196 protein-coding genes, 2 tRNA genes, 1 other RNA gene, 7 pseudogenes and 2 riboswitches (2 of these 208 cut by a window edge) are annotated in these 230686 nt (G+C 64.7%); of the genes and pseudogenes, 81 read left to right on the top strand and 125 right to left on the bottom strand.

Going from position 1 to position 230686, the window contains the following annotated elements; all coding sequences use genetic code 11:
- Nucleotides 1-2169, top strand: the 3' portion of a protein-coding gene (gene hrpA, locus QF047_RS06855; protein WP_307275076.1) for an ATP-dependent RNA helicase HrpA. It extends 1797 nt beyond the left edge of the window; the window shows 2169 of its 3966 coding nt (coding positions 1798-3966); its start codon lies beyond the left edge, outside the window; it ends in the stop codon at nt 2167-2169.
- Between the two features lie 9 nt (nt 2170-2178).
- Here hrpA and QF047_RS06850 read toward each other — a convergent pair whose 3' ends face one another.
- From QF047_RS06850 to QF047_RS06840, 3 genes are read right to left on the bottom strand one after another with little or no spacing between them, the layout of a single operon-like run.
- On the bottom strand, nt 2179-2604 hold the full coding sequence (locus QF047_RS06850; RefSeq protein ID WP_306634341.1) for an HIT family protein: 426 nt from the start codon (nt 2602-2604) through the stop codon (nt 2179-2181).
- The gene (locus QF047_RS06845) at nt 2601-3791 is read right to left on the bottom strand and encodes an NAD(P)-dependent alcohol dehydrogenase (protein WP_307275072.1); all 1191 of its coding nucleotides are present in this window, start codon (nt 3789-3791) and stop codon (nt 2601-2603) included. The genes QF047_RS06850 and QF047_RS06845 overlap by 4 nt, the downstream gene beginning before the upstream one ends.
- A gap of 9 nt (nt 3792-3800) precedes the next feature.
- Nucleotides 3801-4715: a sulfurtransferase gene (locus QF047_RS06840; protein ID WP_307275069.1), complete on the bottom strand. Its 915-nt coding sequence runs from the start codon at nt 4713-4715 to the stop codon at nt 3801-3803.
- A 73-nt stretch (nt 4716-4788) separates the two neighbouring features.
- Here QF047_RS06840 and QF047_RS06835 point away from each other — a divergent pair, with 73 nt between their 5' ends.
- Complete coding sequence (locus tag QF047_RS06835; protein ID WP_307275067.1) at nt 4789-5880, top strand: PLP-dependent cysteine synthase family protein; 1092 nt, start codon at nt 4789-4791, stop codon at nt 5878-5880.
- On the opposite strand, the gene QF047_RS06830 is transcribed toward QF047_RS06835, so the two are convergent.
- Nucleotides 5877-6533: an MBL fold metallo-hydrolase gene (locus QF047_RS06830; RefSeq protein ID WP_306634347.1), complete on the bottom strand. Its 657-nt coding sequence runs from the start codon at nt 6531-6533 to the stop codon at nt 5877-5879. The genes QF047_RS06835 and QF047_RS06830 overlap by 4 nt on opposite strands.
- Before the next feature lie 94 nt (nt 6534-6627).
- Here QF047_RS06830 and QF047_RS06825 point away from each other — a divergent pair, with 94 nt between their 5' ends.
- On the top strand, nt 6628-7134 hold the full coding sequence (locus tag QF047_RS06825; RefSeq protein WP_306639099.1) for a Fur family transcriptional regulator: 507 nt from the start codon (nt 6628-6630) through the stop codon (nt 7132-7134).
- 1 nt (nt 7135) lies between these two features.
- Here the strand turns inward: QF047_RS06825 and QF047_RS06820 are convergent, their stop codons facing one another.
- The 5 genes from QF047_RS06820 to QF047_RS06800 form a co-directional block, all read right to left on the bottom strand.
- Complete coding sequence (locus QF047_RS06820) at nt 7136-8011, bottom strand: metal ABC transporter permease (RefSeq protein ID WP_306634349.1); 876 nt, start codon at nt 8009-8011, stop codon at nt 7136-7138.
- Nucleotides 8011-8826, bottom strand: coding sequence for a metal ABC transporter ATP-binding protein (locus tag QF047_RS06815; RefSeq protein WP_306634351.1), 816 nt, complete (start codon nt 8824-8826; stop codon nt 8011-8013). The genes QF047_RS06820 and QF047_RS06815 overlap by 1 nt, the downstream gene beginning before the upstream one ends.
- The gene (locus QF047_RS06810) at nt 8823-9812 is read right to left on the bottom strand and encodes a metal ABC transporter solute-binding protein, Zn/Mn family (RefSeq protein WP_307275064.1); all 990 of its coding nucleotides are present in this window, start codon (nt 9810-9812) and stop codon (nt 8823-8825) included. Before QF047_RS06810 ends, QF047_RS06815 begins: the two co-directional genes overlap by 4 nt.
- 108 nt (nt 9813-9920) lie before the next feature.
- Entirely contained in the window at nt 9921-10991 is a 1071-nt protein-coding gene (locus tag QF047_RS06805; RefSeq protein ID WP_307275062.1) for a hemolysin family protein, read from the bottom strand.
- Nucleotides 10988-12355 (bottom strand): hemolysin family protein, encoded by a 1368-nt coding sequence (locus QF047_RS06800; protein ID WP_306634355.1) that lies wholly within the window; start codon nt 12353-12355, stop codon nt 10988-10990. The genes QF047_RS06805 and QF047_RS06800 overlap by 4 nt, the downstream gene beginning before the upstream one ends.
- A gap of 539 nt (nt 12356-12894) precedes the next feature.
- Here QF047_RS06800 and QF047_RS06795 point away from each other — a divergent pair.
- The 5 genes from QF047_RS06795 (at nt 12895) to QF047_RS22325 (ending at nt 19232) form a co-directional block, all read left to right on the top strand.
- On the top strand, nt 12895-16707 hold the full coding sequence (locus QF047_RS06795) for a multifunctional oxoglutarate decarboxylase/oxoglutarate dehydrogenase thiamine pyrophosphate-binding subunit/dihydrolipoyllysine-residue succinyltransferase subunit (protein WP_306634356.1): 3813 nt from the start codon (nt 12895-12897) through the stop codon (nt 16705-16707).
- A 147-nt stretch (nt 16708-16854) separates the two neighbouring features.
- Entirely contained in the window at nt 16855-17454 is a 600-nt protein-coding gene (locus tag QF047_RS06790; RefSeq protein ID WP_307275059.1) for a GDSL-type esterase/lipase family protein, read from the top strand.
- A gap of 81 nt (nt 17455-17535) precedes the next feature.
- Nucleotides 17536-18387 (top strand): DUF4097 family beta strand repeat-containing protein, encoded by an 852-nt coding sequence (locus tag QF047_RS06785; RefSeq protein ID WP_307275057.1) that lies wholly within the window; start codon nt 17536-17538, stop codon nt 18385-18387.
- A complete protein-coding gene (locus tag QF047_RS06780; protein WP_306634361.1) occupies nt 18387-19001 on the top strand; it encodes a PadR family transcriptional regulator in 615 nt (204 codons plus the stop codon). Before QF047_RS06785 ends, QF047_RS06780 begins: the two co-directional genes overlap by 1 nt.
- Nucleotides 19002-19157: 156 nt before the next feature.
- Nucleotides 19158-19232: a 50S ribosomal protein bL37 gene (locus tag QF047_RS22325; RefSeq protein WP_369299106.1), complete on the top strand. Its 75-nt coding sequence runs from the start codon at nt 19158-19160 to the stop codon at nt 19230-19232.
- A gap of 149 nt (nt 19233-19381) precedes the next feature.
- On the opposite strand, the gene rsrA is transcribed toward QF047_RS22325, so the two are convergent.
- Nucleotides 19382-19642 (bottom strand): mycothiol system anti-sigma-R factor, encoded by a 261-nt coding sequence (gene rsrA, locus QF047_RS06775; protein WP_306634363.1) that lies wholly within the window; start codon nt 19640-19642, stop codon nt 19382-19384.
- Nucleotides 19639-20499, bottom strand: coding sequence for a sigma-70 family RNA polymerase sigma factor (locus QF047_RS06770; protein WP_373427798.1), 861 nt, complete (start codon nt 20497-20499; stop codon nt 19639-19641). The genes rsrA and QF047_RS06770 overlap by 4 nt, the downstream gene beginning before the upstream one ends.
- A 205-nt stretch (nt 20500-20704) precedes the next feature.
- Between QF047_RS06770 and QF047_RS06765 the strand changes: the two genes are divergently transcribed.
- The 11 genes from QF047_RS06765 (at nt 20705) to QF047_RS06715 (ending at nt 29414) form a co-directional block, all read left to right on the top strand.
- Complete coding sequence (locus tag QF047_RS06765; protein WP_306634368.1) at nt 20705-21253, top strand: DoxX family protein; 549 nt, start codon at nt 20705-20707, stop codon at nt 21251-21253.
- Nucleotides 21254-21260: 7 nt separating this feature from the next.
- The gene (gene aroA / locus QF047_RS06760) at nt 21261-22652 is read left to right on the top strand and encodes a 3-phosphoshikimate 1-carboxyvinyltransferase (RefSeq protein ID WP_307275051.1); all 1392 of its coding nucleotides are present in this window, start codon (nt 21261-21263) and stop codon (nt 22650-22652) included.
- Complete coding sequence (locus tag QF047_RS06755; protein WP_307275048.1) at nt 22636-23751, top strand: ribosome small subunit-dependent GTPase A; 1116 nt, start codon at nt 22636-22638, stop codon at nt 23749-23751. The genes aroA and QF047_RS06755 overlap by 17 nt, the downstream gene beginning before the upstream one ends.
- Before the next feature lie 48 nt (nt 23752-23799).
- Nucleotides 23800-24612: a histidinol-phosphatase gene (gene hisN, locus QF047_RS06750; RefSeq protein ID WP_306634374.1), complete on the top strand. Its 813-nt coding sequence runs from the start codon at nt 23800-23802 to the stop codon at nt 24610-24612.
- A gap of 158 nt (nt 24613-24770) precedes the next feature.
- Nucleotides 24771-24884, top strand: a riboswitch (SAM riboswitch).
- A gap of 35 nt (nt 24885-24919) precedes the next feature.
- Entirely contained in the window at nt 24920-26353 is a 1434-nt protein-coding gene (locus tag QF047_RS06745; RefSeq protein ID WP_373427750.1) for an aminotransferase class V-fold PLP-dependent enzyme, read from the top strand.
- A gap of 55 nt (nt 26354-26408) precedes the next feature.
- Complete coding sequence (locus QF047_RS06740) at nt 26409-27167, top strand: class I SAM-dependent methyltransferase (RefSeq protein WP_307275044.1); 759 nt, start codon at nt 26409-26411, stop codon at nt 27165-27167.
- 29 nt (nt 27168-27196) lie between these two features.
- A complete protein-coding gene (locus QF047_RS06735; RefSeq protein ID WP_307275041.1) occupies nt 27197-27910 on the top strand; it encodes a metal-dependent transcriptional regulator in 714 nt (237 codons plus the stop codon).
- Entirely contained in the window at nt 27911-28354 is a 444-nt protein-coding gene (locus tag QF047_RS06730) for a CrcB family protein (protein ID WP_307275039.1), read from the top strand.
- Nucleotides 28351-28782 (top strand): CrcB family protein, encoded by a 432-nt coding sequence (locus QF047_RS06725; protein WP_307275037.1) that lies wholly within the window; start codon nt 28351-28353, stop codon nt 28780-28782. The genes QF047_RS06730 and QF047_RS06725 overlap by 4 nt, the downstream gene beginning before the upstream one ends.
- A 45-nt stretch (nt 28783-28827) precedes the next feature.
- On the top strand, nt 28828-29196 hold the full coding sequence (locus tag QF047_RS06720) for a hypothetical protein (RefSeq protein WP_306634382.1): 369 nt from the start codon (nt 28828-28830) through the stop codon (nt 29194-29196).
- Between the two features lie 80 nt (nt 29197-29276).
- Nucleotides 29277-29414 carry a hypothetical protein gene (locus tag QF047_RS06715; RefSeq protein WP_306634384.1) on the top strand — a complete coding sequence of 46 codons (138 nt, stop codon included), beginning with the start codon at nt 29277-29279 and terminating at the stop codon, nt 29412-29414.
- Nucleotides 29415-29417: 3 nt separating this feature from the next.
- On the opposite strand, the gene QF047_RS06710 is transcribed toward QF047_RS06715, so the two are convergent.
- The 14 genes from QF047_RS06710 to QF047_RS06645 form a co-directional block, all read right to left on the bottom strand.
- A complete protein-coding gene (locus QF047_RS06710; RefSeq protein ID WP_306634386.1) occupies nt 29418-30404 on the bottom strand; it encodes a S1C family serine protease in 987 nt (328 codons plus the stop codon).
- A 234-nt stretch (nt 30405-30638) separates the two neighbouring features.
- Nucleotides 30639-31007: a transfer-messenger RNA gene (ssrA, locus tag QF047_RS06705) on the bottom strand.
- Nucleotides 31008-31084: 77 nt separating this feature from the next.
- Nucleotides 31085-31558 carry an SsrA-binding protein SmpB gene (gene smpB / locus QF047_RS06700; RefSeq protein ID WP_009356865.1) on the bottom strand — a complete coding sequence of 158 codons (474 nt, stop codon included), beginning with the start codon at nt 31556-31558 and terminating at the stop codon, nt 31085-31087.
- 84 nt (nt 31559-31642) lie between these two features.
- Nucleotides 31643-33070 carry a M23 family metallopeptidase gene (locus tag QF047_RS06695; RefSeq protein ID WP_307275033.1) on the bottom strand — a complete coding sequence of 476 codons (1428 nt, stop codon included), beginning with the start codon at nt 33068-33070 and terminating at the stop codon, nt 31643-31645.
- 26 nt (nt 33071-33096) lie between these two features.
- On the bottom strand, nt 33097-34011 hold the full coding sequence (gene ftsX, locus QF047_RS06690; protein WP_306634390.1) for a permease-like cell division protein FtsX: 915 nt from the start codon (nt 34009-34011) through the stop codon (nt 33097-33099).
- Nucleotides 34008-34787 (bottom strand): cell division ATP-binding protein FtsE, encoded by a 780-nt coding sequence (gene ftsE / locus QF047_RS06685; protein WP_307275030.1) that lies wholly within the window; start codon nt 34785-34787, stop codon nt 34008-34010. Before ftsE ends, ftsX begins: the two co-directional genes overlap by 4 nt.
- 183 nt (nt 34788-34970) lie before the next feature.
- On the bottom strand, nt 34971-36086 hold the full coding sequence (gene prfB / locus QF047_RS06680) for a peptide chain release factor 2 (protein WP_307275028.1): 1116 nt from the start codon (nt 36084-36086) through the stop codon (nt 34971-34973).
- A gap of 94 nt (nt 36087-36180) precedes the next feature.
- Nucleotides 36181-36627, bottom strand: a complete 447-nt coding sequence (locus QF047_RS06675; protein ID WP_307275026.1) for a pilus assembly protein TadG-related protein — start codon at nt 36625-36627, stop codon at nt 36181-36183.
- Nucleotides 36624-37124, bottom strand: a complete 501-nt coding sequence (locus QF047_RS06670; protein WP_307275024.1) for a hypothetical protein — start codon at nt 37122-37124, stop codon at nt 36624-36626. Before QF047_RS06670 ends, QF047_RS06675 begins: the two co-directional genes overlap by 4 nt.
- Before the next feature lie 7 nt (nt 37125-37131).
- On the bottom strand, nt 37132-37476 hold the full coding sequence (locus QF047_RS06665; RefSeq protein WP_307275022.1) for a TadE family protein: 345 nt from the start codon (nt 37474-37476) through the stop codon (nt 37132-37134).
- A gap of 123 nt (nt 37477-37599) precedes the next feature.
- Nucleotides 37600-37893, bottom strand: a complete 294-nt coding sequence (locus QF047_RS06660) for a hypothetical protein (protein ID WP_306639103.1) — start codon at nt 37891-37893, stop codon at nt 37600-37602.
- A gap of 64 nt (nt 37894-37957) precedes the next feature.
- Nucleotides 37958-38857 (bottom strand): type II secretion system F family protein, encoded by a 900-nt coding sequence (locus tag QF047_RS06655; protein ID WP_307275020.1) that lies wholly within the window; start codon nt 38855-38857, stop codon nt 37958-37960.
- Between the two features lie 38 nt (nt 38858-38895).
- Entirely contained in the window at nt 38896-39750 is an 855-nt protein-coding gene (locus QF047_RS06650) for a type II secretion system F family protein (protein ID WP_307281810.1), read from the bottom strand.
- Nucleotides 39750-40973 (bottom strand): CpaF family protein, encoded by a 1224-nt coding sequence (locus QF047_RS06645; protein ID WP_307275018.1) that lies wholly within the window; start codon nt 40971-40973, stop codon nt 39750-39752. Before QF047_RS06645 ends, QF047_RS06650 begins: the two co-directional genes overlap by 1 nt.
- 554 nt (nt 40974-41527) lie before the next feature.
- Here QF047_RS06645 and QF047_RS06640 point away from each other — a divergent pair.
- Nucleotides 41528-43924 (top strand): GH25 family lysozyme, encoded by a 2397-nt coding sequence (locus QF047_RS06640; RefSeq protein WP_307275016.1) that lies wholly within the window; start codon nt 41528-41530, stop codon nt 43922-43924.
- Between the two features lie 87 nt (nt 43925-44011).
- On the opposite strand, the gene QF047_RS06635 is transcribed toward QF047_RS06640, so the two are convergent.
- From QF047_RS06635 to rfbB, 3 genes and pseudogenes are all read right to left on the bottom strand, one after another.
- Nucleotides 44012-44488, bottom strand: a complete 477-nt coding sequence (locus QF047_RS06635) for a GtrA family protein (RefSeq protein WP_307275015.1) — start codon at nt 44486-44488, stop codon at nt 44012-44014.
- A 285-nt stretch (nt 44489-44773) separates the two neighbouring features.
- Nucleotides 44774-46184 (bottom strand): annotated as a pseudogene (locus QF047_RS06630) (sugar nucleotide-binding protein).
- Nucleotides 46181-47179: a dTDP-glucose 4,6-dehydratase gene (gene rfbB / locus QF047_RS06625; RefSeq protein ID WP_307275013.1), complete on the bottom strand. Its 999-nt coding sequence runs from the start codon at nt 47177-47179 to the stop codon at nt 46181-46183. The pseudogene QF047_RS06630 and the gene rfbB overlap by 4 nt, the downstream one beginning before the upstream one ends.
- 57 nt (nt 47180-47236) lie before the next feature.
- On the opposite strand from rfbB, the gene rfbA reads away from it, so the two are divergent.
- A complete protein-coding gene (gene rfbA, locus QF047_RS06620; protein WP_307275011.1) occupies nt 47237-48106 on the top strand; it encodes a glucose-1-phosphate thymidylyltransferase RfbA in 870 nt (289 codons plus the stop codon).
- Nucleotides 48107-48222: 116 nt separating this feature from the next.
- Entirely contained in the window at nt 48223-49662 is a 1440-nt protein-coding gene (locus QF047_RS06615) for a DUF2142 domain-containing protein (RefSeq protein ID WP_307281807.1), read from the top strand.
- Between the two features lie 191 nt (nt 49663-49853).
- Here QF047_RS06615 and QF047_RS06610 read toward each other — a convergent pair whose 3' ends face one another.
- The 4 genes from QF047_RS06610 to QF047_RS06595 all read right to left on the bottom strand — a co-directional run bounded on the left by QF047_RS06610 (nt 49854) and on the right by QF047_RS06595 (nt 55272).
- Entirely contained in the window at nt 49854-51809 is a 1956-nt protein-coding gene (locus tag QF047_RS06610; RefSeq protein ID WP_307275009.1) for a hypothetical protein, read from the bottom strand.
- An 81-nt stretch (nt 51810-51890) separates the two neighbouring features.
- A complete protein-coding gene (locus QF047_RS06605) occupies nt 51891-52319 on the bottom strand; it encodes a DUF2304 domain-containing protein (protein WP_307275007.1) in 429 nt (142 codons plus the stop codon).
- A gap of 2 nt (nt 52320-52321) precedes the next feature.
- The gene (locus QF047_RS06600) at nt 52322-53080 is read right to left on the bottom strand and encodes a glycosyltransferase family 2 protein (RefSeq protein WP_307275005.1); all 759 of its coding nucleotides are present in this window, start codon (nt 53078-53080) and stop codon (nt 52322-52324) included.
- Nucleotides 53077-55272 (bottom strand): hypothetical protein, encoded by a 2196-nt coding sequence (locus QF047_RS06595; RefSeq protein WP_307275003.1) that lies wholly within the window; start codon nt 55270-55272, stop codon nt 53077-53079. The genes QF047_RS06600 and QF047_RS06595 overlap by 4 nt, the downstream gene beginning before the upstream one ends.
- 219 nt (nt 55273-55491) lie before the next feature.
- Between QF047_RS06595 and QF047_RS06590 the strand changes: the two genes are divergently transcribed.
- The 5 genes and pseudogenes from QF047_RS06590 (at nt 55492) to QF047_RS06570 (ending at nt 60422) form a co-directional block, all read left to right on the top strand.
- Nucleotides 55492-56547 (top strand): glycosyltransferase, encoded by a 1056-nt coding sequence (locus QF047_RS06590; protein ID WP_307275000.1) that lies wholly within the window; start codon nt 55492-55494, stop codon nt 56545-56547.
- Complete coding sequence (locus QF047_RS06585; RefSeq protein WP_307274998.1) at nt 56537-57493, top strand: NAD(P)-dependent oxidoreductase; 957 nt, start codon at nt 56537-56539, stop codon at nt 57491-57493. Before QF047_RS06590 ends, QF047_RS06585 begins: the two co-directional genes overlap by 11 nt.
- A 127-nt stretch (nt 57494-57620) precedes the next feature.
- Nucleotides 57621-58133, top strand: coding sequence for a GtrA family protein (locus tag QF047_RS06580; protein WP_307274997.1), 513 nt, complete (start codon nt 57621-57623; stop codon nt 58131-58133).
- Nucleotides 58130-58990: a glycosyltransferase family A protein gene (locus QF047_RS06575; RefSeq protein WP_307274996.1), complete on the top strand. Its 861-nt coding sequence runs from the start codon at nt 58130-58132 to the stop codon at nt 58988-58990. Before QF047_RS06580 ends, QF047_RS06575 begins: the two co-directional genes overlap by 4 nt.
- 235 nt (nt 58991-59225) lie before the next feature.
- Nucleotides 59226-60422 (top strand): annotated as a pseudogene (locus QF047_RS06570) (IS110 family transposase).
- 120 nt (nt 60423-60542) lie between these two features.
- Here QF047_RS06570 and QF047_RS06565 read toward each other — a convergent pair.
- From QF047_RS06565 to glf, 5 genes are read right to left on the bottom strand one after another with little or no spacing between them, the layout of a single operon-like run.
- Nucleotides 60543-62789, bottom strand: coding sequence for a hypothetical protein (locus QF047_RS06565; protein ID WP_307274995.1), 2247 nt, complete (start codon nt 62787-62789; stop codon nt 60543-60545).
- Nucleotides 62786-63544: an ABC transporter ATP-binding protein gene (locus tag QF047_RS06560; RefSeq protein WP_307274994.1), complete on the bottom strand. Its 759-nt coding sequence runs from the start codon at nt 63542-63544 to the stop codon at nt 62786-62788. Before QF047_RS06560 ends, QF047_RS06565 begins: the two co-directional genes overlap by 4 nt.
- On the bottom strand, nt 63545-64426 hold the full coding sequence (locus QF047_RS06555; protein WP_307274993.1) for an ABC transporter permease: 882 nt from the start codon (nt 64424-64426) through the stop codon (nt 63545-63547).
- Nucleotides 64423-66444, bottom strand: a complete 2022-nt coding sequence (locus tag QF047_RS06550) for a glycosyltransferase (RefSeq protein ID WP_307274991.1) — start codon at nt 66442-66444, stop codon at nt 64423-64425. Before QF047_RS06550 ends, QF047_RS06555 begins: the two co-directional genes overlap by 4 nt.
- Nucleotides 66441-67628 carry a UDP-galactopyranose mutase gene (gene glf, locus QF047_RS06545; RefSeq protein WP_306634441.1) on the bottom strand — a complete coding sequence of 396 codons (1188 nt, stop codon included), beginning with the start codon at nt 67626-67628 and terminating at the stop codon, nt 66441-66443. Before glf ends, QF047_RS06550 begins: the two co-directional genes overlap by 4 nt.
- Before the next feature lie 302 nt (nt 67629-67930).
- Between glf and QF047_RS06540 the strand changes: the two genes are divergently transcribed.
- Nucleotides 67931-72073, top strand: a complete 4143-nt coding sequence (locus tag QF047_RS06540; RefSeq protein ID WP_307274988.1) for an FtsK/SpoIIIE domain-containing protein — start codon at nt 67931-67933, stop codon at nt 72071-72073.
- On the opposite strand, the gene QF047_RS06535 is transcribed toward QF047_RS06540, so the two are convergent.
- Complete coding sequence (locus QF047_RS06535; RefSeq protein WP_306639111.1) at nt 72030-72404, bottom strand: hypothetical protein; 375 nt, start codon at nt 72402-72404, stop codon at nt 72030-72032. The genes QF047_RS06540 and QF047_RS06535 overlap by 44 nt on opposite strands.
- Nucleotides 72405-72734: 330 nt before the next feature.
- Here QF047_RS06535 and QF047_RS06530 point away from each other — a divergent pair, with 330 nt between their 5' ends.
- A complete protein-coding gene (locus QF047_RS06530) occupies nt 72735-72983 on the top strand; it encodes a WhiB family transcriptional regulator (RefSeq protein WP_015937605.1) in 249 nt (82 codons plus the stop codon).
- A gap of 98 nt (nt 72984-73081) precedes the next feature.
- On the opposite strand, the gene QF047_RS06525 is transcribed toward QF047_RS06530, so the two are convergent.
- Genes QF047_RS06525 through QF047_RS06510 form a run of 4 tightly spaced genes read right to left on the bottom strand, consistent with a single transcriptional unit; the run spans nt 73082 to nt 81435 of the window.
- On the bottom strand, nt 73082-74548 hold the full coding sequence (locus QF047_RS06525) for a sensor histidine kinase (protein WP_306634445.1): 1467 nt from the start codon (nt 74546-74548) through the stop codon (nt 73082-73084).
- Nucleotides 74549-74576: 28 nt separating this feature from the next.
- Nucleotides 74577-79430, bottom strand: coding sequence for an NAD-glutamate dehydrogenase (locus tag QF047_RS06520; protein ID WP_307274985.1), 4854 nt, complete (start codon nt 79428-79430; stop codon nt 74577-74579).
- A 56-nt stretch (nt 79431-79486) separates the two neighbouring features.
- Complete coding sequence (locus QF047_RS06515; protein ID WP_307274983.1) at nt 79487-80794, bottom strand: chromosome partitioning protein; 1308 nt, start codon at nt 80792-80794, stop codon at nt 79487-79489.
- On the bottom strand, nt 80791-81435 hold the full coding sequence (locus QF047_RS06510; RefSeq protein WP_306634453.1) for a hypothetical protein: 645 nt from the start codon (nt 81433-81435) through the stop codon (nt 80791-80793). The genes QF047_RS06515 and QF047_RS06510 overlap by 4 nt, the downstream gene beginning before the upstream one ends.
- A gap of 154 nt (nt 81436-81589) precedes the next feature.
- On the opposite strand from QF047_RS06510, the gene QF047_RS06505 reads away from it, so the two are divergent.
- Complete coding sequence (locus QF047_RS06505; protein WP_306634455.1) at nt 81590-81805, top strand: helix-turn-helix domain-containing protein; 216 nt, start codon at nt 81590-81592, stop codon at nt 81803-81805.
- A 47-nt stretch (nt 81806-81852) separates the two neighbouring features.
- Here the strand turns inward: QF047_RS06505 and QF047_RS06500 are convergent, their stop codons facing one another.
- Nucleotides 81853-82419: a hypothetical protein gene (locus tag QF047_RS06500; RefSeq protein WP_307274979.1), complete on the bottom strand. Its 567-nt coding sequence runs from the start codon at nt 82417-82419 to the stop codon at nt 81853-81855.
- A gap of 141 nt (nt 82420-82560) precedes the next feature.
- Here QF047_RS06500 and QF047_RS06495 point away from each other — a divergent pair, with 141 nt between their 5' ends.
- The gene (locus QF047_RS06495; RefSeq protein ID WP_307274977.1) at nt 82561-83391 is read left to right on the top strand and encodes a LysM peptidoglycan-binding domain-containing protein; all 831 of its coding nucleotides are present in this window, start codon (nt 82561-82563) and stop codon (nt 83389-83391) included.
- Between the two features lie 61 nt (nt 83392-83452).
- Nucleotides 83453-83944, top strand: coding sequence for an Rv3235 family protein (locus QF047_RS06490; protein WP_307274976.1), 492 nt, complete (start codon nt 83453-83455; stop codon nt 83942-83944).
- Nucleotides 83945-84060: 116 nt separating this feature from the next.
- Here QF047_RS06490 and secA read toward each other — a convergent pair whose 3' ends face one another.
- From secA to mtrA, 7 genes are all read right to left on the bottom strand, one after another.
- On the bottom strand, nt 84061-86799 hold the full coding sequence (secA, locus tag QF047_RS06485; protein ID WP_307274974.1) for a preprotein translocase subunit SecA: 2739 nt from the start codon (nt 86797-86799) through the stop codon (nt 84061-84063).
- Nucleotides 86800-86898: 99 nt separating this feature from the next.
- Nucleotides 86899-88110: a winged helix-turn-helix domain-containing protein gene (locus QF047_RS06480; RefSeq protein ID WP_307274971.1), complete on the bottom strand. Its 1212-nt coding sequence runs from the start codon at nt 88108-88110 to the stop codon at nt 86899-86901.
- 32 nt (nt 88111-88142) lie between these two features.
- Nucleotides 88143-88868, bottom strand: a complete 726-nt coding sequence (gene hpf / locus QF047_RS06475) for a ribosome hibernation-promoting factor, HPF/YfiA family (protein WP_306634465.1) — start codon at nt 88866-88868, stop codon at nt 88143-88145.
- 144 nt (nt 88869-89012) lie between these two features.
- Nucleotides 89013-89936 carry a ComF family protein gene (locus tag QF047_RS06470; RefSeq protein ID WP_307274969.1) on the bottom strand — a complete coding sequence of 308 codons (924 nt, stop codon included), beginning with the start codon at nt 89934-89936 and terminating at the stop codon, nt 89013-89015.
- A gap of 80 nt (nt 89937-90016) precedes the next feature.
- Complete coding sequence (locus QF047_RS06465) at nt 90017-91735, bottom strand: LpqB family beta-propeller domain-containing protein (RefSeq protein ID WP_307274966.1); 1719 nt, start codon at nt 91733-91735, stop codon at nt 90017-90019.
- Nucleotides 91732-93642, bottom strand: a complete 1911-nt coding sequence (gene mtrB, locus QF047_RS06460; protein ID WP_373427749.1) for an MtrAB system histidine kinase MtrB — start codon at nt 93640-93642, stop codon at nt 91732-91734. The genes QF047_RS06465 and mtrB overlap by 4 nt, the downstream gene beginning before the upstream one ends.
- Nucleotides 93617-94291, bottom strand: a complete 675-nt coding sequence (gene mtrA, locus QF047_RS06455; RefSeq protein WP_306634471.1) for an MtrAB system response regulator MtrA — start codon at nt 94289-94291, stop codon at nt 93617-93619. The genes mtrB and mtrA overlap by 26 nt, the downstream gene beginning before the upstream one ends.
- Before the next feature lie 182 nt (nt 94292-94473).
- Between mtrA and QF047_RS06450 the strand changes: the two genes are divergently transcribed.
- From QF047_RS06450 to QF047_RS06425, 6 genes are read left to right on the top strand one after another with little or no spacing between them, the layout of a single operon-like run.
- The gene (locus QF047_RS06450; protein ID WP_307274963.1) at nt 94474-95790 is read left to right on the top strand and encodes a hypothetical protein; all 1317 of its coding nucleotides are present in this window, start codon (nt 94474-94476) and stop codon (nt 95788-95790) included.
- A complete protein-coding gene (locus QF047_RS06445; RefSeq protein WP_307274961.1) occupies nt 95780-96427 on the top strand; it encodes a DUF4129 domain-containing protein in 648 nt (215 codons plus the stop codon). Before QF047_RS06450 ends, QF047_RS06445 begins: the two co-directional genes overlap by 11 nt.
- Nucleotides 96424-97641 (top strand): DUF4350 domain-containing protein, encoded by a 1218-nt coding sequence (locus tag QF047_RS06440; RefSeq protein ID WP_307274959.1) that lies wholly within the window; start codon nt 96424-96426, stop codon nt 97639-97641. Before QF047_RS06445 ends, QF047_RS06440 begins: the two co-directional genes overlap by 4 nt.
- Nucleotides 97638-98678: a MoxR family ATPase gene (locus QF047_RS06435; RefSeq protein ID WP_307274956.1), complete on the top strand. Its 1041-nt coding sequence runs from the start codon at nt 97638-97640 to the stop codon at nt 98676-98678. Before QF047_RS06440 ends, QF047_RS06435 begins: the two co-directional genes overlap by 4 nt.
- Nucleotides 98678-99970 carry a DUF58 domain-containing protein gene (locus tag QF047_RS06430; protein ID WP_307274955.1) on the top strand — a complete coding sequence of 431 codons (1293 nt, stop codon included), beginning with the start codon at nt 98678-98680 and terminating at the stop codon, nt 99968-99970. Before QF047_RS06435 ends, QF047_RS06430 begins: the two co-directional genes overlap by 1 nt.
- A 47-nt stretch (nt 99971-100017) precedes the next feature.
- Nucleotides 100018-100731: a DUF4166 domain-containing protein gene (locus tag QF047_RS06425; RefSeq protein WP_307274954.1), complete on the top strand. Its 714-nt coding sequence runs from the start codon at nt 100018-100020 to the stop codon at nt 100729-100731.
- A gap of 4 nt (nt 100732-100735) precedes the next feature.
- Here the strand turns inward: QF047_RS06425 and QF047_RS06420 are convergent, their stop codons facing one another.
- The 9 genes from QF047_RS06420 to QF047_RS06380 all read right to left on the bottom strand — a co-directional run bounded on the left by QF047_RS06420 (nt 100736) and on the right by QF047_RS06380 (nt 111350).
- Nucleotides 100736-101740, bottom strand: coding sequence for a hypothetical protein (locus QF047_RS06420; RefSeq protein ID WP_373427797.1), 1005 nt, complete (start codon nt 101738-101740; stop codon nt 100736-100738).
- A gap of 59 nt (nt 101741-101799) precedes the next feature.
- Entirely contained in the window at nt 101800-102207 is a 408-nt protein-coding gene (locus tag QF047_RS06415) for a chorismate mutase (protein ID WP_307274952.1), read from the bottom strand.
- A 148-nt stretch (nt 102208-102355) separates the two neighbouring features.
- Entirely contained in the window at nt 102356-104071 is a 1716-nt protein-coding gene (locus QF047_RS06410; protein WP_307274950.1) for an ABC transporter ATP-binding protein, read from the bottom strand.
- Nucleotides 104068-105069 carry an ABC transporter permease gene (locus QF047_RS06405; protein ID WP_307274949.1) on the bottom strand — a complete coding sequence of 334 codons (1002 nt, stop codon included), beginning with the start codon at nt 105067-105069 and terminating at the stop codon, nt 104068-104070. The genes QF047_RS06410 and QF047_RS06405 overlap by 4 nt, the downstream gene beginning before the upstream one ends.
- Nucleotides 105069-106151, bottom strand: a complete 1083-nt coding sequence (locus QF047_RS06400; RefSeq protein WP_307274947.1) for an ABC transporter permease — start codon at nt 106149-106151, stop codon at nt 105069-105071. The genes QF047_RS06405 and QF047_RS06400 overlap by 1 nt, the downstream gene beginning before the upstream one ends.
- A gap of 96 nt (nt 106152-106247) precedes the next feature.
- Entirely contained in the window at nt 106248-107891 is a 1644-nt protein-coding gene (locus tag QF047_RS06395; protein ID WP_306634488.1) for an ABC transporter substrate-binding protein, read from the bottom strand.
- A 250-nt stretch (nt 107892-108141) separates the two neighbouring features.
- Nucleotides 108142-109254 carry a tRNA 2-thiouridine(34) synthase MnmA gene (mnmA, locus tag QF047_RS06390; protein ID WP_373427796.1) on the bottom strand — a complete coding sequence of 371 codons (1113 nt, stop codon included), beginning with the start codon at nt 109252-109254 and terminating at the stop codon, nt 108142-108144.
- A gap of 169 nt (nt 109255-109423) precedes the next feature.
- Nucleotides 109424-110653, bottom strand: a complete 1230-nt coding sequence (locus QF047_RS06385) for a cysteine desulfurase family protein (protein WP_306634492.1) — start codon at nt 110651-110653, stop codon at nt 109424-109426.
- 31 nt (nt 110654-110684) lie between these two features.
- Complete coding sequence (locus tag QF047_RS06380) at nt 110685-111350, bottom strand: metalloregulator ArsR/SmtB family transcription factor (RefSeq protein WP_306634493.1); 666 nt, start codon at nt 111348-111350, stop codon at nt 110685-110687.
- 88 nt (nt 111351-111438) lie between these two features.
- On the opposite strand from QF047_RS06380, the gene QF047_RS06375 reads away from it, so the two are divergent.
- Entirely contained in the window at nt 111439-111861 is a 423-nt protein-coding gene (locus QF047_RS06375) for a hypothetical protein (RefSeq protein ID WP_306634495.1), read from the top strand.
- Here the strand turns inward: QF047_RS06375 and QF047_RS06370 are convergent.
- Nucleotides 111858-112568 carry a hypothetical protein gene (locus QF047_RS06370; protein WP_307274940.1) on the bottom strand — a complete coding sequence of 237 codons (711 nt, stop codon included), beginning with the start codon at nt 112566-112568 and terminating at the stop codon, nt 111858-111860. The two genes, QF047_RS06375 and QF047_RS06370, sit on opposite strands and share 4 nt — an antisense overlap.
- A gap of 190 nt (nt 112569-112758) precedes the next feature.
- Between QF047_RS06370 and QF047_RS06365 the strand changes: the two genes are divergently transcribed.
- The 4 genes from QF047_RS06365 (at nt 112759) to QF047_RS06350 (ending at nt 115922) form a co-directional block, all read left to right on the top strand.
- Nucleotides 112759-113700, top strand: a complete 942-nt coding sequence (locus QF047_RS06365; protein WP_307274938.1) for a J domain-containing protein — start codon at nt 112759-112761, stop codon at nt 113698-113700.
- A gap of 22 nt (nt 113701-113722) precedes the next feature.
- A complete protein-coding gene (locus tag QF047_RS06360) occupies nt 113723-114190 on the top strand; it encodes a tRNA (cytidine(34)-2'-O)-methyltransferase (RefSeq protein WP_307281802.1) in 468 nt (155 codons plus the stop codon).
- 258 nt (nt 114191-114448) lie between these two features.
- Nucleotides 114449-115039 carry an ECF RNA polymerase sigma factor SigK gene (sigK, locus tag QF047_RS06355; RefSeq protein WP_307281801.1) on the top strand — a complete coding sequence of 197 codons (591 nt, stop codon included), beginning with the start codon at nt 114449-114451 and terminating at the stop codon, nt 115037-115039.
- A 1-nt stretch (nt 115040) separates the two neighbouring features.
- Nucleotides 115041-115922, top strand: coding sequence for an anti-sigma factor (locus QF047_RS06350; RefSeq protein WP_307274936.1), 882 nt, complete (start codon nt 115041-115043; stop codon nt 115920-115922).
- A 96-nt stretch (nt 115923-116018) separates the two neighbouring features.
- On the opposite strand, the gene QF047_RS06345 is transcribed toward QF047_RS06350, so the two are convergent.
- The 4 genes from QF047_RS06345 to QF047_RS06330 all read right to left on the bottom strand — a co-directional run bounded on the left by QF047_RS06345 (nt 116019) and on the right by QF047_RS06330 (nt 120474).
- Nucleotides 116019-116798: a PIG-L deacetylase family protein gene (locus QF047_RS06345; RefSeq protein WP_306634506.1), complete on the bottom strand. Its 780-nt coding sequence runs from the start codon at nt 116796-116798 to the stop codon at nt 116019-116021.
- 3 nt (nt 116799-116801) lie between these two features.
- Complete coding sequence (locus QF047_RS06340; protein WP_307274932.1) at nt 116802-117755, bottom strand: electron transfer flavoprotein subunit alpha/FixB family protein; 954 nt, start codon at nt 117753-117755, stop codon at nt 116802-116804.
- 14 nt (nt 117756-117769) lie between these two features.
- The gene (locus QF047_RS06335) at nt 117770-118570 is read right to left on the bottom strand and encodes an electron transfer flavoprotein subunit beta/FixA family protein (protein ID WP_306639114.1); all 801 of its coding nucleotides are present in this window, start codon (nt 118568-118570) and stop codon (nt 117770-117772) included.
- A 254-nt stretch (nt 118571-118824) separates the two neighbouring features.
- The gene (locus QF047_RS06330) at nt 118825-120474 is read right to left on the bottom strand and encodes a S1C family serine protease (protein ID WP_307274929.1); all 1650 of its coding nucleotides are present in this window, start codon (nt 120472-120474) and stop codon (nt 118825-118827) included.
- Between the two features lie 285 nt (nt 120475-120759).
- Here QF047_RS06330 and QF047_RS06325 point away from each other — a divergent pair, with 285 nt between their 5' ends.
- From QF047_RS06325 to QF047_RS06315, 3 genes are all read left to right on the top strand, one after another.
- The gene (locus QF047_RS06325) at nt 120760-122811 is read left to right on the top strand and encodes a TPM domain-containing protein (protein ID WP_307274927.1); all 2052 of its coding nucleotides are present in this window, start codon (nt 120760-120762) and stop codon (nt 122809-122811) included.
- A gap of 113 nt (nt 122812-122924) precedes the next feature.
- Nucleotides 122925-123716: a PspA/IM30 family protein gene (locus QF047_RS06320; protein ID WP_306634513.1), complete on the top strand. Its 792-nt coding sequence runs from the start codon at nt 122925-122927 to the stop codon at nt 123714-123716.
- A 94-nt stretch (nt 123717-123810) separates the two neighbouring features.
- Complete coding sequence (locus QF047_RS06315; protein WP_307274924.1) at nt 123811-125241, top strand: deoxyribodipyrimidine photo-lyase; 1431 nt, start codon at nt 123811-123813, stop codon at nt 125239-125241.
- A 55-nt stretch (nt 125242-125296) separates the two neighbouring features.
- On the opposite strand, the gene QF047_RS06310 is transcribed toward QF047_RS06315, so the two are convergent.
- From QF047_RS06310 to QF047_RS06290, 5 genes are all read right to left on the bottom strand, one after another.
- A complete protein-coding gene (locus QF047_RS06310) occupies nt 125297-126229 on the bottom strand; it encodes a cytochrome b/b6 domain-containing protein (protein WP_307274922.1) in 933 nt (310 codons plus the stop codon).
- Between the two features lie 139 nt (nt 126230-126368).
- A tRNA-Met gene (locus QF047_RS06305) sits at nt 126369-126442 on the bottom strand.
- A gap of 317 nt (nt 126443-126759) precedes the next feature.
- Nucleotides 126760-126833: transfer RNA gene (locus QF047_RS06300), tRNA-Met, on the bottom strand.
- A gap of 132 nt (nt 126834-126965) precedes the next feature.
- Nucleotides 126966-129944: a UPF0182 family protein gene (locus QF047_RS06295; RefSeq protein ID WP_307281797.1), complete on the bottom strand. Its 2979-nt coding sequence runs from the start codon at nt 129942-129944 to the stop codon at nt 126966-126968.
- A gap of 150 nt (nt 129945-130094) precedes the next feature.
- Nucleotides 130095-131312, bottom strand: a complete 1218-nt coding sequence (locus tag QF047_RS06290) for a PDZ domain-containing protein (protein WP_307274919.1) — start codon at nt 131310-131312, stop codon at nt 130095-130097.
- Nucleotides 131313-131448: 136 nt separating this feature from the next.
- On the opposite strand from QF047_RS06290, the gene QF047_RS06285 reads away from it, so the two are divergent.
- Nucleotides 131449-132924, top strand: a complete 1476-nt coding sequence (locus QF047_RS06285) for a zinc-dependent metalloprotease (protein ID WP_306634519.1) — start codon at nt 131449-131451, stop codon at nt 132922-132924.
- A gap of 6 nt (nt 132925-132930) precedes the next feature.
- Here QF047_RS06285 and QF047_RS06280 read toward each other — a convergent pair whose 3' ends face one another.
- Genes QF047_RS06280 through nudC form a run of 3 tightly spaced genes read right to left on the bottom strand, consistent with a single transcriptional unit; the run spans nt 132931 to nt 136796 of the window.
- Nucleotides 132931-133587, bottom strand: a complete 657-nt coding sequence (locus QF047_RS06280; protein WP_306634520.1) for a M48 family metallopeptidase — start codon at nt 133585-133587, stop codon at nt 132931-132933.
- Nucleotides 133584-135716: an ATP-dependent DNA helicase UvrD2 gene (locus tag QF047_RS06275; RefSeq protein ID WP_306634521.1), complete on the bottom strand. Its 2133-nt coding sequence runs from the start codon at nt 135714-135716 to the stop codon at nt 133584-133586. Before QF047_RS06275 ends, QF047_RS06280 begins: the two co-directional genes overlap by 4 nt.
- Nucleotides 135717-135773: 57 nt before the next feature.
- Nucleotides 135774-136796 (bottom strand): NAD(+) diphosphatase, encoded by a 1023-nt coding sequence (gene nudC / locus QF047_RS06270; RefSeq protein ID WP_306634522.1) that lies wholly within the window; start codon nt 136794-136796, stop codon nt 135774-135776.
- 152 nt (nt 136797-136948) lie between these two features.
- On the opposite strand from nudC, the gene QF047_RS06265 reads away from it, so the two are divergent.
- A complete protein-coding gene (locus tag QF047_RS06265; protein ID WP_306634523.1) occupies nt 136949-138223 on the top strand; it encodes a macrolide 2'-phosphotransferase in 1275 nt (424 codons plus the stop codon).
- On the opposite strand, the gene QF047_RS06260 is transcribed toward QF047_RS06265, so the two are convergent.
- The 3 genes from QF047_RS06260 to QF047_RS06250 all read right to left on the bottom strand — a co-directional run bounded on the left by QF047_RS06260 (nt 138220) and on the right by QF047_RS06250 (nt 145525).
- Nucleotides 138220-141759: an ATP-dependent DNA helicase gene (locus tag QF047_RS06260; RefSeq protein WP_307274915.1), complete on the bottom strand. Its 3540-nt coding sequence runs from the start codon at nt 141757-141759 to the stop codon at nt 138220-138222. The two genes, QF047_RS06265 and QF047_RS06260, sit on opposite strands and share 4 nt — an antisense overlap.
- Nucleotides 141756-145004, bottom strand: a complete 3249-nt coding sequence (locus QF047_RS06255; RefSeq protein ID WP_373427795.1) for an ATP-dependent helicase — start codon at nt 145002-145004, stop codon at nt 141756-141758. Before QF047_RS06255 ends, QF047_RS06260 begins: the two co-directional genes overlap by 4 nt.
- 104 nt (nt 145005-145108) lie before the next feature.
- Nucleotides 145109-145525: an MGMT family protein gene (locus QF047_RS06250; RefSeq protein WP_306634527.1), complete on the bottom strand. Its 417-nt coding sequence runs from the start codon at nt 145523-145525 to the stop codon at nt 145109-145111.
- 63 nt (nt 145526-145588) lie between these two features.
- Here QF047_RS06250 and QF047_RS06245 point away from each other — a divergent pair, with 63 nt between their 5' ends.
- The 4 genes from QF047_RS06245 to QF047_RS06230 all read left to right on the top strand — a co-directional run bounded on the left by QF047_RS06245 (nt 145589) and on the right by QF047_RS06230 (nt 149083).
- On the top strand, nt 145589-146299 hold the full coding sequence (locus QF047_RS06245) for a 3'-5' exonuclease (protein ID WP_307274909.1): 711 nt from the start codon (nt 145589-145591) through the stop codon (nt 146297-146299).
- Between the two features lie 323 nt (nt 146300-146622).
- A complete protein-coding gene (locus QF047_RS06240; RefSeq protein ID WP_306634530.1) occupies nt 146623-147573 on the top strand; it encodes an ABC transporter substrate-binding protein in 951 nt (316 codons plus the stop codon).
- 11 nt (nt 147574-147584) lie between these two features.
- Nucleotides 147585-148349, top strand: coding sequence for an amino acid ABC transporter permease (locus QF047_RS06235; RefSeq protein WP_306634531.1), 765 nt, complete (start codon nt 147585-147587; stop codon nt 148347-148349).
- A complete protein-coding gene (locus QF047_RS06230) occupies nt 148346-149083 on the top strand; it encodes an amino acid ABC transporter ATP-binding protein (protein WP_307274905.1) in 738 nt (245 codons plus the stop codon). Before QF047_RS06235 ends, QF047_RS06230 begins: the two co-directional genes overlap by 4 nt.
- A 105-nt stretch (nt 149084-149188) precedes the next feature.
- Here QF047_RS06230 and hemL read toward each other — a convergent pair whose 3' ends face one another.
- From hemL to hemE, 10 genes and pseudogenes are all read right to left on the bottom strand, one after another.
- On the bottom strand, nt 149189-150520 hold the full coding sequence (hemL, locus tag QF047_RS06225; protein ID WP_307274903.1) for a glutamate-1-semialdehyde 2,1-aminomutase: 1332 nt from the start codon (nt 150518-150520) through the stop codon (nt 149189-149191).
- A 29-nt stretch (nt 150521-150549) separates the two neighbouring features.
- Nucleotides 150550-151626 carry an LLM class flavin-dependent oxidoreductase gene (locus QF047_RS06220; protein WP_306634534.1) on the bottom strand — a complete coding sequence of 359 codons (1077 nt, stop codon included), beginning with the start codon at nt 151624-151626 and terminating at the stop codon, nt 150550-150552.
- Nucleotides 151626-152606, bottom strand: coding sequence for a porphobilinogen synthase (gene hemB / locus QF047_RS06215; RefSeq protein WP_307274901.1), 981 nt, complete (start codon nt 152604-152606; stop codon nt 151626-151628). Before hemB ends, QF047_RS06220 begins: the two co-directional genes overlap by 1 nt.
- A gap of 82 nt (nt 152607-152688) precedes the next feature.
- Nucleotides 152689-153582 (bottom strand): uroporphyrinogen-III synthase, encoded by an 894-nt coding sequence (locus QF047_RS06210; protein ID WP_306634538.1) that lies wholly within the window; start codon nt 153580-153582, stop codon nt 152689-152691.
- A 60-nt stretch (nt 153583-153642) separates the two neighbouring features.
- Complete coding sequence (hemC, locus tag QF047_RS06205; RefSeq protein ID WP_306634539.1) at nt 153643-154641, bottom strand: hydroxymethylbilane synthase; 999 nt, start codon at nt 154639-154641, stop codon at nt 153643-153645.
- The gene (locus QF047_RS06200; protein ID WP_307274897.1) at nt 154638-155960 is read right to left on the bottom strand and encodes a ferrochelatase; all 1323 of its coding nucleotides are present in this window, start codon (nt 155958-155960) and stop codon (nt 154638-154640) included. The genes hemC and QF047_RS06200 overlap by 4 nt, the downstream gene beginning before the upstream one ends.
- On the bottom strand, nt 155957-156658 hold the full coding sequence (gene hemQ, locus QF047_RS06195) for a hydrogen peroxide-dependent heme synthase (protein ID WP_306634543.1): 702 nt from the start codon (nt 156656-156658) through the stop codon (nt 155957-155959). The genes QF047_RS06200 and hemQ overlap by 4 nt, the downstream gene beginning before the upstream one ends.
- Before the next feature lie 113 nt (nt 156659-156771).
- Nucleotides 156772-157797, bottom strand: a complete 1026-nt coding sequence (locus tag QF047_RS06190) for a hypothetical protein (RefSeq protein ID WP_307274895.1) — start codon at nt 157795-157797, stop codon at nt 156772-156774.
- Between the two features lie 104 nt (nt 157798-157901).
- Complete coding sequence (gene hemG / locus QF047_RS06185; protein WP_307274893.1) at nt 157902-159323, bottom strand: protoporphyrinogen oxidase; 1422 nt, start codon at nt 159321-159323, stop codon at nt 157902-157904.
- Nucleotides 159324-159325: 2 nt separating this feature from the next.
- Nucleotides 159326-160421, bottom strand: a pseudogene (hemE, locus tag QF047_RS06180) (uroporphyrinogen decarboxylase).
- 158 nt (nt 160422-160579) lie between these two features.
- Between hemE and QF047_RS06175 the strand changes: the two are divergent.
- Nucleotides 160580-161899 carry a glutamyl-tRNA reductase gene (locus tag QF047_RS06175; RefSeq protein ID WP_306634551.1) on the top strand — a complete coding sequence of 440 codons (1320 nt, stop codon included), beginning with the start codon at nt 160580-160582 and terminating at the stop codon, nt 161897-161899.
- A 232-nt stretch (nt 161900-162131) separates the two neighbouring features.
- Here the strand turns inward: QF047_RS06175 and moeB are convergent, their stop codons facing one another.
- Nucleotides 162132-163331 (bottom strand): molybdopterin-synthase adenylyltransferase MoeB, encoded by a 1200-nt coding sequence (gene moeB, locus QF047_RS06170; protein WP_307274890.1) that lies wholly within the window; start codon nt 163329-163331, stop codon nt 162132-162134.
- 84 nt (nt 163332-163415) lie between these two features.
- On the opposite strand from moeB, the gene QF047_RS06165 reads away from it, so the two are divergent.
- The 3 genes from QF047_RS06165 to QF047_RS06155 are packed head-to-tail and all read left to right on the top strand — an operon-like array spanning nt 163416 to nt 164699.
- Nucleotides 163416-164081, top strand: coding sequence for a TetR/AcrR family transcriptional regulator (locus QF047_RS06165; protein ID WP_306634554.1), 666 nt, complete (start codon nt 163416-163418; stop codon nt 164079-164081).
- 51 nt (nt 164082-164132) lie between these two features.
- Nucleotides 164133-164357, top strand: a complete 225-nt coding sequence (locus QF047_RS06160; protein WP_306634556.1) for a DUF3107 domain-containing protein — start codon at nt 164133-164135, stop codon at nt 164355-164357.
- A gap of 39 nt (nt 164358-164396) precedes the next feature.
- Nucleotides 164397-164699 carry a hypothetical protein gene (locus QF047_RS06155; RefSeq protein ID WP_306634557.1) on the top strand — a complete coding sequence of 101 codons (303 nt, stop codon included), beginning with the start codon at nt 164397-164399 and terminating at the stop codon, nt 164697-164699.
- Between the two features lie 67 nt (nt 164700-164766).
- Here QF047_RS06155 and QF047_RS06150 read toward each other — a convergent pair whose 3' ends face one another.
- The 4 genes from QF047_RS06150 to QF047_RS06135 form a co-directional block, all read right to left on the bottom strand.
- On the bottom strand, nt 164767-165105 hold the full coding sequence (locus tag QF047_RS06150) for a 4a-hydroxytetrahydrobiopterin dehydratase (RefSeq protein WP_306634559.1): 339 nt from the start codon (nt 165103-165105) through the stop codon (nt 164767-164769).
- Between the two features lie 55 nt (nt 165106-165160).
- Nucleotides 165161-165970, bottom strand: a complete 810-nt coding sequence (locus QF047_RS06145) for a thiazole synthase (RefSeq protein ID WP_307274886.1) — start codon at nt 165968-165970, stop codon at nt 165161-165163.
- A 2-nt stretch (nt 165971-165972) separates the two neighbouring features.
- Complete coding sequence (gene thiS / locus QF047_RS06140; protein WP_306634564.1) at nt 165973-166209, bottom strand: sulfur carrier protein ThiS; 237 nt, start codon at nt 166207-166209, stop codon at nt 165973-165975.
- Nucleotides 166206-167585, bottom strand: coding sequence for an FAD-dependent oxidoreductase (locus tag QF047_RS06135; protein WP_373427748.1), 1380 nt, complete (start codon nt 167583-167585; stop codon nt 166206-166208). The genes thiS and QF047_RS06135 overlap by 4 nt, the downstream gene beginning before the upstream one ends.
- A riboswitch (TPP riboswitch) is annotated at nt 167580-167698 on the bottom strand. (Overlaps the previous gene by 6 nt.)
- A gap of 27 nt (nt 167699-167725) precedes the next feature.
- On the opposite strand from QF047_RS06135, the gene thiE reads away from it, so the two are divergent.
- The 4 genes from thiE (at nt 167726) to QF047_RS06115 (ending at nt 172930) form a co-directional block, all read left to right on the top strand.
- On the top strand, nt 167726-168463 hold the full coding sequence (gene thiE, locus QF047_RS06130) for a thiamine phosphate synthase (RefSeq protein WP_307274883.1): 738 nt from the start codon (nt 167726-167728) through the stop codon (nt 168461-168463).
- Nucleotides 168464-168547: 84 nt separating this feature from the next.
- Nucleotides 168548-170062: an RNB domain-containing ribonuclease gene (locus tag QF047_RS06125; protein WP_307274881.1), complete on the top strand. Its 1515-nt coding sequence runs from the start codon at nt 168548-168550 to the stop codon at nt 170060-170062.
- Nucleotides 170063-170351: 289 nt separating this feature from the next.
- The gene (locus QF047_RS06120) at nt 170352-172049 is read left to right on the top strand and encodes a DEAD/DEAH box helicase (RefSeq protein WP_307274879.1); all 1698 of its coding nucleotides are present in this window, start codon (nt 170352-170354) and stop codon (nt 172047-172049) included.
- An 8-nt stretch (nt 172050-172057) separates the two neighbouring features.
- Complete coding sequence (locus QF047_RS06115; protein ID WP_306634572.1) at nt 172058-172930, top strand: site-specific DNA-methyltransferase; 873 nt, start codon at nt 172058-172060, stop codon at nt 172928-172930.
- A 65-nt stretch (nt 172931-172995) separates the two neighbouring features.
- On the opposite strand, the gene QF047_RS06110 is transcribed toward QF047_RS06115, so the two are convergent.
- On the bottom strand, nt 172996-173844 hold the full coding sequence (locus QF047_RS06110; protein WP_306634574.1) for a PHP domain-containing protein: 849 nt from the start codon (nt 173842-173844) through the stop codon (nt 172996-172998).
- Between the two features lie 80 nt (nt 173845-173924).
- Between QF047_RS06110 and QF047_RS06105 the strand changes: the two genes are divergently transcribed.
- A complete protein-coding gene (locus tag QF047_RS06105) occupies nt 173925-175505 on the top strand; it encodes an aminopeptidase P family protein (protein ID WP_307274875.1) in 1581 nt (526 codons plus the stop codon).
- Nucleotides 175506-175577: 72 nt separating this feature from the next.
- On the opposite strand, the gene QF047_RS06100 is transcribed toward QF047_RS06105, so the two are convergent.
- On the bottom strand, nt 175578-176564 hold the full coding sequence (locus tag QF047_RS06100; RefSeq protein ID WP_307274873.1) for a general stress protein: 987 nt from the start codon (nt 176562-176564) through the stop codon (nt 175578-175580).
- Nucleotides 176565-176641: 77 nt separating this feature from the next.
- Here QF047_RS06100 and QF047_RS06095 point away from each other — a divergent pair, with 77 nt between their 5' ends.
- The 3 genes from QF047_RS06095 to QF047_RS06085 are packed head-to-tail and all read left to right on the top strand — an operon-like array spanning nt 176642 to nt 179741.
- Nucleotides 176642-177925 carry a magnesium transporter MgtE N-terminal domain-containing protein gene (locus QF047_RS06095; protein ID WP_306634577.1) on the top strand — a complete coding sequence of 428 codons (1284 nt, stop codon included), beginning with the start codon at nt 176642-176644 and terminating at the stop codon, nt 177923-177925.
- Nucleotides 177909-178601 (top strand): DUF1003 domain-containing protein, encoded by a 693-nt coding sequence (locus tag QF047_RS06090; protein WP_373427022.1) that lies wholly within the window; start codon nt 177909-177911, stop codon nt 178599-178601. The genes QF047_RS06095 and QF047_RS06090 overlap by 17 nt, the downstream gene beginning before the upstream one ends.
- Complete coding sequence (locus tag QF047_RS06085; protein WP_307274869.1) at nt 178602-179741, top strand: Mrp/NBP35 family ATP-binding protein; 1140 nt, start codon at nt 178602-178604, stop codon at nt 179739-179741.
- Nucleotides 179742-179772: 31 nt separating this feature from the next.
- Here the strand turns inward: QF047_RS06085 and QF047_RS06080 are convergent, their stop codons facing one another.
- From QF047_RS06080 to sigE, 3 genes are all read right to left on the bottom strand, one after another.
- Entirely contained in the window at nt 179773-180186 is a 414-nt protein-coding gene (locus tag QF047_RS06080; protein WP_306634581.1) for a Sec-independent protein translocase TatB, read from the bottom strand.
- A gap of 69 nt (nt 180187-180255) precedes the next feature.
- Complete coding sequence (locus tag QF047_RS06075) at nt 180256-181119, bottom strand: anti-sigma factor (protein WP_307274866.1); 864 nt, start codon at nt 181117-181119, stop codon at nt 180256-180258.
- A 7-nt stretch (nt 181120-181126) separates the two neighbouring features.
- Nucleotides 181127-181741 (bottom strand): RNA polymerase sigma factor SigE, encoded by a 615-nt coding sequence (sigE, locus tag QF047_RS06070; protein ID WP_306634584.1) that lies wholly within the window; start codon nt 181739-181741, stop codon nt 181127-181129.
- A 230-nt stretch (nt 181742-181971) separates the two neighbouring features.
- Here sigE and QF047_RS06065 point away from each other — a divergent pair, with 230 nt between their 5' ends.
- Nucleotides 181972-182604 (top strand): O-methyltransferase, encoded by a 633-nt coding sequence (locus QF047_RS06065; RefSeq protein ID WP_306634585.1) that lies wholly within the window; start codon nt 181972-181974, stop codon nt 182602-182604.
- A 47-nt stretch (nt 182605-182651) separates the two neighbouring features.
- On the opposite strand, the gene QF047_RS06060 is transcribed toward QF047_RS06065, so the two are convergent.
- The 4 genes from QF047_RS06060 to QF047_RS06045 all read right to left on the bottom strand — a co-directional run bounded on the left by QF047_RS06060 (nt 182652) and on the right by QF047_RS06045 (nt 185539).
- Entirely contained in the window at nt 182652-182819 is a 168-nt protein-coding gene (locus QF047_RS06060) for a DUF3117 domain-containing protein (protein ID WP_306634586.1), read from the bottom strand.
- Between the two features lie 233 nt (nt 182820-183052).
- Nucleotides 183053-184300 (bottom strand): hypothetical protein, encoded by a 1248-nt coding sequence (locus QF047_RS06055; protein WP_306634588.1) that lies wholly within the window; start codon nt 184298-184300, stop codon nt 183053-183055.
- Nucleotides 184297-184725: a DivIVA domain-containing protein gene (locus QF047_RS06050; RefSeq protein WP_307274862.1), complete on the bottom strand. Its 429-nt coding sequence runs from the start codon at nt 184723-184725 to the stop codon at nt 184297-184299. The genes QF047_RS06055 and QF047_RS06050 overlap by 4 nt, the downstream gene beginning before the upstream one ends.
- A gap of 31 nt (nt 184726-184756) precedes the next feature.
- Entirely contained in the window at nt 184757-185539 is a 783-nt protein-coding gene (locus tag QF047_RS06045; RefSeq protein ID WP_306634592.1) for a TIGR00730 family Rossman fold protein, read from the bottom strand.
- 104 nt (nt 185540-185643) lie between these two features.
- Between QF047_RS06045 and QF047_RS06040 the strand changes: the two genes are divergently transcribed.
- The 4 genes from QF047_RS06040 (at nt 185644) to QF047_RS06025 (ending at nt 188926) form a co-directional block, all read left to right on the top strand.
- A complete protein-coding gene (locus QF047_RS06040; RefSeq protein ID WP_306634594.1) occupies nt 185644-186399 on the top strand; it encodes an amino acid ABC transporter ATP-binding protein in 756 nt (251 codons plus the stop codon).
- A 70-nt stretch (nt 186400-186469) separates the two neighbouring features.
- The gene (locus tag QF047_RS06035) at nt 186470-187357 is read left to right on the top strand and encodes a glutamate ABC transporter substrate-binding protein (protein WP_306634596.1); all 888 of its coding nucleotides are present in this window, start codon (nt 186470-186472) and stop codon (nt 187355-187357) included.
- A gap of 85 nt (nt 187358-187442) precedes the next feature.
- Nucleotides 187443-188093: an amino acid ABC transporter permease gene (locus QF047_RS06030; RefSeq protein ID WP_306634598.1), complete on the top strand. Its 651-nt coding sequence runs from the start codon at nt 187443-187445 to the stop codon at nt 188091-188093.
- Complete coding sequence (locus tag QF047_RS06025; RefSeq protein ID WP_307274857.1) at nt 188090-188926, top strand: amino acid ABC transporter permease; 837 nt, start codon at nt 188090-188092, stop codon at nt 188924-188926. Before QF047_RS06030 ends, QF047_RS06025 begins: the two co-directional genes overlap by 4 nt.
- 73 nt (nt 188927-188999) lie before the next feature.
- On the opposite strand, the pseudogene dapE reads toward QF047_RS06025, so the two are convergent.
- Nucleotides 189000-190137, bottom strand: a pseudogene (gene dapE, locus QF047_RS06020) (succinyl-diaminopimelate desuccinylase).
- A 50-nt stretch (nt 190138-190187) separates the two neighbouring features.
- Here dapE and dapD point away from each other — a divergent pair.
- Nucleotides 190188-191216 (top strand): 2,3,4,5-tetrahydropyridine-2,6-dicarboxylate N-succinyltransferase, encoded by a 1029-nt coding sequence (gene dapD, locus QF047_RS06015; RefSeq protein WP_307274855.1) that lies wholly within the window; start codon nt 190188-190190, stop codon nt 191214-191216.
- 6 nt (nt 191217-191222) lie between these two features.
- Nucleotides 191223-192083, top strand: coding sequence for a hypothetical protein (locus QF047_RS06010; RefSeq protein WP_307274853.1), 861 nt, complete (start codon nt 191223-191225; stop codon nt 192081-192083).
- A 47-nt stretch (nt 192084-192130) separates the two neighbouring features.
- Here the strand turns inward: QF047_RS06010 and QF047_RS06005 are convergent, their stop codons facing one another.
- Together QF047_RS06005 and QF047_RS06000 are read right to left on the bottom strand one after the other, a co-directional pair.
- The gene (locus QF047_RS06005; protein WP_306634606.1) at nt 192131-192742 is read right to left on the bottom strand and encodes a hypothetical protein; all 612 of its coding nucleotides are present in this window, start codon (nt 192740-192742) and stop codon (nt 192131-192133) included.
- 99 nt (nt 192743-192841) lie between these two features.
- The gene (locus QF047_RS06000) at nt 192842-193450 is read right to left on the bottom strand and encodes a TetR/AcrR family transcriptional regulator (protein WP_307274850.1); all 609 of its coding nucleotides are present in this window, start codon (nt 193448-193450) and stop codon (nt 192842-192844) included.
- A 129-nt stretch (nt 193451-193579) separates the two neighbouring features.
- Between QF047_RS06000 and galE the strand changes: the two genes are divergently transcribed.
- On the top strand, nt 193580-194593 hold the full coding sequence (galE, locus tag QF047_RS05995; protein ID WP_307274848.1) for a UDP-glucose 4-epimerase GalE: 1014 nt from the start codon (nt 193580-193582) through the stop codon (nt 194591-194593).
- A gap of 63 nt (nt 194594-194656) precedes the next feature.
- On the opposite strand, the gene QF047_RS05990 is transcribed toward galE, so the two are convergent.
- The 3 genes from QF047_RS05990 to fdxA form a co-directional block, all read right to left on the bottom strand.
- Nucleotides 194657-195943 carry a citrate synthase gene (locus QF047_RS05990; protein WP_307274846.1) on the bottom strand — a complete coding sequence of 429 codons (1287 nt, stop codon included), beginning with the start codon at nt 195941-195943 and terminating at the stop codon, nt 194657-194659.
- Between the two features lie 262 nt (nt 195944-196205).
- A complete protein-coding gene (gene dapC / locus QF047_RS05985) occupies nt 196206-197354 on the bottom strand; it encodes a succinyldiaminopimelate transaminase (protein ID WP_307274844.1) in 1149 nt (382 codons plus the stop codon).
- A 14-nt stretch (nt 197355-197368) separates the two neighbouring features.
- On the bottom strand, nt 197369-197695 hold the full coding sequence (gene fdxA / locus QF047_RS05980; RefSeq protein ID WP_050685972.1) for a ferredoxin: 327 nt from the start codon (nt 197693-197695) through the stop codon (nt 197369-197371).
- Nucleotides 197696-197846: 151 nt separating this feature from the next.
- Between fdxA and QF047_RS05975 the strand changes: the two genes are divergently transcribed.
- Nucleotides 197847-198086 carry a hypothetical protein gene (locus tag QF047_RS05975; RefSeq protein WP_307274840.1) on the top strand — a complete coding sequence of 80 codons (240 nt, stop codon included), beginning with the start codon at nt 197847-197849 and terminating at the stop codon, nt 198084-198086.
- 48 nt (nt 198087-198134) lie between these two features.
- Here the strand turns inward: QF047_RS05975 and QF047_RS05970 are convergent, their stop codons facing one another.
- Nucleotides 198135-198944: a type IV toxin-antitoxin system AbiEi family antitoxin domain-containing protein gene (locus tag QF047_RS05970; RefSeq protein WP_307274839.1), complete on the bottom strand. Its 810-nt coding sequence runs from the start codon at nt 198942-198944 to the stop codon at nt 198135-198137.
- 215 nt (nt 198945-199159) lie between these two features.
- A pseudogene (gene typA / locus QF047_RS05965) lies at nt 199160-201089 on the bottom strand (translational GTPase TypA).
- Nucleotides 201090-201361: 272 nt separating this feature from the next.
- Between typA and QF047_RS05960 the strand changes: the two are divergent.
- Nucleotides 201362-202225, top strand: coding sequence for an SGNH/GDSL hydrolase family protein (locus QF047_RS05960; RefSeq protein ID WP_307274837.1), 864 nt, complete (start codon nt 201362-201364; stop codon nt 202223-202225).
- Between the two features lie 69 nt (nt 202226-202294).
- Here the strand turns inward: QF047_RS05960 and QF047_RS05955 are convergent.
- The 7 genes and pseudogenes from QF047_RS05955 to ychF all read right to left on the bottom strand — a co-directional run bounded on the left by QF047_RS05955 (nt 202295) and on the right by ychF (nt 212810).
- A pseudogene (locus QF047_RS05955) lies at nt 202295-204002 on the bottom strand (dipeptide ABC transporter ATP-binding protein).
- Between the two features lie 11 nt (nt 204003-204013).
- Nucleotides 204014-204958 (bottom strand): ABC transporter permease, encoded by a 945-nt coding sequence (locus QF047_RS05950; protein WP_307274835.1) that lies wholly within the window; start codon nt 204956-204958, stop codon nt 204014-204016.
- On the bottom strand, nt 204948-205877 hold the full coding sequence (locus tag QF047_RS05945; protein WP_306634628.1) for an ABC transporter permease: 930 nt from the start codon (nt 205875-205877) through the stop codon (nt 204948-204950). Before QF047_RS05945 ends, QF047_RS05950 begins: the two co-directional genes overlap by 11 nt.
- A gap of 127 nt (nt 205878-206004) precedes the next feature.
- The gene (locus QF047_RS05940) at nt 206005-207690 is read right to left on the bottom strand and encodes an ABC transporter substrate-binding protein (RefSeq protein ID WP_307274832.1); all 1686 of its coding nucleotides are present in this window, start codon (nt 207688-207690) and stop codon (nt 206005-206007) included.
- A gap of 278 nt (nt 207691-207968) precedes the next feature.
- Nucleotides 207969-209732, bottom strand: coding sequence for an ABC transporter family substrate-binding protein (locus tag QF047_RS05935; RefSeq protein ID WP_307274830.1), 1764 nt, complete (start codon nt 209730-209732; stop codon nt 207969-207971).
- A 280-nt stretch (nt 209733-210012) separates the two neighbouring features.
- Nucleotides 210013-211134: a DNRLRE domain-containing protein gene (locus QF047_RS05930; RefSeq protein WP_307281790.1), complete on the bottom strand. Its 1122-nt coding sequence runs from the start codon at nt 211132-211134 to the stop codon at nt 210013-210015.
- A 590-nt stretch (nt 211135-211724) separates the two neighbouring features.
- A complete protein-coding gene (gene ychF / locus QF047_RS05925) occupies nt 211725-212810 on the bottom strand; it encodes a redox-regulated ATPase YchF (protein ID WP_307274828.1) in 1086 nt (361 codons plus the stop codon).
- A gap of 101 nt (nt 212811-212911) precedes the next feature.
- Here ychF and QF047_RS05920 point away from each other — a divergent pair, with 101 nt between their 5' ends.
- Nucleotides 212912-214135, top strand: coding sequence for a DNA recombination protein RmuC (locus QF047_RS05920; protein ID WP_307274826.1), 1224 nt, complete (start codon nt 212912-212914; stop codon nt 214133-214135).
- 80 nt (nt 214136-214215) lie between these two features.
- Here QF047_RS05920 and QF047_RS05915 read toward each other — a convergent pair whose 3' ends face one another.
- Together QF047_RS05915 and QF047_RS05910 are read right to left on the bottom strand one after the other, a co-directional pair.
- The gene (locus QF047_RS05915; RefSeq protein ID WP_306634638.1) at nt 214216-215295 is read right to left on the bottom strand and encodes a 4-hydroxy-3-methylbut-2-enyl diphosphate reductase; all 1080 of its coding nucleotides are present in this window, start codon (nt 215293-215295) and stop codon (nt 214216-214218) included.
- 9 nt (nt 215296-215304) lie between these two features.
- Nucleotides 215305-216156: a hypothetical protein gene (locus QF047_RS05910; RefSeq protein ID WP_307274824.1), complete on the bottom strand. Its 852-nt coding sequence runs from the start codon at nt 216154-216156 to the stop codon at nt 215305-215307.
- A gap of 165 nt (nt 216157-216321) precedes the next feature.
- On the opposite strand from QF047_RS05910, the gene xseA reads away from it, so the two are divergent.
- Nucleotides 216322-217695: an exodeoxyribonuclease VII large subunit gene (xseA, locus tag QF047_RS05905; protein ID WP_307274822.1), complete on the top strand. Its 1374-nt coding sequence runs from the start codon at nt 216322-216324 to the stop codon at nt 217693-217695.
- Nucleotides 217688-217906, top strand: coding sequence for an exodeoxyribonuclease VII small subunit (locus QF047_RS05900; RefSeq protein ID WP_307274820.1), 219 nt, complete (start codon nt 217688-217690; stop codon nt 217904-217906). Before xseA ends, QF047_RS05900 begins: the two co-directional genes overlap by 8 nt.
- Before the next feature lie 25 nt (nt 217907-217931).
- On the opposite strand, the gene QF047_RS05895 is transcribed toward QF047_RS05900, so the two are convergent.
- The 6 genes from QF047_RS05895 to QF047_RS05870 form a co-directional block, all read right to left on the bottom strand.
- A complete protein-coding gene (locus tag QF047_RS05895) occupies nt 217932-218786 on the bottom strand; it encodes a polyphosphate kinase 2 family protein (protein ID WP_306634645.1) in 855 nt (284 codons plus the stop codon).
- 53 nt (nt 218787-218839) lie between these two features.
- A complete protein-coding gene (locus tag QF047_RS05890; RefSeq protein WP_307274817.1) occupies nt 218840-220060 on the bottom strand; it encodes a pyridoxal phosphate-dependent aminotransferase in 1221 nt (406 codons plus the stop codon).
- Between the two features lie 188 nt (nt 220061-220248).
- Nucleotides 220249-221211, bottom strand: coding sequence for an ABC transporter substrate-binding protein (locus tag QF047_RS05885; RefSeq protein WP_306634649.1), 963 nt, complete (start codon nt 221209-221211; stop codon nt 220249-220251).
- Nucleotides 221208-221954, bottom strand: coding sequence for an ABC transporter permease (locus QF047_RS05880; RefSeq protein ID WP_307274812.1), 747 nt, complete (start codon nt 221952-221954; stop codon nt 221208-221210). Before QF047_RS05880 ends, QF047_RS05885 begins: the two co-directional genes overlap by 4 nt.
- Nucleotides 221951-222679, bottom strand: coding sequence for an ABC transporter permease (locus QF047_RS05875; protein WP_307274810.1), 729 nt, complete (start codon nt 222677-222679; stop codon nt 221951-221953). The genes QF047_RS05880 and QF047_RS05875 overlap by 4 nt, the downstream gene beginning before the upstream one ends.
- Entirely contained in the window at nt 222679-223776 is a 1098-nt protein-coding gene (locus tag QF047_RS05870; RefSeq protein WP_307274808.1) for an ABC transporter ATP-binding protein, read from the bottom strand. Before QF047_RS05870 ends, QF047_RS05875 begins: the two co-directional genes overlap by 1 nt.
- 251 nt (nt 223777-224027) lie before the next feature.
- On the opposite strand from QF047_RS05870, the gene QF047_RS05865 reads away from it, so the two are divergent.
- On the top strand, nt 224028-225041 hold the full coding sequence (locus tag QF047_RS05865; protein ID WP_307274806.1) for a pirin family protein: 1014 nt from the start codon (nt 224028-224030) through the stop codon (nt 225039-225041).
- Nucleotides 225042-225045: 4 nt separating this feature from the next.
- Here QF047_RS05865 and QF047_RS05860 read toward each other — a convergent pair whose 3' ends face one another.
- On the bottom strand, nt 225046-225993 hold the full coding sequence (locus QF047_RS05860) for an N-acetylglucosamine kinase (RefSeq protein ID WP_373427747.1): 948 nt from the start codon (nt 225991-225993) through the stop codon (nt 225046-225048).
- Nucleotides 225994-226002: 9 nt separating this feature from the next.
- The gene (locus QF047_RS05855) at nt 226003-227028 is read right to left on the bottom strand and encodes a LysR family transcriptional regulator (RefSeq protein WP_307274804.1); all 1026 of its coding nucleotides are present in this window, start codon (nt 227026-227028) and stop codon (nt 226003-226005) included.
- Between the two features lie 110 nt (nt 227029-227138).
- Here QF047_RS05855 and QF047_RS05850 point away from each other — a divergent pair, with 110 nt between their 5' ends.
- Nucleotides 227139-228392 carry an MFS transporter gene (locus QF047_RS05850; protein ID WP_307274802.1) on the top strand — a complete coding sequence of 418 codons (1254 nt, stop codon included), beginning with the start codon at nt 227139-227141 and terminating at the stop codon, nt 228390-228392.
- Between the two features lie 51 nt (nt 228393-228443).
- Nucleotides 228444-228947: an Lrp/AsnC family transcriptional regulator gene (locus tag QF047_RS05845; protein WP_307274800.1), complete on the top strand. Its 504-nt coding sequence runs from the start codon at nt 228444-228446 to the stop codon at nt 228945-228947.
- On the opposite strand, the gene QF047_RS05840 is transcribed toward QF047_RS05845, so the two are convergent.
- Nucleotides 228944-230221, bottom strand: coding sequence for an MFS transporter (locus QF047_RS05840; protein ID WP_307274799.1), 1278 nt, complete (start codon nt 230219-230221; stop codon nt 228944-228946). The genes QF047_RS05845 and QF047_RS05840 overlap by 4 nt on opposite strands.
- A 168-nt stretch (nt 230222-230389) precedes the next feature.
- Here QF047_RS05840 and QF047_RS05835 point away from each other — a divergent pair.
- A pseudogene (locus tag QF047_RS05835) lies at nt 230390-230686 on the top strand (Lrp/AsnC family transcriptional regulator); it runs 239 nt beyond the window's last position.

The following is a 230686-nucleotide window of genomic DNA, read 5'->3' as shown; positions in this document are numbered from 1 at the left end:
GGATTGCTGAGCCACATCGGCATCCTGGACGAGCGCAAGCGCGAGTATGCCGGGGCCCGGGGCACGCGTTTCGCGATCTTCCCCGGCTCCGCACTGTTCAAAAAGTCACCCACGTTCGTCATGGCCGCCGAACTGGTGGAAACCAGCCGGCTGTGGGCCCGGGTGGCCGCTAAATTCGACCCGCTCTGGGCGGAGCAGGTGGCTCCGGACCTCGTGAAGCGCAGCTACAGTGAACCGCACTGGTCCACCCGCCAGGGCGCAGTGATGGCGTACGAGAAAGTCACCCTTTACGGCGTTCCCATCATCGCCCAGCGGAGGATCAACTATGGCAGGGTGGATCCTGTCGTCGCGAGGGAACTGTTCATCCGGCATGCCCTGGTGGAAGGTGACTGGAAAACCCACCACAAATTCTTCCACCGCAACCGCGCCCTCCTGCAGGAGGTGGAGGAACTTGAAGCCAGGATGCGCCGCCGGGACCTCCTGGTGGACGACGAAACGCTCTTCGAGTTCTACGACTCGAGGATCGGCCCCGAGGTAGTGTCCGAGCGGCACTTTGACAAGTGGTGGAAGGATGCCCGGCAGGAAAACCCGGATCTCCTGGACTACGACAAAACTCTCCTCCTCAGCGATGACGCGGACAACCTCGATGTTTCCGCCTACCCGAAGACCTGGCTGCACAAGGGCTTTGAGCTTCCGTTGACCTATGAGTTCCATCCGGTGGCCCCCGGCTCACCGCCCAACCCGAACGACGGCGTCACGGCCGAAGTGCCCGTCCTGTTCCTGAACCAGCTGGACGACAAAGCCTTCCGCTGGCTCATTCCCGGGCAGCGTGTGGAACTGGTGACGGCCCTGATCAAGTCCCTGCCAAAGCAGCTCCGCAAGAACTTCGTGCCGGCCCCGGATGTGGCGCGGCAGGCGGTGGCGGTGCTGGAGTCCGATTTCGACCCGGCCTCCGATGAACTGGAACCATCCCTCGAACTTGCGCTCCGCCGGATCCGCGGACACGTGATCCCGCCCGGTTCGTGGAACTGGGATGCTGTGCCCCCGCACCTCAGAGTGACTTTCAAGGTAGTGGACAGCAAGGGCAGGGTGCTCGGCGAAGGGAAAAACCTTGCCGCCCTCCAAGAGGAGCTCGCTCCTGCCACCCGCCGCGCCATTGCCGAGTCACTGGGCGCCACGCCCGCCTCGACAGCCCCCCGCGGCAAGGCGGGGCGTGCTGCGGGGAATGCTGCCGACGGCGGGGCTTCGCCGGCGCAGGCCCCCGCCCAGGTGCCGGCAGGCTCAGCCCCTGCCGGCTTCCGGGAGCAGGAGGGCCTGACGGAGTGGAGCTTCGGGACCATCCAGTGCCAGGTCAGCAGCATGGTCAAAGGCCACACCGTCACCGGCTATCCGGCGCTGGTGGACCAGGGCAAGTCCGTGGCCCTCCGGGTTTTCCAGACTGCGGATGAGCAGCAGGACGCCATGCGCGGCGGCGTGATCAGGCTGCTGGCGTTACGGGTTCCGGCTCCTGACCGCTACGTGCTGGAGCACCTGAGCAATACGGAGAAGCTGACGTTCAGCCAGAACCCGCATGGTTCGGTGTCCGCCCTGATCGCCGACTGCGCCCTCGCAGCCATCGACAAACTCACGCCGGCGGAGCTCCCCTGGGACCGGAAGTCCTTCGACGCGCTCTATGAAGTAGTCCGGGCCGAGTTGATCGATACCGTGTTCAGCGTAACGGCGGTGGTGGAACGCATCCTCGCCAGCACCCGGCGGATCGAAAAGCAGCTCAAGGGCACCACCAGCCTGGCTCTCATCACTGCGCTCAATGACATCAAGAGCCAGCTGGAGCAGTTGGTGTACCCCGGCTTTGTGGCGCGCACCGGATACGCCCAGCTCAGCCAGCTCCCGAGATACCTTGCCGCCATTGAAAAGCGGCTGGAGCGCCTGCCGGGCAACGTCCAGCGCGACGCGTTGGGCATGGCGGTGGTGCAGCGGCTCGAGGATGACTACGACGACGCCGTGTCCGCACTGCTTCCGGGCCGGCGGGCCGGAGGCGAGCTGGCCCAGGTCCGGTGGATGATCGAGGAGCTCCGGGTGAGCCTTTTCGCCGTTGAACTGGGTACGGCCTATTCAGTGTCCGAAAAGCGGATCCGCGCCGTGCTCAACAAGGCGCTTGCCCCGGCCTAGGCAGCGCACCTAGGCCGGGACGAACTGGCCGTACCCGGCATCCCGGAGTCCCTGCCGCAGTTTTTCGGCGTTGGCGTCCAGCACCTCGGGATCGGGATTCTGGTCCGCGGTCGCGAAGTTGAACTCTGCCATGCTCCGCGAGGGCCACACGTGCACGTGGAGATGGTTGATCTCGTAGCCGGCCACGATCAGCCCGGCGCGCGCTGCCCCAAAGACATCCACCTGGACGGCCCCGATCCGCCGGGCCACCTCCATGACCCTCGCCAGCGTCTCCGGCGAAGCGTCCGTCCAGCGGTCCACTTCCTCGGTGGGGACCACCAGGGTGTGGCCGTCCGCCAGCGGACCCGTGGTGAGGAACGCGGACACGTCGTCTTCGCGCCACACAAACCGGCCGGGGATTTCGCCGTTCAGGATCCTGGTGAAAAGCGTGCTCATGCGTCTGCCTCCTCGGCGGGTGCCTGCAGGGTGCTGGTGTCCAGCACAAACCGGTATTTCACATCGCCTGCAACCATCCGGTCGTAGGCCTCGTTCAGCTGGTCAGCGCGGACCACTTCGATGTCCGCCGCTACCCCGTGCTCTGCGCAGAAGTCCAGCATTTCCTGCGTCTCCGCTATCCCGCCGATCAGCGAGCCGGCGTAGGCGATCCGGCGGCGGATCAGTGCCCGCGGGTTCACGGGCGGCATTGCCTCGGACGGCAGGCCCAGCTGGAAGAGCGCGCCGTCCACCCGCAGGGTGCGGAACAGCGGGTTCAGGTCGTGGGGTGCTGCCACGGTGTCGATGATCAGGTCGATGGTGCGGTTTGCCGCGTCCATCGCCGCTTCGTCCCGGGAGAGGACAACCTCGTCGGCGCCAAGTTCCAGGGCGGCCGGCACCTTGGACTCGGACGTGGTGAAAACCACCACTTTCGCTCCCATGGCCTTGGCCAGCTTGACGGCCATGTGCCCAAGCCCGCCGAGCCCCACCACACCCACAACGTCGCCTTCTTCGACGTCGAAGTGCCGCAGCGGCGAGTAGGTGGTGACGCCGGCGCACAGCAGCGGGGCAACGGCGGCCGGGTCCAGGGAGTCCGGCACACGCAGGACATAGCGGCGGTCCACCACAACTGTGGAGGAATAGCCGCCCTGCGTGATCGAACCGCCGTTCCGGCGGTCAACGGTGCCGTATGTGCCGGTCATCCCGTTCTCGCAGTACTGTTCCAGGCCGTCCAGGCAGCTTTCACATTCGCGGCAGGAGTCCACAATGCAGCCCACCCCCACCCGGTCCCCCGGGGCGAAGCCGGTGACGGCTGACCCCACGCGGCTTACGGTCCCGACGATCTCGTGGCCGGGTACCAGCGGATAGGCCTGGCCGCCCCACTCGCCACGCACCGCATGGACATCCGAGTGGCACAGCCCGCAAAACTCAATGGCAATTTCGACGTCGTCAGGCTGGGGTGTCCGGCGCGCAAGGGTGAGCGGAACCAGGCCGCTGTCGGGGGATGTGGCGCCGTACGCGGCGGCCAGGACGCCGCCGTCGGAAACGTTGGATCCGGCAGCAACGGAGCCGGGGGCGACGGTTGGCGCCGCCGGTTCGGGGGCAGCAGGTTTGGCAAGGGGCGGCGGCACGGGACGTCCAGGAGTCATAGTGCGACGCTACCCTTGCGCCCCGTGATGTTTCCACTCAACGGGCCCATCGCCGCCGCGGGACCCGGGCCCGGTAGCCACCGGCAGCAGGGGGTTGCTGGACCACTCCGAGAAGGACCCGGGATACAGCGCGGCGCGGAATCCCGCCAGTTCAAGGGCCGCAACCTCGTGCGCGGCCGTGACGCCGGATCCGCAATAGACACCCACCTCGACGTCGTCGGTAATGCCCAGCGCTTCAAAGCGGCGCCGCAGCTCGCCGGGAGGCAGGAAGCGGCCATCTGTGCCCACGTTCTGTGCAGTGGGCGCGCTGACGGCGCCCGGGATGTGGCCTGCCCGCGGATCAACGGGCTCCACCTCGCCCCGGTACCTCTCCCCGGCCCGGGCATCAAGGAGGACCCTATCAGGTTGGGGACCCGCCGGAACGGGTCCATGTTCCACCCAGGCGGTCACGGCGGCCGCATCCAGGACCGGCATCTGCCCGTCCCCCAGCGTCACGTCGCCGGGACGGGGTAGAACCTCCCCTTGTTCGAGCGGCAGGCCTGCCTCGCGCCAAGCAGCCAGGCCGCCGTCGAGCAGGTAAACCCCGGTGAGGCCGGCGTTCCTCAGCATCCACCACACCCGTGCCGCAGCCATATTGGCGCTGTCGTCATACGCCACCACAACATCGCCCTCGCTGATACCCCAGCGCCGGGCCGCGTCCTGGAGTTTCAGCGGCGAGGGCAGCGGGTGCCTGCCGCGCTCCGGCACCGCCCGATCCGCAAGTTCGGTGGCAAGGTCAACAAACACCGCGCCCGGCAGGTGCCCCTGCAGGTAGTGCTCGTGGCCGTGCGGATCGCCCAGTGCCCAGCGCACGTCCAGCAGCACCGTCCGCAGGCCGCCGGCACGGCGCTCTTCCAACGCGGCAACGTCCAGCAGTGGCTCCATGGTGCTCCATTCGTCAGGCGGCCAGCCCTCCCACTCTAACGGCAGCCCCGGGAGGCGCGGGTAGGCTGGTGCGGTGAAGATCGAGCGCAGCGCGGGCCGGGCCTGGGCGGACGAAGCCATCCGGAAAATCACGGCAGAAAACAACCGCTCCGCCGACACCCACCTCTACTCGGTACCCCTGCCGGAGCACTGGGGCGTCCAGCTCTACCTGAAGGATGAATCGACCCACCGCACCGGCAGCCTCAAGCACCGGCTGGCGCGCTCGCTCTTCCTGTTCGGGCTGGTCAACGGCTGGATCAGGGAGGACACCACCGTCGTTGAGGCGTCCAGCGGCAGCACGGCCGTGTCTGAGGCGTATTTTGCCCAGCTCCTGGGGCTGCCGTTCATCGCGGTCATGGCCCGCACCACCAGCCAGGAGAAGATTGACCTGATTGAGCAGTTCGGCGGCTCCTGCCTCCTGGTGGACCATGCCTCCGAGGTCTACGCGACGGCGGAAGAGGTCGCCGCCACCAGCGGCGGGCACTACATGGACCAGTTCACCTATGCCGAACGAGCCACGGACTGGCGCGGCAACAACAACATCGCCGAGTCCATCTTCGGCCAACTCGAACTGGAGGAGCATCCCGTACCGGATTGGATCGTGGTGGGCGCGGGAACGGGCGGCACCAGCGCCACGATCGGCAGGTACCTCCGTTACCACAGCCACCGCACCCGGTTGCTGGTGGTCGATCCGGAGAACTCGGCCTTCTTCCCCAGCTGGCAGGGCAGCACCTCCGGCCCTGCCACCGGCCTGCCCTCAAGGATCGAGGGCATCGGCAGGCCCCGTATGGAGCCCAGCTTTGTGCCCTCCGTCATCGACCATATGGTCCAGGTTCCGGACGCCGCATCGGTCGCTGCCATGCGGCACCTCCGCACGCTTGCCGGCCTCCACGCCGGCCCCTCGACGGGAACCAACCTTTGGGGAGTGTGGCGGCTGATCGCCGGGATGATCGCCGAGGGCCGCAGGGGCAGCATCGTCTCGCTCATGTGCGACGGCGGGGAGCGCTACGCAGGCAACTACAACAGCCCCGTGTGGCTGGCATCCCAGGGCCTGGACCCGGCACCTTATGAAGCGGTGATCCGGCGCTTCTTTGAGACTGGTTCCTGGGGCGGGGAGCCGGTTTAGACCTCCAGTGACTCCCCCGCGGCCAGATGCCGGTACTCAGTGCCGTAGTTTGCCCCGAGCCGCTTGACATGGGCTTCCACGATTTTCAGCCCGTTGTCATTGAGCAGTCCGTCGTGGATCTGGAATGCCCGGGGTGCCCGGACGCCGATCACGAAATCCACCACCTCTTGGGCCTTGCTCCAGGGAGCATGAAGGGGAACCAGCAGCGTCTGCACGTTGACGCCGTGCGGAATCACGAAGGAATCACCGGGGTGGTAGACGTTCCCGTCCAGGAGATAGCCGATGTTGGCCACCACCGGGATCTGCGGATGGATCAGGGCGTGCTGGCCGCCGAAGCTGCGGACATCAAAGCCTGCCGCCTCGAAGGATGAGCCGGGGTCCACCGTGTTGATTTGGGATGCGGCGTCCGGGGCTTCCTTGCGCAGGTTGTCCGCGACGCCGGACGGGGCGAAGACCGCCAGGTTCCCGTCTTCCTTCAAAGCATTCACGACTGCCGGCACGTCGATGTGGTCGCCGTGTTCGTGGGTGACCAGCACGGCGTCGGCGCCGGACAGGGCTTCTGCGGTTTCAGAGAATGTTCCAGGATCCAGCACCAGGACGCGGTTGTCCTTCTCGAGGCGGACGCAGGCGTGGGTGTATTTCGTCAGCTTCATAGCGCCAGCCTAGGGTCCGTCCCGGGCCGTGTCCACGAAGCTCCGGCTGGTAATCTGGATCTTTGCCACCATCCTTAGGGAAGCGAGTCCATCCATGCCGTTCGGCACCAAGGCTGAGTCCACCAAGCCTGCTTCGGCTCCCGCTTCCGGCGCCGCGGGGACTGCCGCGGGCGCAGCAGGCGCAGGTGCCGTGAAGGAGCAGCGGGTCACGAAACAGCGGCTTGCAGTCAGTGCGGCGCTGGACGAACTGGACGACTTCGTCAGCACGCAGGAGCTCTACCGCATCCTGCAGAACCAGGGCGTCTCGGTTTCCCTCGCCACCGCCTACCGGATCCTCCAGTCCCTTGCCGACGAAGGACTGGTTGACGTGCTGCGCAACGGCGACGGCGAGGCGGTGTACCGCCGGTGCGCCGTCACGGGCCACCATCACCACCTGCTGTGCCGCAACTGTGGCAAAGCAGTGGAAGTGGAAGCCCCGGCCGTTGAAACGTGGGCAGCCCGGACCGCGGCCGAACACGGTTACACCGAGGTGGCGCACACGGTGGAGATCTTCGGGCTCTGTCCGGAGTGCACGGCACGCAAGGCTGCCGGGACGCTCTAAGTCAGCGGGCCTGCAGCACCCGTCCGTTGATCCCGCGGGAAGCACGGGCGGAGCCGATGATCCGGCACACCACATAGATCAGGAACGACAACGTGGTGACGTACGGACTGATGGGGATGCGGCCGCCGAGGGCCAGCAGGATTCCGCCCACGGTCGCCGTAATGGCAAAGGCCACGCTGAGCATCACCACAGCCACGGGCGACGACGTCACCCGAAGCGCAGCCGCAGCCGGTGTGATGAGCAGCGCGAGCACCAGGAGTGCGCCTACCACCTGGATGGACAGGGCCACGCTGACACCCAGCAGGACCATAAAGACCACGCCCAGCGTCCGGACGGGAACGCCGCGCGCCTCGGCCAGTTCGGGATCCACGCTGGCGAAGTTCAGCGGCCGCCAGATGGCCGCCAGGACCACCATCACCACAACAGCCGCTCCGGCCAGCACCTGAAGCTGGACGGTATCGACTGAAACGATCTGCCCGGTCAGCAGGCCAAATTTATTGGCGGCACGGCCCTGATACAAGGACAGGAACAGGATTCCGAGGCCCAGCCCGAAGGGCATGATGACCCCGATGATCGAGTTCTTGTCCCTGGCCCTGACTCCCATCAGGGCCAGCAGGAGCGCAGCAGCCACCGAGCCGATCAGTGAACCGAAAACGATGTCTGCGCCAACCAGCAGGGCGAAGGCGGCACCGGCGAAGGACAGTTCCGAGATGCCGTGGACCGCGAACGCGAGGTCACGCTTCATGACGAACGTCCCCACCAGGCCGCCGAGCAGGCCCAGGACGGCACCTGCCCAGATGGAGTTCTGGACCAGGACCAGCAGCTCGCCGTAGTTCTCGAAACTGAAGATCGCACCAATAATGCTGTCGGCGTCCATCAGGCCACCTCTTCGGCAAGGGCGTGGGCCTCAGAGTGATGGTGGGTGGTGGCGTCCGGCAGGCCCACCACCACGATGCGTCCGTTGGCGTGGATGACCTCAACGTGGCTGCCGTACAGGTCGGAGAGGACCTCAGTGGTCATGACTTCCTGCGGGGTTCCCACCCTGAAACGCCCGCCCGCCAGGTACAGCACCCGGTCCACGTAGTCGATGATGGGGTTGATCTCGTGGGTGACAAAAACCACCGCGCTGTTTTGCTCATGGCATTGCTTGTTGATCAGCGCGCTGACGGCCTGCTGGTGGTGCAGGTCCAGGGAAAGCAGTGGCTCATCGCAGAGCAGGACTTTTGGATCCGTTGCCAGCGCCTGGGCTACCCGGAGACGCTGCTGCTCGCCGCCGGAGAGCTGGCCTACCGGAACCTTGGCGTAGTCAGCCGCCCCCACCAGCTCAAGGAGCTCATCAATCCTGCGGTTGGCCTTGGCCGACGACAGGCGGAGTCCCCACCGGTGGCCGTCCACCCCCAGGCCCACCAGGTCCCGGGCGCGCATGGGCGTGTCACGGGCGAACGACTTCTGCTGTGGGATGTAGCCGATCAGGCTGCTGCCGCGCTCAACCGGGTGTCCGCCGAGCGTGGCCTTGCCCCGGTGCAGGTCCTGAAGGCCCAACAGGACTTTGAGGAAACTTGTTTTGCCGCTTCCGTTGGGTCCAAGCACCGCGAAGAACTCGCCCGGCCTGATCTCCAGGTCCAGATCCTCCCACAGCGTCCGCTGACCGAATGCGAGGGACGCCCCGGCGAGGCTGACCACAGGTTTCACCTATTTGTCTCCAGAACTTTGCTGACATTGTTCACATTGTCCGTCATCCACTGCAGGTAGGTCTCGCCCTCAGGCAACGTTTCACTGAAATCGACCACAGGGACACCTGCCGTCTCGGCCGCCTTCCGCAGCGCTTCGGTCTGCGGACCTTCCGTCTGCCCGTTGTAGGCAAGGAACCGGACGGACTTTGAGGAAATCAGGTCGGTGGCGGCCTTGAGTACGGCGGGCGGAACGTCCGAGCCTTCCTCAACCGCAGCAGTGTAGTCCTCAGGGGTACTGTTCTCCAGCCCCGCATCGGCCAGCAGGTAGAGCGGCACCGGCTCAGTGACGGCCACCTTTCCCCCGGCCGCGGCAGTCTTCAGTGCACCCAGCTTCCCTGCCAGTTCGTCAAGTTCAGACTTGAAGGCACCGGCATTGGCTGTGAAGGTGGCGGCTGAGCCAGGCTCCAGTCCGCCCAGCCTGTCGGCAAGGTCATCGGCCAATTTGCCCATGGCGGCCAGGCTGTACCAGACGTGCTCGTTGAACTCACCGTGATCGTGGGCGTGGTCATCCGCCGCCGCCGACCCTGCGGGCGCCGCTTCGCCCGTGGCCTCGTCCTCCGGGTGTGCCAGCCCGGAAAGTTCGACGGCGTTCAGCACGTTGCGTGCCTCAATGCTGCTGTCTTCCACCAGGGTGTGGAGAAAGTCGTCGTAGCCCCCTCCGTTTTCCACCACGAGGTCCGCCTTGGAGACGGCCAGCCGGTCCTGGGCCGTGGCCTCGTACGAGTGCGGGTCCTGGCTGGTCTTGTTGATGATGGCAGTGACGCTGACTTTGTCGCCGCCCACCATCTTTGCAATGTCGCCGTAGACGTTGGTGGAAGCCACCACGTTGATCCCCTCAGTTGGATTCCCGGCAGGGCCCTCGGGCTGCGGGCTGCATGCGCTAAGCAGCAGGCCAAGGACGGCAAGGACGGCCAGGGACGTTCGGGCGGCGGCGGGACGGCGCACGGAAACCTCGGTTCAGGGGTGTGGGAGCGGAAGGAACTACTCCAGCGTATACCTAAATAGGAATGATTCCTATTTAGGTATACGCGCCCAGCCGGGAGCTTAGGCCTGCTAAGCGCCGTTGGGCTGGCCCAGCCGCCGGACACCCCTGGCCTGGGTGGCGTCCCGGATTTCGCCCACCAGCTGCTCAATCACATCTTCCAGGAACAGGACACCCTTGGTGTTCCCGTCGGGCCCGATCACGCGCGCCAGGTGCGAACCTGTCCGCTGCATCACCGACATTGCCTTTTCAATCTCGTCGTCCAGGGCGAGGTTGGCCAGTGACCTGATCCGGCTCTCAGCGATGGGCCGCTCGTAGGCCCCCTCATGAATGGACAGCACGTCCTTCACATGAAGGTAGCCGTACAGCATGTCGTCATCGTCGAGCATGGGGAAGCGGGAGAATCCGGTGCGGCTCACGGCCTTCTCGAACTCCACCGGCGTGGTGGCTGCCTTCAGCATGACCAGTTTCTCGAGCGGAACCATGATGTCCGCCGCATTGTACTCGGAAAATTCCAGCGCACCGGTGATCAGCCCCGCCTCGTCATCCACCAGGCCGTGCCTGGTGGACTCCTGCACAATGGACTGCACTTCCTCAAGAGTGAAGGTGGAGTTCACCTCATCCTTGGGCTCGATGCGGAGCAGCTTGAGGATGTGGTTCGCCGACCAGTTGAGAACCGAGATCACGGGGTTCACCAGCCGGGCCACGAACATCAGCGGCGGGGCGAGGAAGAGCGCCGCCTTGTCCGCCACGGACACCGAGATGTTCTTCGGCACCATTTCACCGAAGGTCACGTGCAGGAACGTCACCAGCATCAGCGCCACGGCGAACGCCGCCACGTCAGCGATCTCCATGGGCAGGCCCAGTGTCTCCAGCGGCACAGCCAGCAGGTGATGGATGGCGGGCTCCGCCACCAGCAGGATCAACAGCGAACAAACCGTAATGCCCAGCTGGGCACAAGCCAGCATGAGTGAAACATTCTCCATGGCGCGCAAGGTGGTCTGTGCCCGTTTGGAACCGGCCTCGGCCAGCGGCTCGATCTGGCTGCGGCGGGCCGACATCACGGCGAACTCGGCGGCGACAAAAAACGCGTTGCCGAACAGGAGGACCACCAGCCACAGTATTCCGGCCCAGTCGCTCATCGTTCGGTCCTGTCGTTGTTCGTCCTGCCGTTTTTCGTCCCGCCGGCATCGTCCCCGGTTTCGGGGCCGGATGTAGCCGGGCGGAAGCAGATCCGGTCGATCCGCCGGCCGTCCATCCTGGTGACGCTCAGCGTTCCGCCTTCCACAGGCACCGTGTCCCCTACCGCCGCAATCCGGCCGAGCTTGCTCATGACATAGCCGCCGACGGTTTCGTAGGCTGCCTCATCAGGGACAGTAAGGCCGGGAATCTGCTCGGAGAGTTCATCCGGGCGGAGCAGGCCGGGGAAGTACCAGTCGCCGGAAGCACTTTGCAGCAGGCCGGGGCGGACCTTGTCATGCTCGTCCGCCACCTCCCCCACGATTTCCTCCACGAGGTCCTCGAGGGTTGCGATCCCGGCAGTTCCGCCATATTCGTCCAGCACAACTGCCAGCTGCAGGTTGCCTTCGCGCAGCTCCGCCAGCAGGGCATCCAGGTGGATGGTTTCCGGGACACGGAGGACTTCGGTCATGATGGCGCCGGCTTCGAGGTTTTGCCGGCGGTCCCAGGGGACAGCCACTGCTTTCTTGACGTGGACGAGGCCCCTGATATCGTCTGCGGATTCGCCAATGATCGGGAACCGGGAGTACCCCGTGCGGCGTGCCGCAGCAAGGATGTCGGACACCGGCTGGTCCGCCTCGATCGTTTCCACGCGGATGCGGGGCGTCATAACGTCTGCCGCGGTACGGCTGGAGAAATTCAGCGTGCGGGATACGAAGTTTGCGGTACCGGCGTCAAGGGTGCCCATCGCCGCGGAGCGCCGCACCAGGGATGCGAGCTCAGCAGGGGTCCGGGCGCCGGAAATTTCTTCCTTGGCTTCCAGCCCAAAAACATGAAGGACCTTGTTGGAGAAGCCGTTCAGGACCACGATGGCGGGCTTGAACACGGCAGTGAAGACCAGCTGCGGCCGGGCCAGCGCGCGGCCCATGCGGAAGGACAGCGCAATAGCCATGTTCTTGGGCACCAGTTCGCCCAGGAGCATGGAGAGCAGGGTGGCCAGCACCATGGCCAGGACCAGGGAGACGGAGGCCACCGCAACGTCAGGAAGTCCGACGGCGGCCAGCGGGGCTGCCAGGAGCCGGCCCACCGATGGCTCCATCACGTAGCCGGTCAGCAAGGTGGTCAGCGTGATGCCCAACTGGCAGCTGGACAGCTGCGTTGAGAGGGACTTCAGGCAGTGGAGCAAGGGGATGGCGCGCTCGTCGCCGTCGTCAATTGCCCTTTGTACGGTGGCCTGGTCAATTGCGATAAGGGAAAATTCGACGGCGACAAAAAAGCCCGTGCCGGCGATCAGCAGCAGTCCCGCTGCAAGGAGGAGCCATTCCATTCAGCATCCCGCCCGGACAGCGGTGGCAGTGGAGAAGGGCGGAACAGTTAAGGAGCGACGCCAGTAATATCGGTCCGGCGGAGGGTGGTCAGCCGAGGCCGACGCAGTTTCCTCTGCAGCTCCTGCCGGCAAGGCCGGCGAATGGTGATGGGCGCGTGTTCGGGGTTTGCCGGCTCTTCGGGTGGACTGTGCGGCGCTGCTTACGCCCCGCTGACAGCCCCCAGGCCGGCACCTAGATTTACTGTCCATAAGAATTTCAGTCTACAGGAGCAGATCCGCTCCGCCGCGCCCTGGCCAGGGGCCCCGGCACCGGCTGGTCCGCTCCCTGCAACCGGCAGATGGCAGCCGTACCGCGGCCGCCATATTCAGCCTGTTTCGCGTCTCATCATGATTTGGGTCACCCTTATTGGCAGTTACCACAAGATGCTCACTAGACTGGCAATGGTCTGGGTTCAGAGGACGCAGAGACCGGTTGAAACGTAGTGCTGAGGCACCGTGGGCCGGAGAGAAATCAAACTCATGGAAGAGGCGTATTTCAAGTGCCAGAGCAGCCTAGCCACCGTCTACCAGAGGAATTTGGCGGAAACGAGTGGCTCGTTGACGAACTGTACGAGCAGTACCAAAAGGACAAGAACGCTGTCGACGCCAAATGGTGGCCGCTGTTTGAGTCTTTCGGCTCGGGCAGCAGTTCTTCTTCCAACGGAAATTCGGCGCAAGCCACTGCCCACCCCGCAACCAGGGAAATGCCGGTTGTAAACGTTGCTCCTGCGGCACCGGCAGCGCAGCCGGCTGCAGCCCCGCCCGCTCCGCCGTCGGCCCCGCCTGCCTCTGCGGCACCTGCCGCGGCCCCGGCTCCCGTCAAGAAAGCCCCCGCCACCGTGGCGCGTGACGGCGCCAAGAAGACTGAAGCGGGCACGGGTTCGCAGCCCATCCCGGCGCAGCTGCCCAAGAACGTCAAGGCCCCCACGGCCCCGGAAGAGGACGTCGTGTCGGTCCTGCGCGGACCGGCCAAGGCCATTGCCACCAACATGGTCACCAGCCTGGAGGTGCCCACCGCCACCAGCGTCCGGGCCATCCCCGCCAAGCTGCTGATTGACAACCGGGTGGTCATCAACTCCAACCTCGCCCGCGCCCGCGGCGGCAAGGTCTCCTTCACGCACCTGATCGGCTACGCCGTCATCCGCGCGCTGTCCCAGTTCCCTTCCATGAACGTGTACTACGACGAAGTGGACGGCAAGCCCGTTGCAGTCCAGCCGGCGCACGTCAACTTCGGCATCGCCATCGACATGCCCAAGCCCGATGGAACCCGCCTGCTGATGGTGCCGAACATCAAGAAGGCAGAAACCCTCAACTTCTCCGAGTTCTGGCACACTTACGAGGACCTCATCAAGCGCGCCCGCAACGGCAAGCTGACTGCTGACGACCACCAGGGCACCACCGTGTCCCTGACCAACCCGGGCGGCATCGGCACCGTGCACTCGGTGCCCCGTCTTTCCAAGGGCCAGGCGGCCATCATCGGCGTCGGTGCCCTGGACTACCCTGCCGAATTCCAGGGTGCCAGCGAGAAGATCATCGCCCAGAACGCCATCAGCAAGGTCCTCACCCTGACCTCCACCTACGATCACCGCGTGATCCAGGGTGCCGGCAGCGGCGAGTTCCTGAAGCTGGTCCACCAGCTGCTGCTCGGCGCGCAGAACTTCTACGACGATATCTTCGAGTCCCTGCGCATTCCGTACGAGCCCGTTCGCTGGAGCGCGGACAAGCAGGTCGACCCTGCCGACGAGATCAACAAGGTGGCCCGGATCCAGCAGCTGATCCACTCCTACCGGGTCCGGGGCCACCTGATGGCGGACACCGATCCGCTCGAATACGTCCAGCGCAAGCACCCGGACCTTGACGTCCTGACGTACGGCCTGACTCTGTGGGACCTGGACCGCGAGTGGCCCACGGGCGGTTTCGGCGGTAAGCCGATGCTCAAATTCCGCGACATCCTGGGTGTCCTCCGCGACGCCTACTGCCGCACCACGGGCATCGAGTACATGCACATCCAGGACCCTGCCGAGCGCAAGTGGTTCCAGGACCAGCTCGAGCACCCGTACTCGAAGCCCAGCCGTGAAGAGCAGCTGCGCATCGTCTCCAAGCTGAACGCCGCCGAGGCCTTCGAGACCTTCCTGCAGACGAAGTTCGTGGGCCAGAAGCGCTTCTCCCTCGAAGGCGGCGAGTCCCTGATTCCGCTGCTGGACGCCATCCTGTCCGACGCCGCCGACGACGGCCTGGATGAAGTCGCCATCGGCATGGCCCACCGCGGCCGCCTGAACGTTCTGACCAACATCGCCGGCAAGACCTACGCACAGGTGTTCCGCGAGTTCGAGGGCACCCAGGATCCCCGCTCGGTCCAGGGTTCCGGCGACGTCAAGTACCACCTGGGCACCGAGGGCACGTTCACCTCGGACAACGGCAAGGAGACCAAGGTCTACCTGGCTGCCAACCCGTCCCACCTGGAAGCAGTGGACCCGGTGCTCGAGGGCATCGTCCGCGCCAAGCAGGACCGCCTGGACCAGGGCGAGTCCTTCCCGGTCCTTCCCATCGTGGTCCACGGCGACGCCGCTTTCGCCGGCCAGGGCGTGGTGGCCGAAACCCTGAACCTCTCCCAGCTGCGGGGCTACCGTACCGGCGGAACCATCCACGTGGTGGTCAACAACCAGGTGGGCTTCACCACGGCTCCTTCCTCGTCCCGCTCGTCCACGTACTCCACCGACGTTGCCAAGATGATCCAGGCACCGGTGTTCCACGTGAACGGCGACGACCCCGAGGCCGTGGTCCGCATCGGCCAGCTCGCCTACGAGTTCCGCCAGCGGTTCCACAAGGACGTTGTCATTGACATGGTCTGCTACCGCCGCCGCGGGCACAACGAGGGCGACGACCCCTCGATGACCCAGCCGCTGATGTACAACCTGATCGAAGCCAAGCGTTCGGTGCGCAAGCTCTACACCGAGTCGCTGATCGGCCGTGGGGACATCACCGAGGAAGAAGCCGAGCAGCTGCTCCGCGACTACCAGGAACGGCTGGAGCGCGTCTTCGCTGAGACCCACGCAGCCCAGACCTCCCCGATTCCGATCATCACTGCGGATTCCGCAGCAGTATCGGACATCGAGCGGCCCATCGCCCAGCAGTCCGATTCCAGCATCAACGCGCCCGTGTCCACGGCCATCTCCGCGGACACGCTGGCCCGGATCGGCAAGGCGCATGTGGAGGTTCCCGAGGGCTTCACCGTCCACGCCAAGCTCAAGCAACTGCTCGAGAAGCGTGAGCAGATGTCACGTGAAGGCGGCATCGACTGGGGCTTTGGCGAGATCGCAGCCTTTGGCTCCCTCATCATGGAAGGGGTTCCTGTCCGCCTGGCCGGCCAGGACTCGCGCCGAGGAACGTTCGTGCAGCGCCACGCCGTCTTCCATGACCGCGCCAACGGCAAGGAATGGCTGCCGCTGGGCAACCTCTCCGACGACCAGGCCAAGCTGTGGATCTACGATTCGCTGCTGTCCGAATACGCAGCCATGGGCTTCGAATACGGCTACTCCGTGGAACGCCCCGACGCCCTCGTCCTCTGGGAGGCCCAGTTCGGCGACTTCGTCAACGGCGCCCAGACCATCATCGACGAGTTCATCTCGTCGGCCGAGCAGAAGTGGGGCCAGCGCTCCTCGCTGGTGCTGATGCTTCCGCACGGCTACGAGGGCCAGGGCCCGGACCACTCGTCCGCAAGGATCGAGCGGTTCCTGCAGATGTGTGCCGAAGAAAACATGATCGTGGCCAACCCCACTACGGCGGCCTCGCACTTCCACCTGCTGCGCCGCCAGGCCTACAGCCGTCCGCGGAAGCCGCTGATCATCTTCACACCCAAGCAGCTGCTCCGCCTCAAGGGTGCTGCCTCCTCCGTGGAAGACTTCACCAACGGCACCTTCCGCCCTGTCATCGCCGATCATGAGCAGCTGGCCGCAGACGCCGTCGAGCGCGTCCTGCTGGTCTCCGGCCGCCTTTACTACGATCTCCTGTCCACGCGGCAGAAGACCGGCGACAAGACGACGGCAATCGTCCGGGTGGAGCAGCTTTACCCGCTGCCCCACGCGGAGATCGCTGCGGAACTGGCCAAGTACCCGAACGCCGAGGTTGTGTGGGCGCAGGATGAGCCCGCCAACCAGGGGCCGTGGCCGTTCATCGGCCTGAACCTTCCGGACGCGCTTGACCGGAAGGTCCGCCTCGTGTCGCGTCCGGCGTCGGCCTCCACGGCTGCCGGCTCCATGAAGCGCCACGCCGCAGAGCAGGATGCCCTGCTGAAGCAGGCATTTGCACGGTAATAACCAGTAAGGCTGCCCGGCCGGACGTCGAAATACCAGACTCCGGCCGGGCAGTTCTGTTTAATGGGATGGACAGCGCCCGCCCGGGCAGCCAGGACGAAGCCGCAGGTCGCGGCGGGCAGTCAGCACCGAAGTAAAGAGGAACGTGTGGAAGACAGGAAGCTGCGCATCGCAGCTGTAGGAGATGAACTGCTGGCCGGACTGGGTGACCCCCGCGCGCTCGGCTGGCTGGGCCGGGTACTGGCCCGCACTCCACAGGACGGAATGATCCTGGAAAGCTATCCACTCCCCTGCCCGCAGGAAGGAACGGAAGGCCTGGCCGCACGCTGGCTGGACGAAGCAGGCCGTCGGTTCAGCGACCAGTCCGAGAACCGCCTGGTGATCGGGCTCTCGGGCCGGGACATCGAGTTCGGGCTTTCCACTGCACGCAGCCGGCTGAACCTGGCCAACATCCTCGACTCCGCCTCACAGAACCGGCTGGAGGTGTTTGTTGTCGGACCGCCGCCCACCCTTGACCCGGCCCAGAACAGGCGGCTGGACGAGTTAAACACTGCTTTCGCGGACGTCACCACACGCCGCAAGCACCTCTACGTGGATACGTTCTCTCCGCTCCTGAACCACGAACAGTGGCGCCAGGACCTTGCCGCCAACGGAGGCACCCCGGGGCAGGCCGGCTATGGCCTGATGGCGTGGCTGGTGCTGCACCGCGGCTGGTTCCAGTGGCTGGGCATGGCAGTTCCGGAGTAAGGATCATTCGCGATATATCTTGAACTGCGACCGTGCCGGGAGTACGTTGGTCAGACACGATATATCGTCTCCGGAGGAACCATGGCTGATCAGAACTGGACTGTCACCGGCGGGCAGACCATCGACGTCGAGTCCGTCTCGGCACTGAAACTGGGAATGGTCCGGGGCCGGTTCGACGTAATAGCCCATGAACAGCCCTATACCCGGATCGAGGTTTCGGAGGTGCAGGGCGATCCCGTTGCCGTTTCGCTGGAAAACGGCCGGCTGGAGGTCCGCCACCAGCTTCACGGGCCGAAGGGCTGGTTCAAGAACCTCATGGGAACGGTCAACCACCACAGCGAGAACTACGCCGTCATCAGCATTGCCCTTCCTGCCACAGTTGATGTTGAGGCAGGCACCGTCAGCGGTGACGGCCTGGTGTCGGGGATGGCCGCCCGCACCCGCCTGAACACCGTGTCCGGTTCCGTGATGGCGGACGGCACCGACGGCGAACTGTTCGTCACCACCGTCAGCGGGGAGGTCAGCGTTCGCCATCACAGCGGGGTCCTCACCGCCAAGACCGTCTCCGGCCAGGTCACGGCTTCCGGCCACTTCAGCCACATCCGTGCCAACACGGTCAGTGGCGACATGAATTTCGACCTGATGGGTTTCACCCAGGATTTCGGTGCAAATTCCGTCTCAGGGGACCTCACCATCCGGATCCCGCATGACGTCGGGGTGGATGTGGTGGCCAAGTCTGCCACGGGGGCTGTGGTTATCGGCAACCAGCAGTACCACGTGGCTGGCGGCAAGGTGGAGACGATTGCCGGCCCTGACGCCGTGCTCATGCTGGTGAGGACCAACTCCGTGTCGGGCAAAACCTCCATCCTCCACAGCGCCCGGCCCGGCGAAGCGAACGGAAACATGCCGGGGCCCGCGGAAGAACGGCGCTGATGCCCGCTGTCTTCGCCCACGGCGCCCTGCGGCTTTACCTGCTTGCCCTGCTCGAGTCCGGTCCCAAGCACGGCTACGAACTCATCAAGGCCCTCAAGGAGCGGTTCGGCGGCACCTACTCCCCCAGCGCCGGCACCATCTACCCGCGGCTGGGGAAACTGGAGGAAGAAGGCCTGGTAGCCACCGAAGCCTCCGGCCGCCGCACCAACTACCGCATCACCCCAGCCGGTCTGGCGGAACTAAACCTTCGCCGTGAGGAACTGGCAGCTGTAGAAAAAGAGATCTCAGCCTCGGTGCGCCGGCTGGCAGACAACCTCCGGGAGGACATCCGCAGCAACATGCGCGGACTGCGGGCCGATCTTGCGGCCACGGCGGAGGCTGCCCGGGCCGGCGCAGCGTCTGCCGCTTTCACAGCGCTCAAAGGCAGTCCGGCCGCAGACGGCAAGGCGTCGCTCAGGGAAGCCGAGCTCATGCTCCAGGCGTTCAGGGACGACCTCCGTGCCGAACTCCGGCTGCAGGCAGGCAAGCAGCCTCTCAGCCCCGTGGTCCTGGAAACGGTCAGGACGGTGCTGGAGCAGGCCGGTATCGCTATCCGAAACTCGGTCCGGACCTAGCTGCCAAGCCCGGTTCGTAGCCGGCCTCCCATGCTGGGTCCGCGTTCTTCGGTCACCGAACCGCAGGTCATGCGGCGGTTGCCGGTTCGCGGGGCGTCAGATCATGTGGGAGACTTGAGGGCAGCTCTTTTGAGTACAACAGTAAGGAGGCCAGCTATGAGCAAGCGTGCACGCAAGCGTCGTGACCGTAAGCGTGGCGGCGCGAACCACGGGAAGCGCCCCAACACCTAGGCACATGCCAGGTACAGCGGTTACAGCAAAGGACCCCGGAAGCCACTCGGCTTCCGGGGTCCTTTGTTCTTGGCTTATCTGCAGGCTCCCGCAGTCCTGGGTCCCGCTGCCCTGGGCTGGGGGACGGTGCCCCGCGGGTCCGGTACTCCCTATGCGTCCACTGGACGGATCGAGTGGATCCGGTCCAGGATGGCGTTCTTGAGGTTCGCCGGCGCCGCTTCAGTGCAGGAACGCTTCACCATGTTGCGGATCACGCACTCAAGGTCGTACTGCTCCGTACATTCGGGGCACTCATCGAGGTGTGTCTTGATCTCCGTGATGTCCTCACGGGTCAATGCGCCGTCAAGGTACTCGTAGATGCGTTGCATCCTGGTATCGTCGCAGTCGCCCAATCCCTGGCAGTCGCTCATTTCCTGTTCTCCTGTTGTTTGCTTTCTGCCGCGTCGGGTGCATCTGCGGCTGTTTTGAATCCGCGCTCGGCGGCGTATTCCCCGAGCATGTCCCGCAGCATTCTTCGGCCGCGGTGAAGCCTGGACATCACTGTGCCGATAGGGGTGTTCATGATGTCCGAAATTTCCTTGTAGGCAAACCCTTCAACATCCGCGAAGTACACCGCCAGGCGGAATTCCTCGGGGATGGCCTGAAGGGCGCGTTTGACGTCGGAATCCGGCAGGTGATCCAGCGCCTCTGCTTCAGCAGAACGCAGCCCGCTGGAGGTGTGCGACTCAGCACGCGCCAACTGCCAGTCCTCGATGGTGTCCGAGTTGGACCGAAGCGGTTCCCGCTGCCGTTTGCGGTACAGGTTGATATAGGTGTTCGTCAGAATCCGGTACAGCCACGCCTTGAGGTTGGTTCCCGGCTTGTACTGGTGGAACGCAGAAAAAGCCTTGGTGTAGGCCTCCTGGACAAGGTCCTCCGCGTCAGCCGGGTTCCGGGCCATCCGCATGGCCGCCGAATACAGCTGATCGACGTACTGCATGGCGTCGCGTTCAAACCGGACCCGGCGTTCCTCGTCCGATTCCGTGGAAACGTCCACCGCTTCCTCAGCCGCTCCCGCGGGCGGCACAGAGCCTTCCGTTGGCACGGGGCCTTCCGTTGGCTCTGGCGGCTCGGGCCGGGTATCAGCGCTGCTCTTGGCTTCGTTCTGCGAAGCGTCATACATGGCCGAAACGGCCGGATCCAGGGTGCTCATTGCCTTCAAGTCTACTGTCAGGCTCTGCGCACGCGCCGACCCATACGCGGGGGGTTCGGCCCCCAACGAGTCCATGGCCACCGGGCCTGCTGCATCGATTCCGTCCAACACCCGCCTCAAAGGCCAACTCCGCTCTGTTGTCCGGTGCTTTGTCTTGCGGGCCCGGCTTTCCAGGCCCAGTTTCCATAACCTGCGGCTTCGGGCAAATATTCCCCAAAAGTGCAAGACTAGAACGGACTCCGCCGCACCCGACGCGGTTCGTCCACCCAGGAGGAAATCCATGTCCTTTGTCCGCACACTCGCACGGCCCATGCTGGCTTCCAGTTTTGTTCTCGCCGGAATGGATAAGCTCAAAAACGCCGACGACACCGCGCAACAGCTCTCGCCCCTGCTGAGCAAGGCAACGGCCGCGTTGCCGTTCCAGACGGACGAGAAGACACTGGCGCGGATTATCGGCGGAACACAGGTGGGTGCCGGTGTCCTGTTCGGGCTGGGGAAGTTCTCCCGTCTTTCAGCGACCGTGCTGACCGTGGTTTCGCTGTTGAACACGTTCGTCGAGTGGCGCAGCGCGGATATCAGCAGCAAGGAAGGTCGCGGGAACCGCCGCAACCAGCTGCTGAAGAACCTGTCCCTGAGCGGCGGGGCATTGCTTGCTTCCGTGGACACGGCAGGCAAGCCGGGGCTCGCCTGGCGTGCCGAGCACCTGGCGGCCGACGCGAGGAAGGGGGCGGCGCACCTGGCCGCCGATGCCCGGAAGACCACGAACAAGAAGCTGCACAAAGCCGACAAAGCCGTGCGCCGCGCCGTCGAACAGGCCACGGGGGCATAAGCAGGACATGACCGCACCAGCCGCCGCCACCCGGGACAACTCCGGAGCGCTCCTCCCCCACTGGCCCGCCCCCTTCGCCGCCCGCCCGGTGGATGCCACGGTCACCGTGCCGGGCTCGAAGTCGTTGACCAACCGGTATCTGGTGCTGGCCGCACTCGCCGACGGCCCGTCGCGGTTGCGCGCACCGCTGCATTCCCGGGACTCCGCACTGATGATCGAGGCGCTCCGGCAGCTCGGCGCCACTATCACCGAGGTACCGGGGGACGGGGCTTTCGGGCCGGATCTGGAGATCCTCCCGATCGCGGCGGACGCGGCACCGTCAGCCGCCACGATCGACTGCGGCCTCGCCGGCACGGTGATGCGGTTCGTGCCGCCGCTGGCAGCGCTGCGAAACGGCGCCAGCCTGTTCGACGGCGACCCGCACGCCCGCAACCGGCCCATGGGAACCATCATCGAAGCGCTGAAGGCGCTGGGAGTGGCCGTATCCGCGGAGGATGGCGGCACGCCGTCGTCCTTGCCGTTCGTGGTGGAAGGGTCAGGCGAAGTCCGCGGCGGCCACCTGGTCATCGACGCAAGCGCCTCATCGCAGTTTGTCTCCGCCCTGTTGTTGGTGGGCGCAAGGTTCACCGAGGGGCTGCACCTGGAGCACGTCGGCAAACCGGTGCCCAGCCTGGACCACATCAACATGACAGTTGCCGTCCTGCGGGGCGCCGGCGTTGTGGTTGACGATTCAGTGCCGAACCACTGGGTTGTTGCTCCCGGGCCCATCCGCGCCTTCGACCAGCAGATCGAGCAGGACCTCTCCAACGCCGGACCATTCCTTGCTGCGGCCCTGGCTTCCGGCGGAACCGTCCGGGTTCCGGGCTGGCCTGAGCAGACGCAGCAGGTAGGCGATCTCTGGCGCACCATCCTGGCCGAGATGGGCGCCGAGGTCAGCCTGCGCGACGGCGTCCTCACGGTCACGGGCGGGCAGGAAATCAAGGGTGCCGATTTCGCGGACACCAGCGAACTGGCGCCCACAGTCGCCGCCCTCTGCGCCCTGGCCACCGGCCCCTCCCGGCTCACTGGAATCGCGCACCTGCGCGGGCATGAGACGGACCGGCTGGCAGCCCTGGTCACGGAGATCAACCGCCTGGGCGGTGACGCCGAGGAGACCAGCGATGGCCTGGTGATCCGGCCTGCGAAGCTGCACGCCGGCGTCGTTCACAGTTACGCTGACCACCGCATGGCCACTGCCGGAGCCATCCTCGGCCTGGCGGTAGACGGGGTCGAGGTAGAGGACATCGCCACCACCGCGAAGACCATGCCGGACTTTCCCCGGCTGTGGGCAGACATGCTGGCCCAAACGGGCCCCATCGGCGCCGCGGCGGAAGGTTCCACCGGTGGCCCGGAGCACTGACTCCTGGGACGAGTCGGATGTCCGCATCCGGCCCAGCAAAAAAGGTTCCAGGCCCCGCACCAAGGACCGGCCGAGCCACGACGACGCCGTCACCGGCCGCATCGTCACTGTTGACCGCGGCCGGTACACGGCAGTGGTGGGTGAAGACTCCGGCAACGAGCGCGTTGTCATCGCCGCCAGGGCACGCGAGCTGCGCCGGAACCCCGTGGTGGCCGGCGATTTTGTGTCGCTCGTGGGTGACGTTTCCGGCGACCCCAACACGCTGGCCCGGCTGGTAAAAATCCAGGACCGCAGGACCCTCCTTCGGCGCAGCGCCGACGATACCGATCCTGTGGAGCGGGCAGTGGTGGCCAACGCCGACCAGCTGGTGATCGTAGTGGCTGCCGCGAACCCGGAGCCGCGCACCGGCTTCATCGACCGTGCCCTGGTGGCTGCGTATGACGCCGGGATCGAGCCGATCCTGCTGGTCACCAAGGCGGACGTCAAGGATCCGGCGGAGCTGTTGGCAAACTACACGCACCTGGACTTCCCCGTAATCATCAGCCGGACGGCGGATTCCAGCGCTTCGGGCATCGACGCCCGCTCCGATGACGGATTGTCGGCCCGCCTTGACAGCAAAGCGGTGGCAGAACTGCGGGACTTCCTGGACGGCAAGGTCACCGTGATGCTCGGCCATTCCGGCGTGGGCAAGTCCACCATGGTCAACGCCCTCACCGGGGCCGAGCGTGCCACCGGCGGGGTCAACGCCGTGACCGGACGCGGGCGCCACACGTCATCGTCCGCCCTGGCGCTGAGGCTTGCGGATGCACCGCCGGGCAGCTGGATCATCGACACCCCAGGCATCCGCTCCTTCGGCCTGGCCCACGTGGACCCGGACCGGATCCTGCGCTCCTTCCCGGACCTCTCCCCCGGCACCGAAGACTGCGAACGGGGCTGCAAGCACACCGCCAATGCCGTGAACTGCGGCCTGGATGCCTGGGTGGCCGGCGGACATGCCGGCGCCACCGGGGAAGCCAGGCTGGCCTCCCTGCGGCGGCTCCTCGGCACCGATCCCCGCATGGAGGCCCAGGAGGCCAAGGAGCTTGGCAGCGTCAACTGACAACGCCGATCTCCCAGCAGAACCGCGCGCAGACGGTAGTTTGGAACCATGATCCAACCCGCTTCAAGCTACAACGATGACCTGCGCCTGGCCCATGTCCTGGCCGACTCCGTGGATGACCAGACCATGAGCCGCTTCAAGGCCCTGGACCTGCAGGTGGAGACCAAGCCTGACCTGACGCCGGTTACGGACGCGGACAAGGCCGCCGAAGAAGCCATCCGCGGCCAGCTGTCCCGTTCCCGCCCGCGCGACGCCGTGCTCGGCGAGGAGTTCGGCAGTACCGGCCACGGCTCGCGGCGCTGGATCATCGACCCCATCGACGGCACCAAGAACTTTGTCCGCGGCGTCCCGGTCTGGGCCACCCTGATTGCACTGGTGGACGAGGGCGAGCCCGTGGTCGGCGTGGTCAGTGCACCGGCCCTGGGCAAGCGCTGGTGGGCTGCCAAGGACATGGGCGCCTACATGGGCCGTTCCCTCGCCGCGGCCACGCGGCTGCGGGTATCCAACGTCTCCAAGCTCTCCGATGCTTCCCTGTCCTACTCCAGCCTTGGCGGCTGGAAGGAGCGCGGCAGCCTTGACAACTTTCTGGGCCTCACCGAGGACGTGTGGCGGACCCGGGCGTACGGCGACTTCTGGTCCTACTGCATGGTGGCCGAAGGCTCAGTGGACATCGCCTGCGAACCTGAACTGAACCTTTACGACATGGCCGCTCTAGTGCCGATCGTGGTGGAAGCCGGGGGGCGATTCACGTCCCTGGAAGGCGAAGACGGTCCCTTCGGCGGCAACGCGCTGGCCACCAATTCCATCCTGCACTCCGAGGTGCTGCGCAGGTTGAACCCGGACCTGGACGACCTCCTGTAAGGCAGGTTACCGAAGAATCAGCGGCGGGCGCCTCCACGAGGAGGCGCCCGCCGTCGTTTCTTCGGTAAAAGAAGCCCTTCTCCGCCGGCGCGTAACAAAGCGCTTAACATTTATGCCGGCTTCAAACCTTCCCGCCCCATGTTCTACGCTCTTAAGCAGGTCACGAGTGCCAGCGCGAAACCCCGGTTTGCTGGCCGGCAACCCTCCAACCGCGGTGGGGTGCCCCGGGTGACGACCAGGCCGGTCCGGAGCGGATGCGGCAAGCGCGGATTCCCGGCTGTGGGAGTCCTTTTGAAGTGAGGTCTCTGTGACAACTGCCACCGTCTCCCCCAATGCCACTGCCGGTTCCGTTATTCTCCAGCCTGGAACCACCTTCGATGCCCGCCGCGCCGCCGCCGGCCGTCCGCTTGCTGCCGTCACCGGCGCCGAGATCCAGGCGCCGCTGATCCATGGCGGCCATGTCCGCTACGCAAACCTTGACTACGGCGCGTCCGCTCCCGCCCTCTCGGTGGTCTCGGCGTACCTCAACGAGATCCTGCCGTTCTACGCGAGCGTCCACCGCGGCGCGGGTTACGCGTCCCAGATCAGCACCTCGGTCTACGAAAACGCACGCGACATCGTCCGCGGGTTCGTGGGCGGCCGTCCGGACGACTCCGTGATCTTCACCCGGAACACCACCGATTCGCTCAACCTGCTGGCCGGCTGCCTGCCCGCAACAGACGGGCGCCCCGACGGCGACGTCCTCTACCTGGACATCGAGCACCACGCCAACCTCCTGCCGTGGCAGGGCGTCCCGCACCGCAGCATCGTTGCCGCCGACACCATCGCCGGCACCATCGAAGCCGTCCGGGCGGAACTGGAGCAGGGCGGCGTGAGCCTGCTCGCCGTCACCGGCGCGTCCAACGTCACCGGTGAGATCCTTCCCATCCGCGCCCTGGCCGCGCTCGCCCACGAACACGGCGCGCGGATCGTGGTGGACGCCGCCCAGCTGGCCCCGCACCGCCGCGTGGACATCGCCGCGGACGACGTCGACTACCTCGCCTTCTCCGGCCACAAGCTCTACGCACCGTTCGGTTCCGGCGTGCTCGTGGGGCGGGCGGACTGGCTCGACGCCGGAACGCCGCACCTCGCCGGCGGCGGCGCCGTCAAGGAGGCAAGGCTCGACGGCGTCAGCTGGGCCACCGGCCCGGCACGCCATGAGGGCGGCTCACCGAACGTCCTGGGCGCGGCCACGCTGGCCCGCGCCACCCAGGTGATCGCCGGGCTGGACCAGGAACAGTGGCACGCCCACGAATCCGCCATCCGGTCCTTCCTGGTGGAAGGCCTGCAGGACATCGACGGTGTGACCGTCCACCAGATCTTCAAGGACACAAATCCGGATACGGACACCATTGGCGTGGTCAACTTTTCTGTGGAAGGCTACGACGCCGGGCTGGTGGCGGCCTACCTGTCCGCCGAGCACGGCGTGGGCCTGCGCGACGGCCGCTTCTGCGCCCACCCGCTACTGAAGCGCCTGGGCCTGCCCTCCGGTTCCCTCCGCGCCAGCTTCGGCGTCGGCTCCCGCCTCGAGGACGCCGAACGGCTCCTTGCCGGCATTGCAGCGCTGCGCAGCAACGGGCTGGGCTGGGACTACGTGGTGGACGCCGGGCGCTGGGTTCCTGCGAACGACACCCGGACCTACCCGCACTGGGCGCCGAACACCCCGGGCACCGCCGGCGCCGCTCCCTGCATCGATGACTAAGCACGTGCGGTAAATTCGGAGGATACCCAAGGGCATCAATCGAAGGAGGCCACACGTGGTACGGGGTGGCCCCAAATTGGATCACGGGCGTCGCCGGGAGCTCGGCCAGAGCTTCCAGGACGGCGGCGAGCATTACCAGCAGGTCCGGCCGGGCTACCCGGAAGAATCAGCGCAATGGCTGGTCCCCGCTGGAGCCCGCGATGCACTCGACGCCGGTGCAGGCACCGGCAAGTTCACGGAGCTCCTGCTCGGGATGGGACTGTCCGTCACCGCCGTGGACCCGTCCGGGGATATGCTCGAACAGTTACGCGCGCACTACCCCGCGGCCGCGGCTGTCCAGGCCACCGCGGAGGCGACGGGCCTGCCCGCGGCGGCCTTCGACGTCGTCAGCGTTGCCCAGGCCTGGCACTGGTGTGACACCCTGGCTGCCAGCACCGAACTGGCGCGCGTCCTGCGTCCGTATGGAACGCTGGGCCTGATCTGGAACCAGCTGGACACCTCGGTGCCCTGGGTTCACCGGCTTTCCCGGATCATGCATGCCGGAGATGTGTACAAGCCAGGCTTCCGGCCCCAGGTGGGCCCGGAGTTCCGGGACCTTGAGGGCCACGTAACGCATTGGCAGGACCGCGTCACCACCACCGGCCTCGTGGAGCTGACGAAGTCCCGGAGCTACTATCTGCGGGCCGGCGAAACCACGCGCGCAAAGGTGCTGGCCAACCTTGACTGGTACCTGCGCGAGCACCTGGGCCACAGCGTGGATGAGGAGCTTGAGCTGCCTTATCTCACGCTGACCTGGCGGGCCATCAAAGCATAACGGGGACGGTCAACGGGTAGGCTGGAGCTGTGAAGACCAGCGCGCCCTCCTCCTCCATCGAGGATTACGTCAAGGTCATCTACTCGTTCACCGAATGGCAGGACAAGCCCATCACGTCCTCCCAGCTCGCCCAGCGCCTCGGGGTGGCCAATTCCTCGGTGTCCGAAATGGTCCGGAAGTTGAAGGACCAGGGCCTGGTGGACCATAAACCCTACAGCGCCATTACGCTCACGGACCAGGGTATCCGGCTGGCCCTTTCCATGGTGCGCCGCCACCGCCTGATCGAGACCTATCTCGTCCAACAGCTGGGCTACCGCTGGGACGAGGTCCACGACGAGGCCGAACTGCTCGAGCACGCCGTCTCCGACACGTTCATCGAACGCGTTGCAGCGAAACTCGGAGACCCGCAGCGTGACCCCCACGGCGATCCGATTCCCACGGCCGACGGGAAAGTCCTGATGCCCCGGGCGCACCTGATGGGCGAACTGGACCAGGGGCACACCGGCAGGATCACCCGTATCAGCGACGAAAACCCCGACCTGCTCCGCTACCTTTCCGCGGAGGAGATAGACCTCGACGCCGAAGTGGAGATCGTGGGCCGCAAGCCGTTCGGCGGGGCCCTGGTGGTCCGGATCAGGAACTCGGGCAGGACCAGGGACTACGATCTGGCCGATGAGATTACCTCTGCACTGTGGGTGCACAGCGATCACCCACACCCCGGCTGCCTGCTCGGAGACAGCTGAATGGCGCCTGCGGGCATACCGCCGGCGCGTGCCTGGTGTGCTGTTGCCGTTGGTGGCCTGATCGGGACTGAGCTGCGGTACGGACTGGGACTGGCGTTTCCGGATTTTCCGGGGTCCATGCCGTGGGCCACGCTGGGGATCAACGTGGGTGGAAGCTTTGTCCTGGCGTTGCTGACTACGGTGTGGATGGCACGGCCGCACACCGCGTTCTGGCTTCGCGCGGGCCTCGGCCCCGGACTCCTGGGATCCTTCACGACATTCTCGGCCGTGGTGTTCGCGGTGGACCAGCTGGCGCGGGCGGGCTCGCACTTCATCTGGATCACCTACCTGGCCCTGTCGTTGCTGCTGGGGCTGGCCGCGGCCGGTGCGGGGTGGCGGGCCGGGAAGGTTGTGGCGGGCTGGGTGGACGGGCGCAGTGGCGGCCGGTTTGGGGGGCGGCCATGACGGCGGCTGCGCTGGTGGGAGTGTTCGGAGTTGCCGGTGCACTGCTCCGTTTTGCCGTGGACAGCTGGTTCGCGCATCACACATCGATCCGTTCTGCCCGCGGCGTTGAGAACCGTCACTCTGGAATCCATGGCAGCAGAAACAGGAAACGGTTGCACTGGCCTTGGGCCACGCTGTTCGTGAACGTCACAGGGTGCTTCATTATCGGCGCTGCCCACGCCATGACCCTCAAACTCGGGGTGGCCCCGGAATGGCAGGCTGCGCTGGCCACCGGTCTGGCCGGCGGCCTCACAACTTTTAGTTCCTGGACCACGGCAACGGTGCGGCTGCTCAGTGAAGCACGGTTCGGATCCGCGGCATTGAATGTTGCCGCCAATCTGGTCCTTGGTTTTGGCGCGGCTGCGGCAGGACTTGCATTGGCCGGTTAAGGGTTGCGGCGGGCGATTTGGCGGGCTCCCGTATCGTGGATGGTGATGATTAGCAGACGTGACGCGGCCATTGCCCTGGATGTACCGATGGAAATGGCACAGCGCCATGGCCTTCCAAAGTGGATGACCGAGGCGGAACTCGGGGAGATCCTGGACAACCCGCCGCCGTGGCTGGTCCAGTCCCGCGCCAACCGGACAGGGAAGCGCCCGGTCTGGGTGCATTTGGAGTGCGCTGTCTGCGGTTATGAGGAAGCGGCGCGCCCCAAGAAATGGTGGCCGGAGTTTACGTATGTGGTGTGTGAGCACCACAGCCCCGCGGACGTTCCGCCACTGCGCCCGGGGTACGTCCGCGGCGAGTTCGACGGCGTCGGTACACGTTTTGTGGGCATCGCGGACGTGCCAGCCCCGGACTGATTCAGGCATTACATTCAGCGCGGAACAGGCGTAATTTACGAAGTGGGACACAGCCGTCCCCGTGTCGCAAGGAGTACGCCATGCCGGACAAGTCACCACATCAGCAGCTGAACAAGAAGCCCGTTAAATCCATCAAGGAAAAACGCGCCGAGAAGAAGGCGAAAGCCCCGCTCGAAGGCGCCCAGGATCCGGTAGCGCACCTGAAGAAGCGCCGGTAACGGTCACCCGTTTCCGTTTGCAGGCATTTCTTCCGGCACGGCCACAAGGTCCATTTCCTGGCCGTCCCTCAGCACGCGGACCCGCAGCGGCTGGCCAATCGCATCAGCGAACAGCAGCTTCTGCAGGCTTTCAGCGTTGCTGACGGGGCGGCTTCCGGCTGTCAGGATGATATCGCCCGCCAGCAGGCCGGAGCGGCCGGCAGGCGATCCCGCCAGCACTTCCACCACCCTGAGTCCCTCGCGTTGCCCCGTCCTGATCACCGCGCTCGCACTGAGCCTGATCGGTGTGCTGACAACGCCGAGGTAAGCCCTCCTGACGCGGCCGTCCTTCAGCAGTGCCGAGATGATCCGGCGCGTGGTGGAGTTGATGGGTACTGCCAGTCCCAGCCCAGCGCCGGCCACGGCGGTATTAATTCCCACGATCCGCCCACGGAAATCGGCCAGGGCGCCGCCGGAGCTGCCGGCATTGAGCGCCGCATCGGTCTGGATGACGTCCTCGATCACCCGCCGGTTGCCGCCTGACCACACCGGGATGGCCCGGCCCAGGCCGCTGACCACCCCTGCGGTCACCGACCCAGCCAAGCCGAGCGGATTCCCGACGGCGATGACCAGCTGGCCAACCCGCAGCGTCTCGGCGTCGCCGAACTGTGCCGGGGCCACCTTGGGTGCCCTACCGCGGACCACCGCAAGGTCAGACAACGGGTCTACGCCCACCAGTTCAAGGTCGGTCCGGCTGCCGTCAGCAAAGGCCGCATGGCCCTTGTGCGTGCCGGCCACCACATGCGAATTCGTCAGGAGATAGCCGTCTTCGGTGAAAAGCACGGCGGAGCCTGCCCCCACACGGAAACGGCCGTTCCTCCGGTTGCTGGTCATCTCAATGGCCGCCACGTGCGGCGTGACTGCCTCAGCCACGCGCATGACTGTCTCTGAATACGAGTCCAGGGCGTCGTCGTCGGGCGCCTGCGAAACTGGCTCGCTCCCCTGGTTCATTGGGGCACCTCCTCGGTATACGGCTCCCCGGCGGCGTTGCTTGTCCGGGTCCTAACCGTGACAACGATCGGGCGCGGGTTCATAGTCCCGGCGGGGCTACGCCGTCGGTGAACGGGCGCCTGGGTGCCCTGGGCCAGGGACCGGGACTACCAAGCCAGGGCAAAGAAAAGCACCCCGGTCCGAAGACCGGGGTGCTTTTCGATGAATCCAACCTAAAGGATCGACTCATCACAAATGTGGAGATGGGGGGAATTGAACCCCCGTCCGATGTCGTGTTGTCAGGGCTTCTCCGGGCGCAGTTTGCGTCGGACTTTCTCGGCCCCAGCCATGCCGCAAACAGCTGGCTGATCCGGGCCCAGTCATCTAAGAGTCCCGTTCACCCCGATGACGGAGGTGAACAGCAGTGGCTATCTAAATGACGCCAGGATCCGGGGCGATAGCAACCTCGGGCTGACGGACTGTCTTACTGCTTAGGCAGCAAGAGCGAAGTCAGTGCGCTTAGATTCGGCACTTATTGGTTTGCAGAAAGCGTTTACGAGATAATTCTGCATCCTCGGCCCGCTTCACCTGTCGCGACTAACATCGTCGAAACCGATCATCCCCATATTCTTTTACCAAACCGGCAGGCAAGCCCACCGGACTACCCATCATAACGCATCATTCAGGGAATTCATTCCCGCCTAGCGGCGGCGGTTGCGCTCCCGCATTTCCCGCTGCGCTTCTCGGTTGTCCTGCTGTTCGCGGAGGGTCTGCCGCTTGTCGTACTCGCGCTTACCGCGAGCCACACCGATCTCCACCTTGGCTTTGCCATCGACGAAGTACAGCTGCAGCGGAACGATCGTATAGCCCGATTCCCGCACCTTGTGCGAAATCTTGATGAGTTCCTCGCGGTGGAGCAGCAGCTTCCGGCGGCGGCGTGCCGCGTGGTTGGTCCAGCTGCCCTGGTTGTACTCGGGGATATGGATGGCTTCCATCCACAGTTCGTCGTTGTAAAAGGTGCAGAACCCGTCCACCATGGAGGCGTGGCCCTCGCGCAGGGACTTCACTTCGGTTCCCATCAGCGCGATTCCAGCCTCGTAGGTGTCCAGCACATGGTAGTCGTGCCGGGCCTTGCGGTTGGTGGCCACCACTTTACGGCCACTTTCTTTAGGCAAGGGAAAGCTCCTCAGTTCAAGAATCGGAAGTCCTCCGGGCCAGCCGGCGCGGAGTCATACCAGTGTACGGCAGGCTAATGGGCGCTACAGCAGCCCCATCGGGTCCACAGCGTTGCCGTTCAACCAGGTTTCAAAGTGGGCGTGGCAGCCGGTGGAGTTTCCGGTGTTGCCGGAGTACGCGATCAGCTGCCCCTGCGATACCCGCTGGCCGTTCGACACCACGATGCTTGAGTTGTGGTAGTAGATGGTATTCAGCGTGTTGCCCTGCACCAGGCCGTGGGAAATCTTCACCCGCCAGCCTCCGCCGTCCGCTGAGTTCCAGCCGGAGCTGAAGACCTCGCCTGCTGCCGCAGCGTAGACGGGCGTGCCGCAGGCCGCGCCGAAGTCGATTCCGGTGTGCAGGTAGCCGCCCTGGCCGTAGAAGTCGATGGTTCCGGGCGGCGTTGCGCGCCAGCCGAAGCCGGACGTGATGGGGACGCTGCCATCAAATGGATGCCGGAGTCCAAAGGCCGACGGCGATCCAACAGGCGGCACAAAAGGCTGCACCGGGGGCGGCGGCTGGTTCCTCGCTGCTGCTGCAGCGGCCGCCGCGGCTGCGGCTTCCGCCGCCAGCCGGCGCTGCTCGGCTTCCCAGGCCTCGCGCAGCTTCCGGTCGCGTTCTTCGATTTCGGCTGCCACGGCGTTCTGGCTGGCCTGCACACCGGCAAGCTGGGACTGGATGCCGGGCTTGGCGGCCTGCAGTTCCGCGTCAAGGCGGGTGGTGTCGGCAATGAGCCGGTCCACTTCGTCTTTCCTGGCGGCTGCTTCGTCCCGGGCTGCCTTCTCCCGTTCAAGGGCTGCGTCGGCCTTGGCCTTCAGGTCCTTGATTTCGGCTTCAACGGCTTGGAGGCGCGCCTCGGAGTTGACGTTGGTGGCGTTCTGCTGGGACAGCTTGTCCATGGCGGCGTTCTGGCTGCGCATGGCCTGGTCTGCCAGGTCCATCGTCTCGGTCAGGCTTCCGCCGTTGTTTGAGCCGAAGAACAGGGACAGGTTGGAGGGCACTCCCCCGGATTTATAGGCTTGGGTGGCGATCTGGCCAATCAGCTTCTTCGTGTCCGCGATTTTTTGCTTGTCCGTTTCAAGCTGCTGCGTGATTTTGGCCTTGTTCTGCTGGGCCATGTCCACGCGGGCGGAAAGAGCCTCAACTTCCTTGACGGCTCCGGCAACACGGCCCTGGGCCTCAAGGAGCGCCTGCTGGGCACCGGGCAGCTGGCCCTGGTAAATGATCAGGTCGCCGGCGGCCTTGGCAATGCGCGAATCAACGAATTCCAATGACTGCTGGACCCTGGCTGCTTCGGCTTCGAGTGCTTTCTGCTTGTCCTCAAGCTCGTCGGCGAAGGCTGCCGGGGAGGATGATGCCAGTCCTGCGCTGAGGACGACGGCGAGCACAGCGCTGATAATGCCGGCGCGGCGGGGCCACTTCCGCCCGCTGGTGCGCTGGCGCCGCGGGGACGTTTGATCCGTTACGTTCATGGGCATTCCTTGTTCGGTTTGCATACCTAGACGCGAAGGTATCGGCGCAAGGTCAAGAGAGACGAAATTCCCGCCAAGGATCCGCCAAGGATTATCAAAGCCGGTACCAGGATCAGCGTCTGGCCTGAGGAGATGAAGGCCGTGTCCGGGTACTGCCGGGACATGTATTCGCCGAGGAAAAAGTGCGCAACGGCCCAGAGGGTGGCGGAGGCAAGTGCAGCGCCGATGACTGCCGCGATAACCCCCTCCAGGATGAACGGCAGCTGGATCACCGTCTTCGAGGCGCCCACCAGGCGCATGATTCCCGTTTCGCGGCGGCGGCTGAAGGCGGAGAGCCGGATGGTGGTGGCGATCAGCAGGATGGCGCAGACGATCATCACGCCGGCGATGCTGACGGCAACAAGGGAGGCCCCGTTCATCACCGAGAACAGCCGCTCGAGGAGCTGACGCTGGTCAATGACGGTTTCCACTCCCGGCTGGGAGGCGAAGGTCTCGCTGATGATCTGGTACTTTTCCGGATCCTTCATGTTGATGCGGAAGGATGCCGGCAGCTGGTCCGGTGTCACGGAGTCCACGATGGGCGAATTGGAGAACTGGTCCTTGAAGTGCTTGTAGGCCTCTTCCTTGGACTCGTACTGGAAGTCGTTGGTGTACTGGGCCACTGCCGGGGACTCAAGGAGGGAGTTGAGACTCTCCTGCTGCTCCGCGGTGACAGGCCCGGTGGCGCAACCGGCCGCCGTCGACCCTTCACTGCACAGGAAGATGGCCACCTGGACTTTGTCGTACCAGTAGCCCTTCATCTGGTTGATCTGCATCTGCAGCATTCCGGCCGCACCCACGAAGGTGAGCGAGACGAAGGTGACCAGGATGACTGACACAACCATCGAGAGGTTGCGGCGGAGACCGCTGCCAATCTCGCTGAGGATGAATGCAAGCCTCATCGCTGTCCCTCGCCTTCGCCCGGCTGTCCCGCTTCGGGCGTCTCCCGGCCGCTCGCATCCTTGAGCCTGCGCGATTGACCGACTACCGGAATCATGGACGTGTACAGCGCCTTTGCCTCGTCGCGGATGACCACGCCGTTCTTGAGCTCCACCACGCGCTTGCGCATCTCGTTGACGATGTCGTCGTCGTGCGTCGCCATCACCACGGTGGTGCCGTTCTGGTTGATTTTGTCCAGGATGCCCATGATGCCCATCGACGTGGTGGGGTCCAGGTTTCCCGTCGGCTCGTCGGCGAGGAGGATTCCTGGCCTGTTGACCACGGCGCGGGCGATGGCCACGCGCTGCTGCTCGCCGCCGGAGAGTTCGTGCGGCATGCGGTGCTCTTTGCCTTCCAGGCCCACGGTCTTCAGTACCTCGGGAACAGTGTCCCGGATGACGCTGCGGCTCTTGCCGATGACCTGCATGGCGAAGGCTACGTTGGCGAAGACGTTCTTCTGGGGCAGGAGCCGGAAGTCCTGGAAGACGACACCGATCCCCCGGCGGAGCCGCGGCACGCGCCAGCTGGAGATCCTGGCGACGTTCTGGCCGGCGACGTAGACGGCGCCGGACGTTGCCCGGTCTTCCTTCAGGACGAGCCGCAGGAAGGTGGACTTGCCGGAGCCTGATGCACCGACGAGGAAGGCGAATTCGCCGCGGTCAATCTCAAGGTTGACGGAGTCCAGCGCAGGCCGGGTTGTCTGGTCGTAGACCTTGGTGACATTTTCGAATCGGATCATGGCCCTAAGTACCCTGCAGGGCATAGCTGATTCTCATGCAGCCCAGTTCTGCAGCCGGTGCGCGGGTTTTCGTTTGGGGGAAGTAGGGCCCCGGCCCCTCGACTATACGCAGGGGAACCTGTGAATCAGGCCGGTTTCAAGGGGCGTGTCGCCGGCTGCTGCTCCTGGCCGGGCTGCTGCGCCTTACTTCTCCGCGTTGCGGTTGTCCGTGCGCCACCGGATGCCGGCGTCGATGAAGTCATCGATTTCACCGTCGAAAACTGCCGAGGTGTTGCCGACTTCGTGCTCGGTCCGCAGGTCCTTGACCATCTGGTAGGGATTGAGCACGTAGGACCGCATCTGGTCGCCCCAGGACGCTTTGACGTCGCCGGCGAACGCCTTCTTTTCGGCGTCTTCCTGCTCTTTCTTTAGGAGCAGGAGCCGGGACTGCAGCACGCGCATGGCGGCGGCACGGTTCTGCAGCTGCGACTTTTCGTTCTGCATGGAAACCACGGTCCCGGTGGGAATGTGGGTCAGGCGGACGGCCGAGTCGGTGGTGTTAACGGACTGACCGCCCGGCCCCGAGGAGCGGAACACGTCCACGCGGATTTCGTTGTCCGGGATCTCGATGGAGTCCGTCTGCTCAATGAGCGGGATGACTTCGACGGCGGCGAACGACGTCTGGCGCCGGCCCTGGTTGTCGAAGGGGCTGATCCTGACGAGCCGGTGCGTTCCGGCCTCAACGCTGAGCGTTCCAAAGGCGTAGGGGGCCTTGACCTCGAAGGTCGCCGATTTGAGGCCGGCTTCCTCGGCGTAGGAAGTATCCATCACGGTGGTGGGGTACCCGTGGCGTTCAGCCCAGCGGAGGTACATCCGGAGCAGCATTTCGGCGAAGTCGGCCGCGTCAACGCCGCCGGCTCCTGCCCGGATCGAGACCACGGCCTCGCGTTCGTCATACTCGCCGGACAGCAGGGTGACGACTTCCAGTTCCTTCAGGGCCTTCTTGACCGACTCCAGTTCGGCGGCCGCCTCCCCCATGGAATCGGCGTCGTCCTCATCCTGGCCAAGCTCTACCAGGACTTCGAGGTCGTCGATCCTGGCCGCGAGCCTGGTGAGGCGCTCCAGCTCCGACTGGCGGTGTGAAAGGCGGGAGGTGATTTTTTGTGCCGCTGCGGGGTCGTCCCAGAGGTCCGGTTCGCCGGCCCGCTCGCTCAGTTCGGCGATGTCTTCCTTCAGTGCCTCTACGTCGGAGACTCTTTCAATGGAGTCGTAGGTGGCGCGAAGGGCGCGGATTTCAGCGGAAAAATCAATATTGGCCATGGTTGTTTAACCCTACGCCATCCGCGTGAAGGGCCTTACCCTGGAGACTGTCCAGGCGACGGCGGGTCTCGCTGGGCTTCGCTCGGGCGTTCCATCAACGGGTGAGCCGGGAGCGCGCCGTGGAGGTCGCATCGATTCTTATCCCGTCGGGCATCAGGAAGTTCACCACCGGCGGGTGCACGGCAGCCGTGAGGACCACGACGGCGGTGGAACCGTCAGGCGTGCCGGTGGCCCCTGCAATGGCGAGCCCGTCGAAGCGCTGTGACGCCGGGCTCCTGGACACGAAGTCAGCCGCTACGTTCCTGACCCGGGCAGGGTTCAGGACCGCTGAGGGGCTGCCGCCCTGCGTGTCCACTTCGCCCAAGGTGTAGCTGTCAGCGGCAGCGAGGGAGGCGCCGTCGGCCAGGGACAGCAGGCGCTTCTGTTCGAGGTACACCGAGGAAATGCCGATGACGACCGTGGTGACCAGCAACGCCAGCACAACGTAGCCCAGGATCATCACCATGATCTGGCCGTCTTCATCACTTGAATGCCTTCTCACCGGAACCTGCCTACGAGCTGAGTGGACGATGCCTCCACCTCGCTGGCGCTGAGCCGGAAGTCGTTGCTGAAAGGCAGGAACGGCAGAGGCACTGTCAGGCTCACAGTCACCGTGACGGCGCTTCCGGCAGCCTGGCAATCTCCCGGACTGCAGGTTGTGGCCATACGCACCCCGTCGACGGGATGTCCGAAGTCCGCCAGTGCGATCGCCACCGCCTGTTCAGCAGCTGCCTGCGCCGTGGCTCCATCGGCCTGGGCTACGTAGACCTTGGCCGCCTGGTCCGCTGCGCCAACCACGGCAAAGGAGCCGCCCTGAATCTGGCTCATGGTAATGATGAAATAAACCAGCGGAACCATCAGCAGCAGCGCCAGGAAGGTGAACTCAACCACGGCACTCCCCCGTTCGTGGTGGTGGCCGTCCGGCTGCCGGCAGAGTGGTTCGCGGCCGAGTGGCCCGCGGCCCAGGGTTTCGATGAGCCGGGCGCGAAAGCGAGCCATCACTGCCTCATGGCTGCATCGCTGCATGGCCCTTCACCTCCAGCATGTCGCGGGGACCGATGAGTCCGATCACGGGCATGGGCGCCCTGACAGTTACCTCCAGAGTCCGCAGGCCCTGGTATGTCACCTCGCTGGTGCTGACCTGTTCAGCGAAGCCCGCGTTCAAGGCGGTTTGGATCAGGCTGCCGGTACGATCCCGGGCGTCGGCTGCATCACGGTCGGCGAGTGTTCCGTAACGTGCACCGGATGCTGCCGCATCAATCAACGTATTCCTTACATGCAGCACCAGTGTCAGCTGGATGATCGCGAGGAAAAACACGGTGAGCAGGCTGCCTACGAGGACAAAGTCCACTACAGCCGAGCCCCTTTCATGGTGCCGGGCTTCTGGGACTGCGTCTTCGCCCCGGGCCGGCCTTTTCTCTCCCCTGTCCAGAACGCGGTCAGTGTTCGCTCCGCGGGTGCACCGCGCCACCGGCTAGCTTCCGACCTTGTCCATCGCTTGGTTGAACATGGCTTCCAGCGCAGGACCGGCCAGTGCCAGCAGCGCTGCAACCAGAACTGCCGACATCAGCGTGATCATCACCCAGCCAGGAACGTCGCCCCGCTCAGGATCATCGACCGCTCTGGCCCTGAAACCTGCGCCGACGAGGCGCCGGTCCTGGCTCCTTTCCCGCCCAGCTCTCCTACTGTTGCCGACACCCACTCCTGGAAGCAGCACTGCCACGAGTGACAGGAACAGCACCATGCAGCGAATCCCCATTTTCTCCATCATTTCCGTCCTATTCCTGCTTCTGTTTCCACCGTTGGTTGTGCGTCCATGCTTATCTCTGCCCTCAGAAACCCAGGTTTATCGCGGCGATACCGGGAAAAACGGCAAAGACCACGGTCAAGGGCAGCACTCCAAATACGAGCGGGATCATCATGGCAATTTCTTTCTTTCCCGCTGACTCCATCAGGTCACGCTTTGCGGCATCCCGGACGTCCTGGGCCTGCGCACGGAGCACGTCAGCTAACGGTGTGCCTCGCTCAACGGCCACCACGATGCCGTCCACGAACCGAACGAGAGGTGCGAGCTCTGTCCGCGCAGAGAACTCCTGGAGGGCCTGGACCAGGGGTTTGCCCGCCCTCGTTTCTGCAAGGATCTTCGAGAACTCCTTCGTGAGTTCACCCTTGGCGCTGCGGCAGACCCGGTCCAGAGCACCAGTAGCGCTCTCCCCTGCACTCACTGCAAGCGCCATAAGTTCGGCAAGGCCGGGGAACTCCGCCATCATCCTCGATTCCCTGCGCCGGATCTGAGCGCCGAGCCAGTAGTCGCGGAACATAAAGCCACCGATGGCGCTGCCCAGGACGGCCGCTACTGATAGCAACGGGTTGAACCTGCCGTAGGCGGCACCAAGAATAATGAAGGCGATCGAGACTCCGATCCCAGCAGCCGCCCACAAGAGTTGTTCTGCCCTGAAATCGACCGGGGATTTGTTGATGCCCGCCTGCGCGAGTCTTCTGTGCGTAGCTTTGGACACGGGGTTTAGTCTGCCCAAGGCTGCCAGCCCGTCTCGTAAAAAGGGGCGAAGAATCCGTTCCAAGGAACCGAATGGCGTTACGTTTTGCTCCCCGGCGCGCAGCAACCTTGATTCAAGGTTCTGCGCTTTCAGCTGCGGCTCGATGCGTTGGGAAAGCGTGACGGCACGAATAAAGGGAGAGCGGAAAATGATGAGCCACAGTCCGATGCCCATCAGCAGCCCGCACACAACAGCGGATGGTGGAATCTCCGTCACCTGAGCACCCTTTCGTCCTGCGGAAGTGCACCTATCCGGAGCATGATGGAGTAGCAGACCAGGGAGACGACCAGGCCGCCAATCAGAACAGCGGCCCCCATCGGGGTGTTGTAGGCCTGCACCGCCTCAGGTCTCGTGGCCAACAGCATCATTACGATCCACGGGGCAGCAACGGCGAGCCTTGCCGCATTGACGGTCCAGGACTGCCGTGCCTCAAGCTCGCTGCGCGTACGCGCATTTTCGCGAAGAAACTCGGCCAGCGTCCCGAGGAGCTTTCCAAGGTCCGAACCGCCGACTTCCCTGGTCAGCCGGAGGGCTTCGACGATTCGATCTGCAACCGGGTCAGCAAGCCTGTACTTGAGCTGGTTGAGCGATGCTTCGAATTGCCCGCCCGCCCGGTAATCGGCACCGAAATCACGGAAAACGTGGCGGAGTTCTTCGGGCCCTTTGTCACCCAGCTGGATGAGGGCTTCCGGAAGAGGCAACCCGGCCCGGATGGCTGAACGCAGGTGGTCAACGACGTCCGGCCAGAGAGTCCGCAGCAGGGCGCTCCTCCTCTTTGCTTTCCAGCGCAGGATGGTGATCGGCAGCCATGCACCGAACAGTCCGAAACAACACGAGATCGGCCAGGAGCGGGTTGCCAGGAAGAACACCAGGGCGACGAAAAGTCCGAGGCCGATACAGGTGCCAAGCAGACCGCCCACGGACACCTTCTCGACGCCCGCCCCCGCAAGGAGGTCTGTTAGGCGATTGGTCCTTTCCTTAGGAGCTGCCTGCTTCGGCGACTCCCAGAAGGACCACCAGATCAGGAAGAAACCGGCGCCGGCCGTTACTCCAAGGAGAGCCGACATCATCGCGGATCCAGCAGCGCGGCGATGTCATATCCTGCCCTCGAGAACTTCTCCTGCGCCGGCATGGAGCTGGCGCGTGGCTGCAGCACGCCATCCACCACCGTGAACACTGGAGAGGATTCGATGATTCCGTTTTCGACGCGCCGGCCCAGCGACAGGATTTCCGTTACTTCCCGTCGTCCATCCGCTCTGCGGCTGCAGTGCACTACCAGGTCAATGCAGGACGCGACGGTGGGCACAACAAAGGCCGAAGATATGTTCTCGCCTGCCAGCAGTGGGAGCGTGCAGATCTTCGTGACGGCGTCATGGGCAGAGTTCGCGTGGACGGTGCACATTCCTGGCAGCCCTGAATTCAAAGCAATCAACATGTCAAGGCTCTCGGCTTCCCGGACTTCGCCGACGACCAACCGGTCAGGGCGCATCCGCAGCGCTTCTTTTACCAGTCGTCGGAGCGGGATTTCGCCCTCTCCCTCGAGGTTTGGCTGGCGGCACTGCAAGCCGACGACGTCCCTCAGGGGAAACTGCAGCTCGAAAATTTCTTCCACAGTGATGACACGTTCCCGGCTCCCGATGCTGGCTGCCAGGCAGTTCAGCATTGTTGTTTTGCCCGCCTGCGTCGCTCCCGAGACCAGGATGTTGAGCCCGCTGGAAACCGCCGCGCCAAGGAAGCGGGCGGACTGGGGCGTCAGGGTGCCGAGCTCAACGAGGTGCTCAAGTCTGCTCGCTTTGACCACAAACTTCCTGATGTTGACTGCCCAGTGCCTGCGCGTGACGTCCGGGATGACCACGTGGAGCCTTGAGCCGTCGGGCAGGGCGGCATCGACAAAGGGCGAAGACATGTCCAGCCGGCGGCCTGAGCTCTTGAGCATCCGCTCCACCAAATCCCGGACCTGCTGCTCGGTCAGGCTCAGTGAGGTCAATTCTGACTCGCCGTTCCTGGCGACATAGATTTCGTTGGGCGCGTTGATCCACACCTCTTCGATGGACGTGTCGTCCAGCAGCGGCTGCAGCACGCCGAAGCCGGCAACCGCATCGAAGAGGAACCGGCGTGCGGCATCTAAGGGTCCGATGGGAGGAAGCGGCCCCATCAGGGCACGCTCGTCGTAGTCCGTTACTGCCGCCTCGACGAGACGGCGAACTTCGGCAGCTTGATGAAGCGGGTCGAGTCCCCGGCGACGGATCAGCTCGCGGACCTCGTCCTCAACAATTCCCAGCGCATCCATATGTCCCCAATACAACTGCCGCCCCCGGCGGAGGCAGTGCAACTGGCTAAAGCCTAAGGAGCGCACAACATCCCTGCCAAGCCCCAAAGACTGCCTGTGGATAAGCGCAAGATAAGCGCAGGAACACCACCTGCATCATCAGCATCACTGTTTCCAATAGCAACACGGTGCTATGGTGAGCGCGTTAAGTGTCAAATCTCCTGTCCAGCCGGTTCCTGGGGAACCTTCTGGAACAGCAACCAGATGAGGGCTCCTGGGAGCGCCTCGTTGTCTCCGGAGCACATATGAAACGGAACCTGTCTCAGTCCCGTCGCCCAATCATGAAGTCAATCGGGACGGCCCTGTTGGCTGTCTCGTTGCTGATCGGGCCCGGCCTCTCCGGTGTCGCATCCGCAGTGGAGCCGAGTCCCACACCATCGCCGTCCCAGGCTTCCGCGCCTGCAGCCGAGCCGACTGCATCACCCTCGGCCCTAGTCCAACAAAGTCCGGCCGAGACTCTACCAGCGACGGTAGACCCCGAGCCCACCGCCCAGCCGAGTTCCACGCCGCAAACCATGGCGGAGGCCATTGGGCCGGGCGGAGCCGAAATGGGGCAGCGCTCAAAACGAGTGACGGCGTCGTCTTCCTCGGCCGGGATACAGAAACTGAACGCGGAGTCTCTCAGCACCGAGGGTACCTGGATGCCAAGTTTCGGCATCCAGGGATTGGACGTCAGCGCCCACCAGCCGGGGGTGGACTGGCAGCAGCAATGGAATATGGGGGCACGCTTCGCCTACGTAAAGGCATCTGAGGGAAACTACTACACCAACGAGCTCTTCAGTTCGCAATACCAGGGATCCCGCAGCGTCGGCATGATCAGGGGTGCTTACCACTTCGCTATTCCCAACTGGTCCTCCGGAACAGACCAGGCCCGATACTTTGTGCAGAACGGCGGGGGCTGGTCTGCGGACGGATACACCATGCCTCCCGTACTGGACTTTGAATTCAACCCCTATCCAGGCCGAACAATCAACGGCTTCTATTTCGGCAACACCTGCTATGACATGTCGCCGGGCCAGCTCCTGTCCTGGGTGCGCGATTTCGGAAACACCATGCAAGCACTGACCGGCAGGCTCCCGGTGATCTACACCAATACAAGCTGGTGGAACCAATGTCTCGGTAATCCCGCCGGTTTTGGTGACTATCCGCTCTGGGTTGCTTCGTATCCGCTCACCGCCACGAACAATGCGGGTCCTGTCCCCACCTCAAGCTGGAGCACTTACAGCATCTGGCAATACAGCAGTACCGGGCCATTGGCCGGTGACTCCAACGTCTGGAACGGCGATTACCCGTCCCTCCAGCGTTTCGCAGGTGCGACATCCCTCCCCGAACCATCAGAATCCGTCCGTCGCACTGTTGCTCCGGGTGATTTCAATGGAGACGGCAACGCCGACCTAATCCAACGCCGGCCAGACGGAGAACTCTGGTTCTACCCAGGGGACGGTTCGGGCCGATACCTGGCAGGGAGGAAAATTGGTTCCGGCTGGCAGTTGTACGACCGTGTGCTCGGCGTCGGCGACTATAACGGCGATGGTAAGAATGACCTCATTGCACGAAAGTTGGACGGCTCCCTATGGTTCTACGCGGGAACTGGAGCCGTAACGCCTTCAAATGAGGGCTACTCTATGGCCGTCAAGATAGGCGACTACGGGTGGAACGCCTTCACCTCTATCTTGGGTGTGCGGGACTTTGATGGCGACAAAAAGCCAGACCTTCTGGCAAGCACGCCGGACGGGAAGCTGTATCTCTATTCAGGGACGGGGACAGGCAAAACCGGATCCGGACGTCAGATTGACTACGGCTGGAACGTCTTCGATCAGCTGGTGGCGATTCAAGATTTCGACGGAACCGGCACCAGCGACCTCGTCGGCCGCCGTCCGGATGGAACACTTTGGTTTTACTCAAACGCTGGAAACGCAACCCTGACCAACCCACGGCAGATTGGTTCAGGCTGGGGTATCTACAGCGAAATATTAGGCACCGGCGACAGCAACGGTGATTCGATGTCGGATTTCGTGGGCGTCCAGCCCGATGCATCGGTTTACTTCTATGCGGGAACAGCCATGCGGGATCAAGGCTATTCGCCTGCCCGCAAAATTGGCGACTACGGCTGGGATGCCTTCAATTTGCTGGTGGGGACTCCCGACTTCAACGGAGATGGCAAGGGAGACCTGCTGGCAAGAAAACCTGACGGAACGCTGTGGTTCTATCCAGGTAATGGCACCGGGGCGTATGGAACGCCAACCAAGATCGGTAATTACGGCTGGGAAGCTTTCGATTTCCTCGCCGGTGTCGGCGACTTCTCCGGAGACGGCAAAAGTGACCTTGTGGGACGGAAACGTGACGGCACACTTTGGCTGTACCCGGGTACTGGCCGCATAGACGCAGCGAACCAAGGCTATGGCACGCCACAGAAAATTGGCGACTACGGGTGGGAAGCCTTCGACGTCATAACTGGTGCAGGGGATCTCGACAATGACGGCAAGAAGGATATTGTCGCCCGAAAACCAGACGGGTCATTATGGCTGTACCGTGGAACCGGCATCGTGAATTCAACTAATCTCGGATATCTGGGCGCAATTCAAATTGGCGATTACGGATGGGATGCTTTTGATCACTTCTTTGGAAGTGGCGATTTCAATGCAGACCGGAAAAATGATCTTCTCGCACGCAAACCTGATGGGACTGTGTGGTTCTATGCCGGAGACGGGAGTGGCCGTTTCGGTATGGCGAAGCGCATCGCTACAGGATGGAATATTTACGATGTCCTGCTAAGCGGCTCAAACCTCAACTCTGATGCCGTTCCCGATGTGGTTGCCCGGAAGCCTGACGGCTCGCTCTGGGCCTATCTTGGCACTGGCATGCAACCTAACGAGGGATACCTCCCGCGGACCCTCGCGACTGTCTTGTAGTCCGGCATCACCTCCCTGCTCCGAAGGTTTCCCAACCCTGTCCGTCATATTCATGCCCGGAATTGGAAAAGCCGGGATTGAAAGGCGTCAGGAGGCCTCATGTTTGTGGGGCTTCCGTGGACGCTTCGAAGGGGATGTCCCGAAGACCCAGTGGCGGTACAAGAAGAAGTTCCAGACAGTCATAGCTGCAGTGGAGATGACTTTACCGCCCATGTAACCCAGCGCCGTGGGTGTCAGGAGTTCCACCACGATCACACTTGCAACGGTGTTGGCCGCAACGAGCAGGGCATAACGGATCATGCTTACGTGGGTTTTGTGGCCTGATTCGAACGACACTTTCCTTTGCACCACAAAGTTGAAAACGAGACTCGAGAGGAACGCTATCGCAGTTGCCACTCCTACAACCCAACCAAGGGCTTGGTGGAACAGCACCAACAGGCCAAAATCGACTACAAACGAAAGGCCGCCGACAACGAGGTAGCGTACGGCACTGAGGCGGAAGAGGTCCAAGAAGCGGGTGCTCCGTTCAGTTGTTTCCGGCTCGGTTTCCGTCAGTTTGCTCATGGCGTTCCAGTCTTCACGTTTTGAACGGTGTCAGGAGAAACCGTTTCGAGGTATTTATCGCCCGGCAGCGCGTATTTGAGTAACGCTTGCGGCGGGGCGACCCTGGCGAAGTTATCACGTAGACGTGCTAGCGACCTCAACCGTGATGATCCGGAGGACATGCAAGCACAATTTTCTCCACGCCGCCACATTCGCCACAGCACCTTCAGACCCAGATCAGCCCGGATCGCGATAACTTGGATTCTACCCGTGCAGTTGCACGGGCCGTTTGGACCTTCTTAGTGCCTAGCCTTTCGGCCGGATGTATTCCCGCAGCCTCTCGGAGGCTGCCGCGGGTCTAAATCCCGCCTTTACGATCTTGTCCAGGACCAGGACACTGTTCAAAGGCCTGGGTGCCCCTTCCTTAGCCTTAAAATACTGCTCAGTCGACACGCCGGTGACATCCTGCCGGTCTGCTCCGATCAGCTCAAAGACGTCGCGCGCAATATCAGCCCAAGATTGGGGATCACCACCATTTGTCAGGTTGTAGGTACCGTACGGTGCTTGCGTGTCCAAGAGGTGCCTGATTCCAGCCGCAAGGTCTCCTGCAAAAGTCAGGCGACCAATTTGGTCATGGACGACGCTGGGCGTGATTCCCTTCTCCGCGAGGGAAGCCATGGTGCGGACAAAGTTCGGGCCCTCACCGATGACCCAACTGGTTCGAATGATGTAGTGCTTGGGAAGGACGCTGACGACGGCGTCGGCAGCAGCTTTGGTCTGCGCGTAAACGCCCAGCGGGGCCAGCCCTTCGGACTCATCGTGGGAAGGACGGGAACCATCGAAGACATAGTCACTGGATACCTGCACCAGCACGATGCCAGTAGCAACGGCAATTTTTGCAAGCTCGGCTACGGCAGTAACGTTAAGCGCCCAGGCAGCCTGCCGGCCCTCTTCGGTCTCTGCCGCATCCACGTCGGTGTAAGCCGCAGCGTTGATGATGGTGGAGTATTTTTGCCATGCGCGGGTGCGGAACGAGGCAGGGTTCAGGAGGTCGAAGTCAGTGCGGTCTGCAAATTCGACGCTGCCGTCGCCTGAGTAGATCGCACGCAGTGCTTTCCCCAACTGCCCGTCGGCTCCGAGTATGAGGGTGCGTTTCGGTGCCATCGGCGTCACAGAGGCCAAACGTGGGTGCGCCTTGTCCTTCTCGGACACCTCCGCTTGTTCCCAAGGGAATCGGCCACTTGATGCCAACGGTCTCGTCAGCCAGATTTAGGAATGTGTATTCCGCGTCCGCGGACCAGTGGTCACTGACCAGATATACGTATGAAGTGTTGTCCTCAAGAGTCTGGTACGAGTTCGCAACACCACGGGGAATAAAGATCGCCTTTCCGGCATCCAGCTCGGCAGTGAAGACGGAGCCAAAAGTCGGCCCCTCACGCAGGTCCACCCAAGCACCGAAAATGCGGCCCGTGGCAACCGAGACGAACTTATCCCAGGGTTCGGCGTGAATCCCTCGCGTCGTACCGGCCTTGTCGTTGAAGGAGATGTTGTTCTGAACCGGCTTGAAGTCTGGCAACCCAAGGGCCAGCATCTTTTCCCGCTGCCAGTTTTCCTTAAACCATCCTCGGTTGTCCCCATGAACGGGAAGATCAAAAAGCAGCATGCCTGGGATTGGCGTAGTCGAAACGGAAAGCTTTTTCCCGAACTCCATGCCTATTGGCCCTGAACCTTGTATTTCGCTTCAGTGGCCGCTTTTTGCGGGCGCCACCAGTCCTCGTTGTCCCGGTACCAATCGATCGTGTCCTCTATCCCGGAGTCAAAGTTCGAGAACTGTGGTTCCCAGCCCAACTCCTCTCGCAGCTTGGAAGAGTCAATTGCATACCGCAGGTCATGGCCTGGCCGGTCCACCACGTGGTCGTACGCGTCGGATGCTTGGCCCATGTGCTTGAGGATCAGTTCCACAACTTCTTTGTTGTTCTTCTCTCCATCGGCGCCGATCAGATACGTCTCGCCGATTCGACCCTTGGCTATGATGGCCAATACAGCGGAGGAGTGGTCATTCGCGTGGATCCAGTCCCGCACGTTCTCACCCTTGCCGTAGAGCTTGGGACGGATCCCATCAATCACATTGGTGATCTGCCGGGGAATGAACTTCTCCACGTGCTGATACGGGCCGTAGTTGTTCGAACAGTTGCTAATGGTCGCCTGCAGGCCAAAGGACCTCACCCAGGCCCGAACCAGCAGGTCCGAGCCTGCCTTGGTAGAGGAATAGGGGCTGGAGGGGTTATACGGTGTGTTCTCCGAAAACCGTGCCGGGTCATGGAGCTCCAGGTCCCCGTAAACCTCATCCGTGGAGATGTGGTGGAAGCGCTTGTTGTGCTTCCGTGCGGCCTCTATCAGGGTGTAGGTGCCGATGATGTTCGTGTCCAGGAACGGCCGGGGATCATGCAGCGAATTGTCATTGTGGGATTCTGCCGCGTAATGGACAACGACGTCGGCAGCCGCCACCAAGTCTTCAACAAGGGGCTGGTCGCAAATATCTCCCTTGACGAACTGGAAGCGCTCGGCCGGAAGCTTCGCAAGCGATTCCAGGTTTCCCGCGTACGTCATCTTGTCGAGAACGGTCACGTGGTTGTCTGTGGAGGACATGACATAATGGACGAAGTTGGAGCCGATAAAGCCGGCTCCGCCGGTTACTAGAAGTCGCTGCATAGTTTCAAAGGTTACCGGATTTGGATGATGCGCGAGTCGGCAGGAAAGATGAGCTGTATGCGCGGAATCATTCTGGCCGGCGGTACCGGCTCACGTCTCCATCCGATTACTCTGGGCGTCAGCAAACAGCTAATGCCGGTCTTTGACAAGCCGATGATCTACTACCCGCTCTCCACCCTCATCTTGGCGGGCATCAGAGATATCCTAATCATCACCACACCCCACGACGCCGAGCAGTTCCAGCGGCTACTGGGCGACGGCAGCCAGTTCGGCGTGAACCTCACCTACTCGCAGCAGCCTTCCCCCGACGGTCTGGCGCAGGCGTTTGTTCTCGGAGCTGAGCATATCGGCAACGATCCAGTGGCACTTGTCCTTGGCGACAACATCTTCTACGGCCATGGGATGGGCACTCAGCTGCGTCGTTTCGAGAACATCGACGGCGGTGCCGTCTTTGGGTATTGGGTCGCCGACCCTAAGTCCTACGGTGTCGTGGAGTTTGATTCAAGTGGCAAGGCCATCTCCCTTGAGGAGAAGCCGTCGAAGCCCAAGAGCCATTACGCCGTCCCGGGCCTCTACTTCTACGACAACGACGTCGTCGAAATTGCTCGGAACCTCAAACCATCCGCACGGGGCGAACTGGAGATCACCGACGTCAACCGCACGTACCTCGAACGCGAGAAGCTCCACGTTGAGATTCTCCCCCGAGGCACTGCTTGGCTCGATACCGGAACCTTTAACGACCTGAACGACGCATCCAACTTCGTCCGGACGACGGAAAACCGCCAAGGATTGAAGATCGGTGCCCCTGAAGAGATCTCCTGGCGCCTGGGCTTCCTCAGCGACGACGAGCTCCGGGAACGAGCCGAACCCCTGATGAAGAGCGGGTACGGAAGCTACCTCCTCGGACTGCTAGAAAACGGTCGTTGATCCAGCCGAGGGTGCACCGAGGAGAGGTCTTTGACGACCTGGCCACGGAGCGCCAGGTCTGCCCGGTGCAACCGCGCAGAGGACGTCGAACCTTTTGGTGGGCCTTCTTTGTGCTCATGGGACTTTCCAGTGCATGGACCATTGCTAGTCCTCTAATGGGCGTGCCTGACGAACCCGCACACGTCATCAAAGCCGCCGCGGTGGTCAGGGGCGAGCTAACTGGTCGTGAAATGCCTGCCGGCGGTGCTTACCAGCTGGTTACTGTGCCAGCATGGATCGCCTACTACGACACTTTCGGATGTTTCGCCCAAAAGAGGGACACCACCCCTTCCTGCGTCCCGCCGTTCAGTGGTGACGGGAGGGCTCTAGTAGAGGCGCGAACCTCCGCGAGTAACTACAATCCGATCTATTACGCCCTAATTGGGCTGCCGTCGCTTTTGGACGGCGGCGCGGCCGCCGTCTATGGGATGCGGCTGATCAGCGCGTTGATCAGTTGCCTGTTCCTGGCGTCTGCTTTTTCCGCACTCTCGCAGCTGCGGAGGCGAAAATGGGCTCTAACTGCGACATCAGCGGCGATGACCCCGATGGTTCTGTTCCTTAACGGTGCCGTCAATCCAAATTCCCTTGAGTACACAACCTCTGCTGCCCTGCTGGCTAATCTTGTGCTGCTGCTGCAGCGTTCAGGTGACCCGCAAGCCTATTGGCGCCTTGTCCCAACCATCACCGCATCAGCTTGCGTGCTGGCCAACACCAAGGGCCTGTCCCTGCTCTGGCTGGCGCTCATGGTTGTCACCGCCGGAATTCTTGGCTCATGGCCACAGCTCAAGGCCCTGAGCCGCAATGCTTGGGTGTGGGTCGGAACCGTCGTGATTGGGTTCTCCTGCACTTTCGCGCTTTATTGGCTTACGCACCATCACAGTCTTTCCAGTAATCCTTTTGAAGGTGCAGGGTCCTCCCCCTTAACCGGGGCCGAAATTATGGTGGACCGGACTTTTGATTACGCCACGGGATATGTGGGACAGTTTGGCTGGCTGGAGGTGCCAGCACCAATGGGTGCATATGTTCTCTGGCTGGGACTCGGCGTAGCGCTCGTGATGGCCGCCGTGGTCTTGGCCCGAGGCCGTGGCCGGACCGCAACCATCTTCCTGCTCGCCGTTCTACTGCTGCTTCCGCCGCTGCTTCAGGCCCAAGCTGTTGAGTCGATCGGAATTGTCTGGCAGGGCCGATACATCCTGGCAGTCTTCGTTCCATTGCTGATGGTTTGTGGCTTGGCGCTGGATCGCATGAATTCGCAGGGATTCTCCCCGCAGGCCGCAGGTCTCCTCAAAGCAACGGTCATCCTCCTTGCCGTCTTCCACTTCTGGACCTTCATGCAAACTCTCCGGCGCTATGTGACCGGCTGGACGTTGGACCGTCGCTGGATTGAGATGATCACCCATCCCTCATGGCAGCCGCCTGGCGGAATGCTGTTGTGCACGGCCGGGTTCACCGCGATAATTGCCCTCGCAGTGTGGCTTCTCTTTCGTGGAATCCTGCTGGAGCGCCGGTCAAATTGAAGGGTAGCTGCATTCATTGAGGCTTTGGGCGGGGCGTGCAAAGGGACAGCCTCGCTTGGAGCTAACACGTAGCGTGTATTCACCAAACCGCTACGTTCAAAACGAGAGGGCCTGGTAAGGCGGCTGCACCCGCCTACCGCACTCAGCTCCACAACAGACTCCTTGGTCGATGGTGTCACCGGACGCTGCGGTCAACGCACGGCATAGACGTAGGACGGTTTTCCCTGCCACTGAAGTTCAGAATCCAAGCTCAAGCATGCTGCGTCCAGGGGCTGCGAAGAGACTATCTTGTCGAGGCTCTGCCAGGCGCTCTTGAGTTCACAAGGATCAACGGTGACGCCGACGGCATCGAAGTCGTTGGTCCAAAAAGACGTCGGCTGGCCGGGTGCCCAGGAGAAGAAAATGTAGCCTCCCCCTCGGTTCCACTTGCTAGCGAAGGCGGAATCTGGATCCAGCTTTTGCCATGCCACCACGTCTGGTCCAGAACGTTGGAGGCCCGAGAGGGAGGGCATGCCGTTAGTTAGCAGCAAAGTGTTCAGCGCCGGGCTGTCGGCTGCCCACAGCCTTCCTTCTGCCCGCGCCGCCGCTGCCTGCGCACCCACTGCCTTAGCAGTATCCGAAGCTCGCAGATCCCCCAGGCCGGCGAGTATGGGATTTGCCCGGACCATGGGAAGAGCCGCCAGCAGCATGCAAAGTATCAAAGGCCACCGCCGCTGCGGATACTTCGTGATCACAGCAACCGCCAATCCAACCCCGGCCGCGGCAAGAATAATCAGTCCGGTTGAAATCGAGGGCAGGTCCGATGCCTTTAGCAGCGATGCCGCGTACGCCGTAGCCAGTGCACACCCGCCGCCGGCCAGCAGCGGTATGCGCCAGGAGGCAGGTGGGGACCAGCGGCTCAATAGTAGGCCAATGAGTATTACCGCGAGCACGCCCACCACCTGGGCCGCACGTGGCGGCGTGACGAGGTTGAGTAAGGGCAATTTCTGACTCTTGGGACCAAGGCCCGTGCTGATCCAGACGATCCATAATAGCGACCACGTTCCGAATGTCCATTCGATAACGTTATTCCGGAAGGTAAGCCTCCATTGCGCTGCGAGGAGGATGACAATGATCCACACGAAGAACACGGTGAACGACGACGACAATTCGCTCGCGTTGATACCTACAGGCTCGTCGAACTGCAGCGGGCCGAGAGCTGGAGCCCCGAGAACACGGCCGAGGGGCTGGGGTTCCGCTTCCGCCCGACGGGAGCCCGGATAAACAGTGTTTAGAAGGGCCTCCAGTCCCTCCCTGTTCTCCAGGAGAGTCCCAACGCCAAAGACTAGGGCTGTGCCCCCAGTAATGAGGATGGATTTCAGCCGGGGTGCCCAGGCGCAGGGCCGAAGAAGTATCCACAACGTGGAACCGATCAGGACCGGGAGTCCGAGCAGGAGGGACCATGGGGCATAGAAGCTTGGGAGTCCCGCAATCAGGATGCCTCCCACGACTGCGATAACACCTGGTATGAGGCGCTGGCCTTGTTGAAAGCGCTGGAAGGCAGCGATCATCAGCACGCAACCGGCCAATGTGTAGGCGATCAGTGCAACCGGCATCAAGGACCACCACGCGCTCGAGGGCGAAACTAAAATCAGGATGGCCGCGAACCAGCCGTAACGGCGCGAGCGGCCGAGCTGGTGGAACCAGGTCGGCATGGCTAGAAGCAGGATCAGTGAGGGAAGCCACCAGTGCGCGGCAAATAGCATGTCCTCAGGGATGATCGCGGATGCATGGAGCATGGTCGAGTCAAAAAAGACAAACTGCTCAAAGAAGCCGTCGGTGGGGAACCTATGGACCAAGTCAGCCCTCGCAGCGAGCGGGCTGAGGGCCGGGGCGCCGTGAGTTGCAAGAATGGAAATGACGATAGCCGAAAATGCGTGAATCTCATCGGACCGAATTGGCCGGGACGGGCCCAACTGCCAGCCAAGTGGGTTGTCGGGATCCTGTCGTAGGTCCGAAATGCCAATATTCGACGTCGTGATCCCGAATAGAACGAACGACAGAAATACCAGCACTACAATCAGGCGCGCCAAACGGTCATTGGTACAAACCCAGCGCTGGACTCTGCCACCAGCTTCGGCAACAGGCGTGCCAAATTGTATTTTCAAGAAAGTTTCCTCCAAGCACTCCACACCACTATGCACGTACACAAGCGTGATGGTGTGAGGCCAATAGGTCAGACCGATCCTTCAGGGTGAATCAGCGGGCTGGTGTCCGTGCAATTCTGGAGTGGCCGGTGTACGGCTTGCATTGCTGGCTGCCGACGACAGAGCTTCCACCTTCCGCTCCAACTCCTCCAACCGGGCGCGTCCAATTGCAGTTTCTTCGGACAGCGTGCGCGCTTCTTCTTCAAGAACGGACACTTCCCAGGACAGGTGTAATGCGACACCCGTGAGGAAGATGATGCCCATAGCAAAGAGGAGATTGGACGGGACCTGCACACCGATCAGGGAGCTGATCCCGCGCAGCATGCCGGGAATTGCAGTGAGCACCAGGCAGGCCATGCCGACAAATAGCCACAGAAACGCGTACTTTTCGCGTAGGCCCCTACCGCGGAGCAAGAACACAACGCTACCCAGGACAAGCAAGGAGAAGATGAGGGCTGCAATGCTTTCCACGGTCAGAAGTCGCTTTCGTGAGAGGAGGGCGCTTTGCCCCGGGTCATGGCAAAAAAGAGTGCCATCAGCGACCGGACCAGATAGATGGCAGACTTCGCGGGATTGTGGCTGGGCTGTCCGCCCTGCCTCGGCCGCATCTCGACTCCGGTTTGTGAGACGATGCACCCGGATCTGATCGCTACCACAAGTGAGTCTATGGTGTCGCCCAGGTACTCGGCGGGATAATGCTTCAGGTACTGGGCAATGGCGTGGGTATTACCCGCGCGGAACCCGGAAGTCACATCTGTAAGCTCAGTGCCGGCCATCCTGGAAATGACAGCCGCGAGCAGGCGCATCGCCCATTTCCGTGGGCCTCTCACGCTGTACTGTCCCTTGTCGGCAAACCGGGCGCCGATCGAAATGTCGGAGTAAGCGAGGCCTTCGACTACGGAGGGAATATCCCTTGGGTCGTGCTGCCCGTCCGCGTCCACCTGGACTACGGCGTCATAGCCCATTCGATGTGCGTATTTAAAGCCCGCCCGCATCGCACCTCCCACGCCAAGGTTGAAGGGCAGCCGAAGGACATGTGCCCCGGCCGCCTCAGCCAGTTCCGGCGTCCCGTCGTCGGATCCGTCGTCGACGACGAGGACGTTGTAGTTCCGGCCCAGATCAATGACTTCGTGGACAGTGTTACCGATACAATCCCGCTCGTTCCATGCCGGCATGATCACCAGGACTTTGGTCGCGGCTGGAAAACGCGCATTGTTCCTGACTACTGTCATGCTGTTACTCGATCCCTCTCGTGAACTTGTTCCGGCTGCCCCCGCGTGCCCGGGCGTCTGCGCCGCAGGGACAGCAGGCTCCAAACAATCATTCCAGCGACTGCCACGGCCCACACTGGAATCCCGAGACGCCAACCAGGCGGTTCGAAGCTGACTGTGATGAGCTTTCCTTGAGCGTCCGAGGGGATCTGCAGACCGAGCAGATATCCGCCGAGAGGCTGTTCCATCAATTTTGCACCCTCAACACTGTATCCCGGCCAGGGCAGCCGGCTCAGGGCTACGCTGCCACCACTTTCCGGGACCTCGTCTACCTTTAGGACGACCTTCGTGTCATCCCTCGAAACCTCGGTAACTTGCGTTCCTTGCTGGCTCCAGGTCACTCCGCCGGCCGGTCCGAGCGGAATGTCCCGGCTCCAGAGGACGGTGCCGTCCGTATCGGCTGCTACGTGCCAACCTTCCGGAACAGCAGGGATACCCCGGGGACCACTCAGTGACTTCTTGAGAATCTGCACATTGTCAATGTGTAGTTCGTCTACCAGGAGCAGGCCTGTCTCCGCACGGCGTTCAAAGAGCGTCGTTGCCAACTCGGGGCACGTGCCTCCGAGGTAGCGGAGACACAAGAGCTCATTGAATTTTGCGAAGCCCACCAACTGGTATCGGTTCATAACCCTCGCGTCGCTGAGGTACCAGGCATTTGCCAGAAGGGTTTGCTCCCATGTCTTCTTCTCCTGGGGGTAGTCCAGGGGGTCACCGACCACCAACACATCATTCTGGACGCCCTGCAGCACACCCTTGTAAGTAGAAACATCTGCTGGCTGGTTAGCGATGGAGAGGCTGCTCCTGGTGGTCGTGGCGTGCTGGAGCAGAGTGGTCCCGGCAGTAACCAGCAGGGCTCCGATGGCGAGGACCGACATGGCGCTCCAGCCGAATCGACCCCACCTATATGACTTTGCTTCTGATTGATTCAGTAGCCACCAGAGCGCCGCGAGCGCAGCGACAACCCCGAGAGCTGTGACAAAAATTACCGGGAATCTTGCTGGGACTTGTGCCCATGCGACGTAAGCTCCGAGCGCAACCAGGCTGACCCCGAAGTAAAGTGCAGGGCGCCCAATGAACGGTCGCCGGGCTCTTGCTACCGACACGATCACGAGTATCACGGCTCCCATGGCAACGTACGGCATAAAGCGCGCGGGGTACCGCAGGGGCCCGATCACCGTGGGCAAAAGCACGAAGGCGACGGCTGCTGCCAGGAAGAAGAAGAGGTCGCGCAGTTCGGGAGCAAGGTTCTTAAAGCGGCTCCAGCTCACAAAGGCAATAGCGGGCAAGAACCACGCTATATAGGCTGCCGGGCTTGTGGCGCTAGTACCGGCCCACCACCATGACAACAGCATGGGATACGCGGTGGCTATTGGGGCCATAAGCAGGCTATTGAAATCCATGCTCATGAAGTCATCGTTCCAGATCGCGGACGAGCCGCGGAACGTAACGGCCGCCGTGAGGACCCCGGGCAGAAAGACCACGACCGCCACAAGAGCGATGGAAACGCCGGCCATTGCAATTCTGATGGCGGGAACCCAGGCTCTACGGATGAGCGTTTCAATCCCCACCGCAAGCAAAATGAAACTGATCGCCAAGGTGCCAGCCACATAGCCAACAGTGACGATTAGATAGCCAGTGATAAAGGCCCAGAACGGATTCCGCTTACCGCCCATGAGTTTCCTAAGCTCACTCCAGAAAAACGGGAATATGGCCCAAACGAGTGCCCCAGTAACCCATGAGGGCGCATCGAAGTACATTGTAAAGCCGTTGAGTGGGACAGCTATACCTGCGATGAATGCCCACTGGGGCGCAACCGAGTAACTTTTGGCGAGCTGGAAAGTGCCCATGCCCGCAGCTAGGAGCATTCCGATCTTCATTCCCGTGGCGAGGATGACCGTGCTTGGGCTCATGTAGGCCAGCAGCCCGAAAAGCATGACCAAAGGATTCCAGGTACCCCATTGCCCCTCAGCTATGTAGTTGCCGCTGGACCAGACGGACGGATTCAGGACCGGCACTCTCCCCTGGAAGAGGCTTTCACCGAGGTGATACCACACTCCATAGGCACCATTTTCGGTGTCGTCCTGGAAGTAGTAGCGGCGGTAGAACACAAGCGGAATTAGGCTCAGAACCAGCACCGAGCCAGCTGTAAGCAATAGCCATTTCCTGTAGCTCGAAGATGACGATAAGGAAGGCTGCAATTCACGATCCGTTCAGTTTTGGGCATGCGTCCACCGCAGGACGTTGCCAGGGACAGGTACATGTTACCCGAATGGTCGATCCCGGAATCCAGATAACAGTCCACCCGACGCTGGCAGGCGCTCCCAAAAGCCCTTCAACGCCGGGGATGATAGGAGCCGGTAGAATCTGCTGATATGACACTCCCTCAACCAGAGACCAACTCGACGCCGCACCGCATATCCGTGGTCATCCCCGTGTACCAGGGCGAGAAGACTCTGGTCAGAGTGGTCAATGAACTTCTCCCCTATCGGAATGCATCAACCACAAGCGGTGGGCACGAATACGTGATCTCTGAAGTCCTGCTCGTCTTCGATCACGGGCCGGACAATTCGGCCGCCGTCATCCGCTCCCTGACCAGTTCCATTGACATTGTCCGCGGCGTCTGGTTGAGCCGAAACTTCGGGCAGCATGCCGCAACCTTGGCTGGCATGGCCTCCGCCGGCGGGGATTGGGTTGTCACGATGGATGAGGATGGCCAGCATGATCCCGCTGCCATCGGCGACTTGCTCGACACGGCTATGGCCCAGAATGCCTCGGTCACCTATGCGATGCCTAGCAACTCTGCCCCTCACGGTTTCCTTCGGAACTTGGCGTCAAAGGGTGCCAAGCGTACGGTTCGTTTCCTTCTTTCGAGCGACGATGCCACAAGTTACCAAAGCTTTCGGCTGGTGACGGGCGAAGTCGCGCGGTCAGTTGCCGCGTACGCCGGTCATGGCGTGTACCTCGACGTAGCCATGGGTTGGATTGCCGACAAGACAGTTACGTGTCCCGTGATGCTGCGCGAGGAAGGTGACAGGCGCTCAGGCTACCGACTTCGCTCGTTACTCTCGCATTTTTGGCGCATGGTGATCTCCAGCGGGACCCGCGGACTTCGCCTGGTTAGCCTAATCGGAGCCGTCTTCGCGCTTGCGGGGATCGGACTCGCCATATTCTTTGTGATCGCGTACTTGACCGGCCACGGAGCGGGGCAACAGGGCTGGACCTCGACGATGGTGGTACTGCTGGTCAGCACCGGCGCCATCCTGTTTGCCTTGGGGGTCATTGCGGAGTACGTGGGGGTGAACGTCAACATGGCAATGGGGAAGCCCGCGTACCTGATTGTTAGTGACCCGGCATTAGGTCCGCTCGGCAAGACCGTGCACAAAGTGTCGGCCACGTCGCCCTCGGGCCCGTTCACTGATGCAGGCTAGGCCCGCGTGGGTGATCGGCGCCGGTGGACTCCTCGGCAAGGCCGTCGTTAGACAGCTCAAATCCCGCAACGTCTCCGTCCTGACCAGCACGATCCCTTGGTCCGACCCGGAGGCTGCGATTCAAGCGATCCGAGAGGGAGCCCAGAGTCTGCGCGACACTGCCGCTTCCGGGCCCTGGACGATTGCCTGGTGCGCAGGAGCAGGTGTCACCGGAACTTCGCCCGAAGCGCTCGAAGCAGAGCTCTCCCTATTCGCTAAAGCACTAGAAGAGTTCGAAGGAATACTTTGCGACGCCGGGGGGAAGAACGGGACAATGTTCCTGGCATCCTCAGCAGGGGGCGTCTACGCCGGGTCCAGCACGCCCCCGTTCACGGAACACAGCCCTGTGCAGCCATTGGCTCCCTACGGCTTCGCCAAACTTCGGGCCGAAGCGACGGTTGCCGACTTCGCGCGGCGTACGGGAGTCCGGACCCTTGTCGGCAGGGTTAGCAATCTGTACGGTCCCGGCCAAAATCTACGGAAGCCGCAGGGCCTTATCTCAGTATTCGCCAAGGCACACCTCACCGGCGCGCCGGTTTCGGTCTACGTGTCGTTGGACACTTTGCGCGACTACCTGTTCGTCGACGATGCAAGCCGACTGGTTGCGGACGGGCTGGAACGACTGGTTCTTCGCGACGTCCTCCCGGGAGAAACAGTCGTGAAGATCTTGGCCTCACAGCGGGCCGACACCATCGGCAACCTGATCGGTGCTTGCCAAGCGATTTTCAAGCGCCGTCCGCTGATCATCCTAGGCGCCTCTCCGTACGCGAAGGCCCAGGCGCATGACCTGCGCCTGAGATCCGTCGTCTGGCCCGAACTTGACGCGCATCCTGTGACGCCACTTGCGGTAGGGATCAACAACACCGTCCAGGAGGTCCAGCGGCTGGCCCTGGCGGGCCAACTCTGAGCCGTGAGAGCCGGCTCCCTGATGCCCCGGGCCGAGCCCGCCGTTGTGACGGCGTTGCCGCACTTCGGTAGTCTAGGGTGTGTCTTACCGGTGATCGGCCCAAGAGTTCTAGGAATAGGTGCGTACCATGATGCAGCCCGAAATGCCCGGGAAAGCTGTTCCCGAGGAGGCTGCTAAGGGTATCCATAACGGTCCCCCAGGCCCCCTGTTAAAGATCGTCAAGGATCAACGCGTGGCGTTTGTCCTCGTGGGAGGCGCGAACACTGCTTTCAGCACTGGCCTGTTCATAGCTGTTGCATGGCTGTATCCGGGCTTGCCCTCTCCTGTGGTTCTGAGTATTGCATTCGTAGTTTCCCTTGTGGCGGTTTTCTTTGTCTACCGGAAGCTGGTTTTCCGGGTCGAAGGCCACTTCTGGCTGGATCTCGGCAGGTTTACCCTCGTCAATCTCACGATGTTCTTCACGAACATGGTGCTGCTCCTCGTGGCCCACGAAGTAATCGGTTACCCCAAGATTCCAGCCCAACTTGTCATCACCTGTTTAACGGTCATAATCAACTACTTCGGCCACAGGTATTTCTCCTTCCGCCGAAGCCCCAAACTCGTGTCCCCTAAGAAAGCAACCGAGGAAAGCACTCCATGAGCCCCAAGGTCTCGATCGTCATTCCGGCGTATAACAATGTCCAGTACATCGAGGAGACCCTCCTCTCAGTTTTGAACCAAACCTACGAGGACTACGAGGTCGTGATCGCTGACCATTCCTCGATCGACGGCACGGCTGTCGTGATCGCCAAGTTTGCGAACAACCCCAAGGTACGTGTCCTGACCCCCACTCCGCCCGGTGGCGGTGCTCAAGCCAACTGGAACAGGGTAAGCCAGGCGGCGGAAGGTGAATACCTCAAGCTTGTTTGCGGTGATGACCTGATCTCACCGGACGCGCTGGAGCGCCAGGTCAAGGCCGTCGAAGACAATCCAGGCGTAGTTATGGTTTCCTCCAAGCGCGACCTTGTTGACGCCGATGGCCGGCTGTTTTTGAAGGGCCGCGGGCTACAGGGTGTCAATGGCCGTGTCAGTGGACGTCAGGCAATTCGTGCCACAGTTCTCGCCGGTTCGAATATTTTCGGGGAACCTGCGTGCTCCTTGTTTAAGCGCGAGCTGCTGGCTGAGGAAGGTTGGTGGGACAACTCTCATCCGTACCTCATCGATGAAGCGACTCTGGTACGCATCTGCCGACACGGCGACTTCATCGCGCTCCGGGAGACACTGGCATCTTTCCGGATCAGCGCAAGCCAATGGAGTGTTCGTTTGGCCCGCCAGCAGTCCGATCAGGCTATCGCGTTCCACAACCATCTCCGACAGGATGATCCGACGCTGCTTAGCTGGACCGACCTGGCGATTGGAAACGCCAAGGCCATCGCCATGTCGTATGCCCGCCGGCTCGCTTACGTGCGGCTGAACCGACGCATGGGCCATCAGCACGCCGTGCAAAGTACGGTCTAACCCCGTTACATTTATTGGGTCCTGAAGGTCGGGGATTTGGTCGCTGAACCTGGTATGACTTTCTTGCCCTGTCATTGATGATCCGGGGGGGGTGTTGTCGCCTGGTCCGGAGACACGCGTTGACTGCCGATAGGGACACGGCCGGCTCCTTCCGCTGGGCCAGGTCTCTTTGTAACGTGGGTGCCAGCATCGGGTGTCGTGACTGCGGCCATTTAGTGGTGCAAAGGAGCGCCGGATGGACGAAGGATACGGGGTTTACTGCGGACTCGATGTCGGCAAGTCCGAGCATCACGCCACGGCACTGAATGCTGCGGGCGAACGCGTCTTTGATAAGCCGTTGCCGCAGGACGAGGCGCGGATGCGAGAGCTTTTCATCGGCCTGCGAGGAGCATGGCGGGGTGCTGGTGATCGTAGATCAGCCCAACACCATCGGCTCACTGCCGATAGCCGTGGCACGGGACTGCGGCTGCACGGTGGCCTAACTGCCCGGCCTGGCGATGCGCAAAGCGGCCGACCTGTATCCCGGAAAGTCCAAGACGGACGCGAGAGATGCGTTCATCATCGCCGAGACCGCACGCGCGATGCCTCACACGCTGCGTGCCGTTGACCGGGACAGCGAAGTGCTCGCGGCGCTGAAGGTGCTGTCCGCATTCGACGCCGATCTGACCCTGAGTGCACCAGGGCGATCAACCGCCTGCGCTCCCTGCTGCTGCAGATTTTTCCGGCCCTAGAGAGGGTTTTCCCGTGAACCATACTGACCCGTTCCCTGGTACTGGAGCTGTTCATCAAGTACTCCGGGCCCACCGGTCTGCGCGCCGCCGGGCGTGGAAACGTGCTGCGGTGGGCACGGAACCACAGCCGCAAGGACCCGGTGAACCTGATCGACGCGGTCTTTTCGGCGCTGGGCGAGCAGACCGTCACAGTCATCGGCACCGATGCCGTCGAACTGGTCATCCCCCGCGTCGCGGCGCAAATCAAAGAACTCAAACACCAACGCGCCATAGTGGCCGAAGAAGTCGAAAAACTTCTTGATGACTTCCCTCTTTCCCAGGTCTTGATGTCCATGCCGCGAGTAGGCATCAAGACCGCATCGAGGATACTCCTGACCATCGGCGACGCCGGCACCTTCACCTCCGCCGGACACCTCGCCGCCTACGCCGGCATCGCCCCCGTGACACGACGCTCAGGCACCTCGATCCGCGGTGAATTCCCCCCCTCCGGCAACAAACAACTCAAGAACGCCCTCTTCAGATCCGCCTGGATCGCCAGCTGCCACCACCCGGCCTCAAAGGCCTAGTACCAAAGGAAACGGGACCAGGGAAGGAAACACAACGCCGCCGCCATCTGCCTCGCCCGCCGCCGCTGCGACGTCATCTACTCCATGCTCAGAAACGGCAGCCTGTACGAGGAAAAACCCGCCCAAGCCGCCTGACGAAAAGCATAGGGATACCCCCCATTTTGCATGGATTGGTAAGTTCCCCTTTGGGCATTCATTGCGTAGGAGCTACCACCGTCCCCACTTCCGGCAGTGGGGACGCTATGGGTGCCAGGGTTAGCCCGGTGGGCGCAGAAGCTGTTTGAGGCGGGTGGTGTTTTCGGGGACCATTGTCAGCGGCTCATCCCCAGGCGCTGATTCCGGTTTCTTGCGCCGTCGCCGACGCCGGAGCTGTTCCCCGGCACTCCACCACACTGAGATTCCGATAGCCAGAATGATGCAGCCAACAACTACCGGCCATGCTGGCGGTTCGAACCGCAGGGTTACCGTCTTCCCAACGGACCCGGCGGGGATGTCTACTTTCAGCAGGTATTCCCGCAGCGGCGCCGCGACGACGGCCCCTTGGGCCTCGTATCCCGGCCACGCCAGCCGGCTGAGGACAGCCTGTCCTGGAGCATCTCCCATCCGCTCCACACGGAAGACAACCTCCTGATTGTTTTCCGAAACAAGGGAGAGGAGCATTCCCTCCGAAGTCCAGACCAGCTGACCGGTGTTCAGTTGCGGTTGATCTCGGACCCACACGACCGAATTTGCGGATTTGCTCGCTTGGTGCCAGCCGCTCGGCGGACGACCGTTTAGGGCTTTGTTGTCCAGCGGGTCGGGATCACGAAGAATCTGGACGGTGTCAATTGACAGGAGATCGGCGAGAACCTTGCCGGTCGTGGGGTCCCTCTCAAAGAGCTTCCCGGCGGCCGCTCCACACGACCATCCATGGCTTGCTATGCATAGGTCTTCAGCATATTTGGCGAACATGATTGGCGAATAAAGGTTCTGAACTTCCGCCGAATTCAGATACCAGGCGTTGGACGCCAGTGTTTCATTCCAGACTTCCGGGCCGAGCCCCGTGGGATCGCCCACGATGAAGGTGCCGCCCTGGGCTTCGGGAAGCTGACGCGAGTAGCTGTCCGGAGTATCTGGCATCCTATAGTCCGGCAGCGGAGCTGCGTTGAAGGCCATGTGCTGTCCAGCCGCGATCACTATACTAACGAGAAGCACGCCTGCCGCCACCAATACGTGCGCTTTGAGCCGCGGCCTGTTACGGCGGAAATAGAGAACATAGAGAAGACCTGCGATGCCCACTCCCGCCAGCAACCCGAAAAGTGTTGCGGAACGAATGGTCGGATACTGACTCCAGGCCAGATAGAGCCCAGAAACTACAATGGCAGCAGTGGCGATGATACGTCCTCCGTTCAAAACGGGGATTCTGAAGCGTGAGACGGTCACAGCGAGTGCCAGCAGTAAAGCCAAGGACACGTACGGCATTAGCCGAACTGGGAAACGCAGGGGACCCAGGTCGCTCGGCGCCAGGGTCAAAGCCAAGGACACTAGCCCTACAACCCAGAGTGCTGTCAGCTCTCTACCAGCTTCTCTCACCTTCCGATAGTCCACCACTGCCAGTACTGGAAGGAACCACGCTATGTACAGCAGCGGCACATTTGCGAACAGACCCCACCAACCACTGAGCTGCGGGAGGCTGCCCGGCACCCAGGCTGTGAAAAGTCCGGTGAGGTCCGGCGTCAGGAATCCGTTGTTAACGATGCCGCCGGAACGTGCGGTGACGGGAGCCGTTAGGACGCCCGGGAGATAAACAGCCATGGCAATAAGCGCACAGACGAAGCCTCCGAGGAACAGCTGCGCAGCGGCCTTCCGCACCCCACGCAGCAACGCTTCTAGAATCAGACCGACGAAGACGACGATCAGCATGAGAGTCCCGTGTACATAACCGATGGTTATCAGTAGATAGGCCGGGACCAGCGCTATAAGGGGACTTGCCTTCTCAAAAGCCATCCGGCGCAGCCCGTACCAAGTGAAGGGCAACAGACAGAACACCATGAGTCCTGTTACCCAGGAAGCGGCGTCCATGTAAACGGTGAACCCGGTGAGGGTTAGAGCCACACCGGTTATGGCTGCCCACTCAGGCGTGGCCTTGTAGCTCCTAGCGAGCAGGAACGTGCCGGCAGCGAGTGTACAAAGGCATATGATCTTCAAAATCGTCGAAAAGACGACAATGTTGGACGCATTACTGGCCAACCAGCCGATGAGAAGAACCAGCGGATTCCAGATCCCCCACTGCCCCTCGGCGGCATAGTTACCCGCACCCCATGCGCTGTCGCTGAATAAAGGCCATTCTCCCGCCCGGAGCTTCGTTCCAATTTCGAACCAAATCCCAAAGGCGCCAGCTTGGGTGTCATCGTAGTAGTAGAATCTGCTATTGCTCAGGAGCGGAATCAAGGAACCTGCGAAGGCCGCGAAAACAGTCACAGCCAACCACATCAGGTCACTACGCAAATTCGAGTGTTTCACCGATTTTCCCCAAGATCAGCTTGAGCAGACCGCCGCCTCAGTTCCGACACGACAGTTTGGACTTCTCCGTCCATCACAACTTCACCATGTTCCAGCAGGATCCCGCGCGCGCATATGCGAGAGACAAGATCCAAATCGTGACTCACAACAACGAGCGTCTTGCCGTCACGCGCGAGTTCTTGGATTTTATCAATGCATTTCCGCTGGAAGGGCTCATCTCCAACGGCGAGGATCTCGTCAATTAGAAACACCTCCGGGTCGGTGTGTACAGCAACTGAGAAGGCCAGCCGCAGGTACATTCCGGAGGAGTAAAACTTAACCTCTGTATCTATGAACTGGCCGATCTCCGAAAACTCGACGATATCGTCAAATCGGTTCTTGATCTGCTGCTCGGTCATTCCAAGGATGGCACCGTTGAGGAATACATTGTCCCGCCCGGACAAGTCCGGGTGGAAACCAGCTCCGACCTCTATCAGCCCGGCGACCCTGCCTCTCGTCTGCACCGTCCCCGTGTCAGGAAGCATGACTCCGGAAATGTGCTTGAGCAGAGTGGATTTGCCTGAACCATTGAGGCCCAGAAGCGCCACTGTTTCCCCAGCCTCGATGTTCAGCGAAACGTTCTTTAGAGCGTGGAACTTCTCGGACAGGTCTCCCTTGCGTCCTTTCACGAGCCAAACGACGGCTTCTTTGATGGACCGGGTGTGGCGCAGAACAAACTGCTTACTGATGTCAGAAACTTCTATTGCGTTGACCACTTAGAGCTCCTGCGCGAAACGGCCCTCAAGCCGCCGAAAGGTGAATTGGCCCAAGACGAGGACGGCTAGGGCAACGCCAAGACCAACAAGCAGCCAAAGACTGAAGAGATTTGGGGGCATAGCTACAGTGCCGTCTGTCGTCGGGAACCAGAACGCGTAGTGGAACAGTTCCACACCGATCGTGATCGGGTTCGCCTGATAGACCGCAAACCATCCCTTTCCCAGCTTCTCCTGCACCATCGACCAGGCGTACATCACGGGAGAAGCCCAAGTCGCAACCATCAGGAGCATGTCCACCAGATTCTCGGAGTCGCGAAAATAGACGTTCGCCGCGCCAAACAAAAGACCGAGTCCCGTTGCAAGGAGGGCAACGATGGCAAAGCCGGCCACCGCCGCGAGCAGCTGAAAGACGTTGGGATGCCAGCCGGAGAAAACACACCCAGCGACGAGCACGACCAGCTGCGGGAAGAAGTGCACAGCCGACACCCATACTGAAGCCACGGGGAAGAGCTCACGCGGAAGATAAATCTTCTTGATGAGGTTTCCGTTGTTGACTATGGACCTAGCCGCATTTCCCAGCGCCTCAGAGAAGAAGTTGATGAGGACTATGCCGGAAAACAGGTAGACGGCATAATTTGCCAGCCCCTCCGGATTCCGTGCGCTTCGTTCCAGGCCGAGAAAGACTCCCAAGGCCACGTAGAAGACGATGAACTGCACGCCCGGCTTCACGTACGACCAGAGCAGGCCCAGCACGGAGCCCCGGTAGCGCACTTTGAGCTCTTTACGGACTAGCAGTTTTAGAAGGAAGCCTGACTGTCTGATGTCCCGAAGGCCACCACCGAGTCCGGGAGTGGTTAGCTCTCCGGATGCGACTGCACTCACTTGATCTCGTTCTGGGTGTGTTGCTCGAACGTCTTCCTCCAGGATTCGATGGAAGTAAGGTCCTGCAGCGCGGACTTGTATTTCTTGCTGAGGGCTGGCCAATCCTTGAGCAAAGCGGCATGAAGACGGGCGCTTTCGGCCAGCATTGTCCTGAGCTGCTTGGGATCACGCCGATACCAGGAGGCGCCGGTTCCTTCCGCGTTGGAGACCACAGCGCTGTCATACTGTGCCATGCGCCACCAGCGGTTGTCCTGGTGCGCAATGGTTGTCTGCGGCCGCTCCGCGCTGGCGCCCTTGACGGGGCTCGCCAACTGCCGGACGACCGTCTTGGCCGCCCAAGGCAGCAGAGTCAGCTTTCCAGGCTGCGATGGACCGTGCCCTCGCCGGGGTGGCTTGTCCATCTTGGGTGCAGGGAAGTCCTCGGGGTCAGGACGGAAGACCGCATCCGAGTGCGCGGACATCATCTCGCGGATCTGGGGCAGCTTTGCTGACAGGAGCCGGGGCAGTGCACCGGGACCCTTCAACACATCCTCCAAGGCCCATTGCCGGCCCTGGGCGGTGGCGTACTGCATTGAGACGAGATGCTTGACGTCAGCGTATTGCGACTCCTTGATAACCCTGCCGCCGAACTCGTAGGGACTGTGAAGGAGGGCAGCCACCAGCCTGTTGCGGGCGTGGAAGTACGCCTGCCAACCGACGAGGTCGTCCTTGTCGATCCAGGAAACGTGCCACACAGCCGAGCCAGGCAGCGACACAGTTGGATAACCGGCAGCCTTGGCCCGCAAGCCGTACTCGGAATCGTCCCATTTGATGAACAGCGGGAGTGAGAGCCCAATCTCCCGGATTACCCGGGTAGGGATGAGGCACATCCACCAACCGTTGTAATCGACGTCGCAACGCCGGTGCAGCCACGGGGTTTGACGAAGGTTGGAGGACAGGAAGTCGTGTCCAAGAACCATGTCCTCGCTGGGGAGGGACGGCTGGAACCTGTATGGGTTCACAACCTCGCCGAAGGTATGCAGGACAGTCCGGTTATATAAATCGAACATATGCCCACCCACGAGGGTGGGGGTTTTGCAGCGGTCCGCGAAGGTAAGGAGGCGAATGATGCTTTCCGGCTCAACGACGATGTCGTCGTCCATGAGCAACACGTAGTCACTGCCGTTTTCGACGGCTTCAAACATACCCCTCGCAAATCCACCCGAACCGCCCAGGTTGGACTGGTTGATGATGCGCAGCTTGCCGTTCAGTGAATTCTTGACATCCTCGAATCCGTGAGCTTCCGAAAGTTTTTGCGTGCCCTGGTCCACGATAAGGATTTCCTGCACGTGAGCGAGCGCCTCCTCGCTTTCCGCGAGCAGTCGGAGGTTGTTCAGGCAAAAGTCCGTTTTGTTGAGGGTCGTGATCTGGAGTGTGACACACCCGGGGGTTTTCTCCGCTGCGGGGCCCTGCCACTCGGCGTCGAGCATGACCAGGGGTTCTGATCCGGCCACGAGGTCAAACCAGTACCAGCCACCGTCCCCAAAGGGAGCCAGCGAGAGTTCAAAGAAGTTTTCCGCTTTACCTTCAACACGCCGTGTGTCAACACGCTGCAGCGATCCCCGAGCGTTCGATTTGTAGACGATTACAGAACCCGCGCCCTGAGTCCGCACATGCAGGCGAATCTTGTCCACCGTAGTCCAGCGGCGCCAGTAGCTTGCAGGGAAAGCATTGAAGTAGCTGCCGAATGAAACCCGTTCGCCTGAACGGACAGACGTGGAATGCCGTGACAGGAAGTCCTCCACGTGCGCTTCCTTTGTCGGGCTGCTGATGGTTCGGCCCCTGGAGGCATTGGCGTCCCGGTCGCTGACAGTAGGCAGCTGGATACCCGTAGCCGTCCCCATGTCCATGTACAGTGGCACGGTGTCCATCTGGCTGACACCGGGCAATATCACCCGCTGTAGGGTGCCCCATTCGCCGGACGGCTTATCCGTCACCGCAGCGGTGGCCTTTTTCTTGCTTGCAGTTGAGACACTCATGCGTCCACGCCTCCGCTTTCCAGCTTTACGCCGCTTTCGAAGTGCGGCCGGATCTTGTTGTCGAACATACTGAGGGCCGAGCCGATAGCCATGTGCATGTCCAGGTATTTGTAGGTTCCCAGCCGGCCACCGAACAGGACGTCGTTCTCCGCCGCCGCGAGGTCACGGTATTTGAGCAGCCGTTCCCGGTCCGCCGTCGCATTGACCGGGTAATAGGGCTCGTCACCTTTCTCGGCGAAACGCGAAAACTCACGCATAATGACGGTCTTTTCCGTCTGGTACTCGCGCTCCGGGTGGAAGTGGCGCGGCTCTATGACGCGGGTGTAGGGCACTTCGGCGTCATTGTAGTTGACCACTGACGTGCCTTGGAAGTCACCCACGCTGAGGATTTCTTCTTCGAAGTCAATCGTTCGCCAAGAAAGGTCACCCTCGGCGTAGTCGAAGTACCGGTCCACCGGTCCCGTGTAGACCACCGGGATATTTCCGACAACCTTGTTCTTGCTGTATTCATGCGACTCGTCGAAGAAGTCAGTGTTCAGCCGCACCTCGATGTTGGGGTGCTCTGCCATCTTTTCGATCCAGGCCGTGTAGCCGTTGGTGGGCAGGCCTTCGTACTTGTCATTGAAGTAGCGGTTGTCGTAGTTGTAGCGCACGGGAAGCCGCGAGATGATGCCGGCGGGCAGGTCCTTAGGGTCCGTCTGCCACTGCTTGCCGGTGTAGTGCTTGATGAATGCCTCGTACAGGGGGCGGCCGATCAGCTGGATGCCCTTGTCATTGAGGTTCTGGGGATCAGTTCCTGCGAGTTCGCCCGCCTGCTCCTGGATGAGGTCCCTCGCCTCGCCGGGCGTGAGGTTGGCGCGGAAGAACTGGTTGATGGTCGCCAGGTTGATCGGCAGGGAATAAACCTCGCCCTTGTGCACACCGTAGACCTTGTGCACGTAGTTGGTGAAGGTGGTGAACCTGTTGACGTACTCCCACACCCGCTCGTTGGATGTGTGGAAAAGGTGGGCGCCGTACCGGTGGATCTCAATACCGGTCTGCTCTTCCTTTTCGCTGTAGGCATTGCCCCCGATGTGGTGGCGGCGGTCGATGACAACCACCTTCAAGCCGAGCTCAGTAGCGGCCTGTTCTGCGATTGTCAGGCCAAAAAAGCCGGACCCTACGATGACAAGGTCAGCGGTCACAAAATCTCCTGGTTTGAATGCGGGCAGCGCAATGGTGCGCATTGTCTGCTGCTCTAGCCTACCCGAGGCATCGCGGCGCACGTCTAATCGGGCCACAGCCCCTGCCCACCCAAAAGGTCCGCCTTTACGCCGCAGCAAGGACAATTTTCGAGTCCTGCAGTTGTCGCCCGGCGGGCCGCCGGGGCCTGTTTGTCGCGATCTTGACCGAGCATCGCCGGGGATTTCCACATACGGAAACCCATCCGGGTACCGGGCCGGGCCACTGAGTAGCGTGAGTTCAAAGGCCGTGAGGATCTGTACCTATGAAATTCCATTGCACCCTCGTCCGCAGCACGGGATCCGGATTGCAGGAGCCACCCCTGGAACTCACCGTCCAGGCTCCAGAAGGCGCCGCCGGCTCCGACATCCAAATCCAACTGACGCGTCGGTTCGGGACCGGAGCCGTCTCAACCTGCGGCAAGGATCTGGGCTCTCTCAGTGTTGGTACGGCGCCGCTAGTTAACGGGGCAGTGCTGGTGGACGGGGCCTCCCATCCGGGAGCCAGAAAACTCCGACGGCGGGTTCCCACTGACCGTGCCCGCCTGGCCCTTGCAGTCCACAGCGGCGTCGGCGCCGGCACTGTGGTGCCTTTACACCGCGGCTCGTACACCATAGGCCGGAGCGGCACGCGCATAGTGATCCCCGACCCCGAACTCTCCAGGGAACACGCTCGCCTCGATGTCACCGAAACGGACATCATGATCATCGACGTTGACAGCGCCAACGGAATTATCGTCGACGGCGAGAGGGTAAGAAATGCCGCTATTTCCACGGACTCGGTCATCCGCTGCGGGAACACAACGATGTCGCTGGTGCTGATGGACATGCCGGAAAATGCACTCGCCAATGCCGGAATGTCGGCGCAACAGCCCCTCATCGTCGCCGGCCGGGCGGAGACAGGCAACCGTGCCATGCTCATCCTCACGGCGGCCCTTCCGTTGCTGATTGGGGTAGGACTTGCCGTGGTCACGGGCATGTGGATGTTCCTCGCGTTTTCGGCCGCCTCGGCGGTATCCGTCCTTGTGCCCCTGGCCACCGGACGCAGTCAGCGCCGTGACCTTGCCAAAGCTGTTGCTGCCGCCGTGGCAGAAGACCGGAAACGACGACGGGGTGCGGGACCATCGCTGGCACGCCTGGTTCTGGCCGGTCGTCAGCAGCAAAGCAGCAAGAAGCAGGGCGGCCAAACGCAGGTTGCCCCCGCATCGTGCGCTGAAGGGGGCGGCGTTTGGCTGCGGCTCGGCGAGGCTCCACAACCGGCGAACGTGACGGTTGAGCCAGCTTCCTCGCCTGTTAGTCTTCCCACCGCGGGCATCGTCCCCGTAGTTTTGGATCCGGGAGTGCCCAAGACAACGTTTCGCGGACCAGGTGTCGTGGTTGACGGCCTGGTCCGTTCCATCGTGATGCAGCTCGCAGGCTACCCCAGGGCCCGCGGCACCCACATCCTCCTGGTGGGCGCGTCCGGTCGGCTTCCTCTGGGCGCGCGGTACCTGCGGGGCGCCACACTCACCACTTCCCACGACGAGGCACGCCAGATTCTGGCCGAAGTCGTGGAGCCCAAACAACAGCACCAGGGTGTCCTTATCTTACTGGGAGCTTCCAAGGCACAGGACGACGACGTCACGGCGGCTACGGCCGCAGGGCTTGGTTGGCAGGTCCTTCAGTTCCTCCCGGCCGGCGGCGGAAGTGACTGCACCTTGGAGGTGCAGCTTTCCGAGCGGACCTCCGTCCTTAGGAGCCCGGCAGGTGACGTTGATTTCGTCCCGGATCTGGCCCCGGAAGCAGTCTTCAATGATTTCTGCCGGAAGCTTGCAGGACAACCTGATCCGCCTGACCCGGGACCCAAGGCTGTCCCCACCTACTGCTCGCTTCAGGAACTGCTGCCGCTCTCTCCGGACAGCATCGCTGCCCGATGGCATGCGAGCGCCAATACACGGGCACTAAAAGTTCCACTCGGGGTCGGTACAACCGGAACGCGCAGCCTTGACCTCAACGCGGACGGCCCCCATCTGCTGGTGGCTGGCACCACGGGATCCGGCAAGTCAGAACTGCTCCGCACCCTCACCCTGGCCTTGGCCCTCACCCATCCCCCGGATCGGGTGAACTTCCTTTTTGTTGATTTCAAGGGCGGGTCCGGGTTGGGCCCCTTGGCCGAACTGGTCCATTGCGTCGGCCTGCTGACCGACCTGTCCACCTACGAACTCGAACGGACCCTGGCCTCACTCAGGGCCGAGATCAGGCTGCGCGAGGAAGCACTGGCGGCCGCACAGGTGCCCGATCTCGCTGCCTACAGGTCCACTGCGGCTTCGCGCGGCTTCCCGCTCCCCCATCTGGTCATCGTCATCGATGAATTCAGGATGCTCGTTGATGATGCACCGGAGGTACTGCGCGAACTGATGCGTATCGCAGCGATCGGCCGTTCGCTGGGAATCCACCTGGTCATGGCCACTCAACGGCCGCAGGGATCCGTGACGGCGGACATCCGGGCCAATGTCACCTCCAGCATTGCCCTCAGGGTGCAGTCCGACATGGAGTCCAGCGACATCATCAGCACCAAGGCCGCAGCCGGCATCAGCGTGGGCACACCCGGCCGGGCATTCCTGGCGCGGGGCACCGAAGCGCCACGGGAATTTCAGACAGCATCAATCGGGACGGCTCCTGACGGATCCTGCCAAGCAGGCGTTGTTACGGTACTCCCCGCCGTCGAGTGGCTGGCATCGCAGGGAGCCGGGCGTGCAGGCAGTGGCGGCGCCAGGAAGGAGTACAGGGCGAGGCAGCAGACACCTGCCCAGGCCGCCCGCCCCTGGGTTGCGATGGTTCAGCACCTGTGGCACGACCAGAAGGGACAGGCGCCTCGCCGACCGGTGGCGGCTCCCCTGCCTTCGACCCTGCAGGCCCCGCACAGCAAGGCATCGCTGACCCCGCCGGACAGCGGCGGAGGCACCGAGTGGTTCACTGAACTCGGCCTGATCGATCGTCCTGAACAGCAAGAAGTCGCGCCCCTGGTCTGGAAGCCCGGCCAGCACAGCCATCTGGCACTGGTCGGCGGCCCGTCTTCCGGCGCACCCGAGGCCCTTGAACTCGCTGTCGCCGGATTGATTCTCAACCCGGTGGAGGCACACGGTTACCTGCTGGACGCAGGCGGCACTTTCCTTAGCCTGGCCAATTCGGGACACATCGGAGCGCACGTGGGGCCCCATGAGTTGAGGAGGGCTGTCCGTGTGCTGGAGCGCCTGAAACAGGAAATGGCCCGGCGGCTCAGCCAGGGCGGCAGGAAGGGCGAGGCCCCACTGATTCTCGCTATTTCCGGGTGGGGATCGTGGATATCCGCGTTGCGGGCAGGGCCCTTGGCCTGGGCCGAAGACCTCGTCCAGGACCTTGTCCGCGACGGCAGCCGGGCGGACATCGTGGTGATGATCGCGGGCGACAGGGAACTTGTCAGTTCCCGCACGTTCGCTTCGCTTCCGAACCGCCTCTACTTCCCCACCGGCTCCAATCCGGACAGCCGGATAGCCTGGCCCCGCATGCCGGCAACGCCCGAACTCAAGGGACGCGCCGTAGCCTTCGGCCCAGTCTCCGGCGGCGGCCCGGCCGTTTGCCAGCTCTACAATCCGGATCCCCAAACCTTCTGGAAGCCCGGCTTCGATGGAGAAAAGGCCCCGGAAAAACGTCCCTTCCGTGTCGAGCAACTTCCGGCGCTCGTGCCGGCGGCCGGGATCAGTTCGGCCGAAACAAGCTCTGCGACATGCCCCCTCGACTCTCCAGGGGAGACCAAAACGGCGGCTGGCACCAGCCCGTCAAGCAGCAGCAAGGCACACCGGCTCCTGCTTGGCATTGGCGGTGACGAGCTCGAGCCGGCATCCGTCAGGATTCCGGACGGAGGCGTGCTCACAGTCCTGGGCGGACCCGGCTCAGGGAAAACGAACTTCCTGCAGGCGCTGCCGTTGATGAATCCGGCAGGCGGGCCATGGCTCCGTGCCGAGGGCGAAAGCGACCCCGATGACTTCTGGGAGCAAGAGTTGGCGGCGGCAGCGGCTGGCGGGATGCAACGAGGCACCGTGGCGCTGGTGGATGACGCCGATCTCCTCCCCGCCGAAACCCTGCAGCACCTCTCGGAATTAAATGCGTTGGGAGCCGCAGTGGTGGTAACGGCCAGTTACAGCCCATTGCTCCTGCAGCGCGTGCCGCTGGTTATGAAGTCCCGCGCGTCGGGCAACGGAGTGCTGCTGGCACCCCGTTCACTGCCGGATGGCGACCTCTTTGGAATCAGGTTCGAAGTGGAGGCCAACCCCCCACCTGGTAGAGGCGTGCTGATCTCCCAAGGCTCGGCACGAAGTATCCAGGTGGGCTTGGCCGCCGAGCCGGTCAGAGGGCCGGTGTCGAACTCCCCGTACGGGAGGCGAACCTGATGACCTTGTTCTGGAAGAGAAGCACAATGGCAGTGAAGGCCGGGACCAGCATCGCCAGCCCGGCCAGCGGGAGGCCTGCGCTCATAGTAGGAAAGCCGATGGTAAGGACGAACAGCTGCGCCACCAGGGCGGCGGCCCGGGTCCACCGGTATCCCCGGTAGAGAAAAAGTGAAACGGCGTACAGCCAGGCCGAGAATGCCAGCAGCAGTCCCAGCGTGAACACGGCCCCCCAGAACGAAAGAACCGGACTTCCTGACACAAGTTGATACCCGTACCAGGCGGCTGCGGCCAACAGTGCAGTTGCCTCGGCGGCGACGATCACTGCCACCACGAGGACAGCGGGTGGACGGGCCCCGCCAGCCGGCTGCTCCGGCCCTGTCCCCCCCGCTGGAGTTTGGGGGTCGGCAGGGTTTTCCGGAGGTCTTGACACACTGGCACCCTACCGGACATAGTCGGACAGTGGTGAGGCCCAGTACCGCCACTGTGATGCATCGCTCAGCGTTCCGGGGATTTCAAGCCTTATTACCCCTTGTTTACACAGCGTTAACATGACAGGCTTGATTCAGATGACCAACGGGGCCCTGCCGGGCCCCTTTCCTTTGTAGCTACTAGTGAATAATTTCACAAAGGGCACTTCCCAGAAATGGAGCAACTGATCAGCATGGATTGGCGTAACCGCGCAGCGTGCCTCGAAAAGGACCCGGAACTGTTTTTCCCCGTTGGAAACACAGGCCCGGCGCTCCTGCAGATCGAGGAGGCCAAAAGCGTCTGCCGCCGGTGTCCGGTCGTGGACACCTGCCTGCAGTGGGCTCTTGAGTCGGGCCAGGATGCCGGCGTATGGGGCGGCATGAGCGAAGACGAGCGCCGCGCCCTGAAGCGCCGGGCAGCACGCGCCCGCCGGGCCTCCTGATCCCGCAAGGCACCGAACGGCTCGCTGAAGAGACTTAAAGCGAAGGCCCTGGCCGCAACCCGCAAGGGTTTGCCGCCAGGGCCTTTTGCTGTCTCCTGCTACCTGGCCGCCAGGCTCAGCCGGATCTGGACGGCAGTGCCGCCACCTTCACGCGGGAGCCACTGTATGCTCCCGCCAAGCTCGCTGGTCACCAGCGTGCGGACAATCTGCAGCCCGAGGCCCTCCACGTGGGGCGTCTCGGGAAGGCCCACACCGTCGTCGGCAATGGTCACGGTGAGCTCCTCGCCGTCGTCCCCTTCGGAGCGGTCAGCCAGGAGCCACACAGTTCCCGCCCGCCCCTCAAGGCCGTGCTCCACAGCGTTGGTGACGAGTTCATTGATGACGAGCGCCAGCGGAGTGGCGAAATCACTCGGCAGCTCTCCGAACAGGCCCGAACGCTCGGTCCGGACCTGCTGCGATGGCGAAGCAACTTCCGCCGAAAGCCGGAACTGCCGGCCGATCAGCTCGTCGAAATCGACGCTCTGCGTAAGGCCCTGCGACAGGGTTTCGTGAACCAGCGCAATGGTCGCCACCCGGCGCATCGCCTGCTCCAGCCCCTGTTTCGCCTCGTCGCTCACCATCCGGCGGGACTGCATCCGCAACAGCGCGGCAACGGTCTGCAGGTTGTTCTTGACCCGGTGGTGGATTTCGCGGATGGTCGCATCCTTGGTCACGAGCTCCATCTCGCGCCGCCGGAGTTCGGACACGTCGCGGCAGAGGACCAGCGCCCCGAAGCGCTGCTGCTCATCACGCAACGGGATGGCCCGGAGTGACAGGCTCACACCCCGGGACTCGATCTCGCTGCGCCACGGCATCCGGCCGGTGACCACCAGGGGCAGCGTTTCGTCCACCATCCGGCGGTCTTTCAGCAGGCTTGCCGTGACCTCGGCCAACGAGCGCCCCTCCAGCGATTCCCCGTCACCGAGGCGCCGGAAGGCGGAAACGCCGTTGGGGCTGGCGTACTGCACTATGCCCTCGGCGTCGAGCCTGATGAGCCCGTCCCCCACGCGGGGGGCGCCGCGGCGTGAACCGGTAGGCGAGGCGAAGTCCGGCCACAGCCCCAGGGTGCCCATCCGCAGCAGGTCATAGGCACACTGCCGGTACGTCAGCTCAAGCCGGGAAGGCATGCGCGAACTCGAAAGGTCCATATGCGTGGTGACAACGGCCAGGGTACGCCCGTTCCGGACCATGGGAACGGCCTCCACCCGAAGCGCCATGTCGCTGCTCCAGTTGGTTTCGCTGGAGCGCTCAATGGAGCGGCTGTCCCACGCCTTGTCCACCAGCGGCTGGAGGTCCGAGCGGATGGGGTCCCCCACGAAGTCCCCGTGGAACACGGTGTGCGTGGTGGAGGGCCTGACATGCGCCAGCGCCACATACCCGTGGTCCGGGTGGGGGAACCAGAGTGCCAGGTCGGCGAACGCCAGGTCCGCGACCATCTGCCAGTCCCCCACCAGGAGGTGCAGCCATTCGGCATCGCCCGGGCCGAAATCAGCGTGTTCCCTGATAGGGTCCGTAAAGATTGCCACTGCACCTCCATTTGCGACGCAGCACCAGCTAGCGTCGGACGATTGACCTCAAGAGCCTCAATGCTACCGACAGTGAGGCCATATCGTCGGCCTCGAGGGCATTCACCTCATCGAACATGCTCTTCGCCCGGCCCAACTGCTCCGCGTTCTGCGCTTCCCAGTCCTTGAGCCGCGCCTCTGGTGAATCGGCGGCAGCGGTGGCGTCCAGCACCGCCGTCGTCATGTCCGAAACTGTGGAGTACAGGTCATCGCGCAAGGCCGCACGGGCCAGCGCCTGCCACCGGTCCTGCCGCGGCAGGCTGCTGATCCGTTCCAGGAGTGAATCCGCGTGGAAGCGGTTGAAGACGGTGTAGTAGACCGCTGCGATCTCCTCCACCGGGTTCTTGCGAACCCGCGCGATCTTCGCGATGTCCAGCAGGACAAAGCTCTCGAACAGCTCCGCCCACCTCAGTGCCAGCCCTTCGGGCAGATCCCACTCGCGGGCCTTTTCAAGCCACCCGGCAACCCGGTCCCGGTCGTCGCCGCGCAGGTAGTCCAGCAGGCGGGCACGCATCGGGTCCACAAGGGGCTTGAATTCCTCCACAACGTCGGCAATCGGACGGGACACGCTTCCCTGCCCCAGCAACCACCGGACGGCCCGGTCAAGCAACCGCCGGATGTCCAGGTGGACGGTACTCCAGTGCTCGGTGGGGAACGACGCCGGCAGGCTGTTGAGCTCCTCGACCATGGCATCGAACTCGTAGACTTCGCGGAGGGCAACGAACGCTTTCGCCACAGCAACTTCGGAGGCCGATGTCTCTTCCATGGTCCGGAAGGCGAAGGTGATACCGCCGAGGTTGATCATGTCGTTGGCCACCACCGTGGCGATGATTTCGCGGCGCAGCGGATGGGTGTCCAGCTCCGCGTCAAAGCGGTCCCGCAGCTGCTGCGGGAAGTAGGCCCGCAGCGTCTTCCGGAACCACGGATCGTCTGCCAGGTCGCTGTCCCGCAGCGCGGTGGCCAGCTCGATCTTGGCGTAGGCGGCCAGCACGGACAGCTCCGGCGAGGTCAGGCCCTGGCCCTGCTGCAGCCGCTCCTGCAGCTCCGCCGTCGTTGGCAGCGCCTCAAGCTCCCGGTTCAGGTCGGCTTTCTTCTCCAGCCAGTCCATCAGCCGTTCGTAGCTCGGGCTCCACTCGGCCACGCGGGTACGGTCGTTCAGCAGCAGGATGTTCTGGTCGATGTTGTCCTCAAGGACCAGGCGGCCCACCTCGTCGGTCATCGACGCCAGGAAACCGGCCCGCTCTTCCGCGGACAGCTTCCCGGCAGCCACCATCCGGTCCACGAAGATCTTGATATTGACCTCGTGGTCCGAGCAGTCAACGCCGGCAGAGTTGTCGATGGCGTCGGTGTTGAGGATGACCCCCTGCAGCGCCGCCTCAATGCGGCCCCGCTGCGTCATGCCGAGGTTTCCGCCTTCGCCGACCACCTTGACGCGCAGGTCTTTGCCGTCAACGCGGATCGGATCATTGGCCTTGTCCCCCACCGAGGCGTTGGTCTCGGTGCTCGCCTTGACGTAGGTTCCGATGCCGCCGTTGTACAGCAGGTCGGCGGGGGCCAGCAGGATCGCGCGCAGGAGTTCCGGCGGGCTGAGTTCCGTGGTGTCCGCGGGAAGTCCCAGTGCCGCCCGCACCTGGGCCGACACCGGAATCGACTTGGCCTGGCGGGCGAACACGCCCCCGCCTTCACTGATCAGGGATTTGTTGTAGTCGTCCCACGAAGACCTGGACAGTTCGAACAACCGTTGCCGTTCCACGAACGAGGTCTCCTCGTCCGGGTTGGGGTCGAGGAAGATGTGGCGGTGGTCGAACGCCGCGATCAGCCGGATGTGGCGGGAAAGGAGCATGCCGTTGCCGAACACGTCGCCGGACATATCCCCCACACCCACCACGCTGAACGGCTGCGTCTGCGTGTCCAGGTCGAGCTCACTGAAGTGCCGCTTCACTGATTCCCAGGCACCGCGGGCGGTGATGCCCATGGCCTTGTGGTCGTAGCCCACCGATCCGCCGGAGGCAAAGGCATCCCCCAGCCAGAACCCGTATTCTGCGGCCAGCCCGTTCGCGATGTCCGAGAAGGTTGCGGTTCCCTTGTCGGCCGCCACCACGAGGTAGGAATCGTCGTCGTCGTGCCTGACAACGTCCGACGGCGGCACGAGCCGCTCGCCGTCACCCTCCGTCAGCAGGTTGTCGGTGAGGTCGAGCAGGCCGCGGATGAACGTTTTGTAGCTTTCGATGCCTTCAGCCATCCAGGCGGACCGGTCCACGGCAGGATCCGGGAGCTGCTTGGCAAAGAAACCGCCCTTGGCCCCGGTGGGCACGATGACCGCGTTCTTTACCGTCTGCGCCTTCACCAGGCCAAGGACTTCCGTGCGGAAATCCTCACGCCGGTCGGACCAGCGCAGGCCGCCGCGGGCCACCTTGCCGAACCGGAGGTGGACGCCCTCGACCCTGGGGGCATAGACCCAGATCTCGAACATCGGGCGCGGGAACGGCAGCCCCTTGATCCGGGCAGGATCCAGTTTGAAGCTCAGGTGCGGCTTGTACTGGTAGAAGTTGGTCCGGAGCGTGGATTCGATCAGGTTAAGGAAGGTCCGCAGGATCCGGTCGGCGTCCAGGGTGGCCACCTTTTCAATGGCCTCTTCCAGTGCTTCACGGACAGAAGCTTGGGCCTCAACCCGCTGGTCTGCGCTCAGCGAAGGATCGAAGCGCGCGGCGAAAAGCGCACTGAGGCCCCTTGTCACATCCGGGTTCGCGAGCAGGGTGTCCGCCATAAAACCGAAGGAGTTGGTGTTGCCCATCTGGCGCATGTACCGGGCGTAGGCGCGCAGCACCGTAATCTGCCGCCACTGCAGTCCCTCCCGCAGGACCAGCCGGTCAAAGGCGTCGGACTCTGCAGCGCCTGTCACCGCGGCACCGAAGGAATCGGCAAGCAGCTCATTAGTGGCCAGCGGATCCACGCCGGCGGGGTATTTCAGGCCGAGATCGTACAGGAAGAAGTCGCGGCGGTCCGCGGTCTCGATCTCGAAGGGGCGCTCGTCAAGCACCTCCAGGCCAAGGTTGTGGAAGAAGGGAAGGATCTGGCTCAGGCTCTTCGGCTCCAGCATGTAGAGCTTGACCCGGGCATCCTCCTCCAGCGTTGCCCCCGCCCCTTCCGGGAGGTAGACGTGCACGCCGGGGCGTTCCTGCTTTGCACCTGCCGTCCGTTCTGCGGCCGCACCGTATTTTTCGAAGCGGGCGATGTCCTCGAGGGCGTCCTCAACTTCGTAATCCACCCGGTAGCCCGCCGGGAACGCTTCAGACCAGATGGCTGCCAGCTCCTTGGCGCCGGATACTTCCCCGCTTTCGCGCAGGACCTCGGCGATGCCCTCGCTCCAGGAGCGGGCGGCAAGCACCAGGCGCTTTTCCAGTTCCTCGGTGTTGACATGGCTGACGTCCGCGCCCTTGGGCAGGCGGATGCGGAAGAAGAGCCTGGCGAGGGCAGACTCTGTCATCCGCGCTTCGTAGTCAATGGATACCGCTTGGAAGGTTTCCCGCAGTTCCTGCTCAATGCGTAGCCGGACATTGGTGGTGTACCTGTCCCTGGGCAGGTAGACGACAGCGGACATAAAGCGGCCGTAGATGTCGGGCCGCAGGAAGAGCCGGGTTCGCCGGCGCTCCTGCAGTTTCTGGATGCCCAGGGCCGTCGCGGCGAGATCCGGGACCTCAATCTGGAAGAGTTCATCCCGGGGGTAGGTTTCCAGGATGCCGAGGAGGTCCTTGCCGGAGTGGGAGTCCGGCGGGAAGCCAGCGGTGTTCAGGACGGCATCGACTTTTTCCCGGACGATAGGAATGTTGCGGACCGAGCCGGTGTAGGCGCTGGTGGCGAAGAGGCCGATAAAGCGCTGCTCGCCGTTAACATTGCCTGCGGCGTCGAAACTCTTGACGCCGATGTAGTCGAGGTAAGCGGAGCGGTGGACGGTGGAGCGCGAGTTGGCCTTTGTGATGACAAGGGCACGCTTTTCGCGTGCTTTCTTCCTGCCGGTGTCAGTCAGGTGCTGGATGTGCGGTGAGTCCGCGGCGGCGCGCAACAGTCCGAGGCCGCTGTCTTCACGCAGTTCCAGGACGTCTTCCCCGTCCACGTTGACGAGGTCGTATTCGCGGTAGCCGAGAAAAGTGAAGTTGCCGTCGTCGAGCCAGTGCAGGAGGTCCTTCGCCTGGCGCAGCTCCGCGATCTGCGCCGGGTTGGCCACCTTGTCCAGGTTCTCGGCGATCTCCAGCGCCTTCTGGCGCATCTTCGGCCAGTCTTCAACCGCAGCCCGGACATCATTGAGCACCCGTTGCAGGCCTTCCAGGAGCGAGGCCTTGGCTTCGTCCGAGACGCGGTTGATCTCGACGGCGATCCACGACTCCATGTGCGAGGCGTTTTCGCCCTGCGCTATCAGGTGGGAAAGGCTGGGCATGGCAGCAGTATCGCCGCTGGAGATGCCGATATGGGAGGGTACCTTGTTGACCTTCACCAGGGCGCCGGTTTCCCTGTTGCGGGCGGCAACAAACAGAGGGTGGACCACCAGCTTGATGGCCGCGTGCTGGCGGACCAGTTCTGCGTTGACGGAATCAACGAGGAAGGGCATGTCGTCAGTGACAACGAAGACCACGCTGCTGTCTTCCTCATCAGCAATGGAGATCTTCGCCTGGCCGGGGTTCCGGATGGAAGCAAGGTCCCGGTGCTTTTCCGCCCGGGCGGCCAGCACATCCCCGGGGTAGCCCCGGGCGTCCTCTTCGGCCAGGTGCTCATAGTAGTCCCCGAGAAAGCCTTCATGGCCTTCAATGGAAAGGGGCTGATCCTCCACGCTGGATCCAGACGACATCGACAAACGCCTCCATCACAAGTCTTGGCTGCATCGTCGCAGCTCTTACGGCGAGCCTAGTCTTTTAGTTTCCGCCGTGCTGTGGAAGAAAATACAGAGGTTTTCGATTTTTGCTGGGCGGGTGCACAAACGAGTTCGGCGATGGCCCGCCGAAGCGGAGAATCCGGTGCGGCCTCGAGCAGCAGTGAGCCTCCGAGCAGCGCCGCATCCGCCGCCGCTCCGTCATCCGGCAGGAAGGCTTTGATCTCGGAAGCCGGACCGTACCGCGCCCAGGCGTCCCGCAGTTGCCGCTCAGGACCCCGGCCCACGGATGAGGAGCGAACCTTATTCATCACGACGACGGGTGCGGCCTGCGGTACCGCAGCCTCAAGCTCCGCGAGGCCGCGTACAAGTCGCGGTACTCCTACAGGATCCGCGGCGCCGACGGCGTAGACGGTGTCCGCGAGCTCAAGCGAACGCAGGGTAGCCGCGTTCCGCCGGGGAGCCATGGTGTCAAAACTGAGTTCCTCGTCAGCTTCGAGGCAGAAGCCGGTGTCCACCACAACAACCTCGGCAATCTGCCTGGCACGCTCAAGCACCAAGGCCAAGGCCGATGCGCGCAGTTCGGTCCAGCGATCCGCCCGGGTGATCCCGGTAAGCACCCGGAAGGAACCCAGTTTTGTGGCAACAGGAGTGGCCACTTTCTTCAACGCCTTCGCATCCAGCAGGCCCTGGTCGGCGAGCCTGCAGGCCTGGGCGAGGCCAGCGGATTCGTCCATGAGGCCCAGCACCGCGGCGATGCTCGCCCCGTAGCTGTCGGCATCGACGAGGAGGACCGTCTTTCCTTCAGCGGTCAACTCACCGGCGATATTGGCTGCAAGGATTGTCCGGCCCGGCGATCCCGCTGGCCCCCAAACTGCGACGATTTGCCCGGGCCCAGGCTCGTCGGGGCTCGTCCCGGTATCCGCTTCAACGGTGGCGAGGGCCGCGCCGGGATCGGCCGGGGAGCTGCGGTGCGCTCCCCGCGGTCCGCCCCCGGTAAGGAGGGCCACCGCCTCGGCAATCCTGTCCGACAGCACCGCGGATTCCACCCCCGTCAAAGCTGAGGCCACTCCTATCCCACGCAGTCTCGCAGCTTCCTCAACGGAGTCGGTCAGGGCGATCACGGCCACGCCCACCGCGCCCAGCCGGTCAACGAGGGAGGCGGTGAGATCCTGGGATCCATCGGCTACCACCGCCGCCCGCGCAAGACCGCTTTGGCACGCTGCCAGCAGTTCTGTGAGTTCCGCGCATCTCCGCACCACTGTCACTGGTCCATGCAGGCGTTCGAGCCCGCCGACCAGGTCCTCGCGGCTCTGGCCGACGGTGACGACGGGAATGCTCATCGGGTTCCGCCCCCTGGATTCCAGACCACGGAAATTTTCGCTTCGTTGGCCTGTGCGCCGAGCAGGGCGGGCATCCGGGTGTCTTCGACGAGCACCATCAGGACGGTGGTCCGGGACGACCCGAGGGCAGTGGTCCCTTCAGCGACCTCCGCTATCTCAGCACCGGGGAGAAGGAGTTTCGGTTCACTGAATCCATTCCGGGCGTCGGGCTGGGCCACCCAGACGTCTACCCTGGCGCCGGGAACCGCCTGGGCCGGCAGCGCCTCTTCAATGTTCAGGGCAACGGGCTTGCGGTCAAGTTCGTCCACTGAGCCGAGGCTGGCCCGCGGAACGAGTTGGTCCTTGCCGATCCTTTGCACGGCAACAACGCCTTCCGGCAACCCCGACTCGGCGGTAATGTACTGGGACTCGGTCTCACCCAGCCTGACCTTGGCGCGGATTACGTTCTCTGAAGTGAGTTTTTCGCCCACCGCGATGCCGTCCCGGGCAGCATAGACCTCTGTGGTCCGGTCCGCGCTGCCCACCAGGAAAACGACACCCGCCACTGAGGCCAGCACCAGGAGGACACCTACCAGCAGGCGGGGATCCTTCCAGGAAGGTTGTTTCAACCTGGCCGCCGTGGCAGATGACTCAGGAACCATTACCTTTTCTCCCCCCAATGTGCACCGGGTAACACGTTGTGCCCCGACTCCCCATTGTTGCGGCAGGGGCCTTGGAACAAAAGCCAAAAATACAAACAAGATCAAATTGTGGATAACGCCAGCAAAGTGCATCCAGCGGTGGCAAAATGGTTGCATGCCCAGGTTTCTTACGCTTGCAGACGTCGCGGAACAGCTCCAGATCAATTCCCCGGCTGCCTACGCCCTGGTGCGGAGCGGCGAGCTCAAGGCCATTCAGGTGGGTGGGCGCGGCCAGTGGCGGGTCGAGGAAAAGATGCTTGAGCAGTACATCGAGGAACGCTATGCCGAGGCCAGCCGGATGATCCAGCAGTCCAAGTCGAAGTCTGTCTGACTCCTCCTTACGCCCGCTTCCCGCCCGAACTGGCAGCTTCCTGAACCTCACCTGGCTGTCCGGAGCGACCGGATGGCTGCCAGCGCAGTGAATGGAATGGTGGCAACCTGGCCGACTTGATGGCTGCGCCGCACCTCACCGGAATTGAGGACTGCGAGGTCAAGGTAGTCCTTCCCAACACGGTCAATCACCCCGGCCAACCGCACAGACCCCGAAGCGTTTCCCACCAGTACCGTGAGTTCCGCCCGGTCCCTGGCCATGCCGCGCAAGGCGTGGTTGAGCCCCAAACGCTTGCGGACTGAGGACGTTTCCGTGACCGAGATCCTGCCCAGTCCCACGTAACGTGTTGCGGCTGCATAAGGAATAAGGATTTGGTGCTGTTCCTCGTCCAGGACCAGCGCATCTCCGCCGGCATGCATCAGTGCGCCTGCAAACGACTCGCCCGACGCCAGGTAGACGGTCAGCCGGCAGCCCAACACCCCGCGCAGCCGGTCCGCGAGCTCCAGGCCGACCAACTCCGCCCTCGCTCGCTCGTTAATCTCCGCGTCCACGGCCAGCCGGTCCGCCTCGGTGAATTGGCTTTCCAGGTCATTGAAGAGTGCATCCCAGCGCATCCGGCCAGCGTAAAGCGCGATTACCGCCGGGTCAACGCACCCGACTTTTTCTCTCCAACGTCTGGACAAAGAAAGAGAGAGCAGAGCAAACTGAGACTAGTTACGACAAACAACATCAAACTGCATCAAAAGGGACACCTGATGGCAAAGAAAGCTGGATCGAATACTTGGACGGATGCCATCAGCGCTGTGGCCATCCTGCTGCTTGGTGTACTGCTCTTTGTTGTCGGCGCCGGTTTGCTTGAGCAATGGCAGAAGTCCGGGGCTGGTCGCCAGGGACTCCAGGCAGAGGACCTGCTGGCAGCAGCGGCAGCAGTGAGTGGAGCGCTCCTGGTTGGCTGGTGGTTTCTGTCCCTGCTTCTGGCCGGAGCCTCAACTGTTCTGGACCGGATGGGCAAAATTCGCGCCGCTGCTGCAACGCGCAGGCTGTCCCCGGCATTTATGCAGCGGCTTGTTCTTGCCGCCCTCTCGGTCCAACTGGTGGCGGGGCCAGCCGCGCATGCAGATACGGCGGGTCCGGGACCGGAGTGGGCCCCCACCCAACAGCACGTATCAACCGCCCCGACGGATCCTGGAACCGGCACCGGCTCAGCAGGTCCCGAAGATGGTGGAGATAGCACCGACCCGCGGATAGCCCATCAACCGCTTGAGGAAGCCCGGAAGGACAACGCAGCTGCCCCGTCCACAGTTGAGCCGGGCTGGCAGCCTGCCGCCCCGGTGGTCAGTCCAGGGCTCCTAGTGGCTCCCGCGTCGCGCATCGTCGATAGCGCCGGAACGGGAGCCGCATCCGTGACGGTCCTCTCCGGGGACACATTGTGGGACATCGCCGCATCGGCCATGGGGCCGGGAGCAACAGATGTGGAGGTCGCTCTGGAGTGGCCGCGATGGTTCGAGGCCAACCGTGCCATCATCGGCCAGAATCCCGATGCGCTGCTTCCGGGGCAAATTCTTCAGCCGCCGTCCGCGAAATAACCACGGGCCGGGCTCGCAAGAATCCCGGCGCTTACTACCACCGCAAACTAAGGGGAAAGCAATGACTGCAGTGACACCGATCAGGGCCGGACAGCGACCTGGCAGGGCCGAGGATCCGCCGCCCCGGCATGTGGTGCCGGTTCCTGGCCGCGGCTTAGCGCCAGTCCAAACGGGAACTCCTGCAGGTTTGCGGCCCGTTGATGAGCTGTCCGAGGTGCGTGCCATCACCCGCGGGACGGTTCAGGCCGCCATGGAAGTCCTGGCGGGAATCCGCCCGGTCCACCAACTCGCCCGCAGGCTCGATCCACGGTGCCTGTCGGCGCTGCAGCACCGCGCCTGCCTGATTCGACGCGAAGCGGCCCGGACCAACAATCCCACTCTGGCACGGCTGCACAGGAATTCCAGTGTCCGCTCGGTCCGCGTTTGCGAGGTGGCTGAGGGAATTTACGAGGCCAGTGCAGTAGTGATGGACGACGTCCGTGCCCGGGCCGTGGCCGTCCGACTGGAGCGAAGCAAGCAGGTATGGCGCGTCACTGAACTTGTCATTGGCTGAGGGACCCGCGTCCCCGGAGCGCTACCGGAACTGTCTACAAACAGGAGCAGGGCCGGGAAATACATCCCGGCCCTGCTCCTTATTCTTACCTGTCCGCCGGCTTGCTCAGCGTGCGGTCAGCGCTTCTTCTTCTTGGCAGGCCGCTTGGCAGCGTCCTGGGCCGCTGCCTTGGCCGGGTTACCCGAACGTCCCGAAGAGCGCGTTTCCACCCGGGTCTGCGTACCGCCGTCCTCGCGGGGCGCCGTGTACTGCAGCTGGGCAGGCTGCGCCGGTGCTTCCAGGCCGGCCGCCCGAACCTGCGGCTCAACGTGCTCTGTGTGCCCGCCCTGGTCGTCCGCAACAACCACGTCCTGGGCAGGAGTGACTTCCACTTCAAGGTTGAAGAGGAAACCAACGCTTTCCTCGCGGATGGCCTCCATCATGCTCTGGAACATGGCGAAGCCCTCACGCTGGTATTCAACGAGCGGGTCACGTTGGGCCATGGCGCGCAGGCCGATGCCCTCCTTGAGGTAGTCCATCTCATAAAGGTGTTCCTGCCATTTGCGCCCGATGACTGACAGGACTACCCGGCGCTCCAGCTCGCGCATGCTCTCGGAGCCAATCGCCTCTTCCCGGGACTGGTACACCAGACGGGCGTCGGACAACAGCTCTTCCTTCAGCATCTCGACGGTGAGCCTGGACTTTCCGCCGGCTTCCTCGATGATCTCTTCAGGTGTGACACTGACGGGGTAGAGCGTTTTGAGGTTGGTCCAGAGCTGGTGGAAGTCCCAGTCGTCGCCGTTGCCTTCCGCCGTGGCAGCGTCGATGAGCGCGGTGATGGTGTCCTCCACAAAGAACTGCACCTTTTCGTGCAGGTCGTCGCCCTCAAGGATCCGGCGGCGGTCGCTGTAGATGGCCTCGCGCTGGCGGTTGAGGACGTCGTCGTACTTCAGGACGTTCTTGCGCTGCTCGGCGTTGCGCCCCTCCACCTGGCCCTGCGCGGAAGCGATGGCGCGCGAGACAAGTTTGGATTCCAGCGCGACGTCGTCCGGCACTGAGCTGTTCATCAGGCGTTCCGCCGCGCCGGAGTTGAAGAGGCGCATGAGGTCGTCGGTAAGCGAAAGGTAGAACCGGGATTCGCCCGGGTCACCTTGACGGCCGGAACGGCCGCGGAGCTGGTTGTCGATGCGCCGGGATTCGTGCCGTTCGGTGCCCAGCACGTACAGGCCGCCCAAGTTCAGGACTTCCTCGTGTTCGTCCTTGACGGACTGCTTTGCACCTTCGAGGGCCTCAGGCCAGGCGGACTCGTACTCCTCCGAGTTCTCTTCCGGGTCGAGGCCGCGCTTTGCCAGCTCGGCCACGGCGGTGAATTCGGCATTGCCGCCGAGCATGATGTCGGTACCGCGGCCGGCCATGTTGGTTGCAACGGTGACGGCGCCCTTGCGGCCCGCCTGGGCCACAATGGCAGCTTCCCGTGCGTGGTTCTTCGCGTTCAGGACCTCGTGGCGGATGCCTTCCTTGGCGAGGAGCCGGGACAAGTATTCGCTTTTCTCGACGCTGGTGGTACCCACGAGCACCGGCTGGCCATTTTCGTGCCGCTCAGCGATGTCCTTGACGACGGCGTCGAACTTAACGGTCTCGTTCTTGAAAACCAGGTCCGCCTGGTCGATCCGCTGCATGTCACGGTTGGTGGGGATAGGCACCACTCCGAGTTTGTAGGTACCCATAAATTCCGCTGCCTCGGTCTCGGCAGTACCGGTCATGCCGGAGAGCTTGTGGTACATGCGGAAGTAGTTCTGCAGCGTCACCGTGGCCAGCGTCTGGTTCTCAGCCTTGATCTCAACGCCCTCTTTGGCCTCAATGGCCTGGTGCATGCCCTCGTTGTAGCGGCGGCCGGCGAGGATACGTCCGGTGTGCTCGTCAACGATCAGGACCTCGCCGTCAAGGATGACGTAGTCCTTGTCCCGCTTGAAAAGTTCCTTGGCCTTGATGGCGTTGTTAAGGAACCCGATCAGGGGCGTGTTGGCCGATTCGTACAGGTTCTCGACTCCGAGGTAGTCCTCAACCTTTTCGATGCCGCTTTCCAGGACACCGACCGTACGCTTCTTCTCGTCAACCTCGTAATCCTTCTCGGACTGCAGCCGCAGGACCACCTTGGCGAATTCGCTGTACCAGCGGTTGGTGTCGCCCTGGGCCGGCCCGGAAATGATGAGCGGCGTACGTGCCTCGTCAATGAGGATGGAGTCCACTTCGTCAACGATGGCGAAGTTGTGCCCGCGCTGGACCAGTTCGGCCCTGTCCCAGGCCATGTTGTCGCGGAGGTAATCGAAACCGAATTCGTTGTTGGTGCCGTACGTGATGTCGGCGGCGTACTGCTCGCGCCGGACCGCGGGATCCTGGTTTGAAAGGATGCACCCGCTGGTAAGGCCAAGGAAACGGTACACCCGGCCCATGAGGTCGGACTGGTATTCAGCCAGGTAGTCATTCACGGTGACGACGTGGACACCCTTGCCGGTAAGCGCATTGAGGTAGGCAGGAGCAGTTGCCACCAGGGTCTTGCCTTCACCGGTCTTCATTTCTGCAATGTTGCCCAGGTGCAGCGCGGCGCCGCCCATCAACTGGACATCGAAATGGCGCATGCCCAGGGTGCGTGAAGACGCTTCCCGGACCGCGGCAAAGGCCTCCGGAAGCAGGTCGTCAAGCTTCTCGCCGTCCTGGTGGCGTTCGCGCAGCCGGTCCGTTTCCTCGCGCAGTTCGGCATCCGTGAAGGTCTTGAATGAATCTTCAAGGGCATTGATGGAATCGGCATAGTTCCGCAGTTGCCGGAGGGTTTTCTTGTCACCCGTGCGGAGAAGTTTTTCGATAAGTGATGCCACGTGAAGATGCTCCCAGTCGTTGCCGCCGAATTCTGGCGTTTTTAGTCTACGGGAGAGACACGGGACCGGTGCTTGTTTTCCCTCAGAGCGGACCGCGGGCTATCCGCAGGCCACAGCCCGGCCGAGTTCCCCGGCGAGATCGCCCTGCGGGCAGACCTCCACGCCGGGCAGTCCCAGCCAGTCCGCCATCAGTCGGAGCTCCGCGGCGAGTTCGACGGCGGTGTCCAGCGGGGCGCCAGGCTCGGCAAAGGCGGATCTGGCGAGCAGTGTCCCGCCTGCCCGGTCGGCCTTCAGGTCCACCCGTGCCACTATCCGGTCGCGCAGGAGGAAGGGAAGAACGTAATAGCCGTACCGCCGCTTGTGTTCCGGCGTGTAGATCTCGATCCGGTAGTGGAAGCCGAACAGTTCCTCGAGCCGGCGCCGTTCAAAGACCAGGGAGTCGAACGGGCTCAGCAGGGCCCGGCCCGTCGCACTCCGTGGCAGCCTGGCCGCCGAGTGAAGGAAGACTTCACGGTTCCATCCCGTGACAGTCACTGGCTGCAGCCTGCCGGACTCCACCAGATGCTCCACTGACGCCGCCGCGGCTTTGACAGGAGTGCGGAAGTAGTCGGCGAAACACCTGACGGTGCCGATCCCGTGGGCTTCCGCGGCCGCATCAATCAGCCGATGCAGGGCCGGAACGGGGTCAGCTTGCGCCGGCTCCACAATTTGATGGTGGGGAAGCACCCGCGCGGTGAGCGTATACCGCCGCTCAAATTGCTCCGTCCTGGAGGCCGCCGAAACGAGGCCCTCTTCGAAGAGGTGCTCCAGTACCCTCTTGACCGCACTCCAGTTCCAGCCCCAGTTGGCGTTCTGCTTTTCCTCGACATGGCCGATCCTGTCCGCAATCTGGGCGGCAGTCAAAGGGCGTGCCGTCGCCAGCATGTCCAGGATCCGCGCGGAAATGGTGGCGCGGAGGGCGGGATCCATGCTGTGGGCACCCACCCAGGAGCGTTTCTGCCACAGGCGAAGGTCGGAGAAGTGCTCGGGCCGGATGTAGCTGGCTTCATGCGCCCAGTACTCCATCATGCGCCGCGGGTGGGTGGCCGACATCCGCTGGAGGATGCTGCGGTCGTAGTTGCCGAGCCTGGAGAAGAAAGGGAGGAAGTGGCTGCGGGCGAGGACGTTGACGGAATCGATCTGGACAAGCTGGAGCCGGGCAAAGGTCCGGCCCACCGTCCGTGATGACACGGGTCCGGTGGGCCGTCCTTTGTCGAGTCCTTGTGCTGCCAAAGCGATCCGCCGGGCCTGGTCCAGGCTCAGCGTGGCCACATCAGTCCTCTCAATGGGTGGTGTTTACCACCCTAGGCGTTGGCTGCTGCGTCGTCAGAACGGTACGCGAGAATTTTTTCTTCAACCAAAGTGTCGCCCGGTTCGCATTCGTGGTCCAGGGTGATGACCCCGTAGGTCCAGCCGCGGCGCCGGTAGACGACAGACGGGGTATTCGTAGCCTTATCCACGAAAAGGTAGAAATCGTGGCCGACAAGTTCCATGTTGTCCACGGCATCGTCGAGCGAAAGCGAGGCGGCCGGGAAGACCTTGCGCCGGATCAGGACCGGAGAATTCCCGGCCGGGATGTCATTATCGACATCATAGGGAGACTTTTCTGCGGGGGCCGGCGCAACGTCGTCGCGGTGGCTCGCCTCGGCATATATCGGTTCGTTGGCGCTGGCTGGTTCCAGCGTGGCGGTGGCTTCACGGACAGCTTTTGGGGTGTGGCGTCCGTGATGGACCTTCTTGCGGTCCTTGGCACGGCGGAGGCGCTCGAGGAGCTTGTTGTATGCGAGGTCGAATGCAGCGAACTTGTCAGCGGCGCTTGCTTCGGCACGGATCACCGGCCCCCTGCCCAGGACGGTCACTTCAACAGTCAGCTGGTCGCCGGTCTGCCGTGAGTTGGTCTCCTTTGAAACTTTTGCATCGACGCGCTGGACCTTGTCCCCCAGCGACTCAATTTTCGAGATCTTCTCCCCGGCATATTCGCGGAACCGGTCTGAAACTGTCAGATTTCGTCCGCTGATCATAAACTCCATGGTGCCCTCCAAATGACTTCGGTGACACGACGGCAGCACTTCGCTGGGCCGATCTGTTTGACAGTCAAGCCCCTTTCCGAGCCGCCATCGACAGGTACATTCTGTTCTTGGTACCCACCACCGACGTTAGTTCATAGCCATCGGTTATTCATCCTTTCCTGGTTTATTTTTTTCCAAGTCATGCCCCTCTCCCCGGGCTTCAGCGGATGCGGCGCCGGAGCCGGCAGAGTCCGGCGCGCGTGTCGCGGCGAGGACCACCGCGCCTGCCACGACGGCCCCCGCCAAGTGCAGCGCCCGGGCCGCTTCCGAGAGTGTCGCGCCTGTCGTGAGGACGTCGTCGACAATGACGCAGCGGTGGCCGGGCAGCCGTTTCCGGCCCCGCTGGTGGACACGCATGGACCCCCGCACCCGCCGGGCACGGCCGCCACGGTCCAGGCCTTTTTGGCCTCCGGGCAGCTGTAGAACGCTCGTTCCGCTCTTTTCCAGCACGTGCGCCACGCGAAGTTCCGGGAGCTGCCGCGACACCTTCCGCAAGAGCAGGTGGACCGGGCTGAAGCCACGCTTCAGGAACGCTGCGTTGCTGGTGGGCACGGGCACCAGGCAGATCCCCTCCGCGCCGTCCGTTGCTGCTCGAACGGCGCCGGCGAGCGCCCGGCCGAGGCTGTCCCCGAGCTGGTGTTGGCCGTGCCGTTTGAAAGAAAGGAGGGCCTGCGCCAGTTCCTCCCTGTACACGCCTGCGGCCACCACTGGCAACAGCACCGTCCCATCGACGTCCATCAGGGCAGGAGCTCCGCGCTCAGCCCGGAAGGGCTCGTGCGTCAGCCGGCGGATGTTGCGGTCGCAAGCGATGCACAGCGCACGGTCTTCGGCTCCGCAGCACACGCAGTCCACTGGAACAGCGAGCGCGAGGAGGTCCCCGGCTGCACCCGCAGCCTGATCGACCAGGCGCAGCAAGGCGCTTTGGTGATCGGACCGGTGCCTGGCGTGCCGCTCCGCCGGCGGGACGAGGTCCGGATCGACCCGGACGGTCCGTGGTGCCCTGCCCGGCGCCCTAAGTCTGTTGCTCACGGATCAAGCATCTGCCCGGCCGCCGCTGACGGACACGCCATCAAAGGCCTATGTGGACAGGACCGGAAAGAACACCCGGTTCAGCCGGGGAACGACGGATCGATAGGTCCCTTGATCTGCGGCGACCAGCCGTTGCCCAGCCGCTGGAAGACGCCCTCCCCGGATTGTGCGTAGATTTCCTCCGGACCGTTGCCGGCGCTGAGGGCCACGAGTCCCGGCCAGGGGGCCAGTTGCTGCGGCTGCCCCGACGTGAGCGAGAGCAACTCCGGGGTGACGTTCGAACCGGCGGCCCCCTTCATTACGGCAACGGTGGTATCGCTGACCCACACACCCTGGTCCGGTCCGCTTTCGGTGGCCAGCGTAACGGGTGGCGTGAGCTCGCGGGGAGTCCCGTCGCCGCCCCGGATGACGCCGGTTACCTGGACCCGGGTTTTACCGTTTTGCTCGGAAATCACCAGCGCCCGGACTCCCTCGCGGGAGATCCGGAAGTCCTTGACCGTCCGTCCTGCCAGCCAGGCCGGCGTCAGCGTGACCGCGGGTACGGTGGCTCCCTCCGCCACTCCTGTGGGCCGGAACGCGACAACTTCAGTTCCCCCCTCAGCCCCGGGTCCCGCCGACCACAGCCAGCCGCTAAGGCCGAAGGACGGCCGGGTCAGGGTGCTTCGTGTGGTGAGCGCCCGTGCAGGTTGGCCGGGGTTGATGCTGTACAGGGTGGTGCGGCTGTCGTTGAGGAAGGCTGCCGTCTGCGATGCCGGCGATTCGGCGGGGAACCGCGGCGCGAGCGAGGACACCGGCTGCATGTCCGGCAGCGGCGAAATCCTGTTGTTCTCATACCGCACGAGATCGTTGCCGCTCACCGCAATCTGGCGCGACGGCACGCTCCTGTCCACTACCGGCGGCAGGACCGAGCCGTTGTCCTCCACCCGGACCAGGTCCTGGTTCGCGCGGAGTTCGACGTTGACCACGTCCGGCTGGCTGCGGAAGGTCAAAGTCAACTGCATCTGCATTCGTAGCCGGTCTTCGGGCGAAGTATCCGTCAGTTCCTTGGCGGTCAGGTCCACCTGGGCCGCCCCGGAGACAACAGGAACCGACTCCCGGGCCAGCTTGATGCCTGAAGGAAAGGCGCTGGCCACGGCGCCCCGCAGGTACGGCGCGGGCCCTGCGAGCAGTGCACTGGTCATCGCCTTGACGGTCTTGTTCTTGATAAACCAGCGCACGTCCGGGACCGCATACGTAAACGTGGGGTCATAGAAGTAGATGGGGTACGCACCGTAGATCACCTTGAAGGTTTCTTCGGCGATGGCTGTTCCATCCGGCAGGGCAGAAATCCGCCATTGCCCGTCCACCTGGGTGACAGTGACGGGGATTTTTTCGATAGTCCCTTCCGGCGACTGGGTTGCTATCCCGTCGGCATCCACGGTGTAGGCGACGTCGAGCTCGTAGTTGTACACATTTTCGGCCTCGCCGGCCACTACCTTGGCTTCCCGGTAGACGAGGGCACGCTGGTCCGGCTTCCACGAAACGGACGAAGCCTGCGTCAGATACTGGCGCGCCACAGCGTAGTCGTCCTCGTAGCCGCTGCCGGCACGGTAGAAGTAATCGATGATCGTTTCCGGTGGCGCCCCGGCCTGCGGCGCAGCCGGCAGGAATACCGGCGCACTGAGGTTGCCCGCGCTGCTCTCACTGCTTTTGCCCACCGGCCCGGACGTGGGAATCCGGGCGCAGCCCGCCAGCAGGGCCAGCAGAAGCACCAGCAATGAAGCCGCCAGCCTGGCCCGCGGTGTACTGCGGCCCGTCATGGGGTCTCCTTCGGGGCGGCCGCCGGAGCAAGCGGAGTGCCGGCCTCAAGGACCAGCATGTTCCTGTTGTCTGTTTCGCCAGGAATGATGATGTCCTTCGGTTCCAGCTGCACGGGCGACTTGTCGATTTCTTCCCCCTGGCGCAGGGACAGGGTCAGCCGGAAGTTCGCACCGCTGCCCTTCTTGCCCCATGCCTGCAGCCACCCGTTGTGAAGTTTGGTGTCCTCCATCGCGATGGAGAGCCCGAGGCCGCTGCCTCCGGTGGTGCGGGCTCGGGCAGGATCTGCCCGCCAGAACCTGTCGAAGACCCGCGCGGCTTCGGCCGGCGCCATGCCAATGCCGTGGTCCCGGACTGCGATCCCGACGGCGGTCTGGCTGGCTGCCACGGTGACTGTCACCGGCTTCCCCTCTCCGTGTTCCACAGCGTTGAGGATGAGGTTCCGCAGGATCCGGTCGATCCGTCGGGCATCCATCTCCACGATGACGGCACCGGCCGGTGCACTGAGCAGGATCTCGGAGCCGTACTCGGCGGCGACGGGCGCTGCGCCTTCGATCACGTGGGCCACCACCTGCAGGATGTCTTCCGGTTCGGCGTCGAGCATGGCAACACCGGCATCGAAGCGGGAGATTTCCAGCAGGTCCGACAGGAGTGACTGGAACCGCTCCACCTGGTTGTACAGGAGTTCTGCGGAACGCTTGTTGATGGGGTCGAAATCATCCCGCGCGTCGTAGAGCACTTCGGCGGCCATCCGGACTGTGGTCAGCGGCGTCCGCAGTTCATGCGAGACGTCGGACACGAAGCGCTGCTGCATCTGGGACAGCGTAGCCAGCTGGGTGATCTGCTCCTGGAGGCTGGCGGCCATGTGGTTAAAGGAGGCACCAAGGCGGGCCACCTCGTCCTCACCCCGGACCACCATCCGCTCCTGCAGCTGGCCGGCGGCGAGTTTTTCGGAGACCATCGCGGCATGGCTCACGGGGCTGACCACATTGTGTGTGACGTACCAGGCGATGGCACCGATCATCAGGACCAGCACCGCTCCGCCGGCCCACAGTACGCTTTGAATTTCGTTGAGGGTCTGCTGGGCGGTGTTGAGGTCGTAGATCAGGTACAGCTCATAAACAGTGCCGTTGAACGTCACCTTGTTTCCGACGGCGATACCGGGACGGTCCTCGGTCCCTACCGGGATGACGGTTGAGGCCCAGTACTGGTCCTTGCCCGATTCCTGGACCGCCTTGCGCAGTTCCGGCGGGATAACGCTGACCGTCAGCTGGTCAGAGGCCCGTGACTCCACCCAGCGGTTCCGCGGCTTCGTCTGTTCAGGCATGGCCTCAAAGACGTATCTCCGCTGGATCACCGAGCCGCGCCCCTCCACGGCGTTCAGAGTGTCGTACACCAGGGTGATGACACTGGACTGGTCGGTGACCTGGGCGCCGTCGAACGTGTCCTGCACCTGCTTGACGTTGTAGCGCGTCTCGGACTCCGCCTGGGTCAGCCGCTCCTGGAAGAGGTTGTTGGCGATCTGGTTCGAAAGGTAGGCGCCCACCACGGCGAAAGACGTGACGGCCAGGAGCAGGGTAGTGAGGACTGTGCGGAACTGCAGCGACCGGCGCCACCGCCGCTGCAGTGCCCGTCCTATATAGCGGAGTGCCGGGAGGAACCTGCGGAACCCTGTCCACACCAGCCGGGCGACGCGCAGGCTGACAATCAGGGCACGCCGTTGCCAGATCCTGGCCCGAAAGGAAAGCCGCTGCAGGCCTGCAGTGCGGGCATCAGTATGTTCCGGGCCACTGTTGTGCTCCGGCCGGCGGGGCCCGCCTGCGGGTTCGGGAGAACTTCCCGCGGTGGGCTCGTTTGCAGGTCCCCCGTGGGGAACTGCGGGGTCAGGCCCCTGCTTTGTAGCCGACACCACGCACCGTTAAGACAACTTCCGGGGCTTCCGGATCCTGCTCGATTTTGGACCGGAGGCGCTGGACATGGACATTGACCAGCCGCGTGTCGGCGGCGTGGCGGTAGCCCCAGACCTGCTCAAGGAGCAGTTCGCGGGTGAACACCTGCCACGGTTTGCGGGCAAGGGCCACCAGGAGATCGAACTCCAGGGGCGTCAGGGAAATCCGCTCGTTGCCCCGGCTCACCGTGTGACCGGCGACGTCGATGGTGATGTCGGCGATCTTCAGCGTTTCGGGGGCCTTCTGGTCGCCGGGACGTAGCCGGGCGCGCACGCGCGCCACGAGTTCGGCGGGTTTGAACGGCTTGGGCACATAGTCGTCGGCGCCGGATTCAAGCCCGCGGACGACGTCTGAGGTGTCCGACTTGGCGGTCAGCATCACGATGGGCACGTCCGACTCCGCGCGGATCTGCCGGCATACCTCGATGCCATCCACTCCGGGAAGCATAAGGTCCAGCAGGACCAGGTCCGGCCTCGATGAACGGAAAATGTCGAGCGCCTTGGCGCCGTCGCCGCAGAAGACTGGTTCGAAGCCGTCATTGCGAAGAACAATTCCGATCATTTCGGCCAGCGCTTCGTCATCGTCTACCACCAGAATGCGTGCCTTCATAGTTATATATTCCCTTATCAGACAGGCTTTGTCCTGTTCAGGACGTTGCGGCATGGCGGAACGCTAGGTAGGCATGCGGCCGAACTATAGGCTGGGAGCATTGCCGGAGGTTCCCGGTGCCCACCGTTCCGTTGCGGCCGGGCCTGGCTTCAGAGGCACTGGTACAGGGGGAAGGAACACGGGTGTCAGAACAGGATCCGGGCGCGGAGCGGCCCCAGGGCCCGGGCGGGCAGCAGCCCCAGTGGGGCCAGCCGCCCGGGCCAGGCCAGCCGCCTGCATGGGGTCAACAGCCACAGTGGGGCCAGCCGCCCGGGCCAGGCCAGCCGCCTGCATGGGGTCAACAGCCACAGTGGGGCCAGCAACCCCAATGGGGCCAGCAGCAAGGGCAGCAGCCCTGGGGTTCACCCCAGCCTCCCTACCCGGGCTCCCCCTACGGCCAGCCCCGCTACGTGGCGCCGCCTAAACCGGGAATCGTCCCGCTTCGGCCCCTGATGTTCGGTGAGATCCTGGACGGCTCCTTCCAGACAATCCGGCGGAACGCCAAAGCCATGCTCGGCGCTTCCCTCCTCGCCCAGTCGTTCGCTGCGATCCTTGCCGCTGTGATCACGGTCGTGACGGCAACATCGATGGTCTCCATCGAAGCCTGGGCAGAAAGCGCCACCCCGGCTGACTTCGCCTCACTCGGCTTCGGATTCCTGGCCGCCGTCCTGCTGGTTGCAATCCTGACCCTCTTCATCTCGGCTGTCCTCCAGGGAGCCATGGTGGTGCCGGTGGCCCGATCCATCCTCAACCGCCCCACTGGATTCCGGCAGATGTGGATCCTGGCCCGTTCCCGGGCCTGGACGCTGGTCCGCCTGGCCGCGTTGATGATGCTGGCCGGCCTGCTCGCGTTCATACTGCCCGCAGGCGTGGCCGTCGCGGTGATCTCCACCATGGAACGTGCGGGGATCCTGCTCCTCATCCCCCTGATTCCCGCTGTTGTTGCCTTGCTCACCTGGATCTATATCAAGCTGATGGTGGCGCCGGCCGCCGTCGTCATCGAAGAGCTGGGTGCGCTTGAGGCCTTGCGACGATCGTGGTCGCTGACCCGCGCCAACTGGTGGCGGATCTTCGGGATCACCCTGGTGGTCAGCATCCTGGTGGGCATCATCGGGCAGGTGGTCATGATCCCGGTGAGCCTGCTGCCCACGTTCCTCTCCGGTTTCCTCTCACCGCACGCGGGCAGTGAGCAGGACATCACGGTGGCGGTTGCTGTAGGGGTGGCCACTGCCATCGTGGGTGCCCTGGTAGGGGCCGTGGGGTACGCCTTCCAGACGTCGGTGATGGCCTTGATCTACATGGATCTCCGGATGCGCAAGGACGGCCTGGACATCGCACTGCTCCGCCAGCTGGAAACCGGGGCGGATCCGGACGGCATACCGGGCCGCAGCATTGCTGCAACGGGGCCGGGAACGGTTCCCGGAACCGGCCAGGCCGGGGTTTGGCCGGATGTCCGCTGAGCCTCCTCTGCTGCCCACAGCGGAGGAAGCCCGCCGCTGGGCCGCAGAGGAACTGGCCAAATCCGAATACCGGGAAGCTGAGCCTGGCTGGCTCGACTCGCTGTGGCGCGGTTTCCTCGACTGGCTGCGGTCCTTGGACGGGCCACCGGGAAGCGATGCGCCGGTGCCGAGCCCTGTCATTGGGATTGTCATCGCCCTGGTCATTGCCGTTGCCGTAATCCTGGCCCGGCCCCGCCTGAACCCCAAAGCCCGGCAGGCAAAGGAAGTCTTCGAGCCGGACAGCGCACTCACTGCCCCCGGTTACCGGCAGCGCGCAGAAGCTGCTGCTGCGGCCGGGAAGTGGGGGGACGCCGTCGTCGACCGCTTCCGCGCACTGGTCCGTTCGGCCGAAGACCGCATCGTGCTGGAACCCCAGCCGGGCCGGACCGCGGACGAAGCCGCCCTGGCCCTGTCCCGGCCCTTCCCTGCGGAAGCAGCGAGCCTGGATGAAGCGGCCAGGACCTTCGACGCAGTCCGCTACGGAAACTGGGCGGCCGGCAGCCTTGACTATAAGGCCATGACAAGGCTCGACACCGATCTCGAGGCCCGCAAACCCTTACGGCACGATGCGGCGCAGGACGCGGCGGTGCTGCCATGACCGAAGCGGTTCAGGAAGTAGCAGTACCGGAAACCCGGGGAGGCAAAAACACCGGCGCGGACTCCCTGACTGCGGCTGGAGGAAAGCCGTTCCGCTGGCTCCGGCGGCACCGCGGCATGGCGGCCCTGGCGGCCGTGGTTGCCGCCGCGTTGGGCCTGGTCGTCTGGGGGCAACTGGCTCCCAAGGGGGACGGCCTTCCCCTGTCAGTCCACAACCCGGAGCCGGAGGGGGCACGGGCAGTCAGCGAGATCCTCGGCCGCCACGGCGTTAAGGTCACCGACGCCACAAGCTTTGAGGCAGCCATGGCCGGCTTGGCGGACAGCGACTCCCCCACCCTCCTGCTCTACGACAGGGACGGGTTCCTCGATGACGCCCGGCTGCTCGAGCTGGCAGACGCGGCCGGCCGGGTGGTGGTGATTGCGCCCAGGCTGCAGACTCTTGCCATGCTGGACAGCGGTATCAGGCAGGCAGGTGTGGTGCCCGAGTCATCGCCGGTATTGGAGCCCGGCTGTTCCCTGCCGGACGCCGCGGCTGCCGGCCAGGTCACCGGGGAGTCGGGCTTCGTGTACGACGGCGGGACGTCCTGTTACCGGCCCGCCGGCTCCGCCGCCGGGCTGCTGGCCATCAGCGGCGATGGCCGCGTCACCGTACTGGGCAGTACCGCGGTGCTCAGCAACGAAGGACTCGGCCAACTCGGCAACGCGGCCCTCGCGATCCGGACGCTCGGCAGCTCGGCGGACCTGATCTGGTACCTGCCGTCCGTTGCGGACATGGACACCACGGGTTCCCCCCAAACACTCGACGAGCTCGCACCGGACTGGTCGCGCTTCATTGGGCCCTGGCTTGCCCTGGTGGCACTGGCGGCCATCCTGTGGCGGGGCCGGCGGCATGGGCCGCTGGTCTTCGAGCCCCTGCCCGTGGTGGTCAAGGCAGTGGAAACAGCGGAGGGACGGGCCCGCCTGTATCAGGATGCGCACGCCATCGATCGGGCGCGGGACAACCTGCGGGCCGGGACACTGGTGCGGCTGGCAGGGAAACTCCGCCTTGGCCCGGCCGCCACCGCCGATGAAGCTGCGGAGGCGGTGGCCCGGTTCCTGGCCCGCCCCTCCCATGACATCAAGCAGCTCCTTGAAGAACATCCGCGCACCGAGGCACGGCTGGTGACCTGGGCGCGGGAACTGAACACCCTAGAGAAAGAGGTCAGTAGCCGATGAGCGAACAAGGCAGCGGCCCCCGGGTCCTTGATTCCACTGGACACGATTCCACTGGGCACAATTCGAACGGGCATGAGCCGGCTGGGCATGCTTCAGCCCGGCAGGCCCTCCTGGATGTGCGCCATGAGGTGGCCAAAGCCGTGGTGGGTCAGGACGCCACGGTCACGGGCATGCTGATCGCCCTGCTGTCGCAGGGGCATGTGCTGCTGGAAGGTGTGCCCGGAGTGGCCAAGACCCTGCTGGTGCGCTCATTGTCCGCCGCCCTGAGCCTGGACACCAAGAGGGTGCAGTTCACCCCCGACCTGATGCCGGGCGACGTCACCGGATCCCTGGTCCACGACTCGCACACCTCGGAATTCTCGTTCCGGGAGGGTCCCGTGTTCACCAATCTCCTGCTGGCCGACGAAATCAACCGCACACCGCCCAAGACGCAGGCATCACTGCTTGAGGCCATGGAGGAGCGGCAGGTCTCCGTGGACGGCACCTCCCGCCCGCTGCCCTCGCCGTTTCTCGTGGCCGCCACCCAGAACCCGGTGGAGTACGAGGGCACCTATCCGCTTCCCGAGGCACAGCTGGACCGGTTCCTGCTGAAGCTCACCATGCCGCTGCCGGAGCGCCACGACGAGATCGAGGTCATCCGGCGGCACGCCGCTGGCTTTGATCCCCGCGACCTGGCAGGCGCCGGCGTCCGTGCCGTGGCGGGCGCCGCCGATCTCGAGCGCGCGCGGCAGGCGGTGGCCACTGTGGCAGTGGAACCCGAGATCATCGCCTACATCGTGGACCTGGTGCGGGCCACCCGTTCGGCGCCGTCGTTCCAGCTTGGGGTTTCGCCCCGCGGTGCCACGGCGCTGCTGAACACGTCCCGCGCCTGGGCCTGGCTGTCGGGAAGGAGCTATGTCACCCCTGACGACGTCAAGGCCCTGGCGCTGCCCTGCCTGCGGCACCGGGTGACGCTGCAGCCGGAAGCACAGATGGACGGGGTCTGGGTGGATGACGTGCTGGGCAGCATCCTGGCTTCAGTTCCAGTGCCGCGCTGATGGCCATCTCCGGGCGTTTCGTGCTGCTGGTCCTGGTGGGCCTGGTACCGGTCCTGCTGCTGCCCGGCTGGGGTACATTCTTCCTCGTGGCCGGCGGCCTGGCGGCCCTGGCGGCCGTTGACCTGGTCCTGGCCGGTTCCCCGCGCCGGATCCGCATCGTGCGCCGGGAGCTTGGCAACGTGACTTTGCATGGGACCGCCGAGTCCGTACTCACCGTGACCAACGACGGCGGCCGGCGGCTGCGCGGAACGCTCCGCGATGCCTGGCAGCCCTCTGCAGGAGCCCGGCATCCGGTACAGGATCTTGAGGTTCCGGCCGATGAAAGCCGCCGGGTAACCGTGCGCCTGCGGCCGATCCGGCGTGGAGACCTCAAGGCACCGCATGTCACTGTGCGAAGCTTCGGACCGCTGCTGCTGGCGGCCCGCCAGCGGACCATCGACTGCCCCGGGCTGTTGCGGGTCCTCCCTCCCTTCCATTCCCGGCGGCACCTGCCCTCCAAGCTGCGGAAGCTCCGCGAACTGGACGGCAAGGCTGCAGTGCAGATCAGGGGTGCCGGCACGGAATTCGACTCCCTGCGTGACTACGTCCGCGGCGACGACGTCCGGTCCATCGACTGGCGTGCAACAGCCCGGCGATCCGCGGTGGTGGTGCGCACCTGGCGGCCGGAACGCGACCGCCGCGTTGTGATGCTCCTGGATACATCGCGGACATCCGCAGCGAGGATCGGCGACGAGCCACGGCTGGACACCGGCATGGAAGCCGCCCTGCTCCTGGGTGTCCTCGCCGAACGGGGCGGGGACAGGGTTGATTTCCTGGCGTTCGACCGGCGCACCCGGGCCAGGGCCGGATCAGCGGGTCAGGGCAACCTCCTGGGCCAACTGGTCCAGGCCATGGCGCCGCTGGAAGCCGAACTCATCGAACTGGACTGGCAGGCAATCCCGGCGCAGGTACGCGCCGTATCCGCGCACCGGTCCCTGGTGGTGCTGCTGACCTCACTGGACGGCGGCGCACCCGAGGAAGGCCTGATTCCCACCGCTGCACAACTGGCCCGTCAGCATGTTGTGGTGGTGGCAGCGGTGCGGGACCCCCAGCTCGGCCTGATGCTGCAGGAGCGTGACAGTGCCGCCGGCGTCTTCCGGGCAGCCGCCGCCGAACGCTCGCTCCTGCAGCGGGCAGCAGTGACGGCAGAGCTTCGCCGGCAAGGTGTGGAGGTGGTGGACGCAGAGCCGCAGGAACTGCCGCCCCGGCTGGCCGACATGTACATCAGGCTCAAGGCGGCAGGTAGATTGTGAACGTCCGGCAAGCCCCCTGTCCGCCCGCGTCACGAGGAGGTTCCTCCATGAACATTCCCATATACCAGCAGGTCCTCGGACCGGACTACGGCCGGTTGCAGCCCGAACTGCAGGAGTACTTTTCGCTCGCCCCGGGCTCCGGCCAGTACGGTGTGGGCGAGGGGACCTTCGACGTGGTGGGCTGCCGGCAGGACTGGCTGCGTCCCCTGCTGCGGCTCACCGGCGGTGAGGAAGCGTTCTTTCCCGAGTACGGGGAGAACGTCCCGTTCCGGATCGAGAACCACGCACACCAGGATCCCTTTGGCCGGTCCAGCCTGACGGCCCGCCGCGAAATCCGGTTTCCCGGGCGCACGCGGATCTTCCAGGACACCACCAGCGGGACCCGCCGGAACGGGGCACACCAGCTGGTTGATTATGTTGGCCGGTACCGGCGCCTGGTGACGGACCTGAACCTGAGCGTCACGGCGGAGGGACGGCTTCGCGGGGTGTCGGAAGCCTCGAGGCTGTTTCTTGGCCGCCTCCGCATTCCGCTTCCCGCCGCACTGGATGCGAAAGCCTATGCGGAGCAGTGGTGGGACCCGGCCGAAGGAAGCAACGGCAGGCACCGCATCCAGGTCAAGGTGATCCAGCCCCAAATCGGCCTGGTCCTGGTCTATGCGGGCAGCTTTGACTACCGGCTGCGCCCCTACACCGGAGGAAGCTCCGCGCAGAGCTTCCTGCCGCGCTACGCCCAGCCGGACCGCTGGGAAAACCGGGTCTGACGCCCTAGCCCTGCGCCAGCTGGTTGAGCCCGTCCGCTATCTGGGTGAGCCGGCCGAGGACTGCCGTGGCTTGTCCGGGTGTACGGGCGGCGAGTCCCGACGAGGGTGTAACCCGCACGGTGCTTAGCCCCTCAGGGGACAGGCCCAGCTGCCGCCACGGACGCCACACGGCGTCAACACAGCCAGGGACTTTGGGCAGCGACTCCCCTGCGGCGTCCAACACACCGATCCAGAGCCGCTTGCCTGCCTCCGCCGCTCCCGCCAGCTGCTCCCACTGGCGGGAAGTCAAAGCCCTCAGCGGAACAGCAATACCGTCCGCTCCGGCGGCCAGGATCTGTTCGAACGGGGCCTCCACCTCGGGAACGGAAATCACGATCTCCGCGGCACCGGCCGCGCGCAAAGCGTCCAGCACCACCCGCCAGGATTCCCGCGCTTCTGAGGAGGGGACCGCCCGCAGGGTGCGGTAGCCGCTGGCGGTGGGGATCGTGCCGGCCAGTACTGCCGAAATATCGGGCTCATCGATCTGGACCACCAGCCGGGCACCGGGAACCGCTGCCGCCACCCGGGAGAGGTAGCGGCCCACGCCGGCAGCGAGTGAGGCGGCAAGGTCCCGCCGGGCACCGTAGTCGATCAGGGCACGCTCGCCGTTGTGCAGGTGCAGGCCGGCTGCCAGGCTGAGCGGTCCCACCAGCTGCACTTTGAATTCGGCAGCGGGATTGTCCTCGGCACCGGCTACATCGGCGAGGACGTTGATGTCGGTGGCCAGGGCGGAGGCAGCACGGCGGAAGTCCTTGCCGGGCCGGTCCACGAGTCGCCAACCGTAGGGCTGCACGTCAACGGCAAGTTCTTCCAGCATGGCGGCCGTACGTCCCAGGGCGTCTGAGCCGACGCCCCGGTCCGGCAGTTCGGCAAGGAACGGAAGGTGCGGGCTGCCCAGCTCACCCCGGATAATTTTAGCTGCTTCCACCGGGTCTTCCCCCGGCCAGGGGCCCAGGCCGGTGGCCGTCACTTCCTGCGGCGGTGCCGCACCCGCGCCGGTTGCAGGGCCGGGTTCGTGCCGTTCGCCGGTCACGCGAGGGCTGATGCCTGGGGGTGCTGTCCCGAGGCTGCCTGGTGGTCTTCGGCGATTGCCTCGTGATGCCGGATGACCTCGCCGATGATGAAATTCAGGAACTTTTCCGCGAATGCGGGGTCAAGGTGTGCGTCTTCGGCCAGCTTGCGGAGCCTGGCGATCTGCGCCGCCTCGCGGCCGGGGTCGCCGGCGGGGAGCCGGTGGGCAGCCTTGAGGAAGCCCACTTTCTGGGTTGCCTTGAAGCGCTCGGCCAGGAGGTAGACCAGCGTGGCGTCGATGTTGTCGATGCTGGAACGGATGGACAGCAGTTCAGCCATCACCGACTGGTCCACCTGGCCGGCCAGGGAGCTGGCTGAGGGATCGTAGTCGTCGGAGTCAGGAGCGTGAAGGTTGTGCTGCGTCATGGTTCAAGTCTATGGGCAGCCGAAGGAATCAACCGGCTGTTAAGCGCCGGTGCCGGCATTGCGCCGGCACCGGCGCTGGCTTCGGGCCAGCCCCAAGGCCCGCTGCCCGCGTGGCGCAGCGGGCCTTGGCTCGTGGGCCAGTGGTCCGTCAGATACCGAGCAGTGCCCTGTTTTCTTCCCGCCGCCGCGCCTGTTCCTGGGGGTCGGGTACCGGCAGGGAGGCAATCAGCCGCCGCGTATAGTCGTGCTGCGGGTTTCCCATGACCTGGCTGCCGATGCCCTGTTCCACCAGCCTGCCCTTGTACAGCACGCCCACCCACTGGGACAGGATGTCCACCACCGCAAGGTCATGGCTGATGAACAGGCAGGCGAAGCCGAACTCCTGCTGGATGTCCCTGAACAGCTCCAGAACCTTCGCCTGCACCGAAACGTCCAGTGCCGACGTCGGCTCGTCAGCTATCAGCAGCCGCGGGTTAAGGCTCAGGGCCCGTGCCAGAGAGGCCCGCTGGCGCTGCCCGCCGGACAGTTCGTGCGGGTAGCGTCTTGCGTACGACGCCGGCAGCTGGACTGACTCGAGCAACTCACCGACACGTTTGCGCGCCTGTGCCGGGCTCGGCTTGGTGTGGATCACCATGGGTTCGGCGATGCATTCCCCGATGGTCAGTTGCGGGTTGAAGGAGGCGGCGGGGTCCTGGAAGACGAAGCCGATGTCCTTCCGGAGCGGTTTGAAGGTCCGCTCCTTCAGGTTGAGCATTTCGTACCCCAGCACGCGGAGGCTGCCGCCCGTGGTCCTGTTCAGCCCGGCGATGGCCCGTCCGATGGTGGTCTTTCCGGACCCGGATTCCCCTACGAGCCCGAAGACCTCTCCCCGGGACACGGTGAAACTCACCCCGTCCACGGCCTTGAAGGCCGGTGTTCCCAGCCTGCCCGGATACTCGATGGTCAGGTTGTCGGCTTCCACCAGGATCTCCTCGTCCTGGTGGGCACGGCTGGTCAGTCCCTCGGACGCAGAATTGTGCCCCAGGTGCGGCACCGCGGCGAGGAGCTTGCGCGTGTAGTCCTGCCGCGGTTCAGCAAACAGCCTCCGCGCCGGCGCTTCCTCCACCACGTCGCCTTGGTACATCACCACCACACGGTCGGCGAGGTCGGCCACCACGCCCATGTTGTGCGTGATCAGCACAATGGACGTGCCGTACTTGTCGCGCAGGTCCCGGAGCAGCTCCAGGATCTCGGCCTGGACTGTGACATCCAGGGCGGTGGTGGGTTCGTCCGCCACGATCAGGCCGGGATTCAGTGCCAGTGCCGCTGCGATGACCACCCGCTGCTTCTGGCCGCCGGAGAACTGGTGGGGATAGTAGTTGACGCGGTGCTCGGGATCGGGGATGCCTACTTTGCGGAGCGCTTCGATGGCGCGGGATTTCGCTTCCTTGCCCGAAACCCTCTTTCCACCGCCGCTGCCCGCATGGGCCCGGATGCCTTCGGCGATCTGCCAGCCCACAGTGAACACCGGGTTCAGTGCCGTGGACGGTTCCTGGAACACCATGGCCACGTCGCGGCCGCGGATCTGGCGCAGCCGCGCGGCGCTGACGCTGATCACGTTGGCCCCGTTAATCAGCACTGTGCCCGAACTGGTGGCGGTCTCGGGAAGCAGGCCCAGGATGGTTTTGGCGGTGACCGTTTTGCCGGACCCCGACTCCCCCACGATCGCCAGCACTTCGCCCTTCCTGACTTCGAGGCTGACATCCTTCACTGCGTGGACATCACCTGAATCGGTAGCGAATGTGACCTTGAGGTGGTCGATGTCGAGAACGGGATGGCCGGCGCCGGCCCCTTGTCCCGGCGGTGGATCGATGTTGACGGTCATGAGTTCCTCACATCTGCTGCGATGGCCGCTGTAGCCACGGACGCCGCGGAGCTGCCGCCGGCGCGTTTGCGGCCACGGAGCCGCGGATCGTTCAGGTCGTTGATGCTCTCGCCCATCAGGGTCAGCCCCACCACCGTCAGCACAATGGCTAAGCCGGGGAACACGCCGGTCCACCAGATACCGGAGGATGCATCGGACAGTGCCTTGTTCAGGTCAAATCCCCATTCGGCTGCGGAGCTTGGCTCGATGCCAAAGCCCAGGAAGCCCAGGCCGGCAAGGGTGAGGATGGCCTCGGAGGCGTTGAGCGTGAAGATCAGAGGCAGGGTCCTGGTGGCGTTGGCGAAGATATGCCGGCCAATGATCCTTGCACTGGAGGCGCCAACAACCTGGGCTGATTCAACGAAGGGTTCGGCCTTAAGCCGAATTGTTTCAGCACGGATCACCCGGAAATACTGTGGGACAAACACTGCCGTGATCGCCAGCCCGCAGGCGAGGATTCCGCCCCAGAAACTGGACTGGCCCTTGTTGATGGCGATGGACATAACGATCGCCACAAGGAGCGTGGGGAATGCGTAAATGGCGTCTGCGATCACCACCAGGACCCGGTCCAGCCAGCCGCCAACGTAGCCGCTGATGAGTCCGAGGAAGACCCCAAGGAAGATGGACATCAACACGGCAGCCACCAGCACCGCCGCTGCTGTCTGCGATCCCCAAATAACGCGGGAGAGGACGTCATAGCCGCCAACAGTTGTGCCCCATGGATGCTTGCCGCCAGGTTCGGCTTGGGCCGGGAACGAGCCGGCGTCATCGGAAATCTGGGAGTATCCGTAGGGTGCCAGCAGCGGCGCAAATATTGCGGCCACCACAAAAATGACGCACAGCACGACGCCGATGAGTAGCATCGTGCGCTGCAAACCAACGCTTTGGCGGATGTGGGACGCGACCGGCAGCCGGTCAAGCAATGGCTTCTTGGGATGGGGCAGGGCTTCCGTCTTCATCAGTACCTCACCCGCGGATCGATCAGGGCGGCGGCAATATCCACCACGAAATTGGTGACCGCCACAATGACAGCCAGCAGCATCACTATGCCCTGGACGGCCACAAAGTCCCGCGCGGTGAGGTACTGCGCCAGTTGATACCCGAGGCCTTTCCATTCAAAAGTGGTCTCGGTCAGCACTGCGCCGCCGAGCATGAGCGCGATCTGCAAACCCATGACGGTGATGATGGGGATCAGGGCCGGCTTATAGGCGTGCTTGGTGACAAGCCGGTATTCGCTGACTCCGCGGGACCGGCCTGCCTCAACATAATCCTTGCCCAGGGTGCCGATCACGTTAGTGCGGACCAGGCGCAGGAAGACGCCGGCTGTGAGCAAACCCAGCGCGACGGCGGGCAGGACTGCGTGATGGACAATATCGCCAAACGCCGCCAGATCGCTGCTGCGCAGGGCGTCCAGCCAGTAGATGCCGGTGGGCGCTGCCAGCCTGCCCATTGCCAGTTCCGTTGTGGTGGAAGCGCGGCCCGCAACCGGGAACCAGCCCAGGCCCACGGAAAAAATCAGCTTCAGCAGCAGGCCCGCGAAGAAAACGGGGGTGGCATAGCAGAGGATCGCGAACAGCCGCAGGAAGGCGTCGGGAACCTTGTCGCGTTTGTGCGCGGCGAACATCCCCAGCGGAATTCCCACGAGCAGCGCCACCAATAAGGCGTTAACGCTCAGTTCCAGCGTGGCTGCGCCGAAAGTAGCCAGCATCTCAATGACGGGCCGCCCGTCTGAGATGGTCCTGCCAAAGTTGCCCGTGGCGATGTGGCCGAGGTACTCGATGTACTGAATGAAGAGGTTCCGGTCGTAGCCGGCCTGGTGAATCAGCGCGTCAATCTGCTCCTGGGGAAGGCGTCCGCCCTGGGCTGCAGTGATGGGATCGCCGGTGATCCGCATCAGAAAGAAAACCAGGGTGACGAGGATGAATATTGTCGGGAAAATGAGCAGGAAGCGGATCAGGATGTATCTCCCAAGGCCACCTCCCGCGGATTTTGATTTGGCTGGCGCAACCGTTGGCGGCGGCGTATCGATCATTGTGGCCATGCTGTCCCTGCTTGATATGGAAACGACGAGTCTGGGGGCCAACAGGTAGGAGGCAGGACCGCTAGGGCCCCGCCTCCTACGCTGGTGTGTTGCTGATTACTTGGAAACGGTGCCCAGCCGGAACTTGAAGGATGCATCCAGCGTGGACTCCACGCCCTTCACGCTGGTCCCGGACACGGCAACCTGCGCGCCCTGCAGCAGAGGCAGCGTGGAGATGTCCTTGGCCAACTGGTTCTGGACGTCCTGGATGGTCTTCTCACGCTCTGATTTGTCGGCGGTGACAAGCTGCTTGGCGATCAGCGCTTCCACATCAGTGTTGGAGTAGTGGTTTTTAAAAAAACCGCCCTTCGGGAACATCGGCGTCAGGTAGTTGTCCGGGTCGCTGAAGTCCGGGAACCAGCCGAGCTGGAAGACCGGGTAGCTGTCCTTCTTGGACGCCGCGTTGTACGTGACCCACTCCGTGGACTGCAGATCCACAGTGAAGAGGCCACTCTTCTCCAGCTGGTCCTTGACCATGGCGTACTCGTCACCTGAGGACTTGCCGTAGTGGTCCGGGTTGTACTGCAGCTTGATATTCACGGGGCTGGTGATACCGGCGTCGGACATGGCTTTCTTGGCCTTGTCGAGGCTGGGCTTGCCCGAGCCGTCCCCGTAGGCCTGCTTGAAGGACTCGTTGGCACCCAGGAAACCCGAGGGGACGTTGGACCACATGGGCAGGTAGGTGCCCTTGTAGACCTGGTCCGAAATAGCTTGGCGGTCCACAAGGTTGGCTGCGGCCTGGCGGACTGCCAGCGCCTTCTTCGGATCTGCTTCCGGCGTCTTTGCGCCGAAGGGCATGGTGTCGAAGTTGAAGACGATGTAGCGCATCTCACCACCGGGCCCGATATTGACCTTGACGTTGGAGTCCTTTTTGAGGTCGTCGATGTCCGTAGCGCTGAGGCTGCGGTTGGCTACATCGATCTGTCCGCCCTTGACCTCCAACTTCATGTTGGTCTGGTCGGTGTAGTACTTGATGGTGGCCCCGCCGTTGGCCGGCTTGCCCAGGACACCTTGGTAATCGGGCCAGGCCGACAGGCTCACCAGCGTGTTCTTGCTGTAGGAATCAATGACGTACTGGCCGTAGAACGCCTTGGCTTTGACAATCTCCTCGTCGGCGAGAAGTTTGTCCGCCGGGAAGACCTCATCGTCCACAATCGGAGCTGCCGGGCTCTGCAGGATCTGCGCGAACGTTTGGTCATTTGGCTGTTTAAGCGTGAATACCACCGTGCCGGCATCAGGCGTGGCAATGGACTCGATGTTGGTCAGCAGTGATGCAGGACCGTTGGGATCGGCAATCTTGGTCTGGCGGTCGAACGAGAACTTTACGTCTTTGGAGTCCAGCACGTGTCCATTGGCCCATTTGAGGCCGGTCTTCATCTTGACCGTGAACTCGGTGGGTTTGGTGAAGGAGCCAGATTCCGCCAGGTCTGGCGCAGGTTCTGCGCCGCCGGGCTTGGAGTTCATCAGGAAGGAGTAGATCTGGTTCATCACCATGAAGGAGCCGTTGTCGTACGAGCCCGCGGGATCCAGTGCGGTGACCTTGTCGGTGGTGCCGTACGCAATGACGCTGCCGCTGCTTCCATTCCCCGATGCCGTGCTGCCACCGCCACCGCCGGACGGGCCCGTGCAGGCCGTCAGTGCGAGCGCGGAAATGCCTGCCAGCGCGATAGCGCCGTGCAGTGCCTTGATGCTCTTCGTCATCTGTGAACTTTCTGTTCGATGAGTACGTGTCCGCCAGCCACTGCTGGATACCTTTTGCCAAGCGGGAGCACGCTGTGCTGATGCCTCGATTCAATCAGAGAGTCAACCCTCACGGCGGCCCATTTAGTGAGTTGAGACACAAAATTTACCTTGCAGCAGTACAGCCCGCGGCTTGCACCCAGAAGGGGGCTGGAGGGCAACAAAAACGCCGCCCCGGCGGAACCGGGACGGCGTTCAGGAAGCTGCGGATCTAAAGTTCGGCGCGCTGGAGCGAACGGGCGGCGTCGATAGTGGCTTGGCCCAGGACGCGGCTGCCCTGGTAGAGGACAACTGTCTGCCCCGGTGCCACACCACGAAGGGGATCGGTCAGGCGGACCACCAGCTGCCCGGACGCGTCATCTCCGACCACCTCCATGCGTGCCGTCGCCGGCACCGGATCCCCGTGGGCACGCACTTGCGCGTAGCAGTCGAAGTCCTGGCCGGTTTCCACCTCGGCGATGGGCAGACCCGCCCAGGACACCTTGATGCCCCGGATTTCATCAATTGCGAGCAGCGCCTCGGGACCCACCACCACTTTGTTTTCCTTGGGCCGGATTTCCAGGACGAAGCGCGGCTTCCCGTCAGCAGCCGGCGTGCCCAGCTTCAGCCCGCGCCGCTGGCCCACAGTGAAAGCGTTGGCGCCGGGATGCTCCCCCACCTTGGCACCGGTTTCGTCCACGATGTCGCCGGTTGTCATGTCGATCTTTTCCGCGAGCCACCCGGCGGTATCACCGTCGGGGATGAAGCAGATGTCGTGGCTGTCAGGCTTGTTGGCCACGGACAGGCCGCGCCGCTCAGCTTCCGCACGAACTTCAGCCTTGGAGGGGGTGTCAGCAAGCGGGAACATGGAGTGCTTGAGCTGCTCGTGCGTCAGGACGCCCAGCACGTAGCTCTGGTCCTTGGCCCAGTCCGCGGCCCGGTGGAGTTCCCGGTTGCCGTCCGCGTCCTCGATGACCTTGGCGTAGTGCCCGGTGCAGACGGCATCGAAGCCCAGTGCGATGGCCTTTTCCAGCAACGCGGCGAACTTGATCCGCTCGTTGCAGCGCATGCACGGGTTGGGGGTGCGGCCGGCGGCGTATTCGTCGATGAAGTCCTGGACGACGTCTTCCTTGAAGCGTTCAGAGAAATCCCACACATAGTAAGGAATACCCAAGACGTCGCAGGCGCGCCAGGCGTCGCGCGAGTCTTCGATGGTGCAGCAGCCCCGGCTTCCAGTGCGCAGCGTACCGGGCATGCGCGACAGCGCCAGGTGGACGCCGACGACGTCGTGCCCCGCCTCGACGGCGCGGGCGGCGGCAACGGCGGAATCAACGCCGCCGCTCATGGCTGCTAGAACTCGCATGGTGGCTTCCTGTTGGATGGTTCCGGCTCCTGGCCGGTGCTTGCTGCCAGTGCTGGCCGAATCTGCTGGCTGAAATTGCTGCCGGGGAGAAATTGACGCTCCGGAAACGATCTTCGCCTATCTATTCTACGGCCTGCCCGCAAGCACACTCTCAGCGGCCGCCCATACCCTGGCGGGCCACCGTGCCGGCGGTTTGAATGGAAGACTCATGGCCCGCCATTCCCGCCTGACGGGCCCTGGTATAGGCGTCCGGAAGGGCGGCCAGCAGCGCGTCCACGTCCTCACCGCTAGAGGAGTGCCCCAGGGTGAAGCGCTGGGCTCCGCGCGCTGTTTCCTCGTCCAGTCCCATAGCGAGCAGCACGTGGGAGGGCCGCGGGACGCCCGCGGTGCAGGCTGACCCCGTGGACGATTCCACTCCTGCGAGGTCCAGCAGGAAGAGCAGTGAGTCCCCCTCGCAGCCGGGGAAGGTGAAGTGTGCGTTGCCGGGCAGCCGGCCGTTCCCGGGTGCGCCACGCAGGACGGCTTCGGGCACCCGCTCCCGGACGCCGTCGATCAGCCGGTCGCGGAGGGCGGCTATCCGGGCAGATTCCGCGGCAAGGTTGGCAGTTGCATTCTCCGCGGCTGCAGCAAAAGCGGCGATCGAGGCGGTGTCCAGCGTGCCGGAGCGGACATCGCGCTCCTGCCCGCCGCCATGCTGGACCGGGGTGAGTTTGACCGACCTCCCCAGCAGCAGGGCACCCACTCCCACGGGTCCACCGATCTTGTGCCCGGAGATGGACATGGCGTCCAGGCCAGATGCCTTGAAGTCCACCGGCACGGAGCCGAAGGCCTGCACGGCGTCCGAGTGAACGGGAACGCCGGCCGCGTGGGCAAGTTCCACCACGCGGTGGATGGGCTGGATGGTCCCCACTTCGTTGTTGGCCCACATCACGGTGACCAACGCCACCGACTCCGGGTCACGGGCAAGTTCAGCTTCCAGGACGGCCAGATCCACCGCCCCGTCACTGTCCACCGGGAGCCAGGTGACGTCTGCACCTTCGTGCCGCTCCAGCCACTCCACTGTGTCCATCACTGCATGATGTTCGACGGCGGAACACAGGATGCGCCGCCGCGCCGGCTTTTCGCCCACGCGCGACCAGTACAGCCCCTTCACCGCGAGATTGTCCGATTCAGTGCCGCCGGACGTAAATATCACTTCTGAGGGGTGCGCACCGGCCGCTGCAGCAATGGCTTCGCGGGCGTCTTCCACTGCCCGGCGGGCGCGGCGGCCCGAGCCGTGAAGGGATGAGGGGTTGCCGGTGCGGGCAAGTTCACGCGTCAGGGCAGCCAGCGCTTCCGGAGAAAGAGGTGTGGTGGCAGCATGATCGAGGTAAACGGGCACCCTGCAATTCTAGCCGCCGTGCCCTGACCGGTCAGGTGGGCGGCGTGATCCTTGCGCAGCAGTGGCCGGGCACGTCGGCGGGCACCACCCTGCCGCCGGAGGCGTCCAGGCGGTCTGCCGCCCCCTGCAGGAACGCCCCGTTCATGGTGCACACCACCCCGGGATGTTTGTCCGAGAGACGGTGGAAAGGGCAATTGGGCAGGAGGAAACCCCCGTCACCGTCCGGTTGGGGCCGGTAGCCGGCCTGGGCCAGGAAGTCCTCGAGGGTCGCAGCCCCCTCTGCCATGGCCTCCCCCTTGCGGTACGACTCCGCCGGCAGCGTATCGTCAATAGGCTCCCCCCCAGTGGTGGATTTTTCGATGGCGGCGGCCATCAGTTCCCCGGCAAGATCGTAGTTCCGGTCCGGCACGGAGGCCCCGATTTCGTCGGCGACAGGACGGTACATCTTGGCTGGACGCCCCGAGCCGGGTCCCGTTTTCCCTGGCGGCTTGTGAAATTCGACCGCCAGCAGGCCGTCCTGCACCAGGCGGTCCAAGTGGAAGGAAACGGTGCTCCGGGGAATTCCGGCACGCTGCGCAACGTCGTCACGGCCCACTGCGCCGGGGGAAGACACCACAAGTTCAAAAAGCTGGCGGCGCTTTTCATCGCCGAGGGAGGCAAGCGCTGCCATGCGGTTCGCCCAGGGAAGTCTGGCCATTGCTCCACCAATCCAAAGTCAAGATGTATTGATTATAGACCCTCCTAGTTTCTAAAATGGGGGAACCTACTTTTAGAAGGAGTCAGTTGTGAAAACCACATCAGCACTGCGCGCCAACACCACCACCACGGAGCCTGCCCGGCAGGCATTCCTGTTGCTGCGGACTGTCTTCACCGTCGCGCCGATCCTCTTTGGGCTCGACAAGTTCACGAACATCCTGACGGACTGGACCATGTACCTCGCGCCCCAGGCCACGGCGCTGGTGCCCTTGCCTGCCCAGACCTTTATGTACGTGGTGGGCGTAGTGGAAGTCGTCGCGGGCATCGCAGTGGCGGTCCGGCCGAAGTTCGGATCACTCCTGGTGGCAGCGTGGCTGTGCGGAATCATCGTGAACCTCCTGTTGCTCGGAGCATTCTTCGACGTGGCGCTGCGCGACTTCGGGCTGCTGGTTGGCGCCCTCGCGCTCAACAGGCTCGCCCAGCAGGCTGCTGCCCGGCCGTCGGGGATCTAGGCCGAAGGAGGCAGGACCGGCAGGAACCGCACAGCGTCCGCCCTGGCCGAGGCCAGGGCGGACGCATCCGGGCATGAAACAGAAACGTAGATTGACGATCCCGAGGTGGCGAAGAGCCTGGCAAGCACCGTAGCTGCCCTGCCCCCTGGCGCGGCAGCCTCTTCCAGGACCAGCACCTCCACCGCGTGGCCCGGAGTGGATTCGTCGCCGCCCCATCGCAGCGTGGCGGCCTTCAGGTACTCAGGGAGGATGGTGGGATCGAGGTACTGAAAGAGGGCAAGTGTTGACCCGCGGTCATCACCCTGCGCCAGCACCTCCTGGTTGGTACGGACCTTTGCGGCAACGAGGCACCCGTCTGCCTTGAGGTAGTGGCTTTCGCCGGCCACGTTGTCCTTGACCATCGTCCAGCCAGGGGCGTCCTTCAGACCGTCCGAGATGCCTACCGGAACTCCGCGGGCGAGGATGCCGCCGGACGCGAAGGGCAAGTCCTGCGCCGCCACTGCCTCAGCATCGTGGCCCGGCGTGATGGTGGGGGTGGCAAGTACTGAGGCGGTTTCCACAGGTTGAGGTGCGGAGGGGTCGGGAACGCCAACGCTGCAGCCGGCGGTCAGCACGGAGGCGAGAACCGCTGCCGCCAGCGGCAACCGTCCCGTCCGGACCCTGCCGGCCCGTGCCGCCGTCGTCGGCTTTTCCATGTCCTCCCCCATTGTGTTCCCTGACCTGCCATTCTTTGCCCGCTGCCCGGCAGTTATCTTTCACGAGTCTAAACTCCGCCTGATCCCGCCCCGGCCGGGAACCCGGAACGCCGGCACGGACGTTGTCAGATCAAGGGCCGATAAGCTGGCCGGACAGGGCTGCCCTCCGCGGACCGGCCGTTTCAACACGAAGGATGCGTGCTTGACCGAGAGCAACTCCCACTACCAGGTGCTTCGCGTGGCAGTCACCGCCACCGAGAAGGAAATCAAGGTGGCCTATCGGCGCGCCGCCCGCCTGGCCCACCCCGACCATGGCGGGGATCCTGCCGCATTCCGCCGGGTGACAAGCGCCTATGAAACCCTGATCGACCCGCAGCGGCGGAAAGCGTACGACCGCTCCTACGCCGCAGGAACCGCCGGCATACCCGATGCCGAGCCACACTTTGATGCACCGCCGGCGGGCAGCAGGGCTTCGGCCACCGTGCACAAGACCGGCGGCACCCGGAACACCGCCGGCGACCCGCCTGTCTACGTCCCCCCTTACAGTTCGGGAGCGGACGGCGGCGTTCCCTTGATTCCGTTGGCGCAGGCTAGCCAGCAGGTGCACGGCATGCCGCGGAAACGCGGCATTTTCGGGGCAGAAGCCCGGATCCAGCGCGAGATGCGAACAGTCCAGCTCCTGACCCGCCAGGTACTGCCGGCCATTCCGGCGGCCCGCCTGATCAACGGACTCCAGTCGCCGGCGGACAACAGCCACATCGACCATGCGGTGCTGTCCGGATACCGGCTGGCACTCATCGGCTCCATGCTGCTGCCCAAAGGAGCCTATGCCTGGGACGGCAGGACGCTGAACCACGGCGGCCGCTCCATTGCCCCGCCGCAGCTGGCGCATATCGTCCGCGCCATGCAGGACGTCTTCCCCGAATTGAACGTCACGGGCTGGACCGTGGTCCAGAGCCCGCACGGCAACCTGCACGAGCCGGTGATCGACGACCATCGCCGGTCCTCCGGCGGGCTGGAGACCGTCCGGATCGTCAACGCGGCCGGAATGGTGCGGGGCGTCAAGGAGTTCCTGGCGTCCGGGCCGGCCCCCAATACCGTCAACGTGCCAGTACTGGCCCGGTTGCTACGCGGCATGCACTGACCGGGTTGACTAGGATGGGATGGTGTTCCGCATCCTCTTCCACGAACCCGAAATCCCCGGCAATACCGGCAACGCCATCCGGCTGGCCGCCATCACCGGCGCTGAGCTGCACCTGGTGGAGCCCTTGGGGTTCGACTTCTCCGACGCGAAGCTCCGCCGCGCCGGGCTCGATTACCACGACCTCGCCGTCGTCACCGTGCACCGGACCATTGAGGATGCCTGGCAGCATCTTCAGCCTGAGCGTGTCTATGCTTTCACGTCGGACGGGACAGCAAGCTACACGGATATCGCCTACCAGCCCGGCGACGTGCTGATGTTCGGGCGGGAATCCGTGGGGCTGCCCGCGGAACTGAAAACGGATCCCCACGTCACCGCAACCGTGCGGCTGCCCATGCTGCCGGCCCTGCGCTCCCTCAACCTGGCCAATGCCGCCTCCATAGCCGTTTACGAAGCGTGGCGCCAGCAGGGCTTCGCCGGCGCCCGGATCTAGGCCCGCCCAAGCCGGGAGATCAGGCACGCCTGGCTACCGGGCCGGATACGCCGGAACCAGCGCGGGGATCTGCAGCTGAAACATTATTTGGCCTTGCCCCATCCACGCGCCCGGCTGTGCCGAATCCCTCTTGAGAACAGTCCATTAGCGATCAAGGAGCGGCAGGTGACACTTCTTCGGGCAGATTCCAGGACCAGCCGGGGCATCACCGGCGGCACGGCGGAGGATTCACCTCCTGGAGACTTATGCTTGGTAGTGATGGATACTCCCGATGCTCCCGCGGTCACAGACACGCCGGCAGAGCTCAGTCAACGGCTCGCAGTCCTCCTGGGGCAGATTTCCCAGGGCGACCGGGCAGCCTTTGCGGAGTTTTACCAGCTGACGTCCCGCCGGGTTTATGGCATGGCGCACAGGGTCCTGATCGATGCCGAACTCAGCGAAGACACCACCCAGGAAGTCTTCCTGCAGGTCTGGCAGAACGCGGGCCGTTTCGATCCCGCTGCCGGCAGCCCGCTTTCCTGGCTCATGACCATTTCCCACCGGCGCGCCGTGGACAGGGTCCGGTCCGCACAGTCGGCCACGGACCGGGAAGCCCGTTACGGGGCCAGCACCCAGGACATCGACCACGACACCGTCTCCGACGAAGTGGGCAGCAGGCTCGAAGCCGAGGCCGTGGTCCGGTGCCTCGGAACGCTGACTGAGACGCAACAGGAATCTGTCCGCCTGGCCTACTACGGCGGCCTGACGTACCGGGAAGTCGCCGAACGGCTGAACGCTGCAGTTCCCACCGTGAAGTCCCGCATCCGCGACGGACTGATCCGCTTGAAGACTTGTTTGGGGGTGAGTTGATATGACAGAAATGAACCATGGACGGGCAGGCCGCTCCGGTGCCTTCGGCGATACCGTCGCCGCTGACCTGGCTTCCGGCCGCGCCGTTGACCTGGCCGAGCTGTATGCCCTGGATGCAATAACGGACGAGGAACGCCGCTCCATCGAGGAGTACCTTGCAACGGCACCCGCAGCCGAACGCGCCTCATTTTTCGAACGCGTACGCCAGTCCAGGGAAACGCTTACCCGGACGTTCAGGGTGGAGGAGGAGCCACCGGCCGGTCTTTTCGACCGGATCGCGGCCCAGTTACCGGCCCAACTGCCGTCACAAGCCCCCGGCCCCGAGCCGGCCGCGGCAGATCCTTCCCCCTCCTCGTTGCCGGCGCAAAAGGACCCGTTCCTGGACGGCCCCGGCGACGAGCTCGCCAAGGCCCGGCAGCGCCGGGAGGAACGGCGGCGTCCGGCCGGAACCCGCCGCTGGCTGGCGGGTATCGCGGCCGCGGCGGCGATCGCCCTGGGCGGTGTCGGCGTCGGATCCTATATTGCGGACCAGAACAACCCGCTGAACCAGGTGATCCGCGCCGATGACGTCCGCGAAGCCTCAGTACCGGTGGCCGCCGGCGGCACCGCCACGGTCCTGGTCTCATCCTCCAAGGACGCCCTGGTGGTCAAGATGAACGGTGTTCCGGCCCCGCCCGAAGGCAAGGTCTACCAGATGTGGCTGATCCCGAAGGACGGGTCGGCACCGGTCTCGCAGGGCCTGATGGACGCCGAGGCACTGTCCAAGCCTGCCGTGGTGGAGGGCATCGCCTCTGCCGCCTCGCTGGGGATCACGGTGGAGCCCGTTGGCGGATCCAAGTCACCCACGCTGCCCACCGTCGCCGCTGCTCCGCTCGGCGCATAGCCGCAGACGGCGCGCCGCGGACGGTCAGCATGGACCAAGGGACGCCCCGCGGTCTTCCGGAAGGAAGGCCGCGGGGCGTCGTCGTTGGCAACCGGTTCAGAAACCGGCGATAGTTCCCGGCCCGTTGACCGCTACCACATGGAACGCTTCGGCACTGTGGCCCGCCGGCAGTCCGGCACGTTCCGCATTGACGTGCATGCCCCTGCGCACTGCTGCCTCCATGGCCTCCACGTCGGGATGCTGGCTGACGTGGACGTGGATGGCTTTCAGTTTGGCCTCCACGTGCCCTGTCACGTCAACAAAGTGGTTTTCCCGCTCATCCGGCCCGGCGTACAGCCAGAGCCAGGGAAGTTTGTACGCCGCCAGCCCGGCTTCGGCCAGCTCCGGATAGGCGAACGGGTTTTCCAGCGCCGGGTAGACGGCCCGGGTCACGGCCTCCCCCACCGCCAAATGGTCCGGATGGCTCTTCTGGATCCGGCGCCAGTTCCGTTCCGGATGCATGGCCAGTACGACGTCGGGACGCAGTTCGCGGATGAGCTTCACCACCCCGCGCATCACCTCATGTGAGGGTTCGAGGTAGCCGTCACGCTGATGGAGGTAGTGGATGTCCGATACTCCCACCAGCTCGGCGGCCCGGCGCTGCTCGGCGTCGCGCATGGCGATAATGTCCGCCCGGTGGGCCGGATCAAAGCCGCCAGCGTCGCCGTCGGTCATGATGCAGTAACTGACCTGGACACCGGCCGCGGTCCAGGCGGCAATAGTGCCGGCAGCGCCGAAGTCGATGTCGTCCGGGTGGGCCGCAAAACAGAGCACCCGTCCAATCCGGTCCCTGGCCGGATTGAACGGGCTCTGCGCCTGGCTGGCTGAGTCAGTCAATAATCAGCCTTTACGCTTCTTGATCTCTGCGGTGGCCTGCGGAAGGACGTCGAAGAGGTCCCCGACGATGCCGAAGTCCGCAATCTCGAAGACGGGTGACTCGGCGTCCTTGTTCACCGCCACGATGACCTTTGCGGTCTGCATGCCGGCCTTTTGCTGGATGGCGCCGGAGATGCCTGCGGAGATGTAAAGCTGGGGGGACACGGTTTTACCCGTCTGGCCCACCTGGGCATCGTGGCTGATCCAGCCGGCGTCGGTAGCTGCGCGGGATGCTCCCACGGCCGCTCCGAGGGCATCAGCGAGGTCCTCGACGGGTCCGAAGTCGCCGTCCAGGCCGCGGCCGCCTGCCACCACGATGCGGGCGTCGGTGAGGTCCGGGCGGCCACTGGCCACCTTCTGCTCGCGGGCCGTGATCCGGGCGGCGGCAGCAGTGCTGCCGGCCGGAACCTCAACGGTAACGGTTTCCGGCGTACCGGCCGCGGCAGCCGGCTCGGGGGTCACATTGTTGGCCTTGACGGTCAACACCGAAACGGGAGTGCTGGCCTTGCAGGCGGTGTTGTAGGAACCGGCAAGGACGGACTTGTGCGCAGTCCCGTCAGCGTCCACGCCCACGACGTCGGTAATCACGCCGGCGTTGAGGCGGATGCCGAGCCGGGCGGCGATCTCCTTGCCCTCCGGTGAGTTGTCGAGCAGGATGATCGTGGCCCCGGCGCTCTGCGCAGCAGCCGCGAGGTACGCGGCCTTGGGCGCCACGAGGTAGTCGTCCAGGTCCTGTGCGGAGGGGCGGAAAACCGTGCTGACACCGTATTCAGCGAAGGCGGTGGACACGTCCCCGTGCAGTTCGCCGTTGAGTGCCACAACGCTCTCGCCGAGGGACCGGGCCAGGGTCAGCAGCTCGAGGCTGCTCTTCTTGAGCGCAGTGCCGGGGTTGTCAATAAAAACAAGTACTTTTGCCATGTCGGTGATCCCTCTTAGAGCAGCTTCTGGGCGGCCAGGAAGTCAACCAGCTTGATGCCGGCGTCGCCTTCGTCGGTGATGATGGTGCCGGCGGTGCGCGGCGGCCGCTCCTCCGCACTGGCCACGGTGGTCCAGGAACCGGAGTGCCCCACCTGGGCGGCGTCCACTCCAATGTCGGCCAAGGACAGGGTGGTGATGCTCTTACGCTTGGCGGCGATGATGCCCTTGAAGTTGGGGTACCGGGGCTCGTTGATCTGGTCGGTCACGGACACCACAGCGGGCAGGGCGGCTTCCACCGTTTCCGAGGTTGTGTCCGCATCCCGGCGTGCCACAAGCCGCCCGCCGTCCACGTCGAGGGAAGAAGCGAACGTGACCTGGGGAAGGCCAAGGCGCTCGGCCAGCTGCGCGGGCACCAGGGAGGTTTCGCCGTCGGTAGAGGCCATGCCGGTGATGATCAGGTCCACCGGTCCGTCCTGGCCCAGGCGCTGGACAGCAGCAGCCAGCGCCAGTGAAGTAGCGGCGGCGTCGGAGCCTGCCAAAGCCTCATCCGTCAGGTGCACACCCTCGGTGGCGCCCATCTGCAGGGACTTCTTCACGGCGTTGACTGCGCCGGCAGGTCCCATGCTCAGGGCGATGACCTGGTTGCCTGCCTTGCTGCCGCCCCGCGCCTCGGCCAGCTGCAGTGCGGCCTCCAGCGCGTATTCGTCCAGCTCGGACAGGATGCTTTCGTCACGGTCCGTCGTGTAGCGCTCCCCGTTGAGGTGACGGTCGAACTGGGCGTCCGGTACATGCTTGACCAGGACGATGATCTTCAATGTCTTCTCCACTGTATCGACAGCAGCCTTCCATGCTTGTGGACAGCCAGCCGGGTAAGGTCATGGCCGCGGGATGCCCGGCGTACGGGTAGCTCCTAGCTAACCATATCGACGCCGGGCTCCGCCCTCTTCCATTACGCCAGTGTCAGCACTTTTACGACGGCGGCGGAGACCACGACGGCGGCGCCCCCGCCCAAGGTGGGGGCACCGCCGTCGAGCCTTCCTTAAGGTGTCTGCCGGAGTGCGGCGGGCTGCTAGCTTGCGGTGCCGAGCGTGACGTCGAGGGTTTGTTCGGCGCCGTTGCGCAGGACGGTGATCCTGACGCTGGAGCCGGCGGACTGTTCCCGGACGGCGGCCGTCAGCTGCTCGGGTTCGCCGATGGCGAGGTCGTTGAATTTCGTGATCACGTCGCCTACTTTGATCCCTGCCTTCCCGGCCGCCGAGTTTGCTTCCACGGTGGCTACTTCCGCACCGACCGAGAATTCGGAGGCGGCGCTGGAGGCGGTCTTCTTCTTGACGCTGACGCCGAGCTGGGCGTGCGAGGCCTTACCGGTGTCGATGATTTCCTGGGCCACCCGCTTGGCGTGGTTGATGGGGATGCTGAAACCCACACCAATGTTGCCGCTGGATGAAGACGAGGAACCCGATCCGGCAGAGGCGATAGCCACGTTGACGCCGATGATCTCGCCGCTGCTGTTCACCAGGGCACCGCCGGAGTTGCCCGGGTTGATGGCGGCGTCGGTCTGGATGACGTTGATGGCAATTTCGCCCTGGCCGGTGGTCTGCTGGCTCTGGCCGCCGCCCGGCGGGGCGAACTGGAATCCGCCCTCGTCGTCACCCTCTGCGTTGTCGCCCTCTTCAGGGGCAGCGGCGGAGGCAACGCTGATGGTCCTGTTGAGCGTGGAGACGATACCGTCCGTGACGGTGCCGGTCAGGCCCAGCGGCGAACCGATGGCAATCGCGGTGTCCCCTACGTTGAGCTTCCCGGAGTCACCGAGGGTGGCAGGCGTGAGGCCGGAGGCGTTGTCCACTTTAATCACCGCAAGGTCGGACAACGGGTCGGTGCCCACCAGCTTGGCGGAGAGGACTCTTCCGTCGCTGGTCCGGACTTCGAGGGAGGCGTTGGCTGTCTGGCCATCCAGCGTGACCACGTGCGTGTTGGTGAGGATATGTCCCTGATCGTCGAGGACGATGCCGGACCCGGTGCCGCCGGAGCTGCCGCTGGTGGCGCTGATGGTCACCACGCTGGGCGAGGCCTTCACGGCAGCCGCGGTGATGGCGTTGACGTTGTCCTTATTATTGACGATGACCGTACCGGGCTGGCTGTTGCTGCTGGTGATAGCGGTGGAGCCTGCATTGTCGAACAGTTCGCCGGAGCCAACGGTGCCTACTGCCCCGCCCACCAGGCCGGCCGCGAGGATACTGGCTACCAGGGTGCCGACGCCGAACGACGCCTTCCTGCGCGGAGCGTCCTTGGGATTGTGGGCAAGGCCTACCGGGGCGCCAGCCGCTGCATGCTGAGCGTTGTTCTGGCCCTGGCCGTAATAGCCATAGTGGCCCTGTGGTTGGCCATTTCCCTGGGGCTGGCCGCCCTGCTCTTCGGAGGCGGACTGTCCGTAGAACGGCTGGTGCTGGGGATACGGCTGGCGCTGCGGGTAGGCCGGGCGCGCTCCGGGCAGTTCCTGCGTGGGGTTCTGCGGCTCGAGCCGTTCAGTAGGGTACGGATGCGGACCAGGTGCTTCACTGGCCGCGGCTGCCGCCCTGTTCGAGGCTCCCGCGCCGTCCGCATCGTGAACCTCAGGATTGTTCCCGGGCTGGGCGGACTGCTGCTGCTGCTGCCAGGGATCCTGCCGGCCCGGACCGCGGTTCTCAGGTGCGGCACCGGGGGTTTGGTTCTCAGTCATGGGACTTCCTTTCATCCTCGTCTGAATTAACTATGGACTCCCTCCCTGTATCAAGCTCGGATGTTTGCTGAGAGCTTGCTGAATCCCTTTTGCGGAGGTTTTCCTGGGCCTGGCCGCCGTTTCGCTGGTGGCATATTCAGCTCAATGGACGGCCTGTGGGGTGCACCATAGAATCAAGATGATTGCCACAGCGACCTGCGGCTTTACACATGCGTGGGGGCGCTGCTGCATTCTGAGACGACCGGTTCGTCCCGAATCGGTGTCAGGCGTGCTGAAGGGTTGCACATGCGGTCAAAGTTCAAACGTATTCTCGCCGTGATCGGCCTTGCCGGGCTGCTGGCGGTACCCGCCGGCGCGGCCTGGGCCGAGGATCCGGTCACGTTGGATCCCACAACGAAAATAGTGGATCCTTCGGGAGTATTGGGTTCGCAAAAGGCTGACGTACAGGAAGCCATCAAGAAGCTTGGGACGGACCACGCCACTGTGCTGCACGTCGTCATCGTCAAGAAATTCGAGAACCCCACCGATCGTGAAGCCTGGACGGACGCTGTTGCCCAAAAAGCCAGTCTCGGTTCCAATGCCCTGATTCTCGCGGTTGCCACCGATACCAGGCAGTACATCCTCAATAAGGGCGGCAGCAAGATCACCAACGCCCAGATCGAAAACATCAAGAGCAAAGCCATTGGGCCGCAGTTGGCCAACAACAACTACGCGCAGGCTGCAATCAACGCTGCAGGCGCGATCGGTGACGCAGCTGGCGGCGGCAGCGGCAACGTCCCCTCGGACGGGAGCGCCGGAGCCGCTGTCCTGGTCGGCACTGGGGTAGTCGCTGCAGGCGGCGCGGGTGCGTACCTGTACTTCCGCAACCGGCGGAAGAAGGCTGCCGCAGGCCAGTCCTCCAGCGCAAGCTACGGCCCGCAGGGCGGCCAGGTGGATCCGCTGGCGTCCCTCAGCGTGGAGGAGCTGCGCCGTAAGAGCGGTTCGCTCCTCATCGAGGCGGACGACGCGATCAAGTCCAGCGAACAGGAATTGATGTTCGCCCAGGCACAATACGGCGATTCGGCCGTCGGCAACTTCACCAAGGCTCTTGAGGAAGCCAAGGGCCATATGACGGAATCGTTCAAGCTGCAGCAGCAGCTGGACGACCACATCCCGGATACCGAGGAGCAGCAGCGCAGCTGGCTGGGCGAAATTATCCGCCGCTCGGAAGCCGCCCTGGCCTCGCTCCAGGAGCAGAAGGCAGACTTTGATTCTTTGCGCGAACTGGAGAAGAACGCACCGCAGGCCCTGGCACGCGTCAACGCCGGCGCCCATGAAGCAGACGCCAAGATCTCCAGCGCCGAACAGTCCCTCACCACGTTGCGCGCCAGGTACGCGGACAGTGCGCTTGCACAGGTCTCGGACAACATCCTCCAGGCCAAGGAGCGGCTGGCGTTCGTCCAGAACGCCTCAGCCACGGCTCAGCAGAAGCTCGGCGAGGGTGAAGCAAGTATGGCTGCAGTCGCAGTCCGGGCAGCAGAAGAAAGCCTGCACCAGACGAACGTACTCCTTGATGCCATTTCCAAGGTCTCGTCGAACCTTGATGAGGCTCGCAACAGCCTTGAGGCTGCAGTGGTGGACACCTCCCAGGACCTCGCCCAGGCACGTGCCATGATCCAGTCCGGCGCGCATCCCGAGCTCGCAGGTCCCGTGGCTGGCGTGGAAGCCGCGCTTACGCAGGTGAAGGCAGAGATCCAGGGCGGAAAGATTGATCCCATCGCAACGCTGCAGCGGGTGGAAACCGCCCACCAGTCGCTGGACCAGTCCCTGAGTGGAATCCGGGACCAGCAGGAGCAGGCACGCCGGGCGCAGGCGTCGCTGCAGCAGACCATTATGTCGGCCCAGGCCCAAATCAGTGCCACTTCCGACTACATCACCGCACGCCGCGGCGGCGTGGGAACAGAGGCCCGCACCCGCCTGGCGGAGTCGCAGCGCAACCTGGATTACGCACTGTCCATCGCGCGCACAGACCCTGTTACGGCCCTGACCTACGCGCAGCAGGCCCACGCCCTCGCCGCCCAGGCAGCCCAACTGGCCCAGGCCGACGTCGACCACTTCGACGGCTACGCCAACCAGGGCTACGGCCGGGGTGGAATGTTCGGCGGCGGAGGCGGCGGCGGGCTCGGCGGCGCCATCCTCGGCGGCATCCTGATCAACTCCATCCTCAACGGCGGCGGTGGCGGAGGCTGGGGCGGTGGCGGCGGCAACGACGGCGGCGGTTGGGGCGGCGGTGACTTCGGCGGCGGAGACATGGGCGGTGGCTGGGGTGGGGACTCCGGCGGCGGCGGAGATTTCTAGTTCCGATAGACAACTCGCGGCCCGCAGGCCAAGGACCGGCCAGCGGAAAGATGCAACAACACAACTGTCACTGATTTCAGTGCTCACTACAGAGCAGGACGAAAGGTAAAACCATGGTTAAACAGTCCATTTTCGGCCGTATCGCACAGCTGGCAAAGGCGAACATCAACACCCTGCTGGACAACGCTGAGGATCCGCAGAAGATGCTGGACCAGATGGTCCGGGATTACACCAACAACATTGCCGAAGCGGAGTCCGCCGTTGCGCAGACCATCGGCAACCTCCGGATGCTCGAGGACGACTACAACGAGGACGTCAAGAACTCCCGTGACTGGGGCAACAAGGCCCTTGCCGCGTCGCGCAAGGCCGACGAGTACCGCGGAAGCGGCAACGTTTCGGACGCCGAGAAGTTCGACAACCTGGCCAAGGTGGCCCTGCAGCGCCAGATTTCGGCCGAGAATGAGGCCAAGGGGGCAGAACCGGCCATCACGTCCCAGCGTGAAGTGGTGGACAAGCTGAAGACCGGCCTGGACCAGATGAAGGGCAAGCTGAACCAGCTGACCAGCAAGCGCAACGAGTTGGTCGCCCGCTCCAAGACCGCTGCAGCACAGTCCCAGGTCCACGATGCCATCAAGAGCATCGACATCATGGACCCCACCAGCGAGGTGGGGCGCTTCGAGGAAAAGATCCGCCGCGAGGAGGCCAAGGTCCGCGGGCAGCAGGAACTCACCGAGTCCAGCCTGGACGCGCAGTTCAACCAGCTGGAGGACCTCGGCGAGCAGGTGGAGATCGAGGCACGCCTCGCGGCACTGAAATCGGGCGGCACCGCAAAGCCTGCGATCGGCGCAGGCGGCAATGCAGGCGCTGAATCAACTGTGAACGAAGCCGATTTCGACAAGCTCTGACAGTCACCGGGGAACTTCCTCCCCGGGACCACAGATGAAAGGCCGGGGCCGTTGCCCCGGCCTTTCTGGTGCCGCCTGTGTGTAGCGTGGAGGGATGGCTTCCTTCGACGCAACATCCCTCGTCTGGCTGCGCGATGACCTTCGCCTGGACGACAACCCGGCGCTGTCTGAAGCGGCAGCGCTCGGCCTGCCGCTGACCGTCGTCTATGTCCTGGACGAGGAGTCTGCCGGCATCCGGCCGCTGGGCGGAGCAACCCGATGGTGGCTGCATCATTCCCTTTCCGTGCTCGGAGCATCCCTGGAAGCGAGCGGCTCACGCCTGCTCCTTCGCCGCGGACCGGCCGCGGATGTCATCAAGGGCCTCGCCACCGAAACCGCCGCGAAGCATCTGTTCTGGAACCGGCGTTACGCGCTGCCGGAGCGGACGTTGGATGCCGTGGTCAAGGAATGGGCCGGCAACAATGACGTCCAGGCCTCAAGCTATCAGGCAAATCTGCTGTTTGAGCCGTGGACGGTCCGCACCGGGGCCGGCGGCCCCTACAAGGTCTATACGCCCTTCTGGCGGGCGTGCCTGGCCGGGGCTGATGTGCGCGACCCGCTGGAACGGCCCCGGCAGCTGCCACCGCCCGCCAATGCGACGGGAGGAGGGCTGCCAGCAGGCGAAGACCTGGAGAGCTGGAACCTCCTTCCGCACTCCCCCGACTGGAGCGGCGGCCTGGCTCAAACGTGGGAGCCGGGTGAGGAAGGCGCCAGGCACCGCCTCGATGGCTTCCTGGACGGCCCCGCCGACGAGTACGGAACCGGCCGCAACGTGCCGGGGGTGGAAGGAACCAGCCGCCTGTCGCCGCACCTGCGCTTCGGCGAGATCAGTCCCTTCCGGGTGTGGCGGGAGATCCGCCGGCACTTCCCGCACCAGGTACCGGCCGACGTCGGGATCTTCCGGTCTGAGCTTGGCTGGCGGGAATTCTGCTGGCACCTGCTGTATACCAACCCAGAGCTGGCCACCCGGAACTACCGGCCCGAGTTCGACCGGTTCGAGTGGCAGTCGCTCAACCGGAACGAGCTAAGGGCCTGGCAGCAGGGCCGCACGGGGTACCCGTTTGTCGACGCCGGCATGCGGCAGCTGTGGCAGACAGGCTGGATGCACAACCGGGTGCGCATGGCGGCGGCGTCCTTCCTGGTCAAGAATCTCCTGGCGGACTGGCGCATCGGCGAGGAGTGGTTCTGGGACACCCTCGTTGACGCGGATGCCGCCAGCAACCCGGCCAACTGGCAGTGGGTGGCGGGATCCGGAGCGGACGCCTCCCCCTACTACCGGATCTTCAACCCTGTGACGCAGAGCAGGAAGTTCGATTCAGCCGGCCGGTACCTGCGCAGGTTTGTTCCGGAACTCGCGGACCTCGATGCGAAGGCTATCCACGAACCGTGGAAAGCAGGGGACGTGCCCGGCTACCCGGTTCCGCTGGTGGGGTTGCCCGAGTCCCGCGAGCGGGCGCTCGAGGCCTACGCCAGGCTCAAGGACTGAACGGCCGCGACTCCCCGCAGGCGGGCCGCCACAGCTGTCCTATAGCGGCTCTCCTTTAGCGGCTGACCTTGCCCATCAGGGACGCAATCGGCCGCAGGAAGATGGGGCGGGCCAGGAACCATGCGGCTGCCATGACCACTACGGAGGCGAGGAACACCCAGAAGCCGAACCAGCCGTCGTCGTCCCGTACGCCGTACATGTGGTTGAGGTTGCGCAGGGCACCGGTGGCAAGCACCAGGAAGACGTGCACCACAATAAAGGCCACAAAGTAGATCATCACCGGGAGGTGGATGGCGCGGGCCAGTTCAATCGGATAGGCCTTGTTGAGGCTGGCCGCCTTTTTGGGCCAGGCGGAGGACATGCGCAGGCCGGTGATGAAAGCCAGCGGCGCCGCGATGAAAACCGTGATGAAGTACGTGAGGAGCTGGAGGGCGTTGTAGTTAATCCAGCCGTTCTCCGTGGGCCAGTCCAGTGACGCGTACTGGAGGGCGGCCGAGAGCGCATTCGGGATAACGTCCCAGCTGGTGGGGACGATCCGCATCCACTGCCCCGTGGCGAACAGCAGGACGGCGAACACCAAACCGTTGAGGATCCATAGCGCGTCCAGCGTGAGGTGGAACCAGAGCTCGAGGCTGATCTTGGTGGGCGCGGTTTTGGTTTTGATCAGTCCCTTGTTGTTCCGGGTCCAGTGGCCACTGGGGCGGGTGGTGGTGCGCACCTGCCAGCCGGTCCGGATGATGAGCAGCAGGAAGAATGCATTCAGGAAGTGCTGCCAGGCCAACCAGGCCGGGAACCCTTCCGGTGCCCCAGCCGGAAGCTCAGAATGGCCCGGATTATCAACGACGAAGGAAGCGACGGCGGGTAGCCCCACCAGCCACTTGGCGATCAGCACCACCAGGACCAGCGCCACGAGGACGGCGGGCACACCCCAATAGAGACGGGACCGCTTGCCCGCAGCAGTGCCGGGCTTCTTCGTGGGTGTGGACATCGAGCAACATTCCTCTCGAGAATGACGTGGTGCTCACGATCTGTGAGGCTCTGCGAAAGAGAATACTAGGAACTGGCAGCATTCTAGGAAAAAAGAAGACCCCGCCCGGCTTGTCTGCCGGTCGGGGTCTTCACATAAGTTGCGGGGACAGGATTTGAACCTGTGACCTCTGGGTTATGAGCCCAGCGAGCTACCGAACTGCTCCACCCCGCGTCGCAGAATCAACACTACCCTATTTCGGCGGCAGGTTTTTCCACCCGCCGTTTTCCGGGGTTCTTGCCACCCTGGCCTCCCCCGGGAACGCCCCTTCATCTACCGCAGCTTTCCCCGGAACGCCCGTCACTTCCCGAGGGGGTTCGACGGCGGCGCTGCCGCTCTGCGTGCAGGAGGGTTCTCCGCCGGAGGCGCGAAAGGTGATAGCGCGTTGCGGGACTTGATGCAGAAGGTGATGGCGCGTCTCCCACCACCGGGGTCGCGTGCTTAAACCAAAAGGTCCGGACACTGTTTCCAGTATCCGGACCTTTCTCCAGTTGCGGGGACAGGATTTGAACCTGTGACCTCTGGGTTATGAGCCCAGCGAGCTACCGAACTGCTCCACCCCGCGTCGCAAGAACAACTCTACCGGGAGGTGAACAACAGGCCAAATCGGGAGGGCGTGATCTCCGTCTCGCCAGCCCGGCACCCGCTCGGGATGGAACGGGTGCCGGCTGCCGCCGTCGTGATTAGACAGCGCGCATCAGCTGCTCGGCGAGGGCGAAGGCGTGGCCTCGGTGGTTGCCGAGGACGCCGGAGCCGGGGTGGCCTCGGGAGCCGCCACCGGGATCTTCGCCTCCGCTTGAACCGCCTTATCCAGAGCTGCCGAAAGCCGCTTCTGCGCCTCGCCGTAGGCGGCGAAATCGCCGCCGGCCAGTGCTGCCTGGCCGGCCTTGATCGCGGCGTTGGCCTCGTCCAGGGCCGCCTTCAGTTCAGCTTTGGCGTCCGCTCCTGCCGGGGTGGAAGGTGCACCCGGCTGAGCAGGCGTCTGGCCATTGTTGTCCGAGTCGCCGGCTGCGGCGCCGGAATCTCCGCCGAAGAGCTGTTTCAGGGCCTCGTCCAGGGTTGGGGCAAAACCTACCTTGTCCCCGAAGGCCACCAGGACGCGCTGCAAGGTGGGGTAGGACGTCTCACCGGTGGACTTCAGGTAGACCGGCTGGACGTAGAGGATGCCGCCGCCGACAGGAAGCGTCAGCAGGTTGCCGTTGAGCACGTCAGAGGCGCCCTGGCGGAGCAGGTTGAGGGCCTGGGACACGGTGGGATCAGAGTTGAACTTATTCTGTGCCTGGCCGGGTCCGGGGACCTGGATCTCCGGCGGGATCTGCAGCAGCCTCAGCTTGCCGTAACTGTCGGCTTTGACGCCCGCCTGGTTGCCGGCGTCCGAGTCTGCAGCCAGGAACCCGTAAAGGACGTTGCGGGCGTTTCCGTTGACGATCTGCGGTATGTACGAGGACGTCAGCTGGAAGGCAGGCCGCTCCTGGTCCGGCATCTGCAGCGACATGTAGAACGGCGGCTGCTTAACGTCGGTGTCCACGGTGGGATCCGCCGGCACGCTCCAGGCATCATTGGTCTTGTAGAAGCTGGAGGGGTCCGTGACGTGGTATTGGCCGAGGAGCTGGCGCTGGACCTTGAACAGGTCCTCGGGGTACCGGACGTGGCTCATAACGTCGCCGGACATTTCCGAGAACGGCTTCAGCGATGAGGGGAACACCTTCTGCCAGGACTTCAGCAGCGGGTCCTGGTCATCCCAGGCGTACAGGGTGACCGAACCGTCGTAGGCATCCACCGTGGCTTTGACCGAGTTCCGGATGTAGTTGACCGTGCTGTTGGGCAGGGCCACGGCGCGTCCCGAGGTGGTCTGGGTGTCCGCGGTGGCGTTGGAAAGCTGTTCCTGCTGTGAGTAGGGGTAGTACTGGCTGGTGGTGTAGCCGTCCACGATCCACTTCACGCGCCCGTCCACCACAGCCGGATAGGCGTTGCCGTCCACTGTCAGGTAGGGGGCAACCTTCTCCACGCGCTCACGGGGGCTGCGGTCGTACAGGATCTGGGACTCCGGGTTGACGCCGTCAGAGAGCAGCAGGTCCGAGGACTGGAACTTGATGGAGTACAGCACCCGGTTGAAGAAAGTTCCAACGTTGGGTCCGCCGTTGCCTTCGAAGGTGTACTGGGTCTCCCCCTCGCCTTCGCGGCCGGAGGGCCTGTCCTGCTCGCGGGCAGGGGCACCATCTGGTGCGCCCACGATGGAGTACTCCGGCGAGGACTCGCCGAAGTAGATGCGCGGCTGGTACGTCGAATCATTGCCCAGCACGCCCGTTGACGGAATGCCCGACTGCAGGAAGTCCGGCTTTCCGTCCACCGTGAACTTGTTGCCCTTCGCTGCCACCACACCGTAACCGTGGGTGTACACCACATGTTGGTTCAGCCAGCCCTGCTGGTTGGTGACCACGTTGGTGGGATTCAGCTCACGGACAGCGATCACGGTGTCCTGGATCTTGCCGTCCACTTCGTAGCGGTCCACGTTAAGGGCTTCCGGGAACTGGTAATACGGCCGGTACTGTTCCAGCTGCGAGAACGCGTCCGAGATCAGGTTGGGATCCAGCAGGCGGATGTTTGCCGTGGTCTGGGCGTCCGGGGCGAGGGCTCCGGTGCTGGCGGTGTTGGTGGCGTCATAGCGGTTCACCTGGATGGCATCGAGTCCATAGGCTTTGCGCGTGTTGTCGATGTTGCGCTGGATGAATTCCTTTTCCAGCGTCTCTTCCGACGGGCGCACCTGGAACTGCTGGATCACCCAGGGGTAGACACCGCCCGCCAGGATGGACGTGATGACCAGCATCGCGGTTCCGATGACCGGCAGGCGCCAGCGGCCGATGACCGCCGCCACGATGAACAGGATGGCAACCAGCGCGGCTGCCACGGCCAGGATGGCCTTGGTGGGGATGACGGCGTTGACGTCGGTGTAGAGCGCTCCGGCCCAGCGGCCGCCGTTACTTTGCACTGCAGAGTATCGGTCAAGCCAGAAGTTGATGCCCAGGAGAACCAGGAAGGCAGCGCCCGTGACGGCGATGTGGATCTGGGCGGCACGGCTGGTGAAGACGCCCCGCTCCATCAGCCTGATGCTGCCGTAGAGGTAATGGGTGAGGATTCCGGCGATTCCGGCAATGACCACCACGCTGATCAGGAACCCGGTGATGAAACCGAGGAACGGCAGGGTCATCAGGTAGAAGCTGATGTCCAGGTGGAATTGCGGGTCCTGTTCGCCGAAGGGCTCCTGGTTGAAGAAGAGGAGGACCTTCTGCCACTGGCTGGCGGCGGCGCTGCCGGCGAAGAGTCCGAAGAGGACCGGCAGGCCCACCATCACCACGCGGCGGACGGGTTCCAGCTGCGCCTGGTAACGGTTGAGGTTGTCCCGGATCTCAGAGTCCGGCGCGTATACCGGACGGGACTGGTATGCGATGCGGATGGCGAAGAAGACCGCCAGGAACATCAGGGCGAATCCGGCCGCGAAGATGCCGATCCTGGCCAGGTTCTCGGTGACGAACACTTCGATGAAGCCGAGCTGGCGGTACCAGAGGACATCGGTCCAGACGTTAGCGAAGAAGATGAAGCCCACAACCACCAGGGCAACAACGATCAGGGTGGGCGTCAGCGCGCCGCGCCTTGAAGGGGGTTTACCTGTGGACATGGTGCTGGCGGGTCGGGACAAACTCGGTACCTCATAGCTGGTCGGTCAGATGATTCGAAGCGTGCGTGCGAGCGACGTCCTTACCGGTCAAACGCTGGTTCAGCCGTCATAATTGCCACGAGTGGCGGTAGAGCTTAGTTCCTGCACAGTCTAGTTGGTTGTACACGCCGGGAGGCCGGACGTGTCCTGGCCGGAGCCGGCAAGTTCGACGGCGTCCCTCGCCTCTGCGAGGTTCTCAACCTTGACCACCTGCAGGCCGTCCGGAACATGCCCCACCACTTCCCCGCAGTTCGCAGCGGGGGCAAGGAACAGTGTGGCTCCCCCGGCGCGTGCCCCCTGCATCTTCTGCCCGATGCCGCCGATGGGTCCGACAGTGCCGTCCGGGGAGATGGTTCCCGTCCCGGCAAAGTGCTTTCCGCCGGTGAGGTCACCCGGGGTGACGGTGTCGATAATGCCGAGCGAGAACATGAGTCCGGCGCTGGGGCCGACCACCTTGTCCAAGGCAATCTGCACGTGGAAGGGGAAGGTGAACCGGTACTTGAGCATCACGCCAAGGATGAACCGGCCCGCCCCGTTGTCCTTGGGAGCGATCTCCGTTGAAACCATCTGGCCGTCCCGTTCCACCACCACGGTGGCGGGAGCACCTTTTCCTGCCGCCAGTTCTCCCTGAATCACGCTGAGGGAGGTGATCTCCTTGCCGTTGATCGTCCTCAGGATGTCCCCCGGCTCGATCTTCCCGGCGGCGGCGGAACTGTCTGACAAGCCTGCAGCCTGCAGCTGCTGCCCAAACGGAATGTCCAGTTCCTTCAAAGCTGAAGCCACCGCGTTTTCCTGGGAAGTGGCCATGGCTTCCGTGCCCTGCTCATTGGCCTCCTCCTTGGTGGTACCAGCAGGGTAGATCAGCTCTTCCGGGTACACCGCTTTCGAACGGTCAAGCCACGCAGAGAAAGCCCCCAGGATGCTTACGGGCCCGCTGGGGCCGCCGTCGACGTAGACGGTGGTCAGATCAAGGTTTCCCGCCGCCGGATACGTTTCCTGGCCGGTGACGCTGATGACCGGGCTTCCCTGGCTCTGGCCCAGGGTGTTGAAGGTGGGGCCGGGCGATTCAATGACATAGGGCACCGGCAGGGTGCCCGCCGCGATTCCCAGCCCAAGGGCAGCCATGCCGGCCACCATCATGGCGGAGACCTTGGGATTTCGGCGGCCTGGTTCGGTGAGTCCCGTTTCCGTTGGCGGAGCCCATGGGCCGGCTGGCGCGCTGACGGGTTCACGGCCGGCGCCAGGCTCTACTGTTTCCTCAGGCCAGGGGCGGGACTGGAGCTCGGCAGCGTGGTCCTCTGAAGGGTGGCTGCCACGGGTTGTAGTCACTGAACCAACACTACGCGGTGCCCGGCTGCTCCAGTTCTTTGCCCACAGCGAACGGTAACGAAGTGCGGCAGACAGCCGACCGGGACCGGGGTAGCGTGAAGGTTGAGCACCAGTCACACCGACGATCGGCGGGATCATGACCTCCAACCCACTTAATCCGTCTAACGGCGACGATACCCCCAAGGACCCGTTGACCGAGATGCTGCAAAACCTGATGGGCGGCAAGGGGATGGAGAATTTCGACCCGGCCGAACTCGCCAAGGCAGCCGGCCTTCCCAACGACCCGAATCTGCTGGCCCAGATGTTCTCCCAGGTGCAGGCCATGATGAGCGCACCGTCCGAGGGGCCAGTGAACTGGCAGCTTGCCCACGAGAACGCCCGACGCGTTGCAGCGGCGAGTGCCGATCCGTCGGTTACCTCGCAGCAGTCCCGCGAAGTGGACGAGGCCCTGCGGCTCGCCGAACTGTGGCTCGATCCCGTCACAGACCTTCCCGCTACGGGCCTGATCGGCCGGGCATGGTCCCGTGCGGAATGGGTCGAGGCCACGCTGGGCACCTGGAAGCGGCTCACCGAGCCGGTGGCGAACAGCATCGCCAATGCGCTGTCCTCTGCCATGACCGAGCAGATGCCCGAAGAGATGAAGTCGATGATGGGCGGGGCCTCGTCCATGCTCCAGAACATGGGCGGTGCCATCTTCGGCATGCAGCTGGGACAAGCCATCGGCGCCCTTTCCCAGGACGTGGTCAGTTCCACCGACATCGGCGTACCCCTGGCCGACCTTGAAATGGCCCTGCTGCCCGTCAACATCACCGCCTTCGGGGAAGGGCTCTCCTTGCCCGAAAACGACATCCGGCTCTTCCTCGCCGTCCGGGAAGCTGCCCACGCAAGGCTGTTCGTGCAGGTCCCGTGGCTGCGCGGCCACCTGCTGGGCGCCATCGAGGCCTACGCCCGTGGCATCCACATCGACACCTCCCGCATTGAAGAGCTGGCCCGGGACCTGGACCCCAGCAATCCCGAGGGCATCCAGGAAGCCCTGTCGCAGGGCGTGTTTATGCCCCAGCGGACTCCTGCGCAGGACCAGGCACTGGAGAAACTCGAGACGGCGCTGGCCCTCGTGGAAGGCTGGGTGGACGAGCTCACGGCCGCGGCCACGGAGAAGCTGCTGCCCTCCGCCGGCGCGCTGCGGGAAACAGTGCGGCGCCGCCGGGCCACTGGCGGGCCCGCGGAGCACGCCTTCGCTGCCCTGGTGGGGCTCGAGCTTCGCCCCCGCCGCCTGCGGGACGCCGCAACCCTCTGGGCCACCTTGAAGGAAGAGCGCGGCATCGAGGGCCGCGACGCGATCTGGCACCACCCCGATCTCCTGCCCACCGCCGAGGACCTGGACGATCCAAAGGGTTTCAGCGGACGCCGCAAGCTGGCCGAGGCAAGTGACAGCGAAGTGGACGACGCCCTGCAGAAGCTCCTGAGCGGCGGGTTTGACGAGTCCCCGTCGGCCGGGACGGAAGAGGCCGACGGCGGGACGGCCGGCGGCGGGACGGCCGGCGGCGGCCAGGCTGACGGAAACCAGAGCCAGGACGACCAGAAGGGCGAGGACGGCGGGCCGAAAAGCTAAGCCGGCCTAGTCGGCGTCGCCGGGCCAGCTTTCGCCGTGCCAGTTTTCGTCGGGCCAGTTTTCGTCGGGCCAGGGTTCCTGCCCTGGCCGGGCGGTGTGCGGCACATCGGGTGCTCCGGCGTCCTTGAGACCGCGCGCCATGGCGAAGGACACACCTTCCAGGAAGGCCTTCGCGCGCGCCGTCTCGGGGTAGGCCTCAAGCAGCTTCCAGAAGGCAGCGTTGTGCCCTGCCACCAGGAGGTGAGCCAGCTCGTGCAGCAGCACGTAGTCGATGACCCACTGGGGCATGGGACGAAGCTTGTCAGAGAGGCGAATGGTGCCTTCGGCCGGGGTGGCCGAACCCCAGCGCGAGTTCTGGTTACTGACCCAGCGAACTGACGCAGGCCTCGAACGCCCGCCGAGGTACCGTTCGGACAGCTGGGCGGCGTGGGCGGCCAGGGCGGCGTCAGAGGCTGGCCGCTTCCGGCCGGAAGCGGTGCGGCGTTCCCCCTGCTTGTGCAGCTTGGCGAGCATCCGCTGGACCCATTCCTTTTCCTGGGCGGCGGTGAACCGTGCCGGGATGGCCACCACGGCCGTCCCGTTCTCCCAGAAAGCGGCAACGGTCCGTGTTCGGCGGGCGGAGCGGCGGACCTCGACGGGAGCGCCGTCCGCTGTGGTGATCATAGCGAGGTGCTTTCCAGCAGGACCCGGAGGACGTCTTCGCCGTAGCGTTCCAGCTTGGACGGTCCCACTCCGGCAAGCGCGGCAAGTTCCTCCAGTGAGGAAGGCTTGGCCTCGGCAATCGCTGTAAGCGTGGCGTCGGTGAACACCACAAAGGCAGGAACGTCGGCGGACAGGGCGGTCTCACGGCGCCACGTCCTGAGGGCCTCGAAAGTCTGTTCCTCATAGCTCGGCGGGCAGGAGTTGCAGCGCCCCACCTTGCGCTCCGCTCCCGTGCCGAGCATGCTCCCGCAAACCCTGCACACCGCCGGCGCAGCGGCCTTGCGGCGCGGCGCGGGCCCTTTACCGCGGGCGCTTGAGCTGGCCACCGAATCAGGGCGCAGCCCGTCCAGGAACCTGGACGGCTTGCGGTTGGCCCGGCCGCCCGGGGTCCGGGCCGTGGACCAGGAGAGTGAGAGGTGTTCGCGGGCACGGGTGATGCCTACGTACAGGAGCCGCCGTTCTTCATCGACGGATTCGGGCGAGTCTGCGAAGGAGATGGGCATCAACCCTTCGCTGAGCCCCACCAGGAACACCGCATCCCACTCCAGGCCTTTGGCCGCGTGCAGGGACGCCAGGGTGACGCCCTGCACCGTAGGCGCGTGCTGGGCCAGGGACCGCTCCTGAAGTTCGTTCACGAATTCAGCCAGGCCAAACTCCGGGCCGCGCGACTGGACGAGTTCGTCGGCCAGGGCCACCAGCGCCGCCAGGGATTCCCAGCGTTCGCGCAGTGCGCCGCCGTTGTGGGGTGGTGCGTCGGTGTAACCAAGGGAAGCCACGATGTCGCGCACAAGCTGGCCAAGGGGTTCCGGCGATTCCGCCGAGACTGCCCGGGTGGCGGCGCGCAGCTGAAGGATGGCGTCGCGGACCTCCTTGCGGGCGAAGAACCGCTCTCCCCCGCGCAGCTGATAGCCGATGCCTGCGGCGGCAAGGGCCTGTTCGTAGGCTTCGGACTGGCCGTTGGTGCGGAAGAGGACGGCCACCTCGCTGGCCGGTGTGCCGGCATCGAGCAGTGCTTTGATCTTTTGCGCCACGGTGGCAGCTTCCGCTTCATCGTCCGAGCACTCGGTGAACTGCGGAACGGGCCCGCCGGGGCGCTGCGCCACCAGCTGCAGCGGTGCGGCCCAGGCGGCGTCAGCAACGGGACCGCCGCTGCGCCTGCCGGCCAGGAGATCGTTGGCGAGCTTCACCACTTGGGGCGTGGAGCGGTAGTCCCTGACCAGCTTCACCACGTTGGCCTGCGGGTAGCGGGCTTTGAACTCCAGGAGGTGCTTCGGGGAGGCGCCGGTAAACGAGTAGATGGTCTGGCTGGCATCTCCGACGACGCACAGCTCGTCCCGGCCGCCCAGCCACAGTTCAAGGAGCCGCTGCTGCAGCGGGGAGACGTCCTGGTACTCGTCCACCACAAAGTGCCGGTACTGCTCGCGGACGGTGGCAGCCACCTTCTCGTCCTCCTGCAGGATGCCCACCGTAATCAGCAGGACGTCCTCGAAGTCGATGACGTTGCGGTCCGTCTTGACGTCTTCGTAGGACTGGAAGACCCTGGCCACCGCCGTGAGGTCGAAGCCGCCGGGCGTTCCCCGGTCCTGCGCGTTCTCGAGGTAGTTGGCAGGGGTCAGCATGGACACTTTGGCCCATTCGATTTCGGAAGCAAGATCGCGGATGGACGCCCTGTCCGTGCTCAACCGCAGCCGCCGGGCAGCTTCGGCGATCATCTGGGCCTTGTGGTCCAGCAGGTTGGGCAGCGTCCCGCCCACCGCCTGCGGCCAGAAGAACTGCAGTTGGCGCAGCGCCGCGGCATGGAAGGTGCGGGCCTGGACGTTGCCGGCCCCGAGGTCACGCAGCCGGCTCCGCATCTCAGCCGCCGCCCGGGCCGTGAAGGTCACGGCCAGCAGGCGCTGGGGTGTGTAGACCCCCGAATGGACTCCGTAGGCGATGCGGTGGGTGATGGCGCGGGTCTTGCCGGTGCCGGCACCCGCAAGGACGCACAGGGGCCCGTTGAGGGTGCTGGCCACCTCGCGCTGCTCGGCGTCCAGGCCGCCAAGGATACGGTCCTCCAGGGATGCTGCGCCGTCAAAATTCTGTGTAGTCACTTTGCTGCTTTTTCGTCTCGACTACCGCGTGCTGGAGTCTGATGGATAAGTAAAGCTTCAGGCCCCTGCCCGGTCCTGAATCCGTCCGCCGAACCAGTGCTCTATCAGGGAACGGGCGATCGACAACCGGCTGGAGATGGTGATCTCGCCGGCGCTCACGGCTTCCTGGAGTTCCTCCCGGCTGAACCAGCGGGCCCTGGTGACCTCCACGCCGTCGGGCGTTGCCTCGGCGTCTTCGGTGACAGCGGTAAATCCAAGCATAAGGGAGGCCGGGAAAGGCCACGACTGCGAGCCAAGGTACTGGCAGGCAGTTACCCTGACCCCTACTTCCTCATAAATTTCCCGGACTACGGCCTGTTCCAGGGACTCCCCCGGTTCCACAAATCCGGCGAGGGTGGAGTAGTTCTTTGCATCACGCGCCCCGCCGCCGCCCAGGAGCAGGCGGCCGTCCGGACCTACGACGGTGACGATGATGGCGGGGTCGGTGCGCGGGTAGTGTTCAGAGGAATCTGCCGGGCAGCGCCGCACCCAGCCCCCGGCTTCAATGTCCGTGGGCGATCCGCAGCGCGGGCAGTGCGTATGGGAGTCGTGCCAGTTGGCGATGGCGCTGGCTTCGACGAAAAGTGCTGTATGCGTGGGGGTGAGCCCGGCGGCAACCTCCCGGAACCCGGCCCAGACAGCATCCCCCGGAATGCCGGCCGTCCCGGGCTCCACCGCCTCGGGCAGCACGAACAGCAGCAGCTCGGTGCCAGGGGGGAGGTCCGAATCCGGCAGGGCGGAGCCCAGGTAGACCGTCAGCCGGGGCGCTGCATCCGCAGCGGCAAGGGCGGCGTGCAGTTCGCGGGCTTTTGACAGGTACAGGCCGCCGTTGTGGATCAGCCCCTGCCGGCCGGAGAGGAGAACCGCCATGGTGTCCGCCCCGGCGAGCAACTCCTCCACCATTCCCGGCTTCGCCCGTGCCACGGAACCGCGGTCAACCAGCGCGGGCGGCACGGGGAGGACCGTCTCCATCAGGTGGTTCGCCGGCAGCCGGACAGCGTTGCCCTGGTGGACCGGTGTTACAGACTCCGCATGGCTCATGTGTCCACCGTACTGACTGGGACCGACAAATTGATATTTGGCGGGCGCGCCAGCCGCTTCCGGCTGCCTGTCCTCCCCTGTTTTGGACTCTATTCGAAGACTCGCCGACCTCGGACCGGTATCTTGGACTGCACGCAATCTACCGTGGAACAGTGAGAAGAAAACCGATAGAACTGGCAGCCGTTGCAACCGCGGCAGTCCCGGGGCTGACCCCGACGGCCGTTAGCTCTGCCCCGGATGATCCGGCCGACTTCGACTCCGCGCTGCTACTCGATTCCGAGGGCAAGCGCTGGCGCGTCCGCTCACCCCGTCATGCCGAAGCCAGCGCGCGGCTGGAAACGGAATTTCTTGTGCTGCGGGCCTTCGCCCCGGCCATCCGCGCCGAGCTTCCGTTCCTCATGCCCACCGTGGCGGGCAGTGTACGTCTGGGGACCCTCAGCACGTTTGTGTACTCGCACCTCGCCGGAAGCACCCGCAGCGTTGAGGAGCTCACGGCCGGCCCGGATGTCCTGGCCCGCGAAATCGGTGTGGCCCTCGCCGCCATCCACGACCTTCCGAGGTCGCTCGTCAGCAACGCCGACCTGCCCAGCTACACACCCAACGAGTTCCGGCAGCGCCGGCTCAACGAGCTGGACCAGGCGGCCACCACCGGAAAGATCCCGCCTGCCCTGCTGCTGCGCTGGGAACACGCCCTGGAAGACGTGTCGCTGTGGCGCTTCAACCCCAGTGTGGTGCACGGCGACCTGCACGAGGACAACCTCCTGGTGGAGGGCCAGCGGGTCACCGCGGTGACCGGGTGGACTGACTTGAGGATCGGGGATCCGGCTGACGATTTCGCCTGGCTTGTTGCCTCCAATGAGCAGGATTTTGTGGATGCGGTCCTGGATGCCTACACGGCCAGCCGCAGGGACACCCCTGACAACCACCTCCTGCGCCGGGCGGCACTGTCCGCCGAATTCGCTCTGGCCCAGTACCTGGTGAAGGGAATCGCCTCGGAGGACAGCGGCATGATCGCCGAAGCGGAAGAGATGCTTGCCACGCTCGATCGGGACGTTAAAGAGTACGGCGGGCAGCCGATCAGCGTGGAACCCCAGCCGGCAACGGTTGCCGGGGATCCCGGAAATGTGCCTGTGGTCAGGGCGGCCGACGCCGGCGCCACGCCTTCAGTCGCGTCCGTCACGGTGGTGCCGGTGCCCGTCCCGGCCCCGGTCCAGCCTGCGGTCCTTGTGACCCCAATCCCGGCTGAGCCCGCGGCCGGCCCCGGGACTGACGGCTCAATTGGGGACGGCGAGGCTGCAACAGGCAGTAGCCATGATCAGGGCCAGTCCAACCCAGGCACGGGAGCCGGGGAGTTCGGAGGGCCGGACGATACGTCCACCGCCGCGATCTCCATCATCGACCCCGCAAAGAGCCAGGCCAGTTCCTAGGAACTAAGGGCAGCACCCACAATCCCCTCCAGCTCCTGGGCGGTTCCGAGATCGTGGGGGCGCACCACCTCATTGTCCGCGACGTAGAAGAAGGCTGCCTGCACCTCCTCCAGCGGGACGTCCTTCAGCCGCGCCCAAGCCAGCCGGTACGCGGCGAGCTGCACGGCTTTCGTTTTCAGCGCGGCGGCGGAGGGGCGGCGGCCCGTCTTCCAGTCCACCAGGTCCCACCGGCCGTCGGCGTCCAGGAAGACAGCGTCGATACGCCCACGGACAACAACATCCCCTACGCGGGTCTCCACCGGTACTTCGACGAATGCCGGTGACCGGTGGGCCCACGGGGACGCCTTGAAGGTAGCCACCATGGCATCCAGGTCATACGCGGCATCGATGTGGTCATCGGAACCCGAAGCTTCATCAAGGTCAAGCATTCCCGCTGCACCGAAATATTCCTCCACCCATGCGTGGAAAGCGGTTCCCTTCCGTGCTGACATGCCTGGTTCCCGGGGCACTGGCCTGCGGAGCCTTCCAAGCACTGCTGAGGGGTCCTCCCGCAGCTCCACCAGGGTGGACGCCGAGATATGGCCCGGAAGGTGCACATCGCGGCCGGCGGACCTTCGAGACCGGCGCTCCAGCAACAGCGCCGCCTCCCGTGCCCATCCCCGGGCCACGCCGCTTAGAAGCTTGCCGTCGGCCGGTTCCCCGCCGGGAGCTCCTGCCCCCGCGAGGGCCGGCAGGGATTCCTGTCCTTGGTTTTCCAGCACCGCAAGTACTTTGCCTGCGGCGGCCTCCATGGCGTCCCGCCGCCCTTTGGAGAGGCGGAGGCGATACCCGGTCCGCGGATTCACCGGCCCCTCGAGGGGATCGTAGGGCCAGCTGGCAACTTCTGTTTCCAGGGTGAGCGGGCTCGACTCCGGAAGGGACGCTTCATCCTGCGACGCCGGATGGACTATGGCTGCCTGCGGCTGTCCGTCCGCCACTTTAGCCAGCGGCTCGAGCTCGGCGAGGAACGGCGACATGTCCGCACGTCCCGCCCGGGAACCGACCCATGCTGCGCTTGATACCCACAGCACGTGCTTGGCCCTGGTGTAGGCGACGTAGGCGAGGCGGCGTTCCTCCGATTCCCCGTGGGCCTGGACTGCACCCTTGAAGTCCTTCTCTGCGTCCAGCCAGCCTTTCTGGTCCGGCTGGTCGAGGTCCCACTGGGGAAGGTCCGCCCGGTCACCGCGGAGCGGCCAGGGCAGGGCCGCGGACCCGCTGCTCCAGCGGGAGTCGCGGTCGCTGGGGAAGGCCCCCGCATTCAGCCCGGGTACAAAAACAACGTCCCATTCCAGGCCCTTGGATGCATGGACTGTGAGGAGCTGCACGGCTTCCCGGTTAATGTCGGCAGCCGGCGCTTCCAGGCCGTTTTCCTCCGCGGCCGCAGCTTCCAGCCAGGACAGGAACGCCAGAATGTCCACCCGTTGGGAGGTCCGCAGGAATCCTGCGGCGGCGTCCTGGAAGGCATCCAGGTTGCGGCGGGCCTGGTGGATGCTGATGCCCGGCCGGGCCGCCACCTCGATGTCCAGCAGCATGGCCCGTTCCACTTCACCCAGCAGGGTGGTGAGGTCATCGCCGAGGTAGCCCCGGAGCTGCCGCAGCTCGGCTGACAGGCCGGCAAGCCTGCCGCGGGCCGCGGCGCTGAGCGACCGGCCGTGAGCAGACGTCCAACCTTCCCGGGGCAGCCAGTCCAGGGCTTCCACCAGGCTGGCACCGTCCGTGAGGTCCCCCTCAAGGACGGTCTCAGTGCCTTCATCCGGCTGCCCGTCAACGGGCCGCTCGTCGCCCGCCCGCTCGTCACGACTCCGGTCTAAGGCTTGTCCGCGCCGCCGTGCCAGGTGGCTTGACCAGTCGCGCAGGGCCATCAGGTCTGCCGGACCAATGCGCCAACGGGCACCGGCCAGGAGCCGCATCAGCGCGTCGGACCGGCCGGGGTCTGCAAGGACACGCAGGGTGGCCACGAGGTCAACGATCTCCGGGGTGTCCAGGAGTCCGCCAAGCCCCACGATTTCATACGGGATGCCCCTCGCCTCGAACTGGCGCCGGACAGTTTCCATCTGCGCACGGCGCCGGCACAGGACAGCGAGGGCAGGCGGGACAGGGCTACCGTCCGGTTTCAGCTCAAAATCGGTCACCCGGTATTTGAGGACGTCATCCGCCAGCGCGGCCGCTTCGTCAACATCGGTCCCGAACCGACCCAGGACCACCGTGCCGTCGACGGCGTACGGGCTGGGCTGGAGAGGCGGAACGTCCGCTGCTGCTGCCCCGCCTCCGCCTTGCGTGCTGCTTCCGCCGGCCGGTCCGCGCCCTGCGGCTGACTTGCCCAGGGACTCGGACATCACGTTTGCCGCCGCCAGGATGGACCGCCCGTTCCGCCAGGCCGTCGTCAGGTAGGACGTAGGCGCCGGAGCCCAGTTCCCGGGTGAATCCGCCGGTCCGGTGCGCACGGGAAACTCGCGGACGAAGTGGAAGAGCTGCCCCGCGGACGCGCCGCGGAACCCGTAGATGGACTGGTTCGGGTCCCCTACCGCAGTCACTGCATGCCCGCCGGCAAAGAGCCGCGAGAACAGCACCAGCTGGGCGTACGAGGTGTCCTGGAATTCGTCGAGCAGCACCACTTTGTAGCGTTGCCGCTCCATCTGCGTGGCCAGCGGAACCTCCTGCGCCACCTTGGCAGCGAGCGCCACCAGGTCCCCGAAGTCCAAGGCTCCCCGGGCCCGCTTGGCAGCCGCATAGCGGCCCACCATGTCTGCCACGCTGGCCCGGGTGCGCAGCATCCCGGCAAGCTCGGCCGCCGCCTGCGGAGGGTTCTTCTTCTTGTCCGCCATGTACGGCAGGGACTCAAACTCCGAAAGCCGCGCCATCAGCCAGGCTTCCACGTCCTCGGGTTCCTGGAGGTGCTCCGCGCATTCCCCTGCGAGCTGGATAACCGCCTTGACCAGCGTGGATTTCGCTGCGCGGAAGTGGGTGTATTCGCCGTCGTAGGCTTCCACCACTTCACTGGCCAGCTGCCAGGCCTGCGCGCCGCCGAGGAGTACCACGTCCCGTTCCACGCCGAGCCGGAGCCCGTAGTCGGACACGATGCCGCTGGCGAACGAGTGGTAGGTGGACACTTTGGGTTCAAGCGAATCGCTGGAGACCGGTTGCTCCGGGAACAACTGGCGCCCGCCATCCTGACCGGCCAGCCGTTGCAGGGACGCCAGCTTCGCCCGTATCCGGGAGGCCAGTTCGCCCGCCGCCTTCCGCGTAAACGTCACACCGAGGACTTCTTCCGGCCGCACCCAGCCGTTGGCAACGAGCCAGACCACGCGGTCAGCCATGGTGGCTGTTTTGCCTGAACCGGCACCGGCGATAACCAGCCGGGGCGCCAATGGCGAGCTGATGATGGCGGACTGCTCCGGAGTGGGGATGTTCTTCTCGCCCAGCAGCCGGGAAAGCTCCTCCGGTGTGAACCGCGGTTCGGGCACACCCGGCCTGTCCACGTTTGAATCCGGGCTCATTCCGTGACCTGCCTTCCCCGCACGCACAAAGGACATACTTCGGGCAGCCGGCAGCCATGACCGCCGTGGCTCCCCTTGGAGGGGTCATGCCTCGCTTCGAATACGCTGCCGCCCATTACGGCAGCGGCCTCCGTCACCATGTCCATGGCCCAGTTCTCCTGCGGATCAAGTGGTTCCTGCTGCTGGATGCCCGGACCCTTGGCCCCCGTCCCCAGCTGGGCGAGCACGGCCCCACCCGGGATAGTGGGGGTGTTGTCCTCCCCCGTGTCGAAGCCACCTGCGAGTACTGCTGCCTGGTACGCACCGAGCTGCGGATGCGCGGACAGTTCCGCTTTGCCCGGCTGGCGTTTGCCTGTTTTGAGATCCACGATCACCAGCCGGCCTTCACGGTCGATTTCCAGGCGGTCCACCTGGCCGCGAAGGACCGCTGCGCGGGCCTGGCCATCATCAACAGCGACATCCGGGAGGGCCACATCGAAGTCCTGTTCGACGCCCAGCAGGCTCCTGCCCTCGCTCCGCATAACCAGCACGTATTGGGCAAGCTTGCGCACCATAGCCTCAGCGCGCTGGTAGTCCAGCTGGCCTTCCCAGTTGTCCTTCATGCCCAGGGCAGGCCAGCGGCGCACCAGTTCGGCGACATACTCTGCCCCGGACGCCTCCGGAAGCTCCTGTGCGATCGCGTGTACCAGTGTGCCCAGGCTTCTGGCGAAATCGGTGGCCGCTTCACCGCCTGCTGCCTGGACGAACCAGTCAAGCGGTGATTTCTGGACCGTCTCAACCTTCGACGGCGATACAAACACGGTTCCGCCCGGGGGGACCACGGCTGCGGAGGATGTCAGCGGCGGAAGTGCCCACCAGCTGTCCGGATGTGCCCCGGCCGCGGGCGGCTCCGCAGCCGCGAGCCTGGCAAGAACCTTCACCGCTTCGTCCGCCTCAGCCTCGTGTTTTCCGTCCAGCTGGGCGTACTGCCGGAGTTCGGCCACGAGTGCGCGCAGGGTCATGGGACGTTCCACCGGTGTGAAATTTCTGCCTTCCTGGCCCGGGTCCAGCGGTGCCGCATAGTCCAGGAAGGAGGACGGCTGATCGTCCTCGGAGGAGACGGCGGTGCAAACCAGGAGTTCGCGGGCACGTGACACGGCCGTGGAGAAGCTGCGCAGTTCGTCGTAGCGGATGTCCCGGAGCCGGCTGAGCGGGTCCCGCTGGAGCGCATAGTCGACTCCGTGCTCCACCGCGTCGGCATACAGGGTGCTGCCCAGAAGTTCACCACGTAGCCGGGTGTTGGGCCACACGCCTTCCTGGAGACCGGCCACCAGGACCACCGGCCATTCGCGGCCGGCTGCGCTGGCGGGCGTCATCAGTTCGACGGCGTCGTCCACTTGGGCCCTGGCCGCCAGCGTGTCCATGGGGAGCTCCTGGTTCAACAGGTATTCCAGGAACTGCTCCGGCCCGGCGCCGGGGACCTGGTCGACGTAGCGCTCCGCCGTGTGGAAGAGCGCCATCATGGCGTCAAGGTCGCGGTCGGCGCGTGCTCCGTGCGGTCCGCCGGCGAGCGCTGTTTCTGTCCAGGCAGCAGCGAGGCCGGTGGAGTTCCAGAGCGCCCACAGCACTGTCTCGGCGTTGGCACCGGGTTCGGCGGCGGCCTGCCGCCCGGCCTGGATCATGCGTGCAGTGCGGCGTGCGGCCCGGCCCTCCATGCCAAGGGTGGACAGGGCGCCCGGCTCCAGGAGGGCTTCGACCAGCAAGGTGTCGCTGGCGCGTCCCCCTCCGCCCAGCAGCTCCTCGCGCCGCAGCGATTGCCGCAGCCGGCGCAGCTCGATGGACGTGGCACCGCCGATACGCGACGTCAGAAGGGAGACAGCGGTTTCCGGGGTGAGCAGGCCGGGATCAACGGCGACGGCGAACGCATCGAGCAGGGGCCGTACAGCTATTTCGTCGCGGACGGCGGACTCCGCTACCGGCACACGGACGGGAATCCCCTGGCCGGACAGATACCGTTGCAGTTCGCTGACCTGGGCCCCGTTTCGCACTATCACTGCCATCTCGGCCAGGTCCCGGCCGTGGTTGATGTGCTGGTCAAGGATCCGCTGGGCAACATAACGGAGTTCGTGCACGGCGGACGGTACGAGGTGGGCTTCCACCGCTCCCTGAGGCTTATCCCCCAGCGGCTCGAGCTGCCTGGCCAGCTGCCCGCCGGCGCGCTGGGATATGCGGCCGGCAACGCCCAGCCACGCTTCCGTTAGCCCGGGGGCGTGGCGGTGGGCATACCGGAGGGGACGTTCCAGGACAGGCGCGTCCGCTGAGAGCAGCCCCGGAAGTTCAGCCACCAGGTCCGGCCGGGCCCCCCGGAACCCCTGGACCACCGTGTCCGGCGAGGACGCAACGTAGCAGTCCTTCCGGCGGGCTATGTCCGCCAGGAGCTCGAAGACGGCGGGGCTGGCCTCCTGGACGTCGTCCACCACGATCAGCTGCAGGCGCGCACGTTCCGCAGCAAGGAAATCCGGGGAATCCTGGAACACCTGGCGGGCGGCGGTGATGATGCCCGCAGGATCAAAGGCCTCAGGCATCCGCAGGTCAAGGACGTCGCGGTACTCCGCGTACAGAGCCGCGGCGGCCGTCCAGTCCGGCCTGCCGCACTGCCGGCCAAGGTCTGCGAGGTCTCCGGCGGTCAGGCCGGATTCGATGACGCGGTCGAAGAGCTGCCGCACCTCGTGGCGGAATCCGCGCGTCTCCAGCGCCCCGGCAAGATCCTCCGGCCAGGGCAATTCGAGTCCCGGCAGGCGGTGGCCTTCGAGGAGTTCTTTGATGATGAGGTCCTGCTCCGGTCCGGAGAGGAGCCGGGGCGGCCTGGCGAGGGGCAGCACACCCTCGGCTTTGGCCCGGCGGATCACATCGAAGGCGTAGGACGCCCAGGTCCGGGCGGGCGTAGTGCTGAGGCTTCTGTCCAGCCGGGCCGTGAACCGGTCCCGCAAGGAATCGGCAGCGAGCCTGCTGGGGGCCAGGATCAGCATCCGTTCCGGGTCCAGGCCGTCACGGAAAACCCGGGTGACGGCAGCTTCGATGAGGACAGTGGTTTTGCCCGTTCCGGGCGCGCCCGGCAGCAGGACAGGCCCGGACCCCTGCGCGACGTCAACGGCTGCCTGTTGATCCGGCGTCAGTGCCGGGGCGTCGGCGTTGAGGTGCCGCGGCGGCAGCAACCTGAGCCCCGCAAGGCCTGGCGCACCTTGGTGCCCTGCCTCGCGGGGCAAAGTGCCGTCGTCGTGCCTTGCTCCGGGCAAGGCATCAAAGCCGGCGCCAGGATCTTCCTGCTCGCGGTACTCATCAAGTGGACCTGTAAAAGGAACTGTTACTGTCACGCCGACATTCCATCATCAGCCACCGACAATTGCCGGAGCCCGCGCGCCAGCTCCGCCGCAATCGTGTCGATGTGCTCAAAGTCTCCATCCCCCGGCACCCACCGGGCGGCCGCCAGGTCCACGCGCCAGGAGCCCTCCCCCGTCCGCAGGTACGCCTCATGGGAGCCAAGGAGGGCGGTTCCCTCCTCGCGGTAGTGACGGAGAGCTTCCGCTTCATGCCCCTCGGGTGCGTGTCCGCTCGCCTTGAGGATCCGCCACCAGGGAACGCCGCTGCCATAGTGGCTCATGACCGAGCCAACCTGCCTGGGCCCGCCCGATCCCAGGAGTTCGGCGACGTCACCGTAGGAGACTGCGGACCCTGCCGGAACCAGCCCCACGATGGCCAGTACCGCCTCCACATACTCAATCCGCATTGATCCAATGTAGCCGCAGTGGCGCTCCCGGGAATTGTCGGTGGCCCCCGCTAGCGTTGAACCATGAGCACCTGGAACACCCTTCCCCGCGCAGCCTTCGACCTCGAAACCACAGGCCGCAACTCGCGTGCGGCCCGTATTGTCACCGCATCAGTCACAGTGGTGGACCACAAGGGCGACGTCATCACGGAGCACGAGTGGCTGGCGGACCCCGGCGTTGAAATTCCCACCGAAGCCAGCGACGTCCACGGCATCACCACGGAACAAGCCAGGCGTGAGGGCCGGCCTGCCCACGAGGTGACGCAGGAGCTCGCGGCCGTGCTGCAAGGCCTGTTCGACGACGGCGTTCCCGTCATCGCCTTCAACGCCAGCTACGACTTCACGGTGCTCGCAGCCGAATCGGCCCGCTACGGGGTGCCCCAACTTACCCGGTTTCCGGTCCTGGACCCTTACATCATGAACAAGCAGGTGGACCGCTACCGCAAGGGCAAGCGCACCCTGACGGCCTTGTGCGACGAGTACGGTGTGGTGTTGGATAACGCCCACACGTCTGCCGCCGATGCCTTGGCCACCCTGCGGGTCCTGGACGCCATGGCCGGCAAGTTTCCCAAACTCAGCATGCCGGCCAGCCAACTGCACCAACTGCAGGTGGACTGGGCCGTGAGCCAGGCCGCTGATTTCCAGGACTATCTCCGCAAAACCAAGCCCGCAGCCGTCATCGAGGGCGACTGGCCGGTGCTTCCGCCGCAGGACGCCAGCACCGGAGGCTTCTAGCCGGGCCAGCCAATTTCCTCGGGAGATATCAGTCACATCGCTTAATAAGTGGGCTGATTTTTTCAGGGGTTGATTCGATAAGTCGGCAACAGGTCAGCGTCCTGGCCCGCCGATGGGACGGTTTCTCCGAAGTTAATTCGGAAGGATTGAGACCGGGAGCTTGGATTCTTCACCTAACAGGTGCAAAAGTGCGAAGTGAGACAATAAAGTTTTGCGGTCACCCCTGCCCTGGCCTTGCTTGACCAGCACCGGGCAGGTGCCAGGCGCCACCAGCGCAGCCTTGCGGCCCGGTTGACTTATGACTCAATGAAAGTGACAACCTGATGAAAATCAAAGCGATGAAGTGGCTGACTACCGCTCCCGTGGCAATCGCCCTGGCGGTTTCCCTGGCAGCGTGCGGCTCAGGATCCGCCCAGCCCAGCGGCACCCCCACGGACGCCCTCGCCGGCAGCGACCAGCAGACGCTGGACAAATACACCACCGCCGATGTCACCCCGATCGACAAGATCGACAAGACGAAGCTTGGCCTCATCACCGAGGGCACGCTGCGCGTCGGTACGCTCTCTGACGCCCCGCCGAACATCTTTATTGACCCGTCCGGCAAGTTCACGGGCTACGACAACGAACTGCTCCGCGCAATCGGCGACAAGCTGGGCCTGAAGGTCGAGTTCGCTTCGACCGACTTCTCCGCCCTGCTGTCCCAGGTGGCGAACAAGCAGTTCGACGTCGGATCCTCCTCGATCTCCACCACGGATGCCCGTCGCAAGACGGTCGGCTTCACCAACGGCTATGACTTCGGCTACATGGCTGTGGTGACCAAGAACGATGCCAAGGTTGCCGGCTTCGCCGACCTCAAGGAAGGCGTCCGCATCGGCGTGGTCCAGGGCACCGTCCAGGACGACTACGTCACCAACACCCTGAAGCTGGAGCCGGTCCGCTTCCCGGACTACAACACCGTTTACGGCAATGTGAAGAACGGCCAGATCGACGCCTGGGTGGCCCCCTCCCAGCAGGCCACCGGCCAGGTCAAGGAAGGCGACAACACCAAGATCGCCGAGAAGGTTGTCAACACCCAGAACTTCACCGCCTACGCAGTGAACAAGGATAACCAGGCCCTCATCGACGCCCTCAACGCAGGGCTGGACGCAGTCATCGCTGACGGCACCTGGACCAGCCTCACCTCCGAGTGGTACAAGGACCGCCCCACGGTGGCAGAGCAGACCCCGCAGGGCTGGAAGCCGGGCAGCAAGGCCGTCCAGATCCCCGCCAAGTAACCCGGCGTTCCATGGATATCCTCAAGCAGCTGGCTGACACCTTCCTTGACTGGGAGGCAATGGGCGAAGTCATCCCGAAGATGTTCGCCGTCGGACTACCAAACACGCTCGTTCTGGCGGTCATCTCGGGCATCATCGGGACGTTGCTCGGGATGGCGCTTGCCCTGATGGGGATTTCCCGGAATGCAGCGGCGCGATGGATTGCACGCATCTACACGGACGTCCTGCGCGGACTTCCGCCTGTGCTGACCATCCTGGTCATCGGATTCGGTTTTGGGCCCATCATCCGCGAACTGACAGGTTCCACCAGCCCTTACCCCATGGCGATTGCCGCTCTGACCCTGATGTCGGGAGCCTACATCGGCGAGATTTTCCGCTCAGGGATCCAGAGTGTGGACAAGGGTCAACTTGAGGCGTCCCGTGCTTTGGGGTTCGGCTACGGCGCGTCCATGCGCCTCGTGGTCGTTCCCCAGGGCATCCGCCGGGTGCTTCCGGCCCTGGTGAACCAGTTCATCGCGCTGATCAAGGAATCGTCCCTGGTCTTTCTCCTGGGCCTGCTGGCCACGGAGCGCGAAATCTTCCAGATCGGCAAGGACGCGGCGGCGACCAGCGGCAACCTGTCACCCTACGTGGCTGCGGCGATCTTCTATCTGGTACTCACCATCCCGCTGACGCACTTCGTGAACTACATCGACCACCGGCTGCGCACCGGCAAGCCGGAAAAGAAGGAACCGGATGAGCTTGCAGCACCTATCGGCAAGGGGGCACAGGCATGACGGACTTCGCTTCCGGAACCCTGACCGGCAAGAACCTGCACCTCTCGTTCGGGCACAACCATGTCCTCCGCGGCATTGACCTGCATGTGGAGAAGGGCAGCACGGCGTCGGTGATCGGCCCGTCCGGCTCAGGCAAGTCCACACTCCTTCGGGTGATGAACCGGCTGATCGAGCCTGACCAGGGGGACATTCTCCTGGACGGCCGTTCAGTCCTGAAGGACAACCCGGATGAGCTCCGGCAGCGCATCGGCATGGTATTCCAGCAGTTCAACCTGTTCCCGCACAAGACGGTGGCGGAGAACGTCTCCCTGGCCCTGCAGAAGCTGCGGAAGCTTTCCAAGGACCAGGCCCGCGCCGAGGCGCTGGAGCAGCTGGACCTGGTGGGACTGAAGCACAAGGCCGACTCACGCCCGGCGAACCTGTCCGGCGGCCAGCAGCAACGCGTGGCCATCGCCCGTGCGCTGGCCATGAAGCCGGAAGTGATGTTCTTTGACGAAGCTACCTCCGCGCTGGACCCCGAGCTGGTGAAGGGCGTCCTGGCGCTGATGACGGACCTCGCCAAGGGTGGCATGACCATGGTGGTGGTAACCCACGAAATGGGCTTCTCCCGCAACGTCTCGGACACGGTGACGTTTATGGACGCCGGTGTGGTGGTGGAGTCGGGTCCGCCCGAGAAGATCTTCACCGCCCCGGAAACCGAGCGCCTCAAGGGCTTCCTCTCGGACGTCCTGTAACGCCTGCACAAGAAGAAAATCCCCGGTTGCGGACTGCAACCGGGGATTTCTTTTATGTCCTGGACGGCCGACGGCGGGACTAGCCTCCGGGACTAGCCTCCGGGATTAACCTTGTGCGGCTGCTGCCGCCTTGGCTGCCGCCGGAAGGGCGTCGAAGATGCGGTTCATGGCGGCGTCGTCGTGCGCGGCGGACAGGAACCAGGCCTCGAAGACCGACGGCGGCAGGTAGACCCCGGATTCCAGCATGGAGTGGAAGAACGGCGCGTAGCGGAAGGCTTCCTGGGCCTGGGCGTCGGCATAGTTGTGCACGCCGTGCGCGGAGGTCCCGAAAGCCACCGAAAAGAGGTTGCCTGCGAACTGGATGGAGTGGTCCACGCCGGCTGCGTCGAGGGCAGTGGACAAGGCAGAGGAGAGTTCCAGCGAGCGAACGTCGATAAAGGAGTAGACGTCCCGGGTGGCATGCGTCAACGTAGCCACACCGGCAGCCATCGCCACCGGATTTCCGGACAGTGTCCCTGCCTGGTACACCGGACCCGTGGGGGCGAGGTAATCCATCACGTCGGCACGTCCGCCGAGGGCCGCCGTCGGCATTCCTCCGCCGATGACCTTGCCGAAGGTGAGCAGGTCCGGTGTCCACGGCTCGGCGGCGTCCGGCGCACCGCCGGTGAGGCCCCAGTAGCCGGAGTAGCCGGTGCGGAAGCCGGTGAGGACCTCGTCCACGATGAGCAGCGCCCCATGCTCGCGGGTGATCCGGGACAGGCCCAGGTTGAAGCCTTCCCCGGGTGTCACCACGCCCATGTTGGCCGGCGCCGCCTCGGTGATGACGGCGGCGATGTTGGGGCCGTGGGTGGCGAACGCTTCCTTGACGGCGGCGAGGTCGTTGTACGGCAGGACCAGGGTTTCGGCGGTGGTGGCCTCGGTGACCCCGGCGGAGCCGGGCAGGGCGAGCGTTGCCACGCCCGAACCCGCAGACGCCAGGAGGCTGTCCAGATGCCCGTGGTAGCAGCCGGCGAACTTGATGATGAGGTTGCGGCCGGTGAATCCGCGGGCCAGCCGGACAGCTGTCATGGTGGCTTCGGTTCCGGTGGAGACCATGCGGAGGCGTTCGACGGCGGGCACGCGTTCCTTGACGATTTCCGCCAGGTTGGCTTCGTCCGGGGTGGACGCCCCGAAGGAGAGGCCCCGGTCCACGGCGGCGTGAACGGCTTCCAGCACGGCGGGGTGCGCGTGGCCGAGCAGCGCAGGACCCCAGGAGCAGACCAGGTCAACGTATTCCTTGCCGTCGGCGTCCGTCAGGTACGGGCCCTGGGCGGAAACCATAAAGCGCGGCGTTCCGCCCACGGATCCGAAGGCCCGCACCGGCGAGTTGACCCCGCCCGGCATCAGCTGGCGGGCGCGGTCGAAAAGTGCCTCATTGCGAGGATTGCTGGAAGTCATGGTTCCTATTCTCTCAGGTAGCGCGCCGCTCATGAGGTGGCCAGCAGTTCCGCCACGCGGGGCGCCACCGCTGTACCCAGCAGCTCGATGGAGCGCATCATCGCCGAGTGCGGCAGCGGGCCATTGCTGTATTTTAAGTCGAAGCGGTCCACACCCAGGTTTTGCTTGAGCTGGACAATTTTTTGCGCCACGGTTTCCGGGGACCCGACATAGAGGGCACCCTCCGGAGCGCACAGAGCCTCAAACTCTCCCCGTCCGGCAGGTCCCCAGCCGCGCTCGGCTCCCAGCTTGTTCCGCAGCTTCAGCCAGTGCGGGAAGAGTTCCTCCCGGGCCTGCTCGTCGGTTTCGGCCACGTGGCCCGGTGAATGCGTAGCAACCTGCTGCATGGGGTGGCCATACTTGCCCATGGCTTCCCGGTACAGGTCCACCAGCGGGCGGAAGCCGCGCGGCTGCCCGCCGATGATCGCGAAAATGATCGGATAACCGTATTGCGCGCAGCGGAGCACGGATTCAGGCGTCCCGCCGACGCCGATCCAGGTGGGCAGCAGGTGGTGTTCCAGGGGCGGGTACACGCTCAGGCCGGCGAGGGCTGGCCTGGTGCGGCCTTCCCAGTGCACCGGCTTCTGCGCCCGCACCTTGTCGAACAGCTCAAGCTTCTCTTCGAACAGCACCTCATAGTCGGCGAGGTCCAACCCGAACAGCGGGAACGATTCAATGAACGAGCCGCGGCCCAGCATCACCTCGGCCCGGCCGTTGGAGAGGGCGTCCACCGTGGAGAACCGCTGGAACACCCGGATGGGATCGTCAGAGCTGAGCACCGTAACGGCCGAGCCGAGGCGGATCCGGGTGGTGCGGGCGGCGGCCGCGGCCAGGAAAACCTCGGGCGCGGACACCGCATAGTCTTTGCGGTGGTGCTCCCCCACACCAAAGGCGTGAAGCCCGACGGCGTCCGCGAGTTCCGCCTGCTCCAGCAGGTTGCGCAGCACCTTGGCATGCGGCTGCGGGCTTCCGTCGGCGTTCTCACCAATGTCGCCGAAGGTGTTCAGGCCCAGCAGGATCCGCTGCGGGCCCACCGGCGCGGTGGGAACCGGCGGCACTTCAGTCATCAGGACTCCTTCAGCCAGCCGGCCAGCTCGGCCGCCCAGTAGGTCAGCACCATGTGGGCCCCGGCGCGCCGGATGCCCAGCACCGATTCGGTGATGGCGGCGCGGCGGTCGATCCAGCCGTTGGCGGCGGCGGCCTCAATCATCGCGTACTCCCCCGAGATCTGGTATGCCGCCACCGGGACCGGACTCATCGCCGCCACATCCGCAACGATGTCAAGGTAGCTCATGGCGGGCTTCACCATCACCACGTCCGCTCCCTCGGCGAGGTCCAGTTCCACCTCGCGGAGGGCTTCCGTCCGGTTGCCGGCGTCCATCTGGTAGGTTCGCCTGTCACCCTTGAGCTGCGAGTCCACCGCTTCACGGAACGGGCCGTAGAAGGCTGACGCGTATTTGGCGGCATAGGCAACCACCGAGGTGTTGGTGTGCCCGGCCTGGTCCAGAGCTGACCGGATGGCGGCGACCTGGCCGTCCATCATTCCGGAGGGGCCCAGCATGTGGGCACCGGCGTCGGCCTGCGCCACTGCCATTTGTGCGTAGATCTCAACGGTGCGGTCGTTGTCCACGTAGCCGTCGGCGTCCAGCACGCCGCAGTGCCCGTGGTCCGTGAACTCGTCCAAGCACACGTCGCTCATGATGACCAGGTCATCGCCGACCTCTGCCCGGACATCCCGGATGGCCTTGTTCAGGACTCCCTCAGGGTCCAGCGAGGCTGTCCCCTCCGCGTCCCGCGTCTCGGGGATGCCGAACAGCATGATGCCGCCGAGGCCCAGCTCAACGGCTTCCGCCGCGGCCCGTTTCAAGGTATCAGTGGTGTGCTGGACAACGCCGGGCATCGACGTGATGGGGTTCGGCTCGGCCAGGCCTTCGCGGATGAAGGCCGGAAGGATCAGCTCGGCAGGCGCCAGCCGGGTTTCAGCGCTCAACCGGCGCATGGCGGGGGTGGTGCGCAGGCGGCGGGGGCGTTGGCTCGGAAATGTCATGTTCGACGTCCTTCACGTTGTCTGTGGAATGTGTTCGTACCCGCTGGGGTGTCCCGCAATCTGGCGGCGGCGTCCCGGCCCGTCACCCTGGGGCGGCGAGCGCCGCTTCGACGGCGGCTACCAGCCCTTGCGGCGTCGGCTCGGCGGCGATTGCCGCCACGGGAAGGCCGAGGGCGGCGGCCTGTTCCGCCGTCGACCGCCCAATCGCCACCAGCCGGCAGCCGTGCAGCGGTGAGAGCGCATGGATCCTCCGCACAGCACTGGGCGAGGCGGCGACCACCGCGTGGATCTGTCCGGCGGCGATTTCCGCATTGGCGGCTTCCGGCGTCAGGAGTGAATAGGACGGCGGCACCTGGCCGGGTCCCGCATCCTCCGCCGGGATGGCGAGCCTCCGCTCCGGTGCCGCCGGGTAGCCGACGGTCCGGTAGGCGGTGACGGCTGTGACGAGGCTGCCTGCCGCCGTCAGCCCTTCAGCGAGGAGTGCCGGCGCAATGTCTGCCTGGGGCAGCAGGACCTTCCCGGCACCGGCGGGCCACACCTCGAGGAGGCCCGCGGCCGACTGTTCGTCCCCGGGCGTCAGCTCCACCGGCAGGCCGGCGGATTCCAGGAGCCCCCGGGAGGCCGGTCCGACGGCGGCGATCCGGGTGCCGGCCGGGATCCACTGTCGCAGGCTGAGCCCGCGCTCGGCGGCTTTGGCCAGGAGCACATGGACCGTGGTGGCGCTGGTGATGACCAGCCAGTCGTAGGCGCCGGCACCGAGCGCGTCGCAGGCCACGTCCAGTGAATGCTGGTCGGCGGCGCGCTCGAAGTCGATCAGGGGCAGGAGCAGCGGCTGCGCCCCCGCCTCCTTGAGCGCGGCGACAAGTGGCAGGGAGCGTTCCGGGCTCCGGGTAATCAGTACCCGGACTCCGTTCAAGGGCCCGGTGCCAGGCTTATTGCCGGGCCCGGTCCCGCCGGCGGCAGCGCTTGCCGGCATGCTCAACCGTCCCCTGACAGGGGATTGCGGGCGGGGCGGGAAAGCAGTCCCATGGCGGGATCAGGAAGCCTGCAGGTCTGCGATATCGGCGGCACCTGCGGCCAGGAGGACCTCGGCAAGTTCGATGCCCAGCAGGGTGGCGCCGACTTCCGTCAGGCCGTCCGTTGCCCGTTTGTCCCGGACCGATGCGGTGCCGTCCACGGCGCACACCACGGCTTCGAGGTGGAGCATGCTGCCCTTCCGGTAGGCGTAGGCGCCCACGGGTGCGGCGCAGCCGGCCTCGAGCCGGGCCAGCAGTGCCCGCTCGGCCGTGACGGCCAGCCGGGTGTCCGGATCATCAAGGGCGGCAAGTGCCTGGGCCAGGACTCCCCTGGAGCCTTCTGTGGAGCCCGGCCGCGGCGGAGCGTCCGCGGTGCGGCATTCAATGGCGAGCGAGCCCTGGCCGGCGGCGGGAAGCATCACCTCCGTCTCGAGGAACTCGCTGACCGCGTCCAGCCGGCCGATGCGTTCCAGCCCGGCCGCGGCCAGGACCACGGCATCGAGGTCGCAGGTCTTCCCCGGGACTGCCTCGTCCGTGGCGTTGCCCGGCAGCCCCGGCACCCGGCCCAGCCGGGTGTCCACGTTCCCTCGGATGTCCACGATCTCCAGGTCCGGCCTTGCGGTGCGGAGCTGCGCGGCGCGGCGCGGGGAACCGGTCCCTACCGTCGCGCCGGACGGGAGGTCGGCGAGCTTGAGCCCGTCGCGGGCGCAGAGCACATCGCGGACGTCCACGCGCCGCGGGGTGGCCGCCAGGCTGAGCCCTACTGCGGGGCCGGTGGGCAGGTCCTTGAGCGAATGGATTGCCACGTCACACTCGCTGCGCAGCAGCGCATCGCGCAGGGCGGCGACGAAGACGCCCGTGCCGCCCATTTGCGACAAGGAACCGGTGAGGACGTCGCCGTCGGTCCTGATGTGGACGAGCTCCACCGGGAAGCCTCCGACGGCGGCGAGCTGGTCAGCTGTCTGCTGCGTCTGGGTGAGCGCGAGCTTGCTGGCGCGGGTTCCGATGCGCACCGTCACTGTTTCGCTGCTCCCCCGGCCGCGCCGGTCTGGGCAACACCGGATTCGGCAACACCGGATTCGGCAGCGCCGGACGGGCCGGCGGCTGCTTCGCCCGGGTAGGGGTCGTGGCCCGTGCCCAGGGTGGTGTCCGCCCCGGCAATGGTGGGCTTCTCACCGCGGAAGTTTGCGCAGCACCCCGGCCGGCAAACGTCGTACCAGGGCCCGAGGGCGGTCACGGCGGGGCGGTCGCTGATGTAGTTGGCAACGGTACGTTCGGAAATCAGGTCCACGAGGCCGTTGACGAACTTGCGGTGAGTACCGGGAGTGGGCACCCGGGTGGCGGCAAGTCCGAGGTTGGCGCAGGTTTCCAGCGCTTCGGTGTCCAGGTCCCAGACCACTTCCATGTGGTCGCTGACGAACCCGAGCGGCACAATAACAATGCCCTTCACGCCCTGGCCGGCGAGTTCCTCGATGGCGTCGTTGATGTCCGGTTCGAGCCACGGTACGTGCGGGGCACCGGAGCGGGACTGGTAGACCAGTGACCAGGGGGCGGTGAGGCCCGATTCCTCTTCGACGCGCTGGATGACGGCGGACGCCGTGGCGAGGTGCTGGGCCACGTAGGCGGAGCCCTCCTCGAATTCACGGGGTTCCCCCTCGGAGCGGCCCGCCGCCTCGGCGTCCCTGGTGGGGATGGAGTGCGTGGCAAAGAGGATCTGGACCGGGGCGTCAGGGGTGCCCGCAGCGGCAAGCTGCTCCCGGACGGTGGCCAGGCCGGCGCTGGTGCCTTCGATGAAGGGTTCCACGAAGCCGGGGTGGTCGAAGTACTGGCGCACCTTGTCTACCTCAAGACGGCCGTCCAGGCCGGTCTCCCTCAGGGCCATGCCGATGTCCTCGCGGTACTGGCGGCAGCTGGAGTAACAGGAGTAGGCACTGGTGGTGACCATCAGGAGGCGGCGGTGCCCGGCGTCGTACGCGTCCTGTAGGGTCTGCGGGATGTACGGTGCCCAGTTGCGGTTGCCCCACAGCACGGGAAGGTCGATGCCGCGTGCTGACAGCTCCGCCTCGAGGGCCGCCTTGAGCTCACGGTTCTGCTGGTTAATGGGGCTGATGCCGCCGTTGGCCCGGTAGTGGTGTGACACTTCCTCGAGCCGCTCGTCCGGGATGCCGCGGCCGCGGGTGACGTTGCGGAGGAACGGGATGACGTCCTCCTGGCCTTCGGGGCCGCCGAAGGAGGCCAGCAGCACGGCGTCGTAGTTCTTCGGCGCCATCCTTCCCGCCTCGGTGATGGGGTTAACGGCCGTGAATTCGGCCGGGTCCCGGGCTTCGAGCGGGCTCATGCCAGCACCTCGGCGACCTCTGCGGCGGAAATCCGGCGCCCTGTGTAGAACGGGATTTCCTCGCGGACGTGGTTGCGTGCCTCAGTGGCGCGCAGGTGCCGCATGAGGTCCACCAGGTCCACCAGCTCGGGTGCTTCCAGGCCCAGGATCCATTCCCAGTCGCCCAGCGCGAAGGAGGAAACAGTGTTGGAGATGACCTGCGGGAAGTCGCGGCCCAGCAGCCCGTGGTCGCGGAGCATCTTGCCGCGCTCGGCATCGGGCAGGATGTACCACTCGTAGGAACGGACGAACGGGTAGACGCAAAGCCATTCGGCCGGTGCGACGCCCCGGGAGTAGGCAGGAGTATGGTTCTTGGCGAACTCCGCCTCGCGGTGCACGCCCATGGCCGACCAGACAATCTCGGTTCCGGCGAAGAGGGTGCTGCGGCGGATGTCCCGGATTGCCTGCTGCAGGCCTTCAGGCTTGGGCCCGTGGAGCCACACCATCACGTCAGCATCTGCCCGCATCGCGGAGACGTCGTAGCTGCCGCGGTGTGTCACGCCAGCCTGGGTAAGCCGTTCCAGCAGGGCTTCGAAATCAGCGGCGGCATCAGCGCTGCGGATGAGGGTTTCGGAACGCTTGAAAACCGTCCAAAGGGTGAAAAACTGCTCAACTGATTCTTCGGTTTTAGTGACAGATTCGGCAGAAGTGTGGCTCATGGTTACAAGTTTGCCCCTTCGTACCCGCCAAGTCGAAACCGACGAATTCTACAGAGCGTAGAAGTGGTCAAAGTCACAGGCGCGTCCGCTATCCTGCCGGCCCGACGCCGGTCTTAGGGATTCCGCAAGCGGAAAAAGACCAGCCCCGCGGCCCCTGCCACTCCCACCAGCCCCGAGCCCAGCCACACCAAGGCACTCTTCGGCTCCGGCTGCGCATTCAACTCCGCGCTGCTCCGCACGCTGCTGGCTTGAGTGCCTGCGCTGTAGGAAGGGCTCCAGCCCGCGTCGGACTGGGGTACTGCATAGTTCGACGCATTGGCCGCCTGCCCGGCGGACGCTGCCGCGCTGGATGCAGCCCCTGCGGTTGCTTCGGTTCCGGACTGGCCTTTGCCCGTGCCTGGTAGGTCCACGGGACTGGGTCCGCCGGGGCTGGGCTCCGCGGCCGGGCCGCCCGCCGGACCCGCCGGCGTTTCCTGCGCGCCAGGGGCTTGCGAGTCAGGGGCACCAGCGGCCGAAGTCCCTGCCGCCGGACTTCCCGCGGCCGGCGATGTTGGGGCGGACGCCTTGCCCGGGGCGGACGCCGCGGGATCCGGAGAGGTGGCCGGCGACGCGGGGGCGGAGCCCGCAGGCGCGGACGTCGCAGGGCGCGTCGCCGTCGGGGCGCTGGAAGTCGGCGTGCTGGAAGTCGGGACGCCTGCCGTGGGAACAGGGGATGGCGTTGCTGTGGTTGCAGGTGCCGGCGTGGAGCGGGGCGCCTGGGTGACGGCAATGACCGGCAGAAGGGCGGAAGGGACTACCGAAGCAGCTGCAGAAGCGGAAGCAGTCGCAGTCGGGGTGGCCCCGGCCCGACGGTTACTGCCGGCGTTGGGGTTCTCGCCCAGGTTCTTGCCGGGCGCATCCTCGCGTGCCCGGGCGGACTGGCCCGCCAACTGGGCCACCACCGGGAGGGAAGCAGTGTCCACGGCCGGGGCCCCCGGGTCCCCGGGGTCTGCCGTTCCTTCCGCGGATTGGGACGCCGGGACGCCTGTGGATAGAACCAGTACCGCTCCGATTGCCGCGGCTGCAGCGCCACGCCGGATTCCCCCATGGATACCAGTCCGGGACATTGAAAGCTCGGACTTGTTTTGAAGCATAGTCATCGACCCTAGCCATTTTGCTAGGCGAAGTGAAAGCCGAAGAAGCCGGAGTGGCGGCCCCGAGAAGGCCTGTTCGCTGGCAGCACGGTTCTGACCAGTAAAGACGTTCAGCCGGCCAGCTTCCGGATCTGCTCCTGTGTGTCGGACACCACTGCGGCGAGTCCGTTGCCGGCCACCCAGCCGCCCACCAGGGCCAGTCCCCCGGCAGCGTCGCACGCTTCCCGGATTGCGGTCACCCGGGCACGGTGCCCGACGGCGGCAAACGGCAAGGAGCCAGGCCAGCGGACAACGTCCCAGTCCACAACGTCCTGCCGGCTGATGCCAACATCCAGCAGTGCCGAGGCATCGGCCAGCGCCGCGGCCAGGAGTTCGTCGTCGTTATCAAGCCCGGCGGGTTGGCTGCCCGCACCTTCGATACGTCCGTAGGAGAGCCGGAGGACATGCCGGCCGGGGCCTGCCGCTTCCGCGAGCCAGTCCCATTTGCCCGTCGCGTGGGTCAGGGCCTTGGCCCGGATGCCGGGGGTTTGCGGGGCCACGAGGATGCCGGTGCCGCGCGGGCGGCGGTCCAGGCCCGGCTTGTCCAGAACCAGGGTGACAAGCATCACGTCGGGCCCGGAGCCCGGTGTCTTGCCCGCGATCGCGGGAACGGCTGCCTCCAGCAGCCCGACGGCGGCCGGCCCGTCCACGGCAACTACCAGCAGGCCGGCGTCGTACGTTTGCCCGGAGGTGCCAACACGCCATCCTTCGGAAGTTCGGGACACCGACGCGGCGCGCGCGCCGGAGACGAGCGTAACTCCCCGGCCGCGAAGCTCGCTGACCAGCGCATCCACCAGAGTGTGCATGCCGTCTTCCAGGCCGGCGACGGCGGATCCTGCCTTGGCGGGTCCGGCACTGTTGCGCCGTTGGGCTGCTACGGCGGCGGCAAGCGAGCCATGCTTGCGGAGTCCGGCGCGGAGTCCCGGCGCCACCATGTCGACGTCGAGAAGCGCGGGGTCGGCCGAGTGCACGCCTCCTACCACCGGCTCCACCAGCCGGCCGAGCACGCGCCGGCCCATCCTTGCCTTGACCAGGGCAGCCACGCTGACAACGTCCGCGGCCGCCCCTACGGATGCCGGAAGGACCCTGTCCAGCGATGCCCGCAGGGAGCCAAGCACGCCCAGGGAGCGGCGGACTTCGGGGTCCCAAGGGTTCGCCGGGATGCCCAGGACACCGGTTTTGGGAAGTTCGCGCGGACCGTCCGGGAGCTGCACCCACGCGCCGCCGGGCCGGGGCTGGACGATCCTGCCGGAAAGGCCCAGGTCGCGGGCAAGGGCGGCGACGGCATCGGAACGGGTGGCGAAGGATTCGGCCCCGCTGTCCAGGGTGAGGCCGGCCACCACGTGGCTGCCTATGCAACCGCCCCACTCCCGGCCCGCTTCCAGGACGGTGACCCCGTGTCCGGAAGCCGCGAGTTCCCGGGCGGAAAGGAGTCCCGAGATCCCCCCGCCCAGCACCAGGGCTGACGCGGTCCCGGCGGGGTTGGTGTCCACGTTTACTCCGGGGAGATGGAGTGGATGAGCTCGACAACCCGGGTCAGCACGGCCGGGTCGGTTTCCGGAGGGACGCCGTGCCCGAGGTTAAGGACGTGGCCCGGCGCCGCAGCGCCGGCCCTGATGACGTCGCGCACGTGGCGCTCGAGGATCTCCCATGGGGCGGACAGCAGGGCGGGGTCGATGTTGCCCTGCAGCGGAACGGTGCCGCCCAGCCGGCGGTTGGCTTCATCCAGCGGAAGGCGGTAGTCAACACCTACCACGTCCACGCCCACATCACGCATGGCCACGAGGAGCTCGGAGGTACCGGTGCCGAAGTGGATGAGCGGCGCGCCCAGGTGCCGCACGTGGTCAAGGGCGCGGGCGGGACGCCGGTGCCACATACCTGCTGTAGTCGGCCAGACCCAGGGAACCTGCCCAGGAGTCGAAGAGCTGCCCTGCGGAGGCGCCGGCCTCCAGCTGGGCCTGCAGGAACATCCCGGAGGCGTCGGCGGCCCAGTTGGCCAACGCGCTCCAGGTTTCGGGGTCCGCGTGCATCATGGTCCGCGGGCCGAGGTGGTCGCGGGAGGGCTTGCCCTCAACCATGTAGGCCGCCAGCGTAAAGGGGGCACCGGCGAAGCCGATCAGGGGTGTTTTCCCGAGTTCATCCACCGTGAGGCGCACAGCCTCGCGGATGGGTTCCAGCGCCTCCCACGACAGCTGCGGCAGGGCGGCAACATCCGCCGCTGTCCGGACGGGCTTGTCCAGGACCGGGCCCACGCCCGGCACGATGTCCACGCCCACCCCCGCCAGCTTTAGGGGAATAACGATGTCCGAAAAGAAGATGCCGGCGTCCACGTCATGCCGCCGGACGGGCTGGAGCGTGATCTCCGAAGCGAGTTCCGGCCGGAGGCAGGAGTCCAGCATGGCGATGCCTTCGCGGACCTTAAGGTATTCGGGAAGGGAACGCCCGGCCTGCCGCATGAACCAGACGGGGCGGCGGGATGGCTTGCCGCCCCGGTAGGCCGTGATCAGCGGCGAGTCAGCGGTGCGGCCATCCACGAGCGGATGGTCTGCAGCGAGGGCGCCGGCAGCGGACATGGCAGGGCTGGAAGTCATGCCTTTGATTGTGCCCAAAAACGGCAGTAAAAGATAACGACAGGCTGTCATGCTGGGGGGCCCCTGCCTGCCAGTGTCAGGAATCACAGCTCCCCGCAGCTCATCCCGCGCCGGACAGTTGTTCTACCGGGAAACGAAAAAGCTATGATTGACCTGCTGTGGTTCTTTTTTCATTGGTGGCGTCACACGCCGATATCGATCTTGAGACCGTTGCTCAGTTGAGCAACGGTGCTTCGGGGATCGCCACATCCGCCCTCTCGGAGTCGCCGGCAGTGACGGGTGCGGTTGTCCTTGCCACTTGCAACCGGTACGAAATCTACGGCGAGGCTCCCCATCCGGACGATGTTGAGGCTGCCCGCGCCGCCCTGGTTGCCCAGATCAGCGAAGCCAGCGGACTGGGCGAACCGCTCGTCTCCCGCTCCTTCAGCACCCGCACCGGCCCCGAAGTCACTCAGCACCTGTTCGCCGTCAGCGCCGGACTGGACTCGGCCGTCGTCGGGGAACGCGAGATTGCAGGCCAGGTACGCCGGGCACTCATTACCGCCCAGCACGAAGGCACCGCCAGCTCCGGCCTCGTCAGGCTGTTCCAGGCCGCGTCCAAAACGGCCAAGGACGTGGGCGCCCAGACCGCCCTCGGCTCCAGGGGCCTGTCCATCGTCTCCGTCGCCCTGGACCTTGCCACGGATCTTTCCGAGAACGCTGACTGGTCCACGAAAAAGGTGGTGGTCTTCGGCACCGGCGCCTACGCCGGCGCCACCATGGCGCTGCTGCGTGAACGCGGCTGCACCGATATTTCCGTCTTCTCCTCCTCCGGCCGCGCCGAAGGCTTCGTGGCCACCCGCGGCGGCTCAGCCCTGGATGCCGACTCACTCCGCCCGGCCGTGGCTGCCGCGGACGTGATGATCGGGTGCAGCGGTTCGGACACCCGCGTTGAGGCCGACGAACTGGCACTGGTCCGCGCGGATTCGCCCCAGCCGCTGATCGCCATCGACCTGGCCCTCACCCACGATTTTGATCCCGGCGTCGGGGAGCTGGACGGCGTAGAGCTGTTGACCCTGGAGTCCGTGCGCCTCGCTGCACCCCAGGAACAGGCCGAGTCCCTGTCCCAGGCCAGCGGAATCGTCAGCGGCGCTGCCACGGCGTTCGAACAGGAGCGCGAGGCCCGGTCCGTGGACTCCGCGATTGTTGCCCTGCGGCGGCACACCATGAATGTCCTGGACGCTGAGATGGAGAAAGTCCGTGCCCGCCACGGCTGCACCGCTGCTGCCGAGGAAGTGGAGTTCGCGCTCCGCCGCATGGTCAAGCAACTGCTGCACGTCCCCACGGTCCGCGCCCGCGAACTGGCCGCGAACGGCCAGCAGGACGAATATGTGGCCGCCCTGGAGGCCCTCTACGGCATCACCGTGGAACAGCCTGCCGCCCGCGCGGTCCCCGAGGCGGAGTGCCCGGTGGACCACAAGGGCCTTGAGACCGCCTGACCCGCAACAAACCCGCCAGCGCCCCATCAGCTCCTGCGGCACATCCCGGAACGCGCCATCAGCTCCCGCCGTCTTCCCGGCAACGCGCCATCACTTTCTACAAAGAAGTGATGGGGCGTTGGTCCAAAGGGTGCGAAAGGTGATGGCGCGTCCTTCAGGTCGGCGCCAAAAGTGAGAGAGCGTTGGTCGAATACGGGCGAAACGTGATGGCGCGTTCGAGTGGGGTTTCGGGTCAGTAGACGGGCTTGTGGGGTTCCACCTCGCGCACCCAGGCGAGAATTCCGCCGTCGAGATGGCTGACCCGCTGGTAGCCTGCCTTCTGCGCCGCGGCCAGCACGTTGGCCGATCGGGTCCCGGCCTTGCAGTGGAACACAATGTCCCGGTCCTGCGGGAGTTCATTCCACGCCTCGCCGGCGAGGATCCGGCCCTGCGGGATCAGCGTTGCCCCGTCAATCCGGACGATGTCGTACTCCCCCGATTCCCGGACATCCACCAGTTCAAAGTCTTTCAGTCCCGCCTTCCGTGAGGCGAGCATGGTGGCCAGCTGGGTTGCCGTGACGGTGTGTTCCGTGTCCGATGGTGCCGCCGGGGTGATGCCGCAGAAGGCCTCGTAGTCCGTCAGCTCCGTAATCGGCGCCGCCGCCGGGTCCTTCGAAACGCGGATCTCGCGCCAGCTTCCGCCCAGGGCGTCAAACAGTGCCACGCGCCCCAGCAGTGAACGTCCGACGCCGGTGATCAGCTTGACTGCCTCCGTCACCATCAGCGATCCCACGGCGGCGCAGAGCATGCCGAACACTCCGCCCTCGCCGCATGAGGGCACAGAACCGGCGGGCGGCGCTTCAGGGTAGAGGTCGCGGTAGGTGGGCCCGTGCTTTTCCCAGAAGACGCTGACCTGGCCGTCGAACCGGAAGATGGAGCCCCAGACGTAGGGCTTGCCCAGGATGGCGGCGGCGTCGTTCACCAGGTAGCGGGTGGCGAAGTTGTCGGCCCCGTCCAGGATCAGGTCGTAGCCGGCGAACAGCTCCAGGGCATTGGAGGCGTCCAGCCGGACGTTGTGCAGCCGGACTTCCACCAGCGGGTTGAGGGCAGCGATCGCGTCACGCGCCGACTCGATCTTCGGCCGGCCCACATCTGCGACGCCGTGGATGACCTGGCGCTGCAGGTTGCTGAGGTCAACAACGTCGTCGTCAATAATGCCCAGCGTTCCCACGCCCGCGGCAGCGAGGTACAGCAGCGCCGGCGATCCCAGCCCGCCTGCACCGATGACCAGCACCTTCGCATTCTTGAGCCGCCGCTGCCCCAGGGCGCCGATCTCGGGAATGATGAGGTGCCGCGAGTAGCGTTCCACCTCTGCCGGAGTGAGCTCACCTGCCGGTTCAACCAGCGGATCCAGTGAAACTGTTGAAACATTTGCGGTGGATGTCGAAGCCATACTTCAATGTATGCCCCGGGATACCACCCGGTCATATTACCCCGAAGTAGAGTGGGGGTAACTGCAAGGGAAAGAAGGACAACTGTGGTCCATGAAGCACGGGCTGGGCGCCCGTCCGCAGCCGAACCGCAAACCGCCTCACGCCCCGCCGGGCAACGCTCCGCCCGGCTTCCCAGGGACGAAAGACGCGCACAACTCCTTTCCGCAGCGCAGGAAGTTTTTGTTGCCAACGGCTACCACGGCGCGGCCATGGACGAGATCGCCGAGACCGCCCACGTCAGCAAGCCCGTCCTTTACCAACACTTTCCTTCGAAGCGGGAGCTGTACCTGGCCCTGCTCGAAAGCCATCTGGCCTCCCTGACCGAGCTGATGCTGGGGGCGCTGAACTCCACCACGGACAACGACGAACGGGTGCAGGCCGTGATGAGGGCCTATTTCCAGTTCATCGCCAACGATGACCAGGCCCACCGGCTGGTGTTCGAGTCAGACCTCATCAATGATCCGGATGTCAGCTCACGGCTGGAAACCTTCAACCGGACCTTCGCCGATGCCATTGCCCGCGTCATCGCAGAAGACACCAAGCTTCCGCACCTGGAGGCAGAGCTGCTGGGGCGCGGCCTTGCCGGCATGGCCCACGTCAGTGCCCGGTACTGGCTGGAAACGGACGGCAATCTGGACCTCGATGTGGCCAGTGACCTCATCTACCGTTTAGCTTGGCGCGGAATCTCTCGCTTCCCCAAAGAGTCCTAGACTACAAATAAGACATAACCTGAGAAACGTGAACTGGCTGGGAGGCCCCCTGTGGAGATTAAGATCGGCGTTCAGAACGTTGGCCGCGAAATTGTGCTGGAGTCAAATGATGATGCAGACTCGGTGGCCAAGGTGGTCCAGGAAGCCATCAGCAACGGCGGCGACCTGCGCCTGAAGGATGACAAGGGACGCCTGATCATTGTTCCCGGTAAGGCACTGGCCTACGTGGAAATCGGTGCTGAAGAAGTCCGCCGCGTAGGGTTCGGCCAGTTCTAGCCCGCACCTTCTAACAAGGCGAGTATTCAGAGGAGGGCCATGCTTTCGTTGACCATCGTGGTGCTGGTGACAGCTGCCGCAGGTTTCATCGTCTGGGCCAACGACAAACGCCACACAAAATACGGCGTTGGCGTGCCGGCCGGAGTTGCCGTGGGTGTGGGCGCGTTGAGCTGGATCATCCTGGTGACCGCTGGCTTTGGTTACCGGCCAGGGCTGACCTGGATGCCGTGGGTCCTCCCTATGGTGATCGGATCAGCGGCGGCCGTGGCGGCCGTCATCTACCTGGGCCGCACCCGCGCCAAACGGGATCTGGAACGGCTTACTGCGGCGCTGAAGCTCTAGCCTCAAGAACTCACGCAAGTACCCGTGACCACTGCCGCCGGCAGTGGTCACGGGCGTTTAAGCCGGGCTAGGCGCCGGCGGGATGCTTGGCCGGCTCCGCAACGGCATGGACCGCCGCGGCCGCTTCACTCACGGCCTCCGCCGCCCCCACGTCGCGGGCGGTGACCTCTCCCCCGGCATCATGCGACGTGTAGCGGAGGAACACTCTGTTGTACCGCCAGTCCAGGTCCGGGTGGTGGTTTTGTTCCTCGGCGAGGCGCCCGACGGCGGCAACCAGCTTGAGTGCAGCAGCCGACGTGGGCATCTTGTACACCGTTACGAGGGCGCCCTCGTGGTAGCGCCAGTGCGGCAGGACGGCCAGGGCGTCCTCGAGCCGTTCGGGGGTAAGCACGTCTGTGGCGGCCATGGCTGCTCCTCTTCCGTCGGGCGCTGGCTGGGCTGCCGCCGGTAACCCGGAAGGCCTACAGGAACTCTGCCCGGCCTTCCATGGCCGACGACGCCAGTGCATGTTCGCGGCGCGGTATCCGGCCGGCCGCTTTCGCCAGCCTACCGGCGATGACTGCGTGTTTGAAGGCCTCCCCCATCAGGGCAGGATTCTGCGCCCGGGTCACCGCCGTGGCGAGCAGGACGGCATCGCAGCCCAGCTCCATGGCCAGGGCGGCGTCCGAGGCGGTGCCGATTCCAGCGTCGAGGACCACAGGGACCGAGGCCCGGGACACAATCAGTTCAATGTTGTGCGGGTTCAGGATGCCCAGGCCCGTACCGATGGGCGCCCCGAGCGGCATCACTGCAGTGGCCCCGAGGTTCTCGAGCCGGAGGGCCAGGACAGGATCGTCGTTGGTGTAGGCGAACACCTTGAAGCCCCTGTTGACGAGCTGTTCGGTGGCATCCACCAGTTCGACGGCGTCCGGCAGGAGGGTCTGTTCGTCCGCGATGACTTCCAGTTTCACCCAGTCGGTTTCCAGCGCCTCACGGGCCAGCTCGGCTGTCAGCACGGCGTCCCGGGCGGTGAAGCAGCCTGCCGTGTTGGGCAGCACCCGGATGCCGTGGTCCACCAGCAGCTGGAACAGCGAGCCCGTCTCCGCGGGAGAGTAGCGGCGCATAGCCACCGTGGTCAGGCCCGTGCCGGAGGCCAGGAGCGCTGCGCCCAGGCCGTCGAGGCTGGGCGCGCCGCCCGTGCCCATAATGAGCCTGGATTCCAGTTCCACTCCGTCGATGACCAGCGGATCCTGCAGCGCGGAGGGGGCTGCAGCGGTAGTGGTTTCGCTCATGGTCAGCCTCCCTGCACAGCCGTGACGAGTTCAACCTCGTCGCCGTCCGCGAGCGCGGTGGCGAACCACTGGCTGCGCGGTACTACCTGGGCGTTGTGTGCCACGGCCACGCCGAGTTTTTGCCCGTCCGTGGCCTGGCCGTCTGCACCGAGGGGCCGGCCGGTGACCTGGCTGACGAGCAGCGTGATGGAAGCACCGTCCGGCACGGGGTGCAGCGTTCCGTTCAAGGTGATGTTCATACTGTTTCCTTTGTCGGCGGTTGGTGGCTCAGGCGGCCTGTTGGGATGGGGGTGGTTGCGGCGCGGGCGGTTGCGGCGCCGGCAAAGCGGGCGGGGTTGAAGGGCGCCCAGCGGGGGTCCTCGCGGCCGTCCAGGAGGTCCCGGCAGATGGCGGCGGCGGCCGGCGTCAGGTGGACGCCGTGGCGGAAGAACCCGGTGGCGATGATGAGGCCGCGAACGTGTTTGCCAGCCTGGCCCGCGCCGTCCGGGGCGGGTACCCGGCCCAGCAGCGGTGCGTTGTCCGGCGTTCCGGGGCGTGCCCGGGCGGTGCACTCCAGGAGTTCAAGTTCGGCGACGGCGGGAAGCAGCACCTGCGCGTCGCGGAGGAGCTGGTAGACGCCGCCGGCGGAAACTGCGCCGGCGGCGGACGGTGCGTCTTCGCGCTGCGTTGCCCCGATCACCACGGTGCCGTCCCGGCGCGGAACGATATACACCGGAACGCCATGCACCAGCCCCCGGACGGTGGACGTCACCAGCGGCCGCAGATGCGGGGGCACTGCGAGCCGCAGGATGTCCCCATAGACGGGCCGCAGCGGAAGGTGCAGGCCCTCGGGCAGGGACTCCAGTTCTGCAGCGTGCAGCCCGTTCGCCACGACCGTTTCGCCGGCAAGCACGGTTCCCCCGCCGGCAAGCTGAACGCCCGCAACCGCACCGTCCTGCCACAGCAGCGCTTGTGCCTTGTCCGGCACGGCATAGCCGTCGACGGCGCTGGCTGCTGCCGTGCCGCTGCCTTCAATCCCGCTGCCGGGACCTTCGTTGCGGGTTCCGTTCCCGCTGCCGGAGTCAGCGAGGCCGCGGCGGAGGCAATCCACCAGCAGCCGCGGGTCCACCTGGTGGTCTGCCGGGGTGTCCAGTGCGCAGGCGATGGCCGGGCTAAGCAGCGCTTCCCGTTTGCGGGCTTCGCGGACGGTGAGGGGTTCCACGGTGAGTCCGTTGGCCTGCTGCACGGCGCGCAGGTCCATCAGCGCACGGCGGTCGGCGGCGTCGGCGCCCACGGCGAGGGTCGGCGTCGTGATGTATCCCGGATCAGCACCTGATGCGGCGCGGAGGCCGGCAACAAATGCGGGCCAGCGGGCCGAAGCGTCCAGCATCAGTTCGAGGAGGTCCTCCTCCTGGTAGTGCAGCTCGCTGACGGGGGCCAGCATTCCGGCGGCAGCCCAGCTGGCCCCGGAGCCCGGTGCGTCATCGATGAGCACCACGGAACGTCCCGAGCGTTTCGCCTCCCAGGCGATGCCGTGGCCGATGACTCCGCCGCCGATTACGGCGACATCGGCGCGGATGGCGCCGGCAGGCGCAGATAGCTGTTCCGCTGCGCCGGGCTTGGATGGTGCGCCCAAGTGTGTCTCCTTCCCTACGCCGGTACTAGCCGGATCAGGTCAAGCGGTCGGCTCTGACGCCCTCTCAGCCCGGCGCTTTGTGACAGCTGCCGCAGGCTCCCGCAGTACGAGGCAAGTGTAGAGGAACTAGGCTTGCCCCCATGAATGTGTCCCACACTCCTGCCGCCGCAACCGATGTCCTCAGCACTACCAAGATCAGCAATGGCCTCAGCACGGCGCGCCTGTACCTCTGCACGGATGCCCGGAAGGACCGCGGCGATTTCGGGCAGTTCGTGGATGCCGCGTTTGCCGGCGGAGTGGACATCATCCAGCTCCGGGACAAATCCATCGAGGCCGCCGAGGAGCTGGAGCTCCTGGCCGTCCTGAAGGAAACCGCGGAGCGGCATGGCAGGCTGTGGGCTGTCAACGACCGGGCGGACATCGCGGTGCTGTCCGGGGCGCCGGTGTTCCACATTGGCCAGAAGGACCTGCCCCTGGCCGCCGCCCGCACCCTGCTCAACGGCAACGCGGCAATCGGCCTGTCAAGCCACGCTCCCGCGCAAGTGGACGCCGCCCTCGCCGCGGCCGCCGGTCCGGCGGGGCTGGACTACTTCTGCGTTGGCCCGGTGTGGGCAACCCCCACCAAGCCGGGACGGAGCGCCGTGGGGCTTGAGCTGGTGAAGTACGCTGCCGGGGCTGCGCGCGCGTCGGCGCAGGAAGGACAGGCCGACGGCGGTGTCCCCTGGTTTGCCATCGGCGGTATCGACCACGGCAACGTGGAGCAAGTGGTGGAAGCGGGCGCCCGGCGGATCGTGGTGGTCCGCGCCATCACGGAAGCCGACGATCCGGCAGCCGCCGCCGCTTCACTCCTTGCCGCCCTGGACGCCCCCGCTTCCTGAGGCTCCTGACGCAGCGTTTCGCACTGGTCCGCTCCCGGCCAGGATGCCTGCATTATGGCGGGAATTCGAGTTAGGCTGATTTTCGTGTCACACCATCGGCTGGCTCCCAACGTCCACGAGCACAAAAACGCGCTCGAGGCGGCACTTGGTGCGCTGCGCGCCGAGCTGGAGCTGCCCGGCCCGTACCCGGACGAGGCCGTGGCGGACGCCAAAGCAGCCGTGGAAGCCCTGCAGCTTCCCGCCTACGACCTGACCGCCGTCGAGTTCGTCACTATCGATCCTGCGTCCTCCACCGACCTGGACCAGGCTTTGTTCATAGAGCCCGACGCCGACGGGTACCACGTGCTTTACGCCATCGCGGATGTGCCGGCGTTCGTGACCCCCGGCGGACCTTTGGACGCGGAAACACGCCGCCGCGGGCAGACGTTCTATGCCCCGGACGGACGGATCCCGCTGCATCCGGAAATCATCAGTGAGCAGGCCGGCAGCCTCCTTCCTGACCAGGACTGCTCTGCGTTCGTCTGGGATTTCCGGCTCGACGGTGCCGCCGAGGTCACGTCTGCCGCCGTCCGGCGGGCACGTATCCGCAGCCGGGCCAAGCTCAGCTACAAGGGCGCGCAGGCCCAACTCGACGCCGGGACCGCCCCGCCGGTGCTGCGGCTCCTCAAAGAGGTGGGGCTCAAGCGTGTGGAGCTGGAGCGGGCCCGCGGGGGCGCCAGCCTGAACATGCCCGATCAGGAGATCGTCCAACTGCCCGACGGCGGCTACCGGATTGACGCCGCTCCCCAGCTTCCCGTGGAGGACTGGAACGCGCAGATCTCGTTGCTGACGGGAATGACGGCCGCCCGCCTCATGCTCACGGGAAAGGTGGGCATCCTGCGCACCATGCCGTCCCCGGACGAGCGCTCCCTGAACCATTTCCGGCTGCAGACCGAAGCCCTGGGCAAGCCCTGGGACGGCGAAGTCAACTACGGGGAATACCTGCGGAGCCTGGACCCCACCGATCCCCGCCAGCTGTCCATCATGCACTCCGCCGGCATGCTGTTCCGCGGCGCCGCCTACACAGCCTTTGACGGTTCCGTGCCGGAAGAGGCCGTCCAGTCCGCCATCGGTGCCGCCTACGCGCACACCACTGCTCCGTTGCGACGCCTGGTTGACCGCTTTGTCCTGGTCATCTGCGAGGCCTTGAGCAACGGCGGGAAGGTGCCGGGCTGGGCGCGGGAAGCGCTGCCAACCCTGCCGGAGATCATGGCCGGTTCGGACCAGCTGGCGTCGCGGATGGAGCGGATGGCCCTGGACACGGTGGAGGCTGCGCTGCTGGTCAACCACGTGGGCCAGGAGTTCGAAGCAATTGTTATTTCCGGGTCGAAGCCGCAAAAAGAAAACGGCAAAAACGGAAACGGCAAAAACGGAAACGGCAACGGGAACGGGACCGGGAAGAACGGCAACGGCAACGGCGGTTCAGGGATCATCCAGATCAGGGACCCCGCCGTGACCGCCCGCTGTGCCGGTGAACTGGAGCCCGGAACCAAGGTCCGGGTGCGCCTTCTTTCGTCGGATATCGCAACACGCGAAGTCCATTTCGAGCTGGTGCAGTAGCGGCGGCAAAGTTCCCTGGAAGAGCCAAAGCCGGTATTTGGGCTCCCTGCCGCTAGACTGAAGGTGTAGAAATGGATGCCCGGTCGTTGATTTCCTTGATTTGAAACCAACAAGCCCGCCCCTACGCGATCTTGAGATTTACCCGTTGGTCACCAGTGCCAGCATTTAGATAGCCCGCGATCGGCTTCCACTGGAATTGCTTGTGCGCCCGAGCGTGCTCCGGAACCGCCTGACGGCAGGCCCGTTGAGCAGGCAGCGCCAATGCCCAAATGAATAAGGAAACTCCCCAGTGAGTGAATTGCATACCCACCAGCTTCTGACCGACGAGTCCGGCACCGAGACCATCGAGCCGGAAGAGACCATCATCTCGGACGAGAAGCCCCACGAGATTGCGGAAAAATCCTTCGCGGACTACAACGTGCGCGCCGACATCGTGGAATCCCTGGCCGACGCCGGAATCACCCACCCTTTCCCCATCCAGGCCATGACCCTGCCGGTGGCGCTGTCCGGCCACGACATCATCGGCCAGGCCAAGACCGGCACCGGCAAGACCCTTGGATTCGGCATCCCCGCCCTCCAGCGGGTAGTGGGCCAGGACGATCCCGGCTACGAAAAGCTCGCGGTCCCCGGCGCGCCGCAGGCCCTGGTCATCGTCCCCACCCGCGAACTCGCGGTGCAGGTGGCCAATGACCTGCAAACCGCCTCCCGCAAGCGGAACGCCCGCATCGCCACCATCTATGGCGGCCGCGCGTATGAGCCCCAGGTGGAAGCCCTGAAGAATGGCGTGGAGGTTGTGGTGGGCACCCCGGGCCGCCTCATCGACCTCTTCAAGCAGAAGCACCTGAGCCTGAAGAACGTCAAGATCGTCATCCTGGACGAAGCGGACGAGATGCTTGACCTGGGCTTCCTGCCGGACGTCGAAACCCTCATCGCCGCGACGCCGGCGGTGCGCCAGACCCTGCTGTTCTCCGCCACCATGCCCGGTCCCGTCATCGCCATGGCCCGCCGCTACATGACGCAGCCCACCCACATCCGCGCAGCGGATCCGGAGGATGAAGGCCTGACCAAGCGCGATATCCGCCAGCTGATCTACCGTGCCCACAGCATGGACAAGATCGAGGTGGTGGCCCGCATCCTCCAGGCCAGGGGCCGCGGACGCACCATCATCTTCACCAAGACCAAGCGCACCGCCGCCAAGGTGGCCGAGGAGCTGGTGGACCGCGGGTTCGCTGCCGCCGCCATCCATGGCGACCTGGGCCAGGGCGCCCGCGAGCAGGCTCTCCGGGCCTTCCGCAACAACAAGGTGGACGTCCTCGTGGCAACCGACGTCGCTGCCCGCGGCATCGACGTCGAGGACGTCACCCACGTCATCAACTACCAGTGCGTGGAAGACGAGAAGATCTACCTGCACCGCGTAGGCCGTACCGGCCGCGCCGGCAACAAGGGCACTGCCGTCACCTTCGTGGACTGGGACGACATGCCGCGCTGGGGCTTGATCAACAAGGCGTTGGGCCTGAGCGTGCCTGAACCCATTGAAACGTACTCGTCCTCGCCGCACCTCTACGAGGACCTGGACATCCCCGAGGGAACCAAGGGCCGTTTGCCGCGCGACAAGCGCACCCTTGCCGGGGTTGACGCCGAGGTCCTTGAAGACCTGGGCGAGACCGGCAAGAAAAACACCCGCAGCGGCCGCGACGGCGGACGTCCCCGTGAACGGGACAACCGCGAACGGGACAACTGGGGCCGCGAAGGCCGGGGCGGAAACCGCGAAGGCGGACGCACCGGGGGCGACACAAGCCGCTCCGGTGAGCGCCGCCGTCGTACGTCCGACGCAGCCGAAAACCCTGCCGCTGCCAGCGAAACCCCGGCAACGACCGACACGGAACAGCCCTCGCGTACACGGCGCCCCCGCACACGGACCCGCCGCCGCAACGGCGAGGTAGTGGCCGGCGAAAATACCGCGCAGCCTGGCAGCACCGAGGCCTAATACCCTTCATGACTGACACCGTCTGGGCGCCGGACGGCAGCAGCCTGGTGGTTCACGCGGACAACGCGGAGTTCCTCCCCTCGCTGCCGGACGGCGCCTTCACACTCATATACGTGGATCCGCCGTTTAATACCGGCCGGCCCCAGCAGCGCCAGCAGACCACCATGGTGGCCAACGCGGAGGGCACAGGGGACCGCTTCGGATTCAAAGGGCGCTCCTACGACACCATCAAGGGCGCACTGCACCGCTACGACGACGCTTTCAGCGACTACTGGTCCTTCCTTGAGCCGCGGCTCGTTGAGGCGTGGCGCCTGCTGGCCGAAGACGGAACGCTGTACCTGCACCTGGACTACCGCGAGGTGCACTATGCCAAGGTGATGCTGGATGCGATCTTCGGCCGCGAGTGCTTTTTGAACGAGATCATCTGGGCCTACGACTACGGGGCCCGGGCCAAGAACCGCTGGCCCACCAAGCACGACAACATCCTCGTGTACGTCAAAAACCCGGCGAAATACCACTTCGACAGCGCAGAGGTGGACCGGGAACCCTACATGGCGCCCGGGCTTGTCACCCCTGCCAAACGCGAACTGGGCAAGCTGCCCACGGACGTCTGGTGGCACACCATCGTCTCCCCCACGGGCAAGGAAAAAACCGGCTACCCAACGCAGAAGCCGGAGGGGCTGGTCCGCCGGGTCGTGGCAGCCTCCAGCCGGCCCGGCGACTGGTGCCTGGACTTCTTCGCCGGTTCAGGAACGCTGGGGGCCGTCTCCGCGAAGCTCGGCCGGAAGTTTGTGTGCGTGGACCAGAACCAGCCTGCGATCGACATTATGGCCAAGCGTTTGGGTGCGCACGCCGAGTTCACGTCCTTCCCGCCTAGCTAGGTAGCGCCAAGTCTCGTTTTGAGGGTTCAAAACGCCTGGCTGGCGCTACCTGGTTGAGGGCGGGGTCAGGGGCGGACGACGGCGGTCCCGGTCCCGAGTTCCTCAATCCGGGCCAGGACCTCAGGGGCGGTCATGTTTTCGCCAAGCAGGTTTGGTTTGCCGGTCCCGTGATAGTCGGAGGACCCGGTGATCAGCAGGTCATGCTTGGCGGCGAGGCGGCGCAGGAACCCGCGGCCTTCCTCCGGGTTGTCGCGGTGGTTGATCTCCAGGCCGGCCAGCCCGGCGTCGATCATCTCCTGGTAGACCCGCTCGCCCACGATCCGGCCACGGGACGACGCCACCGGGTGGGCGAACACTGGGACGCCGCCGGCAGCGCGGACCAGTTCGACGGCGGTGGCCGGGTCCGGCGCGTAATGCTGGATGAAGTAGCGGGACCGCGAGGTGAGGATGGAGGCAAATGCCTCTGAGCGGTCCTCCACCACGCCGGCGGCCACGAGTGCGTCGGCGATGTGGGGGCGGCCCAGCGTGGCTCCGGGCGCCACATGGTGGATGACGTCGTCCCAAGTCAGTGGGTAGTCCTCCGCCAGCAGGCTGACCATTCGCTCGGCACGGGTGTGCCGGGCATCCTTGGCCTTGGTGATTTCCTCCAGCAGCCCCGCATGTTCGGGGTCATGCAGGTAACTCAGGAGGTGGACGCTGATCCCCTGCTCGGTCCGGCAGGAAACCTCCATGCCGGGCACCAGGGCAACACCGTGCTCTACTGCAGCAGCGGCGGCCTCCGCCCAGCCCGCGGTAGAGTCATGGTCGGTCAGTGCCACCACGTCCAGCCCTGCACGCGCGGCGGACGCCATCACGTCGGCAGGTTTTTCCGTGCCGTCGGAAACGTTGGAGTGGGCATGCAGGTCAATCCTCACCTCCCCAGCCTAGTAGACAGCGCCTCACCTGTTCATGCAGGTATTCGCACAAGCCTTCATGCTGGTGAGACGATGGTGCCGTGAACGATGCCGATAACACCCCCGATTCTGCTTCCCAGCCCCTGGACGAGCGCGTCAACAACCGCTCCCAGCGGCCCAGTTCCGACGCCTTCAAGGCCTTTATGGCCAGCAACTGGGCGCCGTCCAGCCAGGAACTCCCGGCCCGCGACGCGGTGGCCACTTACGCCGCGACCCGGCGCAAGGCCATCTCCGACCAGTTCAAAGGCGAACGCCTGGTCATCCCGGCCGGACCCTTGAAAGTCCGCTCCAACGACTGCGATTACCGCTTCCGCCCCCACTCAGGCTTTGCCCACCTCACCGGCCTGGGCCTTGACCATGAGCCGGACGCCGTCCTGATCCTCGAGCCTGTTGGGGAAGGAAAGGGCGACGACGGCGCGAACCACCGTGCCACGCTGTACTTCCGCCCTCTGGCCGGGCGCGATACCGAACAGTTCTATGCCGATTCGCGATCCGGCGAGTTCTGGATCGGGGCGCGCCCCACGCTGGCCGAGTTCGAGGCCCGCCTGGGCCTGGCCACGGCCCACATCGACCAGCTCGAAGCTGCCATCACCAAGGATGTGGGTGCCCCCGAGATCGGCGGCATCTCCATCCGCCTGGTCCGCAAGGTGGACGAGAACATTGATGCCCTGGTGGACACTGCCCGGTACAACACCGCCAAGGACCCGGACAACCTGGACCTCGGCGTCCTCGATGCCCTGGACGAGAAGCTCAGCGAAGCCCTCTCCGAGCTGCGCCTGCTCAAGGACGGGTGGGAGATCGAGCAGATGGAGCTCGCCGTGGCCGCCACGGTGGAAGGTTTCGAAGAGGTGGTGAAGGCCCTCCCCCGCGCGCTCACGCATGCCCGTGGGGAACGGGTAGTGGAAGGGGCTTTCTTCGCCCGCGCCCGCGAGGTGGGCAACGAACTGGGCTATGACACCATCGCTGCCTCGGGCAACAACGCGACCGTCCTGCACTGGACCCGCAACACCGGCAGGATCAATGCCGGCGAGCTGCTGCTGCTGGACGCCGGGGTGGAAGCCGACTCGCTCTACACCGCCGACATCACGCGGACCCTGCCGGCCACCGGCGTGTTCAGCGACGTCCAGCGCAAGGTCTACGAGGCCGTCCTGGACGCCGCAGACGCCGGATTCGCCGCGGCACAGCCCGGTACAAAATTCCGCGACATCCACACCGCTGCCACCACTGTGTTGGCCGAGCGGCTCGCTGAGTGGGGACTGCTGCCCGTCAGCGTGGAGGAGGCCATCAGCCCGGAGGGGCAGCAGCACCGCCGGTGGATGCCGCACGGTACGAGCCACCATCTGGGCCTTGACGTCCACGATTGCGCCCAGGCCAAACGGGAGCTCTACCTGGACGGCGTCCTCACCGAGGGCATGGTCTTCACCATCGAACCGGGCCTGTACTTCAAGGAAGAGGACCTTGCGATCCCCGCTGAATACCGCGGCATCGGAGTAAGGATCGAGGACGACATCCTGATGACCGCCGAAGGCCCGGTCAACCTGAGCGCTGCCCTGCCGCGCAAAGCCGACGACGTGGAGAACTGGATGGCCGGCATCTACCGCGAAGCGGACGGCACCCACTAGGAACTGCAGAAAACGAAAGCGGGGCCACCGGAAATCATCCGGTGGCCCCGCTTTTTTGTGCCGGGAGAACGGCTACTGCCGCGGATCGCCTGACTGGCGCCGTTCGTCGACCGGACGCTGTTCGTCGACCGGGCGCTGCTCGTCCGCGGGCCGCTGGTCCGCCGGCTCCCCGCCGTCGGCCGGGCCGGCAAGGTGCTGGCCGTGAAGCCGCTGGCCTTCCGGATACTGGGCGGCAGGCTGCTGCGGACCGGCCTGCGCATCCGCGTCAGGACCGCTTTCCGGAAGCCGGACGCCGTACTGGGGCCGGCCGTCGGGCAGGTCCGGGTAACGCACTGCCCGTGACGGCGCGGGGGAAGTCTGCTGCGGGCCGTCGTCGTGCGGCTGTTCTACCGACGCACCATAGGCCGGGCTCTCCTGCGCGGACTCAGCGGACGACTGGCCGTACGGATCGTTCCAGCCGGAGGGGCGGGCAGGCCCTTGGCCCGGCTGCTGGTAGGGCTGGTTGTGATAATCCCGCTGCGTGTAAGGACCGTTACCGGCGGCAGCGTCCGAGCGCGTCATGGGCAGCTGCTGCAGGAGCCTGCGGGCCTCGTGCGCGGCCTCGGGCGCCACGATGACGTCATAGCTGGTGGCCACCACCTGGCTGGTGGAGGTGAAGTCGCGCTTTCCCCGCTGCATCGCGTAGGTGACGATGCCAAAGAGCATAAAGAACGCAGCACCCATCAGCACGGATGTCAGGATGGAGAAGTACCCCGGTGACGGTGCGAAGAAGGAGAGCATCACGCCCACGAACAGGCCGAACCACATGCCGCTCAACGCACCGGACAGGGCAACCCGGGGGTAGCTCAGGCGCCCCGTAACCCGCTCCACCATCTTCAGTTCGTTGCCCACGATGGACACCAGCTGCACGGGGAACTGCTGGTCCGCGAGGTAGTCCACCGCCTTCTGGGCATCCAGGTAAGAGGTGTAGGAGCCGACGGTGTCGCCGGTGGGAACGGCCCTGGCTTCGTCCATGCCGTTGGGGCCGCCGGCCTTGGGAGCACCAAATATGTTTGCCATAGTCCCATTCTTGCCCATGAGCATGTGTGCCGCCTGTAAATTCAGCTAAAAGAGAGCAGACTCGGTAGCCTGTAGGAGTGAGCACAACACCTACCCGCGTCTTCGTGGCGCGCCTGCTGGGACTCGACGTCTTCGACCCGCTGGGCGACCGGCTGGGCCGGCTGCGCGATGTCGTTGTGCTCTCCCGCGGCACCCAGGGAGCCCCGCACGTGGTGGGCATCGTGGTGGAAGTCCCCGGGAAGAAGCGCGTCTTTGTGCCCATGACGCGGATTACCTCCATTGACCAGACGCAGGTCATCTGCACCGGCCTGGTCAATCTGCGCCGCTTTGAACAGCGCGGCGCCGAAACGCTGGTGGTGGCCGAGATGTTCGACCGGCGCGTCACCCTCCGGGACGGCAGCGGCGATGCCACCATCGAGGACATCGCCATGGACCAGAGCCGCTCCCACGACTGGTTCGTCAGCAAGCTTTTTGTCCGGCGGGGCCACTCGCTCTCGCCGCTGAGCCGGCTGCGCCGCAACGAAACCCTGATCATCGACTGGGCCGACGCCCTGCAGGGCCCCCGTACGGAGCCGCAGGCCGCCACCCAGTTCGTGGCAAACCATGAGGACCTCAAGCCTGCCGACTTCGCTGAAGCGCTCCAGGAGATGAGCGATAAACGCCGTTTCGAGGTGGCCAGCGAGCTCCAGGACGAACGGCTGGCCGACGTCCTGCAGGAGCTTCCGGAGGACGACCAGGTGGAGATCCTCTCCGCCCTGGACGTGCAGCGTGCCGCCGACGTGTTGGAGGAGATGGACCCCGACGACGCCGCCGACCTCCTGGGCGAACTCCCTTCCGCCCAGGCCGAAGAACTGCTCCAGCTGATGGAGCCCGAGGGTGCAGAGGACGTCCGGCGCCTCTTGGAATACGACGAGGACACCGCCGGCGGCCTGATGACGCCCGTGCCGGTGATCCTGCCGCCCGAGGCCACGGTTGCCGAGGCCCTTGCGCATGTGCGGCGCGAGGAACTTTCTCCCGCGCTTGCTTCCTCCATCTTTATTGCCCGGCCCCCGCTGGAGACGCCCACCGGCCGGTTCCTGGGCGTAGTCCACATCCAGCAGCTCCTCCGCTTCCCGCCCTTCGAGTCGCTCGGCAACCTCGTGGACAAAAACCTGGAGCCCCTGTCCGACCAGGCACACATCAGTGAAGTGGCACGGACCCTGGCCACCTACAACCTGAACTCCCTTCCGGTGGTCAACGACTCCGGCCGGCTTGTGGGGGCGGTGACCGTGGATGACGTTCTGGATCACCTGTTGCCCGATGACTGGCGCGCCCATGACGGTGAAGCCCCGATAAGAAGGCTCGGTGGCCGTATTGGCTGACATCAGTGCTCCAAAAGGCCCCGTACAGCGTCCCTCCCCCAAGACCGCCGGCAGCCTCGACACACCGCTGAGCGGCCGCCAGCGGATCCTCCCCAAGTTCTCCCCGGACCCGGACGCGTTTGGCCACGCCACTGAGGGGTTTGCCCGGTTCATGGGCACGCCGCAGTTCCTGGTCTACATGACGGTGTTCGTCGTCATCTGGCTTGCCTGGAATACCTGGGCACCGCTGGAATGGCAGTTCGACTCACGCGACCTCGGCTTCACCCTGCTGACCCTGATGCTGTCCCTGCAGGCGTCCTACGCGGCGCCCCTGCTGCTGCTCGCGCAAAACCGCCAGGACGACCGCGACCGCGTGTCACTGCAGCAGGACCGCCAGCGCGCCGAACGCAACCTCTCTGACACGGAGTACCTGACCCGGGAACTGGCGTCGCTGCGGATCGCCCTCCGTGAGGTGGCAACCAGGGACTACGTCCGCGCCGAGCTGCGCTCGCTCCTGGAAGACATGCTGGAAGCCCAGGAAGAGCTTCGTTCCCATGATTCAACCGGGCAGGGGCAACACGAGTCCCCGCGGGACAAGGTCAGGGAAAAACTCAAGGAACAGCGCGAGCGGCAGCGGAACCCCCGCACCCAGCAGATTCCCCGGGTCAAACCGGGCCATTCAACCCAGGAACGTTAATTGAGCGCACCTCCCGCCAGTCCCTCCCCCGAGGCAGTCAACGCCGCCCTGGCCACCGTCATCGATCCCGAGCTCCGCCGTCCCATCACGGAACTGGGCATGGTGGAGTCAGTAGGAATTTCTGACGACGGCCTGGTCACCCTCACGGTCCTGCTCACCATCGCGGGCTGCCCCCTGAGGGACACCATCACTGCCGACGCCACCAAGGCGCTGCTGGCAGTTCCCGGAGTGGCCGCCGTCGACGTTGACCTCAAGGTGATGAGCCAGGAACAGCGTGACGCCCTCAAGGAACTGCTCCGCGGCGCCGGCGGACAGCGCGGAATCCCCTTCAACCAGCCGGACTCGCTGACCAAGGTCTACGCAGTGGCCAGCGGCAAGGGCGGCGTGGGAAAGTCCTCCGTGACCGTCAACCTCGCCTGTGCCCTGGCCGCGCAGGGGCTGCGGGTGGGGATCGTTGACGCCGACGTTTACGGCTTCTCCGTTCCGGCACTGATGGGGATCACCCAGGCGCCCACCCGGGTGGACGACATGATCCTGCCGCCGGTGGCTTACGGCGTGAAGGTGATATCCATCGGCATGTTCGTCAGCGGCAACCAACCGGTGGCCTGGCGCGGGCCCATGCTGCACCGGGCGCTGGAGCAGTTCCTGACCGATGTGTACTTCGGCGACCTGGACGCCCTGTTCCTGGACCTGCCGCCCGGCACCGGAGACATTGCCATCTCCGTGGCGCAGCTGCTGCCCAAGGCCGAGATCCTGGTGGTCACCACGCCGCAGGCTGCCGCGGCGGATGTCGCGGAGCGGGCGGGCGCCATCGCCACCCAGACGGGGCAGAAGGTGGCCGGCGTGATCGAGAACATGTCGTATCTGGAAATGCCCGACGGCGGCCGGATGGATTTGTTCGGAAGCGGCGGCGGGGCGGTGCTCGCGGAGAGGCTGACGGCAACCGTAGGCGAGGACGTTCCGCTGCTGGGGCAGATCCCACTGGATATCAAGCTGCGGGAGGGCGGCGATACCGGGAATCCGATCGTGCTGGCCCAGGCCGGGACGCCTGCGGCCGAAGCGCTTTCAGGGATTGCCGCCCGGCTGGCTGCCAAGCCGCGGGGTCTGGCCGGACTGAAGCTGGGGCTGCAGCCCCGCTGACCTGTCTGGTCAGCAGCCGCGGGCCGGTTGGCTAGGTGGCTTCCGTATCGTAAGGCGCGGCTTCCCCAGGCGGGAGCGACTGCAGCACGCGTTCCGGCCGCTGCGGAGCCGCAGTGCCAGCCCCCGCGACGGCAGCCGCACCGGCGACAGCGGCCACGGCTGCAGGCGCACCGGAGCTGACGGGCTTGGTGTCGTCGTCGAGCAGCGCTTCTTTGATGATGCGCCGGGGATCGTACTGGCGGGGATCGTACTTCTTCCAGTCGACATCGTCGATGTCGATCCCCACTTCTTCCTTGATCTGTTCCCGCGCCCCGGAGGCCATCCGGCGGACTTCCTTGACCAGGTTGGCGAGTTTCTGCGTGTATTCGGGCAGCCGCTGGGGGCCGATCACGAGGACGCCAATGATCAGCAGAAGAAAGAACTCCGGGCCGTTGATTCCAAACACTTTAGGAAGATTACCCTCTCCGGGCTGCCAGTGACGATTCCCGTCTGTGGGTGGCGGAAACAGTCCGCACTACTGGATAAACAGGGCCACGATCTTGTTCAGTCCGCGTTGCAGCCTGGCCGCTACCGGCTCCCCGCCCTGCGTCGGCGGCCCGTCCACGGCTTCGGCGGAAATGCCCGCCGCCGCGTGCTCGCTGAGAAGCCTCAGTATGGGTACGGCGTCGTCCGCCTGTTCCGCCGGCAGGTTGGACTCATAGGTGAAAGTCCGGTCCGGCACCCGGTAGGTGGCAGACCATGGCGAGGAAGCACGGACCTGCAACCGCTCGCCGCCGGCGGCAACGGCCGCGTCCGCTTCCGGCCCGGCAGTATGGCGTTCCGTGAGGGTGGCATAGTGCGTCCCGTCGGAAAGTTTCAGCTCAACGGCGGGCCCGCCCTCAATCACAAGGGCCCTCGCGGACTCAAGGTGGAAGCCCATCGCTTCAAGCTCCGGGCATATCCAACCCTCGGAACGCAGGGAAGACAACCGCTCCGCACTCAGTGACCTGCCGTCTGCCGGCGTCTGGGAGGAAACATGGGCGAGGGTGGCGGCCGCTGGCGGACCACCTGCCTGGGCAGGGTCCCCGGCAACTGCAAAGGCGCCGGCCGCAAGAACACCGGCGGCTGCAACGGTGCCGCCGGCGGACATCGCCAGGATACGGACCGCGGCCCGGGGTGCCTGGCGTTGGGGGTAGGGATGCGGAGGCCGGTCAGCGAGCTCCTGGGTCCTGGCGAGGAGCCGGGCGGTCAGGTCATCGCTCGCCGGCGGGATGGGGGCATCCCGCAGCCGCTCGAGGTACTGGCGTTCCCGGCGCACGGCCAAGGCGCATTCGTGGCACGACTGGAGGTGGCTGGCGGTGCGCTGATGCCTGCGTCCGAGCGGTAACTGGGGCCTCATGCGCCGTTCAGAGGATCCCGGCGATGCGCGGCAGCGACAGCTTGGGCCTGGACTGCTGCGGACGCGGGTCGCGGTGGGCCAGCTTCTCGCGGAGCATGGTCCGGCCACGGTGGATCCGCGAGCGGACCGTACCGAGCTTGACGCCCAGGGCCTCCGCCACTTCGTCGTAGGACAGACCTTCAAGGTCGCACAGAACCACGGCCGCCCGGAAGTCCGGCGGGAGTTCCTCAAGCGCGGCCTGGACGTCGAGGTCGAGGTTGTTCAGCTCAAAACTCTGTTCCGGTCCGGGTTCGCGCCCGGGGATCCTCGACTCGGCATCCTCGGCCAGGGCATCGAACCGGATGCGGGTTTTGCGGCGCGCCTGGTCCAGGAAAAGGTTGGTGGTAATGCGGTGCAGCCAGCCGTCCAGCGTTCCGGGCTTGAAGTTTTCCAACGACCGGAAGACGCGGACGAACACCTCCTGGGTGAGGTCCTCGGCGTCGAACTTGTTTCCCGTCAGGCGGTAGGCCAGCCGGTAAACCTTGGCGGAGTGGTTGGTCACCACTTCTTCCCAAGTGGGACGGACCCACTCGGCCTCGGCATTATTTGCTGCAGGGACAGGTGCCACAACTGATGATGACATCGTCCACTCCCCTCATGGAATGCTAACGCCCGGATACTGTTGACATCTCTGATTCGGCGCCGACCACCCTATGGATGAGCGGATAATAATCATTTCAAACTTGGCTGGGAATTTCCTGACTGCCGGAAAACTTCAGCCGTAGGCGCAACAGCCCGCCTTCCCGGCTGCCGGCACCGGACACAGTAGGCTGTAGAGGATACTCCCCCCTGCCGCCCAGAAAGCGAATATCCATGAGCGCCGACAAGTCCATCAGCTGGTCCTATGCAGAAGATCTGCCCGCTGAGGATGAGGTTATGCTTCGGGCCCGGGAGCGCTCCTTCGAACTCGGCGTGACCCCCATCGGGCCCGGCGTGGGAGCCGTCCTCACCGTACTGGCAGCGGCCTCCAAAGCCCAGACCGCCGTCGAAATAGGCACCGGAGCCGGCGTCTCGGGTGTCTGCCTGCTCCGGGGCCTCGGCCCGCACGCCGTCCTCACCACCATCGACGTGGACGTTGAACACCTCAAGGCCGCCCGCGAAGCTTTCTCCGAAGCCGGCAGCCCGGCCAACCGGACCCGCACCATCTCCGGGCGGGCGGGCGACGTACTGCCGCGGCTCACGGACGGCGCCTACGACCTCGTTTTCATTGACGCCGACAAGCCCGGACTTCCCGGCTACGTGGAGCAGGCCATCCGGCTCCTGAAGCCCGCCGGACTGCTGATCATCAATGACGCGCTGGACAAGGACAAGGTAGCCAACCCTGCCGGCCGCGAAGCCACCACGGTGGTCCTCCGCCAGGTGGGAAAGAACATCCGCGACGACGAGAGGCTGGCTTCGGCCATGCTTCCCACCGGCGACGGCCTGCTGGTAGCAGTCAAAAAATAAGACAGGGTCCGCAGCCTTTCCAGGCTGCGGACCCTGTCTTCGCACGATTAATCGGTGACGCCGACCAGGCATTCCCGAAGGTTGGCCGCTTCAGCAGCATTCAGTTCGACCACCAGGCGCCCGCCGCCTTCGAGCGGGACGCGCATGATCAGGCTGCGGCCCTCCTTGGTGACTTCCATTGGGCCGTCGCCGGTGCGTGGTTTCATAGCCGCCATGAGGAATTCCCCTCCATTTAGTCCCAGGACTGATCAGCCCGGGCGGGCTGTGTCCGCATGTAGATCCAGCTGCCATGGCGGAGTGGATAGACACCGCCATGGCTGCGCATATTCTGAATGCTTTTTGTCCTTGCTTACCTTCCATTATCGCGGAATTACCCGCGCGTAGCTAATCGATGGACATTTCCGGCAGGGCGCGATTTGTACTCTGACCTGCAGGAAAGTCCAAAGTCCTAGGGTGGATAATCTCCCCCGCCCGGCAATTGCGCCCAGGCCCACAGCCATACGATCCAGACGACCTGCAGCAGCAGGAACATCACCACAACCGTCCCCCGGTAGGCCCTGGACCGGGACAGCAACGCGGCCCCCAGCGCCAGTGGAAACAGCGGCAGCAACATGCGGAAGGTACTGGTCTGCGGGTGAAGGAACGCGACCAGGTACCCCATGTAGCAGGCGCACCACAGGCGGAGTTCGACGCCGAGGCGGACCACCGGGGGCAGGTACAGCATCGCGGCGAAGAGGGCCACAAAAACGAACGGCGCCAGGATGCCCAGTACCGGCCCGAAGAGGTCCACGCCCGTATCGAACCAGGGCTTGAAGGGAACGAGGTCATGGCCCCGCCACACTGTTTCGGTTTTGGTGTACGCCTGGATATCCCCCGTGGCTGCCCATGCTGCGGCGGGCCAGGCCAGTGCCGAGGCGCCCGCCACTGCCGTCAGCGTGGCGAGGGCCGCGAGCTCCGGCGTCGTATGGAATCCGGCTTCACTCCGGCGGACCCGCTGCACCAGGCGGAAGATCAACAGGATGCCGAGCATAGCGGCAAAGGGAACACCCACCGGCCGGGAGAGGCACAGCAGCACCACCACCGGAATGCCCCACCAGTACTGCCGCCGGATCACGAGCAGCAGCGCCGCCGCGAGCAGCAGCAGTGACAGCGGCTCGGCATAGGGCACCTGGAGCACCGCGGACACCGGGAACGTGGCCAAGAAGGCCACCCCCCACAATGCGGTCCCATGGGCCGCCTTATGCCGGAACAGCACGTAGGCCACCAGTGCTGCGCCAAGGCCGGACAGCATGGCGATGATGGTCAGGGAGGCAGCGGGAGCCAACCCCGTGAGGTTGCCCAGCCCGCCCGCCAGGGACGGGAACAAGGGATAAAACGCCCAGGTATTCTCCTGCACGTTGCCCGCAGCATCCACCGGAAGAGTGGTGGGGTAGCCGCCCTGGATCACCCGTGCATACCAGCGCGCGTCCCAGATGTTGATGAAGTTCCAGTAGTCAGGCTTTGCCGGGAACCAGGGGTTGCGTCCCTGGTGCAGGGCCGCGGCCATAAAGATGCCGGCGCTGACGAGCCTGGCCAGGACATAGATGGCGGATACCTGCAGCCACCAGGGCCAGCCCCGGACGGTCGCGCGGGAGCGGAGCGCCAGTGATTGGACGGACGCTCCAACTCCCGCACCGCGCCGTGTGTCGGTACTCAAGCCGGGCCTTCCGCTGTGGCCGACTGCCCCGTGCCGGGCTTCCGTGCTTCCGTGCCGGCTTCTCCCTGCAAGGCTTCCTGCGGTTCGCGCTCAGGTGCCGGCTGTTCCAATTGCACCAGACGGGCCTTCAGCGTCTCTACCTCATGCCGGCTTGCGGCAAGCTGGTCCCGCAACTCATCAAGCACCTGGTCCACCTGGTCCATCCGGTATCCCCGCAGGCCCAGCGAAAAGCGGACGCTGTCCACGTCCTGCGGTGCGGCATGGGCGGGCAGCAGGACCGGAGGCAGGTTTGCCGGCGGCTCCTCGAGGCCGGCATCCAGCAGGGCCGGCAGCGGGCGGCCCTGCTTGCCCGCGCGCCGCCCGATGCTTGCCCACAGGACGGCGCCGATCAGCAGCACGGCGAGGAAGACCAGAAAAAAACTCACAACTCCATCGTGCCAGACCCGGCAGCCGTGGCTACTCGGGGCGCTGTTCGCCGTTCAGGGAAGGAGTGACGCCCACGCCGAGCACGCGGTCCACCGCTTCCGCCGGATCATCCACCACCTGGATCAGGTCCAGGTCCTTCGCCGAGACCATGCCCTCCGCCACCAGGGTTCCCTTGATCCAATCGATCATGGGACCCCAGAAGTCCACACCGAGCAGCACAATCGGGAAGGACGTCACCTTGCGGGTCTGCACCAGGACCATGGCTTCAAAGAGTTCGTCCAGTGTGCCCAGGCCGCCCGGCAGGACGATGAATCCCTGGGCGTACTTGACGAACATGGTCTTGCGGGCGAAGAAGTACCGGAAGTTGATCCCCAGGTCCACCCACTGGTTCAGGCCCTGCTCAAAAGGAAGTTCGATGCCCAGCCCTACGGACACCCCGTTGCCTTCAACCGTGCCGCGGTTGGCCGCTTCCATGGAACCAGGTCCGCCCCCGGTGATAACAGCGACACCGGACTGAGCCAGCTTCCGGCCCACCTCGACGCCCATTTCGTAATAGTGGCTGCCGGGCTTTGTCCGTGCAGAACCGAAGACGCTCACGGCCGGGCCGAGGTCTGCAAGCGCGCCGAAGCCCTCCACGAATTCGCTTTGAATCCGCATCACGCGCCAGGGATCAGTGTGCACAAACTGGCCGGGCCCCTTGGTATCAAGCAGATGCTGGTCGGACATTTCGACCGCCGCCTGTTTACGGCGAAGCTCAAGGGGGCCCTTACGGCGCGGCTGGATGTTTTTGGCCGGATCTGCACTGATGCTCATTCCCCTAGGCTAACCCGACGGCGCGAGGTATCTCTTGAATCACGATCCTCAGGAACCTGCGGTGATTCACGTCATAAGCCACCGTTGTTCGCTAGATTCTTCCTATGACTACTCATGTGCCCGGCGATGCCCTCGTCTCCCTGAACGCCGTAAACAAGCATTACGGCCAGCTGCACGTTTTGAAGGACATCAATCTTCAGGTCCGCAAGGGCGAGGTTGTTGTGGTCATCGGACCTTCGGGCTCCGGTAAGTCCACCCTGTGCCGCGCCATCAACCGTCTTGAAACCATTGAAGGCGGCACCATCAGCATCGACGGAAAGGTTCTTCCGGAGGAAGGCAAGGAACTCGCGCAGCTCCGTGCCGACGTCGGCATGGTCTTCCAATCGTTCAATCTCTTCGCGCACAAAACAATTCTCGAAAACGTCACCCTCGGCCCCATCAAGGTCAAGGGTGCCCAGAAGGCAGCAGCGGACAAGGACGCCATGGCGCTGCTCGAACGTGTCGGCGTCGGGCACCAGGCACCGAAGCTGCCCGCACAGCTGTCCGGCGGCCAGCAGCAGCGCGTTGCGATTGCCCGCGCCCTTGCGATGAAGCCCAAGGTCATGCTGTTCGACGAACCCACCTCGGCGCTGGACCCCGAAATGATCAATGAGGTCCTGGACGTTATGGTCCAGCTCGCCAAGGAGGGCATGACCATGATCGTGGTCACCCACGAAATGGGCTTCGCCCGCAAGGCTGCGGACCGTGTGGTCTTTATGGCCGACGGCCAGATCGTTGAGGACGCGACTCCTGAAGAGTTCTTCACCAATCCCAAGAGCGACCGCGCCAAAGATTTCCTCTCCAAGCTCCTCACCCACTGAAGCACCTACGAACAAACACTCCCAGTTCGCACCCAGGCCGTGACCCACGGCCACCAATGAAAGGAATGTCATGAAGGCATTTTTGACCCGGCGGAAATCATTCTTCGTGGCGGCTACCGCTGCCCTCGCCCTGTCCCTGAGCGCCTGCGGCGGCGCAACTACCCCGGGTACCAGCGACCCCAGTGTGGCTGCGAAGCCCTCCTTCGCGGCCGGCACCACCATGGAAAAGCTCGCCTCCGCCGGCACCATCAAGATCGGCACCAAGTACGACCAGCCCCTCTTCGGCCAGGTTGGCCTGGACGGCAAGCCGGTGGGCTTCGACGTTGAAATGGGCAAGCTGATCGCCGCCAAGCTGGGCATCGCCGCGGACAAGATCGAATGGTCCGAGACTGTGTCCGCCAACCGCGAACCGTTCATTGAACAGGGCAAGGTTGACCTGGTCATTGCCACCTACACCATCAACGACAAGCGCAAGCAGGTTGTCAGCTTCGCCGGACCGTACTACGAGGCCGGCCAGGCGCTGATGGTGAACAAGGACAACGACTCCATCAAGAAGCCTGAGGACGTTGCGGGCAAGAAGGTCTGCTCCGTCACCGGTTCGACGCCGGCCGCCACCATCGTGGACAAGTACAAGGCCGAACTGGTTCCGGCTGCCACCTACTCCGCCTGCCTGGAGCCGCTGCGCAACAAGCAGGTCGAAGCCATCACCACGGACAACGTGATCCTCGCCGGTTTCGTGGACAAGGAACCGGACGCTTTCAAGCTCGCCTCGGATGAAACCTTCACCAAGGAGCCCTACGGCATCGGCCTGAAGAAGGACGATACCCAGTTCCGCAACTGGATCAACGACCAGCTGGAGGCATTCGAGAAGGACGGCTCCTACAAGAAGGCCTGGGAAGCAACCGCAGGTTCAGTCATCAAGACTGCCCCTAAGCTGCCCGAAATCGTCCGTTACTAAGTAACGCCTGTGGTTGCCGGGGCTGCTTCGAGGCCCCGGCAACCACCGCCTTCACCCCCGTCCACGCCCACAGCCGAAGGATCCAATGGACGTCATTCTTGAAAACCTGCCCCTGTACTGGAACGGTTTTCTCCGCACACTTTTCCTCTCCGCAGTTTCCGGCGTCATCGCGCTGGTGCTCGGGACCCTGCTCGCGGCAGCCAGGGTTTCCCCGGTGGCAGCGCTCCGCGGCTTCAGCACCGTTTACGTGGAAGTTCTCCGGAACACTCCGCTGACCATCGCCTTCTTCTTCGCAGCCATTGTCCTTCCCCGCATCGGAGTGAAATTCGAGCAGTTCGAAGTAGCGGCAATCATTGCCCTCAGTGCCTACACCGCAGCGTTCATCGCCGAAGCTGTCCGCTCAGGTGTCAACAGTGTTCCCGTTGGCCAGGCCGAAGCGGCCCGCAGTATCGGGATGAACTTCGGGCAGGTCCTGAACCTCATCATCCTTCCGCAGGCGTTGCGGACGGTGATCCCGCCGCTGATCAACATCCTGATCGCACTGGTCAAGAACTCCTCCGTGGCCGGCGCATTCTTTGTCCTTGAACTGTTCGGCTACGGCCGCCAGCTGGCCAACGCCAACGGTGACGCGGTCATCCCCGTCCTGCTCGGCGTTGCGTTCTTCTATCTGCTCCTCACCGTTCCGCTGGGCATCCTGGCCAGCACGGTGGAACGAAAGGTGGCGATTGCCCGATGAGCTCCGTGCTGTACGACGTTCCCGGCCCCAAGGCCCGGCGCATATCCCTTATTGGTTCAGTGGTCGGTGCCCTGCTGGTCCTGGGCCTGCTCGCCTGGATCGTGATGACCCTTGCGCAGCAGGGCATTTTTGAGGGCCGCCGATGGCAGATCTTCACCCGCGGCGACGTGTGGACCCTCCTCGGCAACGGCCTCGGCGCGACTCTCAGTGCCGCCGCCCTGGCAGCCGTCATCGCCTTCCCGCTGGGGCTGGCGTTCTGCCTGCTGCGCATCTCTGATGCCGCATTCATCCGGATTCCCATCCGGGTGGTCCTGGAGTTCCTCCGCGGCATGCCCGTGGTCCTGATGATGCTGTTTGTCCTCCTGGGCTTTGGCACCTCGGCCTTTGTCGCCGTCGTCACCGGCCTGGTGCTCTACAACTCGGCGGTGTTCGCGGAGATCATCCGTGCGGGCATCCAGTCGCTGCCCAAGGGGCAGCGCGAAGCGGGCCTCGCCATTGGCCTGACCAGCTTCAAGTCCCGCATGCTGATCGAACTGCCGCAGGCCATCCGGCGGATGATGCCCTCCCTCGTGGCGCAGATGGTGGTGCTCCTCAAGGACACCTCGCTGGGCTACATCGTGGCGTACGGCGAGCTCCTGCGCGCCGTGCAGGTGATGGCGGACTTCCTGGGCACCCAGTTCCTGTTCCCCATCTTCTTTGTGGCCGCGGCGATCTACATCGCCATCAACATCCTTGTTTCACGCATCGCGGTGTGGATCGAGCGCCGCGGTTCAAGGAAAGCGGCAGGCGGGGTGGCCAGGGCCGAAGCAGCTGCCAAAGCAGCCGTTCCCTAGCAGCTCCTCACAGCGATGGCCCGGACCGCGCCCATTTTTGGGTTCCAGCAGTCCGGGCCTTCCCTTTTAAGGATCAGGCTGCCAGCCATTCCTGCAGCGCCTGCAGGCATTTCCTGATGGCGTCGGCGTGCACGTGTTCGTTGTCTTTGTGCGCCAGGAGGGCATCGCCCGGCCCGAAGTTTACCGCCGGGATTCCGAGCTCGCTGAAACGCGCGACGTCGGTCCAGCCGTATTTGGGCTTCGGCTCGGCTCCCACGGCGGCAACGAAGGAAGCGGCGGCGGGGTGCTGAAGCCCGGGCCGCGCCCCGGCCGCAGCGTCGGTGCGGACAACGTCAAAACCGCCAAGGAGTTCCCGCACCACGGCTTCGGCCTGGTCCGGCGTCTTGTCCGGGGCAAACCGGTAGTTAATCTCCACCACACACCGGTCCGGAATGACATTTCCGGCAGTGCCGCCGTTGATTCGCACCGCGTTCAGGCTTTCACGGTAATCCAGGCCGTCCACGTTGACCGTCAGCGGTTCATAAGCCGCCAGCCGGGCCAGGATCGGGGCCGCAGCGTGGATGGCGTTGCTCCCCATCCAGGCGCGGGCGGAGTGGGCGGCCTCCCCCACGGTTGTCGCTTCGAACCTGCTGGTCCCGTTGCACCCGCCCTCCACGGTGCCGTCAGTGGGTTCGAGGAGGATGGCGAAGTCACCGCCCAGCAGGTCGCCGTGGTTGCGGACCAGCCGGCCCAGGCCGCTCTTCACGGCCTCCACTTCCTCGTCGGTCATAAAAAACAAAGGTGACGTCCCGCTTTGGCACGGTCCCGCCGTCGAACATTGTGGCAGCCAGGGCGAGCTGCACCGCCACGCCGCCCTTCATGTCCGTGGCTCCGCGGCCGTACAGGACCCCTTCCCCGGGAACGCCGGACTCCCAAGTGGACGGAACCGTACCCCGCGACTCCCCGGCCAGCGGCAGCGGAACGGTGTCCAGGTGTCCAGCCAGGATGACGCGTTCCGGCTTGCCCAGCTCGGTCCGGGCGATGATGGCATCCCCGTCCCGCAGGATGTTCAGTTCCGGGATGGTGCGCAGGCCCGCCTCAACGGCATCGGCGAGTTCGGTTTCGTTGCCGGACACGCTGTTGATGTCCATGATCGCGGCAGTCAGGAGCGCAACATCCTGGCGGAGGTCAAGTGGAAGGGTGGAAGATTCCGGGGCGGTTTCGGCAGTCACGAAGCCAGTCTAGTTCGGAGCAGGTGCCTGCCCGTCGATAGACTGGGGCAATGACTGAGACTGCTTCCTCCGCTGTGCCCGAAACCCGGACTGCCCCCACTGAAGAACGTTCCGCCTACGGCTTTGGCGTGGCCACCATCGCCAGCGCCGGCACCGACGCCACCGTCCTGGATGTCTGGTTCCCGGCCCCCGCGCTTGGTGTCGCTGCCGACCACCTGCGGGCAGTAGAGAACGCGGACGAGGCACTCACCCGGATCGCCGAAGCCGGCACGGATGAGGACCGCGGCACCGAGCAGAAGGTGGTCTTTGTCCAGATCAACCTCGACGAGGCCCCGGCCGACACCGCTGACGCCTACCTTCGCCTGCACCTGCTCTCGCACCGCCTGGTACGGCCCAACACCATCAACCTGGACGGCATCTTCGGCAAGCTGCCCAACGTCGTCTGGACCAATTTCGGCCCTGCCGCCGTGGAAGGCTTCGAATTGACCCGCGCCCGGCTGCGGCGCCGCGGCGCCGTCACCGTTTACGGCATCGACAAGTTCCCGCGCATGGTGGACTACGTTGTGCCCACCGGCGTCAGGATTGCCGACGCCGACCGGGTCCGCCTCGGCGCGCACCTCGCCGAAGGCACCACCGTCATGCACGAGGGCTTCGTCAACTTCAACGCCGGAACCCTGGGCACGTCCATGGTTGAGGGCCGGATTTCCGCCGGCGTGGTGACCGGCGACGGCAGCGACGTTGGCGGTGGCGCCTCCATCATGGGCACCCTGTCCGGCGGCGGCAAGGAAAAGATCACCATCGGCGAGCGGGTCCTGCTTGGCGCCAACTCCGGCGTCGGCATCAGCATCGGCGACGATTCCGTGGTCGAAGCCGGCCTTTACGTGACGGCAGGCACCCGCGTGCGCATACCCGGGCCCAAGGACGAGGTGGGCGAGGACACCACCAAGATCGTGAAGGCTGCCGAACTCTCCGGTGTCCCCAACCTGTTGTTCCGCCGCAACTCCACCACGGGCGCTGTGGAGGTACTCCCCCGCGCCGGCCATACTGTGGAACTGAACGACGCCCTGCACGCCAACTGATCCTCGATGGCACGAAGACGCGGCCTTCGCCGCCTGCTGGTGCTGCTGCTGCTCACGCTCGCACTGGTAGCCGGCGGCGTCTATTCGGCGGTGTTTTTTGTGCAGCGTTCCGAAACCCTTGTTTCGGAGCGCTGCACCGCCGTCGTGAATGGTAAGACGGCCGAGTTGGCTCCCGATCAGGCTGTCTACGCTTCCCTGATCACTGCCGTGGCTGTCCAGCGCGGGCTCCCGCCCAGGGCCGCGACCATAGCCTTGGCTACCGCCATGCAGGAGTCCAAGCTCCGGAACATTGAGCACGGGGACCAGGCCGGCCCGGATTCGCGGGGCCTGTTCCAGCAGCGTCCCTCGCAAGGCTGGGGGACCGAAGAGCAGATCATGGACCCCTTCTACGCCACCAACGCCTTTTACGACGCACTGGTGAAGATCCCCGGCTACGAATCGCTTGAGATCACCGAAGCTGCGCAGCGGGTGCAACGATCGGCTTTTCCCGGCGCCTACGCCCAGCACGAGCAGATGGGACGCTTTTTTGCCTCCGGGCTGTCCGGCCAGACGCCCGAAGCCGTTCAGTGCACCCTCCGCTCAGCAGATGCCGCCGGCGACCCCACCGCCGTTTCTGACCAGCTTGCCCAGGCCTACGGTCTCTCGGGCTCGGCCGTTGACCGCCAGACGCTGGTGGTGGAAGCCGACGGCAGCCAGGCCTGGTCCGTGGCGCAGTGGGCCGTAGCCAACGCCAAGACCCTCGACGTCACACAGGTGGACGTCGCCGGGCGGACCTGGAACCGGACCGAGCGGGACGGCTGGCACGAATCGGCGGCGCCGCATGGCCAGGTGCGGATTACGGTGTCGCCGGCAGGCACCGGAGCCTGAGGCCCCTGGCGTCCTTCCGGGCCTGCCGTCCTTCCGGGCGGATTCTCCTAGACCAGGATTTCCACCACGGGCTGGACGTAGCTGCGGAACAGCTCCGGCTGGCCCATCAGCTGGTGGCTCATAATGATTTTGTCCGGCTCCAAGTACCAGGCCCGCTGCTCGTTCAACGGCAGTTCGATGATGGTCAGCTTGAAGTCGCGGGCGTTGCGTCCCACCTCCATCAGCCGGTCATCCACCATGTCCTCCAACAGCTGGTCCGCACCGTTGGCGGCGCGTTCAGCTTCGAGTTCGGCGTACTCGCTTCTGCGTTCCCGCGCCCAGGTGAGAGCCGAACCGAAGTGCGCCTGGAGTAGCCGCTGGAGGGCGGGCGAATTGCCGAACGCCTCAAACTCGGGCGGCGAAAGTTCCGGTGACGTCTGCGGGTATGCCTTCAGCAGCTGTTCCCACCATGCCTCCCACTCGGTCTTGAGCCCGCTCAGACCGCCCACATCGGCAGTCAGATGGGTATGGTCGGCATGATGGACCTTGGGAGCTGCATGCGACAGGGCGGGATGGCCTGCGCCGTCGAGTCCGGCGGCATCGCGCATGTACAGGGCGATCATCATCGGTCCGGACGTGTCAGTGGTTATCTGCCACCCGGAACCGGTCTTTTGCTGCATCCGAGATCCTTCCCTGGCGCGCCCCTGCCGGGTCTGGTGATCCGGTGCTGCGCCCCCGGCTATCAGTCTATTCCCCCGCGTTGCCGACGTTAACGAAATTCATCGCGTCAACCCGTCGAGGTGCCGCTCCAGGACATCCGTGCACATCCGGGCCGTCATCCAGCCTGGCTGAAGCAGGGCATGCATGCACAGGCCGTCCAGGGTGGCGAGCAGCCTCTCCGCCTCCACCACCAACGCCTCCTCGGATACGTCCCCGGGTACCAGGGCTGTAATCAAGCGGCCGATTACAGCTGCCACCTCACGGTGGCTGCGGTCCGCCTCCGCGCCAAGGAAGGGCCTGATCCTGGCCGCGTTGCGGAAGGCCATCCACACGCAGGCCTCCACAGCCCGCTGTTCGTCCAGCGGCAACAGTTCGCCCAGCAGTGTTAAAACGGCGTTTCGTCCTTCCGGGCTTCCGGCCGGGTAGCCCTGCAATCCAGGCAGCACACTCTCCAGCCGGGCCACGATGCTGTCAATCACGGTGGCAAAGGAGAAGGCCAGCAGTTCATCGCTGCCCGCAAAGTAGTGCCGGACGGAACCGACGGCGAGCCCCGCCTCGTCTGCCACTTCCCGAAGGGACGCCCTTTCCAACCCGTCTACGGCGATAATCCGCCAGACTGCTTCCACCACTTCCCGGCGCCGGGCTCCGGCGTGAACGATTTTAGGCACTCCTTTTATTTAGCACACCTGTGCTCAGGTGCAGGCCTCGCCGTCGTTCTGCCCGTAAAGGCCCGTCATCCTGCCCGGAATCCGGGACGTACCGGCGGGACCGGCACCAGTTGGGATAGCGTTGGGAGCATGAAAATTCTGGTTACAGGGGGTACCGGGTACATCGGTTCCCACACTGTTTTGTCCCTGCAGGAAGCCGGCCATGACGTGCTGGTCATCGACAACCTGGTCAACTCGAGCGAGGAGTCCCTCCGCCGGGTGGCCGAACTTACCGGCAAAACAGCACAGTTCCACCACGTGGACCTCGTGGACGAGGCCGCCGTCGAGAAAGTCTTCGCCGAAAACGACGTCGACGCCGTGATTCACTTCGCCGGCCTCAAGGCCGTGGGCGAGTCCGTGCGCGAGCCACTGACGTACTACTACAACAACCTCGTCGGCACCCTGAACCTGATCCGCGCCATGGACCGGCACAACGTCCGCTCCATCGTCTTCAGCTCCTCCGCCACGGTCTACGGCGAGCACAACCCCATCCCCTACGTCGAAAAGATGGAGATCGGGGCCAACAACCCTTACGGCCGCACCAAGGAACAGATCGAGGACATCCTCTCCGACCTCGGCGCCGCCGACAGCCGCTGGCACATCGCCCTGCTGCGCTACTTCAATCCCGTCGGTGCCCACCCCTCGGGCCGGATCGGCGAAGACCCTCAAGGCATCCCGAACAATCTCGTCCCCTTCATCGCCCAGGTCGCCGTTGGCCGGCGCGAAAAACTCATGGTCTTCGGCGGCGATTACGAAACCCCTGACGGGACCTGCCTGCGTGACTACATCCACGTCACCGACCTCGCCGAAGGCCACGTGGCCGCGCTGGACCACATCGCCGGCCGCACCGGGGTGTTCCGCTGGAACCTCGGCTCCGGCACCGGCTCCTCGGTCCTGGAAGTCCTGCGCTCCTTTGAAAAGGCAGTGGGCAAGCCCATCCCCTACGAAATCACCGGCCGCCGTGCCGGCGACCTGCCCGCCTTCTGGGCCGACGCCACCTCAGCCCTCGCCGACCTCAGCTGGTCCACCACCAAAACGATCGACCAAATGTGCGAAGACCACTGGCGCTGGCAGAAGAACAACCCCCAGGGCTACAACTCTTAACCCTGGTGATTAACAACGAACGGCCGCTCACCTCCTGGAGGTGGGCGGCCGTCGTCGTACTGTCTAGCGGGCGGGGTAGTCCCGCTCGGGTTCGCCGATGTAGAGCTGGCGGGGGCGGCCGATCTTGGTGTTCGGGTCGCTGATCATCTCGCGCCACTGGGCAATCCAGCCCGGGAGGCGGCCGATGGCGAAGAGCACGGTGAACATCTTCTCCGGGAAGCCCATGGCCTTGTAGATGAGGCCGGTGTAGAAGTCGACGTTCGGGTAGAGCTTGCGCTGGATGAAGTAATCATCGTTGAGCGCTTTCTCTTCCAGGCGCAGGGCGATGTCCAGCAGTTCGTCGTTGCCGCCGAGCTTGGTGAGGATCTCGTGCGCGGTGGCCTTGACGATCTTGGCGCGCGGATCGTAGTTCTTGTAGACGCGGTGCCCGAAGCCCATGAGGCGGACGCCGTCCTCCTTGTTCTTGACCTTCTCCATGTAGTCCTCGGGCTTGGTGCCGTCGGCCTGGATCTGGCGGAGCATCTTCAGGACTGCCTCGTTGGCGCCACCGTGGGCCGGGCCGAAGAGGGCGTTGATGCCTGCGGAGACGGACGCGAACAGGTTGGCGTTGGAGGAGCCCACCAGGCGCACGGTGGATGTTGAGCAGTTCTGCTCGTGGTCCGCGTGCAGGATCAGGAGCAGGTCCAGGGCCTTCGCCACGACCGGGTCAACCTCGTACTGTTCAGCCGGAAGCCCGAAGCTGAGGCGCAGGAAGTTCTCCACGAGGTTGTGGGAGTTGTCCGGGTACAGCATGGGCTGGCCGATGGACTTCTTGTGGGCGTAGGCCGCGATGACCGGAAGCTTGGCCATGAGCCGGATGGTGGAAACTTCCACCTGCTCGGCGTTGAACGGGTCCAGCGAGTCCTGGTAGAACGTGGACAGCGCCGAGACGGCCGAGGACAGGACGGGCATGGGGTGCGCGTCCCGCGGGAAGCCGCCGAAGAAGCCCTTGAGCTCCTCGTGCAGCAGGGTGTGCCGGCGGATCTTCTGGTCGAATTCGTCCAGCTCGGTGGGTGAGGGCAGGTTGCCGTAGATCAGCAGGTAGGACACCTCAAGGAAGCTGGAGTGCTGTGCCAGCTGTTCGATGGGGTACCCGCGGTAGCGCAGGATGCCAGCATCGCCGTCGATGTAGGTGATAGCCGAGGTTGTGGCTGCTGTGTTCATGAAGCCGGGGTCAAAGGTGACTGCGCCCGTCTGCTTCAGCAGTTTGGAAACGTCGTAGCCTTCGTTTCCTTCAACAACCTGGATGCGCGGCAGCTTGAGCTCGCCTCCTGCATGGAGCAGGGTCGCAGCATTGTTGGTCTCAGTCATGGAGTCCCCTTCATGAGGCGTCTGGGCCTCTGTCGAAAGCTTGATCCAACATCAGGTGAGCCGCGCACGAAGCCTGAGAACACAGGTTCCAACACCCGGGCTGCCTTCTTGTAGAAAGCCACCATTGATAGTCACTTAAAAAGTACCCGCTCCTCGGCGGGTGCCACTAATCCGAGACCAACCAAAATGCCCTAAAATGCAGCGGATGTGTCCGGAGTCACACCATTGTTACGGCACTGCGCCGGCCGTGGCGCTCTGGTGATTACGGCGCCGACGCCAGACGGGTAACCGCGGCGTCGATCCTTTCGTCGGTTCCCGTGAGGGCAACCCGGACGTAGCCGTTGCCGGCCTCACCGTAAAAGACGCCGGGACCCACCACGATGCCGCGCTCGGCGAGCCGCGCCACGGTGTCCCAGGTACTCTCCCCCGCCGTCGACCAAAGGTACAGGCCGGCGTCGGACTCTTTAATTTCCAGGCCGAAGTCCAGCAGCGCCGGAACCAGCCGTTCCCGGCGTCCCCGGTACAGGTCCTTCTGGGCCTCCACATGAGCGTCGTCGCCCAGCGCCACCCGCATGGCTTCCTGCACCGGGTAGGGAACGATCATGCCCGCGTGCTTGCGGCTGTTGACGAGGTTGGGCATCAGGTCCGGATCGCCGGCCACGAATGCTGCACGGTAGCCTGCCACGTTGGACTGCTTGCTCAGCGAGTACACCGCGAGCAGGCCATGGTGCGATCCGCCGGCCACCCGGGGGTCCAGGATGCTCGGGACAGGGTGGCCGCCGCGCTGGACGTCCCAGTCGCCCCAGCCCAGCTCGGCATAGCATTCGTCGGACGCCACTACGGCGCCGAGTTCCCGTGCCTGCTCCACGAGCGCCCTCAGGGATTCGACACCCCGGACGCTGCCTGTGGGGTTTCCCGGGGAGTTGACCCAGATCAGCCGGACGCGGGAGCGGGTGGCGTCGTCGAGCTCGTCCAGATTGTCCGTTGCCACGGAGGTGACCCCGGCGAGGGTGGCGCCGATGTCGTACGTGGGGTAGGCAACCTTGGGGCGTACGACGACGTCCCCTGGCTTCAGTCCCAACAGCAGCGGCAGCCAGGCCACCAGTTCCTTCGAACCGACCGTTGGCATGATGTTCCGGGGATCGAGCCCGGCCACACCGCGGCGGCGCTCGAACCACGACGCGATGGCTTCACGGAGCGCGGGCGTGCCGTGAACCGTGGGGTATCCGGGGGCGTCCGCAGCAGCCTTCAGGGCGTCCTGGATCAGGGCGGGTGTGGGATCCACCGGAGTACCAATGGACAGGTTGACGGCTCCCCCGGGGTGCTCCGAGGCCTTCGCGAGGTACGGCGCCATGGCCTCCCACGGGTAGTCGGGCAGGTCAAGGCCGAACATATTCACTGCTGCGGTCACCGCTCCTGCCTGCGTCAGTGGTCTTGGTTCTGCGGGGGCAGTGCAGCGATCATCGGGTGGTCCTTGCCGGTGTTACCGACCTTGGCGGCGCCGCCGGGCGAGCCGAGGTCGTCGAAGAACTCCACGTTCGCCTTGTAGTAGTCGGCCCATTCGTCCGGGGTGTCGTCCTCGTAGTAGATGGCCTCCACCGGGCATACCGGCTCGCAGGCCCCGCAGTCGACGCATTCGTCCGGATGGATGTACAGCGAACGCTCACCCTCATAGATGCAGTCGACCGGGCATTCTTCAATACATGCCTTGTCCTTGACATCTACACACGGCTGCGCGATTACGTACGTCACGTCCCTGGCCTCTCCACGTTGGTTCCGGCGTCGCGCCGGTTCTTGCGTCCGGCAACCATGGCCGGACTCTTGACATCTGAGCCTATTATCTCCCAGCCCGTTACCGCGAACCTAGCCGGGCGCCTTGTATGAAGCCACTTAGTATGAAGTGGTGAGTCTACCTGCCCCCACCCCCGCTGGCTTCCTCTCCGCTGCCGCCCCCGGAACGCGGGTGGTGGTGCGGTACCGCGTCGAGGGCGGCCTCACTGATGCGCTGGGGCACCTGGTAGCGTGCGACGCCGGTGCGTGCACCGTCCGCACGCGGCAGGCCGACGTCGTGATTCCCCTTGAGCGCGTTGTGGCAGCCAAGGAGGTTCCGCCCGCGCCCGCGCGGCGCAGGCCGCGCGCCTAAGGCAGGTCTCGTTGCGCAGGGACTGCCACTGCGCAGCGAACCCGGATTTCACTGCGCAGAGCGGTACGTGGAAAGGGCCTGGTGGACCATCTGCACGAACTTCCTGGGCTCGGTCAGCAGCATTTCAAAGGTCACGCGAAGCACGGGAACGCCCCGGATAACCGTAACGTTCCACCGCCGCCGGTCCTCCCGGTAGGCTGCCCTGCTGCTGTGGTAGGCGTAGCCGTCTGCCTCAATACCCAAGAGGCCGTCTACCAGAAGGTCGAGGTGGCCCATTCCCGGAATCTTGACTTGGAGCTCGACGGTCAGCCCGGCTTCTTCAAGCAGGTACCGCGCCATCGTTTCGATAATGGACCCGGATTGGGGCCGGATTTTGGCCACGAGTCGGCGTAACGCCTTTTCCCGCGCGGCTGGAAACCTCTCCCTCAGTTCCGGAAGCTGAACCAGCCCCTTCTTTACCGCAGATTCCGCGATGGTCAGCCCCTCGAGCGGCGGCAAGCAACGGAGTGATTGGCACACCACATCCAGATGCGTCAACGGGAAGCTGCTTCGATGCATTACGCAGCCGCTAACCGGCTTTCCGTGCCGTGCGGCAAGATGCGGCTTGTCCGGCTCCCCGACTACCCACAGCCCCGCTGCCGAAGCAGCCGTGACGCAACCGGGCACCGCGTGATGGCGAGCGGCGTGGATGAGTAAGGAATCGGCGTCAGGCTGCGCATACACGCCTCGCGCCACCCTGTGCACCGTCCCGTCGCGGACACTGCCTTCAATGGACCGGCGGGAGACACCGGCCTGCCTCAGGGAGCCGGCGTCGGCAACGCCGCCCATTGCGGCCAGAGCATCAGTGAGAATTTGCATGTCTGCATGGTGCCCGGGCGGACACGGCGTGCGCTGGGGCGGGATCGGCTATGTGGAAAACGGCAGGGCGCCGTGAAGTACCAGCTCGGTCCGCAGGGACTGCCTCTGTGCAGTGAACCCGGGTTTCACTGCGCAGCGCGGTACGTGGCAGCGCCCCGGTTAACGAAGAATGCCACCGGCGCGTGCCGGTGGCATTCTTTGAAACTACGGGACTGCTAGACCTTCGCGCGGGCGCGGTTGGCCTTTGAACGCTCGTTGGTGTCCAGGATGACCTTGCGGATGCGGATGGCCTCCGGGGTCACCTCGACGCACTCGTCCTCGCGGGCGAATTCCAGCGACTCTTCGAGGGTGAGATCGCGCGGCGGCGTCAGGTTTTCGAAGGTGTCGGAGGAAGCGGCCCGCATGTTGGTGAGCTTCTTTTCCTTGGTGATGTTCACGTCCATGTCGTCCGCGCGGGAGTTCTCGCCGACGATCATGCCTTCGTAGACCTCGGACGTGGGCTTGACGAAGAACGAGCCACGTTCCTGCAGGTTGATCATGGCGAACGGGGTCACAACACCGGCGCGGTCGGCGATCATTGAACCGTTGGTGCGGTACTCGATCGGGCCGGCCCACGGCTCGTAGCCCTCGGAGATCGAGGCCGCGATGCCGGCACCACGGGTGTCGGTCAGGAACTTGGTGCGGAAACCGATCAGGCCACGGGCCGGAACGATGAACTCCATCCGGCACCAGCCGGTGCCGTGGTTGGCCATGTTGGTCATGCGTCCCTTGCGGGCCGCCATGAGCTGCGTGACAGCGCCGAGGTATTCCTCGGGCACGTCGATGGTCATGTGCTCCATCGGCTCGTGGATCTTGCCGTCGATGGTCTTCGTGACAACCTGCGGCTTGCCCACGGTCAATTCGAAGCCTTCGCGGCGCATCTGCTCGACGAGGATGGCGAGTGCGAGCTCGCCACGGCCCTGGACTTCCCAGGCATCCGGACGTTCGGTGGGAAGCACCTTAATGGAGACGTTACCGATCAGTTCCTTGTCGAGGCGGTCCTTCACCTGCCGGGCCGTGACCTTTGCGCCCTTGACCTTGCCGGCCAGCGGCGAGGTGTTGATACCGATGGTCATGGAGATCGCGGGATCGTCCACGGTGATCAGCGGCAGCGGCTGCGGGTTCTCGGCATCGGTCAGGGTCTCACCGATGGTGATTTCCTCAATACCGGCGACGGCGACGATCTCGCCCGGGCCGGCGGATTCGGCGGGAACGCGGTCCAGGGCCTTGGTGGCCAGCAGTTCAGTGATCTTGACGTTCTTCAGTTCACCGTTGGCGCGTGCCCAGGCAACGGTCTGGCCCTTGCGCAGGGTGCCGTTGTAGATGCGGAGCAGCGCCAGGCGGCCCAGGAACGGGGAGGCGTCAAGGTTAGTGACGTGTGCCTGCAGGACGCCGTTCGGGTTGTACTTGGGAGCAGGGATGTGCTCAATGATGGTCTGGAACAGCGGTTCCAGGTCCTCGTTCTCCGGAGCGGTTCCGTCGGCGGGCTGCTCAAGGGAGGCGCGGCCAACCTTTGCGGCGGCGTACACGACCGGCACGTTGAGGATCTTGTCCAGGTCCAGGTCCGGAACTTCGTCTGCGAGGTCCGAGGCCAGGCCCAGGAGCAGGTCCATCGACTCGTGGACGACTTCCTCGATGCGGGCATCGGGACGGTCGGTCTTGTTGACCAGGAGGATGACCGGCAGGTGCGCGGCCAGGGCCTTGCGGGAGCACAAAACGGGTCTGCGGCAGCGGACCTTCTGAGGCGTCAACGAGGAGCACGACACCGTCAACCATGGACAGGCCGCGCTCCACCTCGCCGCCGAAGTCGGCGTGGCCCGGGGTGTCGATCACGTTGATGGTGATGGTCTCGCCGTTGGACGAGGGACCGTTGTAGGCCACGGTGGTGTTCTTGGCCAGGATGGTGATGCCCTTTTCGCGCTCAAGGTCACCGGAGTCCATCACGCGGTCTTCGAGGTGGTTGTGCTCGGCAAAGGAGTTGGTCTGCTTGAGCATGGCGTCGACCAGGGTGGTCTTGCCGTGGTCAACGTGGGCCACAATCGCGACGTTGCGCAGGTCACTGCGCGATGCAGTGGCTACCGCGGTGTTGGTGGTGGTTTCAGACATGCGTAATGGCTCGATTCAGTGGTGAAAGTCAGCTGTTGTATCGCGACATTTCCAACTGGAACGCACGACGGATCAGGCCCTTTGCATAGGGCTGCTTCCTCCATTCTAGCGTCAGTGGCGTTAATAGGCCTAAATTTTCTGGCGGACAGGAGGTTGGCCCGCCGCCCCGTGGCCGCGGGGTGGGCGAAAATTAGTGAGTAATATCACTGGCCAATCCTGCCTCCATGCCACATGATTGCTCTGACACTTCATGCAAGCCCGAAAGACACCACATGCGAAAAGCCTTGGCCCGGAGCCGCGTTGCCGCGTCCGGAGCCGCCGCCGCCTTCGCAGTGTCCAGCCTTATTGCCTTGTCCGGCTGCGGGGTACTGCCCCAGTCTTCCACCGTTTCCCACGTGCAGGCTGCCGGCGCGGGGCAGCCCGGCGCTCCCGCTGCGAATCCTGGCGCCGCCGGATCGCGCATCCTCAATCCAGCCAATGGGCGGCTTGAGGCAGTGGTCCCCGACATCAGCAGAACCGTTCTCCTGATCGGTGATTCGCAGTCGGAACCGTCGGACGGGTGGCCCCGCCAGGGCCTGGAGTCTGTGGGGTACAGGGTGTACTACTGCGGGCGGGGCGGCACCGGCTTCGTGTCCGCCAACGGCACAACGGGCAACTACATTGATGCGCTCCGCCGGGGCGACTGGCTACTGCCGTCCAGTACGCCGGCGCTCATCGTTATCCAAGGGGGCGGCAACGACGCCGCAAGCGGGGCATCGGACCGCCGAATTGCCGGAAATGCCGAGCGCCTGATCGCTGAGCTCCAAGCCCGCTACCCGGGAACACGGATTGCCATGATCGGAACCCTGGCCCGCGGTGAAGGCAACGGGGGTGGCCGCCGCACGGAGGTTGATGCCCTGCTGGGCTCGGTGGCAGCAGCCCACAACCTGCCTTTTGTTTCCGTGGGCGACTGGCTCACCAGGTACGGCCTGGCCAAGGACCTGGCGGACACAGTGCATATGAATCCCAACGGCCGACGCGCGCTCGGGACCTTGCTGGAACACCGGCTCCGAGACCTGGGTCTGGAGCGGAAGGCGGTTGCTGGCCAGCCACCGGCGATGGCAAGAGGCGGCGGCACCGGTTCCTTCCAGGACTGACAGCCTTAAGAGGGTTGGAGCCGGAGCCAACAGGCTCCGGCTCCAACCGTTCATTGAGACAGAGGACGGTTAAGCCACTTCCGGCGGAAGCATCAGCTTGGCACCCGGAATGGCGTTGAGCAGCGCCTTCGTGTAGTCCTGCTGCGGCGATTCGAAGACCTCGTCCGTGGACCCCGTCTCCACCAGGCGCCCCTTCTCCATGACGCAGACGTGGTCGGCGATCTGCCGGACCACAGCAAGGTCATGGGTGATAAAGAGGTAGGTCAGCCCCAGGTTGGACTGGAGGTCTGCCAGCAGGTTCAGCACCTGCGCCTGCACCAGCACGTCCAGGGCGGACACGGCTTCGTCGCAGATGATGACTTCCGGGTCGAGAGCGAGAGCACGGGCAATGGCGACGCGTTGGCGCTGCCCGCCCGAGAGCTCGTTCGGATACCGCTGCATGGCGGATTGCGGAAGCGCCACCTGGTCCAGCAGTTCGCGGACCTTTTTCTCCCGGCTCTCCTTGTTGCCAATCTTGTGGACCCGCAACGGCTCCTCGATGGTCCGGAAGATGTTGTACATCGGATCCAGCGAACCGTAGGGGTCCTGGAAAATGGGCTGCACACGACGCCGGAACTTAAACAGATCCGACGACTTAAGGAGGGAGGTGTCGACGCCGTCGAACAGGATCCTGCCGTCGGTGGGCTTCTCCAGTTGGAGCACCATCTTGGCCACTGTGGACTTGCCGGAGCCGGACTCCCCTACGATCGCCGTCGTGGTTCCCCTGCGGACGTCGAAGCTGACGCCATCAACGGCCGCGAAGTCTGATGCCTTCCCCAGTCCCTGGCGGAGCTTGTACACCTTCCGCAGGCCCTGGATCTGCAGGACGTTGTCCGCAACTGCCGGTTCGGCTGCCGGGGCCAGCAGGTCCGCAGCCTCCACACCCAGTTCCTTGGCAGCCTGGATCCTGCGGCTGGCCAGGGACGGTGCGGACTCCACGAGCCTCTTGGTGTAAGGGTGCTGCGGGTTCTGCAGCAGTTCCAGGGAAGGTCCTGCCTCCACCACGCGGCCCTGGTACATCACCACAACCTTGTCGGCCCGTTCGGCTGCCAACCCCAGGTCGTGGGTGATGAGCAGCACCGAGGTGCCCAGTTCGGTAGTCATGGTGTCCAGATGGTCCAGAATCTGCCGCTGCACCGTGACATCGAGTGCGGAGGTGGGCTCGTCCGCAATCAGCAGGCGGGGCTGGCAGGAGAGCCCGATGGCGATCAGGGCGCGTTGCCGCATACCGCCGGAGAACTCATGCGGATACTGGTTGGCGCGCCGGTGGGCGTCCGGCAGGCCGGCCTCGGAGAGTACCTTGGCAACGTCGTCTGGACCGCTGGGCTGGCCGTTCGCCCGCAGTGTTTCCCGGACCTGGTAGCCGATCTTCCATACCGGGTTCAGGTTGGACATCGGGTCCTGCGGCACCATCCCGATGGTGTTGGCCGCGAAGCTCGATCATGCGCTTTTCGGATGCATGCGCGATGTCTTCCCCGTCGAGCAGGATCTGCCCGCCGGAAACACGGCCGTTGGATGGCAGCAGGCCTATCGCAGCCAGCGCTGTGGTGGACTTGCCGGAGCCGGACTCCCCCACGATCGCCACGGTTTCGCCGGGCATGATGGTCAGGTGCGCATCACGGACCGCCTGGACTTCCCCGCCGCTGGTCTTGAAGGTGATGGCGAGGTCGCGGATCTCCAGCAGCGGCCGGACCCCTGTGGTGCCGGTTTCCGCGATGCGTATTTCTGGAGTTGTCATCTCTTTGTCTCTCATCGCTGGCGGCTCTTTGGATCAAGGGCGTCACGCACGGCGTCGCCCAGCATGATGAAGCTCAGCACCGTGACGGACAGTGCTGCGGCCGGATACAGCATGATCTGCGGGTTGGTGCGGATGGAAGTCTGCGCTGCAGCGATGTCGTGACCCCACGACATGACACCTTCCGGCAGCCCGATGCCCAGGAAGGACAGCGTTGCCTCGGCGACAATGAAGACACCGAGTTCCAGCGTGGCAAGCACTATCACGGGTGCCAGCGCATTGGGCAGCACGTGCTTAACCAATGTTCCAAATTTCGAAACACCCAGGGCACGGGCGGCCGTCACGAAGTCTGCGTTGCGGACCTCGATCACTGCACCGCGGGTGATACGGGCCATTTGCGGCCAAGCGAGGAGCGAAATCACAAAGACCACCGTCCACACGCTCTTGTTCTCCCGGAAGACAGGCAGTTGGGTGATGACCAGCGCGCCGAGGATCAGCGGCAGGGCGAAGAAGATGTCGCCCAGCCGGGCCAGCACGGCGTCGATCCAGCCGCCGTAGTAGCCGGCAAGGGCACCGAAGGTTACGCCGATGACCAACACGCACAGCACCGAGAGGATGCCGACAGACAGTGACGCCTGGGTGCCGTGGATGACGCGGGAGTAGATGTCGCAGCCCTGGAAGGTAAAGCCGAACGGGTGCCCGGCGGCGGGGCCGCCTTCCGAGTTGGCCAGTTCGCAGCCCTCGTTCGGCGGAACCGACGAGAACAGTCCGGGGAACAACGCCACAACGATCAGCATCAGGATGAGCAGCGCCGAAATGATGAACAACGGACGACGGCGGAGCTTGCGCCAGGCGTCGGACCACAGGCTGAGAGGCGCCTGGTCAGTCTTGACGGCATCCGTCGCCAACAGTGGTGTTTCCTCAAGGGGAGCCACGAAGTGGCTGTTATTACTGGTCATAGCGGATCCTCGGGTCAAGCCAGGCATACAGGAGATCAACAAGCAGGTTGGCTACCACGAACACCAGCACCAGCACACTGACGATGGAGACGATGGTGGGTCCTTCGCTGCGGAGGACTGCCTGGTAGAGCTTGTTGCCCACACCGGGAACGTTGAAAATGCCTTCGGTGACGATGGCGCCGCCCATGAGGCCGCCCAGGTTGGCGCCGAGGTAGGTCACCACGGGGATCAGCGAGTTACGCAGGATGTGGGCGATCACCACGCGTGGGCGGGAGAGGCCTTTTGCAGTGGCCGTCCTTACAAAGTCGGCATTCATGCCCTCACTGACCGAGGTACGGGTCAGGCGGAGCACATAGGCAAAGGAAACCAAGCCGAGCACTACTGCCGGCAATAACAGATTTGCCCAGTCTGCATTGGCTCCCACGGTCGGTTTGGCCCAGCCCAACTGGACACCGAAGACGAGTTGGAAGACGAACCCCAAGACGAACGTGGGGACCGCGATCACCACCAGGGACGCCACGAGGACCGTGGAGTCGAACCAGCCGCCGCGACGGAGTCCGGCGAACACGCCGAAGGCCACGCCGAAAACGGCTTGAATGATCAGTGCTTCCACAGCGAGCATAGCGGTCACTGGAAAGACCCGGGCCAACGTGGCGGCAATGGGCTGACCAGTGAAATCATTGCCCAAATTAAAGGTAAAGAGGTTCTTAAGGAACAACCCGTACTGGACCCAAAACGGTTCGTCCAGGTGGTACTGGCTGCGCAGGGTGTCGATAACGGCCTGAGGAGGCTGGCGGTCGCCGAAGAGCGCAGCAATCGGGTCGCCCGGCAACGCGAACACCATGTAATAGACCAGGAGGGTAGTGCCGAGGAAAACAGGGATTACCTGGAGCAGTCGGCGCAGGATAAACCGGACCACAGGATCACCAGCCTTCCGTGGAGAAAGGAAGCAGGTTCATTGGTGCCTTCCTGCCGTTGCAAGCCAATGGGGGCCCGGCCGTGACCGGACCCCCATTGTGGCTAGATCGGCAAGTTAGATCTAGGGATTACTTGGCGGTGATGTTGTAGTAGAGGATTTCGCCGTTCCAGCCGGTCTCGGCTTTCGCGACGTTGTTGCTCCACACGATCGCCTTGGCATAATCCCAGAGCGGCAGGCCGGGAAGATCCTGGAAGAGGATTTCCTGTGCCTGGTTGAACTTCGCGTTCGCGTCGTCGGTGCTCTTGGCGGCGAGACCCTCTTTGAGCAGCTTGTCGAAAGCGGGGTTCGAGTACTTCTCGTAGTTGGAGGATGCACCCGTAGCCCAAACAGGTCCCAGGAAGTTGTAGAGCGACGGGTAGTCACCCTGCCAGCCCGCACGGGTCAAGCCGGGAAGCTGCTGGGCCTTGCGCAGGTTCAACACTTCGGCGAACTTCGCGAAGGGCTGGATTTCCGCCTGGATGCCGAGGTTGTTCTTGAAACCGTTGGCTACGGCGTCGATCCATTCCTTATGACCGCCATCGGTGTTGGAGGCAATCTGAAGCGGCTTGGAGTTGTCGTACGGTTGGATCTTCTCAGCCTGTGTCCAGAGGTCCTTGGCCTTGGCGGCGTCGAATTTGAGGACTTCACTGCCTTTGAGGCCTTCTTCGAAGCCATCAATGACCGGCGGAACGAAAGCCTTGGCCGGGGTACGCGTCCCGCTGAATACCACCTTGGTGATCTCTTCGCGGTTAATGGCGTAGGACAGGGCCTGCCGGCGCAGCTTCCCGGCTTCACCCTGGAAGTTCGGGTTGTACGGCGGGATGTTCAAGGTGGCGTTTGTGGCCACGGGTTTGGTGGCGTTGCGGTCCTGGAAATCCGACAGATAGGTCTTCGTCGCGTTCGACGGAAGGACATCGGTGATGTCCAGGTTGTCGGCCTGCAGGTCGGTGTATGCGGGACCCGGATCCGTGTAGAACTTGAAGGTGATGCCACCGTTCTTGGCAGCACGGGGACCGCTATAGTCAGGGTTCTTCACCAGCGAAATAGACTGGTCGTGAACCCAAGCGCCCTCTTTCTCGAACTTGTACGGTCCGTTGCCCACGGGGTTTTCACCGAATGCCTTCGGGTCTGCCAGTGCAGTGGAAGGGAGCGGGTAGAAGGCAGAGTACCCGAGCCGAAGTGACCAGTCAGCTTCCGGCTGGACAAGCTTGACGCTGATGGTCGAGTCGTCGGTGGCCGTCAGGCCGGACATCGACTCAGCCTTTGGAGCAGGAGTAGTGGTGGTTTTGCCGTCAGCGGACTTCTCCGTGTTGACGGCCGAAACATCCTCGTAGCCCGCAATTGATTCAAAGAAGAAGCTGTTGTTCTGCAGATTCTTGGAGTTCGCAGCGAAGTTCCACGAATCAACGAAAGTCTTTGCCGTGATGGCTTCACCGTTGGTGAACTTCTGGCCCTGCTTGACCTTGATGGTCCAGTTCTGGGCATCGGAGGAGTCAATGGACTCGGCAAGCGAGTTCACCGCTTTTCCGTCGGCATCGTAAGTGCGGAGGCCTTCGAAAAGCAGGTTAATGACTCGACCGCCATTGGTTTCGTTGGTGTTCGCTGGCAGCAACGGATTTTGTGGTTCGCTGTTGTAAGCGGTAATGACCTTGTTCGGGTCCCCGGCAGATTCGCTGGCACCGTTATTGCTGCCGCCTCCAGCGCCGCAGCCGGTCAGGGCAAGCGCGGCGATTGCCACGATGCCCAGTGCTTTGGAAGTGCGCGCAAAACGCATTCCGCCTCCTATGAGTTGTGGGAGAAAACGAGGGGAATCTTTGTGCTTCCCCCGCAGGCGAGACGCAGTCATGAACTGTGACGCAGCCTACATATGCAAGTAGCCTAACCGCACAAAGTCCAGATACTGGTACTCCGTTGCCAAACCGTGACCGGCGCGAACTGAACGCTTAGTCGGTCAACGGAAGTTGTGCAAGTCACATGCTACTCGCGAGTACGCTTAACAGCGAATTGAAAGTGTGAGGCCCGCCACCGGAGGAGGAAGCGATAAATGGACCCTTAGGCGAGCCGCCAGTCCCAAACGTTCCACCACACGCCCAGAGGTCCCGGGCTTGGCTTCACGCCGGCAACCCGGGCGCTGTATGCCGTAGTGCCGACCGTCTGGTACAGCGGAAGACCGTACGCGTTCTCCCAGACCTGCTTGTCGATCTCGGCCAGCAGTTCGTCCTGCTTGGCCAGGTCCGTGGTGCCGGCGAGCTGTTCCATCGCCTTGTCCGCATCGCCGTCGGAGAATCCGTTGAAGTTGCTGCCGGCACCGGTGCGGAAGATCTGCGGAACGCGGCTGACACCCACCCCGGTACCGATCCAGCCGAGCAGTGCCGCGTCGTGGCCGCCGCTCCCCAGAGCCTTCGCCCAGTCGGCATTGCCCTGTCCGGCGTCGACCACCTGGAAGCCGGCCCGCGCTGCCGAGTCCCGGATCAGGGCAAAGGCCTTCGCCCGGTTGGGATTGTCGCGGTTGTACAGGATGCGGATGGTGGGGGTTTTGCCGTTAAGGAGCGCCTTTGCACCATCGATGTCCACCTCGGCATAATCCCCGGAGCCGTTGTTTTTCACCGTGTCGCCGTACTTGGGTTGTCCCGGCAGGAACACGTGCGAATCGAGGGTTTTGGCGTCCGGCAGGAGATTGCCGACGACGGCGTCCACGATGGCCTTCCGTGGTACCGCCTTGAGGAATGCCTTTCGGACGTCGTCGTCCGCGAAGGGACCGGAAAAATTCAGGTCCAGGTGGTCGTAGCCGGATTGGCTGTAGCGGTCCACGGTGTTGCCCTGCTCGGCAAGTCCGGCGAAGAGGCTGTCGGTTTCGGCGGAGGGCTGCGGCGAGATGATGTCCGCCTGCCCGTTCCGGAGGGCATCCACAGCGGCAGGCACTCCACCGGTGAACCGGACGTTGATTTCATCCAGCCACGGTTCCTGCCCCCACGTGTAGTCCCGGTTGCGGACCAGCTTCATGGACGACTCGGGGACGATGTCCCGGACGATATACGGCCCGCTGGAGAGGTAGACCGAGGGGTCCTGGGGCAGTGATTTGGTGTCGAAACCGGAGTTCCAGAAGTCGCCGACCTGTTTCAGGGCAGTGTTGAGTGCGGGCTTCTCTACGTCGCCGCGGGGTGAATCCTTGATCAGGTCGATGAGGTCTTCCTCATCGTTCAGGCCGCTTTTTGCGGCCACCACGTGGGCGGGCAGCCCGACGTCGAACGCCACCTCCCAGTCCGCGTACGGCACGGCGTATTCCAGGGTGATGGAGCGTCTGTCCTCGCCGAGTTCGGGGAGGGCGGTTCCCGCGAGGCCGCTCGTGTCAGAGGCGGTGGAGAAGTACGTGGTCCCCGTCCCGGCCATGGGATCGGCGTCGTTGAAATAGCCTGAACCCGCGGCCCAGCTCAACAGGAGGTCGCCCCCGTCGATCGCCTCGCCGTCGGACCATTTCACGCCCTCGTTGACGGTGTACTTCACCTTCAGAGGATTGTCGGAGATTTTCTCGAAGCGCCCGAACTTTTCGTTCCGCACCACTTTGGACGCGTCGTCAAGGTAGTAGAAGCCCGAGTGGGTGATCGAGCCGATCTTGGAGTTGATGTCGGTGTTGCCGTCAGTGCTGTAGGGGTTGAAGGAGGAGAAGGCGTTAACTTCGGCAACGGTGACGCTGCCGCCGCGCTTGGCCTCCCCCACTACAACGGGCGCGGTGCCGCCACTGCCTGAGCAGCCCGAAAGCACCAGGGCAGCAGCTGCCGCCGCGGTGATGAACTGGATCAGACGCCTGACCGGCATGCCGCCTCCTTGTTTTGCTCTGCCCGGGCGGTCCAGCCGGAAGTCGCCGGGGCACGCCCCTCCAGTCAGGATAAGGTCCCCGGCGAACCCACCAGAAATTGAAGCGAACGTGACTTACCTACCCGCGGTCGGCTATAACGAAACGGTCGGACGTTGAAGGGGAACGCAACTTCCATCCTCTCGCGTGTTGCCGGTAGCCGGGTACCTTCGGATTCCAGGGGTTAACTCGTTGGTAAATTCAGTTTGAATCTACCTGCTTGCGGGCCTCTTGCAGACATGTCTAGGGGGTTCCAGCCACCGCGTACACACGGACCCAATCCACTCGCATCTCGCCAGCGCCGTTTGCAGTGCTGTCCGGGAACCAGTCCAGTTGCAGCGTCTGGTGCATCGGACCCGGTGGCTGGTGTGCGGGGTTGTTGTCCTCAAACCACTTCGCCCCGTCGACGTAGCCCACGATCCCGTTCGGAGACCAGTCGACGGCGTAGTTGTGGAACTGGGTAACGTCGAGGGGTTTGGACTGCGAGGTCTGCAGGTTCGAACATCCATAGTGGTGGAAGAACTTGATGACGTTCCAGTCGCCAGTCGTCTCCGCGTAGTCAACTTCCCCGTCACACGGCCAATTCCCGCTATCCGGCCACAGGATGGATACCATGTGGTACTCATTATCACCGGACCCGGCCGCACGGACTTCCCACCGCCCGTACTTCTGGTTTGCAAACTTCGCGCCCATGCCAGCGGTGGTGCCGTCCGGAGTTCCAGTCATGACCACCTTGGAACCATCCACGCTCACCTGCTGTGGACTCCGGATACCTTGGCCCGCGTGCCCGGGACTGTTGTATACAGTCCACTTGGTGCCATCCGGCGCACCTGTGTAGTTGAACTCGTCGCCGGCTACAGGTGCGCCCCAACCATTGGCTGTCGCCGCCTCCGTAGGTGTCACCGTGTCAGGCGCGGTGGTCACCACCAGCCGGGGACGCCGGGCGGAATCGGCAGATTCCTTCGATTTGAACCCGATCCACTTCTGCGCGTTGCTTTCCAGCTTGAAGTTCTGATCGCCGCCCTTTGCGCTGACGCCCTTGGTAACATCCCATTCGACCCAGGAACCGGTACCGAAGCCGCCGGCCTTCCCCAGCCACGTCCCGCGCGGCGGCGCGGTATTCCACGTAACCCCCCTCTCGGTCCAGCCGCCGGACGTCGTAAATACATCCACGAACTCCGTGGACGTTGTGGATGTCTCCGAATAGGCCCGTAATTTGGCTGAAACAACATGTTCGCCAGCGGGAACTTGCACATTAAAGCGCACAAGAGTGTTTCGCCAGATGTTCCTACGGCCTTCCGTGGACAAACGGACACTGGTCCCAAAGTTTGAAGTCGCCTTATCCGCTTGTACGTAGGTGTCCATGCTCAGCGAGACCGTGGGCGCCGCGGTTGCGGTTGCGGGAGTAATGGTTACGAATCCAACCAGAATGGATGATGCAACCGCTATGCATTTACGCCAGGACATCAGGGCGCCCCTTTATCAGATGTGCCACGCACTGCTTGACTTCCACAGATAGGCCCACCAGGAACTGCCGGTCCGGAACAGCAGACTTGTTGCGTCGCGGGCGAGGAGGAGGGTGTTACTAAGCCAGCGGACCTAGTTTTCATATTCTCGCTGTTTCTACTGGGATTTAAAATGTTCGACTGGGAAAGCAAGCATCGACCCAGTAACAACGGCGGCTAAATGCCAGCTATGCCAAAGCGTAGACCGGAAGCGAAAGTATGCGCAACCAATCCCTATACCCGTTCCCAGGAATGCACGAAACCCCTATACCTAACTAATGAACTGAACGGTAACCCCTATACCTGGCCCCACAGGGCACCACGAGAGATTCGCCGTCGGGGCCGGGAGCCGCATTCGCCAAGGACAATTCCCCCAATTGGGCCCTGTAAAAGCAAAGGCCCGGCAAATACCGGGCCTTTGTTATTTCCTCGAAAGTAAACCGATTCGAATCAGACGTTGAAGCGGAATTCCACTACGTCGCCGTCGGCCATAACGTATTCCTTGCCTTCGATCCGGACCTTGCCCCGCGACTTGGCCTCGGCCATGGAACCGGCTTCGATGAGGTCGTGGAAAGACACCACTTCGGCCTTGATGAACCCGCGCTGGAAGTCGCTGTGGATGACGCCGGCTGCCTGGGGAGCGGTGTCGCCGCGGTGGATGGTCCAGGCGCGGGCCTCCTTGGGACCGGCGGTGAGGTAGGTCTGCAGGCCCAGGGTATGGAAGCCGACCCTCGCCAACTGGTCAAGCCCGGATTCTTCCTGGCCGTTCATTTCCAGCATTTCGCGGGCTTCTTCCTCGTCAAGTTCCACGAGGTCGGCTTCGAGCTTGGCATCGAGGAAGATGCAGTCCGCCGGGGCCACGAGGGCACGCAGTTCTTCCTGCTTCTCCGGGCTGCCGAGGATTCCTTCGTCGGCGTTGAAGACGTAAATGAAGGGTTTGGCCGTCAGCAGGCTGAGCTCTTTGAGGTGCTCCATTTCGAGCTTGTCGCTCTTGATGGAGGAGAAGATGGTGTCGCCGCGCTCGAGCACTTTCTGCGCGGCCAGGATGGCGTTCAGCTCGGCGGCCTCGCGCTTTTTGATCTTGACTTCTTTTTCGATGCGCGGGATGGCTTTTTCGATGGTCTGCAGGTCTGCGAGGATCAGCTCGGTGTTGATGGTCTCCATGTCCGAGCGCGGATCCACCTTGCCGTCAACGTGGATGACGTCCGGGTCATCGAAGACGCGCACCACCTGGGCGATGGCTTCCGCTTCCCGGATGTTGGCCAGGAACTGGTTTCCGAGGCCTTCACCCTCGCTGGCGCCCTTGACGATGCCGGCGATGTCCACAAAGGACACAGCTGCCGGCAGCAGCCGCTGGGAGCCGAAGAGTTCGGCGAGCTGCTGGAGCCGCGGATCCGGCAGGCTGACAACGCCCACGTTGGGCTCGATGGTGGCGAACGGGTAGTTCGCTGCCAGCACCTGGTTGCGGGTCAGTGCGTTGAAGAGGGTTGATTTGCCGACGTTGGGCAGTCCGACGATGCCAATAGTAAGAGCCACGAGCATTGATTCTACCCGCAGCGGGCATCATGCCGGTTCGCGGGCGGCACCGGGAAATGTCGCTTCGGGGAAATGTCAGAGCCCCGTGCGACAGTGGGCACATGGATGCTTTCGCGTTGATTCTGGCTTTGTTCATGCTGTTACTGGGCGCCCTGGCGGGCGCTGCGACCACTTACTTTGCGCTGCGGAAAAACAGCCGGGCGGTGGAGGAGGACTTCGACGCCGTTTCGTCGCGGCTTTCCGAGGTCAGCGCGCAGTTCGCAGCGGCCGACGCCGAGCGGCGGCTTTTGGCGGCACAGAACCGGGAGCTGGGCGAATCGCGTTCCCAGGACGGCAGCGTGCTGCGTGCCCTTGCGCCCGTGGCGGAGAAGCTGACGGCAGTGCAGCAACAGGTGGCCCTGCTGGAACGGGACCGGCTGGAACAGTACGGCCAGCTCGCCCAGCAACTGCAGGAAGCCCGCCTCTCGGACGAACAGCTGATCCGGTCCACACACGCCCTGGAGTCGGCGCTGCGCTCCAACAGTGCCCGCGGCCAGTGGGGCGAGGTCCAGTTGCGGCGGGTGGTGGAGGCGGCCGGAATGCTGCGCCACGTGGACTTCATCGAGCAGGTCCACAGCACCGGCAGCGAGTCGTCCGTGCGCCCCGACCTGGTGGTCCAGCTCCCCGGCGAGAAACAGCTGGTGGTTGACGCCAAGGTCCCGCTGTCCTCCTACCTGGAGGCCCAGGAGCTGGGCACACATGATGCGCGGGGCTTGCCCGGTTCCGTTTCCGGCACCGGCCACCGCTCGCAGCAATCGCTTCTCGCCGCGCACGCCAAGGCACTGCGCGCCCATGTGGACTCATTGGGGAATAAGAAGTACTGGGACATCCCGGGCAATTCGCCGGAACTGGTGATCTGCTTTATCCCGGCCGAATCGATCCTCGCTGCCGCCCTGACCGCCGACGCCGAACTCCTGGACCATGCGTTGTCCCGGAACGTAGTCCTGGCCTCCCCCAGCACCCTGCTGGCTGTGCTGAAATCAGTCGCCTTCACCTGGCGGCAGGACGTCCTGACGGACAGTGCCCGGGAACTGTTCGACCTTGCCCGGCAGCTGTACGACCGGATGGGAACCCTAGGCGAGAACGTCAGCAAACTGGGCTCGTCACTGAAGACCTCCGTTGACCGCTACAACTCCATGGTGGGCACGCTGGAAGCCCGGATCCTCCCCACCGCGCGCAAGCTGAACAGCCTGGAGGAGTCCGGCCTGGCCACACCCCCAGTCGTGGAGGTGACGCCGCGGGCAGTGGCTGCCCCGGAACTCCAAAGCGAGGACGAGGCCGCCTGATGGGGGCCTGACAAAAGCAAAGAGAGCAAAAAAGAGCGGGCCCGGCAGCAACAGCAGCCAGGCCCGCTTTCGTTTAGCTATTAGCTGCGCGGCTTGCGTCCGCCCAGGGCGCGGCTGACATCGCCGGCCTGCTTGAGCGTTGCCCGGAGCTCCTTGGGCAACGAGAACAGGAGGTCCTCTTCGGCCGTGACCACTTCCTCCACGGTGCCGTAGCCGTAATCGGCCAGCAGCCGCAGCACGTCCTGCACCAGCACTTCGGGAACGGACGCCCCGGAGGTCACACCCACCGTTGCCACGCCTTCAAACCAGGCCTCATCAACTTCGTTCGCGAAGTCGACACGGTAGGAGGCCTTGGCCCCGTATTCGAGGGCCACCTCCACCAGCCGCACTGAGTTGGACGAGTTGGCCGAGCCCACCACGATCACCAGCTCCGCCTGCGGCGAGATTTTCTTGATGGCCACCTGGCGGTTGGTGGTGGCGTAGCAGATGTCGTCGCTGGGGGGATCCTGCAGCGTGGGGAACCGGTCCTTCAGCAGGCGGACGGTCTCCATGGTCTCGTCAACACTGAGCGTTGTCTGCGAAAGCCAGATGACCTTCTCGGGGTCCCGAACCTCCACCTTGTCCACTTCGTGCGGGCCGTTGATGATCTGGATGTGGTCCGGAGCCTCGCCTGCGGTGCCTTCGACTTCCTCGTGGCCGTCGTGACCGATCAGCAGGATGTCGAAGTCGTCCTTGGCGAACCGCACGGCTTCCTTGTGGACCTTGGTAACCAGGGGGCAGGTGGCATCGATGGTGCGCAGGCCACGGTCTTCGGCGGATTGGACCACTGCGGGCGATACGCCGTGGGCTGAAAAAATCACCAAGGCACCTTCGGGCACCTCGTCCGTTTCATCGACGAAGATGGCGCCCTTTTCCTCCAGGGAGCTGACCACATGGACGTTGTGCACGATCTGCTTGCGCACGTACACCGGAGGGCCGTAGTGCTCCAGGGCTTTCTCGACCGCGATGACGGCCCGGTCCACACCGGCGCAGTACCCACGAGGAGCAGCGAGCAGCACCTTCTTGGTTCCGGATACAGGGGCTGCAGCAGCTACTTCCTCGGGAGAGCGGCGCCTACGCGGAATGGTTGGCATCGAAAGGGAAACAGCTGAGGGGGTCATTACTCCATGCTACCGGGTTGGCCGCACCCGCTTCCGCGATATGAGCCCGGCCACAACCCCCACGAGCACCAGCACCCCGCCCGTAATTGCCGAAGCCAAGGTCCAGTCCTGGAAGTCCGCCGCAGCGGCAGCAACGAACCCGTCCCGGAACATGTTGGCCACATCATTTCCGGTGTCCGCGGCCAGCACGGCGGACGAGCCCAGCTGCGAGCCGACTGTCCAGACCGCTGCCAGCACGAGGGCGCCCAGTCCTGCGCCCACCAGCACGGTCCACCGGCGGCGTGCGGCTACTACAGCCAGCAGCAGGGCCACCGCCGCTCCCCCGGCCAGCAGGTAGCCGGCAGGTGCGTAGGCGGCCAGCCGTTCCGTCCATTCCTTCTGCTCGGGCTGTCCCACATCGATCAGCGTCTGGTCGGGCGGGTCGAGGGGAAGCCGTGTGGTGCGCGAGATTTCTTCAGCGCCCAGCCGCACCAGCGGCGCAACGTCCAGGGTCAGGGTCGAGGCGGGCGCCGTTTCGCCGGCTTCTGCCTGCGGTGCGGTGAAACTGAGGCGATGGCTTTTCCTCAGCGTTTCCTCCCAGGCCGCCGGGTACCCGGGAAGACCGGTCATCGATGCGGCGGCGTCCTCCAGCGCCGGCCGGACCAGGTCGGCGAGGAAGCCGGGAACAGCACTGGTATCAATTGTCCCGACTGCCGCCGTGGCGAGGCCCTGCTGGAACTCGGAGTTCCTTCCCAGCGGGGAAGCCAGCTCCACAAACCCCTGCTCCTGGACAATGTTGCGGTCCAGCCAGATGGCGGGAACCGCCACGGCAGCCAGCACTGTGGCCAGCAGCGTGGCGAAGGCGGAAACAAAAGTGCGCACAGCAGATCCTTCGGGTCGATGGCGGTCAACCCATCCTAGGCGGGCTTGCTGGCCGGATACTGTCAGTCCCGGATGGTAGAGCTTATGGATATGGTTGAATGATCGCCGCCGCACAACCGACGAAGGACCCGATGCCCGCAGTTCCAGCCCCGCAAGGGAATCCGCATGTCTGAACAGGCGTCGCTTCCGGTCCCCGATGAGCAACTGGCAGCGCCCACCACGCTTCCAGCGACGGCGGCGGAGACCACGCCGGACAACCCCTGGCCGCTCCAGTTGCTGTCGCAGAAACTGAAGGCCCACATCGACCGGACGCCGTCGGCCTGGGTCGAGGGGCAGGTAATTGAACTGAACCGGCGCGGCAGCAATGCGTACCTCACCTTGCGGGATGTTGACGCCGAGGTTTCCCTGCCTGCCTCAGTGTGGACCAAGGTGCTGGAGCGCCAGAACCTCCCGCTGGAACGCGGGTCCCGGGTGGTCGCCCTGCTGAAACCGGAATTCTGGATCAAGACCGGCCGCCTGAACATGCTGGTCAGGGACATCAGGCCCGTGGGCCTCGGTGACCTCCTGGCTCGGATCGAGCGGCTGCGCCAGGCCCTCTCCGCCGAGGGGCTCTTCGCGGATTCCCGGAAGAAGCCGCTGCCCCTGCTGCCGCACCGGATTGGCCTGATTACCGGCCGCGACTCCGATGCAAAAAAGGACATCCTGCGCAACGCCGCCCTTCGGTGGCCCGCGGTTGAGTTCGAAATCCGCGAAGTGGCGGTCCAGGGCAACACCGCGGTGTCCCAAGTGGTCCGCGCGCTGCGGGAGCTGGATGCCCGTCCTGAGGTCGATGTCATTGTTATCGCCCGCGGCGGCGGTGCCCTCGAAGACCTCCTGCCCTTCAACAGCGAGGAACTGATCCGCGCTGTCGCCGCTGCCGCCACCCCCGTTGTCAGTGCCATTGGCCACGAGGCGGACCGCCCTTTGCTCGATGACGTCGCCGATCTTCGCGCCTCCACCCCCACGGACGCAGCGAAACGGATCGTGCCGGAAGTCTCCGAAGAGCTTGCAGGGGTGCGCCAGGCCAGGGAACAGCTGCGCCGGTGCATGGAACGCCTGGTGGACAGGGAATCGGACCGGCTGGCGTCACTCCACTCACGGCCGGTCCTTGCGGCCCCAGAGGGAATGGTGACCATCCGCTCCGAGGAAATTGAACGTCTCCTCCGGAGGTCTTCGGCGGCGGTGAGCTCCACGGTGGTGCGCGCGGCGGACCAGCTGGAGCACCTCAAAGCCCAGGTCCGCGCGCTGTCCCCGCAGAAAACGCTCGACCGGGGGTACGCCGTCGTCGAACTCCCGGACCCGCAAGCAGCAGGGCGCAGCAACACAGGACACGCCGTGGTGCGCCGCCCGGCGGAGGCACCCCCGGGCACACCCTTGTCCGTACGCGTGGCCGAAGGCCGCTTCGGCGCAACCTCCACCGGGACACATGAGCCCACCGCAACACTGGAACAGCCCGCAGCGGAACCCGCCCCGCTTCACCAAGGAGAACGCAATGACTGAGCAAAAGCCAGCGAACGACGTAACAGGACTCAGCTACGAGGAAGCCCGCGAACAGCTCATTGCGGTGGTGGGCAGGCTGGAAGCAGGAGGCGCCAGCCTTGAGGAATCCCTGGCTCTCTGGGAACGGGGCGAGGCGCTGGCCGCCAGGTGCGAGGAATGGCTTGAAGGCGCCCGGAAGCGGCTGGCCGCCGCCCGCGACCAGCCGCTGTAAGCGGCAGGAGCGACCTCTGGCAACGTCAGGACCGGGCCACCAGCTCGCGCTCGGCGGCAACGTCAAATTCGGCCTTGGGCCAGGCAAGGTTCAGGCCGGACATCGCACCCAGCAGCAGTTGCTGCACCGCGATCCTGGCGTACCACTTCTTGTTGGCAGGAACCACGTGCCACGGTGCGTCCGGGGTGTTCGTTTCGTCGATAGCAGCCTGGTAGGCATCCAGGTAGTCCTGCCATAACGCCCGCTCGTCCAGGTCGCCGTGGTTGTACTTCCAGTGCTTGGCCGGGTTGTCCAGCCGGGCCAGTAGCCTGGCCTTCTGTTCCTCCCCGCTGATGTGCAGCATCACCTTGACCACCTTGGTGCCCGAGTCCGTCAGCCGTGCCTCGAACTCGTTGATGGCCACGTACCGGCGCTTGATCTCATCCGGGCTGGCCCAGCCGTGAACGCGGTGGATCAGGACGTCCTCGTAGTGGGAACGGTCAAAAACGCCCACCATCCCGGCTGCCGGCACTTCCTTCTCGATGCGCCACAGGAAGTCGTAGGACTTCTCCTCCTCCGTGGGGGCTTTGAACGCCTTGAACTGCACGCCCTGGGTGTCCATCGCAGCCATCACATGGTTGACGATGCCGCCCTTGCCCGCGGTGTCCATAGCCTGCAGAATCAGCAGGATCCGCTTGCGGCCGCCGAAACGGGACTCTGCAAACAGCTTCTCCTGCAGCTCGGTCAGTTCGTCGTCCAGGTCCGCCAGGAGCGCCTTGCCGTCCCGCTTGGTGCCGCTGTAGCCGGGAGTGGAATCGGGATCAACGCTGTCCAGCGAGAACCCCTCCCCCGCCCGCAGCGTTTCGGATGGGTGCTGGTTGAACTTGACCACGCCGGCCATGGGGAATTCCTTTCCACGAAGGTTCACGGGCCCGAAGCGCCCGTGCCCACAGGCTAGTTCCCCGGATACCTGCTTAGGAAGTCCCCCATCCGCCCCACTGCCTCTTCAATGTCCTTGACGTTGGGCAGCGTGACCATGCGGAAGTGGTCCGGGCGCACCCAGTTGAACGCGCGGCCGTGCGAGACCAGGATCTTCTGCTCCCTGAGGAGGTCAAGGACAAACTTCTCGTCATCCCTGATGTGGTACACCTCCGGATCCAGCCGGGGGAAGAGATAGAGGGCGCCCCTGGCCTGCTGCGTGCTGACGCCCGGGATCGCATTCAGCATGTCGTAGGCCTTGTTGCGCTGCTCCAGCAGGCGTCCGCCCGGAAGGATCAGGTCGTTGATGCTCTGGTAGCCGCCGAGCGCCGTCTGGATGGCGTGCTGGGCGGGAACGTTCGCGCAGAGGCGCATGTTTGCCAGCAGGCTGATGCCCTCAAGGTAGTCCGCCGCATCCTTTTTGGGGCCGGAAATGGCCATCCAGCCGGCACGGTAACCACATACCCGGTACGCCTTGGACAGGCCGCTGAAGGTGAGGCAGAGGACGTGGTCGCCGGTGAGCTTGGCGAGGTTCACGTGGACGGCGTCCTCGTAAAGGATCTTCTCGTAGATCTCGTCGGCGAAGATCACCAGGCCGTGCTTCTCGGCGAGGGCAACGATCTTCCGCAGCGTGTCTTCGGGATAGACGGCGCCCGTGGGGTTGTTCGGGTTGATCACCACGATCCCCTTGGTGCGGGGGGTGATTTTGGCTTCCATGTCCTCGAGGTCCGGCTGCCAGCCGGATTCCTCGTCGCAGAGGTAGTGCACCGGCTTGCCGCTGGCGAGTGCCACGGAAGCCGTCCACAGCGGGTAGTCCGGCGTGGGGATCAGGACTTCGTCGCCATCGTCGAGCAGGGCCATCAGGGACATCGTGATGAGTTCACTGACGCCGTTGCCCAGGTAGATGTCGTCCACGTGGATGTTCTGGATCCCGCGGGTCTGGTAGTACTGCGAGACGGCGGTGCGTGCGGAGAAGATGCCCCGGGAGTCGCTGTAGCCCTGGGCGTGCGGGAGGTGGCGGATCATGTCCACGAGGATGGCGTCCGGCGCCTCGAAGCCGAAGGGTGCGGGGTTGCCGATGTTCAGCTTGAGGATTCTGTGGCCCTCCGCCTCCATCTGCTGGGCGGCCTGGAGAATCGGTCCACGGATGTCGTAAAGGACGTTATGAAGCTTCGTGGACTGCTTGAATTCTGCCATTCATCAAATATGCCACAGTGCGGATGTAGTTCCGCTGAGACGTCAGCCACACACGCCGGTGCCGCCGGTGGGCGGCACCGGCCGGCGCGCCACCCGTCAGGAAGCACGACCGCGGTTGCCGGACTTACGAAGTCCGGCAACCGCCGTCGTAGTGGCAAATGCCGTACTGGCAAAAGCGGGGGCAATTACTACTTAACGATGCCCTTGTCCTTGAGCCAGGCCGCAGCCGCTTCCTTGGCGCCCTGTTTCTGGCTGCCGCTGACGGCCCGGTTGAGGTTGATCAGGTCCTCTGTGGTGAGGATCCGGGACACGGAGTTGAGGGCTTCCTTTGCCTTGTCCGTCATCTTGGCCTTGTTGTACAGCGGGACGACCTGCTGGGCGATGAAGTTGTTCTTCGGGTCTTCCAGGACCACGAGGTCGTTGTCGGCGATGGACGGCGTGGTGGTATAGATGTCCGCCACCTGCACCTGGTCCTCGAGCAGCGCCTTGAGGGTCACCGGTCCGCCGCCGTCGCTGAAGGGCTCCAGCTTCTTCGGCTCGCAGTTGTAGTTCTTTTTCAGCCCCGGCAGGCCGTAGGCGCGCTCACCGAAGGTGGCCGGTGCGCCCACCACGATCTGGCTGCAGACCTTCGCCAGGTCCTCGATGGACTTCAGCTGGTACTTCTCCGCGGTCGCCTTGGTGACCACCATGGCGTCCTTGTCTTCGGCCTTGGCGGCGTCGAGCACGGCGAGCCCGTCAGGCAGCTTGTCCGGGAGGGCCTTGGCGATCTCGTCCGCCGCGATCTCGGTAGCTCCCTTGTCCACGTGCAGCAGCAGGTTGCCGGTGTAGTCCGGTACCACGTCCACCGAACCGTCCTGGACCGCCTTGAAGTACACCTCGCGGGAACCGATGTTCGGCTTGGTGGTTGCAGTGACGCCGGCGGAACTGAGGGCTCCGGCGTACAGTTCGGCGATGATCTGGCTTTCCGGGAAATCGGCTGAACCAATCACCAGCGAAGTGGTTCCTCCGGACGCGGTGCCGCTGCTGGCGGGGGCATTGCTCAGCGGATTGGACGATCCGCCGCAGGCGGAGAGCACCACGGCCAGGCCAAGCCCGGCGGCCAGGCCGCCGAACGTCCGCCGGCCAAGGCCTCGTAGTTGGCTTTCTTTCATGATTTACCTCCTTGTGCCACAGCCACCGCGGGGACGGGGCCTGTGTGATCGACCCCGGCCTGCTGGCCGCGGTGGGACTGCTTTGAGGGTCCTGGGGTCAGGACCAGCTTCTGGAAAACGGACAGGGCAAGGTCGACGGCGATGGCCAGCACCGCGATGAGCAGCGACCCGCCCAGCATCTGCGGGAAGTCGCTGAGGACGAGCCCGTCGAACAGGTAGCGGCCCAGGCCGCCCAAGTTGATGTAGGCCACCACCGAGACGGTGGCGATCACTTGCAGCACGCCGGTGCGGAAACCGCCGAACATTACGGTCAGCGCGTTGGGCAGCTCGGCCCGGAACAGGACCTGCAGTTCGGTCATTCCCATGGCCCGGGCGGCATCCACCACGTTGCGGTCCACGCTTGAGATCCCCGCGTAGGTGCCTGCCAGGAGGGGCGGCACGGTGAGGATGACCAGGGCCCAGACGGGCGGCATGAGTCCAATTCCGGCCAGCAGGACAAACAGCGTCAGCAGGCCGAGCGTGGGCAGGGCGCGCAGGGCGCCGGCGATGGCAACCACGGCCACCCTGCCCCGGCCCGTATGCCCCACATACAGGCCGGCCGGGATGGCGATGGCGGAAGCAATCAGCATCACGAGGCCGGTGTACTGGAGGTGTTCGGCCAGCCTCGCGGGAAACCCGGTGCTGCCGGCCCAGTTCAGGGGATCGGCCAGCCAGGCGAAGGTATCCGTGAAGACGTTGCTCACGCGTTTCCGCCTCCGGTCTTTGGCTCGGCCAGTCGCAGGGCCGCGTCAGTTGCCTCTCCTGCGACGGCCGTTCCGGGGCGGCTGCCCCGTCCCCCGGCCCGCTCCCACGGGGTGAGGATCCGCTCGAGCAGGACCAGGATGGCGTCCATCAGCAGGGCAAGGACCAGGATGGCCACGATCCCCACCACCACCTCGGTCACAAAGTCCCGCTGCAGTCCGTCGGTAAAGAGCATGCCCAGGTTGCCGACGCCCAGCAGTGCCGCCACGCTGACGAGGGAGATGTTGCTGACCGACACCACCCGGAGTCCGGCGAACATCACGGGCAGGGATAGCGGGAGGTCCACCTGCAGGAACCGGGCCAGGGGTTTGTAGCCCATTGCGGCGGCGGCCTGGCTGACGTCCTTGTCCACCGAGTCGAAGGCGTCGAGGGCAGCGCGGACCAGAAGGGCCACCGCATAAATGGTCAGGGCCACCACCACATTGAGTGGATCAAGGATCCGGGTGCCGAGAATGGTGGGCAGGATGATGAACAGTGCCAGCGAGGGAATGGTGTACAGCAGCGAGGACGCCGTGAGCACCACCGAGCGGAGTACGTGGTGGCGGCGCGCCAGTTGCGCCAGCGGGATGGAGATCGCCAGCCCCAGGACCATGGGCACCAGGGCGAGCGCCAGATGCTGGCCGGCCCGTTCCAGGACCATGCCGCTGTTTGCGAGGAACCAGTCCATCAGAGTGCAGCCTGCCTGACCTGGCGTGCCTCTTCGATGAGGGCCAGGACCTCACCGCCCCTGACGACGCCGAGAACCCTGCCTTCGGAGTCCACGGCAACGCCCAGCCCCGACGGCGAGGACAGGGCCGCGTCCAGCGCGCGCCGCAGGCTCTCGCCGGGCCGGAAGAGTGAGCCGCCGGGGATGATTCCCGTGCCGCTTCCCGGCCCGGTCCAGCCGAGGGGATGCCTCGCGCCATCCACCACAAGCTGCCAGCCTGCGCCTGGTTCGGGCTCAAAGGCGCCGCTGGCTCCCTCGACCACGGTGGGCACCTCGTGCACGGTGACGCCGTCGGACGCTGTGAACCCCAGGTGGCGGAAGCCCCGGTCCCGCCCAACGAAGGAGGCAACAAAATCATTCGCCGGAGCCCGCAGGATCTCCTCGGCGGTGGCGTACTGCGCCAGTTTTCCGCCGGTGGCAAAGACGGCCACCTTGTCGCCCAGGACCGTGGCCTCATCGATGTCGTGGGTGACAAAAACGATGGTCTTGGCCAGGTCCTTCTGCAGCCGCAACAGCTCCTGCTGCAGTTCGTCGCGGACCACCGGGTCCACCGCGCTGAAGGGTTCGTCCATCAGCAGGACGGGCGGATCGGCGGCCAGCGCGCGGGCCACGCCTACACGCTGCTGCTGGCCGCCTGATAGCTGGGAGGGGTAGCGCTTGCCCAGCGCGCTGGCCAGGCCGACGACGTCGAGCAGTTCCTCTGCCCGCTTGCGTGCCGCGGATTTCGGGACTCCGTTCAGCCTGGGCACTGTGGCGATGTTGTCCAGCACCGAGCGGTGCGGCAGGAGGCCGGAGGACTGCATCACGTATCCCATGGAGCGGCGCAGTTCGGCCGCAGGCACAGAGGTGACGTCCTTGCCGCCAACGGTGATGACACCCGAAGTGGGCTCCACCATCCGGTTGATCATGCGCAACGAGGTGGTTTTTCCGCAGCCCGAGGGTCCCACAAACACGGTGATGGAGCCCTTGCCAATGGACATCGTGAGCTGGTCCACGGCCGGCTGCCCGCCCTGGTACTGCTTGGTGACGCTCTGAAACTCGATCATGGCCTGGTCCATGGGGTGGACTTACCTGTTCTCTTGGACGGCTTCGAAAAAGCAACGCAAAATTGTCACAGCACGCTGATAGTTACGGTAACCCAAACCGGACCGGGCAACACCTGCTTCACCCCCGGTTTCCGGCAAAGGAATCCCTACTGTAATCATTCGGCGCCACCGTGCCTCCGGATGGGCCCCTTGCTGTTACGGAACGGCGCCGGGCTGCACAGCAGGCGTACCCCGACGACGCCTACCCGGCCTACAGTGGGGAGGTGACCAACTTGGAAGTATCCCCCCAGCAGGAAGTCTGCCCGCCGGCGAGCCCTGAAGGGAGCTCCGGCCCGTGCCTGCAGTTGTGGCCGGAACGCGAGGTGCCGCTGGGCGGCGTGCGGGCCATGAACGTGCAGCGGACGCTGCCCCAGCGCGGGCTGCCCACCATCGGGGCGTGGTGCTTCCTGGACAGCTTTGGCCCTGACCGTACCGCCATGTCTGTCCTTCCGCACCCGCATATCGGACTCCAGACGGTGACCTGGCCGCTGGCCGGCACCATCCGCCACCGGGACAGCGTGGGCAGCGACGTGGTGGTCCGGCCCGGCGAACTGAACATCATGACGGCCGGGCACGGGGTCTCCCACTCCGAGTTTGCCGTGCTTCCGCCCGATGGCGGCCTGCCGTTGCAGCGCGGCCTCCAGTTGTGGGTGGCCCTGCCGCACAGGCAACGGCACCGGCAGCCGGGGTTCGAGCAGCACCGCGACCTTCCCAAGCTGGCCGGCGACGGCTTTACCGCCACGGTGATGGTGGGGGAACTGGGCGCAGTGGTCTCCCCCGCCACGATGTATTCGCCCATTCTGGGAGCAGATATTACCTGTGAAGGCAACGCCGTGCTCCCCCTGAATGAGCACTTTGAGCATGGCATCCTGGTGCTCGACGGCGGCCTGGCCGTGGACGGGCAGGACATCCCGCCGGGACCGCTGGGCTACCTGGGCATCGGCCGCCGGGAACTGCAGGTTGAGGCGCTGCCGGGCACGCGGTTCCTGCTGATTGGCGGCGAGCCCCTCCAGGAGGAGCTGCTGATGTGGTGGAACTTCGTCGGCCGCACGCACGAGGAAGTGGAGCAGGCCCGGGATGAATGGGAAGCCCAGGCCGCCATGTCCAACGGCAAAGCCGCGGCAGCGCGCTACGGGCTGGTCCCGGGGCACGGTCCTGACGCCGGCGCCGAGGCGGGCCGGATTCCCGCTCCGCCGTTGCCTGCCGTCCGGCTCACCCCGCGCAAGCGGTCCGTCTAAGCTCTCAGGCCTGTTCCGCCAGCAGCTGCAGCACGCCGAAGACGGGTTCCTGCTCCAGGACCCGGACATCGGTCGCCCCGGCCTCTGCCAAGTGCTTGCGGAAAGCGTTTTGCAGGGGCAGCACGTTCATGCCCAGCCCGCCGCCCAGGATTACTGGGCCCGGGATGCCCAGCTGCTGCAGCACCTGGAGTGCGAGCGCGGCAAGGTCCCGGCCGGCTTGCTCCAGCAGCTCCTGGGCTTCCATGTGGCCCCCGGCTGCCGCTTCCACCACATGCCGGGCCTGCTGCGCCCAGAAGCGGCGGCCGGTTTCCGGGGAATGGAACAGCGCAATCAGCCGGTTCGGGTGGTCCACGCCGCAGGACTGCAGCAGGGCGGCAGTGAGCCGGTCCACCGGGAACCCCTGGTTCATCCGCCGCAGGCTGTACCGCACGGCTTCGCGCCCCAGCCAGTAGCCGCTGCCTTCGTCCCCCAGAAGGTAACCCCAGCCGCCCGCCCTGGCCTCGCCGCCGTCGGCATTCCTGCCCCAGGCCGCTGAACCAGTGCCGGCGATCACCGCCACACCGGTGCTGGCATGGCCGGCAGCGAGCAGCAGCCGGGAGTCGTGCACCACCGTGATCTGCGCACCGGGGACGTGCGGTTCAATCAGCGCCGCGAGGGCCGCCGCGTCCTCTTCCGTATCGATGCCCCCGGATCCGGCGTACACGTAGGACACATCGCCGCCGCCTATCCGCGCAAACAGGCTGGCCAGGTTTTGCGCCGCCTCCTCCCGGGTGACGTTCTGCACGTTGGAGCTGCCGGCCGATTCATCCGCCACCGGGATGCCGTCCACGAACCGGATTCCGTGCGTCTTGGTGCCGCCGATATCCAGGCCGATGACCACCCCGCCGGGCGCATTGGGCGGCGGGGTCAGCGGACCGGCGGGCAGGGCATGGGGGTTTTCGGTGTTCGTCACGTCACAAGGTTACTGGCCAGGCGCGGGAGGAGCTTCGTCGCCGTCCGGGCCGGTGCCCGCCAGCCGGGACCGCCGTTGGACCAGCCCGGCCAGCAGTTGCGGCCCCTCGGTGAGAACGAGTTCGCGGAACAGCCGGACGCCAAGGGGTTCCAGGCCGGGATTTCGCTGGCGCCAGCTCAGGCCCACATCGCGGAAGGCCAGGGCCGAGTCAAGGGGCACCTCCACCCAGCCCAGGTTGCCTGTTTCGGTGCTGACGTTCCGTCCGGGAGCGTCCCCGCCCGGAGGCAGGATACTGACTCCGAGTCCGGCCGAAACGAGGCCCCGGACGGTGTGCGTGTCCTGGCTTTCGAATGCGATCCGGGGCCGGTATCCGGCTTCCCGGAACAGAGCATCGGCGAGTGACCGCATCCCGTACCCGGGGCCGAGCGCCACAAACGGGTCGGCACGGATGTCAGCCATCGAGGCCAGCCTGCGCCCGGCGAGCGCGTGAGTGTGATGGACCACCAGGCGCAGGGGCTCCCGGTACAGCAGGGCAGACAACAGGTTCCGGCCTTCGGCGGCTACGGGCGCGGTCAGTGCCAGGTCGGATTCACCGGCCGCAAGCCGGGCCAGGCAGGTGTCGCGTGCTCCCTGGGTCAGTGTGAAGACGGCGCCGGGATGGCGGCTGCGGAATGCGCTGATGAGGAGCGGAAGGGTGGACTCACCGAACGTGTGCTGGAAGGACACCGGGATCCTGCCGCGGACCACGTCCGATTCGCTGCGGACCAGGTCCAGCCCGGCCTGGAATTCCGCCAGCGCCCGCTCGATGTAGGGCAACAGGGAGCGGGCAGCGGGAGTGAGGCGGACTCCCCTGCCCTCCCTCACCAGCAGTTCGGTTCCGACGACGGCGCTCGCCCGCGACAGTGCCCTGCTCACCGTTGACTGGGGTACTCCAAGGACTTCGGCCGTCTCGGTGACGTGCTGTGTCCTGCCCAGCTCGGACAGCAGCGGCAGGAGCGGAAGAAGTTGCACCAGCTGCTTCTGGTCGGGCTCCAATGCGGCCTCCTGGTTGTGGTCGGTCCAACGCCAATTGTTCCGTATTTGCTATGAGTTTTGCATAAAAGATGCATTGGAAGCGTCAGTCCACCCGGGGCTACGCTTGCCGGATGCAGCACAGTGTCCCCCATCCCGGCCCCTTGGCTTCCGACGCCGGCTGGCACGGACATGCGAAAGGCTCCAGGGCGTATGGCCGGATCATCCTCGGCCTCGCCTTTGCCGGGGTGGCCACCTTTGCCCAGCTGTATTCCACCCAGGCTGTCCTGCCGATCCTTGCCGCGGACCTGGAGGTCACCGCTGCCGAGGCCGCCCTCACCATCTCGCTGGCTACCATCGGGCTGGCGGTTACTGTCATCCCCTGGTCCTTCCTGGCGGACCGGATCGGCAGGGTCAAGGCAATGGCCTGGGGCATCACGGTGGCCACCGTCCTGGGCCTGCTGGTTCCCCTGGCCACCAGCTTCCCCCTGCTCCTGGGCCTGCGGCTCCTCGAAGGCATGGCCCTGGGCGGCATCCCGGCCATCGCCATTGCCTACCTGAATGAAGAGGTCACCAAAGCGCACGCCGCGCTCGCCGCGGGAAGCTACGTTGCCGGCACCACGCTGGGCGGGCTTGCCGGACGCCTGGTGGCCGGCCCTGCCGGGGAGCTGTGGGGATGGCGCGCCGCTGCCTTGGCCGTGTCCGTACTCGCCACGCTCGCCGCAGTCGCCTTCCTGGTGCTGGTGCCGCGCGCCCGGGGGTTTACGGCTGCCAAGGCGGGACTGCGCGGCGCCGCCCGCACCCTCGGCGGCCATCTGCGCAATATCCGCCTGCTCGCGCTGTACGTCCAGGCTTTCCTGATGATGGGCGGCTTTGTAGCCGTGTACAACTACCTGGGCTTCCGGCTTTCCGGTCAACCCTTCGGGCTGCCAGCCACCGTGGTCAGCCTCATGTTCCTCGCCTACCTGTCCGGGACCTTCACCTCCCGCTGGGCAGCAGGGCTGACCATGCGTTTCGGGCGCCGGAACGTGCTGCTTGCCGGGCTTGCCCTCTCGACGGCGGGCCTCGCCCTCACGCTCACCGCGTCACTGGCGCTGATCCTGGCCGGGCTGGTGGTTTTCACGGGCGGGTTCTTTGCGGCGCACAGCATCGGTGCGGGGTGGACGGGTGCGATCGCCAGCACCGGCCGGGCCCAGGCGGCCTCACTGTACAACCTTGCCTATTACCTCGGGTCAAGCATTATCGGTTGGGCCGGGGGGCTGCTCTTCCAGTCCTCCGGCTGGAGCGCGCTGGCGGGCGCCGTCATGATCCTTGCCTGCCTCACCGCGGTGACTGTCGCCGTCGTCCATCCCAGGGAAGCAGGACGACCCAAGGGAGCAGGGGCCTGAACGCCGCGCAGGGCGTCTAGGATGAACGCAGGAACGTTGTGAGGAGCCACCGTGAGCACGAATGCCAGGAACATCAGGCCGGGAGTGCATCTGGAGCCCCTTGATGCCATTGATGAGCGCCTGCTGGCGGCCCTGGTGGAGGACGCAAGGATCTCCAACAAACAGCTCGCGGAACTGGTGGGCATAGCGCCCTCTACTGCGCTTATGCGGACCCGGGCCCTCTCGGAGCGGGGCATCGTGCAGGGTTATGAAGCGAAGCTTAATCTGTCCTCCATCGGCAGGTCAGTGCAGGCCCTGGTTGCGGTGCGGCTCCGGGCGCATGACCGGGACCAGATCGACCGTTTCACGGCCCGCGTTCCGCAGCTGCCGGCGGTGCTGTCCACGTTCCATACTTCGGGCTCGGTGGACTACCTGCTGCACATCGCGGTCGCCACCACTGAGGACCTGCGCGACTGGGTTCTGGACAACCTGGCCACAGACCCCGTGGTGGGCCATACGGAAACCACGCTGGTATTCGAGCACATCCAGGGCAACCACGGGCCGCTGCCCGACTAGTCTGGCCCCGGCTGGCCCTGGCTCCGCTGCCCCACTGCATGGCTTCGCACTGCCTGGCGCAGCGTGAGGGCGGCCATGATGAACGCTGCAGCACCGCACAGCACCACGAAGCCTGCCACCGACGGTTCCAGGCCGAAGGCGCCGGCGGCCCAGCCGAGGCCCAGCACCGGCACGGCGCTGCCCAGGTAGGTGATGACGTACAGCGAGCTGATGGTCTGGGCCTGCCGGGCGGGCTCCACCCGGCCGGCCACATCATTAAAAACGGTGCGGAAGGCGAGTCCCTGGCCCAGGCCCGCGGCAAGGCTCGCCGCCACCAGCAGTACGGCACTGTTCCAGGCCCCTGCCGCGCCGAGCAGCAGTACGGAAGCGCCCAGGACCGCGAGGCCGCCCGGCACCACGAAGCGGCCGCGGACAGTGACCAGCTGTGTCAGCGCCGATGCCGCCAGCGTGAGGCAGGCCAGCAGGCCGATCAGGGGGCGGCTCTCCACCGCAAGGATCCGGGCAAAGTAGCCCGGAGCCAGTGAGAGGCAGAAACCGAAGACCGCAAAGCTGAGGAAGCCGACGCCGGACGCGAGCCAGAAGGCGCCCCGCGCCTCCCGCGTGACGGAGGGACGGCGCGGTGCGAGCAGTTGCAGCGGCCTTGGTCCTGCGGGCGGCTGGATGGCGGGGCGGGCCCGCAGCAGGTACAGCGGGACCAGGAGTGCTGCGAGGACTGCCGAATGGACGTAGTAGGGCGCAGAGGTGGCCCCGGGCAGAAGTGACAGCAACCCGCCGACGACGGGGCCCGCGGCCACTCCCCCGGCTGAGGCCAGCAGGGTGAAGCGGGAGGCCCATTCCGGGCGCGCGGGAAGCAACTCGCGCAGGGCCGCGGCGCTGGCGCCGGTGGCGAGGGCAACCGCAGCTCCCTGCAGCGCACGTGCTGCGCACAGCGCGGCCAGGGTCTGTGCTCCGGCGAACAGCCAGCCGCCGGCGAGGCCTGCGACAACAGCCAGGATAAGGGCGGCCCTGCGTCCAATATGGTCCGACCAGTGACCGGCCAGCATCAGCACGGCCACCAGCGCCAGGACGTAGGTGGTGAAGGCGGCGGTCACATCGAGCGGGGACAGCCCCAGCTGCGCCTGCAGCAGCGGATACAGGGGCGTGGCCAGGTTGGCACCCACCAGGAGCGTGAAAATGACGGCGCCGGCCAACACCAGGCGCGCCGTGGTGGACGCGTCCCACCCTGCGGTGGTGGCTGGCGCCGGACGCATACGGAGCTCGCTGAAGACCGTCATGGTGCCGCCTTTGCTGGTGCCGCGGCAGGTGGTCCTTGTGGGAGCCTGGCGCGGATGGATAGTGGATAGCTCTAGGGTGGGGCAAGATTGCCCTATGGGACGGCGATGGCTGCCAGAATTGAGCAGGATCATCAAAATAGAGCTGCGTGAGTGATGGAGAGTGATCATCTGAACAACCTGGACGCCACGGACCTGAAAATCCTCCTGGAACTCATCCGCGACCCGAGAATCCAGATCGGGGAGCTCAGTGATTCCCTCGGCGTTGCCCGGAACACTGCCCAATCGCGCGTCCGGCGCCTGCTCCGGACGGGGGTTCTGCGGTCCGGCGGCCGTGAGGTGGACCTGGAGGCTGTGGGATACGACGTGGTGGCCTTTGTGACCATCGAGGTGTCCCACCGTGAGCTGGACGGCGTGGTGGGCGCCCTGCGGCTGATTCCGCAGGTCCTGGAAGTGCACGAGATTTCG

Origin of the sequence: Arthrobacter sp. W4I7 (genome assembly GCF_030816215.1) — a bacterium.
Taxonomy (GTDB): Bacteria; Actinomycetota; Actinomycetes; order Actinomycetales; family Micrococcaceae; genus Arthrobacter; species Arthrobacter siccitolerans_A.
The sequence above is the reverse complement of the archived record's forward strand: the minus strand, read 5'-3'. Positions and strand labels throughout refer to the sequence as shown.

Bases quoted from the DNA above. Each gene is read 5' to 3' on its own strand.
- QF047_RS06850 (WP_306634341.1), bottom strand. From the start codon at position 2,604: ATGAGCACGCTTTTCACCAGGATCCTGAACGGCGAAATCCCCGGCCGG.
- QF047_RS06845 (WP_307275072.1), bottom strand. From the start codon at position 3,791: ATGACTCCTGGACGTCCCGTGCCGCCGCCCCTTGCCAAACCTGCTGCC.
- QF047_RS06840 (WP_307275069.1), bottom strand. From the start codon at position 4,715: ATGGAGCCACTGCTGGACGTTGCCGCGTTGGAAGAGCGCCGTGCCGGC.
- QF047_RS06830 (WP_306634347.1), bottom strand. From the start codon at position 6,533: ATGAAGCTGACGAAATACACCCACGCCTGCGTCCGCCTCGAGAAGGAC.
- QF047_RS06825 (WP_306639099.1), top strand. From the start codon at position 6,628: ATGCCGTTCGGCACCAAGGCTGAGTCCACCAAGCCTGCTTCGGCTCCC.
- QF047_RS06820 (WP_306634349.1), bottom strand. From the start codon at position 8,011: ATGGACGCCGACAGCATTATTGGTGCGATCTTCAGTTTCGAGAACTAC.
- QF047_RS06805 (WP_307275062.1), bottom strand. From the start codon at position 10,991: ATGAGCGACTGGGCCGGAATACTGTGGCTGGTGGTCCTCCTGTTCGGC.
- QF047_RS06800 (WP_306634355.1), bottom strand. From the start codon at position 12,355: ATGGAATGGCTCCTCCTTGCAGCGGGACTGCTGCTGATCGCCGGCACG.
- QF047_RS06785 (WP_307275057.1), top strand. From the start codon at position 17,536: ATGGCTGATCAGAACTGGACTGTCACCGGCGGGCAGACCATCGACGTC.
- QF047_RS06780 (WP_306634361.1), top strand. From the start codon at position 18,387: ATGCCCGCTGTCTTCGCCCACGGCGCCCTGCGGCTTTACCTGCTTGCC.
- rsrA (WP_306634363.1), bottom strand. From the start codon at position 19,642: ATGAGCGACTGCCAGGGATTGGGCGACTGCGACGATACCAGGATGCAA.
- QF047_RS06770 (WP_373427798.1), bottom strand. From the start codon at position 20,499: ATGGACTCGTTGGGGGCCGAACCCCCCGCGTATGGGTCGGCGCGTGCG.
- QF047_RS06765 (WP_306634368.1), top strand. From the start codon at position 20,705: ATGTCCTTTGTCCGCACACTCGCACGGCCCATGCTGGCTTCCAGTTTT.
- aroA (WP_307275051.1), top strand. From the start codon at position 21,261: ATGACCGCACCAGCCGCCGCCACCCGGGACAACTCCGGAGCGCTCCTC.
- hisN (WP_306634374.1), top strand. From the start codon at position 23,800: ATGATCCAACCCGCTTCAAGCTACAACGATGACCTGCGCCTGGCCCAT.
- QF047_RS06730 (WP_307275039.1), top strand. From the start codon at position 27,911: ATGGCGCCTGCGGGCATACCGCCGGCGCGTGCCTGGTGTGCTGTTGCC.
- QF047_RS06725 (WP_307275037.1), top strand. From the start codon at position 28,351: ATGACGGCGGCTGCGCTGGTGGGAGTGTTCGGAGTTGCCGGTGCACTG.
- QF047_RS06720 (WP_306634382.1), top strand. From the start codon at position 28,828: ATGATTAGCAGACGTGACGCGGCCATTGCCCTGGATGTACCGATGGAA.
- QF047_RS06715 (WP_306634384.1), top strand. From the start codon at position 29,277: ATGCCGGACAAGTCACCACATCAGCAGCTGAACAAGAAGCCCGTTAAA.
- QF047_RS06710 (WP_306634386.1), bottom strand. From the start codon at position 30,404: ATGAACCAGGGGAGCGAGCCAGTTTCGCAGGCGCCCGACGACGACGCC.
- QF047_RS06695 (WP_307275033.1), bottom strand. From the start codon at position 33,070: ATGAACGTAACGGATCAAACGTCCCCGCGGCGCCAGCGCACCAGCGGG.
- ftsX (WP_306634390.1), bottom strand. From the start codon at position 34,011: ATGAGGCTTGCATTCATCCTCAGCGAGATTGGCAGCGGTCTCCGCCGC.
- ftsE (WP_307275030.1), bottom strand. From the start codon at position 34,787: ATGATCCGATTCGAAAATGTCACCAAGGTCTACGACCAGACAACCCGG.
- prfB (WP_307275028.1), bottom strand. From the start codon at position 36,086: ATGGCCAATATTGATTTTTCCGCTGAAATCCGCGCCCTTCGCGCCACC.
- QF047_RS06670 (WP_307275024.1), bottom strand. From the start codon at position 37,124: ATGGCTCGCTTTCGCGCCCGGCTCATCGAAACCCTGGGCCGCGGGCCA.
- QF047_RS06660 (WP_306639103.1), bottom strand. From the start codon at position 37,893: ATGGAGAAAATGGGGATTCGCTGCATGGTGCTGTTCCTGTCACTCGTG.
- QF047_RS06655 (WP_307275020.1), bottom strand. From the start codon at position 38,857: ATGGGCATCGGACTGTGGCTCATCATTTTCCGCTCTCCCTTTATTCGT.
- QF047_RS06650 (WP_307281810.1), bottom strand. From the start codon at position 39,750: ATGTCGGCTCTCCTTGGAGTAACGGCCGGCGCCGGTTTCTTCCTGATC.
- QF047_RS06645 (WP_307275018.1), bottom strand. From the start codon at position 40,973: ATGGATGCGCTGGGAATTGTTGAGGACGAGGTCCGCGAGCTGATCCGT.
- QF047_RS06640 (WP_307275016.1), top strand. From the start codon at position 41,528: ATGGCGGAGGCCATTGGGCCGGGCGGAGCCGAAATGGGGCAGCGCTCA.
- QF047_RS06635 (WP_307275015.1), bottom strand. From the start codon at position 44,488: ATGAGCAAACTGACGGAAACCGAGCCGGAAACAACTGAACGGAGCACC.
- rfbB (WP_307275013.1), bottom strand. From the start codon at position 47,179: ATGCAGCGACTTCTAGTAACCGGCGGAGCCGGCTTTATCGGCTCCAAC.
- rfbA (WP_307275011.1), top strand. From the start codon at position 47,237: ATGCGCGGAATCATTCTGGCCGGCGGTACCGGCTCACGTCTCCATCCG.
- QF047_RS06615 (WP_307281807.1), top strand. From the start codon at position 48,223: ATGGGACTTTCCAGTGCATGGACCATTGCTAGTCCTCTAATGGGCGTG.
- QF047_RS06600 (WP_307275005.1), bottom strand. From the start codon at position 53,080: ATGACAGTAGTCAGGAACAATGCGCGTTTTCCAGCCGCGACCAAAGTC.
- QF047_RS06590 (WP_307275000.1), top strand. From the start codon at position 55,492: ATGACACTCCCTCAACCAGAGACCAACTCGACGCCGCACCGCATATCC.
- QF047_RS06585 (WP_307274998.1), top strand. From the start codon at position 56,537: ATGCAGGCTAGGCCCGCGTGGGTGATCGGCGCCGGTGGACTCCTCGGC.
- QF047_RS06580 (WP_307274997.1), top strand. From the start codon at position 57,621: ATGATGCAGCCCGAAATGCCCGGGAAAGCTGTTCCCGAGGAGGCTGCT.
- QF047_RS06575 (WP_307274996.1), top strand. From the start codon at position 58,130: ATGAGCCCCAAGGTCTCGATCGTCATTCCGGCGTATAACAATGTCCAG.
- QF047_RS06550 (WP_307274991.1), bottom strand. From the start codon at position 66,444: ATGAGTGTCTCAACTGCAAGCAAGAAAAAGGCCACCGCTGCGGTGACG.
- QF047_RS06540 (WP_307274988.1), top strand. From the start codon at position 67,931: ATGAAATTCCATTGCACCCTCGTCCGCAGCACGGGATCCGGATTGCAG.
- QF047_RS06530 (WP_015937605.1), top strand. From the start codon at position 72,735: ATGGATTGGCGTAACCGCGCAGCGTGCCTCGAAAAGGACCCGGAACTG.
- QF047_RS06520 (WP_307274985.1), bottom strand. From the start codon at position 79,430: ATGTCGTCTGGATCCAGCGTGGAGGATCAGCCCCTTTCCATTGAAGGC.
- QF047_RS06515 (WP_307274983.1), bottom strand. From the start codon at position 80,794: ATGAGCATTCCCGTCGTCACCGTCGGCCAGAGCCGCGAGGACCTGGTC.
- QF047_RS06510 (WP_306634453.1), bottom strand. From the start codon at position 81,435: ATGGTTCCTGAGTCATCTGCCACGGCGGCCAGGTTGAAACAACCTTCC.
- QF047_RS06505 (WP_306634455.1), top strand. From the start codon at position 81,590: ATGCCCAGGTTTCTTACGCTTGCAGACGTCGCGGAACAGCTCCAGATC.
- QF047_RS06500 (WP_307274979.1), bottom strand. From the start codon at position 82,419: ATGCGCTGGGATGCACTCTTCAATGACCTGGAAAGCCAATTCACCGAG.
- QF047_RS06495 (WP_307274977.1), top strand. From the start codon at position 82,561: ATGGCAAAGAAAGCTGGATCGAATACTTGGACGGATGCCATCAGCGCT.
- QF047_RS06490 (WP_307274976.1), top strand. From the start codon at position 83,453: ATGACTGCAGTGACACCGATCAGGGCCGGACAGCGACCTGGCAGGGCC.
- hpf (WP_306634465.1), bottom strand. From the start codon at position 88,868: ATGGAGTTTATGATCAGCGGACGAAATCTGACAGTTTCAGACCGGTTC.
- QF047_RS06465 (WP_307274966.1), bottom strand. From the start codon at position 91,735: ATGACGGGCCGCAGTACACCGCGGGCCAGGCTGGCGGCTTCATTGCTG.
- mtrA (WP_306634471.1), bottom strand. From the start codon at position 94,291: ATGAAGGCACGCATTCTGGTGGTAGACGATGACGAAGCGCTGGCCGAA.
- QF047_RS06445 (WP_307274961.1), top strand. From the start codon at position 95,780: ATGTCCGCTGAGCCTCCTCTGCTGCCCACAGCGGAGGAAGCCCGCCGC.
- QF047_RS06440 (WP_307274959.1), top strand. From the start codon at position 96,424: ATGACCGAAGCGGTTCAGGAAGTAGCAGTACCGGAAACCCGGGGAGGC.
- QF047_RS06435 (WP_307274956.1), top strand. From the start codon at position 97,638: ATGAGCGAACAAGGCAGCGGCCCCCGGGTCCTTGATTCCACTGGACAC.
- QF047_RS06430 (WP_307274955.1), top strand. From the start codon at position 98,678: ATGGCCATCTCCGGGCGTTTCGTGCTGCTGGTCCTGGTGGGCCTGGTA.
- QF047_RS06425 (WP_307274954.1), top strand. From the start codon at position 100,018: ATGAACATTCCCATATACCAGCAGGTCCTCGGACCGGACTACGGCCGG.
- QF047_RS06415 (WP_307274952.1), bottom strand. From the start codon at position 102,207: ATGACGCAGCACAACCTTCACGCTCCTGACTCCGACGACTACGATCCC.
- QF047_RS06410 (WP_307274950.1), bottom strand. From the start codon at position 104,071: ATGACCGTCAACATCGATCCACCGCCGGGACAAGGGGCCGGCGCCGGC.
- QF047_RS06405 (WP_307274949.1), bottom strand. From the start codon at position 105,069: ATGAAGACGGAAGCCCTGCCCCATCCCAAGAAGCCATTGCTTGACCGG.
- QF047_RS06400 (WP_307274947.1), bottom strand. From the start codon at position 106,151: ATGGCCACAATGATCGATACGCCGCCGCCAACGGTTGCGCCAGCCAAA.
- QF047_RS06395 (WP_306634488.1), bottom strand. From the start codon at position 107,891: ATGACGAAGAGCATCAAGGCACTGCACGGCGCTATCGCGCTGGCAGGC.
- mnmA (WP_373427796.1), bottom strand. From the start codon at position 109,254: ATGAGCGGCGGCGTTGATTCCGCCGTTGCCGCCGCCCGCGCCGTCGAG.
- QF047_RS06380 (WP_306634493.1), bottom strand. From the start codon at position 111,350: ATGGCCAGACTTCCCTGGGCGAACCGCATGGCAGCGCTTGCCTCCCTC.
- QF047_RS06370 (WP_307274940.1), bottom strand. From the start codon at position 112,568: ATGGGGGAGGACATGGAAAAGCCGACGACGGCGGCACGGGCCGGCAGG.
- sigK (WP_307281801.1), top strand. From the start codon at position 114,449: ATGGATACTCCCGATGCTCCCGCGGTCACAGACACGCCGGCAGAGCTC.
- QF047_RS06350 (WP_307274936.1), top strand. From the start codon at position 115,041: ATGACAGAAATGAACCATGGACGGGCAGGCCGCTCCGGTGCCTTCGGC.
- QF047_RS06340 (WP_307274932.1), bottom strand. From the start codon at position 117,755: ATGGCAAAAGTACTTGTTTTTATTGACAACCCCGGCACTGCGCTCAAG.
- QF047_RS06330 (WP_307274929.1), bottom strand. From the start codon at position 120,474: ATGACTGAGAACCAAACCCCCGGTGCCGCACCTGAGAACCGCGGTCCG.
- QF047_RS06325 (WP_307274927.1), top strand. From the start codon at position 120,760: ATGCGGTCAAAGTTCAAACGTATTCTCGCCGTGATCGGCCTTGCCGGG.
- QF047_RS06320 (WP_306634513.1), top strand. From the start codon at position 122,925: ATGGTTAAACAGTCCATTTTCGGCCGTATCGCACAGCTGGCAAAGGCG.
- QF047_RS06315 (WP_307274924.1), top strand. From the start codon at position 123,811: ATGGCTTCCTTCGACGCAACATCCCTCGTCTGGCTGCGCGATGACCTT.
- QF047_RS06310 (WP_307274922.1), bottom strand. From the start codon at position 126,229: ATGTCCACACCCACGAAGAAGCCCGGCACTGCTGCGGGCAAGCGGTCC.
- QF047_RS06295 (WP_307281797.1), bottom strand. From the start codon at position 129,944: ATGTCCACAGGTAAACCCCCTTCAAGGCGCGGCGCGCTGACGCCCACC.
- QF047_RS06285 (WP_306634519.1), top strand. From the start codon at position 131,449: ATGACCTCCAACCCACTTAATCCGTCTAACGGCGACGATACCCCCAAG.
- QF047_RS06280 (WP_306634520.1), bottom strand. From the start codon at position 133,587: ATGATCACCACAGCGGACGGCGCTCCCGTCGAGGTCCGCCGCTCCGCC.
- nudC (WP_306634522.1), bottom strand. From the start codon at position 136,796: ATGAGCCATGCGGAGTCTGTAACACCGGTCCACCAGGGCAACGCTGTC.
- QF047_RS06260 (WP_307274915.1), bottom strand. From the start codon at position 141,759: ATGAGCCCGGATTCAAACGTGGACAGGCCGGGTGTGCCCGAACCGCGG.
- QF047_RS06250 (WP_306634527.1), bottom strand. From the start codon at position 145,525: ATGCGGATTGAGTATGTGGAGGCGGTACTGGCCATCGTGGGGCTGGTT.
- QF047_RS06245 (WP_307274909.1), top strand. From the start codon at position 145,589: ATGAGCACCTGGAACACCCTTCCCCGCGCAGCCTTCGACCTCGAAACC.
- QF047_RS06240 (WP_306634530.1), top strand. From the start codon at position 146,623: ATGAAAATCAAAGCGATGAAGTGGCTGACTACCGCTCCCGTGGCAATC.
- QF047_RS06235 (WP_306634531.1), top strand. From the start codon at position 147,585: ATGGATATCCTCAAGCAGCTGGCTGACACCTTCCTTGACTGGGAGGCA.
- QF047_RS06230 (WP_307274905.1), top strand. From the start codon at position 148,346: ATGACGGACTTCGCTTCCGGAACCCTGACCGGCAAGAACCTGCACCTC.
- hemL (WP_307274903.1), bottom strand. From the start codon at position 150,520: ATGACTTCCAGCAATCCTCGCAATGAGGCACTTTTCGACCGCGCCCGC.
- QF047_RS06220 (WP_306634534.1), bottom strand. From the start codon at position 151,626: ATGACTGAAGTGCCGCCGGTTCCCACCGCGCCGGTGGGCCCGCAGCGG.
- hemB (WP_307274901.1), bottom strand. From the start codon at position 152,606: ATGACATTTCCGAGCCAACGCCCCCGCCGCCTGCGCACCACCCCCGCC.
- QF047_RS06210 (WP_306634538.1), bottom strand. From the start codon at position 153,582: ATGCCGGCAAGCGCTGCCGCCGGCGGGACCGGGCCCGGCAATAAGCCT.
- QF047_RS06200 (WP_307274897.1), bottom strand. From the start codon at position 155,960: ATGAGCCCGCTCGAAGCCCGGGACCCGGCCGAATTCACGGCCGTTAAC.
- hemQ (WP_306634543.1), bottom strand. From the start codon at position 156,658: ATGAGCCACACTTCTGCCGAATCTGTCACTAAAACCGAAGAATCAGTT.
- QF047_RS06190 (WP_307274895.1), bottom strand. From the start codon at position 157,797: ATGACTATGCTTCAAAACAAGTCCGAGCTTTCAATGTCCCGGACTGGT.
- moeB (WP_307274890.1), bottom strand. From the start codon at position 163,331: ATGGCTTCGACATCCACCGCAAATGTTTCAACAGTTTCACTGGATCCG.
- QF047_RS06155 (WP_306634557.1), top strand. From the start codon at position 164,397: ATGCTTTCGTTGACCATCGTGGTGCTGGTGACAGCTGCCGCAGGTTTC.
- QF047_RS06150 (WP_306634559.1), bottom strand. From the start codon at position 165,105: ATGGCCGCCACAGACGTGCTTACCCCCGAACGGCTCGAGGACGCCCTG.
- QF047_RS06145 (WP_307274886.1), bottom strand. From the start codon at position 165,970: ATGAGCGAAACCACTACCGCTGCAGCCCCCTCCGCGCTGCAGGATCCG.
- thiS (WP_306634564.1), bottom strand. From the start codon at position 166,209: ATGAACATCACCTTGAACGGAACGCTGCACCCCGTGCCGGACGGTGCT.
- thiE (WP_307274883.1), top strand. From the start codon at position 167,726: ATGAATGTGTCCCACACTCCTGCCGCCGCAACCGATGTCCTCAGCACT.
- QF047_RS06115 (WP_306634572.1), top strand. From the start codon at position 172,058: ATGACTGACACCGTCTGGGCGCCGGACGGCAGCAGCCTGGTGGTTCAC.
- QF047_RS06100 (WP_307274873.1), bottom strand. From the start codon at position 176,564: ATGGCAAACATATTTGGTGCTCCCAAGGCCGGCGGCCCCAACGGCATG.
- QF047_RS06075 (WP_307274866.1), bottom strand. From the start codon at position 181,119: ATGAGGCCCCAGTTACCGCTCGGACGCAGGCATCAGCGCACCGCCAGC.
- sigE (WP_306634584.1), bottom strand. From the start codon at position 181,741: ATGTCATCATCAGTTGTGGCACCTGTCCCTGCAGCAAATAATGCCGAG.
- QF047_RS06065 (WP_306634585.1), top strand. From the start codon at position 181,972: ATGAGCGCCGACAAGTCCATCAGCTGGTCCTATGCAGAAGATCTGCCC.
- QF047_RS06060 (WP_306634586.1), bottom strand. From the start codon at position 182,819: ATGGCGGCTATGAAACCACGCACCGGCGACGGCCCAATGGAAGTCACC.
- QF047_RS06045 (WP_306634592.1), bottom strand. From the start codon at position 185,539: ATGAGCATCAGTGCAGATCCGGCCAAAAACATCCAGCCGCGCCGTAAG.
- QF047_RS06040 (WP_306634594.1), top strand. From the start codon at position 185,644: ATGACTACTCATGTGCCCGGCGATGCCCTCGTCTCCCTGAACGCCGTA.
- QF047_RS06035 (WP_306634596.1), top strand. From the start codon at position 186,470: ATGAAGGCATTTTTGACCCGGCGGAAATCATTCTTCGTGGCGGCTACC.
- QF047_RS06030 (WP_306634598.1), top strand. From the start codon at position 187,443: ATGGACGTCATTCTTGAAAACCTGCCCCTGTACTGGAACGGTTTTCTC.
- QF047_RS06025 (WP_307274857.1), top strand. From the start codon at position 188,090: ATGAGCTCCGTGCTGTACGACGTTCCCGGCCCCAAGGCCCGGCGCATA.
- dapD (WP_307274855.1), top strand. From the start codon at position 190,188: ATGACTGAGACTGCTTCCTCCGCTGTGCCCGAAACCCGGACTGCCCCC.
- QF047_RS06010 (WP_307274853.1), top strand. From the start codon at position 191,223: ATGGCACGAAGACGCGGCCTTCGCCGCCTGCTGGTGCTGCTGCTGCTC.
- QF047_RS06005 (WP_306634606.1), bottom strand. From the start codon at position 192,742: ATGCAGCAAAAGACCGGTTCCGGGTGGCAGATAACCACTGACACGTCC.
- galE (WP_307274848.1), top strand. From the start codon at position 193,580: ATGAAAATTCTGGTTACAGGGGGTACCGGGTACATCGGTTCCCACACT.
- QF047_RS05990 (WP_307274846.1), bottom strand. From the start codon at position 195,943: ATGACTGAGACCAACAATGCTGCGACCCTGCTCCATGCAGGAGGCGAG.
- QF047_RS05970 (WP_307274839.1), bottom strand. From the start codon at position 198,944: ATGCAAATTCTCACTGATGCTCTGGCCGCAATGGGCGGCGTTGCCGAC.
- QF047_RS05960 (WP_307274837.1), top strand. From the start codon at position 201,362: ATGCGAAAAGCCTTGGCCCGGAGCCGCGTTGCCGCGTCCGGAGCCGCC.
- QF047_RS05950 (WP_307274835.1), bottom strand. From the start codon at position 204,958: ATGACCAGTAATAACAGCCACTTCGTGGCTCCCCTTGAGGAAACACCA.
- QF047_RS05940 (WP_307274832.1), bottom strand. From the start codon at position 207,690: ATGCGTTTTGCGCGCACTTCCAAAGCACTGGGCATCGTGGCAATCGCC.
- QF047_RS05935 (WP_307274830.1), bottom strand. From the start codon at position 209,732: ATGCCGGTCAGGCGTCTGATCCAGTTCATCACCGCGGCGGCAGCTGCT.
- QF047_RS05930 (WP_307281790.1), bottom strand. From the start codon at position 211,134: ATGGACACCTACGTACAAGCGGATAAGGCGACTTCAAACTTTGGGACC.
- QF047_RS05920 (WP_307274826.1), top strand. From the start codon at position 212,912: ATGGATGCTTTCGCGTTGATTCTGGCTTTGTTCATGCTGTTACTGGGC.
- QF047_RS05915 (WP_306634638.1), bottom strand. From the start codon at position 215,295: ATGACCCCCTCAGCTGTTTCCCTTTCGATGCCAACCATTCCGCGTAGG.
- xseA (WP_307274822.1), top strand. From the start codon at position 216,322: ATGTCTGAACAGGCGTCGCTTCCGGTCCCCGATGAGCAACTGGCAGCG.
- QF047_RS05900 (WP_307274820.1), top strand. From the start codon at position 217,688: ATGACTGAGCAAAAGCCAGCGAACGACGTAACAGGACTCAGCTACGAG.
- QF047_RS05895 (WP_306634645.1), bottom strand. From the start codon at position 218,786: ATGGCCGGCGTGGTCAAGTTCAACCAGCACCCATCCGAAACGCTGCGG.
- QF047_RS05890 (WP_307274817.1), bottom strand. From the start codon at position 220,060: ATGGCAGAATTCAAGCAGTCCACGAAGCTTCATAACGTCCTTTACGAC.
- QF047_RS05885 (WP_306634649.1), bottom strand. From the start codon at position 221,211: ATGAAAGAAAGCCAACTACGAGGCCTTGGCCGGCGGACGTTCGGCGGC.
- QF047_RS05875 (WP_307274810.1), bottom strand. From the start codon at position 222,679: ATGGACTGGTTCCTCGCAAACAGCGGCATGGTCCTGGAACGGGCCGGC.
- QF047_RS05870 (WP_307274808.1), bottom strand. From the start codon at position 223,776: ATGGACCAGGCCATGATCGAGTTTCAGAGCGTCACCAAGCAGTACCAG.
- QF047_RS05850 (WP_307274802.1), top strand. From the start codon at position 227,139: ATGCAGCACAGTGTCCCCCATCCCGGCCCCTTGGCTTCCGACGCCGGC.
- QF047_RS05840 (WP_307274799.1), bottom strand. From the start codon at position 230,221: ATGACGGTCTTCAGCGAGCTCCGTATGCGTCCGGCGCCAGCCACCACC.